Below are 230,686 nucleotides of genomic sequence, written 5' to 3' on the forward strand. Positions count from 1 at the left end.
AAAAGCGGGCGGAAGGCTTCCATGACACTATCGGTACTAATGATGTCGCTGGGCTCCCTGCTCATCGCATTTACGCCTTCCTATCGCGCCGTTGGGGTGACTGCGCCCGCATTGTTACTGGTAGCGCGGTTATTGCAGGGGCTGAGTGTTGGAGGCGAATATGGCACTTCTGCCACTTATTTGAGCGAAGTAGCCACCCTGGAGCTGCGGGGCTTTTATTCCAGTTTTCAGTATGTGACCCTGATCGGGGGACAATTAATAGCCCTGGGCGTGCAAATGTTGCTGCAAAAGGTGTTTCTGACACCGGAACAGCTGCAGGAATGGGGATGGCGCATCCCTTTTATAATTGGCGCCGCCCTCGCTTTTTTCGCGCTATACCTGCGCCGGCATATGCAGGAATCTTCTTCTTTCGAAAAAATCAGGGATGAAAAGGATAAAGGTTCCCTGAAACGCTTATTTACAGAGCATCCCAGGGCAGTGCTTACGGTAGTTGGGCTCACCATGGGCGGCACGCTGGCGTTTTATACCTATACCACCTACATGCAGAAATTCCTGGTGAATACGGTGCACCTGAGCATAGAAAAGGCTACCACTATCACTTTCTTCCTGATGTTGATATTTGCCTGTTTGCAACCTGTATTTGGCTGGATTTCAGACATCTACGGCCGGAAGCCGCTGTTGATGGGATTTGGTTTGCTGGGCACGCTGTTTACCGTGCCTATCCTGACGGCCATCAGTCAAACCAGCTCCGAATGGACCGCTTTCTGGCTGATCCTGGCTGCGTTGGTGATTGTGAGCGGTTATACTTCCATTAATGCCGTGGTAAAGGCAGAGATGTTCCCCGCCGAAATCCGCGCCCTGGGAGTTGGATTCCCCTACGCGCTGACGGTAGCGCTTTTTGGGGGCACGGCAGAACCCATCGCCCTATACTTTAAAAAAGCGGGCCATGAATCGATGTATTACTGGTATGTGACGGCCTGTATCTCTATTTCGTTGCTGGTATATATTACGTCCCGCGATACTAAAAAGACGTCTTTGCTGGATAAGGATGCGTAATTTCCCTGACACTGCCATCTGCAGCGCCTATAATCAGGCGGGTGGCGTAATGCAGGAATAAGCCGTTTTCCATTACGCCGGGTACATTGTTCAACTGTGCATGTAATGCTGCGGCGTTATGGATTTTCTGGTAATGACAATCCAATATGTAGTTTCCGTTGTCGGTCAGGAAACGCTGGTTGTCTTTCATCCGCAGCACCGGGTGAGCACCTATCGCCACCAGCTGCCGGAAAGTAAGTTCCCAGGCAAAAGTGGCCACTTCTACCGGCAACGGAAATTTTCCCAGGTGCTTTACCAGTTTTTGCTCATCTATTACGACCACCATCTCTTTGGATGCGGCTGCAATAATCTTTTCCCGGAGCAACGCCCCTCCTCCCCCTTTGATCAGCTGCAGCTGTGCATCTGCTTCGTCGGCCCCGTCGATATCTATATCGATGCTATCTACCTGGTCAAAATCTATCAAAGGAATACCCTGCTCCCGGGCTAATTCCTCTGATTGCGCAGACGTTGCCACTGCTTTTATATCCAGGCCGTCTCTCACGAGTTCGCCTATACGAAGAATAGTGTAGTAGGCGGTACTGCCCGTGCCCAAACCAACGGTCATCCCGGGTTTGATATACCCGGCGGCCTTTTCGCCGGCTGCTTTTTTACCAATGTTCGTTTGCATAACTCAAATATAGGGAAAAGCGGAAAGCTTAACGCAGAAAGCAAAAAGCTATTGAGGCGAATGAACAACGCGATTTTTAAATATTCGCAAAGATCATTCGCCTCAATAGCTTTTTGCTTTCTGCGTTAAGCTCTTTAGCTCCATCTCGCCGGTGAAAACGCAGCAAGATCTATACTGGGACGCTTATTATTCGCCAATTCTGCGATCAGCTTGCCGGTGGCAGGCCCCAGGCTTAAGCCCATCATAGCATGACCGGTGCCCAATAGCAGGTTGTTGTACTGCGGCGCATAGCCAATATAAGGCAGTCCATCCGGGGAACAGGGTCTGCAACCGCTCCATACGCTGCTCTTTTCAGGCATACTGATGGGGAGATTGGAAAAGTAATGTTGAACGGAGTCAACGATACCTGCCACACGGTTCATGTTTACCTGGTCGTTTACCGGCGCCACTTCCATGGTACCACCGTATCGAAGACGGTTGCCCATGGGCGTTAACGCTACCCGGGCTTCACAGAGAATAGCCGGGATATTCAGATTCACGGAGGGCGCATTCAGGGTAACGGAGTATCCCTTACCTGGCATCATGGCTACCTTTACCCCTGCCATCCGGGCTACTGCGGGAGACCAGGAGCCGGTGGCCAGTACAAATAAATCGGCCGTGTGAGTACCCTGGCCGGTTTGTACGGAGGTTATTTTTTTTCCGGAAGATTTGATCGCAGTGACTTCACTATGCGGCAAAAACTGCACCCCGCGTTGTTTCAGGTAAGTGATGAGCTGCTGCATCAGGTCATTGGGATATAGATGCCCGTCGCAGCGGTAATGCACGCCTCCCAACACATCCAGTTGTACCTGTGGTTCCAGTGCCTGGAGCGCCGTTTTATCCAGCACCACGGCATCCAGCCCCATCTCGTTGGCCTGCTTAGCCAGGTGAGCTTCTTCTTCCGCTACTGCTTCCGTTTTATAATACATGATAATCCCTTTACGCTCCAGGCCGAAATTAAACCCGTCCTGTTGCGCCAGGGTACTGTACAAAGAGCGGCTGAGGAGGTTGATATCCCGCAAGGGTAAGGCGGACTCAATGACATGCCTGGCGTTGGCACTTTTCATGAACTTAAGCCCCCAGCTGATCAGCTGCTGGCTTAAAGATGGTTTTACATAAAAAGGGCTTTTGCTGTTAAACATCCAGCGGATACCCTGTGATACAATACCCGGTGCGGCCAGCGGCACAAAGTGACTGGGCACGATCATTCCCATGTTGCCATAGGAGCAGTTATCACTAAAATCTCCTTTATCCAATATCGTTACCTCCCAGCCACTTTCCTGCAAATAGTAAGCGCTGCAAAGGCCGATAATACCGCCACCGATGACGATTGCTTTCATATGCTTAAAATATTAGATCACCTGGAAACCGTGTACGTACGGGTCATCGTCGTCCAGGATAATAGTGTTATAGCCTGTTACCTTGGCCCAGCCTTCAATACCTGGTACAATGGCCGGTTTGCCGGCCATGGTGGTTTCATCCTCAATAGTACCGATGAACTGGGAACCAATAATGCTTTCATGAATAAAGCGATCGCCTTTCTTCAACTTTCCTTTGGCGTGCCACTGGGCCATCCTCGCGGAGGTACCCGTACCACAGGGAGAGCGGTCGATGGCTTTATCGCCGTAGAACACCGCATTACGGGCCGTGGCTTCGGGACTGATGGTGGCGCCGGTCCACAGCAAATGGCTCAACCCTTTGATATGTTCATTTTCCGGGTGTACGAAATGGTAGTTTTCGTTTAGCCTTTGCCGTAATACCCGGCTCCAGGAAATGAGCTGATCGGCGGCGTAGTTTTCCAGTCCCCGGAAATTTTCCTGCGGATCTACGATGGCATAGAAGTTACCGCCGTAGGCTACATCTACCCGTAACATACCCAGGTCAGGGCACAATACTTCCAGGTTTTCTACGGCCAGGAAGGACTTTACGTTGGTGAGCTTTACGGATTTCACTTTGGCGCCTTCCTGTACGTAGCTGACCAATACTAGCCCTGCCGGCGTTTCCAAGCGGAGCTGACCCGGAACTTTAGGGGTAATGAGTCCCTGTTCGATGGCGATAGTCACCGTACCAATGGTGCCATGCCCGCACATGGGCAGACAGCCGCTGGTTTCGATATACAATACGCCGATATCGTTGGCTGCATCGGTGGGCGGATACAGGATGCTTCCGCTCATCATGTCATGGCCCCTGGGTTCAAACATCAGCCCCTTACGGATCCAGTCGAATTCTTCCAGGAAATGGAGACGTTTCTCCATCATGTTGTTCCCTTTCAATAAGGGCCCGCCTCCGGCAACCAGTCTTACCGGGTTGCCGCAGGTGTGTGCATCTATACAAAAAAATGTTTTGGCTGACATAAATTCTCCTGGTTATGATCTAACAGCATCTTTCGTTAATTGTCCCTCTATGCGACGCCAGATACCTAAAGGGTTATTATCTTTCAGGGCATCGGGCAGCAGCGACTGCGGGCAGTCCTGCAAGCATAACGGACGGGCAAAACGCAGGATTGCCGATGCGCCCACCGAAGTACTTTTCACATCGGTAGTAGCGGGAAACGGTCCCCCGTGTTGCATGGCATAGCCCACTTCCACGCCGGTAGGCACGTTATTAAAAATGATCCTGCCTACCTTTTCCTGCAAGATAGCAATTGCCGGTGCAAAAGACTGCAAATCTTCTGCAGTGGCCATCACCGTGCCAGTAAGCTGGCCCTGTAAGGATTGCAGCAATGCCGGCAATTCCGTTGCGTTATCACATATCACCAATAAAGATGATGGCCCAAATACTTCCTGCTGAAGTTGTGGATCGCGGATAAAATCGCGGGCGCTCACCCGGTACAGTGCAGGCGCACCTTTGGTTTGCGCCGCTTCTGCCGGACCGGCAAAAAGTGTTTGTACACCTTTCCTGTCTGCCAGCAGTTCCCTGTTTTTGTAATAATGATGACAGATACCCGGGGTCAGCATGGTGCCGGCAGCAGTGACGCTCAGCTCCTGCTGTAAGGTAGCCGTAAATTGCTCCGTAGCGGCACCGGCCAGCGCAATGAGTAGACCGGGGTTAGTACAGAACTGACCTGTTCCCAGTGTGATAGACCGGGCATACTGAACGGCTACATCGCTGGCCGACGCTTCCAGCTTGGCTGGCAGCAACAGTACGGGATTAATACTTCCCATTTCCGCGTATACCGGGATAGGCGTTGCTCTTTTGTTGGCCGCTTCAAAAATAGCCATGCCGGCTTTGAAGGAGCCGGTAAAGCCGATAGCTTTAATGCCGGGATGTTTTACGAGTTGCTGTCCTACCGTAGCCCCGGGACCGCTGATACTGGAAAATACGCCATCTGGCATACCGCATTGCTGTGCAGCCCTCTGTATGGCCAGGGCTACCAGTTCGTTGGTGCCGGGATGCGATTCATGGGCTTTTACGATTACGGGGTTACCGGCGGCCAGGGCCGAGGCGGTGTCGCCTCCTGCAGTAGAAAATGCCAGTGGGAAATTGCTGGCAGGGAATACCAGTACAGGGCCCAGCGGCACCAGCATTTTTCGTATATCCGGCCGCGGTAGCGGAGTGCGGTCTGGCAGCGCCACATCGATGGTAGCGTCTACCCAGGAGCCTTCCCGTAACACGGCTGCGAAGAGACGGAGCTGCGACACGGTGCGCATGCGCTCTCCGGTGATCCGGGCCAGTGGCAATCCGGATTCTGCCACCGTTCTTTCCAGGAGCGGATCGCCGATAGCCAGTATTTCGGTGGCAATCGCTTCCAGGAATACCGCCCGTGCTTCCGGGGAAGTCAGGCGGTAGGTTTCAAATGCTTTGGCTGCTTTATCTACTGCCAGCGTTATTTCCGCATCGGTAGCTACCGCGAATGTTTCCGGCATCGTGGCATTACTAACGGGGCTGTATGCACGAAGTACATCGGCGCCGGCAGCGGCAGTGTCAAAACCAATTATATTTTTTCCACTAATCATGCAGGGAGTTTTAAATAGTCGGGCAGTACAGGGCGCTTAACTAAAGCAGTAGCAATCACATTTTCCACATATTCTTTTTCTGCGCCCTGTGTCAGCAGGCGTGGCGCCCGTACATGAGTGGTACCAATACCTACGGCGGCAGCGGCCATTTTGATGTATTGTACCAGTTTCGGAGCAATATCCAGTTCCAGCAATGGCATAAACCAGCGGTAAATAGCCAGCGCTTCTGCGATACGCCCGGCTTTGGCAAGACGATAGATGGCTACTGTTTCACGGGGGAAAGCATCCACCAGTCCTGCTACCCAGCCATTTGCCCCGAGCAGCAGGCATTCCAGCGCCAGGGTATCTACTCCGCAGAGGATACTGAAGCGGTCGCCAAAACGGTTGATCATGCGGGTTACATTGGTAGTATCCCTGGTAGATTCTTTTACCGCCTGGATGTTAGGCGCTTTTGCCAGTTGCTCAAACATGTCGAGCGTCACCATAATCTTGTAATCAACCGGATTATTATAGATCATGATGGGTAAATGCGTGCTATTGGCCACTGCCAGGAAATACGCTACAGTTTCGGCGTCATCTGCCTTATAGCGCATGGGCGGCAGCAACATTAAACCAGCAGCACCGGCTTCTTCGGCTGCCTTGGCGCAAGCAACCGCCGCTGTGGTGGTTTGCTCTGCAATATTCATGATCACAGGTATTTTTCCACCGAGAAAAGCGACTGCATGTTTTACCAGCGCATACTTTTCATCGTTCTGCAAACTACTGGCTTCTCCCAGTGAGCCGCCCAGAATAATACCATTTACACCTGCATCTACCTGAGCCTGCAGGTTTTTGTCGAACATATCATAATCAATATGATCATCAGCAGTGAAGGGGGTGAGCAATGCGGGAAATACGCCTTGCCAGTTAACTTGTGCCATTTTCCTATCTGTTTTTTTTATGTCAACAAAAATAGAAGGAGCTACCCGACAGTATGCTACTGTAATTAATCAATTATGCGCAAATTTTAACCTAAAAAAACAGCCTTTACTCCCTATTTAATAAAAATCCGCATATATTCTTTTTAAAAAATTTTCGGCGGCACTTCGGAAAAATTGTCCTAATTTCTCACGTTACCCATTGTGTAATCCGTCTCTATGCTGTATTTGAAAACTATTGCTTTTTGTCTGCTTTTCTGCGCTCTTGCTGCAACAGCGAGCGGACAAGCCTGCACGGAAATTGGTCAAACGCCCACTTCTGCTTTCCCCGTTTGTGGCACTAAAGTATTCAAACAAGATAAAGTACCGGTATGTGGTATCAATAGCATTCCTGGCCCGGTTTGTAATAACCCTGACGATGGGAATCATATGGACATGAACCCCTACTGGTATAAATTTACCTGTTATACAGCGGGTACGCTGGGATTTACCATTACGCCCAATCAACTGAGTGACGATTATGACTGGCAGGTTTTTGATATCACCGGTCGCAATCCCAATGATGTATTTACCGATATCAACTTGTTCGTGACCATGAACTGGTCAGGGGAATCCGGTGTCACAGGTGCTTCTTCCGCCGGCACCTCCCTCTCTGTATGTGGCGGGCTAAACCAACCGTTATTCAGCAAAATGGCCAACCTCCAGGTAGGGCACGAATACCTGCTGCTCATCAGCCATTTTTCCGGCAGCTCGCAAAGCGGTTACCAGCTGGCGTTTGGTGGTGGCACCGCGGTGATCACCGATCCTACTATTCCGGAACTGAAGCTATCGGGGTATAACTGTGGCCCCTATACGATAGGCTTGAAGCTCACCAAAAAAGTGAACTGTGGCAGTATTGCCGCCGATGGCAGCGATTTTGCCTTTAACGCCGTGGGCCCGAAAATCACCGGCGCTACCGGCGTAGGCTGTAGCAGCGGATTTGATACCGATTCTATTTTATTGCAGCTGGATAAGCCACTGGCACCAGGCGTTTATAACATTGTTGCGCAGATCGGGAAAGATGGCAACACGGTGTTGGATGCCTGTGGCAATGCTATGCTTGTAGGAGATCGGACCACGTTTGACGTGCTGGCCTCTCCTCCTGTGCCGATGGGTAGTATTAAGATACCTGCCTGCGGGCCGGATCAACTGCAACTCCAGTTTAGCGCGCCGATTCGCTGTGCCTCTATATCGCCCGATGGAAAAGATTTTGTACTGAGTGGCCCTTCGGCAGTAAAGATCACCGGCGCCAGCGGCAACTGCAGCGCCGATGGACTTACCACCGTCATTACGCTCCAACTGGACAAACACATTACACAGGAAGGAGATTACACCGTGACGCTGACCACCGGCCCCGATGGCAACACCATCGAAAACGAATGCCATGTACCTACTCCACCCGGTGGCACCGCGAAGTTTAATATTCCCCATGAGTCCTTTGTGGCGCTGGGTCCCGTAACACCGCCGGCCTGCGGCCCCAATGCCCTACAACTGGTATTAGCTGATCCTGTTCGCTGCAGTTCCGTAGCCACCGACGGCAGTGATTTCACGATCACCGGTCCTTCTACGGTAGTAATCGCCAGTGCCGGCAGCAACTGCGACGCCAGCGGCATGACGAAGGTAATTACCTTACAACTGAAAGACCGCATATTAAAAGACGGCAACTACCAGGTGGTGCTGAAAGCCGGAAAAGACGGCAATACCCTGCTGAGCGAGTGCTGGCAGGAAACACCGGCAGGATCGCAACAGCCCTTTACCATTGCGCCGCAACCAGCCGTGGTACTGGGCGCCATGGCGCCCATCGCCTGCAGTCCGCAATCGGTGAAAGTGGGATTGTCCGTTCCTGTGCAATGCAACACGATTGCGCCCGATGGCAGCGACTTTATCCTCACCGGCCCCAGTGGTATCCAGATCATAAAAGCCACGGGCGTTTGCAACAGCAATAACCTGGCGGATTCGATTGTACTACAACTCTCCGCTCCTATCTTAAAAGCAGGCAACTACCAGGTTACCCTCAAAGCAGGTACAGATGGCAACACCCTGCTGAGCGAATGCTGGCAGCCTGCCGCTATCAACCAGGTAAGCAATTTCCGTACAGCCGATACCGTTAATGCCAGCTTCACCTATACTATCCAGCAGGACTGCCGCATATCCACGCTGCATCTGCAGCATGATGGTCAGCATGCCGTCAACAAATGGGCCTGGTCATTTGACGATGGCGATACCTACACTACGCAAAATGTAGTAAAAACATATACCTCTTTGGGCATGAAGCACTTGCAACTCACCGTGAGCAATGGTATTTGCACTGATACCAAAAGCATAGACACCTTGCTCAGAAGTGAAGTCACCGCACTTTTCGATGTGAGCCCTGGCCCCTATTGCCCAATGGACCTGGTGCTGCCAGAAAATAAAAGTCTCGGTAAAATACAGGCATGGACCTGGTACTACGGCAACGGCGCCGTCACTACCGGTCCACAGGCCACCCGGATGCAATATTTCCCTACTCAAAAAGAGCAGCAATACCTGATCCGGCTCATTGTTAAAAACGACGCCAATTGCCTGGATACCGCCGATCATTATATTACCGTAGTATCCAGCTGTTATATAGACGTACCCTCTGCCTTCTCTCCCAATAACGACGGGCAGAATGACTATCTCTACCCACTCAATGCCTATAAAGCCGTAGACCTTCATTTTGCCGTGTATAACCGGGTAGGCAATCTTTTATTTGAAACCACCGACTGGACCCATAAATGGGATGGTACCGTAAAAGGGCAGCCTGCCGACCTGGGCACTTATGTATGGATGCTGGAGTATACCGAGAAAGAAAGCGGCAAGCGGGTATTCCGGAAAGGGACTACCGTATTGGTTCGCTAGTCATTTTTGGAATTGTTGCCGAACTCCGCTAAATTTTGCCCGGAAAAAACTTGTAATACTTTGAAGGGACCGATTATTCTCGCTATGGCAGGCGCTTTGCTGGGGTCTTCCGCTAGCGCGCAGGATTCAGCCGCCATCGGGGCTATCAATGCCAACAGTTTAGCGCAACATATAAAAGTACTTGCCTCCGACGCCTTTGAAGGGCGTAAACCTTTCACTCGCGGAGAAGACAGCACCATTCAATACCTGGCGGACCAATTCCGGCAGCTGGGATTACAACCAGGCAATGGCGACAGCTATTTCCAGGAAGTGCCCATGGTGTCGATCAGTTCCCGGCCGGCCGACCACCTGGTGATGGAAGGCGCCGGTGGCGCGGTGACGCTGTCTTACCTCGACGATTTTGTAGCTGCCACCCGCCGCGTACAGGAGCAGGTAAGCATTTCGCATTCGGAACTGGTGTTTGCCGGTTATGGCATTGTAGCCCCCGAGTATGGATGGAACGACTATAAAGGGCTGGATGTAAAAGGCAAAACGGTGATTGTAATGATCAATGACCCGGGATTTGCCGACAGCAGCCTGTTTAAAGGCCGCAATATGAGTTATTATGGCCGCTGGACTTATAAATTTGAAGAGGCTTCGCGACAGGGCGCCACGGGGGTGATCATCATCCATGAAACCGCCGCCGCCAGCTATCCCTGGAAAGTGGTGCGCAGCGGCTGGTCTACCTCCAAGCTGCACCTGCAAACGGCTGATAACAACCAGCATCGCACCGCGGTGGAGGGATGGATTACGTTAGATGCCGCCAAAAAGATCTTTCAGCTGGCCGGCATATCGCCCGATATTATGCAAAAGGCCAGGGTAAAAGGTTTCAAGCCGGTAGACCTCCATTTACACACCTCTCTCGTCATCAACAATACCATTAAAAAATCGACCTCGCATAATGTGCTGGCGGTATTGCCGGGCGCCAAAAGGCCGCAGGAATGCGTTGTATATTCCGCTCACTGGGATCATTTTGGGATAGGCGAGCCCGTTAAAGGCGACTCTATTTACAACGGCGCAGTAGACAATGCTACCGGGACCGCGGGATTGCTGGCACTGGCCACTGCTTTCACCCGGTTGTCGCAAAAGCCGGAGCGCTCCGTATTGTTCTTATCCGTTACCGGGGAAGAGCAAGGCCTGCTGGGTTCCGAGTATTACGTAGCCCATCCTAGCTTTGCGTTGAATAAAACCGCGGCAGATATCAATCTCGATGTGCTGAATACTTTTGGGCGCACCCGGGATGTTACGGTGATAGGCTACGGACAATCCATGCTGGATGAATACGCCCGTGGCGCCGCCGCCCGGCAAGGCCGGGTGATTGTGCCTGAAGCCAATCCTGAAGGGGGCTGGTTTTTTCGTTCCGACCACTTCAACTTTGCCAAGAAGGGAGTGCCGGGATTATATATTGGTCCGGGTACCGACGCCATAGGCCACGAACCGGGCTGGGGAAAAGAGCAGGTGTCGGCGTATAACCGTTTACGTTACCACTCCCCTGCCGATGAATTTAACCCGGCCACCTGGGTCATGGACGGTATGGTAGCAGATGTACGCCTGCTGTTTGACGTAGGCTATCATCTCAGCAATGAAAGCAGCTACCCTGCCTGGAAACAAGGATCAGAATTTAGTGCATATAGAAAATAGTGTTAAGATGGTTTTATTTGGATTGATAATGATAGGATTGATCCTGTTCCTGTACTTTAAAAATATGTACAGTCGCAGGCAGCTGAAGAAAAACGCGGTACCGACAGACTACCAGGTATTGCTACAGGAACATGTGCGCTATTACCAACAGTTACCGCCGGCAGAGAAAACGCGGTTTGAAGCTATGGTACAGCGCTTTCTCAGAAGAACACATATAGAAGGCGTAGGCGTTATAGTAGAACCGCTGGACCGTGTGCTGGTGGCCGCTAGCGCCATCATCCCCATTTTTGGATTTAAAGACTGGGAATATTTTAATCTCACTAACGTGATTCTCTACCCCGACACCTTCGACTCCACCTACCAGTACGAAGGCAACAACCGCAATATCTTAGGCATGGTTGGTACCGGGCCCTTGAACGGACAGATGATTCTCTCGCGCTCTGCGCTGCGGGAAGGTTTTGCCAATGTAACCGATAAAAATAATACCGCTATCCATGAATTTGTTCACTTGCTGGACAAAACAGATGGCCTTATTGATGGAATGCCCACCAAACTGATGGAGCATAGCTACAGCATTCCCTGGATGAAACTGGTGCACCAGACCATACAAGAGATTTCCGCGGGACATACGGACATTAATCCCTATGCAGCCTTTAACGAAGCAGAGTTTTTTGCGGTGATATCAGAGTACTTTTTTGAGCGGCCGGATTTGCTGGCAGAGAAGCATCCGGAGTTATATGAGATGCTGACGAAGATATTCCGGCAGGATCCGGGGAAGATGGGAACGGAACAATGATTTATGGCAACGGCCACCGGTAACGCGCCGGTGGCCGTTGTGATTATTTCTTATCAGCCATTTGTTGCTCCAGCTTGTGAGTTCGCTCCAAAGAGGCTTCCAGCTTCTTATTTAGCTCAATGATATAGAGCATCTGCTCTTCTACTTTCTGTAGCAGCAGTTTCTCCATTTCTCCTATGTCCAACCCATTAGCGCTAATCTCTCTTTCTGAGGGAATAACAGGCAGGTGTTTATTAGTTTTCACGAAATGTTCTACTTCCTGTAAGGATGGTAGTTGGTAGGTATCGTGAAATACAAAATCCGGCCAGCCGGTTTGGGTAACCTTAATGCGCTTGGCAAAGAGGTCGCCGTTGACGGCTAGTTTGGCCTGTGGTATAGAAGTACCAATTCCAACGTTCCCATCATTTCTTACATACAGCAAGGGATTAGCACCTCCAGCGGCGGCGCTTCCATCTGTATTCGCATTGCCCAGTACGGCAAGCGCATATTGACTTGCTGAATTAGATAATGTTCCGATAGCGAGTCCGTAATTTTCGCCCCATAGGTAAGCAGCTGCCTTGTTTGTATTACCGCGGGACACCAGGTGCAGCGGGTAATTAGGGCTGGTGCCAATGCCTACGCTACCTGGCACGGTCATATTTCCCTTAACGTCTGTTGACGGCAACAAATAAAATTGATTGTTGTCGAAATCACATTTGATGCCTGAAGTACCGGTGCTGGCAATAAACCCAGCCGGTGCGGTTACCGTTTGGCCGAAAGGAGCGGCATTTAAAGGAAGGGCGCCATAATCAGCTACCGGACGGTAATACACGTTGCCCCACTGGTAATTGGATCGCAGCCACAGTGCATTATTGAAAATATAAAAGGTAGCCGCTGAGGGATTACCTGAAATACATCTTACTTCAAGTCCATCAAATCGGCCTGTTGTCCCTTCGTATTTATCTACCCGGATCTGGTAGGTGCCCTGGCGATCGAAATAATTCGCATCTCCCTGGATACTGACTTCGTAAATGCCGGCGTAACGATGCCCATCACCATTCACTTGTAACAGTTTAAAATACTGCAATCCCCATGGGGAGCTTGGTTCATTAGTCGCTCCTACGAGGACCCAATCGCCTATACGCGCGGCTGTTATGGCGTGGAGGCTTGATAGGTTAAACAGTAAAACTACCGCAAAGAGTAGAGGTTTAATAAAAAAACGCATAGATATTAGGTGTTTAAGTTAACAATGGTGTGTTGAATTAATTGGTAAAAACAAATGAGAAAGGACCGATTGAGGAAAGCGCAGACAGCAGGAAAAAATATCCTCCTATCAGTATTATAACATAAGTTCGTATTATCGGGATATCAGCTTTATGCTTCATCCCCACGCAGAATATCTCTATCATCTCACATTAAAACCCATCTTCAAGCAAATGTAATATTTCTGCTAATTTATCCTTAACTGACTTAGGGACGACATTCTTATCTCGAATAAGCTCCCTTATGAAAGAATAAGTATTTTCAGGAATTCTCATCTTTTGAGCAACATCTACCACTAGATTATAAAACTCAATATCAATATCAGTATCATATTCATATAATTGGGTGACTATTGTGTCAAATGCGAGACCATATTCATGACTATTTGAGAGAATCGTTGCATTATCCAAGTCAACTTTACTTAATCCCAATGCCCCTGCCGCATCAATAAGAGCTAAAGTCAATTTTTCTATTTTATTCATATTTAACGTATTGGAAAAGCTGTAATAATTTCACTATGAGTATTAATTACTCTAATTTTTATGCCCTCATAAGTTCCGTATGTTACAAATCGAACAGGTTGCCCACTCCTTGTTACCATTGCTCCGGCACGTCCAGTTTGTTGCACCCATGGATTACTTGTGACAACCTCCGACACTCCATTCATAATTTTCTCATTACTCCAGGTCATTGGGAACATACTTTTTTTTCCCTGTCAATCCATTCAGAAAGCTTTTGGAACTTCCAAACCATGCATGGCTTCCTCTCGTCGCATCTCCTGTAATAATATGAGCGGTTCGCGATAGCGTCTCCTCCAACATCGGTCTCAAAGAACTTCTACCATTAAAAATAATGGATTTTATTTTTTCCATATGAAAGAAATAAAATAAACCCGGTCATAAAATATGGTCGCCGTCCGGGGGGAGATGATGTCTTACTGTTGCTGATTTATATCCTCATGCTGATCATAGATTTATCGCTCAGCCTATGTTCTGTCGCTGCCCACATCATTTATCCCCGATGGAAAGGCGATAGTCAAAAGCTGATCAGGGGACTGACGCTGCTGTTCGTGCAGCTTATTCTCCAGTCGCCGGGCCAGCGCTATAACGCTGACGGCTATATCCTGTCGCCTGTGCAAAACGTCTTCCGCCCCACACCGCCATTCCTCCCCGGCCGTTGCGGTGGCAGCCAGATGGATTGGTTTTAATCTACCAATACTTATTTATTCTGACTAGCATAAATAAGTAACTAAATTTGTTCCCCCCTGCTTTTACAGGGTATTTAAAGTACCTTTTTATGACTTTTGGTGAACACATTGCTACGCAGCGTAAGCAGCTTAAAATATCCCAGGACGAACTGGCTAAAAGAGTGGGAACATCGGCGCCCATTATTGGACGCTATAAGCCCTCTATCGAGATGGCTAAAAAAATTGCAGATGAACTGGGCGTTACCGTGGATTACCTGATTGGTGGCTCTACCAGCATGGTACTGGATAAAAAATTACTTAAACGCATTGAAGATATTGAAGCCCTGCCTGACGAGGAAAAAGAAAAAATTTATTACTTCATTGATATGGCGATCACTTATAACAAAACTAAAAAGCATATTCACGATTAAGCAGAGAGGCCGCAGGCAAATGCCTGCGGCCTCTCTGCTTAAATGAAAAAGTGGAATATGAGAGCATTATCTGCATTAATCTGTTATCCCTTTTTCTTTAGCCTGCCTAAGCCAAATATTAGCAACCCCTTCATTTTTCGATATACCAATTCCATAGTAGTAACATCTTCCAACTTCATATACAGCTTGCTCATCCCCTAGTAATGCAGCATTTAAGTAGCACTCAAATGCCCTTTTAAAGCTTTTCTTCACTCCATCTCCATTTTCATAACAAACAGCTAAATCAAAATAAGCATTGCTATAATTACCTTCTATAGAACTCAGAAAATATTCAACCGCTAAAAATGGATTCTTTTCCACAAATGTCCCATGTAGATACCAAGTGCCAAGAGCGTATAGCGCTTCTGCATTCCCTTTATCTGCTGATTGCCTCAAAAGATTAAATGCAATCTGTAAATCAGGGCGTTCCTTTTGCATTTCAACAAAGGCTTTTCGAAGTAAAACATTTCCTTTTGCCATATGTTCTGTTTATTTCTTGTTTTTACTATCAATACATTTTTTACTCAGTAGTTGGCTTCGGTGGCGTTTCTGCTGGAGGTGTTGGCGTTGATGTGGGAGCTGGAGTTGGTACAGGTGGCTTTGGAGGCTTCACTGGCTTCGGCGGTTTGGGAGGCCATGGGTCTTTGTGTCCAGCAGGACGTCTTCTAGGTGGATTTTCCATACCTTTTGCACCGTTTCTATCTTGTTCTCTACGTGCATTAGCATCCTCATGTTTTCCCCTTGTACTTCCTCTGGCTCCAGAAGTATGTTCAGCGCCTCCCGCTTTACCCCAATCCTGCCTCTTCTTCGCATTTACCACGGGAAGAGGCGCTACAACGGGAATAGGAACGGGCGCTGGAACGGGTACTGGCTCAAAATTCACTGGCACCGCAGGCGGTGTCCCAGGAGCGACTTTGGGGCCAAAGAAAAGAGGAATAATCGAGCCGACCGTGGTCATATTATCATATCGCTCCGCATCTTCGCCTGACCATCCAAATGCAGAAGCAGGTGTATTATAGAGACCTCCTGTTATGATATGATTAATGCCATTAACTAATCCAGCTGTACTAATCCAAAATCCTCTAATTCCTGTAGGAGGATCGTCATCTGGTTCATCTCCTAAAAAGTCGTTATATCTGATAGGGTTATTGTAGTTAGAGACATATGGAGACCAAGCCTCCATTTCGTCAATCTTCGGATCTATCTGATTCCATCTCCCTATCTGTGGATCCAAATTCCTGTAAAAAGCATCATACTGATTCATATCTAAATCTGTCGTATGCTCTATTCCATTATACTTCTTCCGATTCTCCGGGTAATTCGCACCCTTCAACGCACTCGAACTTATCCCCGCCATCGCGAGCCCAAATGGATAATAATGCGTTTCTTCCAACACCGGTCTCAAAGAACTTCTACCGCTAAAAATAACGGATTTTATTTTTTCATATGAAAGAAAAAAATCTAACCGGTCATAAAACGCGGTCACCGTCCGGGGACGGATGATGTGTTGCTGATGCTGATTTATATTCTCATGTTGATCATAGATTTATCGCCCAGCCTATATTCTGCCGTCCCCCACATCATCTATCCCCGGACGGAAGCGCGATAGTACAAAAGCTGATCAGGGTACTGACGCTGGTGTTCGCACAGCTTATTCTTCCGCTGCCGGGCCAGCGGTATAACGCTGATTGATAAAAAAACGCTGCAACGTATCCAGGACATTGAGAAGTTGGACGAGGATACCAAAGAGAAGGTGTATTTCCTTATTGATAACATCATTCAAAATACCAAGGCTAAAAAAGCCTGGAACTCATAAAAGGAAGACGCTGGGATCACCGGCGTCTTCCTCCACTTGTAATATTAGTAACCTATCTACTTAAATAGCTTTCTGGCTAAATAAATAAGCCCCCCAACTAACAACCCAACCAAAAACACGGCCACAAAAACTCCAGCAATAATTTCTAGATTATTATCAATGACTCCATAAATAGCAACTGCTATCATCAAAATAATAAAAACTATATTTCTTGGATTTTTAAACCAGTTTATCAATTTAATCATCATACTTACTCCTTTTTCTTCTTTTCGGTAATCTTCTCTACGATTGTTGAGGTAGCCCCTGAAGCTGTTGCTGCTGTAGCTCCAGCCCTGGTACTTATGTAGTCATCCAATTTCTTTTCTGCTTCCGCTACCTTAGCCTTCACTTTAGATACCGTATTTGACTTACCTCTTGCAATATTCTTCTCTCTATTAATAGTTTCTTTGAGCCTATTTGCGGCGACTGAACTCGCAGCTTTCTTTTCAACTAACGCTCCGACTCCTCTTCCGATAAGTTGTCCAGCTGCAACGTCGATTACGGTCTTTTTTAAAGAAACTTCTCCATTATTAATTAATTGACTACCTGTACTTACTCCTGCATCAGTTGCCAATTCAACTCCTATTTTAATAATAGTACTCGCTTGTTTAATTTTTGCTATTGAGGATATACCTGAACTTATTGCTCCGGCACCTGCTGAAACTGCTACCGAAACAAAGCTAAACTCAGACAACTTTTTATCAGTAAGCGCTATTTCTGTCAACTGTAGTCCAGCATCTACAAGACCTCCAATAGCAGCGCCAACTAAACAATTCGGACATTTACCGTCGGGATCATTGTACTTTATAGGGTCATTCTTAGCAAAATGATAAGGGCTAAGGGTTTCCTGCTCTCCACTTTCTATAAGTGGATCAATTTGCATGAACCGTCCTATTTGCTGATCATAAGTTCTCGCGTTGAAGTCATACCATTCTAACCCACTTCCATCTCCGAACTCTTTGGATTGCAACTCATTTCCGTTAAACTTCTTACGGTTTTCAGGGTAGTTACTCCCCTTCAACGCATTAGAACTTATCCCCGCCATCGTCAACCCAAACGGATAATAATGCGTTTCTTCCAATACCGGACCCGTACTATGCGCCACTACCAGGTTATCAAAGAACACATCCTGCCCACTCTCGTTGCTGGTGTAAATATATACAAATCCTGTCTTTTTAATCACCATCCGGTCCGTGGCCAGGGTTTGCAGCGCGTCCGGCGTGCCTTGTACCTGCTTCAAGCCACTGTTCTCATCCACCAAATTAAAGCGATCATCAAATAATACGTAGCTCAGATAAGCTTTGGGTTTATCCGGCAGGTTCTGGCTTGGGTCCTTTTGCTTCAACTGATCGTACAAGGCACTGCTGTAAGTCGTTGCTATCGGCGAACCAGCTCCGGTAGCATTGTGTACCCCATCCGCCAGGCTACCGCCGCTAAAGGTGGACAGCAGTGTACTCAGCATTGCGCTGCTGGTAGTGGCGGAAGTATTGGCTGCGGTACTCTTGTAAAATGCTTTGGTTCCAAGCTGTATTGTGTCTCCCGCCATTACACGGAGTACCAACGAAGGGCCTATCTTCTGCCCATTCGTGGCATTTAGTTTCGCTACATAGTCGTTCGGGTTGGTAGTACCATCAACAGGATATCCCACTGGTTTGGGCGCGCGGGTATTGTCAATATTGCTGAACAAAGCATTTTCTGTTGCGCCGGTAGCACTTTCCATCGTAGCGGCATATTGGTTGGCATCACTCTGTGTTCCCAGTACCATGCGAATATTACCCAAATGATCTTTTACAAAGTAATCAAATGCATAAGTCAGCGGCTGTCCGGTTTTAAATACAGTGCGAATACGACCATCTTCATGACTGATCAATTGCAGGGTATCATTCGAATAAACCTGGCTACCCAGGTAATCAGTCGTGGTCACCTTTGCAGGAGTAGTGGTGTTATCAGTAACAGTCTTCCTCAGTTTGCTACCAGCGGCGTCATACAGATACGTGATAGTACCTTTGCCTGTAATAATAATAGTATCTGGAAGATTCAGATGGTTATAACTGATGGAAGCGATTCCCTTGTTCAGGTCCTGGATCAGGTTACCGCTTGTATCATATTTGTAGTCATTACCGCTGTTAGTACCATTAATAAAATCACCCAATCGTGCACTCGATGTACTACTGGGATCAGCAACAGCCATCAGCTTGTTGCTGTTGGTGCGATAAGTGTATGTCAGCTGGTCGACGGTAGAAGCAGTTACGCCGACCATACCTTTCTGGGTCATCGATAAGATATTACCGTTGGCATCATATCCAAGGCCACTTACCGAAAAATCGACTTTGTCGCGTGTCCAGTTGGCGCCATTGGTGTTTTGCTGGTTGAAGTCGGCCACAGTAACGCGATTAACCCTGTCATAACTATAACCATAGGCCCGCGGAGTACCATCTGATCCACTCTTCCACTTGATACCTGCGATGTTACCATTGTATTGGTTAGCACTGAAGCCATAGTCATAACAAAGCTCCTGGCCAAACCAGTTGCTGGTGCTACCAGCCGTATTAACAAAACCCTTGTTGATGCCCTTCAGCCAGCCACGGATATTGTATTCATAGTTGAGTGTTTCCAACTGTGAGCTACCATTAACGCCCAGTCGTTTAGTCTTTAGCTGTCCCAGCTCGTCATAGACATTGTCTTCAATGGTCTTCTCCAGGCTGGTATTATCATTCAGACGCTTTTTAATGGAAAGCAGGCGCCCCGCAGCATCATACTGGTTCATCGTGAGTAGTGTGGTTTGTGGAGTGACACCACTGCGCTGATTTGTTTGCCGCAGATAGGTGCTTAATACTTTGCCACTAAAATCATACAGCATGGTCAATACATCTTTCCCACCACTGGCATTAGCTGAAACCGTCTGGATCACCCTTCCCTTATCATTGTAATAGGTACTGGTGGTCAACCATTGATTCGTTTCAAGCACACGTATCCTCGTGCCAGTAACAAGCCCGCGGGTAGCAGTGCTGGCAGATGCAGGCAAAGCCTCTGCATAAGGATTGCTTCCTGCCTGTGGTTTGGCGATATCCCCATTTACATAATCCAGTTTGCCGGTATAACTGTAATCATCATAGAATGTATAGGTCAATGGTGTCAGGGCACTGGTAACAATACCTGGCAGAGGATTCGTTGCCGCAATCGTTGTGGTACCGTTGTTAGTGCCTGTATTGATTTCAGCCAAAAAATCTGCACCATTGCCTGAATCAAATCCATCCTGCATTGTAATGCTGTTAGTAGCCTGGTATAAGGAACTACCATCATAATTACCCAGCACCAGGTCTGATGAGGTCGGGAACGTATAAGTCAGGGAAGCAGTATTGGATACGGCTGTATTCATACTTGTTTGTAAAGCATCCCGGCTCTGTGAAGATCGATACAATGCCGTCATTATTGGCCGGTTCAGGTTATCATAAAAAGTCGTCAACCAGTTACCACCACTCTTTAAATTACCATCGCGGCTGAATACCAGGCGGTCGCGTACATCATACACCATTTCGGTGGAATCGGCTCCAGGGACTTTTTTAATAATCATCCGGTTACGACCATCATAGCGATAAGCAAAGCAAAGCTCAGCGGCCAGGTCGGTACTGATGGTCCAATTGCCGCTAATCAGTTCCACTGCCCGCGGAGGGATAACAAACCGAAGGTTACCCAGGTCGTCGTACACATAATAAGTACACAGCCACCCTACGTGTGCAGTACCCGGCGTAGTCGATAACTGTACTTTCTTCAATACAACACGGCCCTCTTTATCCTTGTATTCTACTACCTGGTTACTGGCTTCATCTATTGTTACATTTTCATACAGGGTCCCGGCAGCATACACACTGGTACTGGTAGGGATTACCGCTGTAACATTCCATATACGTACAGAATCAGCTACGGTATTCACCAGGTATTGGCTCTGGACAGGGCGATTGCCACCTTCTTTTGCCCAGCTGTTGCCTACTGCGTACGTTTTTAGCACGCGATTCAGTGGCGAAGCTTCGTACTCAATCTGTCCATAATAGATCGTGTCACCGCTCAATGCCGGGTTCAACGTTCTGTTTTTATAGAAAGTAGCCTGACTGTTAAAGGGGTTGTTCTTGAAATTACCATCATTTGCACCCGTTCCTTGCTGTATGTAAGGTAGGTACTTATATTGTTCTCGTCCATAAGCGTCATAAATAACTGGCGTAACAAGATCTCCACCAGCAGGGCTGATACCCTTTGCAACCGTTTGTATGGGTCTACCCAACCCATCGAAATATTGTGTTACTTGCTTTACCTCTGCCAATGTTCTGGTACTAATTGCCACCACGGCAGTATCTGTAGTCGGCATGCTAGGTGTCCAGGTACGAACATAGTTAACAGTAGCATTGTTGTACGCAGCAGGTATAGTAACTGCTGTCGCTGTAGGTTGCAGACTCGAATTGGGGGATTGGGCGCGAACTTCTTTACCCAATAGAAGTAGCATTATGACAAAAAGCGCTTTTTGTATAGAGAAATTTCTTTGCATGTTTTTACTCTTTTTGGTTAACGAACAGTATACCCATAGTTGCTTTGCAGCGAAAAAGTATAATTAGTTGCGGGAGCTCCTGGGGCTTGCGACTCCCTCTCGGAAACAAGGAATGCCGATTTAAGCACCGTATAGGATCCACTGCAGGCAAAGCTTTCATTTGAAATAGTAGAGGTATTATCCGGCGTTGTCATCTTCGTGATTTTGACATTCACATTTACGCTACTTGTCAATGAAACAGGCACCGTGCAAGCCCCATCACTGTAAAACCGTACTACAACATCTCCAGTCGTTGTCGTTGGTGTTTGTGAAATATTCTCTATCCGCAATTTTGCATATACGGGTGGCTGGCATCCGCCGTTCTGGTTTGCATAAGCCTGTCCATTCGCATTGATTTCATCCGTAGCTTTTTGATCAGCATCGGCTTGACTAATGACAGAGGTATATTTGCCGGCTTCCACACTATATAACATCCATCCTCCCACAGAATCAGCCGTACAGGTGCTACGGATAAACCACTGGCTAACTCCCGCATTCTTAAAAAATACACAGGACCCATATTTATTCGCATAGGCCTGACCGTTGGCATTAATATCATTCTGTGCCATCTGGTCAGCATCTCCCTGGCTGATACTGGAGTAATAAGTCCCTTCTGGCACAACGTAATCTACACGTGTTCCGCCTCCAACAGTACAGTCATTCCGGGTAAACGTCTGGATTTTTTTATTATTACCCCATATCGGCGTAATAGGCGTCTGGTATTTATAGCTATACTGGTTTAAAATCCTGGTATCCTTATCACGCACAGTTGTCAATCTGCCATAAGCATCATAATCATAATAGGCGGAAATACCGGAAGGATCTGTTGTGGTGCTCATACCTATTAGTGGCCGATAGGTGAAAGTAGATACCAACGCACCGTTCAGGTTGTTACGCAATTTCCCCAACTCTGCTTGTACAACAGCATCACTATAATTGGCAGCGCTGTCTAACAATGTCTGACTAACATATTGTTTGGCTGTATTATAGTCACTTCCGGTTATTTTGGCTACCGGATAATTACCACTATAACCCCAGAAATAAAGCTCTTTGACATCGTTGCTTTTGGAGCGTTGAAGGATATTTCCCTTTGCATCATACAGATCAAAGCTGATACCTTCATTATAGCGACTGTCTTTAATTACCGCTCCACTTTGAACACTCGATTCCGCAAAGTTACTTACCGGAGCAGCCAACTCTATTCTAAAGACCTTATCCACCAAAGGCGCAACTGCCTTATAAGTAAAGAACAGAGAAGACACCAATCGCTTATTTGACAGATCGGTATTTGCCCGGTAGATGCTTTTTTCAATCACGGGATTGACTACGTTCAGGTTCTGTATATTTTTAAGGCCTGCTGAAGCTCCATCAGTGGCGGTAATATTGGCATAATTCAGCGGATACTTATAATTAGTAAGGGATACCTCTCCCTTACTGTTTGTCATTTTCTCACTGGCTGTCAAGTTCGCGTAGGTATAGCTAAATTCGGAAACCGTGCTGGTACTATCGCCTGTCTGGGTATCATAATCTGTAACTAACCTCTTTTTAAGCAGCACATCTCCTCTTGTTATTTTATAGGTCGCATAGTTGAAAACAGATTGGATACCAGGTGCATATAGGTTGTATGCTGGCGTTGGAAATTGCTGCACATCCACTTTATAAGCAAGTCCATAGGCTGCTAACTTTAATCCGATAAACTCATCGGATACAGGATTAGGAACGGGTATATAGTATTCGTAGCTTTCCCTCTGCCGGATTACATCTCCTGTAACGGGCTTGTTCTCATAAACACTTTTCTCCATTAGATAAGGTTTATTCCAGCAATTATACGCTTGTAAACAATATGCTGGGTTTGGGAGAGTCGTTCCATTATTTGAATAGCGATTCAAATATACAGTTGCATCCGGAATATTATACCTGTAAACTGTTTTTCCCGAACCATCACTTTCGGTAACATAGTTATACCAGCCCTCCTGCCCCTGTCCAATCGCGTCCATCACCTCCTCATCAAGAGATGAAGTCTGCTGAACCAGGCGCAAGCCCTTCACAATAGGATTAGGACACGAAATCAGGGCCAGCGCGACCTTTTGCTTCACAGCTAGCTGTGGATCTGTTGGGTCAAATGAACGCTGGCCTTCTCCATAGCTATAGCTCCTGGTCATTGTCGTGCCTCTAACCTTATCATCATTGGTTATGCTGGCAATCCTAAACCCTCCGCCAGCCCTTGTGTATGGAGTGCCGTTCACAATCGTTTTATATTGATTGGGCTCATACCTGAATGTCTGAGTTCCTCCGGTAGGGTAGGTTATCCGCTTTAACATACCAGCATCCAGCGGTAATACATCCTTTTTATAAATACCATCAAAGGTGATATTTTTAGGATACGAAGAGGGAAATGATTGAGTATTACATGGATCTTGAGGCGTTTGATACATATCATCGGAAGTACCAATTGTATAAGGATCTTTGCCATACTGTATATAGTCAAACCTTCCATATCGATTGGCATAGCTATATCCACCCCCCGGGTTATTTATTCCATAACCAAAGCAGTCATAATTCGGAAATCGAATGTCTTTAGAGGTATAGTCAAATCGATATTTTTCAATAGCAACATTATCCGCACCAGCAATATGAACAGAATCTAAGAAATTGGCAGACCCGGACAAGCTATAGAAAAAGAGGACTTTCTTTAAAAGTAAGCCTCTTCTGTTTGTAATAGTGATGGTATTTACTGTACCATTGGTATTCCGTGTAAGGGCTACTATTTCATTTGGAGTGGTGATTCCCGATAATATCTTGGAATCATAATACTTAGTTGTTGCTGGTTGATCTGCACCATTTTGATTATTATCTGACGATTGATAGCATGGAGGCTCACATCCGTATGCCCCCTCCAAGATCGTCCGGCTATAGCTTGGCATTCCTTCGCTCGCTTCTGTAAAGGGTTGATATTGAAAATTAATAGAATCGTTGAAAAGCGTAGTGATCTTACCCAGTAACCAGGCGGAACTGTATTTGCGATACGCGCCATTGACATATACCTGGTAGCCCTCGTTATTTGCATCTGAAACGCCGAATTTGTATTGTATACCGTTGCCATCTGTTACATTAAATTCGGATATGCCGATGTCACCAATTGAATAATTGATTTTTTGCAATGCCGAATTATCCAACATTGTAACTGTACGGTTTTGTCGGTTAGTGATGATGAAATTTCCACTGTTACCAGGAAACCCTATAGTGAATTGGTCATATTGACCATCCAGGTAATCATTTGAAGATGCCCACACGGCGGGTATATCACCGCCAGGTTGCAAAACCATATAACGCGCCAGGTACCGGTCGCGGTCATATGAAGTTGCAAATCCGCTCAGGTAAGGACCAATCGCCAGACCACCGGAAACGTTATACATATCAGGCATATTGGAAGCTTCATCCAACCTCCCATGTACCGTCCTGGACACTCGAAATCCAGGATCCAATGCCCAGCCAATCCCCGCGTCTCCGCTTGTCTGACCATACTTGATGCCAGAGGCATGATAGGAAATACCTATCGGAATTTTTACACCACTCAGTTCTATTGTGTAGAAATTGACATTAATCTGGGGTAACCCGTTATACAACGATACCTGGTAATTGATGAATTTCTCAAACTCTCGTGAACGTGGAGATGGAGGAATAATTGTGTTCAGCTGATCGGATTGTGCCAGGCAGAAATTTGTACCTACGATGTATATACTCATTGTGGCAAATACCATCCTTAGCCAGGTTTTCAGGCAATTTTTCATGTTCTTTTAATATTTCAGAAATACTTTCAAAAGCTTGATGTTGTTCACTTATGTCAGATGACTTCGTTGAATAGTTTCCGAATCTCCAAACTCAAAACAAAGGCAGGGGCTAAAAATTATACCCAAACCTCACCTTCACCGGGTCCGTTCTGGGCACATGCGAATTATATAAAAAATCAAACAACACCATCATATTGCCTTTCAGCTTACTGTTAATCTTATACTTTTTGCTGATCCCTACCAACCCGCTCTGCGTCCACGGCTGCCCTACTCCTTCCGGCACACCCGCATAACTGGGTTGATAGTTCTGCTCATAACCGCCGTTCAAAAAGAAAGTCCCTTTCAGCTTCCAGTCTACAAAGGAGCGGATGCTCATTCCTTGTCCGGAGAAATGAATATCGTTGAAGCCTGTTCCCATGCCCAGTTTATAAGATAGTCCTACACCGGCGCTACCGTTTTTATGGAACTTGTAGGCTACCTGTCCGGCGAGGTCGCTGGTAGTCGGAAAGAACTGGGTGCTCCGTTGAAACTGGATGTTGCTACCAAACTCCAGCCGTTGCAGGAAGCTTTTGGTCTTCATTTCTTTGGGTTTGAAGTCTGGCATTTCAGCGGCATTGTCGAGGTCGGGGAATTTACTTTTGAGCTCATTGAGCCGGCTGCGGGCTTCTGCCATCTGCTGACTTACCGCTGCGCCGGCACTAGGACCGCCACCCAGGCGTTGCTGGATCAGCTGTTCTACTTGGTTGCGGGTTTGCAGTCCTTCCAGGCTTTGGGCGGAAGCGGTGGCGCCCTGGATGTTGAACAAGCTGGCCAACTGCGAGTGTTTAGACATAAAATCATTGAAGGCAGGCAGTTTCTTAATCATTTCCATTGCCTTTTGCTCCGCCTTCTTCTTGTCTTTAAACACTTCTTTATATTCTTTCAGCTGTTGGGCATAGTAATATGCCTCCTTATTCATCTTCTGTAAATCCTTGGTGAAGCCGGTATACTGGCTCAACTGCTCCTTCAGCAATTGTTTACGTTCGCGGATATACGCTTTGATTTGCTCGGCCTGGGCCAGCTTGTCTTTCAGGTTATCGACCGATTTTAACGAGCCATTCAGCTTATCGGTAATGCCTTTGGATTGCTCCAATAGGCCTTTTGATTCCTTTAGGAAGCCCAGGGAATTACTAAGACTATCGAGATAAGGGCCTCCCGATTGCGACAATGCGCCGGAATATTTCCCGAGCTTGCCTTTTACGCGCGATTTTAAACTGCCTAAAGAATCAATGGAATGCGCAAACAGGTTGTTGGCTTTCAGGGAATCGATACGGGCCAGGCGGCGTTTCAGCTTCTCTTCCTGTTTCATGAAGCGGGCCAGCGCTACTTCGCTGCGCTTGGTAACCAAGCGTTCCATTTTATCAGATTTCTGTTTCACCTGGGAAAGGTATTTTCCCGGTATAGGGGTCACTTTCTTCAGCAGGCTATCCTGTTTCTTTGCCAGGTTATCCTGGGCATAAGCACCCAGGACGCCCATTTGGCAAAACAATGCGAGGTAACAAATAAATTTCATGGCGGACATTCAATAAGGTAACCAATTATTGCGCAATCTTCTTCTTCAATTCCTGCACCTCCTGCGAGAGAGCAGTTATTTGCTTATTCATCTCTATCATATAGAGCATTTGTTCTTCTACTTTCTTCAATAACTGTTGATTCATTTCTCCCAGGTCGAGTCCTTTCTCTGCTACTTCCGACGCAGAGGGAATTTCCGGCAAATGCTTATGAGTACGAACGTAGGCTTCCATTTCTCCTAACGTAGGGAGTTGATAGTCGCGCTCGAAAACGAAATCAGGCCAGTTGTTATAGGCTTTTACTACTACTCTTGTAAAAACGCCACTGCCGTTAACCGCCAGTTTATAGCCTTTGGTATCAGTAGTCCCTATTCCTACACTACCATCCCCCTTTACCTGCATCAGGTTCACTCCGGCACTATTAACCGCCAGCACATTATTTGTTGTTAAGCGGGTGGAAGTCTTAGTCCTTCCATCGACGATAACAGCCGCCACGGAAGCATCTGATGCCGGCAGCACGTCTTCCGCCTCACCGGTAATATAAAGTCCGAAAGATCTGCCAGGCATGCTGGTCCGTCCTGTCAGGTTAGGAATAAAAACACCTGGACTGCTGGTGGCATTTTTTACTGACAACGACGCGTCGGTAGTGGGGACATTATTCTGTATGAACTTCGCTATCAGGGTCCCCGGATCTCCGGATACGGTCAGCCTTGCGTCAGGCGCTGTTTCACCAATGCCAATATACCCGTTGTTGTACATCCTCATCGCCTCGATCATACTGCTTGGCCCTTTTACCGAAAATTTCATCACACTTTGCCTGGCGGTAGCAACCGTTCTTTCTACTTCCAACCTTCCCACTTCCGTACCTGCCATATTAAATTTGATAGCACCCACGGGAGCCAGTACATCTGAAGTATGCGTTAATTGGATATTAGATAATCCAGGCGAAGATATTTCCAGCTTCTCCACAGGAGCAGTAGTTCCAATCCCAGCGTTACCAGTAGGTTCAAGTTTATTCTGTGCCATTACATGCAAACAAAACAAGGACGACAGCGCCAGCGATACAATACATTTCATAGATCAGGGGTATAATTAAAAGTTAAAAATGCTTTTGAATATAAAATAAAGTGAGATAGCTTTAATATTTCATGGGTTAAATATGCTACTGTCAATTAACCGCAATAATAATACAAATCATGTAATTTAGAACGCTTTACAATAAAAAAAGACGATCTTCCCCCTCTATCCAGTATCAGTCAACACAAAAAATTTTACCTTCCCTGAAAAATGCCGTCCCTCCACCTGCTCGTAATAAAAACCCACCAACCAGCTGCACTGGCGGCCTTTTATACCAACCTTGGATTTGAATTCGATTACCATCAACATGGCAAAGGTCCTTTTCACTATGCCAGCCAGGGAACGCCGGTAACACTGGAAATTTATCCTTTACCGAAAGGAGTAGCTACAGCAGATACCACTACCAGGTTAGGTTTTACGGTAGATGATGTTGACAACCTGGTCCAGCGGCTGCCGGCCGGAAACATCGTGACGATGCCTGCGGCTACGCAATGGGGCTACGCAGCTATTGTACAGGACCCCGACGGCCGAAAAATAGAACTGGTACAAGCGTGAAAAAGCCGTCTCTATCGAGTAGAGACGGCTTTCCTCATGATAACTTTTTCTTACAGTGTCTTCACTCGCATATGCCGGAAACGCACGGTAGATCCGTGTCCCAGGAAACCGATATGACCGGTTTCATTCTTCAGACCCGGGTGGTCTTTATGATCCAGCGTACCGTTTTTACGGGCATCGGCAATATCACCATCCAGGATCACGGTACCATTCAGGATTACCTTGATATGTGTGCCATCTACAATCGCTTCTTCGACGTTCCACTCTCCTACCGGTTTCAGGAAACCGCGCTTAGCAGGAATAACGCCATAAACAGAACCATGATACTGGTATACGTTCAGGTTTTTATATACATCTGCTTCGTTGTCGAGGATCTGTAATTCCATGCCTACATAGGCGGCATCGCCTTCCAGTGGTGCACGTACGCCTAAACCGTTGTTAGCGCCGGGCGTAAGCTGGAATTCAAAACGGAAAGAGAAATTTTTGTATTCATCTTTTGTATACAGGTTACCATGACCGCCGTTAGAAGGATCGATTACCAGGTTCCCGTCTTGTATCACATAGTCTTTCGTGTTACCCACCCACTCGTGCATGTTGGTACCATCGAACAATAGTTTGTAGCCTGCTTTCTTTTCTTCATCGCTCAGCACATATGGCTTAGGTCGCGGCAGCTCTTTGATATACAGATCGCGGTAAGCTACATAAGTACCATGTGCCTGCAGTTCTATCTGCTCTTCGGGGAAGATAGGTAAACCACGGTCCCAATAGTTTTCCAGGATCGTATTATCTGTTACCAGCTGACCATTGAGGTATACCGTTACACGATCGCCTTTCATGATGATACGGAAGTGATTCCATTCACCGATCGCGTTATCTGCCAGTGCCAGTGGCTTGCTTTCATGCTGCTGGTTGTTGTAAAGGCCACCGGAACCCACCTGGGCACCTACATCTACGCGGGAAGTATCCCAGATCTGTACCTGCGGAGAGCCACGCAGGTAAATACCGGCGTCGCCCTGTGCGGTGATCTTCCAGTCTACCAACATTTCAAAATCCCCGTATTGCTTATCGGTACACAGGTTATCGCCATGACCGTTGAACACAAGCAGGCCGTCTTTCACCGACCAGCCCTTGCGCATGTTATCATCTGCTTTCTCTTGAGCTTTAGCCAGAGTTTTGGCGTCCATTTTACCACGGGCAATCGGGTTTTCTACCAATCCTTTCCAGCCGCTCAGGTCTTTCCCATTGAAGAGGGGAACGAAACCTTCGCCGGCAGGCATTTCTGCCAGGTATTTGCGGATCGACTGGCGCTGGTAGTCAGCATCCTGTCCTTTCAGCACCTGGGAAGTTTTTTCCAGCAAGCTGCGCACAGTAGCACCGTTGTAGCTCTTATCTGCCAGGGCAATATTCATCACGGCATTAGCGGCGGCCTGTTGCAATGAAGCATTGTCGAGATAGTTACCGGCAAACAGTAACGCAGGCAGTGTTTTGCACTGTTCTATGCCTTCCAGTACTTTCTGCTGTAAAGCAGGCGTGGTGGCCAGCTCCATGGCGTTGCGGTACATCAGCAAACGTTGATCTGCCGGAAAACCGGACCTACGGGTAAGTGCGATGTAGCCGGTTACGGCGTCATCGCGGTAAGCCGCATTATCACGCGCAATCTGTAATAAGGCAGGTGCTGCCGCGGCATTCTTCCAGGAAGACAATGCCGCTACGGCTGCTTTTTTCGTAGCTGCGTCACCGTTATTAAAGGCGTTTAATACAGTAGACAAAGCGCTGGTTTCACCAATACCTGCCAGTACCGGCAGGTAACGTGCCTGCTGGTCTGCACTGCCTTGTTTCATTTGTGCCTGTATCGCGGCACTGCCTGCACCGGTGTTGATGATGGCTGCCTGGAGATTACTGATATCTTCGGCGTTGCCGGCATTATTCAACAGGGAAAACAACGCGGGTAAGTTCGCCTGGGTGGCTACGTCTTTCAGCGCGCTGATGGCTGCGCTGCGAGTACCCGAATTACTGCTGCTGGTGAGCGGCAACACGTCACCTACCCGGCTGTCGGCCTTACGTGCAGCCAATACTGCGAGCAAAGCGGTTTGCGCACCGGCAGGCATCGTGGAAAGCGCGGCGCCGGACTGGGCGGCTACTTCATCGCCCGGAATAGTGAACAATACATTTTTCACTGCATCTACGGTAGTAGCATCTCCTGTTTTCATAGCAGCGAGCAGGGCTGGTAATGCACTGCTGCCGCCAATTTTACCGGCAGCGGTGATGGCGGCCAGCTTTACGCCCTGGTCTTTGCTACCCAGCAATGACTGGATAGCCGTTAAGGCGCCGGTTACTTTATTATCTCCCAACATACCTACTACAGCAGCTTTATCCCCATTATCGGCGCCAGAAAGCTTTTTCAGCCACAGTGGATTGCCAGCCAGGCCGTACTGACCCGCAAATTTCAGGGCAGCATCGCGGTAAGCGCGGTTTTTATCATTGGCAGCTGCCAGCAGCAGCGGCAGGCTTTTATCGCCACGGATGGCGGTGAGTAGCTTCAACGCGGCGGTACGGGTAGGTACCTGTGCATCTGTTTTTGCCTGTTTAAAGATATTTTCTGCAATCTTTTCTGCGGCTGATTTATCTGTCAGCGAAGCGGCGTAATACAGGTAAGAAGCAGTAGCATCTGTTATATCGTATCCATACCCGCTTTTTGCTGCAGCCGCAGCCAGTATGGGTGCAGAAGCCGGAGCGCCGATCTGGGCCAGTGCATACAACGCTACTTTCGCAAGGCGTTTGTCGCTATCAGTGGCCAGCGGCGCAATAGCGGCGGCGGCGCCAGTATAACGGCTATCGCCCAACGCTTCTGTGAGTGTAATACGACGATCACCGGAAGCGCTCTTCAGTGCCTGCAACAACGCCTGTTGTGCATCCGGTGTATTGATTTTCACCAGCGCGCGTGCAGCAGGGTCACAAAGCCGTTCATCGGCCAGGTAGCCTTGTAAAGTGCTTACGGCATCATTATCTCCTACTGTTTGTAACTGGGTAAGGAGAAACATTTTATTTTCCGGATCCTGCGCTTTGCCCAGTGACTTACAAAGCGCTGCTGCTGCCTGTTTACGGGCAGTTTCTTTTCCGGGCTGGGTTACATAGTAACAGTAACCGGAAATGGCATATTCCAGCTGCGTGTTATCGCCTTTTCCAGGAGCGGCCAGCATACCGGCAATGGTGCTGAGACCTTCTTCTCCCAGGGCCGCAATCGCTTCCATATTGGCATTAAACTGCGCCCGGCCCGGTGATGGCATCAACGCCAGTACATCGGCCACCTTGGTGTGAAAAGCACGCTGATCTGATGGTCCCTGTGCGGATACCAGGCTACTCCCGCCAACCAGTAATGCAATGAGTAAGTGTAATATCTTTTTCATAATTGTTTACTTGTTTGTGCTGATTCCGGCTGTTTTAGATGGTCCATGGCCCGCGCATTGGCTGATAGATGAGGGCATTGGCGCCGGCATCATCGATAAATTCCTGTTTCACGGGGTCAAATTTCAATGAACGGTTGAGGCGTAATGCAATCTTACCCATGTTGACCAGGGTAGCGGAACGGTGACCATTTTCCTCGTTCAAGGCAAATTTGCGACGTCTTTTCACGGCGTCTACAAAATCTATTTGCTGAGGAGCCGGATCAGGGAAGGCGGCCAGTTTCTTTTCCAGGTCAGGTATATCTGAACGGAAACCCGGGTACAGCTTTCCTTTGGGGCCTTCTATATAAGCTGCCTTTTCATCGGCGCCATCGCCATCCAGGATGATCTGGCAACCGTCGGCATATGTGTATGTAATTCTTCTCCAGGTACCTACCGCATCAGGATGTTGCTGTGGTGCATCTACTTCTACACTCACCGGACTGGTATCATCTTTCCCCAGGAAGTATTGGATAGGATCCAGGTAATGCTGCCCCATATCTCCCAAACCACCACCATCATAATCCCAGTAACCACGGAAGGTCTGGTGTACCCGATGCGGGTTGTAAGGACGATAAGGCGCAGGGCCCAGCCACATATCATAGTTCAGTTCTTTAGGCACCGGCATGGCCTCCAGGTTGGTTTTACCGATCCAGTAAAACTTCCAGTCAAAGCCGGTATGCTTACTCACGGTCACTTTCAATGGCCATCCGAGTAAGCCACTGTCCACCAGTTTTTTGATAGGCTTTACGGTAGTTCCCATTCCATAAAATCTGTCTTCAAAGCGGAACCAGGTGTTCAGGCGGAAAATCCTGCCGTGCTGCTGCACCGCTTCCACCAGGCGTTTTCCTTCTCCAATAGTAGCCGTCATAGGTTTTTCACACCAGATATCTTTTCCGGCCCGGGCAGCATCCGCTGCAATGATACCATGCCAATGCGGAGGCGTGGCTACGTGCACGATGTCTACTTCCGGCAGGGTAATCACTTCACGGTAATCAGAAAAGGTTTTCACTCCCTTTCCTTTTTCTCCCAGCTGGTCTACCGCCAGTTTCAAATGACTGCTATCTACATCACAAAGGGCTACCACACGGGTGCCCGCATAGCCAAAGTGGCCGCGGCCCATGCTACCGGTGCCTATCACAGCTTTGGTCAGCTGGTCGCTCGGCGCCAGGTAACCACGCCCCAGCACATGCCTGGGTACAATTGTAAATGCAGCAAGCGCTCCCAGGGAATTTTTGAGAAATGCCCGCCTTGAGTCACTGTTTTGTTTCGCCATATTTCAGTTTGATTGAATGCTGTATGCTTGTATTAAAGTTATCACGTTACTATAGCTGTTCACTGTATTTTCACACCGTATGATAATATTTTCACTATCAAGGTAGATCTTGGTCTGTCTGACAGGTAAGATATAATCTAACGGTGTGAAAAGCAAGTGTTCCTCCTGGAAAAAATGATAAGCGGTAAAAAATCCGCATATCATTAATAGCCCGGGTTCTGTACCATTTCGGGGTTAGACAAAGTCTCCTTCTCCGGTATCGGCCACAGGTAATCGCGATCGGTATATGCACGGTCCTGTACCTTTACCTGTACGCCGGTCTGCGGATTGGTAGCACCAAATACCTGTCCGTTCATTACCGCTTTTACAATGCCCCAGCGACGGATATCAAAATAACGCTGCCCTTCAAAAGCCAGCTCGGACTGCCGTTCCCGGCGCACCAGCTGCCGCAGCAACTCCTGGCTGTTATACCGCTGCATATCCACCGGCGGCATCCCTGCCCGGTTACGGATGTCATTGAGGTAAAGTGCCACAGCCGGGTTCTTCCAATCACCCAGCTCTATCAGCGCCTCTACATACGACAACAATACTTCGCTATACCGGATAATCATAAAATCGAGTGACCCCGTCCTGCTCTGCCGGTCGCGGGCATCCAGGTACTTCCGTATCCAATACCCGGTGGCGGTAGATTTCTGTACACCTATTTTATCAGTATTATTGGTAGCATTATCGAAAGGTTGTAAGATATAACCCGCATCTATAAACGATTCTCCGGGGTATAATACCGAAGCCACCAATCGTGGATCACGGTTATTGTTGTAGTTAGGATTTTTACGGTAAATGGCCAGGGAATCTGCACCCAGCTCCGCCGGGGTTTTACCTTGTTTGGTTTCAAAATTGTCGACCACCAGCGACGTAGGCGATACATAGGTTTCGCCGCCAATACCATAAGGCGCGAAGGTAGTCCAGGCGTTATTACACCCTCCCTGCGTAAAAAAGATCCTTTCCTTATTCAGCTTACCCGTATAGCTAAACAACTCCGCATAATTGTTTACGTTCGGTTTTTCGCTGCGATACAATTGGTAAACGCCTGTACCTATTACTTTGGCAGCAGCATCCCTTGCTATATCGTAGTGATGGAAAAACAATGCCAGGCGCACGATCATCGCATTACAGGCGCCGGCAGAAATACGCCAGGTTTCATCGCTGTCGTATTCCTTAGGCAGGTTTTCGGCACAGGCCTGCAGCTCGCTTAAAATAAAAGCATATACTTTATCTACCGGGTCTCTTTTCAGGTGGTTGGTAGCCGGTGTCAGCGACTGTGTCACAATAGGAATATCCCCGAAGAAAAGCATGATCTCCATATGATAGTAAGCACGTAAGGCACGGGCCTCATATTTCATACGGGTACGCAGCTGATCGTCCATGAAACACTTATCCACGTTTTCAAGGAAACGACAGGCACGGCGGATATCTATATAATCATCTCTCCAGATCCACTCCGCTACATCCCAGGTAGGATTTTGCAAACCCCTCGTATAGATATCATAGTTACCACGGAAGTCACCCCGGCATACGGCTTCATCGCTCAGGCCCGACCAGAACATCACATTACGGCCCGTTGATCCTGCGGGTACACCCGCATAAATAGATCCGAGCGCACTGTAGGCATGGCCTTCTGTTTTCCACCATACGGCATCTGTTACGCCAGAGGGACTGTCATGCGTCAAAAATTTTTTACAGCCCGGGAAAGATAACAACGCCAGGCTCATTATAAAGAGAATGCTATATCTGGATTTCATCGTGCAATATTTTAATCATTAAAGTTGGATACTTACCCCTGCTGTATACATTTTCATGATACCATATGTCCACTGGTTGCCCTGGCTTTCCGGGTCTACCAGCTTCATAGACGTGAATACAAATGGGTTTTGCGCATTTACATATATCCGTGCACCGTTAATACCTACACGTTTTAAACGTTCACTGTTGAAGTTGTAGCCCAGCTGTATATATTTTATGCGTGCGTAAGCGCCATTCTGTATCCAGAAATCGGAGTTTAATTTATTAATACTGGGAGAAGTTGTTAACCTTGGGAAACGGGCATCGGTACGTTGCGGCGTCCAGTAGTTATCAGCATAATAACGGGTAGGCACGCCACCGTCGAACGACATATCCAATGGATAGGCCAGCATACCGGCTAAGATGGCATCATCTTTACTCACGCCCTGCAATAACATTTCCAGTTCCCATTTTTTATACGTCAGCCGGATATTGGCGAAGTAATCGACTTTAGGAGTAGGATTACCTATTACGGTCTGGTCTTTTCCATCAATCACGTTGTCACCATTCACGTCTACATAGTGGATGTCGCCGGGTTTCTCGTTGGCAATAATGGGTACCAGCGGCGTACCATCTGCTTTAAAATCGCCTGCCTGTAATAACCCGTTGGTCTTATATCCGTATAGGCTTCCCAGTGCGTACCCTTCTTTATGGATCGTACCACCGCTGATATAGGGTCCGCCACGTAAAGACAGTAATTCGTTGTTGTTATAGGAAATGCCGGGCCTTACCGACAGGGTGACATTTTTTCCAATGTTGCTATTGTAATTGAGCGATAGCTCAATTCCTTTGTTCCGCAGTTTACCGGCATTGATAGGCGTGGTACCCATTCCGCCTACATAAGATACGGGTGGGTTGAGGATAATACCATTGGTTCTTTTATCGTAATAGTCGAAGGTGAATTCGAGCTTCCCTTTAAACAGGCTCATATCTACGCCCAGGTCTAGCATGTCTACTGTTTCCCAGGTTATATCAGGGTTCCCAAATACCGACTCTACGCCATCGTTGGCACTGATCATGCTTTGATACTGATACAGGTCGACATTTTCATTTCCCAGTCGTCCATAGGAAGCGCGCAGTTTCAGGCTGTTAATGGCCCGCAGCGACTGCATAAAATTCTCCTTGTGTACATTCCATCCCAGTGCTACTGAAGGGAAAGTACCAAACTTATGTCCCGGCCCAAAACGGGAGGAGCCATCAGTGCGGATCGCGCCTTCCAGCAGGTATTTATCCTTATAGGAATAATTCAGCTTACCATAAAAAGACAAGAGTGATCTTACTTCCCAGTAGCTGCTGTTATTTTCTTCCTGTGAGTAGCCCCCCATCACATAAAAGTGATGATCTTTCAAATCGTAGGTGTAGTCTGCGGTAACGCCGGCGTAGTAATACGTTGTTCTGTCGAAGCTGGCGGACCGGCTTACGCCCCAGGTTTGCACCAGTTGTCCGCTGAAATAGTCGAAGAAATAATAGTTATCCCTGGTATTGCGGGTCACGTCGCTGTTTAAGCGAAAACTAAATTGTCCCCGCAAATTCAGTCCTGGTAATACTTCCCACTTCGGTTGCAGGTTGATACTGGACTGTCCGTATTCATTGGTACTTTTTCCTCCATGTTCCGCATAAGCCACAGGGTTTACAATATCTACATAACGGCCATACATGGTAGGCGCGCCATCTTTTTCCGGGTATTTGGGCAAAATAGTAGGTGGTACCCGGAAAATATCTTCCAGGATACGGTTACCGCTGTTACCATTGGGGCGGTTAGGATAGAACGTATTTCGCTTAATGGCCAGCATGTCCATGTACACCAAAAACTTCTTGCTGAGGGTGATAGAGGTGTTGGCGCGCACATTATACTTGTTGGAATGATTCAGTGGAATCATGCCATCCTGGAACTGGTAGTTGGCGGTAAGTGCGAAACGTGCCAGGCTGTTACCGCCGCTGATACCCAGCGAATGGCTGGTGATGGCGGCTGCGGGGTTAATAATTTCCTTTTGCCAGTTGGTATTAGGGTATTTGATAGGGTCATCGCCGGCTTCGGTATGCTTAATATCATCATCCGAATAAAACGGTTGATTACCGGCATTTACCTGTGCTTCATTAAACATGCGCATATACTCCGGCGCTTCTACCAGTTTAGGCATAGTAGAGGGCGTTTGTACGCCGTAGTAGCCATCATAGGTAACAGCCACTCTACCGGCTACGCCGCGCTTGGTGGTCACCAATATTACGCCATTGGCGCCACGGGCGCCATATACGGCGGCGGCGGCAGCGTCTTTTAATATGGTCACGCTTTCCACGGTTACGGGGTCAATATAGTTCATGTCCATAGGTACGCCATCCACCAATACGAGTGGATTAGCGCGGTCGGGGCTGAGGGTGCTGAGGCCCCGTATTTTAATAACGGCGGCATCACCACCGGGCAGGCCGGAACTCTGGCTTACCTGTAATCCGGTAACGCCACCCTGCAGCGCCTGCGACAACGCAGTGATAGGCTTGCCATTGGTTTGCTGGGCAATGTTTACGGAGCTGATGGAGCTGGCGATATGTTTTTTCTGTTGCTCAGAAAGTCCTACTACCACAACTTCATCCAGGGCTGCTACTTTTTCTTTCAGGGAGATATTCAGCGCGTTGTGGCTGCGGATCACCGTATGCTCTTCAGGAAGGTATCCCATTTGGGTAAAAACGATCACCGCATTTTTCTTAGCCCTTAAGGTGAAGTAGCCGTCTACATCTGAAGTGGTGCCGATGTTGTTATTATCTTTCACGCGGATGGTTACCCCCGGCAATGCCTGTGGGGGTTCGTGGTTATCGTATACGCGGCCACGTATAAGGTAGGTACTGTCTTCTTCCGTGGAAATGCCGTTGATTTTATCTGTGCGCTTTCCTTTTTCCCGGGGAATGATGGCTACCTGGTTGCGCACAATCCGGTAGCTAAGGGCGGTATTGGCCAGTGCCTGGTCCAGTACTTCTGTTAATTTTTTATCGCGCAATTCAAGGGTGATCGGTTGTTCTTTATTCACCAATTCATCTTTGTAGAAAATGCGCCAGGTGCTTTGGGACTGGATCTGGCTAAATAACTGCGGCAGGCTGCCCTGGCTTAACCGGATAGTAAGATGGTTGTCCTGCGACCTCCCGGTGGCAGCAATTCCCATCATGGCGGTGAATAACAGGAGTGCGGTTAGTTTCATTGTTTTCACTAGTTTGGTGGCAAAAGTACTGCCTGGCGGGACACGCCATTGCGCATAGATTTTTTTCATAACTTCACGTTAGTTTTTTTGGTTAATAAAAAGACATACGCTACCCTACCCCCGTAGGGCGGCGCCACCGGAAGATGTTCCACCATCTTCCGGTTTTTTTTGGTCATATTTTGGTTTTCTACTCTTTCTCTGTTAATACGATGCGCTGTCCATATCGCTCATAGCGCAGGGAGTTGGTGGCGCAGATTACTTCTAGCACGTTATCAAGGTTATCTTCCAGGTCCAGGTCGCCGGAACAGGTTTCCAATCCAGGTTTTGTGGAGGCCAGGTCTAGCTCTATATTATAGTATCGCGTTAATTTTTTCAGGATATCTTTCAGAGGCGTATTGAAAAAGAGCAGGCGGCCATCTTTCCACGCAGTATAGGAAGCTACGTTTACCCGGCTCATCTGCAAGTCGCCATCTTTGGCATCAACAGAAGCCATATCGGCTGGTTGCAGCAGCTGTGACCGCTCCCGGGAAAAGCCGTGCCCGGGCACATGCAGGCGCACACTCCCCGATGCCAGCACAAGGCTTTGCCGGGTATCATCGGGATAGGCACTGATATTAAAGGTGGTGCCCAGCACCTCGGTGACTAAACCTGACGCATATACGAAAAATGGCGACTGTGAATTGGGCGCGATGTCAAAGAAGGCCTCTCCTTCCAGGTACACTTCTCTTTTTCCATTTTTAAAGGCGGCAGGATATACCAGGCGGGAGCCGGCATTCAGCTGCACCACGCTGCCATCTTCCAGCTGCACGCGGGCACGGCGGCCATAGGGCACCATGAGGGTATTGTAAGTGGCGGCGGCAATGCTGAGCGTGTCTTTGTTAATGGTAACACCTGTTCCTCCGCCGGCGTATACCAGGGCAGCATTCTTTCCTTTCACCACTACTGCCTGGTGTTGCCCTACCAGGAGGCGCGTATCCGTAAGGGGATGGTCATGGGGCAGCTGTCGGGCAAAGCGCAATAAGTCGTTCTGCCGGGGCAGGAAATACCAGCGTCCCACCGCCAGTAATACCAGTATGGCCGCGGCCACTTTGAGGTACAGGTACCGGTAGCGGACCGGTTGCGGCACCAATCCCGGCGCAATCTCTTCCCAGAGCGCGGCTTTGTCGGCCGGGTCCCATGTTTCGTTCCCGGCATTCCGGATCACCCGTTCCACCGATCCGGCCAAAGCCTGCAGGGCAGCGTCTTCCGGTGTGCGGTCATTTCCCAATATATCTTCCAGGGTCGGATACTTTTTTCCGCGCTTCATGCAACATCTTTCCAATAAAGAGTGATCTACTGATCAGGTATAGACTCCTGAGCACAATTTTTTTTAATTATTTTTTTGAGATAGCCAGGACATCAATAAAATTAGGAGCGGCAGCACCGGCACTTTCTCCATGCTGGATCGTAGTTGCCGGAAAGCGCGATAGGCCAGGGTGCGGCAGGTAGGTACACTGATTTTCATAATACCGGCTACTTCTTCGTAGGATAACTCGCAGTTGAATTTAAGGAACAACACCTCTTTTTGCCGGGCGGGAAGGTCGTTGAGCTCCCGGGTAAGGATACGCAGCATTTCCTGCTGTTGCTCGGCCGCAATGCGCTGCTGCTCTACATCCGGCTCATAGGTGATGGAAAAGTAGTCAGCTGTTTCCAGCCGGTTGGCGATGGCATATTTCTTTACCGCCAGGTGAATTTTACGCCGGAAAGACCGTAACAGGTAAAAGCGGATATTTACTTTGGGAGAAAGATTACGCCGGTAGTGGTACAGGTCCAGGAAGAGATCCTGGATACAATCCTTGATCAGCGCGGTATCCTGTACGTAGCGTAATCCGTACCGGAAAAGCATATCCGCAGATGTATCATATAATTCTCTATAGGCTTCCTGATCGCCCAGTATGATATTATCCCACAAAACATTATCTGTTTCCATTACGCGGTCTTTCAAACAGTTGCTATTTAGACGTCACCCAAGATAGAGTAAAAAGCGGAAAGCAGAAAGCAAAAAGCTATTGTGGAAGATGACCTGTGCGATTTTTAAATATTCGCCAAGATGATCCTCCACAATAGCTTTTTACTTTCTGCTTTTTGCCTTATGCTTTCTCCAACTCATGCCATAGGCTGGCAGCACCAATCAATGCGGCAGCCTCGCCCAACGTAGCTTTTACGACAGGGATGGTAATCTGTTGCTGTTGCAGTTGTGCTTTCAGGAGCGGGAAGAAAAGATCGGATGCGTTGGCAATGTTGCCGCCAACGACAATCACTTCAGGTTGTTCGTCTCTGACAAAATCAGCGAGTACGACAGCCAGGTTGACTGCAAACTCATTGAACAGTTCCTGGATCCTGCTATCAGCTGGCATACGTGCTACCAGTGCTTTTACGTCGGCTACTGTTTCACCACTGATTTCCTGGTAGCGTTTTACAAACCAGCGGGTCGACAGGTAGTCTTCCGCTATGCCATCTTTAAAGGGTGTACACCAGCGGTTGGCGTCTTTAGCCACCCCGTCGTGGTACCAGGCAGAACCCAGGCCGGTGCCGAGGGTCAATCCAATGCCCCGTTGATAGTTTCTTCCGGCGCCGCTGAATACTTCGCCCTGTAAAAAGCAGCCGGCATCGTTGATAAAACGTATCTGTTCCGGCAGGATGTCCAGCTGCGCTGCCAGCAGTTGCTTTATATTAAGCTGATACAACGCATCAAATTTATCCTGCCCTTTCATCAGGCTGATACCTTGCTCATAGTCGAAAGGGCCTGGCATACCAATGCCGATATGCTTTACCCCTGCGGGAGCATGACTGAATACTTCATTGATCACTGTGGCCCATGCTGCGATTATATCGGCTGCTTCCCCATGTGAATTAACACGGGTGCGGTTCCACGAACCTTCTATGATAGATCTTGTTTCCAGATCTACCAATGCTGCGGTAATATGAGAGCCGCCAATATCAATTCCTAACGCCGTGGAATGCTTCATAAAAGTTGTAAGATAGAGTGGTTGCTAAATCGTTTAAGCTAGACAAATATAAAACATATTTTGGTTGATTCGCTCAGAAAAATCGTTTTAGCAAGATGAAAAAAGGTCAAATTGGCTCTAAATATAGGGCGTTTTTCCAGAAATCAAAAAAACGAACCTGTTTTTCGAAAGAAATCTGTTGTAAAATATTTTGACAGATGAAAAATTATTATCACTTTTACATCGTAATTCATTTCACAATGGAATCTGATCATTGCTCCGGCAGTAATATGTTAACAGCCTACATCGCTACTAACTTTAACACTTCTCCCCCAGTTTTATAATTCAAACATGCCCGGCTTCTCTATCGAACTGACACGTCTGTTAGCCGTATGCCCGTGCAGGTAATCATCACTATATCTCATCAACATTCATTAACAACACCCAACAACAATGGAAAATCCAATTCTCAGATGGGCATTGCTCATCGGCCTGCCCCTGTTATGCCTGTTACTGTACAAGATTATTCTTCGTATATGCTTTGGCGTAGTAATTGTACCGGAAGACCGCATCGGCCTGGTCACCAAAAAATTTGTGCTCATGGGTAAACAGGAACTGCCCGAAGGCCGTATCCTGGCCACCAACGGAGAAGCCGGCTTTCAGGCGCAAACCCTAGCTCCCGGCGTATACTTCGGCAAATGGGCCTGGCAGTACAGCGTTGCCTTCCAGCCCTTTACCATCATCCCCACCGGTAAAATCGGACTGGTGCTGGCAAAAGACGGCGGGGAACTGGAAACTGGCGCCATCCTGGCCCGAAAAGTGGCCTGCGACGCCTTCCAGGATGCCGAAGCCTTCCTGCGCAACGGCGGCCGGAAAGGACGGCAAACGGCGATCATCACGCCCGGTTCTTATCGTATCAACACCCTCCTGTTCGACATCGAAATCACCGACATGTCCACCATCCCCGACAATGCAGTAGGTATTGTGACTACCCTGGAAGGTAAGGCCATCGAAACCGGCTCCATCGCCGGTAAAACGATCGACAACCACAACAACTTCCAGGATGTGGATGCATTCCTCGACAAAGGCGGTTATAAAGGTCTCCAGGAACAGGTAATACTGGCCGGCTCCTACTTTATCAACCCCTGGTTTGCTAAACTTGAAATGGTAAAGATGACGGAAATCGCCATCGGGCACGTAGGCGTGGTCATCTCCTTCGTGGGTAATGACGGAGTGGATATCAGCGGCGCCGAATTCAAACATGGCAACATCGTAGCCAAAGGCAGTAAAGGCGTATGGGCCGAACCATTAGGCCCCGGTAAATATCCTGTTAATCCCTATATCATGAAAGTAGAGCTGGTACCTACCACCAACCTGGTACTTAACTGGGCCACCGCCAGAAGCGAAGCACACCAGCTGGATAAAAACCTCTCTACCATTACAGTAAGAAGCCGCGACGGTTTTACCTTTAACCTCGATGTATCACAAATCATCCACATCCCTACTACCGAGGCACCTAAAGTAATAGCCCGCTTCGGTAATATGAGCAATCTGGTTACCCAGGTACTTGAACCTACGATCGGTAACTATTTCCGTAACTCCGCCCAGGGCTCCGATGTGATCAGCTTCCTGACCAGCCGTAAAGAAAGGCAAACCGCCGCCAAAGAACATATTGGCCATGTATTGGATCAATACAATGTGTTTGGCGTAGACACCCTCATCGGGGACATTGTACCACCGGAAACCCTGATGAAAACACTCACCGACCGTAAAATTGCGGAGGAACAAAAAATCACCTACGATACGGAACGCCTGGCACAGGAAACCCGTCAAAAGCTGGAAAAAGAAACAGCCATCGCTGAAATGCAGAAGGAAATCGTAAAAGCCGACCAGGGCGTATGGATTGCTGAAAGAACAGCCGACGCCTCTGTGAAGAAAGCCACCGGTGACGCCAACAGCGTACGTTTGCAGGCCAACGCCGAAAGCGATCGTATGAAATTACTTGCTGCCGGTGAAGCGGAAAAAGTGCGGCTGCTCGCCAAAGCAGAAGCAGAACGTACCGAATGGATCGCCAAAGCCGACGCTGAAAAAATTGCCCTCACCGGTAAGGCAGAAGCAGAAAAGATCCTGGCCATCGGTCAGTCAAGCGCCGAATCCTATAAACTGGCCGTGGAAGCCATGGGCGGCAACAACTTTACCCAACTGAAAGTAATGGAAGCTATCGGCGCACAACAAATCCGTATCATGCCGGATGTACTCATCGGCGGCGGCGATGGCGCCAACGGCCCTATCAGTGGACTCCTTGGCCTGAAACTGCTGGAAGATATCGGTAAAAAGAAAGAAGAAGATAAGAAGGCCGAATAATCCATTGTACTGTAGCAACCTCAGAAAACGCCTCCATAAGTGCAATACTTTGGGGGCGTTTTATATAGTTTTTGGCTGCGTATCTATTTGGATATCCAGCCAAAACTATGTATATTTACCATGTTTTGGCTGCGTATCGATTTGGATAGCCAGCCAAAACTATACTTTAAAAACTGCAGCGATGGAAAAACTAATTGGCAGGGAGCACGAAAAAAAAATACTGCTGGAAACGCTTTCTTCCACGGAAGCCGAGCTGGTAGCCGTATATGGGCGGAGACGGGTTGGTAAAACATTCCTGGTGCGACAAGTATACCAGGATCAAATGGTATATGAATTCTCCGGCGTACATGGTTCTTCGACAAAGCAACAACTCGAAAATTTCCGTAACGCTATCGCCCTGACACTAAATACGCCGCTTCTTCCTGCTATACCACAGAGCTGGACAGAAGCCTTTTTGTTATTAATTCAGCTACTTGCTCCACAACTTAAAAAAAAGAAGGCGGTTATCTTCTTTGACGAATTTCCATGGCTAAGTGCTGCTAAATCTGGCTTCCTTCCTGCATTTGAATATTTCTGGAATTCCTGGGGTTCCAGGCAGGCAAATCTTGTGGTGGCTATCTGTGGCTCAGCGGCTTCCTGGATGATCCAGCGGGTGGTAAACAACAAAGGAGGATTACATAACCGCATCACCAGGAGAATTCGCCTCCTTCCTTTCAACTTACAGGAAACAGCAGCCTATCTGAAAAGCCGTTCTGTAAACCTGGACCATTACCAAACACTCCAGGTTTATATGGCACTTGGCGGTATCCCCCACTATTTAAAGGAAATCAGGAAAGGAGAAAGTGCTACCCAGGCAATCGATCGCCTGTGCTTTACAAAGGATGGTCTGCTTGTAGGTGAATTTACCAACCTGTATAACTCTCTCTTTGAAATGGCAGATCGCCATATTGCTGTGGTAAAAGCGCTTGCCGCTAAACCATCCGGACTCACACGCAATGAGATTATACACGAAGCGGGACTACTGAGTGGCGGGACTACCACCAAATTGCTGGAAGAACTTGTACAATCGGGATTTACAGCTACCTATCTCCCATTTGGCAAAAATGCCAAGGATCTAATCTATAAACTGTCTGATGAATACAGCCTGTTTTATCTCAAATTTATTGAGCATGCCCGGGCAACAGGGCCTGGAACCTGGATCAGGCGAGCGGCCTCCCCCTCCTGGAAAAGCTGGAGTGGTATGGCTTTTGAAAATATCTGCCTGAAACACGCCCCTCAAATCAAGCAAGCATTAGGTATTGCCGGTGTTTACACGGAAGAATCGGCCTGGCGATCTAAAGCAGCACAGATAGACCTATTACTCGATCGCCAGGACGACTGCATTAACATTTGCGAAATGAAATTTTCAAATACCGCATTTATTATCGAGAAATCATATGCAGCGGAGCTACAACGCAAACTCACTAACTTCCGGGAGGAAACCCGAACAAGAAAAACGTTGTTTTTAACAATGATTACCACCTATGGCGTAAAGGATAACCAATATAAAAACACGTTGGTGCATCATGAAGTAACGATGGAAGAGCTATTTAAATAAAATTCTCTCCGCCATTACGGCATTAATCCCCCCTTTGCATTATACTTCTTTTCGCCAATGGTATATACCATCTTCGCTCCCTTGCCGTCGATGTCGTAAGATGCTGCACTAAAAGGTACGACCACCTCGTTCTTTGTATTGATCAATCCTACCTCCGTATCGCCATTTACCTTTTTGGTGACCAGGGTAACGCCTTCGTTAAACGGCCGCGCAGTGGCATACATACAGGGAATGACAGCCTGCCCGTGGGTATTGATAAAGCCAAAATCAAAGTGCGTGTTTCTTACTTTGGCGAAACCATCTGCAAAAGGCGCTACATCCTGGTATCCCTTCAGATCAATCACCTTCTTTCCTTTATTGTCCAGGAAATAATAATGGTTGGTTTTATCATATACCAGCAATAGTCCGTCGCTATAGGTATTGCCATTCGTATAATAAGATGTAGGCGTCAACAACTGCCCCTGGTAATCATACAAAGAACAGATGCCCTGCAGGGGACCGTCTGGCTCTGATTTATTGGCATATAATACCGGTTCCTTTCCATCTTTCATGATATCATCATAAACCATCGGGATCACCAATTTCCCATTGCCATCCATTAATCCTTTCCCTCCTCCTTCTTCGTTCTTCATTACCATGGCCAGTTGTGGTGAAAATTCCTTTGCTACGAGGTCCAGCTTCACCAGTTGACGGGTAGCAGTATCCAGGCGGTAATAATAGTAACCATCATAGTCTGAACTGGAAAAAAAGAAGGGATTGATAGCGGTCATTTCCTTATGGGTAGGCGGTATTACAAACTTACCACTGGCATCCATAAAGCCATACTGATCGCTTTTCGCATCTTTTACCAAATAGAGACCGGCATAATTAGGAGAAAGATTTTTCAGCATCATCTTCTTTTTCACTTCTACGCGGGTTTCTGCCATATACACCCTCACTCCTGCTACTTTGCCTTTATAATATCCTTGCGTATATCCTCCCCTGCCGGCGTCAAAAGGCGTCCCTCCGGGCATCTCATCCAGCATGGCTTCCTGCAGTGCATGGATATCTTTAAAACGTCCGTTGTCTATTTTCTTCACCAGTTGCTGTAAGATATTATTGTAGGTTTTCAGTAGCTTGGTCATATCGTCCGGATCATGCCCGCTGCTGTTGTTCCTGCTGATGTAATCCAATGGTTTGCCATCCTGGTTAAATGCTTCTATATAGAGGTAGTTTTTGTAGGCGCTATCTCCCATCAGTAACCTTAACTGGTTATCCTTCATCTCATCAATCTTAATAGTAGCGCCTTTGAAAGTAGCCGTGGAATGGGATTTATCCAACTTAAGCACCGTCATTTTAACGGGATAACTGTAGCTAACCGTGGCCAGTGCGCTGTCGATAGTTTTGGGAGATGGTATAGGCGTGGAGCCGTCCAGCGTATACGATTCGGATTTGGTGGTGCCATCTGCAAAAAATATTTTCTCCGCTATAACATCGGGCGCTTCCAGGTCGTAGTTATCATTATCACGCATGGCGTTATTGGCTTCCAGCATACTATTAGGATACCTTACTTCCTGCGTTAACCCCAACCCCTCCAGGTAGGCGGCATACCCTGACGTAAAAGCCTCTACCGGTTTTAACTGGTAGGGAGCCACCGTATCTTCTTTTCCCGTATAGCCATTCTCTTTATCTTCTCCCATGCGCGACATGAACTTAATAAAGTGATCTATTCTTTCACTTTCTTTCTGCAGTTCTTCTTTGGCCGCTGCCAGCGTTTTCCCGTCAAACTGTTTTACAAATGCCTTCAATTCTTCAGAAGGTTCCGTTTTCACCTTACAGGCGGCCAATAGTACCATCGCAAAGGTTACACAACTAATGCGCTTCAAATATTGCATAAAAATTCGTTGATCAGTGATTACTCCACCACAAAATGGGGTTCATTATTTTTGTCGATGCTCACATAATAATCCAGCGGATACACCTTGTTGGCATCTTCTATATAGCAGGCCGGATCGTCTCTACCGTCTACAATCAATTTGGCAAAACGGCCGTCCGGCGTAATATACAGACTGGTATTTTCAGCCAGTGTAACCGTGTCCGTTATATGGGCCAGGTCTGTGATATTTTTCCATTGGGCTTGTCCGTCGGTAGGCTTATACAGGTGCCAGGCCATGGCCTTGTTTTGTTCCAGCGGGAATAGCAGGCTGGCGAGTTGTTGGGTATCTTTATTTTGGTATGCTGTCTGTAATTTCCGGTAATGCGCCAGCACACGTTCTTTGGCATCTGGTATTTTACGGATGTCGGTGGCAGTAGCATAAGCCGGCAGCTCAAAGGCTTGTACGGTGGTTGTAAAGGTTTGATTAACCGTGGCGGAAGGCTGCCCCGCAAACCGCGATGCCCGGATCGCTTTGTAATAATGCGGCTCCAGCTGGATCATCGTATCGGCGTTGGGGGTCTGAAACTGCAATATAACCGGTGAAAAGCAGGACTGATCGCTCCATTTATGTACAGCTACTGTTACCACCGACTCCTGGTGCAGCCGTGTTCGTGGATGCCCGTCGAAATCAACACCCGGCAATAGTTCTACCGTTAGCGTTTGTTTGCTGCCTTTCTGCAGGTAGGCATTAATATCTGCTGTAACGCCCAGGGTATTCGCACTCAGGTGGGTAAGCGCTAAAAAACCGTTTACATACACGCGGTACCCGCACTCACTGTTATCTACCTCCAGCCGGTAGTTGTCGCCGGCACTGGTGCCGGGAACCGTAGCGTAGGCGCTGGTCACTTTGTTGTTGACCGGTTGATTAAAATACAGGGTGATGTACGACTTTTCTTTATTGCCAAGAGTCAGCAGGTTACCTTTATAATCACTAACGTTAAAAATGATGTTCTTTTCTACCGTTTTCCAGCTCAGATCGGGACCGGAACTCTCTTTCAACCCGGTGCCGAATGCCGACTCCAGGCCATTAAGCACTTCCAGGGCGCCTTTCTCTGTATGAAAGGAAATGCGGACGATCACCTCTTCTTTCATTTCCACCTGTACTTCTTTTACAGGCTGACCATAGTAGGTAAAATCGCCTTCCAGGTGCATCACCAGTATGTGAACCGGTACAGAGTCTACCCGCACCTGTTTTTTTGGCAACGTGGCCACCAGGGAGTCGAGCTGCTGCCGGTGATGGATGTTTTCAATGGCCGTCAACGACGAATGGCCACAGCTGGCCATCAACAAGGCATACAACAAAACAATGCCAATATATAATTTATTCATAATGAGTAGGTGCTTAGGGTTGAGTAAAGAAGATCTGAAAGGTGGGGGCCTCGGTGATTTCAGCAACAGTATTCATATTTTTAGGGAGAGACAGGCCAATTAATTGCTGCTGATTTTTCCAGACCAACAGGTCGTTCTCTCCACTGGCGTAAAATTCTCCCGTAGAATCGGCGCCGGGCTTACCATACAAGGCAGTGAGCTTTTCTTTGAGGTTAACGGCATCCTGTTTGTTTTTAAATAATTCTACGGATATGCGCTTCAGGTGCAACTTATCTTCATCTATAGCAATAGACATCCCTGCCACCGGCATCCCCATTAACTGCATATATCGCTCATCATTATATTCGTATCCACTAATTCCATTCCGGATAAAATGAAGGGTGGGATAATCTGCCAGCAAATCGCTCTCACGCGTGATGGCATTGATTTGAATGATGTCGGATGGCTTTTTGGATGCGGGACGGTTACAGGCCCACAAAGTACTCAGCAACAAACAGTACAACAGGCTTCTTTTCATATTCGTAGTGGTGATCGGGTTATAAAAGCCTGAAAGTAAAGAAAAATAACCGATCCGGCTCTGCCGGTAGCGTATATGCAGGTTATAGGTTTATATATGCGGGGGGAAAACAAACATTCGCGATGGCACGCGAAGGAGCAAAGAAGCAAAGGAAAATAAAAAACTTTGCTTCTTTGCTCCTTTGCGTGCCTCTATTATACTTTTGGCTTATCCAGGCTATAAGGCCCCGGCCCGAAATAGGCCAGCAACAAGGCGCCTCCCAGTATCGCCACATTTTTCATAAACATGGCCATCTGCATTTGTTTTTGCATGGGATCGGTAACAGACCAGAAGTTATGTAAGGCAATACTTACCGGCACCAGGAAAATAACAATCAGCCAGGCGCCATATTTTACCTTGTAGCCCAGCAGTATGCTGAATCCCCCCAATAAAGCAAGCAAACCGGCAAAAGGTACCATAATGCGGGCGGCGGGCACACCGGCCGCCGCTGCATAGTCGGCGCCGGCTCCCATCACATGGTTAAGCCCGGACATAACAAAAATGAGGGCAAACAGTATACGGCCCAGCAATGGAACTATTTTCATAGTAAATAAATTTTAATAATATAACAAACCTAGTGGTATTCTGGTTGCCGGGAAAGAGACTTACCCAAAGGATAGTGGTTTCCTGTACTATAGCAGGGCTTTCCGTATCTTTACCGACGGAAAGAAAAATGATTGTATGCGAAAAGAAAACTCTTCCAATGCTATCAATGAAAGACAGTTAAGAGGCGATTGCGGCACCGCCTATACCCTGTCACTGATCGGTGGACGGTGGAAGCCTACCATACTTTGGCGCCTGCTCGATGGTAAGATGCGCTATAACGAACTAAAGAAATCAATATCCGGTATTTCTGAACGGGTGTTGGTACTGCAGTTAAGAGAGCTGGAAAACGACGACCTGGTAAAACGGATTATATATCCCGAAGTGCCTCCCCGCGTAGAGTATGAGCTAACCCCGCTGGGATGGAGTATGGAAGCGCTATTACAACATATGTCTGACTGGGGCGTGGCACATAAAAAGGCCACCACAACCCGCAAAAAAGAAACGCAGGTTATGGTGGATAAAGGTTAATACGTCAGGCCGGCATCGTCCAGCGCTCCCATGGCCAGCGATGTCCAGTCTGCATCATGCACATCTTTTGCCAGGATGGTGGTAAGCCTCGACTGTACCAATTGCGCCATTGGCATCGGCGTATACGAGCGCCGCGCCGTTTGCAATACCAGGTCCATATCTTTCAAACCCAGGGCGGCGCCAAAGGAAGGGCTGCCCGTGAATTTCCGGTCTATCACCATGGCGCCATAATTGCGGAACACAGGACCCGCAAACAAAGTAGTGGTCAGCATTTCATAAGCCACCTTCGGATCTACCTTATTTTTTTCCGCCAGCGCAAATGCTTCTGCCATCAGCTCAATAGAAGCGGCAATCATAAAGTTGCCGATCAGCTTCAACACATTGGCACTGCCTGCATCTTCTCCCAAATCAAAAATATTCTTGGCAAATCCTGCCAACAGCAAGGGTTTTATCCGCTCCTTTGCCGCTGCCGGACCCGAAATCACGGCATTCCCCAACTTAGCTGCTGCTGCATCGGGACGGGCAAATACCGGCGCCGTAACAAACTGTACGCCCTGCGCCTGGTGACGCAATGATAAGGCAGTAGAAGTATCGGGCGACACCGTACTCATTGACACGTGGATACCTCCGGGGCCCAGCACCTCCAGCAAAGCATCTGTAGATATCGCTTCCAGTGCGGCATCATCCGCTACCAGGCTCAATACCACACCTCCTTTCTCAGCAGCTGCTGCCGCTGTATCCACCAGCACCGCGCCCAGCTGTTCCAGCGGCAACGCCTTTTCACGGGTACGATTGTAAATTTTCACTTTGTATCCTGCCCTTACCAGGTTTTCTGCAATGGGGTAGCCCAAATGACCGGTTCCTATAAATCCAATGGTTTCCATATGATTCCAATTAAAAGTTTACTGCTCAAATCTAGTGTTTCAGGCGAACTTATGGAAAACACATTTATCGAATGCTTTGTTGGGAACAAAACATATCCGTTTTTATCTTACCAGTGGTCACATTCCGTTTTTTTACTAAATTCCGTGTATAATCCTGATGCCTTGAAAAGAAGCCTTTTTCTGTTATGCTGTTTGTATTCCTTGCTATTACATGCCCAACAGCCATTGACCCGGAGTACCACCCGCAGTGCACATGCATATGTATATCAACTCAGCGACCACGAAGCCATGGAAATATTTCAATGGCAGCATAAAAAGCATACCTGGGCACAGGAAAAATATTTACATACGCTGCAAAGCTCTTATCCGCAAGACAGCCTGTTTCCGGCTACCACGCCACCTGGTAACTACCTGGTGGTAAGTGCCGATAAAAATGAAATGCAATATACCTTTCAGCCGGTACATAACCTGCACTTCAAGCTGGTATCCAACGATCACGATCTCGCTATATTACTGCACGACAACCAAGGCCTCTTCATCTCCAATGCACAGGTGCAGGTGGGCGGCCATAACATTCCCTGGGATGAAGCTACCCACACCTACCGCCTGCCCAGATCGGGCAGCGCCGGCATGGTAACCATTCGCTATAACCAGGTGCTGAACCTATTTCAACTGGCCAATAACCGGCAGCCCGGTAAAACATCCTGGTGGAAAAGGCTCCTCCCACATCGCAAACAGCGCACCTACCGCCCCCGCCCGGAAGACGCCGACTTCTACGTAACCACGCCCACCGAAGCGCACTATAAAGGTTTCATGGCATTCAGCAAACCGAAATACAAACCCCATGATACGGTACGTCTCAAAGCATTTATTACCCGGAAAGACAGACGGCTGGTAAACACTCCCTTACTGCTCCGGCTCTCCTGCCGAAACACCCTGGATACCATCCTAACGGTGATCAATCCGTACCGGCCTGGTGGCTATGATTACGAATTTGTCCTGAACGACAGCCTCAATCTTGACCTGGATGATAAATACCTCGTTACCCTGGAAGCACCGGTCAGCCGGAAATATGCGCTCGACGATAATGAAACAGACCTGGACGATGATGCCTACGCCGCCCAAAGAAAGGTGTTGATGCGGGGCACCTTTGAATATGAAGAATACGATCTGAAAAGCGTTCATTTCACCACCCGTACCGACCATAAGGAACATACCCCCGGCATGCCACTGTCGCTATATATGAAAGCCACTGACGAAAACGGCTTGCCTGTTATGGATGGACGTGTAATCATTACCGTTACCTCAAATACGGTCCGCCAATATCATGCGCCATTTGTATTCATTCCCAAAACGCTCTGGACACATGAAATCGCACTGGATATGACTGGTGAAACCAAGGTAATCCTTCCAGACAGTATCTTTCCAGCTGCAACCTTTTCCTACAATATCGCAACGCTATTTCTTAACAGCAACAACGAATCGCAGCATAGTAATAATTACATAGATTATTTATACGAACCAGATGATATCAGTTTTTCCCAGACGGCCGATAGTATATCCATTTCGTTTAACCGTGCAGGTAAGGTAAAAACAATGCCGGCTATCCTGCAGTTAGTTAATACTTTAGGAGATACCATCGGCAGGTTATCACTGATGCTGCCAACCAGCGTCCCTATCCAGCCCTTTGCCGCCTCCTACCTGGTCACCGCCGGCACCGTAAGCAGGGAATACAGTATTGCCCGCGACGATGCCAGGATCACGGCAAATAATTTCCACACCCGCGATTCTGTATTTATCTCCATCAACAACCCATCGAAATTATCATTCTGGTACAGCATCTTCGCCGACAACAAACTGATAGACAGGGGCTATACCCGGCAATTGTCGTGGAAGGCCGCCAGTATTACCCCCCGGTATTATTCGGTGAGTATTCAATACATCCTGAATGACCAGGTACAACGTGAGAATTTCTACATACCCTATACCGACAAGCAATTACAGGTAACCATTAATAGTCCGCTGGCCATTTATCCCGGCCAAACGTCCCGTATAGGCGTTACCGTAAAAGATATGGAAGGGCGCCCGGTGAAAGATGCCGATATAACCGCTTACGCCATTACCGGCAAATTCAGCGATTACCAGATGCCTGTTGCCCCCTACCTGGGCCAGGTATATAGCCTGCGGAAAAAGTACAGCCTGCAACGTCTTGTCAACAACAGACGGACGTTGACTTCCCGGCTGATCAGCTGGGAAAGGTGGAAAAATGACATGGCGTTGGATAGCATTACCTACTACCGTTTTCTTTATGCCAGCGGCATTTATTATAACACGGCGCCGGTGTCATCTGGCATTACTCAGCTGGCGCCGTTTATCCGTGAAAAAAATATCCTCCAGGCGCCGGTAATGGTAACCATCGATGAACAACCGGTATATTTCGATCAGGCCGGCCAGAGCAGTGCTTATAGCTTTGCGGTAAGTCCGGGTAAACACCGGCTGGAACTCCGCATCCGGGATAAACGTATCATCGTAGACAGCATTGAGGCCGTTGGTGGTATGAAAACCTTTGTCAGTATTCCGGTAGACGAACCCAACACCCGGATAAGGATAGAAAAAATGCCGCCTACCCTCACCTCTGCAGAACAAATTACCTGGAGGCGATACCTGGTTCCATTTGAACTAAACGACCCCACCAAGTATACGTACATTCGCCAGGACAACAATATCTACTGGTTCAGGAGTAATTATTATAGCGGACAAATCGTGCTGGCAGGCCCACTGCATGTGTCTGAGGCAGAATATGCCGTAAAAGGCGGCTTCACCCAGTCTTTCCAGCCTGAACCAGGTTACATCTTTAGCATCCGGAAGGGGTTAGTCAAGGAAAAAGAAATACCCGCTCAACGCTACCGCCCTTTCTTTTATGTGAAAGAATGGCTTCAGCCACCGTTTTATGACGAGGTATTCACCACACAGGCGATCGACACCAGTTGGAAAACTGAGCAAGGGAAGACTTCCATCAACCATCGTATTTACCCTGACCCTCGCTATCAAGGTAGCGGATATGACCTGCAAATAACTCCGGACACCTGTTTACCAGAGCAAGAAATCAGGCAGCTCTTTCTTTACCGCTACGATAACCCTTCCTTCGTAACCCTCTACCCTACAACTACCCGGCGTTTTACGGGGCTGGAACCCGGTTACTACCGTCTGTTGGTACTGCATTACAACAACCACTACTATGTTGCGGATAGCCTGGAAGTAAGAGAAGGCGGGGACACCTATTACAGATTAGAGGGACATAAAATAGTATCTAATGATAGTGTGAGCCGGGCATTGCACCAGGCGATCCTCGACTGGCCTTCCAACCAGCCAACCCCTATTGAACAAAAAGTAGATTTCAATACAGCATTCAACCAGCAATACCTTACCAGCAGCAGCTTTACCAGGACCGTATATGGTGTGGTGACAGACAAAAAACTGCATACTCCCCTGCCAGGCGTAACAGTGAAACTGAAAGGTACCAACACCGGCGCCGTTACCGATGCAAAGGGTTTCTTCAGGTTACCGGTTACCGAAAAAGGGATGCTCGTTTTCAGTTTTATCGGTTACAACAGCGAGGAAGTATCCCTAAAAAACCAGGAGCATTTTGATGTGAGAATGGAGGCCAGGGAACAACACCTGTTGGAATCGGTAGTGGTGGTGGGTTATGGCGCTATCAAGAAAAGTAACCTCACTGCGTCTGTCTCCGTGGTAAGAGAATCACTTCAAGGCTATACCGCCGGTGTTAATATAAGAGGCATTGCAGGCGATAGTAATCGATTGCCATTGATCGTTATAGACGGCATTCCTTATGCCGGCGATCTGAAAAGCCTGCCACCGGATCAGATCAAAAACATGACGGTGCTGAAAGATGCCGCTGCCACAGCAATTTATGGCGCCAGGGCAGCGAATGGCGTGATTATTATCACCAGCAGCAAAGCGGGCGCATTAGCTGCGTTGAATAATGAGGAAGGATTACCGGCTGGCAATTCCATCCGCACCCACTTCCGGGATGATGCCTTCTGGCAGCCACGGTTACGTACCAACGAAAAAGGCGAGGCTAGCTTTAAAGTCACCTTCCCGGATGATATAACCAGCTGGAAAACTTATGCCCTGGCATATACTGATCAACGGCAAACCGGTGCGGCCGAGGCACAGATTAAAGCGTTTAAACCCTTAAGCGCTAACCTGTCTCTCCCCACATTTGCTATCGCTGGCGATAGTATCCGTATTATCGGTAAAATATTGAATTACGGGAGAGATAGCAATACGGTCAGTCGCAGCTTTTACGCTAATCACCGCCTCGTGGAGCAACATCACATCGGGGTGCAAAACAGCTATATTGATACCTTCCCCGTCGCCATACCGGCGGGCGACAGCGCGTCCTTCCAATATACTATTCATGCCAGCGGCGACTATTTCGATGGTGAGTACCGGGCCATCCCAATAATGCCGGCGGGCGTAAAAGAAACCAATGGCATCTTTGCCGCGCTTCCCGGCGACACTGCTTTTACCTTTGCAGCCAGCGATACGGGCGCCATCCACGTTTATGCCAATACCTCCCTGCTGCCGGTATTACTGGAAGAAACGGATTACCTGGAACGCTACGAATACCTCTGCAACGAGCAGATGGCTTCCAAACTCACCGGCCTGCTGCTGGAAAAGCAGGCCCGCCGGTTGCTGAAGCAATCGTTTGATAAAGACCGGAAAATCCGTCAGCTTATCTCCGACCTGCAGGGAAATAGAAATAAGGATGGAAACTGGGGATGGTGGCATAAAGGCACAACAGAATACTGGATCTCCCAACATGTAATACAAGCCTTCCTGCTGGCGGAACAACAGGGATTTTCCGTTAACCTGGATAAACCCCCGTTGATCAACTACCTGGTATTTCTGCTCAACAGTGCGGCTTGTACCGATAAAATCACTCTCCTCGAAACCCTGCATACGCTGGGTGCAAAATTAAACTACTCCAATTACCTGGATACATTGAATGCACCGAAAAATAATTTATACGATCAGTATCGCTTGTTATACCTGAAACAACGTACAGGCATGGCCGTTAAAACGGATTCAATTCTGGCACACCGGCAGACGACTATGATGGGCAACAGTTACTGGGGCGAAGAAAGCTACCAGTTCTTTAATAACAGTATACAAACCACTTTGCTGGCTTATAAAATATTGAGGGCAGCAGGCGGACAGGAACCGGTATTACACAGCATCCGCAACTGGTTCCTGGAAAAAAGACGCAGTGGTAACTGGCGCAATACTTACGAATCAGCTAGCATCCTGGCCACCATTATGCCGGATGTATTACAGGCAGGAGAGCAACGCCCGGCTACCTTGCAGATAAACGGGCAAGCGGTCACCCAGTTTCCATATAACCATACCTTGCCCGGTGGCCAATCAATACAGGTAAGCAAAAGTGGTGGCGCTACCATCTACTTCAGCGCCTGGCAACAGCACTGGAATCCGGCCCCATTACCGGCCAGCCGTCAGTTCAGCGTTAGCAGTAAATTTATGCAGGAACGTAAAAAGGTGGAGCAGCTCACCGCCGGCAAAAGCGTACTACTCCAGGTAGAAGTTGAAGTAAAGGCAGATGCCGATTACATCATGGTGGAAATACCTATACCGGCCGGTTGTTCTTATGAAGAAAAAAGCGGCAGCTGGACAAACAACGAGGTACACCGCGAACATTTCAAAGACAAGGTGAGCATCTTTTGTAACCAGCTTAACAAAGGCAGGTATACCTTCCAGGTGGCGCTGATGCCCCGCTTTACCGGTCGCTATCACCTGAACCCCGCCAAAGCGGAAATGATGTATTTCCCGGTATTCTTTGGCAGAACAGGCCTGACGCAGATCAACATTGCCGGAGCAAAAAAGTAAGCAGCTTTCCCCCGCAAATGGTTTATTTAATGTATATTAATAGGAACACCAATTAAACCATTCCACGATGAAAACAATCCATCAATGGCTGGATGACTACGGTACCAGTCACCGTAACCCAACCAACAAACTGATTCACTGGATCTGCGTACCTGCTATCTTTTTCAGTATTGTTGGCTTCCTGTATGCGGTGCCGGTTCCCGGCGTTTCTTTTATGTACCTGACGTTGGCGCATATTGCGCTACTGGCGGTCATCCTTTATTACCTGCGACTTTCCGCTTCATTAGCAGCCGGCATGTTGTTGATTGGTATTATATGCCTGTGGTTGTGGCGCATGATAGCCGCCACGGGGTTGGTTACCTGGCAGGTGGCGCTGGTTATTTTTGTGCTGGCCTGGATTGGCCAGTTTATAGGCCATAAAATAGAAGGCGCCAAGCCCTCCTTCTTCAAAGATCTGCAATTCCTCCTGATAGGTCCGGCGTGGTTGCTGAGTTTTATTTATAAAAGAGTGGGCATTCCCCTGTAGGTTTATCCTGCGGCCAGGTACAGCCGTAGTATGTACGACATCTCGTATACGATAAATGCGATGACCAGCACGCCATGAAAAGTACGATTGCTAACCCGTATGGCCAATAAACAGAGCACCAGGTGCAGGATATTACGAATGGGGTATTCCACACCCAGATGTTGCAGGTATTCAGGGCCTTTCAATAAGGTGTCAATTACGTCGGCCACAAAGGAAAAGGCCAATACGCCAAAGAACCACTTTCGCCGGGAAAAGAAGTAATCCTGGTAGCCGTTATAGTCTTTCAGGTCGTCGGGGTATAATAAGGCGCACAACACGAAGAAGTTAACAATAAAGAATACAAAAAAAATGTATTCCGGGAAGGTCCATCTTTTAATCACATGTAAAGGAATTTCCCACCACCAGAAATGTACCAGCAGGATGAAGATATAAAACACCCAGGAAAGATGTATCCAGTAAGGTTTTTCACGGCCAGGATGTTGCACGAATTTAACAGTTCCTTTTAAGAGATGGGCGATACTTAAACTAAGAATGAAGCCCATCACCATCCTGATATGTCCAAATGTTTCCATAGCGTCGGGGTTTATCTGGAAATTAAAAAATTATCTCCATAAAAACTATCCCATAAAACAAAAGCCCCGATTAAAATCGGGGCTTATTTACCTAAACCTACAACTGTTACACTGTTATTGCAACAATATTTTATGTCGAAAACTGTTCCGCTAGTGCATAGCCGACGGATCCAGTTTAGCCGCTTTCTTAGCTTTTACCATCAGTACAAATGGTACACAGATCAGGAACATCAGCCCCAGGTACAGGAATACATCCATGTAGGATAATATCGCTGCCTGCTTGGTGACGCTGTAATCCAGCAATTTATAACCGCTGCTGAGGGCTTTGTCTGCATCCATACCTTTGGCAGCGAAGCTGTGTGCCAGGCCATTTACCCGGTTTACGACATCGGGGTTGTTGGTATCCAGCTTGGCAACCAAATCGTTGCGGTGCAGCATATTCTGGCGGGCCATAAAGGTAGTGATCAATGCCACCCCGAATGAGCCTCCCAGCTGACGCATCATACCGGTGAAGGCCGCACCCTGACCAATCTGCTGCCCCTTGAGGCCAGAGAGAGACAAGGTAGTAATAGGGATGAAAAGCAATCCCATACCCACACCACGTACAATCAGCATCCAGAAGAACGCATCTGCACCGGTATCTGCAGGGGTAATAATTTTATATCCCCAGAAACAGAAGCCAAAGAACAGGAACATACCGGCAGCTACCAGGTATTGCTGCGGTATTCCTCTCTCCAGCAGCTTACCGATCAACGGCATCATAAAGGCCGTGGTCAATGCTGCCGGGATCATGAGCATACCTGACTGGGTAGCGGTCCATCCTAACGATCCCTGTGTATACAGCGGGATAATAAAGGTGGATCCATATAGCCCGAAGCCCATGATAAATGATAGTATTGTACCTGCACGAAGATTTCCATCTTTTAGTACCCGCAACTCTACGATGGGATTGGGCGTAGTCAACTCTCTCCAGATAAAGAAGAAGAGGGCCGATGCGCTGGTCACGGTCAACAGGGTGATGGTGGGATCATTAAACCAGTCGTCTTCCTGTCCACGTTCCAGCACAAACTGTAGGGAGCCCACCATGATAGCCAAAAGGCCGATACCCAGGAAGTCGATTTCGCTGATGGATTTCTTATTGCCGTATTTTGGGCTGCGTACAAACTGCAGGGTGAGCAGCGTAGCAATAACGCCAATGGGAATGTTAATGTAAAAAATGTATGGCCAGGAATAGTTATCTGTGATATAACCACCGAGCGGGGGACCTAAAGTAGGGCCGATAATTACCCCTAAACCATAGATGGCCTGGGCGATACCGCGCTTTTCAGGCGGATAACTTTCCGTGATAATTGTTTGAGAGGTTACCAGCAATGCACCTCCTCCAAGCCCCTGTATGAAGCGGAATAGGATAAGTTCCACCATGGTAGTGGAGTTACCGCAAAGGAAGGAAGAAACGGTGAATATGATAATAGACGCCGCAAAATAGTTACGACGGCCGAACTGCTGGGATAACCAACTGGTCATCGGTACAATGATTACGTTACCGATAGCATAGGCGGTGATCACCCATCCGATTTCACTCAGCGTAGCACCCATATTACCACGCATGTCATTCAACGCCACATTTACGATAGTGGTATCCACTATCTCCAGCAAGGCGCAGAAAATAGCGGTGATTGTAATGATCACCCTGCGCGAGCCGTATTCTATCAATGATTCTTGTTGCATGCAGCAGTTTATATTTTGAATGAGGGCAACGTTGCCCGGAGTTAATAATTAATGACGATAAGTACCTGTCTGTTGAATTGGTCTTTGCTGTTGGTATTGCCTGTCATTAGTCTTTGCATGGTTTCCATTAATTATTAACTCCGGATAAGTTGCTATTCATGTATATGATTAGTTAAGGTGCACGTCTACCAGTACGTTCATACCCGGGCGCAACTGTTTAACCAGTTCATCGTTAGGGTTGTCGAACTCAATTTTTACCGGTAAGCGTTGTACCACTTTTACGAAGTTACCAGAAGCATTATCGGGAGGCAGCAGCGCAAATTTAGAACCGGTTGCCGGCGAGAAGGAAGTTACTTTAGCTTCCAGCGCCTTTTCAGGATAAGCATCAATATGTACAGTTACTCTCTGACCCAGCTTCATCTTGTCCAGCTGTGTTTCCTTGAAGTTGGCCACTACCCAGGGAGTAGTGCTCAATACTACGCTGAATAAAGACTGACCAGCAGTTACAAACTGACCAGGTTGTACAAATATTTTTGACAACACGCCGTCTTCCGGAGCAGTGATCACGGTGTAAGAGAGGTTCAGTTTAGCATCGGCTACGTCGGTTTCGCGTTGTTTGATACTAGCGTTGGCGATGTTGATTTGTTTGGAAGTAGCGCCGCTCTGCGAAGACACTACATTTGTTTGACGGGCTGCTGCTGCTTTTTGTTTGGCCAATACATCCAGCTGACGTTCAGCAGTTTGTTTGGCAGCAGAGGCCTGTTCAAATTCCTGTTGTGTGATAGAGTGATCTTTAATCAGGTTGCTGTAACGTTCGAAATCCTGGCTGGCTCTCCAGAGATTTACTTTAGCGGCCGCTATCTGTGCGTCGATCGTACCTATCTGTGCTTCTGCAGTGCTGATATTTGCCTGTGCAGCGGCGGTGGTAGCTTCAGCAGCGCCCAGGTTAGCCTGTGCAGTGTATAATGCGTTTTCCGCCTGTTGTACTTTGAGGGCCAGGTCGCGGTCATCCAGGATTACAAGGGTATCTCCTTTCTTTACCAGCTGGTTATCTTTCACCCTTACTTCTTTCACATAACCGGAAACACGAGGTATTACCGGGCTTACATTTGCATCGATCTGCGCGTTATCTGTTTCCTCATGGTGTAAGGCGTGAATATATTTGGTGATACCAAAAGCACCACCGCCAATTACCAGCGCAGCCAGCACTATGATGAACCCTTTGCTTCTCTTTTTAGGCGCGGTTGTTTCCTGCATGTTTATATTGTTAGTAGGTTTTGTTTGTGTTTGCGTTTCCACGGCTTTGATATTTTTTGGTTTGTGCGTATTATTTGTTGTTGGATTCCAGTATGCCCGCTGCCTGTAACAGCTTGTTGTAAGCTACCAGTGCATCTGCCTTCGCATAAGCGTAGTTGAGGTGCGACTGTAGATTTGCCACATCGGCATCCAACAGGTCTGTTGTAGTAGCCAGGTTGTTATCGTGCTTATTCTTCGTAATCCGGTAATTTTCTTCCGACTGTTCAATCGCCTTTATATAAGTGTCCATTTTTTTATGGCTCAGGAGATAGTTTTCGTAAGACTGGTAAACGTCCATATGAATACCATCAATGAGCTTGGCTTGATTGGCCTGTACCTCCGCCAGTTGTGCTTTTGCACCGGCAACCTTGGACCCAGTTTTCCAGAGGGACGACAGGTTGTATTTCAGTCCTACCCCACCGGTAATGGCATTGGTGATGGTAACCACGTTGGGGATATAGGCAGCTACGTAACCACCGGTAACGGCCAGGGAAGGGAAATATTCACCTTTTGCGCCTTTCACACCAGCGTTGGCTGCTTTCTCACGCGCTCCCAAAGCCTGGGCATCTTTACGGTTCTGGTAAGCCAGTTGCTCAAATTCTGCCTCTCCGCGTCCGTCTACGTTGTTATCCACTTTAAATACGGTGCTGTCTACCTGCAACAAAGTGTTGTCTGGTAATCCCAGCATAATATTCATGTTGAGATTGGCAATTTTGAGATTGTTCTGTGCGTCCATCAATGCCAGCTGGTAGTTAGACTGCTGCAACTCTGCCTTTAAAAGATCATTGCGTGCCAGTAATCCATTCTGTTCTTTGTTGGAAAACTCTTTCACTCGTTGGTCAGAAGTTTTAATATTCTCTTCTACCAATGTCACGGCTGCTTTAGCTTTATACAGGTTGCTGTACGCAGCAATGGTGTTTTGAATGATCTCCTCCCTGTCTTTATCAACGTCCAGTTTGGCTGCCTGCTCCAGGTACCGGGCAGATTCTTTACCACTCTGTATAATACCGCCGGCAAAAATTGGGATGGACACATTGGCCATACCGTAGGCGGCAGAATTTACTTTAGGGCTGGATCCGCCGCTGTTGCCGCCGTTGCCGCTTCCCGTATTCAGCTTCAGATCTATATTGGGTTGGGTAAGGCGGAGATAAGAACCGGAAACACTGACATCCGGTAACTGGCGTTCATTGGCTGTTTTCAGTGAGGCAGTGGCTTCTGCAACTCTGGCCTGACTCACTTTTAACTGTTTGCTGTTTTGTATACTCAGCGATATGGCTTCATTTAACGAAAGCGGTTTTATGCTCTGTTGTGCGGATGCTGCCTGGTAGAAAAAAGTCAGCAAGATTCCCGATGCAAGCGCATATAATCGTGTGTATATGCTTTTAGAATTCATGTGTTAGGATTGCTTTAAACAATTTTTTTAAATGGGTACTTACCCTGGTTTTGACATATTCCCGGAATTCATCGTCATTCGTCACCGTAGCCGGGGCACTTTTCTTTAGTATATGTTGAGCAGGTATTACCTGGTGAATAGTCCCGAATAATGTAGTCATCAACATTTCCACGTCTACATCTTTATAAAAGATGCCTGCTTCCTGTGCCTGGGTAACGATCGGCTGCATTAACCCGAGCATCTCTCCTTTTAGTTCCCAGATCAGATCCCTTACCGGACTTGCCTGGCTGTTCAGCTGCTCGCGGCTCATAATGCACTGGAAGTACTGCTCTCCCAACATCTTATTGATAAACCGGTCGATCAGGCTGTTGATTTTCTCCAGGGGCTCCAGCGTATTGTTCTCCAATAACTCATTGATGAACTTACGGGAAGCCTCCATTCTATATCTGAAAATAGTTTCCAGCAGTTTGTCCTTCGATCCGAAATAATAGGAGATCATGGCAATATTCACGTCCGCCTCCTGTGCTATGTCCCTTACCGATGTGCCATGAAAGCCCTGGTCGGCAAATAGCCGCTCTGCAACTTTTAAAATCGCGAGCTGTTTTTCACTATACTCTTCCATGTTCCTTTTTGATTTGACAAAGCAAAGTTAAACAAACGTTTAATTTAAACAAGCGTTTATTTAATCGAATGTTTAAATTTTACTAAATTATATTTATACTATATTATAAGTCAATATTTAATGAAAATAAATTAAGGAGTTTTTAATTTTTGTTTACAAGAAGGTAATCCCGGATGACAAAAAAGACGCCCAGATTCCCCGCCAATCGGCCCGAATAAGGCCTGGTTTTCCCGTTAAGGAAACCTTAAAATGAGCACAAACTACCGGCGTATAACAACTGGAAATCCACAAAATGGACAGAATGGGTTAAAATAAAAAGGGCGGGTGCTACTTATCTACAGGACCCGCCCCTGCACATCTTGTTTCATTACAAGATGCTGTGCCTGTTTATCAACCATACTTTGAATACTCGTTATAAGGAAAAACCAAACAGAGAAGGACCTACTGTATAGTGTTTTTCATAGTGATACCTGGTTAACAGGGTCCACGGAAAAAAGTTCAGAAAAAGACCAAAAAGCATAAAGCTATTAAAGCGAGTGACCAATGCGATTTTAAACATTCGCAAAGATCACCCGCTTTAATAGCTTTATGCTTTATGCTTACTTCAGTGAATTAATCCACACCGCAATCTTCGTCGCATCGGCCTGCGGCACCTGCGGTAAAGGAGGCATTGGCGTTGCATAGCCAGGCCAGTTTTCCGGTTTAGGATTCTTAATCAGTGCCAGGATTTTGGCAACTGAGTAATTTCTCTTTGCCACTTCCCGGAAACCCGGACCTACCTGCTTTTTATCAGGATTATGACAGGAAGAACAGGTGTATTTATTCAGCAAAGGTTTGATCTGCTCATAAGTCAGCGCTTTTGTGGCAGGAGCTGCTTCCTTCGCAGCAGCCTTGGCTTCTGCGGCTTTGACAGCCGCTGACTTAACAGCGGAGTTCTTCGTGCTCAGGGCAGATACCGGCAGTTTGGCGCCATCAGGAATATTGTTCAGCGTGTAGTACACATCCGGGTGTATGAGGGAATAAGCATTCTCCTGCGCACGGATACCATTCAGGCTCAATTTGTGGATGTAATACTGGCGCAGGCCATCTATCACCAGGCGCACCTTCATACCATCGGGCGATACCTGTACACCTTTAATCGTCAGCTTTTCTGTGTTAACGGTTGGACTTCCATACACCGGGTGGTACTTATAGATAAAGCTTTCTACATTGTAAGAAGCAATATCTTCTGCATATTTTTTATCGATGGGCTGTGTAAAGGTGATTTCAAAACCATCGGGCTGGGCGCTAACCGTTCTCATTTCAAACGGTACGCGGTTATTCCACACCAGGCGTTGAAGCCCTTGGTTGGCATCGCCGGCAGAACCCCATCCACGGTTGGTTTCACCTACGAAGAGGGAACCGTCCTTAGCCCAGGCCAGGCGCAGTACGCCGGATTGAAAACCGCTTCTGAAATCCCAGGCAGCGCCCTGGTATTCGCCATTTACTTTCTCCAGGTATACGCGCATGATCTTACTCTGTCCCTGGTCGCCGATCAGTACCTGTTTGGCAAAGGGGCCAAATACGCCTTCAGGAATGGTGGTGAGCTGTGAGTTGGAAATCCCCAACACGCCGTGTGGCAGCCATACAGCTGGCAGCTGTACTTCAGGGAAGTATTTCTTCATATCAAACAGCGTCACAAATTTTTCGTTTTCTACGTTCTCTGGTTTGATGGCACGACCGTTGGCATCTTTGCGGAAGCGGGGATCTACTTTGGCATACAGCGCTTCGGTGGTTAGCTTTACCGGTGAATTGGGTAAGCCTGTCCAGCGCAAACCAGCCGGGTGTCCTACAAAGCTACCTTTCTTTACGTGGGTAAGTCCACCGGAGCCCATCCAGTCACCCTGGTTGTCGGTATAAAACAGTTCGCCATCGATAGTGCCCAAACCGCAGGGAGAGCGGAAACCGGTCGCCCAGGGTTCCATTTTACCATCTTCGGTGATGTGCATCATCCAGCCTCTCCAGGGCACGCGGCTTTCACCACGCCACCACTCTTCATCGCCAAAGGCTACGTTGCCGGATACGAAGAAAGAGCCGTCTGGTCCCAGTACCGGGCCAAAGCTATACTCATGGTAATGGCCGGATAACGGCCACGCATATACGGTTTCGAACTTATCTATTTTACCGTCCATGTTGGTGTCGGTCATTTTGGTCAGTTCGCCGCGTTGTGCGCAGTACAGGGAGCCATTCTTGTAAGCCAGTCCCAGTACTTCATGCAGCCCGGAAGCCACTTTCCTGAAATAGGGTTGCTTGCTGGTAGGATTCTCCACGATGAAGATATCGCCGCGGCGGGTAGCTACGCCCAGGTCGCCATTAGGCAGGGTACATAAACCACCTACTTCGAGCAGGGTACCTTCCGGGGAGCTTATACGTGCAATGCGGAAAAAGTCTTCTTCCTTGGGCGACTCCTGTGCCTGTACCCCGGTGATAGCAGTAGTCATCAGCAACATGCCGGCGGCAATTCCTGCTGTAATTCTTTTATAATTCAGTTTCATAATAGTCATTAGTATTGCTGCTTAGAAGATAACCGCATAACCTATTTTAGCCTGTACCGGCACAATCAGTTCTGCACGGCCATTCTGGTTGCGGATGATGGCATTCGCTTTGGTATCGTCCATCTTCACGTAATAAGATTTATCGCCGATCACATACATACCAGGGGCTACCTGCTCTATATTATCTGCCACGGCTATACGCAGATACAGATCAGCCGCAGGTTGTGCAACCGTTATGGTGCGGTGGATACCCTGGTTTTCCGGCAATACGCTGATATCATCTGTTACCGCGGTACCATACACCTGGTATTGGAAAGCAGGCTTACCTGTTTCGTCGAGTGTATAGCCAGTAGGGCGATAACCGGTACCCGTGGTATCATTGGTCCATGCCGCGTCTTTACCCGACAGCTTCTCAATGGCTAATGCCACCTGTGGGGTGAGCACCTGTACAGTACCCATGGGGCGGGAAGAGCCGTCGCCACGGTCGTGCCACATCGGGGTGGTGTTGAGGAATTCGCCACGCCATACCTGCACTGGCTGGCCATTGTCCATATCATAAGTGTAATGCACCTTAGCAGGACTTCCTACAGAAACAGCGTGTACCACGCGTTTGCCTGGTATATCCATGAAGCTGCGCAACACGGTGTTTTCGTTGGCGGTTACCAGGATGGGATCGGTAACATCATCTGCCGGTACGTTGGCATCGCTGATCACAAATTCGCGGAGGTCTGCTTCTTTCACCGCCAATGTCAGGGAAGCTTTAGCCCAGTCGGTGGTTTTGCCATACAGCACTTCCACGGCGTGATGGCCGGGTTCCAGGCTCACATTTCCGCGACCATCCCAACCACGGGGAGTGATCACCGGCTTGTTGTCTATTTTCAGGGCGCCCGGACCACCGGAAGTATGGAGGTTGAATCCATAGTCTCCCGTTTTTTTCACTACCAGGGTAGCGGTATAGCGTACTACAAATTCATTGTCGGGTAGACCGTTGATATTGGAGGTCAGTTGCGCAGAAGTACCGGTAACTGCCGGCTTCAGCGTATTAAAATCCGGTTCTTTGTCGAAACGGCCTTTATATACACTGTACTTCACGTCCTGCAGCTCAGGGCGGGGCGCGTTATAGTTATTGACTATAATGTTTCTGAAGGCAACGGTGCCATGATCGCCCTGGATCCGAAGCGGGCCTTCCACTACTTCATTATTTTGTACCGCACCGCGGGTGGGGCCCGACAGTACTACATTTTCATGAATGGTAACGCCATTGAGCACCAACTTCAGGATCACGGCATCGGCAATTTTATTACCGGCAGCGTCGAAGCGGGGTGCCTGGAAAGATATCTTCATGTGCTGCCATAAACCTGGCGCGCGGCTTACATTCTGGCGGGGAGCATGTCCATCATATCCTTGCTGACCGGCAGGTTGGCTGTCGTTCCAGCGTTCATAAATACCTCCATTGTCGGAAGCGCGGGGAGCAGTGGTACCCCAGCTGTCGAGCAACTGAATTTCATACCTGCCTTGTAAATAAATACCGGAGTTAGAACCTTTAGACATCAGGTAGTCCAGCTCCAGATCGAGATCACCATGTTGCCAGCTGCTGAAAAGATCCTGCCCGTGCGTGTTTTTCGCAGGCAGGTTCACCAGGATACCGGTTCCTTCCGTTGTTTGCAATACATTCTGTTGCTGCAGGTCTGCTTTAACGCCACCGGCTATACGCCAGTTGGCTGCTGGTTGCTGAAAAGCAGATAAATCAGTTAATGGCAGTTTGTTCTGGGCCATCAACTGCTGACAGCTGCCAATACTTAACATCAATACCAAAGTTCTCCGGTCGTACACACGTAACTGTTTCAACTTTGGACGGAACTTGTTCCATCTAAGCATAGATCTGGATTTTTTTAAAGCGTTTACATTGTTTGCTAAATGCATTTAGCTTTCTGACTATTTGCATTAGTTTTTTATATGGGTATTTCTCAAAAATGATTTTAACGAAAATTTAAATTCAACTATTTGCTTGCTAAACTATAACGTGGAACACAGCTAAACCTGGAACGAGGCGCCAAAATAGAAATTAATTGCAAAAAAGTAGGTACCAGGGGCCCAAAAATTACACCAGCGGTAAAAAAGGAGTTACGAACACACAATGCCCGGCGCGAAAAGAAAACAGGTGGTTAATTCTTAAAATATTTTAAAAAGAAAAAGGGAAGTAAATAGGCTACTTCCCTCCTCCTGCACTATATTAAGCAATCACTATAATTTCAAACCAAAGGCTTCCAGCTGCAGCCTGGTGCTATCATAATCCCGGTGGCAAATACCATTAATACCCAGGCCATTGGCAACATCCACAAACATGGACCGGTCTTCCAGGTATACTACTTCCGCCGGCCTCACCTGGGCAATGTCCAGTGCGATCTTATAAATATCGGCATCTGGTTTACGCAGGTGTATAAAGCAGGAAGAAATATAAAAATCCACGAAGCGGCTGATATTAAAATGATGAATGCGGTGTTCATTCAGCTCCCGTCCTTCATTATTCACAATGGCAATCTTCAGCTGGTACTTGGCTTTCAGCGCCGTCACCATTTCCAGCATATCAGGATAAGGAGCAGATTGCGCATACATGAAATCGCGAAACTGTTTGCGGGTGAAGCTCCGGTCTTCATAAAAAACGACCCGGTTCAGGTATTCATCCAGTGTAAGCTTTCCTTCTTCATAAGTATCAAAAGTAAGGTGATGCCGCTCTTCTGTTTCCAGGGCATCCAGTCCAAACGTTTGTATGGCCAGTTTACGGGCAGCCCTGTCCCATCCGTTCGTGAGCAATACGCCACCTATATCCAGGAAGAGGGTCGTAATCGGGGTAATCTTATCCATCTCAATAAAAATTTATGCAGCACTAAAAATAAGGTTATCCTTGCAATAAAAGTGCAACATGCAAATACGTACGGCCACATTGCAGGATACCGGTCAGCTAAAAAGTCTGTACCAGGGGACTATTATTCATATCAACAGCCGGCATTACAACCCGGAGCAGGTCCGGGCCTGGGCGGCCAGGGGAGAAAGGATTACCTCCCTGGAAAATAAAATTAAACAACAATACTTTTATGTAGCGGTGACCCCGGAAGATACCATTACCGGCTTTGCTTCTGTGGAAGCAGACGGGGAACTGGATATGATGTTTGTACATAAAGATTTCCAGGGTAAGGGAATTGCCACGCTGCTCATCCAGCGGATATTTGAAAAGGCCAGGGAACTGGGTTTGCTTTCCCTGACATCCTATGTTAGTATTACCGCTCGCCCGTTTTTTGAGAAGATGGGATTTAAAGTAGTGGAAACGAGGCAGGTAGATTTGGGAGAAGTATCATTAATTAACTACGAGATGATAAAATCACTGGAACCTGGACAATAAAAAAACAGGCTATCTCCGCCGCGGACATAGCCTGTTTTTGCGATTTACTTTTTACTTTTCTTAGCTTTCATTTCCGTTACATAACCATTAAAATTCATCGGCGATCTGTCGTAGCTGGTTACCTGCAGGGAGGCATATCCTTCGCTGGATACAGTTAAGTTCATGGCCTGCACCGATTTGTTGTCCTTCGGTTTAATGGTCACATTCCAGCCATCTTTTTTGCCTGGTGTGATCTTATACTCAAACGACTTTGTTTTGAAGTCCAGCGGCGATTTGGTAGCACCATAATCGGCGGTATAGGCGCGGCCAAAGAACGGGAGATAGCTGACTACCGAATCGGCCGTCACTGCCAGGTTATAGTCCGGTGTAATGTTCCTGGACCGGCCATTCATCGGGAGCGCTGTTTGCGCTACGAAAACATAACTCTGGGCGTCCATCCAGGATTTCACCTGTGCTATTTTTTCAGCTTTTTTCTGTGCTTTGGTTTCCTGTGCCCGGGCGGGTTGTAACAGGGCTAGGCTAAGGAATATCGTTGCGGTAAACAAAAGGTACCTTTTCATATTATATGATTTTAATGTATTGAACAACGCTAATATCGTACCATAACAGCGGGCTCACAATTTTGTTCAACGCTTCCGAGGGTATGTTGTATTTTTAGGGGCTGATGATTAAATCCGGAAACATGCCTAACCCTTATATTTCTCTACTGAAAACCGCCTGGAAATATGCCCGCCGGGAACGGAAGAAGTACCTGTTTATTTATGCGTTGTTTTTCATGGCCAATGTCATTTTTTCGTTGAATCCTGTGCTGTTTGGCTGGTTCGTAGGCAAGGTACAGCAAGACTCCCCTCACCTGCCCCGGTATGTGCTGCTGTTTGCCGGTGGCTACTTCGGGATCAAATTCCTGGAATGGTGCTTCCATGGCCCTGCCAGGATCATGGAAAGACAGGTAGCCTTTAACCTGAGCCGCAACTTCCTCCAGGAAAGATACCACCAGGCCCTCCATTTGCCGGTAAAATGGCACCAGGACAACCATAGCGGATCGGTGATTAACCGTATCCGCAAAGCCTATGAGGCGCTGAAAGAATTTTTCGAAAGAGGGTTTATGTACCTGCATGCGCTTTGTAAGCTCCTGTTTTCGATGATGGCCATGTTGTACTTCTCTCCCCTGTATGGGGCCATTGGTATTGCCCTGGGGGTTACCTGTATATGGCTCGTACTGCGGTTCGACCGCCCCTTTATTAAAACGCTGAACGAGGTCAATGAACAGGAGCACCTGGTATCCGCTACCCTGTTTGACAGCCTTTCCAATATCATGACCGTGATTACCCTGCGACTGGAGAAAAGCATGGAAAACGGGCTGCTGGCCAAAGTACAGCGTATCTGGCCTCCGTTTAAGAAAAATACTGTGATCAATGAATGGAAATGGTTTGTAGCAGAAATGATGATCACGCTGATCTATTGCGTGATTGCTATCGGTTATTGCTTCCAGCACTGGGTGCCGGGAGAGGTATTCCAGGTAGCGGGACTGGTGATGCTGCTTGGCTATGTAAACCAGTTTACCAGCGTATTCCAGGACGTGGCCTGGCAATACACCGATATCGTGCAATACAACACCGCCGTAGAAACGGCGCGTAATATCAGCGACGCCTATACGTTGCAGCACCGGGCAGATACGGCGTCGGAGCTGCCGGCCAGCTGGCAGTCCATTACCCTGGAGAAACTGAGTTTTTCGCACCTGGCCGCCTATGATGAAGCGCATGCTCCGCAAAGCCTGCACGAACTGCATCTCCATATAGAAAAAGGACACAAGATCGCCCTTATTGGAGAAAGCGGTAGCGGCAAAAGCACGCTGTTGGCTATTTTACGTGGATTATATGAGCCGGAGCAAAGCACCGTGCTACAAGTCGACGGAGAGCCGTTCCCGTTAGGCTCCCTGAATGAAAGTGTGACCCTGTTTCCGCAGGAGCCTGAAATATTTGAGAACACCATTGAATATAATGTCACGCTGGGCCTTCCCTTTTCCGAAGCCGAGGTGCTGGCGGTGTGCAACAGCGCTCATTTTATGGACGTAGTAGACATGCTGCCCCAGGGACTGGCTTCGGATATCCGGGAAAAAGGCGTGAACTTATCCGGTGGGCAAAAGCAGCGGCTGGCGTTGGCCCGGGGTATACTGGCGGCGCGCGACAGCCAGGTGATCCTGCTGGATGAACCTACCAGTAGTGTAGATCCTAAAACAGAAGCGATGATTTATGAAAAGATGTTCCAGGCATTCCAGGATAAGGCCATCATTTCTGCCATGCACCGCCTGCACCTGCTTCCGCAGTTCGATTATATTTACGTGCTGCGTCGCGGACGGATTGTAGCGGAGGGTACTTTCGATACGCTGCGCCAGCAAAGCCCGATATTCCAGGAACTGTGGAAGCACCAGGATAACAAATCATAGCAACAGGCGCCTGTTAGCGCCTGTTGATCGCTACACCGTATTATTATTTTTCATTATCTTTGGCACCTACCGATGCCATGTGCTTTCATCCTATGCAGCGTTCTCTCCCAGGAGCTATTACTATACTATGAAAGCCTATGCAACCAATTTCGCTGAATGATTTGCGGCGTAAAGTGAAGATCAGCCAGGAGCCGGATGATATCATCACCGGTATTGGCTATAATCTTTCCTCGCTCACGCGGGACGAGCGTTCTGAACTGCTCTGCGATTTGCTGGAAAACCAGGAAATATTTTTTGAAGCGGCGGAACTCCTCATAGAAGAAGGCGGTGCAGATATCCATTATAAAAAAGAAGGGGTCATTCCTATTATATTTTGCGCCGTAGGCGCCAACAAACCTACTGCGGTATTGTATGCCATCAAAAAGGGGGCGCGCCTGGTGATCGACAACCCCGATTACCTCTTTGCCATCGCCTATATCTTCAAGCATCACCGGTTGGCCGCTATCACGGATATGCTGATGATCCTGATTGAACACAACATCCATTTTAATTTTGTGTTGGCCAGCCTGGACACCCCGTTGCTGCTGGCTGTACGGCATAACAATAACCGGGAGGTGATTCAGTTCCTGTTGGGAGAAGAAGTAGATAAGTATGTATATGATGAAGATGGGTTTACCGCCATACACTATGTACCCTTTGCCAAAGCCCCTCATCTGTATAAAGACATGATCACCTGTATGGCAGATATACAGGTAAAACCCAAATTTTCCACGAGTATGGAGCCCGTATTTGAGTGCGTGATCAAAGTGAGTGAGCACCATACTTTTGAGGAATTCATTTACGAGGCTCTCAATGCTTTCCTGGAAAACCGGCATCGGATGTACGATGATATCTTTGAGAAATATTACTACCGCCTGCACCTGATTGCAGAGCATATCTCCCATATCCGCTCGGGTACGGATGAATATCAGCCCGTAAATTAATTTGCAACATTGTTGCAAATACGTATTTTTGCCGGGAACAAGATAATTAGCACCATGCACACTTACGACGTAATCATTATAGGAGGCAGCTATGCCGGCCTCGCAGCAGCTATGACACTGGGCCGTTCTCTCAGGCAGGTGCTGGTCATCGACAGCGGGGCGCCCTGCAATCGCCAGACACCGCACTCGCACAACTTCCTGACGCAGGATGGCGTAGCGCCGGCCACCATTGCCGCCATTGGCAAAGCGCAGGTAGCGCAGTATCCTACCATACAATTTAAAACCGCGCTGGCTGTCCGCGGCGAACAAACAGGCGATACGTTTACGATCCATACCGCAGATGGGGAACATTTCCAGGCCAGGAAGCTATTATTTGCCAGCGGCGTAAAAGATGAAATGCCCGATATAAAAGGATTTGCCGAATGCTGGGGTATTTCTGTACTGCACTGCCCTTACTGTCATGGCTATGAAGTAAAAGATAAGCCCACCGGCATACTCGTCAATGGCGAGCAGGCCTCCGAATTCGGCCGTATGATCCACCATTGGACCAGCGACCTGACAATATTTACCAACGGCCCCATCACCATACCGGCCGACCACGTAACACAACTACAGGCATTGCGTATAGGCATTAACGATAAACCGGTGAAAGCCATCGTGGCAGCCCGGGGCCATATTCAGCACCTGCTTTTTGAAGATGGCAGCACACAAGCCCTCCAGGCGTTGTATGCCCGGCCTGCCTATCAGCAGCACTGCCCTATTCCCGAGGCTATGGGATGCCAACTGTCGGAAACCGGCCATATTGTGGTCAATGCTTTCCAGGCTACTACCGTAGCGGGCATATTTGCTGCCGGCGATGCCACCACCATGTTCAGGAGCGTATCTGCCGCTGTGGGCGCAGGCTCACTGGCCGGCGCTATGATTAACCGGGAGCTGATCATGGCCAAGGCTGTTTAAAGGAAAAGATCTTTACCAGGGGGTTGTATATCTCAAAAGGTTTTTATATATTAGTCAATGTACTCTTATACCATCACCTAAAATAACCTTGAATGTTCACAACCCTTGCTATCTTAGCCGCCCTGTTTTTCGTAGCACATGTATACCTGCTGTTTACCTCCTTTGGGAAACGTGGTTTTCAGAAACAGAAATACCTGTGGTCACATGTCACACTATGGATTACCGGCGGCATTGCCTGCCTGATCGCCATTTTATTTGCAGGTAAGTCGGTATCCGGCGTCATCGATGTATTCGATACACCCGGTAAAGCTTCCCTCCTCATTGTTATCGCGCTGGTATTGTCGGCCGTAGCACATAGCATCGTAAAACTGCTGGTGCTGCCGAAATATCAACGGGCATAAAGCATAAAGCGGAAAACAAAAAGCTATTGTAGCGGACGATTTTGGGGAATAATACTCGCTCTGATAATCTGCTACAATAGCTTTTTGCTTTCCGCTTTATGCTTTATGCGCTCACACAAAATGTTAAAGCTGGAAATTTTTATTTCTCCATCAACAATATTCCCTATATTTATACCTGTTGATCCTGGTTTCTTACAACCGCCGGCGCCGACCGGCTACCGCAAGACCTGCATTACTCCGCAGGAATCTTACAGATGATCACCATCCAAAGAACCTTTGCGCGTTGAAATCACTTTCATAAGTTATTATTTTATTAGCACGAAAAGAGAGACACATTTTTTATGAATAAGAAAGATATCTGGAGATATAAATCTTTGGAGCAGTTGGAGAATAGAAGTTGGGGAACGGCTACAGAAGCAGATTCGGGACTCATTCAAAAATGTCTTGCCTTAGTTAAAGTACCAGTAGTAAAATTATCAGCCAGCGAATTAAGGCTGTTAATCGGACAATCATTCAATCCTACTTACCTGGTACCCCTGGCATTAGAGATATTACAGAACGACGTTTTAGTAACTGCCGGCATGTACCCCGGAGATCTGTTAAAGAATGTACTGGACGTACCAGCCACGTTTTGGGAAGAACATCCCGATCTTCACAAAAACCTCATCGACATGATGCAGCGCAGAAGTGAAGAAATAGAAACGGAACTCGATTTACCCGAGTACTGGCGTAAAGCGAAAGCCGAAGCCTGATAAAAATAAGGCTGACCCAAAGGCAATGGCTTTACCTTTCAGCCCTCCGGAAAAAACCTATAGTACTTCTTTCAGCTTATTGATTAACGCATTTCCTGTAGATTCCTGGCTATCATCTTACCCTCGGGCAGGAAATTCTGTGGTATTCCGTTAACGCCGCACAGGCAAGCTGCTTCATTGCTCCAGGCCTTCGAGTCAGACACATGCATCCAATGCAGCTGATCGCCGACAATCGCATTGAGCCAATATTCCTTTTGGAGTCCTGGGAACCCTCAGGATAGGAAATTTCCATGTCATTACGGGCATGATCACACCGCCATCAGGTCATGGTGGTAACGATAACTGCACGCCATTATTCCTCAAAATCAAAAAGCGACAACTGCGCCGATTGATTGGGTTTTTCCTGGCCGGGCAATATCTCATGGAAGTTGGACAACGTAATACCCAGCAGCCTGATGGGCTTATCTTCCGGGTAAGTAGCTGCCAGCAATTGTTTAGCGGTATCTACAATCGTTTCAAAATCGCCTACCGGGAAAGGAAAGGACTGGTTACGGGTAATCTGCTTAAAATCAGCATACTTAATCTTCAGGGTAATCGTACGTCCTTTCAGGCTGTATCGTTGTAAACGATCGTATACAATTTTCCCGATTTTGATAAGTTCTGCTTCCATATCAGCCACGGTGGTAAGATCGTACGGGAAAGTATCTTCTGCACCAAGCGACTTGGTTTCCCGGTGTGGCTGCACCTCTCTTTCATCGATACCCCGTACAATGCGGTAGTAAAAGCTGCCTACTTTCCCGAAATGTGTTTTCAGCTCCTGCTCCGATAATTTCTTGAGATCAGCCCCGGTAAAGAGTCCCATCTTCTTCATTTTATCGGCCGTTACTTTCCCTACGCCATGGAATTTCTCTACAGGCAGCTGCTCCATAAAAGTGGCGATAGACGAGGGCCCAATAAATGTAAGCCCATCAGGTTTATTTAAATCCGATGCAATTTTGGCAACAAACTTATTGATGGATATCCCCGCGGAAGCAGTCAACTGTAATTCATCCCGGATCGCCTGTTTGATCAGTTTGGCAATTTCAATAGCAGACCCGATCTGTTGCTTGTCGTTGGTGACATCGAGATAGGCTTCGTCGAGCGACAAGGGTTCTATCAGATCCGTATACCGCGCAAATATTTCGCGGATATGGCGGGAAGCTTCTTTGTATGCATCAAAACGGGGACGGATAAATATCAGGCCGGGGCACAACTGCGCCGCCCTTTTAGAAGGCATCGCAGACCGAACGCCAAACTTCCTGGCTTCATAACTGGCGGTAGCTACCACGCCTCCCCTGCCCTCCGGCGAGCCCCCTACAGCAATGGCTTTGCCCTTGTAAAGCGGGTTATCACGCTGCTCTACAGATGCGTAAAACGCATCCATATCGATATGAATAATTTTTCGTTGTATGCTGTTTGAACTGTTCTCCATTGCTATCTCCCGGAAGCCTCGTAAAGATACGAAAGTAAGTCTTCGCTAAAATTATTCCGCTAACTTTAGGCACTAAACTTAGCCGTTATGGATGCGTATGAGCAGGACCTTTCACATGAGCATAAAAAATTCGAAAACATCGTTTGGGAAGAAAAGACCATTAGTGGCCGGGAGTTTTACGACTGCCACTTTTATAAATGCAGCCTGAAAGAATGTATCCTGGAAGATTGCACCTTCGAGAAATGCACGTTTGAAGATTGTGATCTGTCATTAATCCAGCTGAAGCAAACAAGCTTTAGCCGGGTGGACCTTCTGCATACCAAGGCCATTGGTATTGCCTGGCACAATGCCCGGCAGGCGCTGGTGGTATCATTCCGGCATTGCCGTATCAGCTATAGCAGCTTCTCCGGTAAAAACCTGAAGAAAGGTATCTTTCAACATTGCCAGGCCGACGAAGTAGATTTTTCCGGATGCAATTTAACGCAGGCCGACTTCAGTGGCAGCGACCTCGCCGGCGCCCGCTTTGCGGAAACGGATCTCACCCAGGCCAACTTTGTAGGCGCACATCGGTACGCCATTAACATCCAGGATAATAAAGTAAGAAAAGCCAAATTCAGCTTGCCGGATGCGCTGGCATTGCTGGATGGACTCGGTATAGAAATTATCGAATAAAAAGAAAGGCGGTTTTTCAACCGCCTCCTTTCCAAATACTTATTTCAATGGTTTAATCCAGTAACTATATGCCTGGTTCGCATAAGGTATCCTATATTCTTTTAAAGGCATAGCACCCCAGCTGTCGATGCCCTGCACACCAGACTGCTGCATATCCACATGCATGTAAATTGCATTACGCGGCACCAGCTCCCCGGAATGATATTGTTTTTTATCTGCTTCCGGATCCAGGTCATCCAGGCTATATGGCAAAGCAGCAAAGCTGATCAGGCTGTCGGCATATTCGAAGCGTATCCCCTTTCCTTTTTTGTTGGTCATATTCACCCAGCGCACATCCGATTTATTTCCACTTTCCTGCGGACGGGCATAAGGAAAGTATTGGCTATCGACCGACTGCTGGTAGATCCCTACAAACGAAGCTGTTTTTCTATCGATATAATTTTCCCACGGGCCACGGCCATAGTAGCTGATCTGGTTGTACTGTTTATTGAGTTGCAGATCGTTGCCTACCCGCAACAATAAAGGGTATTTGCCTTTTACCACGGTCAGCTCATTGTTTACTTTCACGGCACCATCGCCGTACACCAGGAATGTTTGGGTACTGATGGCTTCACCGTTCAGCAACTCTTTTTTAATGGTAACGGTATAGGTATCGCCAGTTTGTTTGCCGGTAGCTTCCAGCAGCTTACCTTCCGCAGCAGCATTACGCCACTTGCGGAGAGAATGATTAAAGCCGGCGCCGATGTCATTATCAGTAGGTGCGCGCCAGAAGGCAGGCTGCGGACCATCTGCCAGCATTTCCTCGTTTTGCACTTTATAACTGGTTAAATTTCCTTTTTTGAGATCGAAGGTCAGTGCAATGCCGGGGCCTTTCAACTGCACCGCATCAGGCGTTTCTGTTACCTGCAAAGGCAACTGTTTGGCCATAGCCCCGTTAGCCTCGCTGGCGCCGGGTTTCCAGGTAAATTGTTCTGCGGCTATCTCGAAACCGGCAGGAATAAATGGCTCGGATTGTTTTAAGGTATAGTGGGTATTCAGGAAATATTCTTTTCCTTCTTTCACCTTCGTTTTTACCGGTAATAACAGGGAGATAGATTGCTGGGGGCCTGCTTTCAGATCGCGGACTACGCCTTGTTCTATCCGTTTGCCATCTTCCAGTATTTCCCAGGTTAACTGGTAGTTGGAAAGGTCCCGGAAGAAGTAACCGTTGCGGATAAAAATGGAATCACCATGGTTGCCCGTAGTTTTGATATGCTGGTACACTTTCTTCACTTCTACCGCCATAGGTGTTAATCCGCGATGCGCAGTTACCACACCTTTTACGCAAAAATTATTATCGCTGAAATCTTCATTCACCGGGCCACTCAGCGGGAAGTCGCCGCCATAAGCCAGTATACGTTTTCCATTTTTCACCGTATCTATTCCCTGGTCAATCCATTCCCAGATAAATCCCCCCTGGAGATAGGGATTATTTTCGATGGCTGTCCAATAGTCCTGGAAGTTACCGAGGCTATTACCCATGATATGCGCGTATTCACTCATGATCATAGGACGGTCGGGGTTACGTTGCGAATACCGCACCAGTGACCCCGGCGCCGGGTATTGCGGCACAATCATATCCGTATTATAGTCATGCTCTGCACGCTCGTACTGCACAGGGCGGGTGGCGTCTTTCGCTTTCAGCCAGTCGTAGGCCTCGTAGAAATTGACGCCATTGCCAGCTTCATTACCCAGCGACCAGGTCACTACCGCCGCATGATTTTTATCTCTTTCATACATGCGCTGTATCCTTTCCAGGTGAGGCACCCTCCATTGTTTGTCGTTGGCAAATGTATAAGCAAGATCGTAATAACGGCCATGTGATTCGATATTGGCTTCATCTACCACGTACAATCCATATTCGTCGCAAAGCTGCATCCAATAAGGATCGGGAGGATAGTGGGAATGACGCACAGCATTTACATTCAGCTGTTTCATCATTTCCATATCCTTGCGCATATCTTCGTGGGTGAGCGTATGCCCCTGGGTGGCATTGTGTTCATGGCGGTTCACTCCTTTCAGGAATACCCGCTTTCCATTCACAAGAAAATTCCGGTCGGTGATTTCAATAGAGCGGAAGCCTACCCGCTGCGGGATCACTTCCAGCACTTTGCCGGTTTTATCTTTTAAGGTGATGTAAAGCGTGTACAGGTAGGGTACTTCGGCCGACCAGGTTTGCACGGCGGGTATTTCCCGCTGAAAAGAAACGGTGGATTTATAATTGCCCAGCACTTTTTGTACGCTGCTGGTCTCCTCTCTATATATACTCTTACCATTGGCATCCTTCAGATCGACGGCCACAGAAAAAGTATCCGGCTTGCTATGGTTAGTGTTACGGTCAATGCGGTAATTATCTACCTCCATGTTTACCTTAAAGATACCGTTGGTATACGATTTATCGAGGCCTGCTGTGATAGTAAAATCGCGCACATCCAGTTTGGGCGTGGAATAAAGGTATACCTCTCTTTCAATACCGGAAATGCGCCACATGTCCTGGCATTCCAGGTAAGAGCCATCGCTCCAGCGGTATACCTGCAGCGCTACCAGGTTTTCACCGGGTTTCACGTATTTGGTGATATCAAATTCGGCAGCTAGCTTACTGTCTTCGCTATACCCTACTTTTTGTCCGTTTACCCAGATAAAAAAGGCAGATTTTACAGCGCCGAGGTGAATGAACACCTGCCGCCCATCCCACTGTTGCGGGATGTTGATTTTCTTACGGTAAGACCCTACCGGGTTATTATCTTCCAGGATATCAAAAGGCGGGTTCATATCCTCTCCTGTTTTGCCGCGACCGGCAAATTCGTAAGGCTGGTTCACATAGATGGGCAGCCCATAGCCGTTTACCTCCCAGTTGGCCGGCACTTTGAAGTTATCCCAGCCAGCATCATTATAATCTACTTTATAAAAATCAACTGGTCGCTTACGGGGATCCTGTACCCAGTTGAATTTCCACGCTCCATTGAGCGACAGGAAATATGCCGAAACGTTTTTTTCCCGCTGCTGTGCCAGCGTTTCATTCTCGAATGCAAAGGAGGTAGCTCTCATGGGCATCCGGTTAACGGATACCACCTCAGGTGTCTGCAGTTCGCCGGGTAACTGTTGCGCCCACGTCTTTGTGCATAAGGCAGTGAGAGCAACCAATAGTAGTTTCTCTTTCATTGTTCAATAATAGTTAAATCGTGCTGTAGCGGATAAAGAAAAGACTATTTTTTTTAAGATCCTTATAAATATGGATGAGCGAAAGTTTTCAAGTATAAACGTGTTTCCCGCTATTATACTTCTTTGCCGTGGGATATCTTATATTGTTTCCGGTTCAGCCGGGATGCTAATGGCAAGCCCAATAAACTTACACTCTATCAAAACGGGCGGGAGATCGTGATGGATCGCGATGCGGAATAAAATGGATTTTCTTACTTTAGGGACCAAACCGCCACGATATGATCAGGAAGAAAGAAGGATTCCAGGGCCAGCGAATGATCGTCATTCCACGTAATATCCTCAGCAGAAAATGCACGAAGGAAGCGTTGCTGAGCCCTTTATACATTACAGATATCGGCTACTATCCCCGGGCGCATTTCCATCACCGGAAGAGGCCCCAGGGCGCCGACCAGCATATCCTGATCTATTGTCTGGAAGGCAAAGGAACCGTTACCCTGAAAAAAGTTACCTATAGCATACAGGCAGGCGACTGTATATTACTCCCACGCAAATGGGCCCATGAATACAGCGCAGATGAAAAAGACCCATGGACTATTTACTGGGCACATTTCCTGGGCAGCAGTAGCGATGAAATTGCGGAGAAAGCCCTGAAGGAATGGGGCGGGCATAAAACCTTCCTGCCGCACTCGCCTGAAAGACTGGAACAGTTTGAACGCATCTATCAGCAGCTGCAGCGCGGGTACCGCAGTGAATATCTGGCTTATTCCAACATGAATTTCTGGTCGTTTCTGTCGTCTTGTATTTACCCCGGCATCCACAAACCCGGGCAAGCCAACCAGCAGCATGATGCGGTAGATCAGGCCATTGACTATATGAATAAAAACCTGGATAAGATGCTGACGCTGCAGCAAATGGCGGCCGCTGTAAATCTCTCCCAGTCGCACTTTTCCTTTCTTTTTAAAAGCAGCACCGGCTTTCCTCCCATCGAATATTTCAATCACCTGAAAGTACAGAAAGCTTGCCAGTACCTGCTTTTCACCTCTCTGCGCATCAAAGAAGTAGCCATGCAACTGGGTATGGAAGACCCTTATTATTTTTCCCGCATGTTTACTAAGGTAATGGGCGTATCTCCCGCCCAATACCGGGAACGGAAGAACTAACCGTAAGATAATCCATCATTTCCAGCGGATTATCTAGCCTTTGTACCGGGGCTTTGATCTATTTTTACCCTGCGTCAATCCAAAGCTAATGATCCATTATTCCACGAGGAGGATCGCGGTGTTCCTCGCTATTACCGGCAGTGCAGGTATTATACTGGCTGCCTGCCATTCACAGAAAAAAGTAGATTTCAGCACCGAGGTAAAGCCAATACTCAACAAGCATTGTATCAGCTGCCACGGTGGGGTAAAGCAAAGCGGGGGCTTTAGTGTGCTGTTCCGCGAAGAAGCCATGGGCAATACCCATTCCGGCAAACCAGCCATCATTCCCGGCCACCCGGAAAAGAGTGAATTCATTCGCCGCCTTACCTGTAAGGATCCAAAAGAAAGAATGCCGCAAAAGGGGGAGCCACTCACTTCGGCGGAAGTAGATGTACTGACCCGCTGGGTAAAACAGGGCGCCGAATGGGGCGAACATTGGGCCTATATCCCTCCCAAACAGGTACCTGTACCGGACATTAAAATAGATGCCGGTAACAATATTGATAAATTTATACAAGAGAAGTTAAAGAAAGAAGGGATTAGCCACGCACCGGAAGCCGACAAAATGACCCTGCTCCGCCGGGTTAGCTTCGACCTTACCGGTCTTCCTCCCAGCCCTGAAATGGCAAAGCAGTTTGCCGAAAGCAAAGACCCGCAAGCCTACGAAAAAATCGTGGACAGCCTGCTGCAGTCGCCACACTACGGCGAACGCTGGACTTCCATGTGGCTCGACCTCGCCCGGTATTCTGATACCAAAGGTTATGAAAGAGATGAAGGCCGGAGAATATGGCGCTACCGCGACTGGCTCATCGATGCCTTCAACAGCGATATGCCTTACGACAGCTTCACCATCAACCAGCTGGCAGGCGACCTGTTGCCTCATCCTACCAACGCACAATTCATTGCTACCGCCTTCAACCGCAATACCATGACCAACGATGAAGGGGGTACACAGGATGAAGAGTTCCGTACCGCCGCCGTGATGGACCGCGTAGCCACTACCATGGATGTGTTCCAGGGCGTTACCATCGCCTGCGTACAGTGTCATAGCCACCCTTACGATCCGTTCCGCTTTGAAGACTACTATAAACTGCTGGCCTTCGTTAATAATACCCGTGATGAAGATACCCACATGGAGCATCCTAAACTACGTTTATACGATAGCGTGAGTACTTCCCAGGTAAAGGAAATCGGCAACTGGGTAGCGCAATATGGCGATGCCGGTCAGCAGCAGGATATGAAAGAATTCCTGCAGGTACTGGAGCCTAAAGTACACGCTCATAACTGCGATGAATATATTAACGGCGCCCTGCTCGACACCAAATACCTGGGCATTCGTTCCGGCGGTAGTTGCCGTTTACCACAACAAAAACTGGATGGTAAAACGCAAATGTTCATGAACTACTGGACCGGCTCCCCCGGCGGTACACTGGAAGTGCGGCTCGACAGCCTGAAAGGCCGTACCCTGCTCACGCACCAGCTAGCCACTACCAATGGCAGGCTGGCCATCAGCATGCCTTTCCAACCCGTGAGCGGCACGCACGACCTGTACCTGGTATTCCGCAATCCCGCTCTCAACCCCGCCGATGCGGTTTGCGGCGTAGAATGGTTTGCTTTCCGTAACGATCTCCCCGGAAAAGGAAAACCCGGATACGATAAAGTGAATACTGAAATGATGACGGTGATTAATCAGAACCCGGATGATATCCCGGTGATGATAGAAAATCCGCCCTTCATGCAGCGTGCCACCCATGTATTTGAGAGAGGCAACTGGCTGGTGAAAGGGAAAGTGGTAACACCAGATGTACCGGCATCGCTGAATCCATTCCCTGCCAATGCGCCCCGCAACCGGCTCGGATTGGCCGAATGGATGACGGCTACACAGAATCCACTCACCGCCCGCGTAATGGTAAACCGTTGCTGGGAACAACTCTTCGGCACCGGCATCGTAGAAACACTGGAAGATTTTGGCACCCAGGGTTTCACCCCCTCTCATCCTGAGCTGCTCGACTACCTGGCTTATAAATTCATGCACGACTACAAATGGCATATCAAGCCGCTGCTGCGGGAAATAGTATTGTCAGCCGCCTACAAACAGACGTCCAACGCCAGTCCGGAGTTGACCGAAAAAGATCCCGCCAACCGGCTGCTGGCCAGGGGACCACGTTTCCGCCTTACCGCAGAAGAAGTAAGAGACCAGGCACTCACGGTGAGCGGATTGCTAAACAGGAAGCTGTATGGACCACCCATTATGCCCTATCAGCCTGATAATATCTGGCAAACTGTATACAATGGCGCCTCCTGGGTTACCGCTACCGATGGTAACCAGTACCGTCGCGCGGTGTATGTTTACCAGAAACGCACCAGCCCTTATCCTTCCATGATTTCTTTTGATGGCAGCAGCCGGGAAGTATGCCTGCAACGACGCATACGTACCAATACACCGCTGCAGGCACTGGTTACGCTCAACGACCCGGTGTATATGGAAACAGCGCTGGCGCTGGCAAAACATATGCAGGAAAATGGAGGCAACAATGCCGCAGCGGGTATCCGTTGGGGTTACCAAAAAGCGGTGTACCGACCATTGGCCGACAACAAACTGGCCGTGTTGCAAAAGCTGTACAACCAGGCATTACAGGAGTATAAGAAAAATCCTGATGCCGCTAAAAAATTGATAAAAACGAACGTTAATATACCGCAACAAGCAGAGCTGGCCGCATTAACGGTAGTAGCCAATGCGATTATGAACCTGGATGAATTCCTTACTAAATCCTAAGCAGTATGACCAAGCATAAAAGACTTATAAAGGAAGCAAATGATACCACGCTGCGGTATATTACCCGGCGGCACTTCCTGCTGGATTGTGTAACAGGACTGGGCGCAACGGCGCTGGGCTCCTTCCTGGCCAGCTGCGGCAGCAGCAGTAGCAGTAAAACCCTGGTAGATGCCAGCGGCAATCCTATGGCGCCTAAAGCGCCTATGTTCCCCGCTAAAGCCAAGAGCGTGATTTACCTGCATATGGCCGGCGCTCCTTCCCAGCTGGAACTGTTCGACTATAAACCGGAACTGCAAAAGCTACATAACCAATTATGCCCGCCGTCCCTGCTGGCAGGGAAAAAGTTCGCCTTCATCCGCGGCGTCCCTAAAATGCTGGGACCACAGGCCGTGTTTCAGCAACATGGCCAATCCAGGGCCTGGATCTCAGATCATCTCCCCCACTTCGCCACTATGGCCGATGATGTGAGCTTCCTGAAAGCTGTGCAAACTGACCAGTTCAACCACGGACCCGCACAATTGCTGATGCAAACAGGTAGCGCCAGGCTGGGCCGCCCCAGCATTGGTTCCTGGGTGACTTATGGACTCGGGTCCGAAAACAGTAACCTGCCCGGGTTCGTGGTACTCACCTCCGGCGGTAAAACACCGGATGCCGGTAAAAGTGTATGGGGCAGCGGATTTTTACCTTCTGTGTACCAGGGCGTACAGTGCAGAACCAAAGGAGAACCCGTGCTATACCTGACTGACCCCGATGGTATGAGCCGCGATCTGCGCAAGGAATCCATCGAAGCGATCAACGAAATCAATAAACAGGAATATACCGCCTACGGCGATCCCGAAACACTGGCCCGCATTTCCCAGTATGAACTGGCTTACAAAATGCAGATCTCTGTACCGGATGTAATGAACATTAACAATGAGCCTGCATATATCCATGAAATGTATGGCACCCAGCCAGGAAAAGAATCCTTTGCCAACAACTGTTTGCTGGCACGTAAGCTGGTGGAGAAAGGCGTAAGGTTCGTACAGCTCTACGACTGGGGCTGGGATACTCACGGCACCGATGAAGGAGGTTCTATTGACTACGGCCTGCGCAACAAATGCCGCGAAATAGATCGCCCTATTACCGCACTGCTGCAGGATCTCAAGCAACGTGGACTACTGGATGAAACGCTGGTAGTATGGGGCGGCGAATTTGGCCGCACTCCCATGCAGGAAAACCGTGATGGTAAAGATATGCCGTTCATGGGCCGCGACCACCACGTAGAAGCCTTTACCATGTGGATGGCCGGCGCCGGCATCAAAAAAGGAGCCTCTTACGGAGAAACCGATGAAATAGGCTATGCTGCCGTAAAAGGAAAGGTAGCCATCAATGATATCCACGCTACCATCCTGCAACAGCTGGGCTTCGACCATGAAAAGCTCACTTACCAGTTCCAGGGCCGCCCCTTCCGTTTAACAGACACGGGTGGAAAAGTCATTACTCCTATTTTAAGCTAAACAGTCAATGGATAAAAACAAACGTAATTTCCTGAAACAATCTGCCATACTGGCTTCCGCGCTCTGTGTCCCTTCACTGCCATCTTTTGCAGCCGCCAGCCGCACACCGGTAAAGGAAGGATTCAAATTAATTATACTGGCTACCAACTGGGGCTACAACGGTACTATAGATGCTTTTTGCGAAAAGGCAAAAAATGCGGGCTATGACGGCATCGAAATATGGTGGCCCAACGAAGATGCTCCCCGGGAAGAATTATACGCCGCGTTGGAAAAACACGGCCTGCAGGTAGGCTACCTTTGCGCCGGTTACGACAGCGACTATACGAAACATACCCAGCAATTTGAAGCGGCGCTGAAAGCGGCTACCAGCCATCATAAAATACAACCGCTGTATATTAATTGTCACTCCGGGCGCGACTACTTTACGTTTGAGCAAAATTGTGCGCTGATTGATATGACTGTCCGTATCTCCAAACAATCGGGCGTACCGGTATATCATGAAACCCACCGTTCCCGGATGCTGTTTGCCGCACATGTAGCGCGTAAGTTCATCGAAGCCAAGCCTGACCTGCGTTTAACCTTGGACATTTCGCACTGGTGCAATGTGCATGAAAGTCTCTTACAGGACCAGGCCGCCACAGTAGCCAAGGCGCTGGACCGGGCTTCGCATATACACGCCCGTATCGGACACCCTGAAGGTCCACAGGTAAACGATCCCCGCGCGCCGGAATGGGCCAACACAGTGAAGGCGCATTTCGAGTGGTGGGACCAGGTGGTGCAAAAACACCAGGCTGCCGGTAAACCATTGACTTTCCTGACAGAGTTTGGCCCGGCCGATTACCTGCCTACCCTGCCTTATACCCGTCAGCCGTTGGCAGACCAATGGGATATCAACGTATATATGAAGAACCAGCTTAAACAACGTTATAGCAAATCATGAAATTACTGATGAACAATGGCAGCTGGGGAATGTTGCTGGGGCGTTCGCACCCTTTGCTGGTACATTTACCTATTGGCATCTTACTGATTGCTTTTATCCTGATACTGCTGTCGCGCCGTGAAAAATGGCGGCACCTGCAGGGTGCACTTCCGGTGGTATTACTGGCAGCAGCCCTTTCAGCTATCTTCAGCTGTATTACCGGCTACCTGTTATCGCTGGATGGAGGATATGAAGAGGGCATGCTGCAAACCCATAAATATCTGGGTATAAGCGTGGCCGTAGTAAGTACCCTGTTATATCTTTTACACCGGTACCGGGAGCGCTTTCCCAGACTACAGCTGGCTACCGCGGCGGTGATGGTGCTGTTGCTGAGCGCTGCCGGTCACTATGGAGGCAGCTTAACCCATGGCGATGATTACCTCTCCCAGGCCATGCCGGCAGGATTACAACAGCTGGTGGGCGTTCATCAAAAGGCTGTTAACGTGGCCGCCTATACGAACATAGGCGATGCCCGTTTATATGAAGACCTGGTGCAACCCGTGCTGGCCAACCGCTGTTACGGTTGTCACAATGAGCAAAAGCTGAAAGGCGGACTCCAACTGGAGTCTTTAGCGCTTATCCGCAAGGGTGGCGAGCATGGGCCGGTGTTGAAAGACAGTATGCCGGAAGAGAGTGAATTATTTAAACGCCTGTTGTTGCCGGAAACAGACGAGCACCGCATGCCACCTAAAGGGAAACCGCCGGTAACGCCACAGGAGCTGGAACTTTTACACTGGTGGATTGCACAGGGTGCGCCTATTAAAAAAACGGTGAAGGAACTTACGAAAACGCCCCGCATACTGGCCGTGCTGGATGGTATGCAACCGGCTACCCCATTGGATAAGCAGGAGTTTATTCCTGAAGAAAAAGTAGCAGCAGCCAGCGCACAGCATATCCAGGCATTGGAAGCCAAAGGCTTAAAGGTACTACCAGTGGGCAGCGGCAGCAATTACATTACCATAGATGGTGTGAATGCTATTGGATTTAGCGATGCAGATCTCCAATTGTTGTTACCGCTGAAGTCACAGATAGTATGGTTAAATCTCGCCGGTACCGCGGTCACCGACCAGGTATTTGCGGTATCCGGTCAGCTCAGGCATTTAACCCGGCTCGATCTGCGCAATGTGGCGCTCAAGGGCAAAGGCATTGCGGCATTGAATGGGTGTAAAGAGCTGCGTTATCTCAATCTTGCGGGTACTACCGTTGGTTCGGATGCCTTAGCGCCGCTTAAAGACAACAAAAAACTGGAGCAGGTATTCCTGTACCAGACAGGCGTGGCGGCGGCTAGTGTCCAGCAGCTCCAGCGTTCCCTGCCCAAACTTAAAATTGATACCGGTGGTTATCGTCTGCCACAACTGGCTTCCGATACTACTGTCTATCATAAAGTGAGCAGCTAAGCAGGTTTGCTCACCTTTAAATCCTGGACCAGGAACGATCCTTGTAATGGTTCCTGGTCCAGGTATTTCCCCGGTATCAGGCCCCTCTTGCCTTCCGAAGTATCTTTTCCAACCGCACAATTACCTCACTGATATCTGGCAGGTAGCTGAACCCATTTAATTGTTTTAATACGGCGATCATTTCCTCCAACTGGGCACGGTCGGCCTCGTTGAGCGGCGCTGTGGTGATGCTATACGCCGGATCGCTGTAGGTATAATACTTTCGTTGTTTAACAATAATAGGGGCATTATATCCCACTTCATTGCTGCGCATGCGTTGAATATCGGCCTGTATAGTCCGTTTACTCACGCTGTCAATGCCTTCCTCCTGGCGTAAGATATCACGCACCTTTGCTATGAGCTGATCCAGCGTCCATTGTTGCCTGTGGTTGCGCAAACATTCATCAATTGCCTTATAACGGATCAATGCCAACCTGTTTATGGACATACCCTTCTTTTTAAACAAAGAACGACCGTTGCCACGCATTAGACATGCGCAGGCCATCCCGATGTATCATATCTCTCCTAATTAATTAATAACCAGCACCTTAAAATATTTTTCAGAAAAATATTTATGTGCGCAACTAGGCTGCGCACATGCCCCGACATCTTTGTATCATCAGAAGCGGTCAAGTCAATGTTACTTCATTCGATCCAAAGAACATTTATCATTACCGCCGAAGATGGTAAAAGCAATCGTCTAAGGGTAAGACGCCGTCATTAAAAGTTTTGAAATTACCAGGAGGGTCAATTAAAACTTACTGCTGACAGGGGACAGTTTGTCGACTTCGTTCTGAAGTTTTGATACCGGGGTCAATTAAAACTTACTGCTGACAGGGGGACGGAGTTACCGGTTCGAGTCCGGTTTGCTTTACAACAATCGAGGTCAATTGTTACTTACTTCATTTTTGGTAAATAGTAACAACATTATCTGATTATAATTTTCATCCACATGCACACATTATTACTACAAACAGGATTACGCCAACAGGCCATCTTTATCCCCGAAACCGCGGTCCACTCTGGCATCTATCAGCTTACCCCTACTACAGGCGTACTGGTAGCCAATCTCGCTAAACTGGGTTTCGGCGTATCAGAACCATTACTGCACGCGCTGAACCATACCACACCTGCCTGGCAGGTAACCATCCTGGAAACATTCCGGGAAGTAATGGGCGTAAATCAAAACTGGATGCCCCTGGTAAAAAACTGGGAAGTGCCTACCAATGAGTCTTACGCCGACCATTTGGCTGTTGCTTTCGCCAGCGTATTTAACGGGGAAGGAACCCGTCTCCGTTGTGGTCATATCATTCCCCCCAACACCTTTCCCCTGGAAAGATATAATGGTTGCCCTTTCTGCGGTACGCCGTTTGAAACCGGTGGTATAGAAAACTATCAGCAGAACAGTAAAGTTCGTGTGCTGCACCTTTGGACCACCGAAAAAGCCGGTGCTTACCTGGCAGATCTGCTGCGGTCTAAAACCCCGCTGGATGCCAGTCAAACGGATAGCCTGAAGTCCTTACTGCAAGTGCTTCCGCTGCCTGCCATTCAACCTGCCATGAAAGAAACCCTGGCAGTCGTAGCAGATGTATTGATCGCCAAAGAAGACCTGGCCGGCGCGGGTGCATTATTTACCACGCCTACGGATATACTCCGTTACCTGTGGTATAAACATACCGGCTTTGCCCAGCTGATCATGCCTAAAACAATACTGCGCCGCCAACTGAAAAATAATAGCGGTTTTGGCATTACCAAAACCATCAAATCCGCTGCGGCTGAAAAAGTAGCCGCTATCACGGCATTGAAGCTGAAATACAGCCGCAAGGAAGGATTAAGAGTCGCCCGCTGGCTGAACGACATGCCCCTGGAGGTGGCTACCATGTGTGAAATCATGCATCCTAAACGCGGAATGTGGGTACGCTTTATCCGCGCCCTGCGACTGGCGGAATTCAGCCGTCGCGAAGGGTTTGCACAGCTGCGCGCCCTGATGGATACTTTCTATCGCCAGGACTACACCGTATGGCAAGGCCGGGTGAACCATTTCCAGCTGCGCTATGACAGGGATAACACCTTAAAGTTGTTGCAACAACGCCCCGGACTTTTTGCCCGGTCGCTGTTTGCCAACATCCTGTGGTTTGGCGAAGAAGCGGTTATTCCTGCATTTGCGGAAGTAGCGCATAAAGTGCCTGCCCGCCTGCTGCTGACATTACAGATGTACGCCGCCTATTATTTTGATCCTGCCACCCAACGTGCGGTAAAGCCGCTGGGAGGCGTCAACAAACATATCCCGGTGAATAAATTGGTATTCATGTACGAAGCAGATCAGCTAAAGGCAATGCAAAACGCCGTAGCGGCGCTCTGTATACAGGTGATGCAACAGCGTTTTGCAACAGTAGCTACCAACGCAAAAACCATCTACATTGCACCGGCATTGTACAATATACCTGTTCCTATAGGCGACCGTAGCGAACAAATACAGGACCTGCCTGCAGCGTTGATGGGTACCCGTTATAAAGTGGACAGCGACAACCTGCTCCTGTTCCTGCAATGGGGTAAAGGGCTTCCCGCCCAGCACCTCGACATGGACCTGAGCTGTTTTATCGCCTACGACCACCAACGGATGGATATCTGTTCCTATTCCCGCCTGCATACCACCGGGTGTAGCCATAGCGGCGATATCCGTGCTATACCTCACCAGGTAGGTACCGCAGAATACATCAAGCTGGATATTGCCGAACTGGACGCAGCCGGCGCCCGCTATGTAACGTTCACCTGCAATGCTTATAGCGGCGGTGCCCTGACGCCTAACCTGGTAGTAGGTTGGATGAACAGCCAGCATAAGATGACCGTCAGCGAAAAGACCGGCGTAGCCTACGACCCTTCCTGTGTTGACCAAATGCTGCGCATTACCCAGGGACTTACCAAAGGACTCGTATTTGGCGTACTGGATGTAGCCGCCAGGGAAATCATCTGGCTGGAACTGGCATTCGGCGGACAGGTAGTACAGCAGCTGGACCTGGTCAACATCAGCAGCCTCCTGAGAAAACTGGAGAGCAAGCTAAGCATAGGCCAACTGCTGGAAGCCAAAGCCGCTGCACAGCAGCTGCAAATCATGGAAACGCCAGTCGCTGACGAGGTGTACACCCTGCAATGGGCGGTGAATACTGCCGCCGTGACACAACTATTGATCGGTTAGAGGAGCAGAAAGCCGAAGGCTGAAAGCAAAAAGCTATCGACACGAATGACCAACACGATTTTGAATATCCGCAAAGGTCATCCGGGGAAATAGCTTTTTGCTTTCAGCCTTCGGCTTTCCGCTTTTTTTCCTATATTCAGTGCATTGTCATCATGAATAGATACCTGCTTTTATTACTGCTTATCACCCCCGCTGTACTACCCGCCCAGCAAAAAGACCGGGCCGATTCGACAGCCACCGTTGCTGTACCCCGCGGATTCTTCGATCAGATCATGTATTACCTGAAAAATACTAATGTCGAAAAGAAGAAAAAGAAAGTAGACCTTAGCTTCATCGGTGGCCCGGTTTATACACCGGAAACCAGCTTCGGCATCGCTGTGATGATGGCTGCCCAGTTCAGAACCGACCGTCGGGATTCCCTGCTGCCCATTTCCAATGCCGCTATTTATGCGTCCGGGGCATTGACAGGCTTTTATGGCATAGGTATCAGCAGCACTACCATCTTTCCGCATAACCGCTTCCGGCTGGCCCTCAAGGCCTCTTTCAGCTCCCGGCCCAACAAGTACTGGGGAATAGGTTACGAAGCCGGCAGCAACAAAAATCATTATACCGAATTTGTACAACTCACCGAAAAAGCACAGGCAGATTTCGCGATGAATATCAACGGAAAACTATTTATGGGCATTTGTACCCAGATACAAAATGTGCAGGCCCGGCAGATAGATACCGTTGGCGGCAAACCACTGATGTTGCCCGAAAAAATATTCGGTATCGGCGTAGGCCCCTTTGTCGTATACGATACCCGCGATTTCATCCCCAATGCCTATAAGGGCATGTACATTCGCCTCGGCTACCGGTTTTTTCCCTCCTTCCTCGCCAATAAATCGGTGTACTCTCAATTTGACCTGCAATTCGATTGGTTCAAACAGCTCTGGAAAGGCGGCGTGCTGGCAACAGACCTGTACGCAGAAGAACGCAGCGGCGATGTTCCCTGGAGTTTGCTGGCAGAAGCAGGCGGTTCCAGCCGACTGCGCGGCTATTACGAAGGCCGCTTCCGCGATAAAAATTATCTAGCAGCACAGGTGGAACTACGACAACGGATCTATGGTCGCAGCGGTATGGCGGTATGGGTAGGCGGCGGCAATGTATTTCCCAGCTTCAATAACTTGGAATTGAGCCAGTCCCTCATTAGCTATGGCATCGGCTACCGGTGGGAGTTTAAGAAAAGGGTAAACATACGGCTCGACTATGGCCGGGGTAAAGACCAATCCGGCTTCTATTTTGGTATTAATGAAGTTTTTTAGAGAGATATCTCCGTGTATTTTTCTCCCTGGATGAAGCTAACTATCTTTCCCTTTGTTGCCTTCCATTTGTTTGATGATGTTATTAACCTCTGTCTCCGTTGCCCGCAATTTCTGCTGACAGAATTCTATCAGGATAGCAGCGCGTTTTACTTTTTCCGCCAGCAGGTCTACAGATACGGCTTCATTCTCTATTTCTTCTGCAATTAGTTGCAGCTCGCTGTAGGCAGCTTCATATGTTAGTGTTTCACTCATGTGTGTTGTTCGTTTTTGTGTTGACCGTCGCCTCCATGGATGCATCCTGCATCACTACCCGGATATGGGCGCCTGGTTGTATGTTAGCAGCATTGCTGATTACCTGGTCATCCTGGTATACCATGGCAAAGCCGCGTTTCAGGATATTGGCGGGGCTCATCAGTTTAAATAAAGTATCGTAATGCGCTACCTGTCCCCGTTTGCTCTGTATAAACAAACGGCTGAAAGAGCGGAATTTACCGATGGCATTCTCCAGGTCGTTGCGGCGATTAGACACCATCATGCGGGGTTTACTGAGCACCGCATTAGATACAGCGATCAGCTCCCGGTGATTGTTTAACAGGATATCGCGCGACGTGTGCAGCACCACATTGTTACAGGCGTGCAGGGCTTCTTTATGGGTAGCCAGCAGGTTGCGGGCCTGGTTAATAATGCTGCTGTTTAAATAAGACAGCGACTGGAAATGGCCGGAAAACATTTGCTGGGCACGGATCAGGATCTGCTGCCGGGCGCTGATCACCGACTCTTCAAAGCTACGGTTATGTGCAATGATCAACTCCGCCGCTTTGGTAGGCGTTTTGGTAGCAGTATGCGCCATCATATCCGTTACCGTTTCATTTTTTTGATGACCGATACCGGTAATAACCGGGATGGGAAATTTCGCGACGGCCCTTCCGAGTATGAACGTATCGAACAACAGGAAGTCTGTTTGCGCGCCGCCGCCACGGATAATCACCACTGCATCATACGGCACCTGGCTATTGTAAATATCAATCAGCCGTTGCTGCACCAGTTCTGCTTTTGCCTCTCCCTGCACTACCGTAAAATAATTATCGATCGCAAACGTGTAGCCGAAAAGGTTATGATCGAGCGTATGTTTAAAGTCCTGGTAGCCGGCCGAATTACCCGAGGTTACCACCGCCAGCCGCTGTATCACCCTGGGCAATGCCAGCTGATTGTTACGGGTAATATAGCGATCCCCTGCTTTGCGGATAAAGTCGGCACATTCCGTGGTCAACCGCAGCAGGGTTTGCTGCTTCTGTTGCTCAAGCAGGCCTACGGTGAAATTGGTGTCTATATCCAGCAGGGTAATCTGCAAGCCGTGTACCTGGTGATAACTGACGGACACACGCACTAATACATGAATATCATTTTTAAACTGTTGGCCGGTCACGAATTCAAATTCACTAATCCTGATGGCGCCATTGCCCCAGGCTACGGCAGATACTTTGGCGACAATACCACCGGAATATTCATCTTTTTCCACCAGGTCGAAGTAGTGATAGCCTTTCTGGCGGTAAAAGGAGTGGTTGGTCACATCGGCTACCACCCACCAGGTTTGTTCAGCAAAAACCTGGTGAAGCGCTTGCTGGATTTTCCCGGTGAGCACGGACAATTTTATGGAGGCGGAGGTGGTCATGCTACGCATAAAGATAAGGAAAACGTTATTCACCTGCGGAGAATGACAGCCGTAGGAAATCCAAAAAATGTATATATTGCCGCTATATATGAACAATGACTTTGACTGACGAGCAACCGAAATCGTAACAAACACTTAATAGAAGACTTATTCCGTTTTATATACTTTTGCGCCATGAGAAAAGATGAGCAGATAAAATCGCTTTTTCAAAGGGTCTGCTGTGATGACAATATTCAGGCGTATAACGAATTATATATCGCGCTGTGTACCCGGCTGATTCATTTTTCTGCATCCATTGTATCCTCGTTCCATCTGGCAGAAGAAATTGTGTCGGATGTATTTATTGCGTTGTGGCAAAAGCGCAACGACCTCCTGCACGTAGAAAACCCGGTGGTATATCTCTACGTAAGCACTAAAAACCTTTCCCTTAACACCTTACAACAGCAGAAAAGGCACCAGCACCATGCCCTGGACCATATCAACCCCGATATGTTATCTATCGCGCCGGAGGCGGAAAATGGGATGGTATCTGCTGAAGTATCTCAAAAGATAGAAAGGGCGATCCGCAGTCTCCCTGCCCGCTGCCAGGTGATTTTCCGTTTGATTAAACAAGACCGGCTCAGTTACCGGGAAGTGGCTACCCTGTTGAATATCTCCTCCAAAACCGTAGATGCCCAGCTGACTATTGCGGTAAAAAAAATATCCCAGGCTATCCGGTTCGACTTATCGGATGAAGTAGCCCAGACTTTTCTCCGGATAGATTCTTAAATTTTTTTTCATTTTCCTTAGGGAGTTTTCAGGTGTTTATTGGTCCTCTTTATAAGAACGGAAAAATTCCGTTGCTGCGGTACCATTTACCGCCTATCTGGAACTATGGATCAGGAAAGACTTTATGCGTTGCTGGCCCGCGAAATGGCCGGCGAACTGACAGCAGAAGAAGCCAATACCTTGCAACAATTATTGCAACAATATCCTGATGCCAGTTATATACGGGAAGTATTTGCACAAAACTGGGTACCCGCAGGCAAGCAATATGGGCCCTCCCAGGTACAGCAATTACTGGAAAAGCATCAGCTGCGCCTGCAGGCAGCCTCCCTGCCGGAAGAAACGCCTGTAACGGATATCGCGCCGCCACGCAAGGTGTGGAAGCTGTATACCGCTATAGCCGCCAGCTTGCTGGTATTGGTATCACTGGGCGCCTGGTTCCTGCGCCAACGGCCAGCCCAAAAGCCGGCCCCACTGGCACAGCTGGTCACCGCCAAACGTATGCGCTCACAAATATTATTACCCGATGGTTCCCGGGTATGGTTGAATGCCGGCAGCAAACTCGATTACCCGGAACAATTTGCGCCCCATAGCCCCCGGGAAGTGCACCTGGAAGGAGAAGCCTTCTTTATAGTAGCCGCCGACGCGGAACGTCCTTTCCGCGTGTATACCAAAGCATTTCGTGTGCACGTACTCGGCACTTCTTTCAATGTAAGGGCCTATCCGCTGGAAGACAGCGCAGTGGCCTCCCTGGTACAGGGCGCCGTAGAAGTAATATTAAATAACGATAGTAAACAGGTGGTGGCATTACGCCCCAATGAAAAACTGACCATACCGGTTCACCCGGTTACAACCGAAGCCACCACTGCAGCTCCCATCCCCACAATGGCAGCCCTGCAAAAAAGTAAATTAACATTAGTACAGGATAGTATTATCCCAGAAACCGCCTGGGTACAAAACAAGCTGGCCTTCAAGCACCTGGAGCTGGAAAAAGTAGTTGTCATGCTGGAAGAATGGTACGGTGTGAAAATAGACTTCCGCAACAATAACAAACGAAAATTATACTTCACCGGCGTATTCGAAACGGAAAGCCTGGAACAGGTCTTAAACGCTATGGAAAATACCCAGTCCTTTACCTGGGAAAAAGACAATACGGGGAAAATATGGATCAGGTAATAGCTGGTCTTGAATAAAGTAACTAAACGCGATATATTTCTATTCACTAGTAAAAACAGACAAACAACCTGAACAGACAGTAATTTCAAAATTCTAAAGCAAACAATGTTTAGCATATAACCGAAAAAAAAACGGGAAATGTTCGCACCATTCCCCGCCATTATATCGGTTAACAGCATTGTATTGGGTAAACTTTCCACCAACAATTTATTAACCAACAAAACAAATGTATGAAAAAAAGTACAGTGGGCAATTGGCTTCCGCCTGGACGGAAGCTGTATAAACTGTTAATTTTTATGAAGCTTTCAATGCTGCTGATGACCGTTGCCTGTTTACACGTAAGTGCATCGGTACATTCACAATCTACTATTACGGTGAAACTTACACAGGTGCAGCTGGAGAAAGCGCTCGCCCTGTTGGAAAAAAACAGCCATTACCGGTTTGTTTACAACGACGACAACCTACCGGCAAACCATAAAATATCGTTAGATGCCAAAGACTGGAGCATCGATTCGGTATTGGATAAGATACTTAACAATACCTCCCTTGGGTTCAGGAAAATGTCGGACAACCTGATCGTGATTTCGCCAGCTGGTGCTGCCAGCAAAGACGTTGTCATAAAGGGCCGGGTGGTAAACCCTGCAGGCGAAGCTTTGCCCGGTGTAAGTGTACGGCTGAAAAATACCAGCATCGGCACCGTTACCAACGACAAAGGAAGCTTTGAATTAAAAGTTCCGGAAAATGCCATCCTGCAGATTTCCTATGTTGGCTTTGACCAGCAGGAAGTAGCTGTAAATGGCCGGGAAACTATCACCGTTACCCTGGAACCTTCAAAAAATTCCATGGAAGAGGTAATTGTGGTAGGTTATGGTACCCAGAAAAAGATCAACGTAACCGGCGCCATAGACCAGATTGCCGGTAAACAGCTGGCTGAACGCCCCATTGCCAACGTAATGCAGGGCTTACAAGGGCTAAGCCCCGGGTTGAACATCAGTTATGGTGGAGGCAAACCCGGACAAGTTCCCAACATCAATATTCGTGGCGTAGCCACCATCGCTTCTGCCAATGGAATGGTGCAACCATTGATCATTATTGACGGTATTACTGCCACTACTGATGATATGATGCGTCTCAATCCGACAGATATCTTGTCTATTTCCGTTTTACGCGACGCTGCCTCTGCTGCTATTTACGGTGCCAGGGCTTCTTTTGGCGTGATCCTGATCACTACCAAACAAGGTACCACCGGCGGTAAACAAACCGTGAGTTACAGCAATTACTTTGCAATGTCGCGCCGTACTGTAATGCCAGATCCTGTAACAGATCCATATATCTATTCCCGTGTATTGGAAACATCTACCAATAACACACCATGGGACTACGTTAACTTTTCTGACGAGTATTATAAATGGGCCAAAGAAAGATCTGATAACCCTTCTTTGCCGGATACCCGTATTGATCCGAGTGATCCGTCCAAATGGGCTTATATGGGCAGCAACAACTGGAATAACTACTTCTTCAGTAAAAATAACTTTTCCCAGAACCACAGCATTACAATGAGTGGCAGTGCCGAAACGGCTAAAAAAATGCCGATCAGCTACCTGCTGTCAGCCGACTATACCAAAGAAAACGGGTTAAATAAATTATCGAAAGATGACTGGGGACGCACCGGCATGCGCGCCAAGATCAATATAAAACCTATCAGCTGGTTACAGGTAGATAATAACCTGAGCATTTATCAAACAAAAGGCGATGGGCCTACCTATAACATAACTGACGTATATTACTTAAACCCTACACAGGTGGCGGTAAACCCCGACGGTACCTGGGCTAATACCGGCGCTGGACGCCTGGCAGCCCAACTGGTAGATGGCGGACGCAATGTTACCACCCGCTTCGGCTTCCAGGATGTAGTAAGAGGAGTAGCCTCCTTCCTCAACAACGACCTGCAGATTACCGGAGATGCAAGTTTCAAAAGAGAACTGTGGAAATACCACGTAGACCAGAACTACTACAAAATCGGGTATGGTCCCAAAGATATACGCCAGGAAGGCAACAGCTCAGTAACAGAAAACAATGCCTATAGAAAACAGGATGTTTTTGATCTCTACGCCAACTACCATAAAACCTTCGCCAAACATCATACTATCACTCTGATGGCAGGTTATAACCAGGAGAACTACGAATCTCAGGCCATTAATGCCAGCCAGAAAGATATCATATCTCCATCGCTGCCATATTTATCCCTTACCAGCGGGGCCCCTTTAGTGAGTGGTGTTTATGATTCCTATGCTATCAGAAGTCTTTTTGGAAGAATTAACTATACCTTCAAAGACCGCTATATTATAGAGGCTAATGGCCGGTACGATGCCTCTTCCCGTTTCCCCTCCACCAATCGTGTAGGATTATTCCCGTCGGTGTCGGCAGCCTGGATCGCCAGTGAGGAAAAATTCATCAAAAATTTCCCCCTGATATCCGTGCTTAAATTCAGAGGTTCCTACGGTAGCTTGGGTAATCAGAGTGTTTCCAACTTCGGTTATCAATTTAATCTTCCAACAGGAAAATCCTCTTACCTGATAGATGGTAATCTCAACCAGACCATCATTACCGGTGCACCATTGCTTAAAGTAGATCCCTCTACCTACACCTGGGAAATGGTAACGACCACCAACGTAGGTACCGATTTTGGTATCCTGGATAACCGCTTCCAGGGGTCTTTCGATTATTTTGTGCGCAATACCACCGGTATGTTAGCACCAGGACAGGAGCTTCCCGGCGTACTGGGTACCGCTGCTCCTATGCAAAACGCGGCTGACTTATCTACCCGTGGATGGGAACTGATGCTGGGCTATCGCAATAATTTCAATGTGGCTTCAAAGCCTTTCAATTTTGGTATTAAGGTTACTTTATCTGATGATAAGACCAAAATCACCCGCTATAAAAATGACCAGCAATTATTCAGTAGCAAGTATTACTCCGGACAAACCTTCGGCGAAATCTGGGGCTTAACCAATGATGGTTATTTCAAAAGCAAGGACGATATAAAAACGCTGGATGAATCAGCCATCGTTCCCTGGGGCGCCCTGGATATAGTACAAGGCTGGCCAAAATATAAAGACCTGGATGGAAACGGTAAAATAGAACAAGGTATTTCCGCCAAAGATCCGAAAGACCTGAAAGTAATTGGTAATTCCAGTCCACATTACCGTTATGGTATCAACCTGGATATGAGCTGGAATGGCATTGACCTCACTGTATTTATGCAGGGAATCGGCAAAATGGATTACTACCCGCACCATTATCTGTTCTGGGGCCCGCTCCAGCAGCCGTATGCGAATGTTTATCCGTGGAACCTGGATTTCTATCGCGCTACCGCCGATAATGAAGCGACCCGTGCACAACACAGCGCATCTTACATCAAAGCAGGACTGGCAGATGCCAATACCAATTCCTATTACCCGGTTATGCAGGCCTGGCTCGCAGACAATAACTACGGGAAAGGATTGGATCTTCCACAAACCAAATACCTGCTCAATGCTGCCTACCTGCGCATCAAAAATGTGACTATTGGTTATACATTACCTGCATCGCTGACCAAACGTTATCACATTAATCGCCTGCGCATCTATGCTTCCGGTGAAAATATCTTCGAGTTTTCCGCCATCAAGAAATACGTAGATCCGGAAGCTATTATAGACGGTTACGGCTGGGCTTATCCTTACCAGCGCAAATATGCCGTAGGACTAAACCTCGATCTGTAACACCGGAGACCATTTAAATATTACAACATGAAAAAACTTACACATCATATCATTCTTGGAGCACTGTTGTTGGGCGCTTCCTGTAAAAAAGATTTTCTGAACCGGTATCCCCAGGATCAAATAGCCGCAGACCTGTTTTTTAAATCGGAAACAGACCTGTCGCTGTATGTCAACGGCCTGCTTAGCCTGTCAGATACCTGGCAGTATACCGGAGATCAGGGTAGTGATAACACTGCTACCACGGCTTCGCTGGAAATAAAAAACATGATGACCGGCCACCCAAGTTCTCAAACCATTACTGGTGGATGGGGAGATTGGGGCAGGCTGCGTAATATCAATTTCTTCCTTGATCGCTACAGCGGAGCCGATGCTACCCAGGAAGTAAAGGATCATTACGCCGGCCTCGCCAGGTATTACCGCGCTATTTTCTATTTCGGTAAAATCACGCGCTTTTCCGATGTGCCATGGTATGGAAAAACCTTGCTCCCGGATAACCAGGATATGTATAAAGCCCGGGACCCACGCACCGTCGTGGTAGATAGCATGATGGCCGACTTGTCTTTTGCCGCTCAGCATGTGCGCGAAAAAGTATCTGCCGGCACGCCGAACCTTTGGGCAGTAAAAATGCTGTACGCCCGCATCGCCCTCTATGAAGGTACTTTCCGCAAATACCATCCGGAATTAAACCTGCAATCGACAGCCGGACGGTTCCTGGATACTGCACGAGCACAGGCACAGGATATTATGAATTCAGGCAAATTCACCATTTATAATACCGGCTCTCCAGCAAGCGACTATGCGGCTTTATTTAACAGCCAGGACCTCACAAGAATCGGTGAAGTGATATTAGCCCACCCTTACGACTATGTAAAGGGCGCAAGCGGTAACGTGAACGGCTACGTATTTGGTGATTATGAACAATCACCCTCCCGCGACCTGGTGCAAACATACCTGATGAAAGACGGTACGCGCTTTACCGATATTCCCGGTTATGATAAACTCCAGTTTACGCAGGAGTTTCAAAACAGGGACCCCCGCATGGCACAAACACTGGCGGCCCCCGGATTTAAACGTGCAGGAGATAACGCGCTCTATATTCAGCGTTTGAATAAAAACTTTACCGGTTACCACCAGGTGAAAGGGTATTTCAATACCACCGATAACAGTATTTCCGGCAGTATTGACTTCCCGGTTTATCGTTATGCGGAAACCTTGCTCACCTTTGCAGAAGCAAAGGCAGAACTAAATAACCTCTCCCAGGGCGATCTGGATCAATCTGTAAACCTGGTACGCGCCCGCGCTGGTATACCTCCCATTAACCTGGCGCTCAGTAATGCCAATCCCGATCCGGTACTGGCAGCTAAATACCCCGATGTAACCAGCAACCTGAAAGGCGTTATCCTTGAGATCCGCCGTGAAAGAAGAGTGGAATTTGCCATGGAAGGTTATCGCTTCGATGACCTGATGAGATGGCACGCCGGTAAACTGCTGGAAAAAATACCAGAAGGCATGTACTTCCCCGGGCTGGGCAAATATGACATGACCGGCGATGGTATTGAGGATATTATTTTGATAGATCAGAGCCAGGATATTCCGGCAGAAGATAAAAAAGAGAAAAATTCACTGGGAATTTCGCTGATCTATTACAAAGCTGGTAATATAGGAGAAAACGTAACGGTATATTTGAAAAATGGTACTGCAGGCGGCGCTATAGTAACCGAAACTGCCGCACGCACCTTTACAGAACCTAAATTCTATTACCGTCCTATTCCCTATACCCAGGTAGCATTGAATCCAAACCTGAAGCAGATTTTTGGCTGGGAATAAACCATTGTATGAATAGAAGAGATATATTAAAACATTCAGGCTTACTTGCAGCCGGTACCCTTCTGGGACCGGCTGCCGTGAAAGCCGCCGGCAACAGCAAACGCAGCCCGGTGCTAACCGTGGCACATATTACGGATGTGCATATACGTGAAGACCTCGACGCACCAGCGCGATTCAAAAAATGCCTGGAAGAAATCAAAAAGAAAAAGATCGATTTCTTCCTCAATGGCGGCGACTCTATCTTCGATGCCTCGTACGACAATGTGGTGCGCGACCGCGTAACGCAGCTCTGGGGTATCTGGGATGACTGTATCAGCAGCCTCAAATCCTACGAGGTACACAGCTGCCTCGGTAACCACGACATGTGGTGGAAAGCGCCGTCAACAGATGACAGCATGTATGGTAAAGACTATGTAGTAAAGCGACTGAAAATACCGCATCGCTACTATAGTTTCACCCGCAAGGGCTGGCATTTCATTATCCTGGATGGTAACAACGATAAAACCTCCCTGGATGAAGAGCAATACCAATGGCTGGAAAAGGATCTGCAGGCACTACCGGCTGGCACTCCTACCCTGGTGATGTCGCATTATCCTATCCTGGGCGTTACACCCATGCTGGTGGGCGGCGGCCATGGCGATCATCAGCGGTTGAAGTCCCTGTTTTTTCAGCACCGCGACAAAGTAAAAGTATGTCTCAGCGGCCATAACCACCTGGCCGACAACGCCGTTTACAACGGTATCCGTTACTGCTGCAATGGCGCCATGAGCGGCTTCTGGTGGGGTAAAGGCGATAAAGAATCTGCCGGCGAAGGATATTACCTGGAAACACCTCCCGGTTATGCCATCCTTCGCTTATATGCAGATGGCAGTGTAGAAAATGAATACATTCCGCATCACTGGTAACGGCAATTATGATATTTTGTATTGGGAGGCGCTTCATGCGCCTCTTTTTTGTGTAATGATCATCCCGGAAACCGTGCTAATTCACTGGCATCAAATATCCATTCCGGTGTCAGCAACTTGCCGGTAAATCCTGCTGTGAACCAGGGAGAAGCAGCTGCCGGGTTCTTTAAAATATGTATATCCTGGGCCGGCATATAACTTTGCGCCAGGAGGAAAATCCGGTCACCTGCGGCGTTTTCTGCCACATCTGCTACTATCACCGCATGCCCCGGGCTGCCTCCTTTAATGAATACATCGCCAGGTAACAGTTTTCGTGTATCCTTTACCGATGCCAGTTCCCGTCTGAGCGAAAGCGTACCTGCCCAGGAAAATACCGTTTCCAGGTACGACAATAAACAGTGATGTCCTCCGCAAGGCGACGCTGTCCGCTTTTGTTGCAGCTGGTTGTTTTTTAAAATCCAGCGGTCGCCTTTGCTCCATCCGTTATAATCCATCAGCGTACCACTGGTAGCGTGAAAGGCAATTTTTTCCGGCTGATTGCTGGCAAATAAATATTCTGCCCGCAGCCGTATCACTGCATCTGCACATTGCTGCAAATTTTTTGTACCAACAGAAATATCAAGTACTGCGAATTGCGCCTGTTGATTTTGTTTTAACTCGCCATTATAGAGATATACCCGGCTATCTTTTTTCAGCGGCAACCATCTTAACCAGGCGCCAAAAGAACCTGGTGGCTGCGAAAGGCGTTTATAACCCGGAGGCAGCGGGATACCGGCTACAGTCCGGGCCTGCGAAAAAGCGGCTGTACTGAAAAGAAGGGCAAATAACAATGAATATATCCGGGCTACCAACATATGAATAGTTTTAGAGAAGATGCATTTCTCTATATTTTCCATAACTGGCGGATCTCCTATACCTTTTCTTTCTGTGCAGGTGCCAGCATACGCTGGATAGTAGCCGATTTCAACGCTCTTCCTATAAACACCAACGTAGAAGAAGGATTAGCATCTTCCCACTCTCCTGCAGGTACAATATGCAGGTACCGGCCGGTAGATTGCACCAGCATTTTTTCTTTACTGTTGTAGGCGCGGATATACCCTTTGATACGGTACAACTGATCGGGATAGGCGTTACAGTAAAAATCAAGCACAAACACAAACATATTCAGATCAAAGGCGATAGGCGATTCAAACAAAACAGTGTTGATCTTATGGGGCTGTTTCACCGGAGCTACGGCCTCCTTTCCAGGGAAGGGTTTCTCCCGGAATTGCAGATCCTTCCGTGAAACAGTACCCGTTTCGGAGGTGGTGATGAAAGCCAGGGGATTCATTTGCTCCAGTTGCTGCGACAAATAAACGAGCTGGGGTACCGGTAGTTGCTGTATTTTATTAATGATGATCACATCTGCCGCGGCCACTTGCTTACCCGTTTCCGGCGCCTGTTGCAGGCGTTCAAAGATATTTTCCGCATCCACTACACAAACAGTGCTTTCCAGCTTGTAGTGACGCTGCACATCTGGTAAATGAAACATGCCGATGATATTGCCTGCGTCGGCAATGCCGGTGGTTTCTATGAAAACATGATCCGGCCGCTGCTCCTGGCCAAGTATATTACCCAGTACTTCCAGCAGGTCATTGTCGAGCGAGCAACAGATACAGCCGCCCGTGAGTTCATAGAGCTGATCAATTTTAGCATCGATCAGGCCTGCATCAATATTCACTTTGCCTACCTCGTTTTCGATCACAATATTACGGGAGCCTGTAAACTGTTGCAGTAAGCTATTCAGGATAGTTGTTTTGCCCGCTCCCAGGAAACCGGTGATGATGTAGACTTTTATCGGATTATCTCTCTCCATATGCTTTATAAAATTTAAAAAAATAAATACCCAGCAATACCAGGGGAAGGCTCAGGAGCTGTCCCATATTCAACAGGTAGCCATTTTCAAAGGCTACCTGGTTTTCTTTAACGAATTCGATGCAAAAGCGGGCAGTAAATACCAGTAAGAGCAAACTGCCAAAGAGTTGCCCCGGCCGGGGTGACTGATAATAGCGGTATAGCTGCCAACAAAAAATAAGCGCGTAACAAAACGCCTCGTACAATTGCGCCGGATGTCTGGGCTGCGCATCTACGCGGGTAAATATCACCGCCCAGGGCAGTGTGGAAGGCAAGCCGATGATTTCAGTATTAAAAAAATTACCTATACGAATAAGACTTCCGGCCAGCGGTACCACTATCGCCAGCCGGTCGAGTAACCAGGTAAGCGATAGCCGGTATTTTATACTGAAGCGCCAGGCCGCCAGCAGAATACCGACTGCTGCGCCGTGGCTGGCCAGTCCTTCGTAGCCGGTAAACTCCACCTGCCCGTTACGGAAAGCAACCGGCAGAAAAATTTCCCAAACATGAGTTTTGTAGTAGGCGGCATCATAAAAAAGACAATGCCCAAAACGTGCGCCCAACAAGGTGCCTGTCACCATGTATACCAGCAGGCGATCGAGCGTGCCCGGCGGTACCTGTTCCTGCCGGAAAATCCGGTCCAGCAGCGTATAGGCAGCCAGGATAGCCAGCATAAAGGCAACGCTGTAATAACGCAGGGACAGGCCTCCCAGCCGGAACATTTCCGGGGATACGTCCCACGACAATATCATTATTTTATCCATTTCACAAATTTGCAACAATGTTGCAAATTAACAAACAACTATCCAAAATAATCTTCCGGGAAGCGGTGAATGCATCATCAAATCTCGACATGAAATTTTACCTTTGTCGGCATGTCGCTATTTATTACTTCATTGAATTCGGGAAGCAACGGGAACTGTTATTATATTGGAAATGACAGTGAGGCAGTGTTGATAGACGCAGGTATTTCCTGCCGTGAAACGGAGAAGCGGATGACCCGCCTGGGGCTTTCCATGAAAAAAGTAAAGGCGATCTTTATCTCCCACGAACATAGTGACCATATCCGGGGCGTAGAAGTACTGGCTAAAAAATACCGGCTGCCGGTATACATTACACCCGGTACCCTCACCCATGGAGGCTTATCACTCGATGCCCAGCTGGTGGTGGACTTTAACCCGTATGAGGCCATCCAGGTAGGCAACCTGTCTGTTACCGCATTTCCCAAACATCATGATGCATCGGAGCCACACAGCTTTGTGGTGAGTGGCAATGCCGTTACCATTGGTATCTTTACAGACATTGGCGCTCCCTGTGAACATGTAGTCCGCCATTTCCAGCAATGCCATGCCGCCTTCCTGGAAGCTAATTATGATGAAGAAATGCTGGAAAAAGGGCGGTACCCATATTACCTGAAGAACCGCATCCGCGGCGGTAAAGGCCACCTGTCCAACCGCCAGGCGCTGGAGATTTTTACCGCACACCGTCCGGCATTTATGAGCCATCTCCTGCTCTCCCACCTCTCCCGCGACAACAACAGTCCCGACCTGGTGCAGGCACTTTTTGACGAGCATGCCAACGGCACACAGATTATAGTAGCCTCGCGGTACCAGGAAACGGCCGTATTTACCGTCAATGCTGCTAATGCCGGGGAAGCCATTGCAACAACGCCACCTCCCATATCAACAGAAGCGCTGCAGGGAAAACTGTTTTAAGCCGGGCTCGCTTCCAGGCGGTAGATGATGTTCCGCCACATACTGTTTAAGGGCCTCCACACCTCGTATTTCATCTCACTAACGCCTGGCATCGGTTACGCCAGGTGGAGCGTCACCCCACAAAAGCAGGCCGTAACACAAAACACCCCATGACAATCAAACAAAAACGCCCGCTTCCTTGTATATTTCTGTGCATGTTCGCAAACCTGTTGGCATGTTTTATGGCCGATATTCCATTACATCAAATTAATATTACACATGGAAACAATAACCGCCGCCGTTACCAACGAAATACTGAACGACCTGATTGGCATCAACAATGACCGCATTGCCGGTTATGAAAAGGCGCTACGCGAATTACCTCCCACTGATGCAGACCTCAAACCTGTCTTCTCTGCCATGATCACGGAAAGTCACCAGCTCCGGAACGCATTGGGCAACGAAGTACAGGCCAACGGAGGTACCATGGAAACCGGTACCACCGCTGCCGGTAAAATATACCGCGCCTGGTCAGAAGTAAAAGCATTGTTTTCCGGGCATGACCGCAGAACAATACTGGCCAACTGCGAAGCTACAGAAGATGCTGTATTGCAGGCCTACCAGGACTCGCTCGACCTGGAAACCATGCCGGCCTACATACGCGAATTACTTACCCAGCAAAAGGCTTTGCTGAAACAAGCACATGATAAGGTGAAAACATTACGCGATCAGGCCAGAAAATAAGAATGTTTATATTGCAGTCAAACCGATTGCTTCAATGACACATACATTGCCGGCCTGGTATAATCAATTAATGAAAAAATACCCGGTAGTAACATTAGCAGAATGGCAGCTGCTGGATTCCATTGCCACTATAAAACATATTAAAAAAGGAGATGCCTTTTTACGCTATGGAAAGGTAGCCAGGTATTCTGCTTTTGTTATCTCCGGGATGTTCAAATTTGCCATCTTCGACGAAGAAGGCAATGAAAAAATTGTGAAGTTCAGTTTCCCGAATGACTTCCTCGCCAATTGCGAAAGCTACAATAAAAAGGCCCCGTCTGCGCTCAGCATTGTTGCCGTAGAAGATGCCGTGGTGTTGAAAATCAATATCAAAAAGATACAACCGCTTTATGCCCTGCACATGAACCTGCTGCATGTAAATCTTCAGCTGTTCCAGGAACTACTGGAGCAACAGGCAGAACATCAATATATCCTTTCCCTGAAGAGTCCCTTGCAACGGTATAAATTCCTGCTGGAAAAACGCCCTGCCATCATACAAAAAATATCGCTCACCAACATTGCCCGCTACCTGTATACCAGCCGGGAAGCTATTAGCAGGGCCAGGCTGTTGCTGCTGAACCGTACCCGCAACGTTTGTGATTGAAATCACACCCTTAATGTAAGCCGCACTATAGTTTTGTATGCAAAAAAGGTATGAAACAAAGCATGCTTTTATTGCACGGACTATTCGGCGGGCTTAGTAACTGGGAAGGCGTTGTTAATCACTTCTCTGCACGCTACGACATTCATATCCCTGTTTTGCCTATCTATGATGAGCATCCGGGAGATAACCTGGAATATCTTGTACAATTTCTCGATCAGTACATAACGTCTGCAGGGCTGGAAAATGTAATCCTGGTAGGCAATTCATTGGGAGGTCATGTAGCCATACTGTATACCCACCGGCGCCGGGAGAAGGTTGCCAGGCTGGTATTGACCGGCAGCTCCGGACTATACGAAAATACCAGTATGGGTAGTTATCCTAAACGTGGTAGCTACGACTATATCCGCGAACGGGTGGCTTACACTTTCTATGATCCTGCCACCGCTACTGATGCCCTCGTGGCAGAAGTATTCAGCACAACCACCAATGCCCGCAAGTGTTTTCGGATTGTAAAAATGGCCAAGTCGGCCAACCGTAATTACGTAGCCAGCCTGCTGCCGCATATCCCCACCCGCACCTTGCTGATCTGGGGAGAAGACGATAAAATTACGCCGCCGGAAGTAGCACAGGAATTCAGGCGCTTGTTGCCACAGGCAGAATTGGTGATGCTGGCAAAATGTGGACATGCCCCTATGATGGAACTTCCGGCGGCGTTCAATGAAGTGTTGACATCCTTCCTGGAGAAAGACTAGCCTTTACGTAACAGGAGTTTCCGGTACCCTATCCATCCGGCAGCACCGATCAGCAGGAAAGGCCATAGCTCAACAAAGAAGAGCAAAATGTTGCGGAATATATCCGCGCCGCCACGCAGGGCTCCGGCCAGCTCCGTTCCAAAGCCGGCACGGCTCATTTTCGCGGGATTCACCACTATTTGTACATCTGCTACTTCTGGTTGAAAAAGCTGTACGGTGAATGTCGAGTAAGCCACATCATCCAGGATCGTGAGGTTGCTGATCCGGCGATCTACCGCCTGTTCCCCACGCTGATCGTTATACTCCGCAATGTCGAGCGTATTGCCTTTTTTGGAAGGCGCTACCGCCTTGCCCGCACTGTTTTCCTGTTGCTCATTCTTCATAGCGTTGGCCAGGTATTTCAGGGTCATATCCTGGTCTTTTACCACGCGATGATCAATGTAAACAGCGGTGGAAGTAAGTGCACGCACCACCATATCCAGGCTGTCGACCGGCACTCTCAGGGTAAGATTGGCTACGGGCGTGTAAAGCTGTACACGTTTTACGGAATCGGCCGAATAAGGCAGGCGGTACTGTTCTACCGATTCGTTTTGCAGATTGCTTTCTTCTACTACGCCGCCAGAGCGGGTTACCAGTTGCTCCAGTGCGCTGGTGGAGGCAAATACACTGGCTACCCGGCACCGTACATCGGCGGATTTTACCCGCTTCCGCGAGGTAGAAGTAATACGACTCATGTCATTGGAGAAGGTAGTGGAATCGGCCGTGGCTGCATATGTTGCCATGGCTTGTTTTTCTGCTCTATTAGCGCTGCAGGCGCAGCAAAAGAGCACGGGGATCATCAAGTACGAGAATGAAAGGCGCATAACAAGGAGAATTTAAACTTTATACAAACAGCCGGGAAAAGGTAACCTTCCTGATTTGTTAAAATATTTTTCGTTCTCCCACACGATAAAAATCGGATGCCTGATTATTTAGTATCTTTATTACTCATTATCTCATGTATCATGCCCGTACTTCCTCAGAAATACCAGTCAAGGAAAGCAGAAATCACCACTGCTTTTATTGAAGCGGTCAACAAACATGTGGATCAGATTATGGATGGCAGTGCAGATCATATGTACCATATCAAAGACATTGCGAAGCTGCTGTTTATTCACCCGGTGCACCTCAGTAATACCATTAAGCTGCATACCGGCAAAGCGCCCTGCTATTTTTTTGAAATGAGGCTAATGGAAGAAGCCAGGAAAATGTTGCAGATGCCGCAGTTGAGCATCACGGAAATCGCCGCCAAACTGACGTTCGACAATTCCAATTTCACCAAATTCTTTAAACGGTTTGAAGGAGTGACGCCCTCTCAATATCGGCTGCAATGCGCAGCCACGGCATCCTCAGAGGTAACGCTGCAGGTAGATGGGCTTTAGAAAAAAGTAGTTATTCAGTGGTTTGTTGTCAAACAAATCACCATCATCATAATAAAATCCGTTGATAAATTCCGTTTTGGAATTGAGCTGTACTTTGCCTGTTGAATGTTCTACGATAAAATATACCGGGATAATGACATAATATTTCCCACTCTTCCCGGTTAACTTGTTCCACCTGATATCCAATTCCTGTAGTCTGAATAAACGGGGTTTTAAATCACTGGCCACATTGGTAGAGCAGTCGAGCTTTGTAATATTTCCATGATCTATTTCTGCTTTCATTGAAAAAGCAAGGCTGGTACTCCCGGCTTTCATGGGAATTAATGCCGTATCCATAAAACGGGTTAACTGCTGGTACGTATTGCTGAATATGGGCGTTTGTTGCGCCTGAACAATAAGGTGGGGAAATAAACTACCTATGATGATAATGAGGCTAATAATATGGAAGCGGTTAGATCTCATAAAACCTGTTTTCATATAACATGAAATAACGTTAACGCCTACCCTGTTAATATTAAGATACGATATCTTCCACCTAAAAAGATCGCAGGAAAAGAAAAAAAATAACGGTAAAATAGATTCGATTGAATCGCATCAGCTTGCATATAATATCTAAGTATCATTTATTCGCGGGGAAAGAAATAAAGCTGGCAACGATCCACCTGCAAAATGAATAACGTTTTATCCGGAAGAATATTATCCTATTGAGACATAAAGTTTTCAGCAGGACAAGGGGCTGTCCAGGTCGGCGACTGGAGCGCCTGTGAGCCTGGTAATCAGCGTTATCAGCTCCGGTTCCGTGATAGCATGATGGCATCGTTGCAGTGTAACGGCGATCAGCTGCCGGGGCGTTACAAACGGCGCCGGGAAATCTTCATCTGCATAGTCAATACCCAGCTGCTCTTCCATTGCCAGCAACAGTTCCAGGAACCCGGCATACCAGCTATTTTCTGCCAGCATGTTCCGGGTTCGCTCCTGTGCTTCCGGAGAATATATGGTAATATGCCCACAGCGGCTGCATACCACTTCCGGTAGCAGCAGATCTGCTGTAGGCATGCGCTGCATCTCATGGCATTGCTCACAAACAAAAACCCGAAGTCCCATTGTATCAGAATTTAATAGTTTTACCGGTACGTACCGACTCCCGGGCTGCCTCCAGGATACGCACCACGATCACGTTGTTCTCCGGTGCATATAAGCCATAGGGAGGCATTTTCACCGTGCCATTCAATACATCGATCAGGTAACGGAAAGGATCTTCGTATACCCGTATATCCGTTGCTGTTATGCGACGAACGGTAGCCGGCGCGCGTTCATTATTGCGTTGTACCAGCGTATTTTTATCGGTCGCCAGGAGGTAGCCTTTATCACCGTATATTTCCATGTCTTTACGGCTGAAGGTCCAGTTCCAGGACGCCTGTATGGTACATTGCATATCCCCGTAGTCAACCAGGATAGTGGCATCGTCTTCCACTTTAGGATATACCTGCGGTTTGTAATGCCGGGCCACCGCGGTAACGGAAACGGGCAAACGATTCTTCACCAGGTAAGTCATCTGGTTGGCACCGTAGCAGCCAAAGTCCATGAGCGCGCCACCGCCATTCAGCACCGGGTCGGTGAGCCAGGCAAGGAACTCCGGGCCGCAGCCTATTTCTTTGGGTCCCTGGTGCCCATCGTTGATGGTTACCTTCCTGATCTTTCCGGCGAAACTGCTGTCTTCTATCAACTGGAAGGTTTTGGCAACAGATGGATACCAGCTGGTTTCATAGTCGGTGAGCAGGTATACCCCATATCTGTGTGCCAGGGAGTCCATATACACGGCATCCGCTACGGTGGTGGCCAGCGGCTTTTCTACCATGATATGTATATGCCGGGGCGCTGCCGCCTCCACCACTTCCCGATGGGCTTTAATAGACCCAAATGCCAGTACCGCGGCCGGTTTTACCGCATCCAGCATTTCCGCCAGGTTCGTATAAAAGATATTTTCCGGTAGATGGTATTGCTTTGCGCGCAATTTTGCGACGGCAACATCCGGTTCGTAAATACCTGCTATCTGGATATCTCCTTTATCAGGGCGGCCCAGGATGAAACCCGCATGGCCGTGCGATACGCCGGCTATGGCGACCCGTAATGACTGCGACCAGGTTATTAGCCCCGCCAGCAGCAACAGGAAAGTGATGAAAACTATACGCATACTGCTTTTATTTATGCAACAGGTACGGCTGTACGGCCTTTTCCCATATTGCGTATCCTTTTTTGTTCATATGCAACATATCATCCAGGAATAGTTCTTTACGCGGCTGCCCGGATTTATCGAGCATTTTGGGATAGATATCTATAAAAACGGTATGTTTTTCCTTTGCCAGGAAATTCTTGATCAGCGCATTGGTCTGCTTTGCCTTCTCTAAAAATGCCGCCCGGGAAGGACTGGGCTTAATAGAAATATAAATGATGGGAATGGCCGGCAGTTTAGCCCGGATAGTGCCATACAGCTGCTGAAAGCGTACCAGCATAGTATCGGCGGTAACGCTGGCGTGTGGCAAATCATTTTCTCCCACATAAATCACGATCTGCCGGGGCGCATACGGAAAAATAATGTCATTGGCGTAATAAGTGATGTCGTTGGTTTCAGCCCCGCCAACGCCCCTGTTCATCACTACATAGCTGCTGAAATTTCGTTCCAGGTCATCCCATTTGCGGATGGAAGAACTGCCTACAAACAAAATAGGATGCGGCGCCGGTGCATACATTTTATCAAAATCCCGGATCGTATGAATATCCTTTTCAAATCGCAGCGGCGACTGTGCAAACAGGCTGACGCTCGCATACATACAGGCCAGGCAGAGCAGCAATAAATTTTTCCTCATAACAATTAAATTAACCCCAAGCCGTTAAGATAAAAGAAATATATTTATTTCGGAATAGTCAACGATATGAATACCAATCCTGTCAACTTAGCCGTACGTTTCTTACTGGAAATTATTATGTTAGTGATACTGGGCTCCTGGGGCTGGCAAATGGGCGCCGATAGCTGGCTGCGATATGTGCTGGCGTTGGGATTTCCGCTTAGCGCAGCTACCCTCTGGGGCGTCTTCCGTATTCCTAATGATCCGAAAGAAGCGCCCGTAGCTATTCCCGGACAAGCAAGATTACTGTTGGAATGGATATTATTCGGGTTGGCCGTATGGGGACTCCGCGTAATGGAACATCCCCAGTGGAGCATCATCCTGGCCGCTGTGGTAGCCATTCATTACATTGTATCCTACGACAGAACCTGGGACATGTTGCGTAACAAGCCCTATAACGGCTTTGCAGAGAGAAAATAAATAAGGTCTGGTTAAAAATACCACACCGCTTCCGGGTCTACAGCTACCTGCACGGTAGCCCCCTTCTTCAGCCCGGCATTGGCCGTTTTAATGGTAACAATTTCATTACCCAACGCAACTTCGGCCTCTAGGAAGCTGCCATAAAAACTAAGTTCCTTCACTTTACCGGGAATCGCGTCTTTTTTGGTACGTACTACTTTAAAGTCCTCCGGCCGGATAAAAATATGCTTACCATTACGGGTAATACCGGGGAGTCCTTCCAGTACGTCGGCCTTAGCGGGTGCGATCAGGTTGTATTTCCCAAACAATCCCGCTACATACTCGCTAACCGGTTGGTTATAAATTTCCCGGGGGGTACCCCGTTGTACAATTTCTCCATCTTTCATCACCAGGATCTGGTCGGCCCAGGGCAATATATCCATTGGATCGTGCGAAATCAACATACAGGTAATACCCAGTCTTTCGCTGATATCGCTGATCACATTCTTTAGGATACTTTTATGGATCATGTCGAGGTTGGAATAAGGCTCATCCAGCAAAAACAGGCGTGGTGCGCCTATCAGCAACCGGGCCATTGCAATACGCTGCTTCTCTCCGCCCGACAGTTGATCAGTCTTTCTTTTCAACAGGTGGCTGATCCTGCACACCTCGTATACTTCGTTGGCTGATTCTTCCGTGAGCTTATTGGCATACGACAGAATTTCCTCTACGCGGTAATTATTTCTCAATTCAAAATGCTGCGACAGGTACGCTGTACCCGGATGTCCCGGAATAAGCACCTCCAGGGCGCCCCTCACCCGCTTTCCTTCAAACATGACCGTCCCTTCATCGGCCTGTCCCATGCCTCCTGCAATTTTCATCAGGGAGCTCTTTCCGGAACCTGTTTCTCCGGCAATCACTACCTTCTGAAACTGGTGTTGTGTAAAGCTGACATTCTTTAAAATATACGCGCCGTGCTGTTGTTTGCTGATATTGGAGACTTCAAGAAAATTCATTCGCGCAAGTTAGTAAAACTTGCCGGAAAGGGGAAGCAAAAAGCGCATAACTATTGAAGTAAGCACGCAGGTAACCAAAGTAATACTATTGATAACCAGGTTAATGTAACCATTAAAACATAAAGCCCTTTCTGCATACAGAAGGGGCTTTATGTTAGTTAGATATACGAATAGTGTTAGTCTCTCCAGGCATTGCGCAGGAAACGCAGCCAGTTACCATGCATCACGTTTTCAATATCTGTAGCGTTATACCCTCTTTTCGACAATAAGGCGGGAAGTGTTTGCAGATCTGCAATGGTTTCCAGGTCATAAGGACATTGCTCTTTACCAAAGGCGCCATCCAGGTCGGAACCAATACCGATATGCAGGGCATTGCCTGCGATCTGGCAGATATGATCCATATGGTCTATCATTTTTTCAAGATTGCAATGCATATCCTTCGGAGTAGATTTTCCGCGCACCCAGCCAGGTACCATCATCCAGGCATCCAATGCGCCGCCGATCACAGCTCCTTTTTGTACCAGTACCCGGATCATATCGTCGCTGAACTGCCGGTTGTGATCCACCAGTGTACGGCAATTATTATGACTCGCCCATACAGGACCACTAAACAATTCCATGGCATCCCAGAAGGCATCGTCGCATAAGTGAGTAGCATCGAGTATCATGCCCAGTCGCGCTATTTCTCTTATTAACTGCCTACCGCGCTCATTTAAATGTCCTGTAGCATCGGTGCCGTTGGCATAACGTCCGGGCCCATAGTGAGCAGGACCTATAGCGCGCAGCCCTTTATTATAGGCACGTTCCAGGTATTTTATATCAACAATGGAATCGGCGCCTTCGAGACTAAGAATATAGCCTATCGGCTTCTTATCGTTGGGTGTACCGTCATTCCAGTGCAGCAGGTGTTGCTCCAATCCTTTCCGGTCTTTGATCATCACCATTTCCCCTGCATCTTCCATGGCTTTATACCAGGCGAGTTGGCCCTGGGTTTGCGCCCATGCCTGCTCAGGGGAATGCCAGCCCGGGAGCGGATTATCCGGCGCTACGAAGCGGCCTATTTGCGTGGCCACCACCAATCCGATATTTCCCTTTCTCAACTCAGGGAAAGCCACTACGCCGTTAGCGCGGTCCGGCTTATCGCTCAGTCCCGCCTCTCTTTCCCGGATAGCGGCTACTGGTTGTTGCAGATCCCTGTTCCATTCCAGCGCATTCATGCTAAGATCCAGGTGTGCGTCTATCGTAAACATACTTATTTCCTTTAGTTAGCCTAGTATAGTTCAAATAAAGCTTCTATTTCCACCGGGATATTATCGGGCAGGGAGCCAAAACCAACCGCACTTCTAACGCCTATCCCATTTTCCTCTCCCCAGACGGCTGCAAATAATTCGCTGCACCCATTGATAATATAGGGATGCCGCTCAAAGCTGGGCGTACAATTTACCATTCCCAATACTTTAATCACCCGCTTCACCTTATCCAGACTGCCTATGTGCGTTTTAATAGTAGATAACATCGTTAACCCCACTTGTCTGGCGGCCAGCTTACCAGCTTCTATGTCCAACCCGTCTCCTATCCGGCCAATGATGAGTGACTTATCATTCTGTACAGGCCCATGACCCGATAGATAAAGATATTTACCATCTACAAGGCAGGGCTTATAAACACCCAGGGGCGTAGGCGCAGGCGGCAATATCAGTCCCAGCGCCGCAAATTTTTCTTCTGCACGATTATTTTCCATAGTTGCTGTTTTATGATCTTTATATTTATATAACCTGTTTTTCCGGAGAAGACATGCAATACCATCCCAGTCAATATCAATCTACCTGTCAATTCTGGCCAAGATAACATCGTATTTTAATACTTCAGTTAAAAAATTCTCTAATCCACTAAAAGTCGATATCACTTACGCAAAGTGGGTGTAAGATGCCCTACCTCGCTTATCACTCCCGTATTTTAACAACTTTTTAATTAGATTTTTCTATGTTCATCCAGGTCCGCCCCCGATCTTTTAAATCCGCAACCAACACAACATCGGTCACTTTTTACGCATTTCCCATAGTTATGGCAGTTGCGTGGCAAATACCCTTCTCCGGGGGTTAAACTTTTTTATGGCATAATTGTCGAATAGAAAGGATAAAGAGTTGTCATATCATGAAAAACATTATCATCGCCTTGATGCTCACCAGTACAGCATTAGCTGCCACCGCACCGGTGGCGCAGGCACAGGTAAGCGTGGGAATTTCCATCCGGTTAGCGCCCCCGCTGTTACCCGTATACACCCAGCCTCCTTGTCCGGTTGACGGATATCTCTGGACACCGGGGTATTGGGCATACGGGCCCGATGGTTACTACTGGGTACCGGGTGCCTGGGTAATGCCTCCGGCCATTGGTTTACTTTGGACGCCGGGATATTGGGGTTGTATAGGTGGTATCTATAGCTGGCATGCCGGCTACTGGGGTCACCGGGTAGGATACTATGGTGGCGTTAACTATGGATGCGGATATTTTGGTTCCGGATTCTATGGCGGCGGCTGGGCAGGTAATGTATATCGTTATAACACGGCTTATACCAATGTAAACACCACGATTGTTCGTAATACTTACATTAACAACACCGTCATTAATAACCGGACTGTCATTAATAATCGTAGCAGCTACAATGGCCCCGGCGGTATAACCGCCCGCCCTACACGTACTGACCAGCTAGCCATGAGGGATCGACACATACAGGCTACTCCTACACAGCTTTCCAATCAACGGGTAGCGAGCGGGAACCGTGATATGCTGGCTTCTGTAAACAATGGTCGTCCTGCTAATGCAGTGATACGTCCTGACCAGGGCAATCGTGTAAGTGGCAATCGTAATGCAGCGCGGCCTTCGGTTCGACAGGGATTAACCAACCAGGGTGGTTCCAGTACCAGACAGGGCAGTACCCAGCCTGGAGGCAACAACATCCGGCAGGGGTTTGCCGACAGGGGCAATAACAATATGCGCCCGGGCGGTAATATCAGGCAGGGAACTACACAGCCTGGAAACAACGTAAGACAAGGATTTACCCGATCAGATAATAATGTAAGACAGGGCTATAATCAACCCGGCAATAACGCAAGACAGGGATTTACGCGACCAGACAATAATGTGAGACAAGGATTTACCGGTCAGCGCAACGCTCCTTCCTATAATCCAGCCCGACAGGGATTCAATAATTCGGGCGGCGCCCGTCCAGGTTACAACGGTGGACAGGGTCGTATGATGGCACAACAGCAACCCCACTTTTCACAGCAGATGCCACGTGGTGGCGGCGGTCGTGAATTCGGCGGCGGCGGCGGTGGCCGTGTTGGAGGAGGTGGATTTGGTGGCGGCCGCGGTGGTGGCGGAGGACATGAAGGTGGCCGAGTACGGCATTAACACAATCAGCTCGTACAAATATTCCCTTTCATCCGGCATTATAAATGAAGCATCTCCTCTCAGAGATGCTTCTCTTTTTCCCTCGCCGAAAGGCTGGCATGGATGGATGAAAAGCGTTGCTGATCAGCAATTCCTTTTTTGATCAGCAACGCTTTTCTCAATCTTCCATAATATGACACTGGAAGCCATTTTCATTGACCAGCATCATTACTTTTTCCGGGTGAAAATTGTCTCCTTCCACCCTTAACACCTTGTCACAATCTTCCAGGTCGAAGTTAATCCTGCTACCCGGAAAGTTATTGTGCAACAGCGCTACCAATGCATTGGCAACGCCGCGGCGCTGCACATTGGTTTTAAATACTTCTACCATCGGTGTAAAATTTATTACATATACTTCATAGCCGGATAGCCCAGGAGTCGCCTCCACAAAGCAATCTGGCCAATACAATTGGCTTCCCTGTAAATGGTGAAAGTGACCATATCCCAGCAGGGAAAGCTCATTCCGGGAAATTCAATGATTTTATCGAGCCGCTCATCGGTGGCCTGCGCCAGCACTTCCCTGAAAACTGGTGTAATCCGTTCCCAGTCTTTCTGGTATACTTCCAGTGTGGGATAGGTAACGCCTTCTTTGATGCCCTGGTTGTGTGCAAAAAGCGCATCTCCGGTTGATTTCTCCTTTACGGTGGGATCTATTAAACCGGCTACATCAAACCGTTGCTGTACCAGCGAGCCTGCCAGCCAGGCGATGTGGTTGGCAGCCGTATCTAAACGTTTATAAGCATCTGCTTCCGCTATGCCTTCCAATACCCTGGGATAAAGCCCGGTTTGCAGATCGTACATGGCCAGAATGCCGAGCATTCTGTTACTAGCAGCTTTCATGTTGTTGTAATTTATGGTTTCAAACTATCTCTAAGGTAGCTGATAATTCCAGCCTGGAAGGATGTTGATTCAGTCAATCTTAGGGGCGTTTGCGACAAAAAAATCTTAAGTTTGGAAAGAGAATTTAAAATTGCCACCATATGCTGCAGATAGGTATCCTGCTAACCCGTCATTATAAATTACTGAGTCTGGCTGCTATCACGGACGTCCTCGACACCGTCAACAAAATTTACCAAAAAAGCGATCAGCCTGCTCCTTTTAAAGTGACGTTATTGTATACGCCCGACACCGCACATCTTACTTCCGCTTTTCCGGCCTACCCAGCTCAAACGCTGGCTGAAGCAGGTGTATTTAAATTATTGCTGGTTCCTTCATTTACAGCCGATGACCTATCGCAGGTACTGGCAGAAAACGAGGCATGGCTTCCCTGGTTGCGGCAGCAATATAAAAAGGGAGCAGAGCTGGCCAGTTTCTGCACCGGCGCATTTTTGCTGGCCGCTACCGGATTGCTCGATGGTAAAATAGCCACTACCCACGTAGATGCCTGCAAAGAGTTTACCCGTGCATTTCCGCGGGTAAACCTGCTATCAGATAAAACAGTTACGCATGATGCCGGTATTTATACCAGCGGAGGCGCCACCTCTACTTTTCACTTGTTGTTACATTTACTGGAAATACATTGTGGGATTGAAGTGGCGGTAAGAACGGCCAAGATTTTTGCTATCGATATGGGCCGCGATAAACAATCCTATTTCAGCACCTTCCAGCCTACACGCAACCACCACGACGACCTGGTAGCCACTGCCCAGCTAAAAATTGAAACCTGTTACCAGGAAGCCGGTACTATCGAGGAAATGATCAAAGACATTCCATCCAGTCGCCGCAATATTGTGAGAAGGTTTAAACAGGTAACCGGTGTTACTCCTATCGAATACCTGCAACTCACCCGCATAGAAGCTGCCAAAAAACTGCTGGAACAAACCGGTCAGCAAATGACCGAAATCATTTACAACTCCGGTTACAACGATCCCAAGGCATTCAGAAAGGTATTCCGCAAAACCGTGGGAATGACGCCTTCTGAATACCGGGAAAAGTTCAATGCAGTAAGATAGATCAGGGTCTATCCCAGAATGGAGCGGGTTCAATTCCTAAAGCGCGGAGGTATACGTACCCTTGTCCGCGGTGGTGAATTTCGTTATCGATCACATATAGCAGGATGCTGCTAACGGTGCCATCGTATTGATTAAACGCTTTAATCTGCTGCTGAAATCTGTCCAGCGTTATGCGGGGCCAGTAGTCATTGAGGGCGTCCGTAACAGCGTCCCACAGGGCCAGCAAGCCTGCTTTGGTGGTGGGTTTAGTATCAATCTTATCGCCCAGTAACGCTGCGTTATCCAGCCATTCGCCGGTTACAAAGCCATGTACGCTGGGAACTGCCATGCCAATCATTTCCATGGCCAGCGCACCGAATGAACGCATGCCGCCGATGCTGAAGTCGAAGAGCTTATCTTCCGGGAAGCCTTCAATAATACGGCGTGTCAGTCCACGATGGCCCTGCCAGTGTTTCAGCAGCTGTTCTGGGGTAATGATCACAGCGGTAGTGGGGGCGGTAGCAGTCAGTGTGTTGTTTTCCATAAGTCTGTATTTTTTTAAGTCTGTATTTTTTCGTTTACAATACAAAGTAAAAAAGGGCATGTGACAACGGTATGTCAGCAGCCCTTAAAAAAGTTGAAATTTTTTTTTCAATCGTTACTCCCAGCCAAAATACGACTTTGCATTGTTATAACAGACATCCTGTACCATACTGCCTACCAGCTGAAAATCTGCCGGTATTTCCCCTTTTTCCATTTCATCGCCGAGCAGGTCGCAGAGCAGCCGGCGGAAGTATTCATGACGGGGATAGGAAAGAAAGCTACGGGAATCGGTAAGCATGCCTACAAACCGGGAAATAAGCCCCATATTGGACAAGGCATTCATTTGCCGGATCATCCCTTCCTTTTGATCGAGAAACCACCAGGCAGCGCCAAACTGGATTTTCCCGGCTACCGACCCATCATTAAAATTGCCCGTCATAGTAGCCATCAATTCATTGTCGGCCGGATTCAGGTTGTAAATAATGGTTTTGGCCAGTTTATCCTGGCTATCCAGCTTATCGAGAAATTTAGATAAGGCCCGTGCCTGGGAAAAATCACCGATGGAATCCCAGCCGGTATCCGGCCCCAGCGCGCGCATCATACGGGAGTTGTTATTCCGCAAGGCTCCCAGGTGATATTGCTGTACCCATCCTTTTTCCCAATCCATGATGGCCAGCTCCAGCAACAGGGCCGATTTGAACTGCCGGATTGCTGTAACAGAGAGCGCCTGGCCGCTGCGCACTTTTGCGAAAATCTGCCTGATTTCACTTTCCCGGAAGTCCTCTGCGTACATTTCCTCTATGCCATGATCGGATACCTTGCAGCCCTGGCCGGCAAAGTAATCGTGGCGATTTTTCAATGCCTGCAACAAGTCATCGTAGGTGCTGATACTTATACCGGCAGCCTGTTCCAATTGTTGCAGGTATTGATTATAAACAAGTGGATCGTCTGCCGCCATGGCTTTGTCGGGCCGGAAGGCCGGCGCCACGGGTATTTCGAAGCCCTCCTTTTTCAGGTGACGGTGATGAGACAGGTCATCAACGGGGTCATCGGTAGTACAGATCAGCGCCACGTTCCTGCTGCGGAGTAAGCCACGCACACTGTATTCGGGGGTTTGTAACAAGGCATTACAGGTATGATAAATCCGTTCGGCCGTGTCGTCATGCAGCAGTTCCGATACATTAAAATACCGCTGCAATTCCAGGTGTGTCCAGTGATAGAGGGGGTTACGCAATGTTTTAGGCACCGTAGCTGCCCATTTTTCAAACTTCTCCCAATCTGTTTTATTACCGGTACAATAGCTTTCCGGTACCCCATTGGTACGCATTGCCCGCCATTTGTAATGATCTCCGTATAGCCATGCCTGTGTGATGTTGTCGAAACGGGTATCTGCCGCTATCTGGGCGGGTGGCAGATGGCAGTGGTAATCGATAATGGGCATATCCCGGGCATAGTCATGATACAATCTTTCCGCTGCCTTACTATTCAGGAGGAAATTTTCATCCATGAATTTCTTTCTCATCAACAATAAATTTTAAGCATTACAATGACACTCCTCTTTTCCAGGGAATAAAATCATCCTGTCCGTTGACGACGGATTTCGCAATGGCTGCGCCACTGGCTACCTGTATAACGTAGTCGAGTATACGTTCGCCAGCGGCGGCAATGGTTTCCGTGCCATCGATGATAGTGCCGGTATTGATATCTATAATATCCTGCATGCGCTCATAGAGCCTGGTATTACTCGACAGTTTTATTACCGGTGCAATGGGATTGCCGGTGGGTGTACCCAGGCCTGTAGTGAACAGCACTATATTGGCGCCACTACCCACTTCCGCTGTGGTAGACTCTACATCGTTCCCTGGCGTGCAAAGCAGGTTGAGTCCTGGTTGCTGCACCTTTTCGGGGTAGTCGAGCACGGCGGACACCGGGGAGGTACCTCCTTTTTTAGCCGCGCCGGCCGACTTAATTGCATCTGTAATGAGTCCATCTTTAATATTTCCGGGAGAAGGATTCATATCAAATCCAGAGCCTGCCACTTCCGCGCGTTGCTGGTACGTTCTCATGAGCTGAATGAAGCGGGTAGCATCTTCCATATCAGTACAGCGATCGCTCATCTCCTGTTCCACGCCACATAGTTCAGGGAATTCCGCCAATATCACGGAGCCGCCCAGCGCCACTAATAAATCGGACGTATAGCCAATAGCCGGGTTAGCGGAAATGCCGGAGAATCCGTCGGAACCGCCGCATTCCAGTCCTATGCATAGTTTACTCAGCGGAGCAGGCCGACGGGTGCAGCGGTTGGCTTCCATCAATCCGGCAAATGTTTGCCGGATAGCCTGGCTGATCAAGACACTTTCGGCGCCAGTTTGTTGTTGATCTAAGATGTACAACGGTTTTGTAAAATGCGGGTCCCGTTTCCGGATTTCTTCCTGTAACATGCTCACCTGGGCATTCTGGCAACCCAGGCTTAATACCGTAGCTCCGGCTACGTTGGCGTGTGTAATATAGCCTGCCAACAGGCCACAGAGCGACTGTGCATCCTGCCGGATGCCGCCGCAACCACCATCATGGGAGAGAAATTTAATGCCGTCTACATTTTCAAATATCCTGGCAGGGCCAGCGGCGGTTGTATCTTCTGCATAGATGGTTTCCAGTATTTGGGTGGCATTGGCGCCGGCTTTTTGCTGCGCTATCAGCGAGCGCGTAAAGGCGGCATACTTATCTGGCCGGCTATAGCCCAGCTCTCCCAGCAGCGCTTCTTTCAGCACTTCCACATTCCTGTTTTCGCAAAATACCAGTGGTATCACCAGCCAGTAATTGGCCGTACCCACGCTCCCATCCGCCCTGTGGTAGCCCATGAAAGTTTTTTGCTGCCAGCGGGTAATATCAGGCGCTGTCCAGGCGGTTTTGCGCTGATCAGACAACGCATAGCTACCTGCTGCATGGTGTACGTTTTCCACGGCAATCCTGCTGCCAACGGGAATAGGCTGCTTTGCCCTCCCTACCAGTACGCCGTACATTGTAATGGCATCCTCCTTATCGAATGCCGTGGCAGCGAATTTATGTTTGGCAGGAATGGGCTCCGTCAACGTATAGCTGGCACCGTTATACTGCACGACTTCGTGCTGCGACAGGTCCTGCAAAGCTACTAGTACGTTGTCGTCAGGGTGTACCTTTAATACTTTCTGTTTCATGTACTGTTCTTGAAATATTTATGACAAAGTGATTTCTGTTGCAACATGTTCGAGATAGATCATGGCCCCCTTTTGTTCCAACTGCTGTAACATGGCGGTCACCGCCTGTGTAAAACCAGGAATGGCAGCCAGATCCCGGCCCCATATCTGCTCGTTGCCAAGGGTATTTTTTACCACCTCAGCGGGCGTGGCGTTTTCCCAGGCGTGCTGGTATAAAGTGGCAAATTCATCAGTGATGCTATATGATGCCCCTCCCCGCATAAACAGCAGGTGTGCAGCGAAGCCCAGTGAAATCAATGCCGGTACGTGTCCGGTTCGTTCGTAGTATTGTAATAGCACCGGCAGCACCCGCATCTTCATTTTGGAGGTATATTGACTGCAAATACTCAACCAGCGGTGTTCTATATAAGGATTGCGGAAGCGATCCAATACGGCATAGGCAAAGCGTATGGCCGCATCGCTACGTATATGCCTGTCTGTTATAGCCGGGATAATTTCATGCATCATGAGTCCCTCCATATAAGCTGCCATGGGCTCACTACTCATCGCTGCCTTCACCGTATCTAATCCTGCCAGGAAAGCCAGTCCGCAGCTCAGGGTATGTGTGGCGTTGAGCAGTCGCAGCTTAAGTTCGCGGAACACGTTGATATCCGGTGAAAGCACAAAGCCTGCATCTACTGCGCTAAAAGGTAACCTTGCTTTCACAATCTCCTGGTCTGTTTCAATGGCCCAGAGCCGGTACACTTCTGTCATGATCAGCAGCTCATCTTCATAGTCGGCAGCTATATCGGCTGCGCCGGGCACAATACAATCTACCAGGGAGTTGCAACAATAGTTATGTTGGGTAAGCCATTGTATAAATGCCGGTTCCAGCTGGTTAAACAACGCCAACTGTTCCAGGATACCAGCCAGTTTGCCGCCATTGTCCGGGATCAGCTCTGTGGGTATGATCACCATTCCCTTATCTGGATCTCCCTTAAAATGTTGGTAACGCTGGTACAAAAATGCCAGCAGTTTGGCGGGAAACGAGGCGGGAGGCGATTGGCGGATGTCCTCTTCTACATATACAATTCCTACTTCTGTGGTATTAGATATTACCAGTTGCATATCCGGGTTAGCTGCGCAATCCAGTATCTCCTGCCATTGCGAGGTGGCTGTCAACACCCGGCTGATGGCAGCATTGATAACATCTTCTGACACTTGGTGTCCTCCTGCTATGCCACGGATGCATTGCGTAAACAAGCCGTCCTGCTCCGCAAAGGCTTTGATATCACCCTGTGCCGTGGATTTTACCATTACAATGCGGCCATTGAATACGCCCTGTTTGTTAGCTTTGTTGATAAAGAAATCGGGCAGTCCCCGTAACAGGACGCCGGTGCCAAACTGCAATACCTTTTCCGGTAGTGCCCACCAGTCGCCTACGGGCAGCTGCCGGTTCGCTTTTTCCGGTAATGCGGGCAATGTTTTTCGAGATAGTTTCATACACTTTTATTTGTCGATCATTTCCATTTCATTGGCGGCTAACAGGTAGGCCCCTACGCCTTTTGGATCGTTGTCGATCACCTTTTCGCTGAGATAATATGCGTAGCTGCCATCCCGGTAGGGCTCTCCGCCCAGTCCTGCTACACTGACAGTTCCGCCCAGGGTGATATCGTTATCCTGATTTTTCCTGATAAACTGTTGCAGGATACCTGCATACCCGTTTACGGCCACCTGCCGATAAGTTGCCGGGAGATATCCCAATCGCACACCTTTCGCCAACGCATATACGAACATACAGGAGGCGGAAGCTTCCACATAATTCCCCTCTTTGCCGCCTTTGTCGAGCACCTGGAACCAGCAGCCCGTACGCTTATCCTGGTATTGTTTAACAGCAACAGCTGTACGGCGCAGGATCGCTATCAGGCTGTCCTTGCCGGGGTCGTTAGCCGGGTAATACTCCAGCGCATCTACAAGCGCCATGGCATACCAGCCCATGGCCCTGCCCCAGAAATTGGGCGACTGCCCGGTTATTTTATTGGCCCAACGCTGTTCTTTCGATTCATCCCAGGCATGGTATAGCAAACCGGTATTGGCATCCCGGGCATGTTGCTCCATCAGCACAAACTGGCGGGTAATATCCCGGAAGGCGGCACTATCTTTTGCCAGCGAGGCATATTCTGCATAGAAGGGTTCGCCCATGTAAAGGCCGTCCAGCCACATTTGCCAGGGGTAGCGCTGTTTATGCCAAAACCCACCGTCTTTGGTGCGGGGTTGTTCTGCTAATTGTTTGCGCAGCTGATCAGCTGCCAGCTTGTATTTGGTATCGCGTGTGGCTTTGAACAAGGTAAGTAGCACCCGTCCGTTCTTAACGTTATCGATGTTATAATCTTTTAAACGGTACGTACGGATATTTCCCTGTTGATCTACAAAGAAGTCCATGCTCTGCTGTATATACCGGAAGTACTTTTGGTTGCCGGTGCGTTTCCATAAAGCGGTGAAGCCTTCCAGTACTACTCCCTGGTCGTAGGTCCATTTTACGGGTGTGCCGGGGTGCAGTACCAGTGAGTCTTTCCAGATACGCATAACGGTGGCGGCCATGCCGGCAGCGCCGGTTTGCGCCTGTATGGCAATGGCGGAGAGCAGAAGCCATCCGGCAAAGAAACATTTCTTAAAAAGCATGATCACTGGTTGAATTGGTTTTGGTATCCCGGTAGCGGCAGTTACCGGTGCTGATGTTTTTCGTGTTGCGTGTATGCATGGGCGGGGTACCGGACGAAGTAACGAGATAAACATTATCAAAACGAATCCCCGTAGCTTCCAGGCAGTCAATACCAGCTGTTGCCGTTATCACCAGGTTGCGCAGCCATATATTGCTGACCGGCATTTCCGGTAACCCGCGGATAAATACCGCCTTTTTGGCGCCATGGCATACTACGTTATTGATATAAAAATTACGGAATACAGGAGTGCCCTCTGTTACCTGCACAGTTTCTACTTTGGGGGCCTCCCGCTGCTCCCCGGCCAGTGGCACCGGGTCTTTGGCGGCATAATACATATCGAACAGGATGGCTTCTCCCGGGATATCTTTCATGTTAATGTTGGCTGCATAGATATTTTCCACGGTGCCACCGCGGCCACGGGCCGTTTTAAACCGCAGACCAATATCAGTGCCCAGGAAGGAGCAATCCGACACATAAATATTTCTTGCACCACCAGACATTTCACTGCCTATTACAAAACCGCCATGGGCATGATATACAGTACAATGATGCACAATCACATTTTCCGTAGGCTTACCACGTTTACGTCCCTGCTCATCCCTGCCGGATTTAATACAAATGCCGTCATCTCCTACATCAAAGGTGCAATCCATGATTTGCGCACTATTGCAGGACTCCAGGTCGATCCCGTCGCCATTCTGCGCGTACCAGGGATTTTTCGCATATACGCCCCGCAGCGTAATATTTTCGCATAGCAAAGGATGCAGGCACCAGGCGGGAGAGTTTTGGAATGTAACGCCTTCCAATAATACACTCTTACAAGACGTGATGCTGATCATGTTGGGACGCAGGAAGTCTTTGATGGCGGCATAATCCGAAAGCTGGCTACCAGGCTTAATAACACCGGCCTGGCTGGTTTTAGAGCCCAGGTAAGAGGAACGGGAAGGATACCAGGTCACACTGTCTTCCGCTACCATCCCACCGGAAGCTGCCAGTCTTTCCCATTGTGTTTCGGTCAGCTTCGCCTTTTTTACAATGCGCCAGGCATCGCCGCCGCCGTCGAGGATCCCACTACCGGTAATGGCTATATTTTCAAGCCCCGTACCCGACACCGGAGGTTGACAGCGCATGGCCACCAGGCCTTCATAAGTGGTACTGACCAGCGGGTACTGATCAAAATCGGTGGTAAACTGCAATACCGCATTGGCCGCGAGGTGCAAGTTCACATTGCTCTTCAGTTCCAGGGGACCAGTAAGCCATAGCCCGGAAGGTATTAACACCACCCCTCCTCCTTGGCTGCTGCAGGTAGTAATGGCATCGTTGATACTTTTGCTGTTGAGTGTTATCCCATCTGCTTTGGCGCCGAAAGCCCGTATATCAAAGGTATCTTTTCTAAAATGCGGCTCATAGATCACAGGAAGCTCATACCTGTATTTGCCTTCAAAAGGTGTGGGCGCCAGGTACGTTGCTAATCCTATTTTTTTCTGATCAATTTCTGCAGCCACCAACGCCGCTATCTTCGCCGCGCCATAGGCCGTAAAATGGGTATTATCTGTGACGCCCTGTGACAGTATGCGATAGTGACCGGCAGGTATGTTCCGGAACATCTTCTCAGTAGCAGCTTCTCCTTCTTTCTTCAATAATGCTTCGCTGCTTTGCTGCAGGTCTATCAGCGGCACCTGCATGGCTGCGGCTACGGCCCTCACTACCGCCGGGTATTCGCCATGGGTATCCTGTAAAACACCTTTTATAAATTGCCGGCGTACCACAGGGGTTATCAACACCGGGTAAGCTCCTCTGGAGCGGGTTTCGTTGACAAAGCGTTCCAGGTTCGTCTTATAAGCGCCCTGTGGCGCTGCATAACGTGTGGTGTCACTGATTTTGGCGTCGTTATGTCCAAACTGTATCATTACCCAATCGCCTGCTTTCAGTTGTGCCAGCACACTATCCCAGCGATGTTCTGTAATAAAGCTTTTGGTACTGCGACCATTCATGGCATAGTTTTTCACCTGCACGCCGGGGACTAACAGTTGTGGAAACAATTGTCCCCAGCCCCTTTCAGGATTATCTTCCAGTGGTTTATCGGCCATCGTGGAATCTCCGACCAGGAATACAACGGGTTTGGGACTGGCCGGCGCCAGTCCCAATAATGACCATAACAATAATTGAATATACCTCATCGCTTCTTTACTTAGTTATACTTGTCGTTTTGTTTAAACTCTCCCTTGTTGCTCACTGCGTCTATCTGGTCTTGCGGAATCGGGCGCAACATATGGTATGACTGGAAGTACTGATTGGCATCCGGGTTATGCAGCGCAATGCGGGTAGCCAGCTTCCCGGTGCGTTTCAGGTCGAACCAGCGGAGCTGTTCGCCCGCCAGCTCCCTGGCTCTTTCGTCGAGCAGGAAATCGATGCTGATATCTGCCGCAGTAACCTGCATGGCGGCTTCATGCCCGGGGATAGCAGCGCGCTTGCGCAGCACGTTGATGTAGTCGGCGGCTTTAGCACCATTCCCCAGGTTGAACTGCGCTTCTGCCGCCACCAGATACATTTCAGCGAGACGAATAATAAATACATCGCGCGCACTTTGTTCTTCATTGATAGATGCCCGTGTGGGATCATCAAATTTTTGCAGGGATACATAGTGGGTCCGGTCTTTACCGCCACCATTGGTGCTGTATACCGCGTTACGGTCGTACACCCGGTAAGGGAGCATGGTGCTGATCACTTTCTTGCTGCACAGCACCGCTGTATCGCCGAGCTTCACGCCGGCGGGAGCGGTTTTAAGGTTGTTGCAATACCACACCTGTTTGAAGGAGGCTTCGTAGCGGGCATCCGCTGTTTCATCAAAAAGGTTGAGCAGGAAAAGCGTAGGCATGTAACGGTTAAAGGGGCGCTGATTGAGGATGTCGCGCTGCATACCGGGCAAATCATCATACTTCATGGCAAACATCAGGTGACCATTGTTGGCGCCTCGGGAATGCCCGTTGGGGAACAACGTAGCATCGGCGCGGTCGTCGAACACCAGGTTCTTCATGTAATTTACTGCCCAGATCACTTCTTTGTTTTGCAGGTTATCCATCCGCCAGAGATCTGCATACTTAGCCAGCAAGGTATAGCCGTAATTCTTAATCACTTTGTCGGCCAGGTCGGCCGCCTGTTGATTTTTGCCCCTGGTCAGGCACATCCTTGCCAGAAAGGCTTCTGCAGCGGGTTTGGTTACACGGCCGTAATCGGAGGTCGTTACCGGCAAATCGTTTACCGCCACGTCGAGGTCGCGGAATATCTGTGCATAAAACGTATCTGCCGGTGTACGGTTAGCGGTGGTGATCACACCGGAAGTTTCTGTTAACGTGAAGTGTACCGGCCCCCAGGTTTCCACGATATGCCAATAGTAAAATGCGCGGAGAAAGTGCAGTTCTGCGTTGCGTATCTTCTGCCTGTCGGCCGTCAGACCAGCTTTATCAATACGGCCAATACCAGTATTACAAAGATTGATGGCTGCATACAACTGTTTCCACAACACACTCATCACACTATTGCTGGCCTGGAGGTTGTTATAGTTGGTGATATCTGGATACTTATCGCCGGTACCGCTGGTCCATATATCTGTTCCCATTTCCGAGATGCTGTAGCCTTCTTCTTTTCCATACCACCAACGGTTGTACGTATAAGCGGCATTCACCAGGCTTTCGAATCCTTCAGGGGTGGAAAAAACCGCATCAGTAGTGGTACCACCGGGATTGAACTCGTCCAGTTGTTTATTGCAGGCAGTCATCGCAGCGACTGTAAGGATGCCTATCACCAGGTATTTATGAATGCTTGTTTTCATAACAGATTTTTTAAACATTAAAACTCAACATTGATTCCGGCCACATACATTTTGGTGAGCGGGTTACTCAGGTCGCCTCCTCTTTCCGGGTCATAGTCTTTTACTTTACTGAAGGTGAAAAGGTTTTTACCGGTAACGTATACACGTAAATTACTCAGGTGCAGCGAGTGCAGGGCCTGTGCGGGGAACGTATATCCCAGGGAGAGGTTACGGACCTTTACAAAAGAGCCATCTTTGTATCCCAATGTTTTAATAAAGGGCGTACCATCTTTGGAAAGGCTCGCATTAGGTCTTGGATAATCATTAGATGGATTCTCCGGCGTCCAGTAGTTCACGGGGGCGCTGTTTTCCAATCCCTGCGGATCGTATTTGGCAGCATATTCCGAGTTGATCCACTGGCCGATGCGGGCGAATATGTATATGTTGAGATCAAAATTTTTGTACCGCAGGTCGTTGTTAAATCCACCGCTCCATTTAGGCACCTGGGCTCCCAGGATCACCCTGTCGGAGGTATTGATAACGCCTTTGCCGTCCTGGTCTTTCACTTTGATATCCCCGGGCTTATAGCCATATTTCGCCGCTTCATCAGCCTCAGATGTTTGCCAGATACCGACTTTTTGGTAGTCGTAGTACACCTTTACCGGGTACCCGATGAACCAGCCATTGGCCACATCGTTGGCGCCGCCGTCGGTCAGCGCTACAATTTCTTCTTTGTTACGGGAATACACGATGTTGGATGTCCAGCGGAAATTGGCAGTAGAAATATTGGTAGTATTAATACCGACTTCTAAGCCCCTATTGCGGGTTTTACCTACGTTCTGAATCACATTGCTTACGCCGGAAGAAGTAGGCAGGGTACGTTGCAGCAGCAGGTCCTTTGTTTTGGTATCATAATAATCGATGCTTCCTGTGATCCTGTTGGCGATAATACCGAAGTCGATACCTATATTTTTGGTGGCCGACAACTCCCATTTCAGGCCTTTGTTGCCGGTTTGATCACCAATTGTATAAGCTACTGCGGCATTGGTATCATCATAGGAGAAAGGAATTTTCACCAGGTAGCTGGCGGTGGAATATGGGTCCACGGCGTCGTTGCCTGCGATACCATAGCTAACTCTCAGTTTCAGGTCGCTGAAGAATGTCTGCGATTTCATGAACGTTTCATCGCTGATGCGCCAGGCGCCGGCTACCGACGGGAAGAACGCCCATTTATTACCCGGCGACAGCTTGGAGGATCCGTCTGAGCGACCGGTAAGCGACAAGAGGTATTTGCCTTTATAGGCGTAGTTGAGGCGACCGGTGAAAGAGATCAGTTTACTGGATTGATACATGCTGCGAATAGCGATGCCACTCACGTTATTCTGCATAGCGTAGTACAATTGTGATGGCAGCAGTTGTCCTTCTCCCTGCATCAGGGAGGAATCGCGCTGATCTGACAGCAAGCTGGCCACACCTGTTACGCCAAAGGAATGATCGCCTATAGTTTTATTGTAGGTGAGTACGTTTTCCCAGCTCAGGTAGCGACGGGTGCTGCCGTTTAACTGGGAACGGGAAGTAGAGGCGGTGGACCGGTCAATAGAGCTTTTCGATGCAAATACACCCTGCTTCGCATTTTCCAGGGTAACGCCAAAGTTGGAGCGGAACAGCACCCCCTTCAATGGAGCGATTTCTACATAGGCGTTTACAAAGGTGCGGGTAGTGCGGGTACTATTTTCATAAGCGTTGGGTTGCTCATCTGCCAGCGGATTGATGGCAGAACCACTGTTAGGGAATAATACCAGCTTGCCGGCAGAATCGTATGGAAGACCCAGGGGAATATATTTGTTGGCCTGATTCAAAGGATCGCGGCGGGCGCTTTGCTCGTAGTAGGTAATCTGGCTTTGCGCACCTACCTTGATGGCGTCGTTGATCGTTTGATCAATATTTAAACGGGCCGAATAACGATTGAGGACATCGAGTTTCAATAGCCCCTTCTCTTTAAAATAATCGAAGGAGAAATAGACCTTTGTTTTTTCTGATCCTCCGGAGATGCCCGCCTGGTAGTCCTGTTGCAGGCCATTATGCAATAACAGGTCGGCGTAGTTGGTCCATAAGTTATTTTTAATTTCATCCAGCTCAAAGGCGTTGAATATTTTAGGATCATCGGCTACGCTGGCCCAACGGCCGGTAGTGCGGTTGGCTTCTCTCTTCAGGGCTGTATATTCCTGTCCATTGCTCAGGCGGGGATAGCCATTTACCTCCGCGATACCCGCATAGGAGCTGATATTCACGTTGGGCTTTCCGCTGGCACCTCTTTTTGTGGTGACCATGATGACGCCGTTAGCGCCACGGGAGCCGTATATAGCTGTAGAAGAGGCGTCTTTAAGCACTTCCATAGACTGGATATCGTTCGGATTAATATCCTGTATATTTTCGTACTGCACGCCATCAACGATGTAGAGGGGACCGTTGCTGGCTTTGATAGAGCGATTGCCTCTTACCGTTACGTTTACCTTAGCTCCTGCGGCGCCGCTGCTGCGGGTGATATCCACTCCTGGCAACTTTCCCTGTACTGATTCCATGACGTTGGTGGAGGGCACTTTTTTCAATTCCTCTCCTTTTACCGACACCACGGCGCCTGTCAAATCTCTTTTCTTCACCATCCCATATCCCACTACCACAATTTCATCTAGCTTTTTATTGTTGGATTCCATTTTTATTGTCATGTTGACATCATCTGCCAGCATAGTAACAGGCGCATAGCCTATATAGCTAAATAATAAGGTAGTTTTTCCTCCGGCGGATACCTGCAGGGAAAAATTTCCTTTGTTATCTGTTTGGGTTCCACTGGTTGTTCCTTTCATCTGGACACTCACCAGCGGGAGTGGTTCTCCGGAAGCGGCATCAGTCACCCGTCCTTTTACGGTGCGTGTCTGTGCAATTGCCCAGCTGCTAAAACCCAGTAACAGCAAGCAAAAAAGGTAAATTGTTTTCATAACGTTAGGCGTGAATTTATTTGGCAAATAAAGGTTGTGCTACTTAATCGTATTTATTTAGCGTGGCGATTCATTGGTTGAAAAAAGAATCTGAAACCGGTATTGTGTGATTACAATTCTACTGAACTTATTACTATCGGTGAAGTTTATTTACGCAATCGTTCCCGGAAAAATCACTACATTCACCATCTGAAAAAAAACGCCGGAAACCACGGTCCGGGAACGATATGAAGTACAAAGCTGCTACCATAAAAGATATTGCACAGGCGCTGGGATTATCTACTTCCACGGTATCCCGCGCGTTGCGCGACAGTCATGAAATCAGTGCAGCTACCAAGCAACTGGTACTGGATCATGCTGCACAGCTGAACTATCATCCCAACCCTATTGCATTGAGCTTGAAGGAAAAAAAGAGCCGGTCTATTGGCGTGATTGTGTCTGAAATTGCCAACAGCTTTTTCTCCCAAACCATTAACGGTATTGAATCGGTAGCTAACGAGAAAGGCTATACGGTCATTATTTCCCAGAGTCACGAATCTTTTGAGAAAGAAGTAAGAACCTTGCAATACCTGGCCTCCCGGTCAATCGATGGATTATTGATCTCAGTATCCAGCGCTACCAAGGACCTATTGCCATTAAAGGCGTTGCACCAGTATGGATTCCCGATTGTTTTTTTTGACCGGATTGTTGAAGAAATAGCGACGCACCAGGTGAGGGTAGATAATTTCCAGGGAGCCTACAACGCCACCACTCATTTATTGCAGCAGGGATATAAGCGCGTTGGCTGTATTACCAACTCCGCACATCTTTCCATTACGAGAGAGCGAGTAGCCGGCTACGTAGCTGCACTGGATAAAGCAGGTATCCGGTTGCCGGCATCGCTGGTTAAATATTGTTTTCATGGTGGCATGCTGCAGGAGGAAGTAGCCGATGCGGTACAGGAATTACTGCAGGAAAAGAAACGTCCTGATGCTATTTTCGCTACCTCTGATAAACTCACTACGGGTTGTATGCGGGCGCTAAAGAAGGCAAAAATGGCCATTCCCGAAGATATGGGGTTGACCGGCTTTTCCAACTCCGACCTGATAGAGTTGCTGCATGCGCCTATTACGGTGGTGCGGCAACCTGCCTTTGAAATGGGGCAGGTGGCCACGGAACTATTGCTGCAACTGATAGAAAGCAAACGCCCGGTGAAAGACTTTGAAACAAAGGTGCTGCAAACCTCGCTCATTACTCCATCCTGAACCAATCGATGTCTGCCCAGCCTGCATCGTTGGTCCTGGCTGTGCAACTGCAATGCAGTCCAACCTTTGCGCCGATCCATCTCCCTGGCACCGCGGTAAACATTCCTCCTGCATCATGGAAGGCTTGTCTATCAATACTATAACTAAAACGGCATTGGGCATTCTTTTCCACCGTTATCCTGAAAAATATATCCGTTACTATTATAGGAGCTACAGTTTCCACCACTTCAGCATTCCCGCGGTCGGCCTGTTTACAGGTAAAGCGGGTAAGATAAAGGCCTGAGGCTCTTTTCTCCAGCCTGATACCGGCATAGTCGGCGCCCATTACCAGCATACTTACGCGATCGCCTTCCTGGTGAGGAACAAAGCTACATTTAGCAGTGGCAGTAAACGTTGCGGCCGGAAATTTCTGTAAGAGTACATTGGGTGTTTCCCACAGGTTGCGGGCACTATCGGGCGAGGGCACCGCCAACAGGCGCAAGCAGCCCAGGGCTGGCGAAGGAAATGCCCATCCGGCAGCGGGGTTTGCCTGCCATTGCCATTGTAAGCCCAGGGTACTGCCGTTGCACTCATCCGATTCCTGTGGCGTAACCACGGGATACGTTTTTCCTACATCCGGTTTACGGTAACGCATCACGGGTTCTCCTTTCCCATCCTTATCGGGATCGACGCCTATCACCGGCCAATTGTCGGCCCATTGCATGGGTTGCAGGTGCACTACCCGGCCGTAAGCTTCCTGGTCCTGGAAATGCAGGAACCAGTCGGCTCCTTTCTGCGTTTGCACCCAGGCGCCCTGGTGTGGTCCATTTACTGGTGAATGTCCCTGGTCCATCACAATTCTGCTTTCATAGGGACCATATACCTGCCTGGAACGCAGTACCAGCTGCCAGCCCGTACTAACGCCCCCGGCGGGAGCAAAAATATAGTAGAACCCATTGCGCTTATAAAACTTAGGCCCCTCCAGGGTTGGATGTTGTGGATGCCCGTCGAATACTAGCACGCCCTCATCGATGGCATGGGTACCTGTTGCATCCAATTGTTTTACTACGATCATACTTTTGATCCCGGCACGGCTGCCGGCAAAAGCATGTACCAGGTATACGTTGCCATTATCATCCCATAGCGGGCAGGGATCAATTAGTCCTTTGCCGGCGATTACCAGCTGTGGCTCACTCCAGGGACCGGTCACCTTTTTGGCGGTGATCACATAAATCCCGAAATCCGGGTTGGGATAATAAATGTAAAATTGCTGTTGATGATACCGGATAGCGGGCGCCCAAACGCCGTTACCATGCTGTGTAACAGAAAAATGGCCATACGGTGGTTGTCGCAGGAGCGCATGGGCTGCGATGCGCCAGTTGACCAGGTCTTTGGAATGCAGGATAGGCAAGCCCGGTACTGCATCAAAACTGGAGGCCACCAGGTAATAGTCGTCATTTACACGGATTACATCAGGATCTGAGTAATCGGCATAGATAACCGGATTTTTATAGGTACCGTCGCCGTTATCCGCCACCCATACTTTAGACTTTTCATGTAGGGATTGCGCCGTGGCCGGCAGGAAAGCCAGCAAAGCGCACAAACAAGCCAGTATTCTCATCGTATTAAAATTTCCAGTCTCCAAATATTTTTGCCGGGCTAAATTGTCTGGCTTCTTTTTTTGTAAGTTGCCTCGCCCAGCTCGCTCGCCCTTTGTTATTGGCACCGGGTCCCTTACTTTTATATTCTGCGTAACGGGCTGTTTGCTCGTTGGCGGTTTTTCTCCAGTTATCCCAGCCAGCAGGAAGTATATGTGCTCTCATCTCACAGTGTAACCAGGTAACGCTGGCATAGGGTCGCCAGGGCCGTCCCAGGTACACCCTGGTAACGCCGCTATCGGCGGTTAGCTTGCAGTCTTTAAAAACATATCCTACCGGATAAGCGGGTGGTGTAGCTGCCGCTGTGATATAGGAATTGCTTTTACTGTTAATTTGACACCTATTAAAAAAGGCAGCCGCATAGCCGAATATAAAATCGGTGCTGCCTTCAATGTAGCAGTCTTCATAATACTGTTTTACATAAAAAGTGCCGGCTAGCAGGGTGTCTTGGAAGCCCAGCATACGGCAATGGATAAACGTAGCTCTGTCGCCTTTAACACTGAGCGCCACGGCCTGGCCAGCGGAAATACCGGCAGTATTGGCGAAGGTGAGCTCCTCTGCCCGGAAATTGTTGCCATGGATGATACAGGAAGGGGACGAATAAGTAGTAATGGTATCCCCGGTGGGGCTATGCATACCGGCATGATCATCGTAGGTGAGAATGGTGTTTTGTGCATCTTCTCCTGTAAGGGTAACAAAGTCTTTGGTAGAATCGAGGTGTAGTTTTTCTTTATAAATGCCTTTCCTGATGTAAATATGCACGGGCACCGTATTATGCAACGGAATGGCGTCCAGGGCGGCTTGTACGGTGGTATAGTCGCCGCTGCCATCCTGGGCCACCGTTTTTCGTACGACCTGGGCCGGTAAGCTGGTACCGACGAACAGGAAAGCGGTTAATAGTAACATCGTTTGTTTCATGACGTGGAATTAATATGCTGCCGGTTAAAATAGTAAACAGACGGGAGATGCCGGGCGTTATCTACGCAATCGTTCCCGGAGAAAGAGTTATCCAAAGCGCATATATGCACCTGTAAATCATTGAAATATCTTTCATAGCCGCAAGCTAAAAACGGGCATCGGGGATAGAAAAGTTGTACATTCGCTGGCTCAACGATTTTAGTCATGATACATATTCGACCCGCCACTGCGGCCGACCTGCCGGTATTACTGGAATTTGAGCAGGGGATTGTGGCTGCAGAACGTCCATTTGACAATACATTAAAAGAAGGCGTTATACATTACTACGACCTGGCTGCTTTGATCGCGGCTGAGGATGCGGAGGTATTGGTAGCCGAGTATGCCAGCGAAATAATTGGATCGGGGCATGTCCGTATCCGGGAGGCGAAGCCGTACCAGGTATTTCCGAAGTATGCCTACCTGGGATTTATGTATGTAGTGCCCGACCACCGGGGCAAGGGGGTAAACCGGATGATTATTGAGGGGTTGGGTGCCTGGGCATTGAAACAGGGCATCCGCGAGTTACGGCTGGATGTATATGCTGATAATGCCACGGCGATACGTGCATATGAAAAGTTCGGATTTCGTCAAAACCTGGTAGAAATGCGGCTTCCACTATAGTTATGCGCAGTTTGGCATAGTTTTCGTAAGTTGCGGAGAATAAACCGTATCACCATGAAAAAGTTACTTGTAGCCTTAGCGGCAGCCGTAGTTTTCTTCTCCTGCAAAAGCAATGGAGATAATGCTGCAGCCATAGAGAGTGCGAAAAAAGCTACTATTGATTCGATGAACAATGTGAGTGCCATCAGGCAATCTGTTATAGATTCAATGAATCACGTAAAGGGACGTCATCATCATGCAGGCACTTCCGGCCAGGAAGGCTATAGCGATGCTGCAATGACCGCACCTGCGGGTGGCGGTGGTGGTGATGTAGCGGCAGCTCCTGCTCCAGCACCCGCTCCTAAAAAGAAAGGCTGGAAATCATGGAGCCATACCGCTAAAGGCGCTGTAGTAGGTGCCGGCGCGGGTGCTATTACCGGGGCTATCGTTAACAAAGATCACCTGAAAGGCGCTGCTATTGGTACCCTGATCGGTGCAGGTGTAGGTGCAGGTACCGGTGCTATCGTAGATCACAAGAAAAAACAGAATGGACAATAAGTTATTACCGATATAAAAGAAGAAGCCACGCTGCATTGCGTGGCTTCTTCTTTTATATCAAAGCGGTACTGTCATCTCTGCCCTTCCCTTCTCGGTTAAATACGGATAAAACAGCTGCTCAATCAGTGTAACGTAATAACCTACCGCCTTCTTCCCTTTTAACCCGGTATTGAGCTCATTGGCGGAAATCCAGAAATCACCAATGATATAAATGTTCCTGATCAGGCTTTCCCATACGGGAGCAGGAATATCTGTACGCATAATGCCCGTTTCGCGGTAATTCGCAAATAATTCCAGGAACTGCTCCCGCCGGAGCGCAAACCGCCTGGCATATTCCTTTTTTACCGACGGTAAGCGCCTTGCAATCACCACAAAATGGATATAGATAAACCGGTAATTATAGATATGCTCCATAATCGCTACAATAGATGATTTTAGCGCATCGAGGGTCAACTCCTTAAACATGGGTAATTCGTTCAATTCCCCAATGTGATTGGTATAGATCGTGGCAATAATATCGTCGGCATTCTTAAAGTAGTATTGAATGTTGCTATGGCTGATCCCCATTTCTTTGGCGATGTGCCGGATAGTAATCACATCTATCCCCTGCTCGTTGAACAGGCGGGTGGCGGTAACCAGTATCTTCTCTTTGGTGCTCATAGCAGCGAAAATAGAAAATTTAGTACAAATGTACAAGAATGAAATATTTTTGTACATTTGTACTAAATTATAAAAATCATGAAGGCGATTATCATAGGAGCTGGCATAGGGGGACTTACCACCGCCATTGCATTACAGCAACAGCAGATCCAATTCGAGATATATGAAGCAGCGCCGGAACTGAAGGCCGTAGGAGCCGGTATCTGGCTGGGAGGCAATGCCATGAATGTTTATGAGCGCCTTGGCCTCGCAGACGCATTAAAAGCACCCTCCATATTCCTGGAGTCGGTATTTATAAAAGATGTGAAAGGCCAATTGTTGCAATTCATTGACAACCTCGACATTCAACAGCGGTATGGCAACGCCACCCACGCCATACATCGTGGCACCTTGCAGCAAATACTGGCCAATGCGGTAAAGCAACCGATACACCTCGGTAAAAGATGCGTGGGCATTAACGGCAATGTGGTACGTTTTGAAGATGGGACTACCGACAGCGCCGATGTGATTATAGGCGCAGATGGTATCCGGTCGGTGGTACGGGAGCAGTATGTAACCAAAGCCCAATACCGCTACTCCGGGCAAACCTGCTGGCGGGCCATTATCAACACTACCCTTCCGCCATCAGAGCAGGTGAGCAGCGGGGAAGTATGGAGCCGTAAAGGCGGGGTAAGAGCTTCCATTTCACAGGTAGGCGACCAACAGGTATATTTCTGGATGACCAAAGCCATGCCTGCAGGCAGCAAATTTTCTCCTGCAGAAGCACTGACTTTTATACGGCGCGAACTGGCGCCTTTTGATTTGCGCATACAGGATATCGTGAGCCGCCTGGATCCGGATGCTTTGATACATGGCGACCTTTATGACATACAACCCCTGAAACAATGGTATCGCGGTAATGTAGTACTGGTAGGAGATGCGGCACATGCTTCCACGCCCAACCTGGGACAGGGCGCCAGCCAGGCGATTGAAGATGCCTATGTATTGGCCGCCTACCTGGGCCAGGAATCACGGCCGGAAAGAACCTTCGCCAAATACCAGGCGAGGCGTTTAAAACGCGCCAAACGCGTAGTAGACCTGTCCTGGATGCTGGGACGCCTTACCAGCGTAAAGAATACTACCGGCAGCCTCCTGCGCAATTACCTGATCCGGCATACACCCCACCGCATTGCCCGTAAACAATTCGATTTTCTTTACGGTGTTGATTTAAACATTGAATAATATGCAGCTCACCTCCATACATCTTTATACAAACGACCTCGCGGCTACCGCAACATTTTACACCCGGCAGCTGCAATTGGCCGTGATACAACAAAGCAGCACTCGCATCAGTCTCCGGGCAGGCGCTTCTACGCTTGAATTTGAACACAGCAACGCCATTGTTCACCCGGTGTACCACTTTGCTTTTAATATACCGCATAACCAGTTGAACGAAGCTGTTGACCGGTTGCAGCAAATGACCAGCCTGATCCCTGTTACAGGTGACAGTCCCATTGCGCACTTCGAACTATGGCATGCTGATGCCATCTACTTTTACGACAACAATGGCAACCTGCTGGAGTTCATTGCCCGTCACGATCTGCTCAATGCTGCGCCGGAGCTGCATATCGACAGCATCAGTGAAATAGGTATTGTTACAGAAAATGTGCCTGCCTGCGTAGCGTCTTTCCTGCAACAACCAATACCGGTATTTGCCAAACAACCCCGCTCCGATCAGTTTACCGCTCTGGGCGATGATCATGGCTTATTGATTATCGCAGCCGCCGGACGCAACTGGTTTCCTACGTGTACGCCTGCACAGCATTTTCCAGGGAAAGTGACAATCAGCCATGAAGAAATGGTGCATACATTTGACTTATAAATAAAATACCCTCTGCAATTTACACGGAGGGTATTATTATGATTATGAGGCTATTGTTGCCTTTACTTTTTCCCGGTGTTCCAGCCCCCATTGTACAAGCGCCTCTGCTACGGGCAGGATCGTTTGTCCATATGGCGTAATGGCATAAGCCACCGTAATGGGCCGGGTATTCAGTACCGTACGGGTGGCCAGGAAATTCATCTCCAGCACTTTCAATTCCTTCGACAGCATCCTGGCGGAGATACCCCCTATCTCCCCTAACATTTTCTTAAACAAATTCTTTTCTGCCGGACGGTTCGACAAGTAGCGCAGTAGCTGCAATTTCCACTTCCCACTGAACAATTCGATACTATCCCGCATGGCAATGAGTTCCTCTGCGCAGGTAGCTTCCCTGATATCTCCCCGGATATTGATTGTTGCCATAACCGCTATCTATTGGTTAACGGGTTACCTCTGGTTTACCCATACCAAAGGTAACCTAACAAGCCCATAATTTTGACGTATGAATACTACCAATCACCCAACGATGCAAGCTATCATTTTAAATGATTTCGGCGGAGCAGAAGAATTTTCCGCGGCGGTTTTTCCGCTACCAATACCCGGCGATAACGAGGTGCTGGTGAAAATAGTGGCTACGGCCTTTAATCCTATTGACTACCAGATGCGGCAGGGTGCTACCGAGCGCAAACGCATGCACTCTCCCATATTGGGAAGGGAATTTTCCGGCGTAGTTGTCAGTACTGGTAAAAACGTATCCGGGTTTGTCCCGGGAGATGCCGTCATGGCCGCTTCGGGAAGCATGGGCTCCAACGGTACCTATGCCACGCATATCAGCGTTCCTGCAGAAATATTGGTGCATAAACCGGCCAATATTTCTTTCGAAGCAGCTGCGGCGATGCCCGTTGCCGCGCTTACAGCGCTGCAATGTTACAAGCGTTTACACCTGGCAGCCAATGCCCAGGTTTTCATTACCGGCGCCGCGGGCGGCGTTGGGCTGGTATTGGTAAAAATGCTGCTGGCAGCAGGTTTCAGGCATATGGTGGTCACCGCAGGAAATGCTCAAAGCAAGGAACAGTTACTAACAGCGGGCCTAACGGATGCACAGATTATCGACTATCACCAACCGGAATTGGCGAAGATCATTTTACAGCAACAGCACGGACAATTATTTGATGCCTGTATAGACCTGGTAGGTGGCCGGCTTTCTTTGTTATGTGCACAAGTACTGCGCACCAATGGTATTTACCAGGATGTTACCGCGTTGAGCACCGTAGAAGGACGGGAACTACTTTTTCACAAAGGCGCTACTATCATCAATATTTCCAATTATGCTTATTCGCTCAACGGGCAATTACAATATTACGGAGATGGCCTTCGCCAGGTAGCTATTATGATGGAAAAGGGTTTATTAACGCCTTCACCGGTAGAAATCATGGGGGGATTAAGTGTGGAAACTGTGCAACAGTCGCACCTCCAGCTGGAGCAAAACAACAGCAAGGACAGAAAGCTGGTAATGACGGTACTTTCAGCAGATGATGCGTATTAATTAGCATATACCGGCATCATCTTTGGGCTTGGGCGCACATGTGGAATCAATTGATAGAAAATATGGACCACCTGCCTGATTGGCTATGGAACCTGTTGCTGGCGGGCATTGCTGTTATTGCCGGCTGGCTTATTAAAATTTTGTTGTCATTATTTTTGCGCAAATCGCTATCCGAGCAGCATGAATTTTCGCTACTGCGCAGTGTATTGAACCATTTAGGTAAGGCGTTCAATTATTTCCTGCCCCTGTTACTGCTGAACACGGCCATCCCCATAATGCGGGTGCCTGCTAAATATATACCTACACTCAGCAAGATAGCTGAAATAGCCATGACCTTATCGTTTGCCGCACTGGTGATAGGTGTTATCAAGGTATTGGAAGACTATGTGTATCATACGTATGATCTTAAAAAGGCTAACAACCTGAAAGAGCGTAAAATACGGACGCAGCTACAGTTTATACGTAAGTTATCTATCTCCCTGGTATTAATTTTAACCGCCTGTTTTATCCTGCTGAGCTTTGACAGCATGCGTAAGCTGGGGGCCGGCCTACTGACGGGCGTAGGTGTAGGCGGTATTATCATAGGTTTTGCAGCGCAGAAATCGCTGGGCAACCTGCTGGCGGGATTCCAGATTGCCTTTACCCAACCAATCCGCATCGATGATGTATTAGTAGTGGAAGGAGAATGGGGACGTGTGGAAGAAATTACCCTTACCTATGTGGTATTAAATATCTGGGACCAGCGCAGGCTGATATTACCGATTAATTATTTTATAGAGAAACCGTTCCAAAACTGGACCCGTACCAGCGCCGAGATGCTGGGCACCGCATTTTTTTACCTGGATTATACCGTGCCGGTGGATCAGCTGAGGGCGGAATTTGACCGGTTACTGGCGGCATCACCCTTGTGGGATCGGCGCGCCAAAGCCTTACAGGTTACCAATACCAGCGAACGAACGATAGAAGTACGGGCGCTCATGAGCGCCGCCAGCTCCGGCAATGCGTTTGACCTTCGCTGCTATATCCGCGAAAACCTGATAAAATATGTGAGGGAGCAATTTCCGGATAGCCTGCCTAAAACCCGCGCGTTTATTGAGCCACAGCCTCCTGCTCCGTCAGCTTAGTCTTTTTTCCAGCATAATCATATGCCTGCATTGGATGCCATTTTCGTAGATGGGTTCCTGGTAGTTTGTTGTAAAATAGTCTTTGATAATAGCGGCCATTTCAAAACCCTGGCGTTGGTACAAATACAGCTGGGCGATACTGGAATTACCGGTGCCGATACAAAGGCGCCGGTAGCCATTTATCCGGCCCCGGTGCGTGGCATCCTGCAATAACATTTTACCAAACCCCTTTCCCTGGAAAGAGGGATGTACGACAATATTCTTTATTTCCAGGGTATCGCCGTCCTTTACCCATACATAGAGGCCAATTACCTGTTGATCTTGTTCCATCACGTACAGCTCTCCTGATGAGAGGTAAGCATTGATAGCAACAACGGAGGGGTCGGCTAACAGTAACAGGTCGTAGGGGATTTTCTCCTGGGCGTTGAGTTTCCGGATGGTGGTATCCTGCAGGGTGGTCATCTGGTGAATAGTTTGAGGAGGTATAAGAAGATTAACAAAATAAATATACAAAAAGCTTTTTGCTTTCAGCACTTAGCTTTCAGAAAATACAACAGATCTCTGAAAGCTAAGTCCGAAAGCATATTGGTTAGAAGCGGATATACTGGCGTTTCACGTTATGTCCGTATACTTCAATCTCCGCTCCGGGAGCGGTACTGATAGCGGCGCCGGTAATGGTGATGGTTTTCTGTTCCCCGGGTAATACCGACACATAGTTATCGTCGTAAAACACGGGGAGGATACGTTGCTGATGCTGCGCATCTACCAGCGATATGCGGTTGAAGAAGGCCACCGGCCCACCCGCAGGGTTGCTGATCGTTACCCGGATACTATCGGTTCCCGCCTTCACTGCCTTCACAGACACATTGGCTGTAGCCAGCTGTTGCAAGCCGGAATAGTTGCCGTTTGCATCGGGCAGCCAGTACAGGTTTTCATCTACTACCTGTTGATCCGTATTCAGCAGGCGCAGAACGAAAAATATGCCTTGCTGTGCGCTCAGCTTGTCCAGCATGGGTTTTACCGACATAAACTTTTGTATCGTGGCCGGACCTGCTTCCACAAACAATTGTGTCAACAGCGAATCGCGGCCCTGCATATCGTAGGTCTTCAGTTCCAGCATCAGGTCGCGGGCATAGCGGAAGGTATTGTTTACTGCCATGACCATGCCGTCTGTTGGGTTGTACATCACATGCAGTGGCGTCGCGCCTTTGCGGGTACCATAGAGGCAGGCGTTGGGATCGAGGTAGTAGTCGTACATCTGTCCCCTCAGCGCTGTCCAGGGGTTCTGGGTTTTCCAGATGATAACACCGGTATACCAATCCCACATATGTGCACTGAAGCCTTCCATTAATGCGCGGTATTGGTCGTAGTTGACCAGCTGCGCCTTGTTGGCCCACTCCCTTAAATCGTTTGTTTTACCATAGGGATCAATGGCGTTATTATACGGAATGTATTTGTGATAGTTCCATACCGCATCGGTTTTGCCCGTTTGAGGATCTGGTGGCACCAGGTTTTCGGTGGGCAGGAACCTGGCCAACGATTCATAATCGCCGGCGCCAACCGAGCCTACTTCGGAGTTGAACGGGAAAGTGCGTTCATTCCAGAAGTGCGCGATAGGTTGGATGCCGTAGGGACCATCGCCGTTACCGCCAATGGAATTGTACGACATGCTGTCGGAATTGGAGTAATCGAAGAAGTAGCGGGTGCCATCCAGGGAGGGAATAATGGTATCCTTCATGGCAGCGAAAATATCTGCCGGAGGTGTAATTTCATTTCCTCCGCACCAGAAGGCCAGCGAAGGATAATTGCGGATCAGTTTCACCTGGTCGGCCACACTTTCGAGGAAGAGAGAATGGTTATCGGGATAACGGCGACGGGTCCACTGATCATCTTTTTTTTGTGGGTCCTGCCATCTGCCATTACAGTCGCCGGAGATCCAGAAGTCCTGGAACACCAGCAGGCCGTACTTATCACAGGCTTCGAAGAACTCAGGCCTTTCCGTTAAACTACCACCCCATATGCGGATCAGGTTAAGGTTCATATCACGGTGAAAGCGTACTTCCGCATCATAACGTTCTTTGCTGAAGCGGAACATGGCATCGGAGGTAATCCAGTTGCCGCCTTTAATGAATATTTTCTGTCCGTTTACTGCCACTTCACGGCTACGGGTATGGTTGTTCCAATAAGTTTGTATTTCGCGGATACCCACTTCCACGGCCTGTTTGTCGTCTTCCTTGCCTTTGTTAAGGAATTCCAGTTGCAGGGAATACAGGTGTTGCTTTCCATAGCCAGCTGGCCACCAAAGCACGGGCTGCTTCAGGAAGAGGTCTGGCATTTGCACAGTGGTCGTACTGTGCGGCGCAAGGGTAACTTGTTTGCTAACAGTTTCTCCGGCTATTTTATACCGGAGCGTACCGGTGATGCTTTTGGCGGTAGCATTTTCCAGCCCGGCAGCCACCTGTATAATGGCAGGCGATTGTGGGCCCTGAGCCTGGCGAACACCCGGTACGCGGGTAATTATATGTGGATCTTTGATACGTATAGCACCGGTTCTTTCAATGGTTACCTTATCCCATATGCCGGTATTGCGATCACGCATGGGCTGTATCCAGTCCCAGCCCGCGGTATATTGTGGCCCTACGTTTTTGGCAATAGTACCATCGCCGCCTTGCCCACCGTTAGGATTGCCCGGGAATTGGGGCGGATATACGATTACAGCCAGCCGGTTTTGTCCGTTTTTAGCCAGCCAGGGGGTAATGTTATAAGCCTGGCGGAGATAAGCGCCGTAGTGGGTATCTTTTGTGAGGCGGTGACCGTTGAGAAAAATATCGCAGCCATCATTCACGCCCCGGAAATGCAGCCATACCTGAGCATCGCCAGTAGGGGCATTCTCCGAAAAGTCTTTTACAAACCAATAAGTATAGTGCTTCCGACCTGTGTGGTAGATATCTGGTATTTTTTCGTTGTTCATACCGTAGAGCGGGTCCGGCACCTGCTTATTGTTGAGCAGTGTAGTCAGCACGGTACCCGGCACCGTAGCCGGCGTCCAGCCTGTGAGCGCGTAGCCGGGTACAGAAATCTGCTGCCCGGTGGCATTGATGCCGTCCACATTCCTGCACTGCCATCCGCTGTTGAGTTCATATTTTTCCTGTGCCGGCAATTTCAGAAAAGCGAATAGCAGCATGCAGGACATGGTAGATGATGTCCAAAATCTCATGAGATATATTTTACGGGCAGTGGTTACCTTTTTTTGCAATATCCGCAAATATAGGGCAAGCTCATCCCCGATCAAAGCATATCTCATTATTTACATGAGCGGTTATTGTTCTGCCAGGGCCTTTACTTTTTCCAGCGCTATCGGGAAGGTCTTCTGGAAATAATCTTTGTATTCATCGGCCGTGTCCAGTTCTACCAGTAACTCCGTATTGCCATTAACGGTAGTAAGGTGGTAATTTTCGTGTGCGCCTGCCCATCCCTTTGCTTCCGTGCTATCGAGATCTTCCACGCCGTTGTCGAAACCGCCCAGGTGTTCGAAAGACATGTATTCTCCGGGTGTTTTAGCGGCAATCCTGGACACCATGCCCCGGTTGGTGTCATCCACAAACAATACCTTGCTGCCTTCCTGCCAGTCGGTTTTCGCCTGGCTGCCTGCAGCAAAGGCGGCGGTCCATTCGCTGTAGGTGTCTGCGCCCCAGAGTATGTCCCATACGCGATTGCGGGGGGCATTGATGGTTGTTTTAAACGTGAGTTTTTCCATAACTATTCATTTACAGTGTTAGTGATTTGGCGGTTATATTTATTCCGGTATTCCAGCGGCGTAAGGCCGGTTACTTTCTTGAACACCGTTCTGAAAGCCTTGGTGTCTATGTATCCTACATCATAGATTACCTCATTTACATTTTTGGTACTGGTTTCAAAGTCGCGCTTAGCGGCTTCTATTTTGATGCGTTGTATGTATTCCATGACGGTATTGCCGGTAGATTTTTTAAAACGCCGTTCAAAGGTGCGCCTGCCTATGGCCGACATATCCGAGAGTTGGTCTACCGTAAATTTTTCCTGGTAGCTGGCTTCTATATACTCCTGTATTTTCCTGATGGGTTCATCGTTATGGGCTTTCTGGCCTTCAAAGATGATGAAGGGCGACTGGCTTTGGCGATCGATATCGATGGCGTAAGCTTTGGCCAGCAGGATGGCTATATCCCTGCCTGCATATTTTTCCACCAGGTATAGTAACAGGTTGAGATAAGAATAGGCACCGCCGCTGGTGTAGAGCTGGTCTTCTTCCGTGATGATACGGTCGTCCATCAGGTGTACTTTGGGAAACATTTCCCGGAAAGTTCTGGCTACCATCCAGTGGGTAGCGCAAGGTTTGCCATCGAGCAGGTTGGTAGCTGCGAGCAGGAAAGCGCCGAGGCACAGGCTGGCTACGGCTGCGCCGCGTTCGTGTTGTTGCTGAATCCAGGGAATAAAATCCTGGTTGCGGGCAATGGCTTCTGCGGGCGCATCGTGGATGGCTGGAATAATGATCAGGTCTGTTTTCCGGACGCTGCCAATGAGTATATCCGGCTGTATGGTAAACAGGCGGTTGCGTTGACTGGTTTCCCGGTTGAGCCCCACCAGTTGCACTTTGAATAAGGGTGCTCTTTGTTTGGCCACCAGGAAATTATTAACATCAGAGAAGATCTGGTGGGAGCCTTCGATGTTGACTAAGCTGGTATGCCCAAGCGGCACCAGGACAGAAACATGTATCATAGTAAAACAATTAATGCCGCAATTAGCCTTGGAATTGTCGCTAAACACCCCTGGGAAAGTGCGGCAGCGTTACGATTTTTGCAATATGATTTCACAAAAAAAAACGGTTAAATGACCACCATCCATACTTACCTGACTTTTAACGGCAACTGCCGGGAGGCGATGACTTTTTACAGAGAATGTCTGGGTGGAAAACTGGTCCTTCAAACCATCGGCGAATCCCCTGCATCCCTCAACATACCTGCTTGCATGAGATCTCTCATCCTGCATTCGAGTCTTACGAAAGGTTCATTAGTGATCAATGGAACCGACATGGTGCCTGAATCTGGGCTGACCCCCGGCAATGCTGTTTCCCTGTTATTAAATTGCAGTACCGAAAGAGAAGCCCGGGTATTTTATGCTAAGCTGGCCGCCGACGGCGTTGCTACCCATCCGTTGGAAAGTACGTTCTGGGGAGCATTGTTCGGTGGCCTGACAGATAAATATGGTACACATTGGCTGATTAATTTTGAAGGTAATTCCCGTCAATGAGTTATTCGCCGTCGTACGCTTTTTTCAGGCCGGCAATATCCAATTTTACCATCTTCATCATGGCAGCCATTGTTCTACCTACTTTTGCAGGGTCTTTATCGCTCATCAGTTCCCCGAGGATAGCGGGTACAATTTGCCAGGACAAGCCATATTTATCTTTCAACCAGCCACATTGTACTTCCTTACCCCCATCTGCCGTTAAACGGCTCCAGTAAAAATCTACTTCTTCCTGTGTTTTACAATTCACCGTAAATGAAATGGCCTCCGTGAAGGTAAACTGGGGGCCACCGTTCAGCACAAAAAATTCCTGTCCTGCCAGTTGAAATGTACCCGCCAGCAGGGTTCCTTTAGGCAAAGGAGCGCCTTCGCCGTAGTACGACTTCTTTAAAATCTTTGACTCGGGAAAAATGGAAGTGTAGAAGTCGATGGCTTCTTCTGCATTATTATTAAACCAGAGAGATGGAACGATCTTTTGCATAACCGATGTTTTTAAGGTAAATGATCGTTACAAAGATACCTGCCCTATGGTTTGGGTAACAGGTGCAAAAGCGACATTCTAAAGGGGGACTTGCGACAATTCTTTTTGTCACGCAAAAGGGATTAATAAGGGGATAGTGGCTTTATCCCCCTACATTTTTAAGCAGAATAATGTAAGCTTGCCTGCGTTGTTGTAGGGCGGGTGGCGGGCTGCGTGGCTTGCTCCCGGCGGTATAACCATTCCCGGAGCGCCATCAGCAACAGTGCAGCAGCACCCAGTGCCAGCATAGCCCAGGGGGTATGATGGATACCAAAGGTATTAATGACCCAACCGCTGACAGCGGTACCAATGGTAATGCCGAGGTTGCCAAAAGAAATGGAGAGGCTATTGGCAAAGACCGGGGCCTCCGGCGCCGCACTGATCACATAAGCGTTTCCATTCAGAAAGCAGGGCGTGTGTAAAAATCCCCATACAATAATTAGCGGCACCGACAAGATGGGCGAAAAATAGATTCCTACAGATACCAGTGTAATTCCTAACAGGAAGGCGGCCACAGTGCCGGAAAGATTTTTACCCAATAGTTTCCCGGCCACAAAATTGCCCGGTAGTCCTGCCAGTCCGAATAACAGCAACATGATACTGATTGTGCCGGGTGACATCCCGTTTACTTTTCCCATATAGTCCGCAAAATAGCTGTAGGTAGTAAACATGGCCGCAATCATGCAGGTGATGGTAGCTGCACTGGCCAGGAACGAAGGTTTGGTCAGTACCCGCAGCTGGGCGCCATAAGATTGTTTTTCTTTTACCGGCATAGAAGGCAATGCCAATAGGATGGTAACAAATGCGATAGCGCTGACAATGGTTTGTATCACAAAAGATGCCTGCCAGCGATCGTATATGCCGGCGATGTAGGTGGCAAATGGAATGGTGGTAACTGTTGCCAGCCCGATGCCTGCCATCACGATGGCCATCATTTTATGTTCCTCTTTTTTATCAGCCGCCGCAGTGGCAGCGGCAATGGCGTTGGAAATAAATACCGGTTGCAGAAAAGCAGGCAGCATCCGTACCACCAGCAACAACCAGAAGGGAGGTGATAAGGAAGATACCACTCCTGTAACCAGGAAAATGCCGATGCTGGTTGCCATGAGGATTTTGCGGTTAAAGCCCGACATCCAGAGGGTCATGAGCGGTCCTCCCAAGGCTATGACCAGTGCAAATACGCTCAGCAGCCAGCCTGCCTGCGCGATAGAAATATGATACCAGGCGGCCACCTGGGGCAAAATACCAATAATGCCAAATTCGGTTGTGATAATGCCAATAAGTCCCAGACTTCCGATATATGCTATCCTTTTCATTGATCCATTTTTTAAAATAAGTGCTCCCCCGGGGTATTATAAGGACACAAAATTGGCAGTTAAACTGATATAAGGAAAATAATATAATTTATCCCTCATTATAAAAATATTTATAACTTGCGTGATGGTTAATCTGGAATGGTACCGCACCTTTAAGGCGGTATATCAGACAGGCTCGCTGACAGCCGCTTCAAAAATGCTTTTTATCTCCCAACCGAATGTGAGTCAGCACCTATCGGCGCTGGAGGCCTATGTAGGCAAACCATTGTTTGACCGCAAGCCTAAAATTGTACCCACCGACTATGGTAAACTTTTTTACACGCAGGTAGTAGAGCCGTTGGAAAAACTGGAAAATGTGGAAACGGATTTTCGTTATCTCTGTTCCACGAAAGAAATCCCTAACATACACCTCGGCACCGTAAAAGAATTTTTCCAGGCGCAGGTAGCCTGCCGCATCAGTACCGCCCCTGCCAACTTTGTGGTAGACTTTGATGGCAGCAAAGACCTGGTGCGCCGCCTGCGGCAACAGGATTTTGATTTTGCGGTAGTAACGGAACAGATAGAGGAAAAAAACATTACCTACGAGTCGATACTCACGGAGCATTTTGTGGTGGTGGCGCATGCCGGTCTTGATACCCGGTCATTTAAAGCACACCTGAAGAAAAATGACCTGGCCCGCGCAGAAGCATGGCTACTGGAACAAACCTGGTTTGCCAACAGCAGCGATTTACCGGTGATACGCCGGTTCTGGCGGGATAACTTTCGTAAACGTCCGGCGCTACAGCCTAAATACATCATTCCTGATATCAGCACCATTGTGCATGCCATCAGCTATGGTGACGGCATTACCATTGCGGCTGAATATATGGTGAAAGAAGCCATCAAAAGCGGGCTGCTGAAAGAAGTGTGGCGGGGCGTTGTGCCGGCCTACAATACCGTTTACCTCGCCTATGAACCGGGCAGGATAGCCGCCGACCGGGTGAAAATTATGCACGACCTGTTAAGGATGCAGCACCTGTAATAAAATGCCATGAAATGAGTATTTTAGGGAGATATCTATCTCTCCGGACACATGAAACTAAAATTCCACCTGCGTATACTCCTGTTAATGCTGGCCTTGCTGTGTTACGCCAACGGCTATACGCAGGATAGCACTTCCACCTTCCGGGTCATTGCATTTTATACCGCCCAAAATGACGCCGCCCATATCAGCTTTGTACATGAAGCGCATCAGTGGTTTGCCCGGATCGCGCAGCAATATCATTTCATGTATGACTCCACCAACAACTGGCAATTAATGAAGCCGTCGTTTTTATCCAAATACCAGGTCGTGATTTTCCTGGATACCCGCCCAGAATCGCCGGCGCAAAGGGCTGCCTTCCAGCAGTATATGGAACAGGGCGGCGGCTGGATCGGCTTTCACTTTGCTGCCTTTGCGCTTACGCCGTCCGATGTACCGCAAAACTGGAATTGGTATCATGAAACATTCCTGGGCTCCGGTTCCTACGTCAGCAATACCTGGCGCCCCACAGCTGCTATCGTGCGTGTAGAAGACCATCAGCATCCCGCAACGCGCCACCTGCCGGATACTTTTTCGGCCGCACCAAACGAGTGGTATCGCTGGCGTAATGACCTGCGAAAAAATAAGGATATTCGTATCCTGCTATCGATCGACAGCAGCAGTTTTCCGCTGGGCACCGGTCCCAAAGCGCATGAAATCTGGCATAACGGCTATTATCCCGTGGTATGGACTAACCGGCGGTTTAAGATGCTATACATCAACATGGGGCATAATGACATCGATTATGAGCATCATACTAACCAAACATTATCATCTTCTTTCAGCAGTGCTGCACAAAACCAGCTGGTACTGGATGCGTTGTTGTGGATGGGAAGGGGTGATAACGGAAATAACAATACGAAAAGCCTCCCCCGACGTTGACGGGGGAGCAATATATGACTTACTTTACAGCGGGTATAGCCGGAGATAGTTTCGAGATGATCTCTTCCTGGACTGCTACTTTCTTATTCAATGTTTCTACCGTTTTATTTAGCTCAATTATATACAAAGTCAATTCTTCTACTTTCTTCAGCAAGCGACTATCGAATTCACCCAGGTCGAGGCCATCTGCTTTCACCTCTTTTTCGGAAGGGATGTCTGGCAAGTGGCGGTTAGTTTTCACAAAACTTTCCACCTCCTGCAGAGAAGGCAGCTGGTAATCCGGATGGAATACATAATCGGACCAGGCGCCTTGTTGCACTTTAACCCTGCGCGCGCCTAAAGTACCTTCTACAGTGAGTTTATAATTAGTGGGGATCGTGGAGCCGCCGATAGTTATATTGCCGTTATTGCCATCGGCCATCATAAAATAATTGGCGCCTCCACTGCCGTCGGCGTTAGCATGAAAAAAATATAACTGATTACCTGTGGCACCCAGACCAAATGACCGGGCAAGGGAGGTAAATTCAATAGCGCCTCCATTGTTGAGTTTAAGCGCTTTGGTCCAGCCGTTAGTAGTCCAGCTGGGACCACTTGTAGCCGCAATTCCACTGATAGACACCACATCACTGGGTATAAATGGTTGGGGGTTACTAACGGTAGCACCACTTACTAGTAATAACGTTTCATTGTTGGCATAACCGGTAAACGAAAAATTATACAAAGAAGCGAGTTTGGCAATTTCCACTGCCAGATAATTTTTACTGTTATAAACAAGGGTTACCAGTTTTGCAGGTTCATTATAACTGATTAAAGTGCCTTTATTAGTGTTATAGGCCGAAGCTGTATTGACTTCTACTGTCCATTTCCTGTTATATGCCCCGGTGTTTCCTCTCACACCGGTAATTTTCCCCATCACAAACTGGTCTGGCACCAGTGTACTGGTGTATATTTCATGTAATAACAGGTAGTCAATCGTCACATTATCAGTAGTACTACCAGGAATCGCACGATTTACATAATAATTACGGTTATTGTCTACCACCTGCAGTTTGGCAGTCGGGGTAGTAGTTCCAATACCTACTGAACCACTTGCAGGGAAAGTATTGGTTTGGGCATTAACAGTGAAGGCGGCTAGTATCGCCACTACAGTCAGTAATTTTTTCATGAACATTCTTTAAGGGATAATGATTACAAAATAGGTTTAGGGGTTACTTATCAGGTTAACCGATTCACATCAAAGATAGAAAATTGGTGTAAGTTAAGCAAACGAAATAGCGCCCTATCGTGGGGCGCTATTTCGTTTATATCTCTACGTTACTCCTGGTTCATGAAGGCTTCAATCTTCCTCCGCTCCTCTTGTTTTACGTATTCTCCGTATTTGTCGAGGTACTCCCGGGCAACGGGTTTAAAGCCATTTTTATCCTGTTTATTGAGCTGGTAGATGGTCCGGGCTCTTAAAAATATTTCTTCTCCGGGGGCGCCATAAGATTTTACCGTGGTATAGATGGCGGTCCAGTCGGGGGTGTTGCTGCCAGCCGGTATCGCGGGTGCGATATCATCCTGGTAAATGAGGTTCATCATTTTCACAGCGGCCTGCCTGGCTCCCATGGCTTTGTCGATGGCTTCGGCGTTATTCCGGATGATGGTAAAGCCGGTGTCTTTGGTGCTGGCAGTAACCAGCATTACATAGCGAAGGTCATCTTCCGAATAGGGAGGTTTCATGACTGCGAAATATTCGTCGCTGGCCAGGGCGGCGCCGTCTTTATCGCCTGCCTGGGTGGCCATCATGGCCAGTTGTTTTAAGAACTCCGGTTCCCGGTTCCCATCAATGTATTCCTGTAGCCGCGCACTATAAGCTGCGGCGGGATCTGTGAGATCGGCGTCCTGAATAGCAATGGCGGGCATGTTGCCCATATCGGGATTCAGCGGTGCATGTATTTTTCTTATCTCTGCAAAAGGAATTTTAACTACTTCCCGGTCGTAGGTCATCAGGCCATTTTGTTCGCCTTCCACATCGAAGGGTTGGGTATAAATGCTGGCCGACAAGCCTTGTCGCTGCAGCAGTTGCAGGTGCTGATTCATGATCGTGTACTTGTATTTCAGGGCTGCCGGCTTTTCCAGGATATATCCCCAGGCGCTGGTAGCATTCCACTGGTGATGGGGAATGAATACGCCTATACCTCCAAACTCGCCCAGCACGCGGGCCTTGCCGGGCAGCTTTATAGCATTACGGGGATTGGGATAACTGTGTACGTCGGTGAGGTCAGCACTGATATAGGCGTTGGGACTAGGGCTTCGCAGTTTTTCGTTGACATACAGGTATTCACCGGAATGCCCGTTTACCAGGCGGGAAGGATCGGTACGTTTGATCCATTCCGTGAGGCGCTGTTGATCGAACTGGCCCCATTTTTCATTAAACAGCACCCAGGTAGTAATACTGGGGTGATTATGGAGCTGTGCCAGCGTTTCTTTACATTGGGCTTCAAAAGCGGCTTTGGCGCCTTCCGGGAGGCTGTGATTGGGGCTTACCATGTCCTGCCATACCAGTATTCCCAGTTTATCGGCCCAGTAGTACCACCTGGCGGGTTCTATTTTGATGTGTTTGCGGATGGTATTGAATCCCATGGCTTTGATGGCTTTAATATCGAAGGCCAGTGCTTCATCTGTGGGGGCGGTATATAAACCATCGGGCCAGAAACCCTGGTCGAGCGTGCCCAGGTTGAAATACGGTTTGTTATTCAGGAAGATGCGGTCCACTCCTTTTTCATCTTTTGCCACGGAAATTTTCCGCATGCCGAAGTAGCTCTTCACTTCGTCTACCGTGGTATTGCCTTTCAGCAGCTGTACCGACAAATCGTAGAGGGCGGGATGGCCGGGTGTCCATAATTCGGGACTGGATATTTTCAATTGAAGGGATACTCCGCTTTTTCCTTTTACCTGGCCGGCCACGGCGCCATTCTTCAGCGCGGTAGCGGTTACCGTATAGCCGGCAGGCGCATTGACGGTGATATCCAGCTGGCTTTTGTCGATATCGGGCGTCAGCAATAAGCCGGCGATATAGTCCTGGGGCACCTGTTCCAGCCATACCGTTTGCCAGATACCTGAACTGGGTGTGTAATAGATATCAGCAGGGTTGAGTACCTGTTTGCCATGAGGCCCTATTCCTTTATCGGATGGGTCGTATACTTTCAGTACCAGGGTGTTTTCTCCTGCTTTGGCAGCGGCGGTGATGTCGATGGTAAAGGCGGTATAGCCACCGGTGTGCGTGCCCACTTCTTTTCCATTGAGATATACAGTAGTTTGCCAGTCGACCGCTCCGAAATGCAGCAGGGTTCTTTCGCCGGCGACCGGCTTCATTTGAATAGTACGGCGATACCAGAGCCGCTGATCGGGCAGTAGTGACCTCTTTACGCCAGATAAGCCGGATTCCAGGGGAAAGGGCACGAGGATCTGTCCATCGAAAGTGGCCGGGGTGGTTGCGTTAGCGGCTGTAATGGCATATTCCCATAATCCATTGAGGTTTTCCCAGTTTTTCCGTTCGAGCTGAGGGCGCGGATAAGCTGGTAAAGCGTTTTGCGGGCTTACTTCTTTGGCCCAGCGGGATTGGATGGCAATGGGCTTCATTCGATAACTTTGTTGTGCCTGGAGGGCGGAAATCCCTGGCAGGCCTAGCAGCGCGATGAATAGCAGCTGTTTGCGGATGTGTTGTAACATAACGGTGCTGTACTTTATCTTTATTGGTTAATTGAGAAAATGCAACAGGGGTGTAATAAATACCGGTATGGTGCTAAAAGTCGTCTGTAAACAGGTCCGGGCGTTGAACAAAAGCTTCAAAATATACGGAATTATCGGCGATTGAGCGATCAATACTTTAGGTTTTTTGCGATATCGTCTATTTATATTAAATATTAATTATACATTAAGGGTATATTAATATTATCATTATTCTTTTCGTGGGTGTCTCTGCCGTGACGAATAAAAAAAATTTTATATAATTTTGGCGCCAGAACCTGAAACAACTGTCACACTTAAAAGCGTATCATGTTAATATCTGCCGTTAAGGGCCGCTGGAATGCCGTATGTAATGCCGTGAGCAGGATTCCGATTAAGTATTTATATGCGTTGTTTTTACTGATGGCGGTAGCCATTTCTTTTCATTCCTGGTATTCTTCCCAGGACATGGAGCGTTGGACCCGTTATAATAACTTCCTGATCTTCAAAGATGCCTGGTCGCACCTGGTACACAACCAGGATTTATATGTGCTGTATGAAGATGAATATTACGACCTGTATAAGTACAGTCCTTCTTTTGCGATGTGGATGGGGGCTTTTGCCTGGATGCCGGATGTACCGGCGTTGATCTGCTGGAACCTGATGAATGTGATCGTATTCCTGGTGGCGATCCGGAAGTTGCCGATACCCAAAGAGCGGCAGTCCGTTCTGCTCTTGTTCCTGGCTATTGAGATGATGATTGCTTTAACCAGTTCACAAATCAATGTATTCATCGCAGGCTTTTTTATACTGGCCTGGCATTGTATGGAAAACAAGAAAGTGTGGCTGGCTACTTTGTTGCTGGTCATCACGGTATATATCAAGATATTTGGGGTAGTGGCTATGTCGCTGTTCCTGCTGTATCCCGAACGCTGGAAGGCGGCGTTATACACCGTTTTCTGGACCGTGGTAATTGCGGTAATGCCGCTGCTGGTCATTTCCGCTGATCAGCTGACTTTCCTCTATAAGAGCTGGGCGCACCTGCTGGCCAACGACTATTCTGCTTCTTACGGCGTATCGGTAATGGGCTGGTGGCATACCTGGTTTAACATGGATATTCCCAAGCAGGGATTCATTTTAACTGCGGCAGCCATTTTTATGCTGCCATTTATCAAGATCTTGTATAGTGGCAGCACACTGCAACTACGCCTGAATATGCTGGCTTCTGTACTCATTTGGGTCGTTATCTTCAATTACAAGGGGGAGTCACCTACTTATATTATTGCATTAACGGGGGTGGCTATCTGGTATTTTACCCAGCCTCCCACCCGCATCAATACAACGCTGGCCGTGTTAACGCTCGTATTTACTTCATTTTCCTCTACCGACCTGATTACGCCGTACTGGATTGCCAGGACTTATGTAGAGCCCTATGCCGTGAAAGCGGTGTTTTGCGCTATCGTTTGGGTAAAGATTGTGCTGGAGCCGTTCTTCCTGTCGCAGGAGCCGTTGTCGGCCGCCAGGAAGGAGGAATTTAGCCGTGCCATCTGATCCCGGTGATACCTGATATAAAGAGAAAGGCGCCACGCAATGTGGCGCCTTTCTCTTTATATCAGTAGCAGGTTATGCTTGTTTTCTCAGGTATTTAGTGAGAATAACGATCAGCTGACCTTCTATTTTTCCTTCAATTTGTTCGGTGTTATCTTCTACGAGGCGGATATTTTTCACGACGGTGCCCATTTTGGCATTCAGGGTGGATCCTTTTACATCGAGTGATTTAGTGAGTATTACCGTATCGCCATTTTGCAATATGGCGCCGTTGCTGTCCCTGTGGAGATCCACGGTGGCATCGCTTTCATGGTCGCCGGTAGCTTTAGCCCAGGCCAGTGCTTCATCGTTCAGGTAAATCATGTCGAGGCTTTCCATGGCCCAGCTTTCATGTCTTAAACGCTGGAGCATGCGCCAGGAAACGATCTGTATGCCGGGTACTTCACTCCACATGGAGGTAGTCAGGCATTGCCAGTGATTACTATCCAGTTCTGCTTTACGCGCGATCTGCGACTGACAGGTGTCGCAGATAAGGATGCAATTGTCCTGGTCAGCATAGGATTGTGGAGGAACCTCATATACCGTTAATGTAGCAGCAGCCTGGCATAACTCGCACTGATGGTTGGCCCTTTCCTGTAATAGTTCATTCAACTTCATAATATCCCTTTGAAAATGTCCGCAAAGGTAATCTTTTTTCCAGGGATATAGATGGTCACCTGGTATTTGCCGTGGTAATGTACAGCTGGCATTTAAACGGTCAACGCCACCGTAGCACCGTTTTTCCGCTTGCTTTCATCCGCCGCCTCCATAAACGCCATCATCTCAATAGTTTCTTCCGGTTTTACCGGCGGGATACCCGTTTGAAAGAACTGGGTGATCTGCCCCACCAGGGGTTGATAGGAGTTGAAATCACCAATCGCCGCAATGGCTTTTTCACCAAAGGCATGACCGCCGAAACCATAGGGACCTTTCTTCACGCCCCGTAAGGTGGCAATACGCCCATCGTCCCAAACGGCGGTGATATGATCCATGTCAGTTTCCGTAGTGCGGGTCAGGCGTTTACAGCCCGTTCCCATCAGGGCATAGAGCATTTCTACACCATGAATGCCGTACCAAAACAAATCGGGGTGCGTTTTTTCCGTGGGTGAAGGCGTATAAATATCCACACCGGTTACCTTTCCAATGCTTCCTCCATTCACCTGCCGGATACTGTCGATAAAGCGAAGGGCGGAAGAAGAAAATACGGGAACATGGTGTTTGACAGCTGCCTTAAAAATAGCCTTTGTATCTGCCAGGGAAGCCGACATCGGCTTATCTATAAACAAGCGTTTCCCCGCTTTCAGCACTGGCAACGCCTGTTCCAGGTGCACCCTCCCATCGTTGGATTCCAGCAGTACCACATCACATTTGTTTAGCAGCGCATCGATGGTATCCACAATTTCTACGTTCATCTCCTTTATCTTAGCCAGGTTGCCCGGCACCATTTCCAGGCTGGAGGCAATGTCTTTGCTGCCCTGTACATAGGCTACGGTGACATGATATCCTAAAAATGCAGGATCAGGGCTGGCAGCGTTCAACATTTTGGTGAACTCCACACTATGCGAAGTATCCAGTCCTATAATGCCCACCCTCCGCTGATCGGCCATGGGTACAGCGCCCATGAGTGGTTGCGCAGCAGCTGTTAGTCCTAATCCAATTCCTGTAATAGCGGTGTTCCGGATAAACTGCCGGCGATTGTATGTATTGTTCATGGGAACGACTTTAATTTTTATGATGATGATCTTTAAACAAACACGCGAAGAATATTAATACGATCCCCGAGATAACCGCCGGGACCAGCCAGATGGATGCCCAGTGATAATGTATCGTTTCCCCTGCTTTGCTGCTGTATAACTGTGCCGTAAAACCCGACACGTAGGAACCTATCAGCATGCCCACCCCATAGGTGGCAAAAGTAATGAGTCCCTGCGCGGCACTCTTTACGGCCTCTCCTGCTTTGTGGTTGGTGTATATCTGCCCGGTTACGAAAAAGAAATCATAGCATACGCCATGCAGGAGGATGCCTGCATACAGCATCCAGGCGCCGGTTTCATTATTCCCCAGGGCAAACAACACATAGCGCATAATCCAGCAGCCCATGCCCAGCAACATCATTTTCTTTACTCCCAGCCGGCTAAACAGGAAGGGCATCAGCAACATAAATCCCATTTCCGATACCTGCCCCAGGGTCATTTTACCCGCTGCGTTCACCATGCCTTTGTCGTTGAGAAAAGGATTGGCCAGGCTGTAATAGAAAGCCAGGGGAATGCAGATGCTAATGGCCGTGATAAAAAACACCCCGTACCGGCGGTCTTTGAAGAGTACCAGTGCATCGAGACCGATTACATCCGACAGCGTTACCTTTTTTCGTACAGGCGGCGCCGGTGGCAGGGAAAAGCTGTAAATGCCCAGCAACAGGGAGCAGGCGGCGGCTATACGAAAAGGTAAGGCGGTGGCTTCTATACCCAGGGAACCTATCAGCAGTCCTGCTATGATCCATCCTACGGTGCCGAACACACGTACGGAAGGGAATTCCCTGCCGGCATCTGTCATTTGGCGGAAGGAGATGGAATTGGCTAACGACATCGTAGGCATGTATAACAAGGTATATAAGAGAATCAGCCACCAGAAGCCATTAAATCCTGGCACCACACTTAGCCAGAAGAGTACCCCCGCTCCTATTATATGCAGGACCCCCAGTACATGTTGTGCTGCGAAGAACCGGTCGGCCACCATCCCTACAAAAAAAGGAGAGATCATGGCGGCAACCGACAGGTTGGCATAGGCGGCGCCTACCTGTACAGCATTGGCTTTGAGCGCCGTAATGAGGTAAGTGCCCATGGTAACATACCATGCTCCCCAGGTGAAATATTGCAGGAGCATGAGTATGGATAAACGAATACGAACGGCTACAGGCATATGTTAATGTTGGTTTGAAAACTTCAGCCAATCGATGTTAAACAGGTGACCTTCTTTTCCATCTGTACTTTTGAACAGGCAATAGATATCATGCAGTCCTGTTGCCGGTTTCACCGGGGCAGACACCACTTTCCAACCGGTTTTTGCATCGGGCGCCTTGCCGGGGGCAATGGTCAGCTGGCTGATCAATGCACCATCGGGTTTGTCGAGACGCATTTCTATCACCCCTCCCATGCCTTGTTCCTGTATGTTGTATTGCACACTTTGTATGTTGTCGAGATAGAGATGATTGAAGCGTACAAAATTGTTGTGATACGGCAACCCGTAGCTGAGTGCCAGCGTGGTTTGCGTGGTAAGGAATACTTTGGCTTCGTCGGCATCTTCGATTTGCAACAACGGGTCTCTCAACATAATATGATCACGCGTAGTGATGGGTGCTATCCCGTTGGCGCCCTTATCGGTGTAGGTGGCCATGAGCAGGTAAGCGCCTTCGTGTCCTTTGCCGGTATGCTTACTTAGCGGTAAAGCGCCCTGCAGTGGAATGGAGGCCGTGCTGGTACCCAGCGAAAGAATATATTTCACGATTTCCTGCGCGTCTGTTTTGGGCATATCAGGATGCGACGACATAGTACGGTTGCCCCAGTTGCCGCTGCCGCCGGCAATAATCTTGGCGGCCAGTTTATTAATCGTAGGCTCGTTGGCGTTATAACGGTGCGCGATGTCTATCAATGCCGGACCTACAGAAGTAGCTTTCTCGGCGTGACAGGCTTTACAATCGAGCGACCAGAATAACTGGCTGCCTTTGGCAAATTCCGGGTTAAGTCCTGCGCTACTGCCTTTGGCCAGCACCAGTGCCAGGTCTTTCCCGACAGGCAGGTAATCGAAGCTTACCTGTACCTTGCTGCTATCGATCTTACCATCTTCCGGATCTTTCACATTTACCTGGTAATTGAGCACGGCATTATCCCAATAGAAGCTACGATTGGCGGCAGTATTGATCTGTACCACCGGCGGCGTATTGCCTACTTTAATATCGGTGGTAGCAGTTCCGGTACCGCCATGATTATCTGTTACGGAAAGTGTTACTTTATAGCTACCGGGTTGCGTGAAGGTGTGTTGCACCTCCATCCCCTTCAGCTGTTGATCCCCTATTTTCCAGGTATAGGTCAACTGGTCATTTTTATCGTAGTCGAGTGAGGCGGCGGCGGAAAGGTGGGCAGTAAATGGCGCCGCGCCATACTGTTGCGGCATGCTGATAGTAGCTACCGGGTTGCGGTTTCCTTCTGCATAGGTAATTTGTACCAGCTTGGCATCGGAGTTTTTAGCGAACCAGTTGGTACCATATTCCAGCATGTAAATACTGCCATCGGGGGCGATCTGCATATCTACCGGTGCGGCAAACGGAATATGTTCCAGGAAGGGCTCCATGCGCAGGTAGTTACCTTCCTTATCCATGGTAACCGCCATAATCCAATGCCTTACCCAGTCGTAGAAAAACAGTTTACCATTATAGTAGTCCGATAGTTTATAAGGGGCATTTTTATATAGGTCGCTGTAAAAGACCGGGCCGGCCATAGCTGATTCTCCTCCTTTACCTAACATCGGAAATATGGGCGACAGGGCATCACTGTACCAGATCATGGCTGGTTGCGCCGGTGGAAGGTCTTTGATGCCAGTGTTATTGGGCGAGCTGTTGACCGGGTGTTGCGGGTCTTTTATGGGGCGTTCCTTTTTTGCAGCATAGTCCCACAACGGGTACGGCTGATTGTTGCCGTTGAAGTAGGGCCAGCCAAAAAAGCCTGGTTTCCGTGCCTGGTTGAGTTCATCGAAGCTTACTGTGTTGCCTTCGGGAGAAGGCACTTTAGTGTCGGGCCCGATGTCGCCCCAGTATACAAATGCGTTTTTCATGTCCACATGGAAACGGTAAGGGTTACGGCACCCCATCACATATATTTCGGGGCGGCCCTGTGAGCCATCTTTCGGGAAAAGGTTTCCTTCGGGGATGGAATAGCTGCCATCTTCTTCGGGTTTGATGCGTAAAATTTTCCCCCTGAGATCCTTGCTATTCGCGGCGCTGGCCTGATCATCAGACAGTTCCCGGCCTTTTCTTTCATCTACCGGGGTATATCCTTCGGTTTCTTCCGCGTTGGTATTATCACCGATGGAGAGGTACAGCAGGCCGCCCGGCCCGAATGCCAGGTATCCCGCAGAGTGGCAGCAGTAGCGGCGTTGCGTAGGTACTTCCATCATTACTTTTTCAGCAGCTTTGTCCAGCGTATCGCCATGCAGTTCCATCCGCACCAGTTTATTGAACCATTTCTCCCCGGCGGGTGCATAGTAAAAATATACGCGGTGATTGGTTTTAAAGTTAGGGTCCAGCGCTGCGCCCAGCAAGCCATCTTCTATGCCGCTGAATACATCGAAATGCCCGATAGTTTTTGTTTGGTGTTGCCGGGCGTCGTATAGTTTCACGGCGCCTTTGCGTTCAATAAACAATACATTTCCTTCCGGGAGAATACACATTTCCATGGGCTCATCCAGGCCATGATCCAGCACGGTGTAGGTGTAGCGACTGGTATCGGGCGGCAACAACGTGAGCGATTGTTTATAATCTGGTAAGGCGTTATCGCCAACGAGATAGGTCAATGCGGCCAGGAAGCCAACTGCATCAGCGTTTGGAGCGAGCAGGTACAACCGGCCCTCATCCTGTTTGTGCGCTTTGCCGGTGGCCAAGCTCGTCCATTCCTGTATCCATGGCCAGTCCTTGCGAAGTGCGGCGGTATCCTTCACGGCGAGTATGCCACCGCCGCCGGATTCAGCATAGCGTTTCAACGCTGGCACCTGCCGGAAGTCGAGGCTATCGGATAAAGAAAAGGGCAAACAAACTGCGCTGAACTCCCGGAGCGAGTCTTCCTGGAACAGGTGCCGGTCGCCCGTCAACACCAGCTGCCAGCCTTCTTTAGCCGCAGCAGCCTGTATTTGTTTCACCCATCCGCTATCGCGCAGGGTGGCATAGCATAAAATCCTGGTAGTACTTCTCCTGGAGGTACAGGCAAAAAGTAGTACCAGCAACAACAGTGGACAAAGCTTTCTCATAGTTCTCTGTAATAAAAATATAACCGGCTGAAAGGAGGGCTTTCAGCCGGTTTGGGTCATCGTATTAGTATCCTGGGTTTTGTTTGATAGATCCCCCGCTTTTATCTATTTCCGTTTGTGGAACCGGGAACAGGTATTTGTTACCACTGGCGGGTGCTTTGAAGCTATTGCCCTTGCCATTGGCGTAAGGTTTTGTAGAAAAGTCTTTCATGGTGGTCACGTACATATTCCAGCGCAGGAGGTCAAACAGGCGGCCATATTCGCCGCCCAGTTCTACGCGGCGCTCATGCCTTACTGCCACGCGGAGGTCATCGCTGGCCGCTACCGGACGTAAGGGGGTAGCAGGCACGTTACGCACACGGGAAGTAGCTTCCGTGTCGGTATGTGAAGAAGCGGCGGCGCGGGTGCGTACCTGGTTGATATAGTTGGCCACAGTTTGTTTATCACCACCGCTTTCCAGCAGCGCTTCAGCATACATCAGCAATACATCGGCATAGCGGATGAGGTGCATGGTCCAGGCATCGTTGCCCCAGCCCTGGCCACGACGGGCGGCCGGCAGGAACACTTTGCGGTTATGATGACCGGTGTTGGGATAAGTGGAAAAATCGAGCACTTCCTGTCCACCTGGTTTAGGAAATACATCGCCCTGGTCGAGGATGGTGAACAGAACGCGCGGATCGCCGGGTTCAAAGGCGTCGAGCAGCGACTGGGTAGGGCAATCGAAGCCCCATCCGCCGGCGCTGCGGGGCGAGCAATATACAGGCTGGGTAGAACCATAGATAAAGGCAGCAGGGTCGTCGCCAAAGATCAATGGGAAAACGCATTCCCTGCTTTTATATCCATCTTTCAAAAACAGTTGCTGGTATTGTGGCTCCAGGGTGAAGGCCTGGGAGTCGATTACTTTTTTAGCCGCTTCTCTTGCTTTGGCGTAGAGTGTTTTATCATCTTCTGCGAAGAAGAGACAGGCCCTTGCCAACAGCGCCCAGGCAGCTTCTTTGGTGGCGCGGCCCTGTTCCCCATCAGGCATATCCTTGCGGGAAGGCAATGCCGCATCGTTGGCAGCGGCCTCCAGTTCGCTGGTAATAAACTGGAACACTTCCTGGGAAGAAGCCCGTACAATTTTGTTACGGTCATCCACCCCGAGTGTTTTAGTGACCAGCGGCACTCCACCGAAAATGCGCACCAGGTCGAGGTAATAATAGGCGCGCAGGTAGCGCACTTCCGCGAGGTAGCGCTTGCGGATATTTTCGTCGAGCTTAACGCCGTTGTTATCGAGCAGGGGTGCATCGGGCAGGTGCTCCAGTGCTACGTTACAGCTGCCGATACCGTTGTAGCAGGCTTTCCAGAGGTTAGACAAGGTTTCGTTATTGGAAAGGGTACGGCCAAACCCCAGGTCGAGCACAAAGGGGCGGTCGTTGCCATCGGAACCACCCTTGTCGCTTTCATCGGTGGCCATATTGCCCAACTCGGCGATGGCGGCCTGGTAACCCCAGAAGTCATAAAATCCCAGGTAGCAGTTGACTACGGTTTTAAAACCGGCGCCTGGCGACTGGTAAAAATTCTCATCTGTTTGCCTGCCCAGTGGTGGCCTGTTGAGGTAATCTTTAGAACAGGAAGTGACCAGCAAAGCAGCTATTAACGGTAAAGAATATACGAATTTTTTCATGAGTGGCAGTGTTAGTGATTAAAACTTGGCATTCAGTCCGATCATATACGTGCGGGCCTGCGGGAAATATCCCTGGTCGATACCCATCAGCTTAGGATCGCTGCTACCCATTTCCGGATCAAGTCCGCTGTATTTGGTGAAGGTGAACAGGTTCTGCGCGCCTACGTATAGCCGTAACTGTGGTATGCGTGCACGTTCCAGCCATTTGGCGGGGAAGTTATATCCCAGCTGTATATTTTTCAGGCGCAGGTAGGAGCCATCTTCTACGAAATAATCAGACACGCTGTTGTTCAGCGCTGCCACAGAAGAAATTTTGTAATACTTGTTGGTAGATCCAGGGCCATTCCAGGACTTTTCCAGGAAGCCTTTGGGCGCGTTATACCAGCCAGTGCCGGCTTCGGTATCGTAGCGCAGGATGTTCATCACATCATTGCCCTGGGAGCCCTGCCAGAACATGCTCAGATCAAAACGTTTGAAGTTGAGATTGATGCTCAGGCCATACACAAAATCGGGCCAGGGGTTGCCGATCATGGTACGATCGGCTGCATCCAGCTTACCGTCGGGACCGGGCACTACTTTCCCGTTGGCATCATAGCCATTGATATCTTTGAAGCGCAGGTCGCCGGGGGAGCTCACTCCTTTCTGAGGACTTTTATCTACTTCTTCCTGTGTCTGGAAGATGCCATCTGTTTTCCATCCGAAATAGTAGCCTACGGGTTTTCCTTCTTCTGTTTTGCTGATCACTTCCCCTAAATGAGCAGTGGAGTACACAGGTTCTCCACCACCCATTGTCAACACCTCATTTTTAAACGTGGAAATATTAGCGCGAACATTGTAAGAGAAATCGCCAAAAGTATGATGATGGCCGATGGATAATTCCCAGCCTTTATTCACCATGCTTCCGGCATTTTTCCAGAAGGGAATATCTACCGGATAAGCCATGGTAGCTGGTAGTGGCACTACCACCAACATATTGTTTACCCGTTTGTTGAAATAGTCGACGGTTACATCCAGTTCGCTGTTAAACAGCTGGAGTTCCAGGGCCACATCGGCCTGGTTGGAGGTTTCCCATTGCAGGGAAGGATTGGCCATGGTTTTACGTTCGGCGCCCAGGTATCCTGTGCTGGTGTTACCAAAAATGTAGCGCTGATAGGTATTACCGTAGGTAGATAAATAGAGGCCACTGCCTGTACCGGTGTATTGGTTACCGATAGAGCCGTAGCTGGCGCGCAGTTTACCGCTGCTCAGCCAAGAGATGCCGGCATTTTTCACGAAGTTTTCTTCTGTAAACCGCCAGGCAGCAGAAGCTGATGGGAAAGTACCCCAGCGATAGCCTTCTCCAAAGTTGGAAGTACCATCGCGACGTACGTTGGCGGCCAGAATGTAACGGTCGGCATACACGTAGTTGATACGCCCAAAGAAAGACTGCATGGCGCTGGAGTACGTATAGCCGGAGGCGTTAGGGTTCAACGTGGCTACATCGATGATGCGCATATCATAATCATTGTTCACTATTCCCTGCTTGGAAGCAGCGTAGGACAAGCCTTTGGTGAGTTCTGCCGAAATACCTGCCAGGGCGGTAATATGGTGGTTACCGAAAGTTTTGTCGAAGTTGAGTGTATTTTCCCATACAAAATAATTACTCCAGGAAGAGTTATTACTGATGGTATTGTAAGTACTATAGTCAAATGCATTCAGGAAAAACGAGGGCGTAAATCCTTTGGAGATCCCTCGTCCCAGGTCCAGGCCGAAGTTGCTACGGAACATCAGCGGGTCAATGATTTTGACATCGAGGGCAGCGCCGCCTTTTACCGCGATGCCTTCCCATACTGATTGCTGCATACGTTCTACCTGTCCTACCGGGTTGGGTTTATTGGAGTACAGGATACCTGCGTATTGAGAATACGGATTGTTAGCTTCATAACCATCCATGATGCTGCTGAAGAAAGCGGGTACATTTTTGAGCTGGTTGCGGTATACCGGTGTGATCGGATCTGCTGTCATGGCGCTAAAGATGGTACCGGTAAATGGGTTGTTTTCATCTACGTTACGGCGGCTTTCATAGATGAGACCAACGTTGGTAGTGAGTTTTACACGGGGGCTGATATCTGCGCCTACATTGGTTCTCCAGGAAATGCGCTCATAGTCGGAACCTTTCACGATACCTTCCTGTTTCATATATCCTGCGCTGGTTGCATAAACGATATTTTTGCCGGCGCCGGTGAGCCCGACGTTATAGCTCTGCATGGGCGCATTGTCCTGGATGATTTCCTGCCACCAGTCGGTACCATTGGGACTACCGGTATTTTCTGCCACGAATTTCAGCACTTCCGCTTTTTTCTCTGGTGTATTTAAGCTGGTGGGCATGGGAGAATTGCCGGCGGTGGCGGCTCTTTGTTTATATTCGATGAACTCAGCGGCGTTGAGCATGTGCGGCCTTTTCCAGGCAGACTGTACGCCGGTATAGCTGTCGAAGGTGACGTGCATCTTTTGTTCTGTGCGACTACCTTTTCGGGTGGTAATGATTGCCACGCCGTTGGAGGCCCTGGCCCCGTAGATGGCAGAAGTAGAGGCATCTTTCAGGATATCCATCGACTCGATGTCGTTGGGATTGAGCCAGCCAATATCTGTTTGTGGCAAGCCGTCTACGATATACAGGGGGCTGTTGCTGCCGGTGATAGAGCCAATACCGCGGATACGCACCACGGGAGCTGATCCGGGGCTACCGCTGCTTTGCACGACGGTTACGCCGGTAGCCTTACCTTGTAACGCTTCACCGGCGTTACGTACCGGTACATTGCGCAGGTCGGCGCTGCTAACGGAGCTGATAGCGCCCGTTACATCTTTTTTCCTCTGCGTGCCATACCCTACTACTACAATTTCATTTAAGCCACTGGTAGATTCTTCCAGTACGATATATAAAGGCTGGTTGGGAACAGCGGTGGCTTCTTTAGGTTCATAGCCCATATAGGTAAATACCAGCGTAGCGCCGGCGGGGGCCATGACGGAAAAGTTGCCATCGGCGCCTGTTACGGCCCCGGTGCTGGCGCCTTTCACCTTTACAGATACGCCAATCAGGGGATGTCCTTTCGCATCTTCTACGCGCCCGGTAATTTTTTCCGTTGTAGAGGCTTCGTTGCGGGGCGCGATCACCACCAGGTTATTATCTATGATTTTATATACGAAGGCGCTATCCAATACCCGGCTCATAATTTCGGAGAGCCTGGCATTTTTGACCTGCAGGTTTATTTTGCCCAGCTGCCGGATGGTATTATAGTTGTAAAAGAAGCGATAGTTGCTCTCCTGCTGGATTTTCTCAAAAATTTTATCTGCGTCTGTTTTCACGAAGGATAAGGTGAACTTCTCCTGTGAAAACACAGTAGCAGAGGCATGCAGGCAGGATATCAGCACCACGACAAAGCACAACTTCATAATGAGGAATAGTTTGAGTGTCTGGCGGAGCGCATAGGATGCCCTGCCAAATCTTCTTTTTTTCATAGATTTGTTTTAGAAAGGTTTGTAAAGAAGGGTGTAAGTGAAGTTTCGAAGCCTGCTTACCCCCTGTTGATACCTATAAGCCTTTTGAGGAAGAGCCCTGCTCTTCCTTTTTTTATGGTTTGGTCAGGTGCTGCAGTTGTTTACGCGTGTTTTCATTACAGGTAGTTTTTGGTTTGATAAAATGTGCGCTGTTATTTAGATATATATACTTGTCGCTGTTGGATACGGAAATGAAAAGGTGTTGTCATCTGTAACAGTTTCAATGCTTTTACGATCCCTTCTTTTTCAAATACCCCACTGAGTATTTCTTTCTTCAGGCTTTCATCTTCGAAGGAAATGGAGACATTAAACTGCCGTTCCATTTTCCGCGCCACTGATTCGAAGGTTTCATTTTTAAATACCAGCTTCTGTTCGCGCCAGGCGGTTTCAGCCACCAGGCTGTCTTTCCCGTTGGCTTCAGGGAAATTGACCAGCGACAGGCTATCGGTTTTTCCAATGGTAGATAAAATCAGTTTTTCATGTGGCAACAGGATTACTTTTTTCTCCAGGCTGTTGTGCATGATCACCTGCACCTTCCCTCCCACTACAGCTACCTCTGAGCGGTTATCATCGTCGTATGCTTTTATGTTAAAGCTGGTACCCAGTACATGTACATCCAGTTTGCGGGTATGTACTACAAAGGGCCTTGCATCGTTTTTTATTACATCGAGAAATATTTCCCCGCTGACCTGGATATCGCGGCGGCTATTATTAAAGCGCTGATCGTAGCTGAGCTTACTCCCGGCATTTAGCCATACCGTGGTACCATCGGGTAGCAGGGCTTTCATGGTTTGTCCGAGCGGGGCAGTGATCTCCTGGCGGGAGGCGATAGCGAGATGTTGATGACGCCACCACTGCCATCCTATGCCTGTTGCCGTTAGCCCCACTACCGCTGCTGCGGCAGCCCACCAGCCACGTTTAATGCGCATGGCAGTAACTGGCGCGGCAGACAGGCGGGGCACTATTTTCTCCCAGCCCTGCTCCGCAAATTCCATTTGTCCGGCCGCGTTATTACCCATCCTGTCGATGATGGAAGCCGTAAACGCCGCACCGGGATCCGCTGTCAGCAATTGCTCCAGTTCTTCCAACTCTTCCTGACTGGCGGACCGGCTGGCCTTTTTCGCCATCAATACTGCTATTCTTTCAGATTTCATTTCATTCAAATAGGACTTGTGTATAAGGACACCGGGTAAACAGTGATTCCCTAAAAGCGGGAAAAATTTTTTTTGGGGGAGATGGCGGGAAGGGTTTAGTCATTCTTTTCGCCGGCATCCGGGAGGGCCGGTACGGGGGCAAAACATTGGAGACGGGCAGCCAGTTTTTTCATGGCAATGGCCAGTTGGGCATCTACTGTTTTAGGAGAAATACCGAGGATGCCTGCCACCTCTTTGTAAGACAGTTCATCCTGCTTTACCAGCTTGAAGATCATTTTACATTTAGGAGGCAGCTGTTCCACCGCCGAAGCGATGGCCTGCTGCAGTTCGTGGGTGAGCAGCAACTGCTCGGTGTCGGGCTCGAGCCGGAAATGTTGTACATGGAGCGAGTCGAGGTCTGTTTCCGTAAAAATGGCCGGCCGGCGAAGCTGGTTTAATGCGGCGTTCTTTACCGCCACATACAGGTACACTCTTATCTGCCCGATCTTATCCAGCTGGTGTCGCTTTTGCCAAAGCTTTACAAATACATCATTCACTATTTCTTCCGCCGGCTGGCGCTGTTTTACGAAGGCAAAGGCAAACTGGTATAACCGGAATACCTGCTGCTGGTACAGCGCTTTGAAAGCGAGTTGATCATCGTGAAATTGTATGCGGTAAAGTAACTCCTCCATAGTCACGTGCATACCACAAAATAAAATTTTTCTGGTAAACGCGGTTACTTTTTAAGAAATAATACAAAACCAGGCAGACTATCAAATATTTCTGCAAAAGAAAAAGCCGGACAACCTGGCTGGTTGTCCGGCTAATGGGAGTAATGGTTGTTTTCCCGTTTACTTCAGTTTCAACGTAATGGCCTGCTGTTGTTGGTTACGTATAATCACTACAGGAATACTGCTTTTCCAGGAAGCACCCTGGGTTAGTTCCAGCAGATCTTTGGTAGTTTTTATGGGATGCCCATCGGAAGAGATGATTACATCTTTCGCTTTCAGTCCTGAGGTGGCCAGCAGGCTACCCGCATTAGCGGTTACAATGACTACCCCCGACTCATCGGCCAAACCATAGGCAGAGCGTTCTCCAAGGCCGGAAATAGATTTGATTTTCCCTCCCAGGAAATCAACCGGCGCCGCCGCTGCATCGGGGCTGCCACTCATAAACATGGGGATAACGGGTTTCGCAGCCAGGTTGCGCAACCGGGGCTGCATTACGCCAAAACTATCCATCGGGATATTGTTGAAGCCCATCCTCAGCGCCGGCGAGGTAGCCGCTACGGTATAGTCGCCCTCCTGCGGGTTAATGAACTGCGGATCGCCGGCCACGCTATGCACATCGGTACCATTGTTACGGGCTTCCTGCAACGCCGCATCGTCCGGGAACAGGTTGTAGTCGATACTTTTGCCCCAGTAATTGATTTCGATGGGGAAATATTTACGGGTAACAATATTGTGTTCAAATACATCGCCGCTGTTTTTAAACCATACATGCGGGTGGAAGGAGTTGTTGATCATAATATTGTTTTTCACGATGCGACCAAAACCTTCCCGGAGTTTAAGGCCTCCGTTGAGGCAAACGTTGTTATAGATCCGGTAGTTGGAAGAACCGTCGTCCAGGTCGATATCCCAACCATGATCGCAGCGGAAACGATTATTGCGGATGGTCACCGGTTCCTGTACATCCAGGAATATCAGCTCCGGGTGTACAGCTACAAGGCTGTCCATATACCCGCGGTTGGCGGCCCAGAAGCGGTCGCGCCCCCAGGAGTTAAAGGCGCCATGGTCGCCGGTTTCCAGTACTGTATTAAACACATCATTGTACGCCAGCAGGTGACCGCCGAAACAGCCGTCGCCGATGTTAATACCGGCGCGGGGAGTATTGTAGATGCTATTGTGTGTGACGGCAATACGGGACGAAATTTCTATTTCTACACCCGTCGCTTGTTTTTCTATCTCCCCTACATTATGTAGCAGGTTATTATCGGCCAAGCATTCCTGCGGATAGTTATTGCTGGCCGGGCCAGGTGTTTTATCCAGCTGCGCATACGGCGTAAAGTCCTCGTAACGGAAATTAGGAGACCGTACTGCTTTGGCATCGCCTACAAACGCAATAGCGCTGGCGCCTACATGCTGTATTTCGCAACCGCTGATCGTATCATGACGGTTATAGTTGCTCAGCATGATAGCATTGCCTCCTAAGGTAGTGAAGCGGCAATCGGTGATGCAGCAGTTTTCCGTTCCATCGAGCAGTACCGCCGCACCGCGGTAGATGGTCCAGTCGCTGCGCAGCAGTGGTTCTTTGGTATCCATAAAAGTACGCTCGTTATGCACGAACTGTAGTCCGCGCAGGGTTACGTTTTTTACTGGCTTAGCGGCGCTGCCTTTTAATACGATACTTTTCTTTAGCCGGGATACCTCTATGCGGGCGGCCGGCAGTTGCATCGCTGCTGTTGGATAATAATACAGCAGGTGCTGCTGCTGGTCGAGGAACCATTCGCCGGGAGCGTCGAGGGCTTCCAGGTTGTTTTCCACGAAGCGGAACTCTTTGTGCAGGCCATTAGGGCGGTTGTTTTGCCAACCGCCTTCCAGCACCAGTTCGTTGTTTTTAACGCCGGTAACGCGGTAGTGGAAGCCTCCCCAGTCGTATGCATGTAACGCATGTACGTAGCTGTTTTCCGGGTGTTTCCATTGGGCTGCTTTTTCCAGGGCATCGGCGGCGGTGCCATGAAACACTTTGGCAGTAGCATCATAGTTAGGATAACGGGCCAGCACCTGTAGTTCTCCGTTTACATAGAGGCGTTCAAAGGTAACGCCGGTGGGTACACTCGCTTTGTAAATACCATCTTTGTAAGGCGTCCAGGTGAGCGATAACTTTTGTCCGGCGCTGATAAACACCGGTTCGTTATCGTACGCACGTATTTCGAGGCGCTTGCAGGCCATATTGGCGGCCTGCAGGTTGATTTCCTTTTCCAGGTAGTAAGTACCTCCATGCAGGAGAATGACGGCCTGCTCGTTCTTTCGTTTGATGGCTAATTCCACCGCTTTACCGGGTGTTTTCAAAGGTTGGGATGCACTGCCGCTATGGCTGTCATTTCCATTAGTAGCTACGTGCCAGACGGTTTGTGCTTTCCCCAGGTGGGCGAAGAACAGCACACAACAAAAGAAGAGTAATCGTTTCATATGTTCCTGCGATAAAAATTGACTAGTGATACTGTGGATTTTGCTGAATATTATTGTTGGTGATTTCCTGTGCAGGGATCAGCCATGTTTGATTATAAGGGCCGATGGGCACACTTAAAGAGGAGCCTCTTACGGTTTGAATATGCTGGAAGGTATTGGTACGTTTCAAATCGAACCATGCATCTCCTTCATTCGACAATTCCCATTTACGTTCCTTGATGATGGCATCGCGGAACTGGTCTTTGGTAAGTCCTTTCAGGCCTGGTACATCTGTAGTGCTGCTTTTATTGATCCGGGCGCGCCAGCGGATTTTGTTCACGTATTGATACGCACTGAACAAATGCACTCCCCTTGACATACGGCTATTATTATTCATTGAAAACACGTGGCGATCATAACGTCCTGGTTGATACCCGAAATATAAAGATAAAGTAGGCATCCCTCTTCCTAAAAATGCAGATAGGAGAAAAAAATATTGATAATGAAGAAAATCATATCGGCCCACAAGCCCTATAAGTGGGGCATTTCCAGTGATCGTCCCGTTAAGCGTACATAGGACACATTTTCTCTGGACCATCTATTTAAGTAAAAACTGGACGATCTTGATGATCCAGAAAAAGACAAATTTTGTGTCAGCAAACAGCAAAAGCCATCATATTTTATCACAAATAAAAAACACTGACACATGGAAAAGCAAACAGCCGCCTTTACCTCAAAGGATTTTCACCGCACTTATGCCCGTCCTGCTTATGTAAAACCAGGAAAGCTGATTCACAAAAATGTAGAACAGGCCGGGGCGCACGACTCGTTTTCTACCGAACGTAAACACCCGGTATTCTTTGTAGATCTGCCAACGAAAAATGTAAGCATGACCATCGGCGGGCTCTTACCTGGCCAGCTCACCAACCGGCACCGGCATACTTATGAAACGGTATTGTATGTGCTGGAAGGAAAAGGATATACGGAAGTAGAAGATGAAAAAATAGAATGGCAGGCTGGAGATGCCGTATATATTCCCAGCTGGGCCTGGCACCGGCATCAGAACCTTAGCGACAGTGAACCCGCCCGCTATATTGCCTGTGAAAATGCCCCGCAATTACAAAACCTGGGTGTAGCCTTAAGAGAAGAAGAAGGCCGGGATCTCTAATCTCTCACGAAAAAAAAATTAAATACATGATACAAACCAATTTATTCAAAGGTATCATTGCTTATCCTATCACGCCGTTTGATGCGCAGGAAAAAGTAGATATCCCCTTATTTAAAACCCTCACCGAGCGCCTCGTACAATCAGGCGCTCACGGGATTGCTCCATTGGGCAGCACCGGTGTACTGCCCTATCTCACAGAAGAAGAAAAGGAAGCCGTTACTACTGCCGCTATTCAACAGGTAGCCAAACGTATACCCGTACTCGTGGGTGTTTCGCATCTCACGACTGCGGGCGCTATCCGCCATGCCCGGTTCGCAGAAAAAGCGGGGGCCGACGCCGTCATGATACTGCCTATGAGCTACTGGAAACTGACGGAAGACGAAATTTTCCATCACTATGAAAAGATCGCCAGCAATATTTCATTGCCCATTATGGCTTACAACAACCCTGCTACCGGAGGCATTGATATGTCGCCTGCATTGCTGAAACGTTTGCTCCAGATACCCAATATTACCATGGTGAAGGAAAGTACCGGAGATATACAGCGCATGTTTACCCTGCGTAAAGAACTGGGTGAAGAGGTGGCATTTTACAATGGGTCCAACCCGCTGGCATTGGCGGCGTTTACTGCCGGCGCCCGTGGCTGGTGTACGGCCGCCTACAATCTTATCCCGGGTTTAAACAACCGGTTATATGCCGCCTTCTCCCGGCAGGACATGGCTGCTGCCAGGGATGTTTTTTATCAGCAGCTGGAACTGTTGCAGTTCATTGTGGCTAAGGGGTTGCCGGTTGCGATACAGGCAGGACTAAAAATACAGGGGATAGAAAGCGGTTATCTTCGTAGTCCGTTGCAACCGCTTAGTGCTGATGACCATCAAAAGCTGGAGGAGATATTAGGAAAGTTAAATTAACCGCATTAAAAAGAGATAAGCAATGCCCGGGAAAAGAATTTCCCGGGCATTGCTTTTATAAAAGGATCATGCTGTTATTTCATGATCTCGCGGATACTGGTCAGGTGGTGATCATCATGTTCTGCTACAAAATAAGCCAGGTCGATGATCCGCATGGGCGTTTTCAGGCGGGGATGCAAGGCCACGTGCAAGAGCTGATCCTCTTGCAGTGTGAGCAGGCGATTCACCAGTTGTTGCCGTTGTACGCTGAACAGCTGCAGTAGTTCGCCCAGGTTAGTTCCATTATGGTTAGCCGTATGTGTTCTTTGATTGGTGAGATCCGCTTCGCGGAGTTGAGGGATTCCATGGGCCAGGTCATCGAGGCGGCCCAGCCAAAGTGGTTCCATATCTGCGAGGTGGCCGGCTTGTTCTTTTATACTCCATTTTCCTTCCCTTTTGGCTGTCAGCACCGCGATATCAAGTGGGCTTAACATGGCTTCCAATCTGACTGGCGCACCTCTCAGCCGTTCTATGATGTCGGGTAACACCCCGTTATCGTCCATGATGGGAAAACTTCTTTTAAACCATTCGGTCCTTTTCATGAGTATGAAATTTTTTCAATAACAATAAAGCATGTTTCCATCTCAAATATATTCATTAATCTTACATCAGGCGCAGCAATAATAACCCGTATTCCTTAAATACATCATCATTATGAAAGTGATCATTACCGGTGCTACCGGCATGGTTGGAGAAGGAGTGCTGTTGGAATGTTTATCTCATCCGGACATTACACAAATACTGCTGGTGAGTCGCAAAACCTATGGCTTACAGCATCCCAAATTACAGGAATGCCTGATTCCTGATTTTATGCAGCTGGAAGATCATGTTACCCAATTAACCGGATATGATGCCTGTTTTTATTGTGCCGGTATCAGCTCCAATGGTATGAACGAAGTAGCCTATACCTTTATTACCTATGACGTAACCCTTCACTTTGCACGCCGTTTGGCGGCCATTCAGCCGAATATGATTTTTGAATATGTATCTGGCAGTCATACCGACAGCTCTGAACAGGGCCGTATTATGTGGGCGCGGGTGAAAGGGAAAACAGAAAACGCGCTGACAAAACTTTCGTTCCAAGAAATATATCATGTACGGCCTGGCTTTATGCAGCCCACGCCGGGACAAAAAAATATAAAACGTTATTACCGGATGATTGGGCACCTCTATCCGTTATTGCGCTGGCTATTTCCCAACCAGGTAAGCACTATGCGGGAAGTAGGCCTGGCGATGATCCTCGCAGCAGTCAAGGGATACCCCAGGCCTATATTGGAAGTAAAGGATATTAAGTTACTGGCCCGCGGTTAATGGAGTTTGTAGCCTAGTCCCAGCGTGATTCCCCAGACGTTGTAATTTATCTTCGTATGGGGGCTGGTAGCCACCGGAGAAAGTCTTAACAGGTAGTTGCCTGTGAGTCCCACTCTAAACCGGTTGATGTTACGCACAATACCTGCTTCCGTTTTGATACCGGTATTACATGTTTTGGTATCATAGGCTTCAAAAAGGGGATGATCCTTTTTATTATTATTCAGCAGGATATTTAAGTAAGGTCCTGCGCCGGCAAAGAACTCAGTATGTGCTGAAGGAGATAGATGCCGTGCACGGAACGTGGTGTTCACCTGCGCAAAGTTGTACCAGGACATGTTCCCTCCTGGTCTGCCAACGAGCAGCGTATGGCGCTCTCCCAATGCAACATAGCCCACTTCACTGGACAAATAAAACCATTTTTTATGCAGGTACTCAATGCCTGCCATGATCGTAGGGGTTATCAGGGGATTATTCTTAACTTTAAAAGCTTCCACCCGGAGATTAGAAGAGGTGATGCCTATGTAGATTTGTAAAATATCGATAATGCGCTGATTTGCTGAAACAGTTATTGGCTTGAAAACTTGTACATATAACTACCTCTACCATTGAAACCGCACAGCTGTAATAAAAAATACCCTAAATTGCAGTGATACGTCTGTCCGGTTACCTACCGTAACCCTTTCAATTTGTCAAGATTCCTTTTTTGATTTCCAGTAACACCCAATTAATCTACTTGCTATGAAAAGACTCGTCATGCTAATGCTGGCAAGTGCCCTTTCGATAGGCACGATGACCAGCTATGCGCAAAGCACTACTACCGCACAGCAAACCGCCGAAAAAGCCCCCAAGGCTGCCAAAAAGAAAAAGAAACAAGCTGACGACCAGGTAACGGCTACCCAGGACCAGGCCACTACCAAGGTTAAAAAAAGCAGGGCTAAAGCAGAAAAAGCAGTAGCGGCTACCGACGCTGCTGGTACCACAGCTACCGAAACGGCCAGGAAAACAAGAACAAAAAAAACGAAGGAATTAACCACGGCAGCTCCCCCTGCTACGCCTGTGGTACCAGCTACCGCCACCCCGGAAACGCCTAAGAAAACAAGAACCCAAAAGAGCAAGGAAGTAGTTGCCGCACCAGCTGTACCGGCTACACCTGCCACACCTGCTCCTGCCGTTACTGTTCCTTCCCGGCCGGTTCCCGCTGCGCCCGCAGTAACTGCCGTTAAAAAACCGGTTGTTACTCCTTCCGCGCCAGCCAATGGTTCCGACCCCGCCATCGGCACCGACGCTAAAGGCAGAACCATTTACCAGGGACGCCGCGGCGGGCAATACTATATCAATAAGAATGGTAATAAGACGTACATCAAAAAAGATTAGTTACGCCCTGTAAAAAGAGATGGCCTGTATCGTTGCGATACAGGCTTTTTTATACCTGCCCAATAAAAAAAGCCCCCAGCCCAATATGGCAGAAGGCTTCTATCCTGTCGTTGATTCCTTGTGTATGATACTAGTATCTGTAATACCCGTGGTAATAGTGATGATAATGACGATGAGGGTAATAATATCCGGGCCTGTCACGCACCACCAAACAACTGCTCAATCCAGATACGAGAAGGATGGCGAGTATAAAATACTTTAACGTTTTCATGATTACAAGATTTGATAAACACTGGAAATAAGTAGCTATTAAGCGCCTGCAGACGGTTTAATGTTCTTGCTCACTATAAAGTATGATAAAATTATGCCAGAGTAACGGGTGGAGTGTTATCTACTGTTATCGTTTGTTAACGATATCAGTTAACAGTAGGGATGGTCATTGTGGGTTGCTGCGACGATGCAGTCACGCACTCCGCTCCTGCTTATCCAACATCCTCACCCTATACATCACCATACCACTGATAATGATTAACAGCAGGTAACTATACGATAGATTATGTCCATCTTTGGCGGGCAGCAAATAAATGAGGCTATAGCTGAGAATGGATACGATCACATAACATACCCCACCTGTTAAGCCACCTGCAATCCCTGCATTACGGGGAAATTTCTGTAAACAATAGGTGAAGTAATTATTGTAGGTAAATCCGGCGCCCACATGCACGAGGAAAGCGAATACGAGGATAGTCCATAGGCCCCCGAAAAGTATGAATGTGAGCAGCAGCAGCGATGCGGCGAGGAACTGCAACGCTACGTTGATATTCATCTTTTTCACAAAGGGCTTATTGATCAACCCCTTACCCAGGAAGCCTCCTGCCATCCAGGCCAGGCCGAGGAACAGCGAGCAATAGCCGGTGATCACCGGCGATAAGTTAAAGTAATGTTCAATGATAAAAGGGCCCGACATGTTGTAAACCATCACCATGGAATAGGCCAGTCCGAGCATGCCGATACCTAAGGTAAAACTGCTGGTGCGCGCCATGGTATAGTAAATAGAAAAAATGGCGCGTGGATGAAAAGGGGTTGTGTGTTTAATGGTTTCGCCACCAAAGATCAGCTCAAGGATAAACAGCAGACCGGCAAATCCTCCCAGGAAATAAAAATTGGATTCCCAACCAAAGGTCACCTCCAGGTAGCCTCCGATGAAAGGTGCAATGATAGGCCCTGTAGACCATATGATCGTAAAATAGCTGAGATAATGTTTTAATTTCTCTCCCGAATATAAATCTACAAAAAACGCCCGCTTACTCACTACCATAGCCGCCATGGTGATGCCATGTACAATACGCATGGCATAGATCACATAAATGCTGTGTGTATTAGCGACAATTACGCAAGAAATACAACAGATAAACATCGACACCATCGATATCTTATACCGGCCGTAGCTGTCGAGCAGGCCGCCTACAAACAACTGCGACACGCCATAGCTGATCAGGAAAAGGCTGAGGGTCAACTGAGCCTGGCTGTTGGTGATGCCCAGGGCGCTGGTCATGCCCGGCAGGGAGGGCAGGTAAATGTCGGTGGCAAAGCCCGACATGGGTATCATGGCGAAAGCGAGTATAGTGGCTATTCCGATATTGCTCTCCTTAATGTTGCTGCGTGTGTTGATACTGGTTCTCATTTTCTTGCTGCTGATTCTTATCCTGCAAAAATAGACATTAATACCAACACCAGGGAGCTAATCCTCTTTCAAACAACAAAGGAGCAAAGACGCGGAGATATTTGCGTCTTTGCTCCTTTGCTATCTCGTGGAAAATATTATTTCGCCGGGGTAATCACAATGTTCCTGAATTCAATAGGACCATGGTCGCCCTGGAAATAGATCGGTCCTGGTTCCGCTTCATTGCTATCCAGCGCACCGCCGGTGATACCGGGAATTTCCTGGTTGCTGATGATGGTTTTGCCATTGGCAACGATCGTTACCATGCGGCCTACGAGGGTGATATCGTATGTTTGCCACTGATCAGGTCCGATGGCTGCATTTTCACTGGGCACCAGGAATCCATATACTCCTCCGAACAGGTGACTGTTGGGATGATCTGTTTTAGGATTATCGATGATCTGTGTTTCATAGCGGCCTCTCAGGTATACACCACTGTTGCTACCTTTCTGATAGCGGAATTCCAGGTGTAATTTGAAGTCGGTGAAAGTTTTTTCAGAAATCAGGTTAGCGCCGGAGTGAGGACTGCTCAACACGCCGTTTTTAACGACCCATTGGTTTTCGCCCAATGCTTTCCAGCCGGCGAGGTCTTTCCCATTAAATAGTTTAATGGGGTTGCCCCATATGGGTGCTGTGGCTCTTTTCAGGTCGGGTGCTTTTACGCCTGTAAAGGGATAAGACTGCCCATCGCTGGTATGAATAGTACCGCTGATACCGTCAGCAGTAACGGTTCCTTCAAGTGTCAGATCGCGATCTTCGCGTTCCCATTGTGGAGGGATGGCAAAACTGAATTTACCGTTATCGAAGTTAACCTTTGAAATAGGCCGGGCGCTACCGCCGGTGCTCACAAAGCGACCTACCAGGGTTTTAAAGCCGGAGAGCTCTACTTCCAGCCAGGATGGCTTGTCTGTCCCATTTTCATTCACTTTGATATCCCAGCGGCCAATCAGGGAACCGCCGGTCACGGTTTCCGTTTTAATAGCTGACACCTGTGCCATCACACCGGATGGATGCGCCAGCCCCAGGCCCATACAACATATCAGACCTGCGATAATACGTTTTCTGTTCATGTTCATAATTATTGAAGAAGTTATAAAGATAAATATTTGGTTCTTTTTTTTCCGGCTTTTATTGAGAGAAGAGAAAGTTAGCAGTAACTGACCCGAAAACCGGCTCACTGCGATAGAAGTGCAGTATAATGCTATTACTTTGAGGCAGTAGCTAATCCAGCTCCCTGTTTCCGGATACCCTCTGCAGCACTACAACCGGCATTTTTATCAATACCCGCTACCATGAAAAAATGTTTACTCCTGGCATTCTTTTGTCTTGGTACCCGCATCAGCTATGCACAAAATTGCAGTAGCCCGCTAAAAATCGTTGTGCTGGGCTCTTCCACTGCCTGGGGCAATGGACTGCCCAACCGCGACAGCGCCTGGCCATTCCGTTATGCCCGCTATCTCAAAGCCAGTCACAACGCCGCCGATACGGTGATCAACCTTGCTATTGGCGGGTATACTACCCAGCAGATCATGCCCAACGGCACACCGCCTTATACTATATTGGGCATCGCCCTTAGCGTAGATACCACGCATAACATTACCAAAGCCATATCGCTGCACCCCGATGCCATCATCATTAATATGCCTACCAACGATGAGGCGAAAGGGTTTCCGCTGAATAAACAATTGGCCAACTTCCTGGTATTGAAGCAGGCGGCGGCACAAGCCCACATTCCCTTGTGGGTAAGCACTACACAGCCCAGGGGTAACCTGGGGTATGATGCTGCTACCCGCTTACGACAAATGAAAGATACCATCATCAAGTACTTCGGCGCCTACGCGATCGATTTCTATACCGGTATGGCCACCAGCACAGGGTTCATTGCCCCGCTGTACAACAGCGGCGATGAGGTGCATTTTAACTCGCTGGGACAAAGCATCCTGTTTAGCCGCGTGGTAGCTGCCGCCATACCGGATTCGCTCTGCGCTTATAAATCCATCCCTACTACGCCTACCCTGCCACCCACGCCTCCTAAACCGGGCTGGCTATTTCCTAACCCTGCTACAGATCATGTGCTGCTGCAGGGTATCATAGAAACCGTATTCAGCGTGGCTGTTTACAATAGCAGCGGCGCATTGATCCACCTGCAACAAAACACGATGAGCAACCGCCTGGATGTGAGAAACTGGAGACCAGGCATCTACTTTATTATCGTGAACCAATCGCAACGATATAAACTAGTGAAGATGTAAGGTAAAAGGAAACGGGTATCTCCGTCAGCGGAGGTACCCGTTTTTAGGGGGAACTAATATGAAAAATCAATCCCGTTAATGTAAAATGATGTAACTTTTGCCCTTCAACCCCTATAGCGATGGAGAAAAAGTACTTGTCTGCAGCTGCGGCTGCCCTATTATTGTCGTTATGCAGCTGTCATGGTTCGCGCCCTCCGGCGCATGCAGCGCAGGATTCTCTGGCTGCGGCCAACAACACACCGCCGGATTCGCTTCCACTCCCGGGAGCTACCAAGTCTGTCACCAACTTCAGCGATGTAATTGGCTGGAAAGACGGCAGCAAACCAATTGCTCCTCCCGGCTTTGAGGTAACCAAATTTGCAGACGGCCTGCAAAACCCCCGATGGATATACGTAGCGCCCAATGGCGATGTGTTTGTATCAGAGGCGCATGCGATCAAGCGGTTTACCCAGGAGGTGATCAACAAATGGAGTGGTAAAGCGAACTCGGAAAATAATAGCATCACCGCCAACAGGATTACCATGTTCCGGGATACCAACAATGATGGGCTTCCTGATGAACGGCATACCTTCCTGAAAAAGTTGAACCAGCCCATGGGCATGCTGATATTGAATAATATCTTCTATGTAGCCAACACCGACGGTATCGTACAATATCCTTATCAAACCGGCATGACCACCATGGAAGCTGACGGGAAGAAAATAGTGACCTTGCCCGCAGGCGGTTACAACAATCACTGGACCCGGAATATCATTCCCAATGAAGATGGCAGCAAGTTGCTGGTATCTGTAGGATCCGGTACCAACGATGCAGAACAGGGAATGGAAGTAGAAAAAAACAGAGCCAATATACTGATCATGAATCCTGATGGGAGCAACCTGAAGATCTACGCCAACGGGCTCCGCAATCCTGTGGGTATGGACTGGGCACCGGGCACCCATACTTTGTGGACGGTAGTCAATGAACGGGATCAGCTGGGCGACGACCTCGTGCCTGACTATTTTACCAGTGTGCAGGAAGGCGGTTTTTATGGCTGGCCTTATGCGTATTTTGGTCAGCATGAAGATCCCTCTTTCAAAGGCAAGGAACCTGAGCTGGTAAAAAAATCCATTACGCCAGATGTAGCGCTGATGGCCCACTCTGCCTCCCTGGGTTTACTTTTCTATAAAGGCACTGCCTTCCCTGAAAAATACAGGAATGGTGCTTTCATCAGCCAGCACGGCTCCTGGAACCGTACCTACCTGTCGGGTTACAAAATCATTTACATTCCTTTCCAAAACGGCAAGCCTGCCGGCAAAGCGGAAGACTTCCTGACCGGCTTTATCGCCAACGAGCCTAAAAGTGAAGTACATGGCCGCCCCGTAGGTATGGCCATGATGAAAGATGGTTCCCTGCTGGTAGCTGATGATGCCGCGAATACCATCTGGCGGGTTTCGGTAAAAAAATAATCTTATCAATTAAAAAGGGTTGCATTCCATCCTGAATGCAACCCTTTTTAATGCCTATTAATATGCATGATTATTTTACAATACTGGGTTCTATCTCCTTTCTTAATGCTGGTAATCCGAAATATTGTTGCTGAATTAAATAGTCACGCAGCCCTTTGTCTTCCAGGAACAGGTTTTCCAGGATAGTGCCCGCCGGCCAGGTAGCAGGGTTCTTTGGTACCAGTGCATGAAACAGCGGCACATAAATATTGGCGATATAGGCCACAATCTTTCTCTTTTCTTCCAGCGACCACCGCTCAAAAGGCTTTTGCCCGGTAAATTCGGTACTGCCACTGTTGTCGTACAACGCCGAAGCATACCAGTTTAAGCCATCCAGCAAACGGTGATCTTCCGCGGTGGTATGGTCTTTTATCCAGGTGAGCAGATCTTCCCGGATCGACATTTTCCCCTTGCAATCTTTCACAAAAATGGTTTCACCTACGGTGCCAATATGGTTATCATCCATACGGGCGTAATCGTTCATGGCCAGGTCGTTGATACGGGGTTCTTTCGTATAGCCGTACTGTTTTACCAGCCTTTTCAGGAATGCGGAATCATTGGCCAGCAGGATGGCCAGGTCGGCCTTGCTATCGTTGAGCAGGTATTTATTCCTGGATACCATCGTGGGCAACAACTGTATCTTATAGTGGGCACTGTCGGTAAATTCTACGAAGTCGCCCACCAGCGGTACATGGGTGATAAAATGATACCCGGTGGAAACAAAAATATTATCTACCGTATACCAATATTCTTCGTCTTCTTTTTTCTTCCCGTCAAACAAGGTGATAAACTGTTCATGTTTTTGGGTATCGCAACTGCCGGGTTCAAAAACATCGCCGAATATACTGCGGATCCTGGCTTTAAAAGCGTCGTCGGACAACTGTACGAAATGCTGCGCTTTCAACCCTTCTGCGATGGCTGGCAATGCCACGTTTACATCGGTCTCGGTATATTTATAAATAGGATAAGATCCATCTTCTGATGCTTCCAGCCTCATCTGCAATTCCTTGTGCTTTTTCAGTAAAGCAGCATTCATGGTATATACGTTTTCAATTGGTTTAACACTATCGGTTTGCGCTGCCTGTTTCGTATTACTTTCTTGTGGATGACAGCCCACGCAAGCCAATACCATCGCAACGATTCCGGTGAAGGTGTGTTTATACATTGTTTGTTGTTTATCTTAATCCGATATGAAAGTGATCCTGGTGAACGCTCATCGCCACTCCTTTGGTATGTTTAATACCTGCTTTATAGGCATAGTTGGTATTAAAGCCCCATTTTAAAGCAATGGTAAGAATATTTTCCAGGGTTTCTACAAATTTTTCTTCTGATGGATAATGTGCTTTAGCGTCGTACCAGTACCGCTCATCAGGCGCTGCGCCGGGATAGCGGATATCCATATCATCGCCGTGCACGTGGCCCTGGTGCCCGATATTTCTTCCATCATTGGCAGAAATGTCGTTATAATAGAGTGTGCCGGCATATCCATTGAGCGGCAGCGAATAAAAGAAGCCAAAGAAGGCTGCCGCCACTTTCGGCGCCGCATAGTTGTCGCCGCCGGCATCCCTGGTGCCAAAACGCCCCCAGTTGGGCCCTGTTTCCGGGAAAGGCAACAGGGTTTTCTCGTTAGCGTTGATGACATATGTTTTTACCAGGGCGTTCTTATTGTACACATCAAACTGGTATTGCTTAGATTCTTTGTTGATCCGGATCTGTTGATAGGTAAACAGGTCCACATCAATCCGGTACTTGTTATTGTCGCCCGCAGGAATGATGCCGTACAAGCATTCACTCACTTTAAACACGACCGATGTTGTTTCTTTAAATGCTTTTTTCTTCTCTGCATGGCTACTCTTGCCGTCGGAAGTCACCGCATCTTTACCTACTTTTTTACTGATCTTTTCGGTTACTTCCGTATTGCCGTTAGCCGCGTTCTGCAACCCTTTCCATTTCCAGAAAGCCATAGATGACAGCACTCCTATCTTCAAGTCTTTAATCACCAGGTCAGGGTCGGCAATAATATCTGCGTTCTCCCGCTTCGTGTAGGTATTGGCGTAGTCATAGGCGGTGCGGCCCGTTAGCTGTATGGGTCCTTTCCCGCGGAAGTTCCAGCCATCGTTGGCCTGGGTGTTACCCAGCTCCCGTCCTTTAGCGGCGTCGGGACCGTAGGCATAGTTCGCAATATTTTTTTCATTTTCAGGGGTTACGCCCGGATGAGGAGGCTTTTCATTGGCGCGGCCCCATAACTCCGCTTTGGCCCGGCCTTCTGTGGTTTGAAAGGCGCCGAAGTTTTCAATCAGGCTTTTCCAATACCAGTTGAAGCTTTCCCCGCTTTTCAGGTGCAGCGTACTCCCGGTTTCCACCATGATTTGTGCAAAGAAATGGGCCTTATTCCAACAGGTATTCATGCCCAGTTCCTTCATGTATTTGTTGTAGATGTCGGCCGCTGTTTGCAGGCTTTCCGGCGTTGCATCCGGGAACATTTTCTTCAGTGTGGCCGGCGTTATTTTTTCATTGCAACGCGGGCAGCCGCCGGAAGATTCTTCTTTCTCCAACGCCTCTCCCAGCACGGTGGGCGCCACATCTTTGGTGACCTTGTTCAGCAGGTCTGCTGCGCCATCCGAGAGTTTAATATGCTGGTAATAACTAATGGTTTTAGGATCGAAGGTGTTTTTATCTGCTACCTCCTTCGGGAATTCAAACTTATCGGCCTTCGTAGATTTGATAATAGCATAGAAGGGACGAAGATTGTCATCTTTGGCTTTTACCCCCGTTTTTAATTTAGCGGTATCCAGTTCTATATTCAGGATTTCCTGGTCGTCTACTTTACCGGTGAGCTCCAAGGCCAGCTTATCTTCTTCCTTGTATTTATTTTCCCAGAGCTGCAGGGTGAGCGTTTCCCCACCCAGGTTACGCGTCTGGATATGGATCTTTATCTTCTCCCCATATTTATACACTTTATAGGCAGGATAATCTTTGCTGTCGTAGAAGTGTACGGACACCACTTCTTTGGTGTCATCGATGTACACATATTTTCCCGTTTCCTTATCGCGCAGGTTGCTTTCTTTTTTTGGATACCAGAACTTTTTGCCTTTTGCCTCTACGGTTTTCACATCTGCAAACTCAATGCCTCCGGGTCTTTGCAGGATACCAAAGCAAACGTCGTATTCATTCCATTCGTATAATTTCTTCAGGAGAGGTTTGAGATCATCGGTTTTAACATCGAGTTTGATATCGCCGTTGGCATCGAAGGTGGCTTCGCCCAGGTCTTTAATATAATTAAAGCTCGACTTGTCAGCTTCCAGGATATGCAGGTTTACTTTTTCTCCTGCTGCGGCGGGGCAACTGACGAGGGCTTTAATCGTTTCTTTCCAGCCGGCGAAAGGTTTATATACGCCTTCCTTATCTCCAAAGCACCAGCGGGTGATGGCGGCATATTTTGCATTTACTTCCAGCCTTTTAGTAGAAGCGCCGAGGGTGGCGGTCATATAGAATTTGCCTGCATGAGTAGCATAAACGCCCGCATTCTTTTCTGTGCTGCTGTTGTTGTTAGGCACCCATGTTAGCGGACCATCCAGCTCCCGCTGATATTTCATGAGGGTTTTAGCTATCAGTGTATAATGTTTACCTACTATCCAGTCGGTGGTACCGCCTTCCACTTCCAGCTGCACCACTTCATTATTCTTCACTTCAAAGCGCCAGTCATCTTTCTGATGATTGCCGGCAGGCGCGCCCTTGCGGGCATCCCAGGCATCGGCTTTCATCACGTAGGCCTCCACTACATATTTACCCGGACGCATAAAGTGCATGCGGCCGTCCAGGGAAATAGCGGAACCGGTGCCCACATCGTGGCCATTGAGCTGCCATTTGATCATGCTGCTTTCAAAGTCCTGCACCTGTGTTTTGTATACCATTTCGCTCACTTTAAAGCTCATGGTGGTGCCGGGTCTGATCACATCGGCCTGCTGGTCGTTGGTAACGGCTACTACGCCATTTGCTTCCGAAACCATGTCCTGGCTTACTGTCTGCGGTGCGCCGTCGGGTGTATCGGCTGCCATGGTGGCGGTAACTTTGTAAGTGGCAGCGGAGTTGTCGGGGGTAAACGTAATCTTGTCGTTGCCAGGTTCTGTAGCTGCCACGATATTGCCTGCCTGATCGGTCACCTGCATGGATACCCGCTTCTTTTCCTCTGCGGTGGCAGGCTGCATTTCATAGTCGGCGTTCACAGTAACTGGAACGCCCCTACGAATACGTTGTTCACTGCCCTTTAGCAGTCGCCCCATCCCCTCTCCTACGCTGAGATGATCTTTCAGTTTATTAACCGTTACTTTCACATCGAGGGAGCAGCGGGTATCATCGCCTTCATTGCCATAGGCCATCACGCGATAGTCGCCGGCCACGTCGAAGTTCATTTTCAGGGTGGGGCCTGCCTCGTTGAAATCCCGGGCAGCGCCTTCAAAGCCTTGTCCCTCCAGAATTTTCCAGCTTACCTTGTCTTTATCTGCCTTGGCTTCGTTGAAATAAGATTTTACTGAGAAGTTGATCGATTCATCTACTCTTACGATCAATATCTTTACCGCATCTGTTTTCTGGCTGCCACTTACCAGTTCGAGCGCAGGCACCCGCCCTTCTACCGTGGCTTTAATCGTATGTACTTTGGGCATCTCCTTACGATTAGCTGGTTTGGGCGCCATCGGGTTGAGTGCCGACATCGTTTCCACTTCCACTTTATCGAAATGGGCGCTGTTTACCGCGGCGGTTTGTCCATGGAACAGAATAGAGATACAGGCGGTGCCCGCGGTAGCGCATACCGCTTTACTATCTTCTGTCAACACCTTTCCTCCATTGGTGAGGGTTACCTTTTCATACGGCTGTTGCCATGCGGTGATCGATGGTACGCAGGTGCTATTGTTATTTTTGCTGCAGTTGCCAAATGATTTTGCTTCCAGTGGCGTCCCGGTATCTTTGGTGCTGGCAATGGGTTTTTCGCTGCCGTCTCCATCATTGATATAATCGCGGTTATTGCCGCTGATAACCAGTTTATCAGTCTTGGCGGCAAAATCGCATTTACAGGTGGCGCCCTGTACTACAAAGTGTTTATCGGCCATACAATGGATGTTTTATTGTTGATGTTCATCGCTGATATTGATGGCACGCAGGGTAACTTTATAGTTACCCTGTGTCCATACTCCTTCTAATCGTTGTAAAAAACCAGGTGGATGTAATTGTACTGCTTTTATTTCCATATGCCCTTCCGTGGTATCCTGTGCAGGCTGGCCTGTTTGCAGGATTTGTCCGGCAGGGGTTCGTTGTGTGGTGACCAGGAAGTTTACCGGTGGTTCAAAAGGTTGCACCGGGTAAGCTGCGGGAAATGTGTTGCGTTGGCCGGCGCGCATCAGGGAGCACCAGGTAACGAGCAACAGGTCTTGTTTCACCGCTTCCAGGAACGCAGCTGGTTGCAACAGCGTTTGTTCCGTAGTACTGATATAGCTGGTGGCTTCCGGCCCGGTGAAATACTGCAACAGCTGTATTTTTTTCTCTTCCCATCTCTTCACGATCTCCGGGTGATTATAAATACCGGTGATGCTGCCATCTTCCGCCGTTTGTATTTGCAGGGGCCACATTACGCTACCACATTGGGCAGCCAGGTCGGAGGCCAGGTGATCGGAGGCTGGTTCATCATTGACCCTCATTTCCGAACGGTTCGCCTGGAAATAGTCGTTCCCGTTATCACCTACGATCATCCGGCAAATGGTCATATTGTACCGGAGTGTAGTCGTATTTTCTCCCTGGTAGCTGGCGGTGACCACGTATATATGGGAGGCCTGCAGCACCGGCGGCGCTACTGTTTTACTGAATATTTTGCCTAAAGAAAATAGCCCCATATCCGTTTACTCTGTGCATTTATGTCCAAGGGTATCTACCTGGTGATAGCCAGGCAAGCTTACTTCCAGGGTCCATTGTCCCTGTAACGAATCCCGGGAACAGCGTTCATAGCGCAATTCCCCCCGGTAGTCGCTCAGCTCCTGGTTAATATCATTATGTGTATCCCAGAAATCTTCTTTTCCCTGCAGGTAACTTTCCGTGGCCGCAGACCGATCGAAGAACTGTATAAAATAGCGGTAATACTGCTTTTCCATAGCGGGCTTGTTAATGGCCGAATCGCACCAGGTGCGCAGCAGTTGCCGGAGGCTGTCCGGGTTCTTGGGTGTATTTTCTATCAGTGCATATTGGTACAACCCGGGTCTGGGCTGACCGTTTATATTCACGGGCCCTTTACGGGTCAGTTTATTCAATGCCAGGATGTGTGGTGCCTGGTGTAGAACAGGTTCCGTACAGGACCACATACCGAGGAGGAGGATGCCTGCATAGCTATATTTTATCATTCGCTTCATACTATCTTTTACTTTTCCTTTCGGCTGCGCCTTCTGTGATATTGCCGGTGAATTCCTTTTCAAACTGCACTTTGGTCAGAAAGGGTTTGTACCCTCTCAGGTGTTGTAATATAAACCAGGCACGGAAGCCCGCACCATAGGAATAAAACTTTTCCATGTCTGGCAGATCCAGGCCGAAGTGGTCCCATAGCTGTACTTCGTACTTTGCCTTATAAGTATTGCCGGTCAACTTAAACGCCGTGAGTGTTACCTTATAGGACCACACATCGTTGATCGCAATGGTCAACCCCGTAGCCAGGTTATAATCGCGGCTATAAGGAAAGGCGGGATGCCCGTAAGGATGTTTACTTTTATATCCTGCTTCATCGCCATAGTACACTTGTTTGTCTTCCATGGCGGTGAGTTCCCCTCCTGCTTTTTTAATCCTTTCTGCCATTTCATCTTCAACACCCGTGCAGAAGCGTTGGGTAGAGGGATTGGCGATCACCGCTTTGGTGAGCGCGGCATTTTCATAAACGCCGCCTTTGTTGCTCTGAAAGCGGTCGATCATATTCCGGATATTGTCGTTCAGGTCGCCCCGTGCCATGAGCTCCACCATAGCGCGGAAGTCCAGGAACAGCATGGAGTCGGAGGAAAAGTTAGAGAGCTTCATCAGCGTGCCGGTATTCATTACCTGTGCGGTGGTATAAATGCCTTTATCGCCAGTGTCGGCATTGGCGAATTTGGCATGTTTGGCGGCATCAAAGCCGGTATCGAGATAAGCATTCCGGTAGGCGGCAATATCTGCTGCCGAATACACCGGCTTTTTCCCGTTGCCTTTGCCATAGGCCATGTCGTTGGCGATATCCAGGCCGGTTTCATTGAGCCCGGGTACCCGGTAAACGTCTACTACCAGGGGGAGATAGATAACTTTTGCGGTCGCCTTTATATTTGGATCAACTTTGCGGAAGTAGGCGTATACTGATACCTGTTTATCGACAGTATTGCCTGCTACCGTAATCGTTTTATAGGCAATTCCTTTCTCTGCTTTGGTGGTGCCGGATTTAAAGGGGATGATGGTTTTGCCGTCGTCGAAGGAAAAGGCCCAGTTGACCAGCATAAGCTGATGGTCGGGCACTGTTTCACTAAAGGCGGTGGCTTTGAATTCGTGGGTATTGCCGTTGATAACGCTGGCGGGGCCGGTTACCTTCAGTACTTTGATGGTAGTAGCGGTATTGAGTACAACGGGGTCATTTTTATGGAAGGTAACGCCTTCCTGTTTTCCAGCCATCCGGATTCTTTTCCCGGAGTTGAGGGAGGTTTCACCCTGGCTGTTCCAGCGTATATTTTCGCCGTTTTCTGTATATTTTTTACAGATGACGACCATGTTACCGGTCTTATTATCACCCATAGGTTTCAGTTTAAAGATAATGGAAGTGGGTTATTGCAATGGCTTTTAGAACAATTTGGATTTTTCTGCACTCTTGATGGCCACTGACTTACCGGAGTTGATGGTCATCTCCTCTTTGGAGCTGTCGACTTTCATTTCTTCTGCTGTTTTTTCAATTTTCCGGGCCTGTACGTCCATATTTTCTGTTGCTATTTTAGTGATATTGGTAGCAGTGAGGCGGTAATCATTCACAGAAAAGTGGCTGATGGAATCGCCTGCATTGTGCAATATATTTACGCCGGCGGAGTGGCTCATGTTCATCCCGGCGGCTTGTGTCATATTAAAGCCGGCATTGACATCAATATTTTCATTGGCTTGTATGCTGATGTTGGTGGCTTTGATACTGATATTTTCCGGCGCGGTGATAGAAATGCTGCTGGTGCTGGTATCCATGACGATCACATTTCCTGATTTATCGGAGATGGTGATGGACTCTTGTCCGCTGCTGTCGTCGAGGCGGAAGGTGTGGCCGCTGCGGGTTTTGATCACCTTCACGTTATTCTGTGCATCGCCGAAACCGGCTTTCGCGCCGCCGTTGTAAGCAGCGCCGGTAGCGTAAGGTGCTTCTGCATTGCCACCTTCAAAATCTACCCATACTTCCTCTCCTACTTCGGGTACAAAATAAAATCCTTTATCGCCGCCGCCATGGGGCTGGAGCAGGCGTATCCAGGGCGTGGAACCGGTTTGCCAGTTAAACCGAACGCGTATACGTCCCAATCCTTTGGGGTCGTAGTTATCGGTAACTACGGCGCTTTGTGCTTCGCAGCGGGGGATATTTTCCAGGTTTACCGGGGGAGCAGCGGCTTCCGCGGGCATGGCTTCGAAAGTATTGCTGTATTCACCGTTGCCATTACAATGATGTTCGAGGGCGGTGATAACAAATTCGCCATGATCTTCTCTCGAAAAAACATTTTCCTGGATACTGACGATATCTCCGATACGCAGACCGGTGTTTTTGCTATGTCCTTTCAGTTGTACCATCTGGGCCATCTGGCCCTGTTGCTGGCGTTTGGTAAGCAATTGTAATTCTTCGGCGGCATTACCACTGAAGGCGAAAGGCACTTTATACAGTGCCGGTTTCTGGTACAGCTTTTCGCTCATGGCCTGCGCATGTTGCGTATAAGAACCGGTATTACCGGCGGACTTGGCGTTGGTGCTGTCTTCCACGGTTTTATTCTGCCGGTATTCCCATCCGTTCATCGACTGGTTATTCGGCAATACCCGCAGTTCCAGGTCGAAATTGATCAGGTCTACCTGGTGTACCAGGTTTATTTTGCGGGGGGTATACTGGCCGAAGATGATTTGTTGGCCGTTATAGAAAAACCATTCCCCGTAGCGTTCCGATAAACGGCGCAGGAACTGGTAGCCTGTTTCCTTATATTGTACAATGTATTTAAGTGGTTTGCTGGTAGCGGGATTTACTTCTGGCCGGGAGCCGGAAGCGCTGCCAGTTTTGAGCACGGTGTTAACAATGCTTCCCAGTTCCTGCCGTTCGTACGACTGGATATGGGGGTTGCCGTCGAGCAATACGGTAGGACCGGTGGCCCGTATGACGCAGCTGCCGTTGATACCATCACTTTCTTTACCGGAGCTGACGGCGGTAACGATGCCATTAAAGAGGAGCGGTTTAAAATCGCCGCTTTTGTCGATCGCTTGTACAGATACCGTGATATCTTTTCCCAGGAAAGATTTGCCGGCGGCGATAGGATTCCTGCCTAAACGGGATAACCAGTCGTAACCGATTTTCAGCTCCAGGGAATGATGACCGTCCATCGTTTGCTGCAGCGACAGGGCATGAAATTGCTTGAATTGTTCTTCTCCGATAGATACGTTAGTTAGCGTGTATAAGGCCATTAGTTTAAAATTGATATGGTGAGGCGGTTAACATTGCCTGTTTATGGTTACAAACTAAAGCGGGAAGTTATACAAAAATTTTGAAATTGTGTGGAAACCTAATATGAATTCTTCGTGAGAGGGAGCAAACGCATTAATTTAAACAACAATATAAACGATAAAGCCGGGCTTTCTTGTAAAGAAGGCCCGGCTCTTATTAACGGATACGTATATCTTAAGCCATGATGCTACCGGGTTGGATACCGCAGCCCTGGCGTTCTTCATTGAACATCATTTTCATTTTTCCTACCATATTGCCATTCCATCCGGCCTGGCTGAGATATACTTCCCGGTCCTGGAGATTGCGGCATACCATGGTAGATGCCAGTATTTTTTTCTGATGGCCGCCGATTACGAAATCGATATGCCTGGTATCGGTGGCCATGTTATGGTTATCGGTGATGGTGTCGGGTTGCTTGTATCCCAGGTGAGAGAGGCAGATGACTACCTGGCAACCGTAGTCTTTCTTGAGCATGGCGGCAACGGCATCGGCGGCGGGTACCGGTGGCAAACAGGTAACCCCGTTGCCTGCAGGCAGTTGAGGACCTACTCCGGTGATACCGACTTTTAACGCGCCCACATAAACGATTTTATGTGGCTGCACTTTTTGCGCGAGTGCTTTGTCCGCAAAACGGTAATTGCAGTTGACCAATGCAAATTGCATATGCGGAATGAGTGCTGCCAGGGCAGCGGCGCCCCCGGCCAGTTCCCGGTTGCCGATAGTTGCCGCCTGGTAACCGGCATTATTCATGGCCTGGATCATCTTCATATGTGCCTGTGCGTTAGCCGTATCATCTAAGAAATCTCCTGCATCCAGTAACAGCCCTTGTCTGCTTTCCGGCAGTAAGGCAGTTAATTGCCCGTGTTGATCATTGGTATGCCAGACCAGGAGCTCCCGGTTATCACCAGGCAGGTAAGCAGCATTTTCAGTAACAGCAGCCAGTGATCTGAATGGCTTTTGTAGTAACAGTACACCTGTTGCCAGTGACGCGTTGCGTAAAAAGGACCGACGATGTTGATTCATATGGTAAAGGGGGTTCAATAAAAGTGGAACGAAGATAGGTAGTTATACGGGAAATTGAAAAATTCAAAAATAATTTATGCAGGAAAAGAATTTTAGCTATACTTTTACGGAAATATCTTAGCTATACACTTATTGAAAGCCCTCAAAACAGCACTATACTTAATATATATTTTATCCCTGAAATATGCTATCGATCTTAGGCGATGATATCACACCATACCTGTCAGAAATCAGGATGATGTCCTTTAATTTTGCACCAAAGGGGCATGCATTGTGCAATGGGCAGTTGCTGCCGATCAATCAAAACCAGGCTTTATTTTCTCTCCTCGGTACTACCTATGGCGGAGACGGCCGTGTTAATTTTGGCTTACCTAACCTACAGGAAAGAGTTCCCATGAGTTGGGGAGGCAGCCATGTGCTGGGAGAAATCGGAGGAACAGCTGCTCAATCGATCGCGGTATCAAATTTACCGGATCATGGTCACAGCGTGAAAGCGACCTTAACACAGACAATCAGTTCGAATGCCAATGTCGTTTCCCCCTCAGGTGCTTTTCCGGCACCGGCGCCAGTGGGTAGCCCCAGATACAGTACATCGGCAGATGACCGGATGGCCATTATAAACGAAGGCGTTTTAGCTAAAGACCTGGCTAGTAACCAACCGTTGGCCACTAACAACAACAGGACGACATTCATACCTTTTGACAACCAGATGCCTTATCTCACCATCAATTTCATCATCGCCCTGCAAGGGATATTTCCAAGTCAGACTTAAATTTTCTTTATATGCCCAGTGCACCTTTTGTAGCGGAAATTATGATTTTCGGTTGCAATTTCGCCCCACAAGGCTTTGCTTTTTGTGAGGGCCAGCTCATGCCAATTTCACAAAATACAGCACTTTTTTCCCTATTGGGTACTTACTATGGAGGAGATGGCAAAAGCAATTTCGGGCTCCCCAATCTGCAAGGGCGCGTACCTATTGGCGTGGGGCAGGGACAGGGATTGACCCAGCGTGATTTAGGTGAGCAAGGAGGCGTTGAAACAGTGACCCTCACACTTGCTGAACTTCCCTCCCATACGCACCTTGTTACGCAAACACCATTGGCAATACCGGTGGGGGATGTCAATAATACCTATAACCCCGTTGGTAACTACCTAGGCACAACAGCAGGTACACAGCTATATGGAAGTATCCCCGACACAGGTAATATTCCTTTAAAATCAACGATACAAGCAGCAAACGGAGGATATCCCAATTTGCCGCTCAATAATATGCAGCCTTACCTGGCACTTAATTTCGTGATTGCGCTGCAAGGAGTTTTTCCACCACGTACCTGATTTCTGATCGTATAAATTATAACCAATGGCTTTTGTAGGAGAAATAAGAATGTTTGCCGGCACCTTTGCCCCTGCAGGTTGGGCGATTTGTGATGGTAGCCTGATACCGATATCCGAAAATGATACATTATTCAACCTGATTGGCACTACTTATGGGGGTGATGGACAGGAGACATTTGCCCTGCCTAACCTGCAGGGAAGGGTGCCTATGCACATGGGCGGTAGCCATGTAATTGGCCAGGCAAGCGGTAGTGAGGAAGTTACTTTAATTGCAGACAATCTACCTCCACATGCTCATCTGTTAAAGGCATCTGTAGCAATTCCGGCGTACGGTGAAAATCCAGGTACGGCACTTTCACCCGCTTACCCAGCCATTACCGCAGGCAACATGGTGTATAGCACAGTACAAGGTACAGGTCCAAATGCGGGTTACCTCAATCCGATTAACGTGGCGGAAAACTCTGCAGACAGCAACGGCAATTATATGATGCAGGTGCAACCCACCGGCGGTAACCAACCAAAATACAATATGCAGCCTTACCTGGCTGTCAATTTTATTATTTCCCTGTATGGCATTTATCCATCCCAAACGTGATTGTAAATCGTATATGAAACTAGGCATACTTTTACCAAAATCTACTTTCCATCCGTTAATGCACCACCACCTGCTGAAAGCCATGCAGGCATACCTGCAATACCGGGAGGTAAACGTGGAAATATTTTCTGCCAATATTGGTTATGGGGTAGATGCCAATCTTGTATTGCAGGAAGCAGAAACCATGCTGCTGGAAAACGAGGTAGATGTATTGGTACTGTATGCAGACCAGGCTGCCGTAGAAAAAGTGGCCCAGCTGGCCAAATCGTTGAACCGGCTGGTAATACTGATGCACGGAGGCGCTAAATATTTAAACACCTGGGAACCTCATCCCATGGTATTATCCCATACACTGAATCATACCATTCATTGCCGGCTCACCGGCATATACGCAGCCGGCAAAGCCAATGATGCTGCGATGTGTACCTCGTTTTATGATGCCGGGTACTCACATACGCATGCCATTGTGCAGCCATACGCAGACAACGGAGGCAATATACAGTACAACTATGTGAGCCAATATACCGTAAAGGATTTCAATATTGCTCCCCTCGCCGATTTTCTTCAGGCTAACGGAAACGTACGTACGTTATTGTCGCTCTTCAATGGCGACCTGGCGTATTGCTTTCTCCAACAATTACAGCAAACAGCGATGGCGCCCGAATTACAGGTATTTGCCAGTCCCATGTTGCTGGATGAAAGGTTACCTGCTGTACATGGTGAACTAAACCTACCCTTTTCTATCAGCGGGTATGTACCCTGGGTATCTGTGCTGCCCAATACAGCCAATCAACTGATGAAAACACAACTTGAACAAAGCGGCAAAGCCATTAACATAGACAGCATGCACGGATGGGAAACCGGTATCCTGCTGGAGCACATTTTCAAGACAGCAGACCTGCATCAATTTCAGGCTAAAAAAATACTGGCATCCTTAGCGGATGTTACAATCGATAGTCCACGCGGGCCCCTACGCATGGATACCGCCACTCATCATATGATTGCCCCTTCCTGGCTGGTGAAGACAAGTGAAAACCTGGAGCCGGTTATCATTGGTGAAAACGTGGACACATTACAGGTGTGGCAGGATGTAGTGAGAGAGCAGCCCACCGGGATAGCCTCCGGCTGGATTAATACATATCTTTGCGCGTAATATAAACAGCGCCTTGTAGAATCATTTTTCATCCTGGAATACAGGATGTAACAGACATATTTCTTATACCTAACGCCCCTATATGAAGGCAATGTTACGCAAGGCTTTAGCAGGCCTATTATTACTGATTGGTATTACTACCTCCTTACACGCGCAAACAATTGGCGCCGGTGACCTGGTGTTTACCGGGATCAATAGCTTTGACGATAATAACACCGGTAGCACACAAAATGACATGTTTTCATTTGTGTTACTCCGCGACTGCCCGGCCAACACCATCATTTACTTTACCGACCTGGGCTGGACCGGCACCGGATTTCAGTCAACCTCCTGCTCCGCCGGCAATGGTTCACAAACAGATGGCGTCATCCAATGGAACTCTGGTGGTACTATTATCCGTGCAGGACAACAAATTATTGTCTCCTGTAAATATGCCCCGTTACAGGCTACTATCGGAGGTGTAGTCACTGGTACTGTAACTGCTGTCACCTCCACCCTGGCATCTGCCAGCAAGTACGTAAGTCTTGGCTTGGCGGGCGACCAGCTTTTCGCCTTTACCGGTTCGGTTAACAACCCAACGCTCATTGGTGGTATTAACATTAACCGGAAAGTATGGGACAACACGCTGGGCTCCTGCGACTTCACCTCTTCTCAGTCGTTACAACCTACTACCACGGCCGTACTTACTTTCCCAAGTATGAACGCAGTCAATGGCCGTTATAATTGTGGCTTCCTCGTAGGTACTACTAAAACGCTTCGCACACGCGTACAGGATACTACCCGTTGGGTACTGGATCGTACCTTAGCCGCACCGGTGCCTGATTCGGCCAACCTGAAGAAGATGCCTCCCTGCAACCTGACCGTCGTGAATCCCGATGCGAACGGTATTATATATGTCAATAACAATACGGGTATTCCCCATGGAGATGGAAGCAGCTGGAGCGTTCCTGTAGCAGAACTACGCGACGCGCTTGCCGTGGCCGCCGATCCTACCGCCGGCGTTACCCAGATATGGGTAGCCAAAGGTACGTATAAACCAACGGTGAGCACAGACAATAGCATATCCTTTGTGCTCCCCGCTGGATTGAAATTGTATGGCGGATTTGCCGGCTCAGAAACAACCATTAACTCCCGAAATTTCAAGACTAACCCTACTATCCTCAGTGGCGACCTGGGTAATGATGATGCTCAAACCAACGGAATTACGCTCAATGCCAGCAATATCAGGGGGACCAACAGCCGACACGTAATCGTTGCGAGCGACAATATCACTGAAACATTAATAGACGGTTTTATTGTTACCGCGGGGGATGCCAGCGATTACGGCGGCGGTATTTACAGCAATAATGCGATATTGAACATACAGCATACTGCTTTTTATGGCAACCGTTGTACAACACGCGGCGGCGCCATTTATGTACCTAATATCGCCAAAATAAGCAATAGCATTTTCTTTGGCAACTACAGTAGTTTCGAGGGTAGCGCTATTGGCGGATTTGGAGCTTCGCAACTCACCAATGTCACTATCAGCGGGAATACCGCCAGTAGTAACTATGCCATCAGCTACACCGGTAGTTTGACCGCTTACAATACTATTATTTCCGGTAATACACCAGGCACACAAATACCATCGATCCCATTCTCATTCAATTACAATATTCTTGGAAATAGCTTTTATACCAACTACAATACTTCCCAAACAATCAATCCGGTAACATTCGTGAACGCCAGCCAGGGCGACCTGCATCTTACCAGCGCGAATTTTGCCATCAACAGCGGTGACCCGCAAACGAACCAAACCTCCTACCCGGTACAGGCAGGCACACAGGACTTAGACGGCGCCACCCGTATCATTAACCCCATCATTGACCTTGGGGCGTATGAATACGTGGCTGCAGCACAAAACATTAGTTTCCCGTTAATAGCGCCCGTTACCTACGGTGACCCGGATATTGCGCCCGGTGCTACTACCAATGGCGACACCACCATCATTTATTCCTCTGGGAATACCGCTGTAGCCGATACCGTAAACGGAAAGATCCGAATCAAAGGAGCAGGTACCGCGCAGATCACCGCCAACGCCCCCTATACACGGGCCTACCTGGCAGCTGCGCCCCAAACCCGCACCCTGACAGTTAATAAAAAAGCACTAACCGTAAACGTACAGGATATCAGCCGCCCTTATGGCGTAGCCAATCCGGTGCCGGTTTTCCTTTATAATAGTTTTGCTAATAACGACGACAGCACTGCCGCCATCAAAGGCATTATCACCGCCACCTATGGCGCAGACATTAACAGTGGTGTTGGCACCTATGCCATCACCCCCGATATAAGTGCTGCAACAGCCGCCAACTATACACTATCCGCAGGAACGGGGACGTTAACCATTACACCCGCGCCGCAAACTATTACCTTCGGCGCCTTGTCCAACAAAACATACGGTGATCCTGCGTTTGCCCTGACCGCCAGCGTTAACAGCAGCTTATCGGTCGTATATACGGTTACTTCAGGTCCGGCTACGCTCAACGGCAATATGCTCACCATCACCGGCGCAGGCGATGTAACCATTACCGCCAGTCAACCGGGAGATGCCAACCACCTCGCTGCCACGCCAGTGTCGCAAACATTTACCGTGGCCAAGGCTACCCTGACGGTTACAGCGAACGACAAAACCAGGTTTTATAACCAGGCCAATCCAACCCTGGATTACTTCGTAACCGGGTTCGTAAACAGCGACGATAGCAGCAGTGTACTCAGTGGCACTGCTACGCTCTCCGTGAACGCGGATAACAGCAGCGCACCTGGTGGCTATCCTATTGTTGTGGCTCAAAACACGCTGAGTACTGCCAATTACAGCTTCAATCTCACTAATGGAACACTGACCATTAACAAGGCGGCTCAAACCATTACCTTCTCTCCTATTGCCGATAAAGTATACGGGGCGGCACCTTTCGCGCCCGGTGCTACCTGCGATGGAGAAACAGATATTACCTATACCGTTACTGGTCCTGCTGCTATGAACAATGGCCTGCTGACTATTACCGGTGTTGGCACCGTGACGGTTACCGCCAAACAAACCGGTAGCAGCAACTACCTGGCTGCGACACCGGTACAGCAAACATTTACCGTAAATAAGGCGCCGCTGGTGATCAAGGCCGACCATCAACAACGGTTGTACGGACAAAACAATCCAACACTCACCTATACTGTTACCGGGCTGGTTAACAACGAAGACCAGAGCGTGATAACAGGAACGGTTACACTGAATACCACCGCCGTACTTAACAGTTCGCCAGGCGACTACCCCATTACGGTAAGTGGTACCTATGCGGCTACTAATTATAATATCTCTACTACCGATAACCTGTTAACGGTAAACATTGCCCCGCAAACGATCAGCTTCCCCAGCATACCGGATAAAACATATGGCGACCAACCTTTTGCCGCCAGTGCTACCAGCGATGCAGGACTATCCGTTAGCTACTCTGTAGTCAGCGGCCCGGCTACCGTAAGCGGCAATACCATCACTATTACCGGCAATGGTACGGTTACCATTGCTGCTAATCAGGCCGGAAATGGTAATTATTCCGGCGCTTCACAGGTAACACAGTCGTTCCTCGTGAAGAAGGCAACACTCACCATTACCGCTAATAACAAGTCGAAGGCTTACCTGCAGCCGAATCCAACATTGGATTACACGGCTACCGGGTTTGTAAATAATGAAGATATCAGCGTAGTAAGTGGCACCATTAATGTGAGCACCACCGCAGATGATAACAGCGTACCGAACAACTACCCGATTACCTTGACACCCCAGGCTGTTAGCGCTACCAACTACGATATCAATTTCGTAAACGGTACACTCACCGTTACGCCGGCTACGCAAACCATCACCTTTAATGCTTTATCCAATAAAACATATGGCGATGCGGACTTTGCATTGAACGCCAGCAGTAACAGTGGTTTAGGCATTAGCTACTCCGTAGTCAGCGGCCCGGCTACCATCAGCGGCAATACCGTTACCATTACCGGCGCAGGCAATGTAACCATTGCTGCCGACCAGGCAGGCGACAACCGCTACCAGGCCGCCCCACAGGTAACACAAAGCTTCTCTGTAGCCAAAGCCCTGCTGACCGTTACCGCCAACAATAAATCAAAAGTATACCTACAGCCTAACCCGGCACTGGATTATACGATTACCGGGTTTGTGAAAAACGAGAATAACAGTGTGGTAAGCGATACCGCCGCCATCAGTACCATAGCTGACGCCAACAGCGCCGTGGGTAATTACCCGATTACGGTGACCACCGGCAATATCAGCGCGACCAATTATGACTTCACCTTTGTAAATGGTACACTGAGTGTAACACCCGCTTCGCAGGCGCTCACTTTCACCACCATCCCTGATAAAACATATGGTGATGCAGCATTTACAGTGAGTGCTACCAGTGATGCAGGTTTGGCGGTCACTTATAGCGTTCAAAGCGGACCGGCTACCATCAGTGGTAATACCGTAACTATTACCGGCGCGGGCAACGTGACCATTGCCGCCGACCAGCCAGGCAACAGTAACTACAATGCTGCTACTACCGCCACCAGGACATTTACTGTTAACAAAGCAATGCTCACCGTAACTGCCAATAACAAATCCAGGGCTTACGGACAAGCGAATCCTAACCTCGATTACTTCGTAACCGGCTTCGTAAATAATGAAGATAGTAGCAGCGTGGTAGCAGGTATTGCCAGCATCAGCACTACTGCTGATATTAACAGTGTACCAAACAGCTACCCGATTACAGTAGGTGTTGGCGGGCTGACAGCCGCTAACTATGATTTCCAGTTTACCGGCGCTATCCTCACGATCACTACTGCTACCCAGGCCATCACCTTCAATGCACTTGCCAACAAAACTTATGGCGATGCAGATTTCACCCTGAACGCCAGCAGCAACAGTGGCTTAGCAGTAACGTATTTAGTAACCAGTGGCCCGGCTACTATCAGCGGCAATACCGTCACTATTACTGGCACCGGCAATGTAACCATTGCCGCCAGCCAGGATGGCGACAACCGCTACCAGCCCGCTACAACTGTGACTCAAAGTTTCAATATCGCTAAAGCTCTGCTGACGGTAACAGCCAATAATAAATCAAAAATATACTTACAGCCTAATCCCGTATTGGATTACACCATCACAGGATTTGTGAAAAATGAGAATACCAGTGTGGTGAGCGACAGTGCAAATATCAGTACCACAGCAAATATCAATAGCGCGGTGGGCACTTATCCGATTACTGTTACTACCGGCAATATCAGTGCTGCCAATTACGATTTCACCTTTGTAAATGGTACCCTGGACGTAACCCAGGGTTCACAGGCCATCACCTTTACGGCTATACCGAATAAAACATATGGCGATGCTGCCTTTACCGTTAACGCCACCAGCGATGCCGGATTACCGGTAAGCTACAGCGTGCAAAGCGGTCCGGCTACCATCAGTGGTAACACTGTCACCATCACCGGTACTGGCAATGTGACCATTGCAGCCAACCAGGCAGGTAATAACAACTACCCTGCCGCCAGCACAGTTACGCAAAGCTTCACCGTTAGTAAAGCGATGCTCACCGTAACGGCCAACAACAAGGCCAGGACGTTCGGGCAACCTAATCCGACCTTCGATTACGTGGTGACCGGATTTGTAAACAATGAAGATAGTGCCCATGTAATCACCGGCATTGCCGGCACCAGCACCACTGCGGACGTTAACAGTGTGCCGAACACTTACCCGATTACAGTAGGCATTGGCGGGCTGACAGCTGCTAACTATGACTTCCAGTTTACCGGTGCTACCCTCACGGTAACACCAGCTACTCAAGCCATCACTTTCAACGCTCTTGCTAATAAAACGTATGGCGATGCCGACTTCACATTAAGCGCCAGCAGTAACAGCGGCTTAGCTGTCACCTATTCTGTTGTCAGCGGGCCGGCTACTATTAATGGTAACACCGTTACCATTACCGGTGCAGGTAACGTAACTATTGCTGCCGGCCAGGCAGGCGACAACCGCTACCAGGCCGCCACACAGGTTACGCAAAGCTTCAGCATCTCTAAAGCGATGCTGACCGTAACGGCTAACAACAAATCAAAAATTTACTTACAGCCTAATCCGAAGCTGGATTACACGATCACCGGGTTTGTGAAAAATGAAAACAATAGTGTAATTAATGACACCGCTGCGATCAGTACTATTGCGGATATCAATAGTATTGTAGGTACTTACCCGATCACCGTTACCACCGGCAACATCAGTGCTGCCAATTACGATTTCACCTTTGTAAATGGTACCCTGAACATAACACCGGCTTCACAAACAATCACGTTCACCGCTATACCCAATAAAACATATGGCGATGCTGCCTTTACCGTTAACGCCACCAGCGATGCCGGATTACCGGTAAGCTACAGCGTTCAAAGCGGTCCGGCTACCATCAGTGGTAACACTGTCACCATCACCGGTACAGGCAATGTGACCATTGCAGCCAGCCAGGCAGGTAATAACAACTACCCTGCCGCCAGCACAGTTACGCAAAGCTTCACCGTTAGTAAAGCGATGCTCACCGTAACGGCCAACAACAAGGCCAGGGCGTTCGGGCAACCTAATCCGACCTTCGATTACGTGGTGACCGGATTTGTAAACAATGAAGATAGTGCCCATGTAATCACCGGCATTGCCGGCACCAGCACCACTGCGGACGTTAACAGTGTGCCGAACACTTACCCGATTACAGTAGGCATTGGCGGGCTGACAGCTGCTAACTATGGCTTCCAGTTTACCGGTGCTACCCTCACGGTAACACCAGCTACTCAAGCCATCACTTTCAACGCTCTTGCTAATAAAACGTATGGCGATGCCGACTTCACATTAAGTGCCAGCAGTAACAGCGGCTTAGCTGTCACCTATTCTGTTGTCAGCGGGCCGGCTACTATTAATGGTAACACCGTTACCATTACCGGTGCAGGTAACGTAACTATTGCTGCCGACCAGGCAGGCGACAACCGCTACCAGGCCGCCACACAGGTTACGCAAAGCTTCAGCATCTCTAAAGCGATGCTGACCGTAACGGCTAACAACAAATCAAAAATTTACTTACAGCCTAATCCGAAGCTGGATTACACGATCACCGGGTTTGTGAAAAATGAAAACAATAGTGTGATTAATGATACCGCTGCGATCAGTACTATTGCGGATATCAATAGTATTGTAGGCACTTACCCGATTACTGTTACCACCGGCAACATCAGTGCCGCCAATTACGACTTCACTTTTGTAAATGGTACCTTGAACGTAACACCGGCTTCACAAACAATCACGTTCACCGCTATACCCAATAAAACATATGGCGATGCTGCCTTTACCGTTAATGCCACCAGCGATGCCGGATTACCGGTAAGCTACAGCGTGCAAAGCGGTCCGGCTACCATCAGTGGTAACACTGTCACCATCACCGGTACAGGCAATGTGACCATTGCAGCCAGCCAGGCAGGCAATAGCAACTACCCTGCCGCCAGTACAGTTACGCAAAGCTTCACCGTTTGTAAAGCGATGCTCACCGTAACGGCCAACAACAAGGCCAGGGCGTTCGGGCAACCTAATCCGACCTTCGATTACGTGGTGACCGGATTTGTAAACAATGAAGATAGTGCCCATGTAATCACCGGCATTGCCGGCACCAGCACCACTGCGGACGTTAACAGTGTGCCGAACACTTACCCGATTACAGTAGGCATTGGCGGGCTGACAGCTGCTAACTATGACTTCCAGTTTACCGGTGCTACCCTCACGGTAACACCAGCTACTCAAGCCATCACTTTCAACGCTCTTGCTAATAAAACGTATGGCGATGCCGACTTTACATTAAGCGCCACCAGTAACAGCGGCTTAGCTGTCACCTATTCGGTTGTCAGCGGGCCGGCTACTATTAATGGTAACACCGTTACCATTACCGGTGCAGGTAACGTAACTATTGCTGCCGGCCAGGCAGGCGACAACCGCTACCAGGCCGCCACACAGGTTACGCAAAGCTTCAGCATCTCTAAAGCGATGCTGACCGTAACGGCTAACAACAAATCAAAAATTTACTTACAGCCTAATCCGAAGCTGGATTACACGATCACCGGGTTTGTGAAAAATGAAAACAATAGTGTGATTAATGATACCGCAGCAATCAGCACTACCGCGGATATCAATAGCGTGATAGGCACTTACCTGATTACCGTTACTACCGGCAATATCAATGCAACCAATTACGACTTCACTTTTGTAAATGGTACCCTGAACGTAACACCGGCTTCACAAACAATCACGTTCACCGCTATACCCAATAAAACATATGGCGATGCTGCCTTTACCGTTAACGCCACCAGCGATGCTGGATTACAGGTAAGCTACAGCGTGCAGAGTGGCCCGGCTACTGTTAATGGTAATACCGTTACCATCACCGGCGCGGGTACCATTGCCATCACCGCCAGTCAGGCTGGTAACAGCAACTACGGTGCAGCTACACCGGTAACGCAAACACTGCAGGTGGCCAAGGCGGCATTAACCGTGAAAGCCAACGACGATACCCGGGTATACAATGGTACCGCCTACTCCGGTGGCAACGGCGTGAGCTACAGTGGATTTGTTAACGGCGACGATGCTACCAAATTAAGTGGCAGTCTGTCCTACGCCGGTAGTTCACAGTCAGCCATCGATGCCGGCAGCTATGTCATTACACCGGCAGGACTCAGCAGCAATAACTACAATATCAGCTTTACAAATGGTCAGTTAGTGATTACGCGGGCTAGCCAGCAAATTACCTTCAACAGTCCGGGCGATAAAAACCAGGGTGATCCTGATTTCACGCTTACTGCCTCCAGCAGCTCGGGATTGCCGGTAACCTTTAGCAGCGATGCTGCCAATGTGATCAGCGTAACCGGTAATACTGCGAAAGTAGGTGCAGCGGGTGTGGCTCATATCACGGCTACGCAGCCAGGCAATAACAATTACGAACCAGCTACCGCGGTGGTACAAACCATTAACGTCACCGCTTACAGCGAGCCCATTATTACGGCTACCGGGGATATTGTCTTCTGCGAAGGCGGTACCGTTATCCTGCAATCAAGTGCAGCACCGGCGTATGAATGGTATCTCAACAATGTAAAAATAGCCGGGGCCAACAGCCAGTCGCTCACCGTGAAAGAAAGTGGGAATTATTCCGTGAAGGCGATATACAGCAGCAGCTATCAGCTTAGCTCCACGGCGCTGCAGGTGACCGTACATCCGTTACCAGCAGGCAATGTACAGGCCAATGGCAATACCACGATCAGTAAGGGAGAAACCATCAGGCTGGTAGCTTCCGGCGGCAGCAGTTACAGCTGGGAACCGGCAACCGGGCTTAACAACCCGGCCATAGCGGCGCCGATGGCCCGTCCGGCGGTAACCACTACTTACCAGGTAACTATCAGCAATGCCTTTGGTTGCAGTGTTACCCGTGATATTACCATCACGGTAAAAGAAGACTATAAACTGGAAGCCAATAATATCATTACGCCTAACGGCGATGGCAAGAATGATACGTGGATCGTAAAAAATATTGATATGTATCCACAAAATGAAGTGAAGGTTTTTGATCGTGCGGGCCGCCTGGTATTCCAGCAACGTGGTTACACAAATAATTGGAATGCTACTGTTAACGGGCAGCCGCTGGCAGAGGGCACCTATTACTACATAATAGACCTGGGCGATAATAAACCACAATTCAAAGGCTTTATCACTATCATCCATCAAAATTAATTGAACTGGTATGAAACAATTTATCAGATATGTGATGTCACTGGGAGTATTTGCCCTCAGCAGCTTTCATACAAACGCACAAACGGTAGGTAATACCCCTCCGTTGGATGAACCTATGACGGCACAATATTTCCAGGCGCCTTATATGGCCAATGCGGCCATGGCAGGCATAGATACCGGCTTGCATGTAACGCTGGCCTACCGGCGCCAGTGGTCGGGCATTCCCGGGGCGCCCGAGTCGAAGGCGTTGTCGGCCGACTACATGTTGTTTAAACGGGTGGGGATTGGCATGAATATTTACAACGACAAAGCCGGGTTGCTCAATAATACCAAGGTGGCATTTACCTATGCCTATCACCTACCATTGAGTACAAATGGTGCCAGTGCATTACATTTTGGGCTGTCTGGCGCTTTCATTGCCCGGCGTCTGGATACGCAAAAGCTCAATGGAGATGTGACCGATCCGAATATCAATGCCTTCAACAGGAGGGACAACTATTTTGAGGCAGATTTTGGGATGGCCTTTACCCGTAAAGGCCTTACTGTTCAGGCCGCCATGCCTAACCTGGTAAGCGCCGTTAAAACCCGCGATACCGATGTCGGGATTGACCGGGCCCTCTTTTTTGCCGCCGCAGGCTATAAATTTGAAACAGGTGAGCAGCTGAGCTCCATTGAGCCTAAAATTTGCCTGCGGGGGATCAAAGGTTATAAAGACATTGTAGACGCTGGCGCCAACTTTGCCTTTCTGCAAAACCAATTGAATGTTTTTGGCCTGTACCACAGTACCAAAAGTTTTAGTGTGGGGGCAGGGGCGAATTACAGATCCATTGCAGGCTTCCAGGTGATTTACAACTCTCAGACCGCGGGTTTAAATAATTATACCAATGGCGCTTTTGAAGTAAACCTGACCGTTAACCTGGCCAGGTAACCATTTTGCCCATTAAAACAGAAAGGCTCCGGGTCGCATGATCCGGGGCCTTTTCTATTCCTGTCTTCAATACGCCTTAAAATACGCTTAAAATACCCTTCATCTTCCTCCTCTGCTCCCCTTGTGAACCTCACAAGTTGTACATTCGCGCCGAATTATACCAGGGTATAAGTACCCTGCTTAGAATCTGTCAACTGCATGGCCCTTTCGGGTTGGCATATACGTTTTATTTATACCTGCAACATGGATGCTCATCACCGTCATTTTAAGCGCGTTACGACCGCTGGTCTGCTGATTGCACTTGGAATTATTTATGGAGATATTGGTACTTCTCCCCTGTATACTTTTCAGACCATCATGAATGATGGCGGGTTTATTGATGAGCACCTCGTTTTTGGCGCCATCTCCTGCATTTTCTGGACACTGACCCTGCAAACCACTTTCAAATATGTGATCATTACCCTGCAAGCCGACAACCGCGGTGAGGGTGGGGTATTTTCCCTGTATGCGCTGGTACGGCGATTCGGGCCCAAACTCGTTTTTCCTGCCATCATTGGCGCGGGTACCCTATTGGCAGATGGGATTATCACACCTCCCATTACCGTAACTTCCGCCATAGAGGGCCTGAACATGGTTCCCTGGCTGAAAGAGGTGATTGTTCCCGGTAATAACCTGGTGGTAGAAATTGTACTGGTGATTATCCTGGCGCTTTTTATCTTCCAGCGCTTCGGTACAAAAGTCGTGGGCGGCGCATTTGGCCCGGTCATGTTCCTGTGGTTTATGATGCTGGGCATATTGGGTATCAGTCAGATTATTCATTATCCACATATCTTCCTGGCTTTAAATCCCAAATACGGACTGGAATTATTGACCGCCCATCCCAAAGGATTCTGGCTGCTGGGCGCCGTATTCCTCTGCACTACCGGGGCCGAAGCGCTGTACTCCGACCTGGGTCACTGCGGTAAAAAGAATATCCAGGTGTCGTGGATATTTGTAAAAGTGACACTGATCCTTAACTACCTGGGGCAAGGCGCCTGGACGTTATTACAACACAAAAACAGCCTGGATGGGGCTAACCCGTTTTTCGCCATTGTGCCACATTGGTTCTTGTTGCCATCCATCCTGATCGCCACCTGCGCTTCCATTATTGCCAGCCAGGCCCTGATCAGTGGTTCTTTTACGCTGATCAGTGAAGCCATCAGCTTAAATTTCTGGCCCAAGGTAACGGTGAAATTCCCTACTAATATCCGCGGACAAATCTATATCCCCAGCATTAACTGGATACTCTGCATTGGCTGTTTCCTGGTAGTATTATACTTCCGTACCAGCGAATCGATGACTGCGGCCTATGGTTTTTCCATCACCATTGCCATGCTGATGACCACTATACTGATGTTTTACTTCCTGCGCTATGTAAAACATTATCCTTTATGGATCGTATCGGTGATCATGTTGTTATTTATTGCGGTAGAATCGTCCTTCTTTGTGGCCAATGCAGTAAAGATCGTAAAACGGCTGTTCTTCCTGGTATTTGAGGTGGGGCTGATCTCCACGATGTACATCTGGTTCAACGCCCGTAAGATCACCAATCGCTTCCTGAGTTTTGTGCATCTGAACAAATACCTGCCGCAGATAGCTACGTTGAGTAACGACATTGCCACGCCCAAAACTTCGTCGCACTTAATCTATCTCACGAAAGCAGATCATGCCAACCAGATTGAAAAAAGGGTGTTGACGTCTATCTTCGAGAAAAATCCCAAGCGCGCGGATATGTACTGGCTGGTACACCTGGAACGTACCGACGAGCCTTTCACCATGGAATATGGCGTGGAGGAAATGAGCGAAGGTAAAGTTATCCGCATAGATTTCCGGTTGGGCTTCCGTGTACAACCAAGGATAGGCCTGATGTTCAGGAGCGTGGTAAAAGATATGCTACAAAACAAGGAATTGAATATTCTTCACCGGTATCCTGCACTCATCGCCGAAAACCTGAACAACTATAAGTTTGTGATCTTCGAAAATGTGTTGTCGTACGACAACGAGTTTTCCGTAAGTGAGGGCTTTATTCTCAACAGCTATTTTGCTATCAACAAACTGGCTACTTCAGACAGTAAAGCGTTTGGACTGGACAGTAGCCAGATACTGGTAGAAAAAATACCACTGGTGGTAACGCCCAAGTCATGCGATAACCTGAAGCAGGTGTTCTATAAAAGGATGCCGGTATAAATATTTCTTCTTTCCTTTTTCGATATTCATCGCTCATCTATACAGCACTCCTATTCCGGGGACACTTTACAGATGAGCGATGATGCTACATATACAGACTAGATCATATTTACCACTTTAGCGGTTACCCAGAAACCGGTAGCAGTAGTCCGCGCCAATTGGATATTTCCATCCGCTGTTACGGTATACGTATTCGTAACAGCCGTATAGTTGCTGCTGTCGCTGAACAACGGCTTTACGTTCGCAATACCGCTGGTCCTGGAGCGGGACACAAGCAGGTAATCAATAAAATAAACACTGCCATCGATCTGTGAAAATCCCCTTACGGCTAACATAAAGGCACCCCTTGTAGTAGGAATATTCAAGATAGTTGCCGCAGCTGTACCGGTTACGGCAGTAACCAGTCCATTTACCTCCTGGGCTTCAAAGCGTACGCTGTTATAGTTCCTGTTCAGCAGGTGTACCTGTGATGGCTGGATAGCATTGGATAAATTGACCTGTGCCCGCTTGTTTGTTACGTCGTCTCCATCCAGCAGGTTAGAGAATGTAATAATATAGATGGGAGTGTTGTCGGTTGTATTAATCTGATTATTATTATACGTACCAAAATTGACAACACCGCTGCCGAAAAACAGGAACCACGCGCCCGCCGCAGTGGGGCCACCACAGTTCATGAGCGAATCAAGAATCACCACATTTTTAATATCTACAAAGCCGGTACTGTTTATCCGGAATGGCGCGAGGACGTTATTGGCATTCAAGGTATTGGTCAATGCTTCACAGTGAAACCCATCTATATGGAAGTTCTTGGAGAAAATATCCATAATCTGGCCGTTCTGGTTCAATTGTATCGTAGTGCCCAAATAGCCATCATAGGAGGAATCTACGATATACACATCTGAGCTATAGTAAATCCTGTAGCCCCGGTACCCAACCCCTTTGGGATAAATGGGATTTCCGTTCTTGTCTAACCTGTTAACAATAAAGCTTTGGATGCTGCATTTTGAAATACGGATGGTAGTGCTGCCTCCCTGGTTAAAGCCGCTGGCAATGTCGAAACCTATGCCCTGGATATCAGATACTCCTTCATAAATGTCAAAGAAAATGGATTTGAAATCGAGCTGCCATACCAAACCCGTGTTGGGCACTGATTTAATGCCGGTATGTGCACCTATGATAGCAAAATATTCAAAGATGGAATTATTTACCTGGTTATTCGCAGTGGTGCCGTTCTTATGCAACCAGATTGCTACGCAATTTTCATTGATCTGGTTATAAGTTAATGCCTCGAAACTGATGTTCAAACCAGTGTAATGCAAGGTATGACCTTCCAGGTTAATGGCAGTAATTGCGCTGGTAGGCGAAAGGGTAGCGCCTTCCCCGATAATCTGCCAATACGAGGCCCCTGTGATGTTCAATGTCTGGGAAATACGGTAAATACCTCTGGGGAATAGTAACTTGCCACCTGCTATAAATACCTGCCTGGCATACTGGATACAGTTATTGATGGCATCAAAATCATCGGCTGCATTATCGCCCTTCGCGCCGAACCATCTCACATTTAACTCGCCGCTGTACAACCTTTTCCAACGGCCTGTTGACGCAATAAAAATGGTACCGCCATTTTCTGCAGAAGTAGTATCATTACTATCCCAGTAAAATTCACCGCCGCCCCCATCGCCTTGCGCGGAATAGCCTAAAACCTGGTACACTTCATTAGCTACGGGCGTAGCTATCCCTTTCAGGGTATTAATTGTCTGTACTGTCATTTGAGATTTTTTGGATTAACAAATATCTTCAGGGTAAAGATATTTCTCCCAAATGCATAGTATTTGCGTACCCGCATTTAACCTACCATGGATTATCCTAGCGCTCTATTGACTTCGATGCCACATAGGCAAACAATCCCTGCACCAGGCCGGTGATAACGCCAATCACCGGCCCCGTCAGGAGCATCATTAACCGGGGACTATCCGGCAACGGCATATGTGTCATCATTTCGGCTTCTTTCGGATGCCATGAGAGGTAGGTTTTAAACAGCAGTATATGTATAGCTGTAATCCATACACAGTTAAAAATGCTCACCATAAATCCATGCTGAAAAAACCTTGCGGTGCAATACTTTGCGATGAAATAAGCGCAGATAATAAAAATAACCACCCAGCAGAATGGTTCTACATTGGAAGGGATAAAATAAACGGTGCCCAGCGCCATGGCCAGGCCAAAGAGCGATAATTTGAAAATCAGACTCCAGTTCATATGCAACAGTTAAAGTGTATCTGACGACAGGTACTTGTTTGCCCATTAAACAAACTGCAATAGCCATTCTCTTGCTTCCGTATCCCTGGTGAATGATTTCATGGGAATAGGAGGCGTCTTTAATTTAAACAGGATACGCATGATCAGCTGCGACAGGCCAGGCTTAGACACCATGGCCATAGCGGTATATACGTGTGGTAATTGCGCAGTGGAAAATTCGCGGGTGGCCTTATCAGGAACAGGAGAATTGGTAAGATATATCAGCAACGGCACCTTCTTATTACCCGTCACCTGCTTTACCAGTGCGATATTACCGGAAATATTTTCTACTGTTCTGCGGATACCTTTGGAATAGGAATATAAAATGCCGGATGGATCATAATAGTAATCGGCAATTTCGCCCTTTATCATTGGAAGGTGATCCGGAGGATTCATGTATACCTGGTTTTGATACAATTGTGTATTCCCACCATAAATATACGTAAAATCAACCTATCATGAGGACATCGCTCTGCTACGGATGATCTTTTTCAGGATAGCGATCTGCCCCAGGTGATAGTGTGTATGCTCCGTTACCCCCAGTAAATTCCTGAAATAGGTGCCATATTTAGGATCCGTGAAGTTTTCCTGTAAGGTAGCATCATCGAGTTTTTCGATCAGCACGGTCATTGCTTCTGCTTCTGTAATTGTTTTGTTTACCAGCGCCTGCCACGCTTCTTCCGAAGATATCGGCGGTACGCTGAAGCTCAGTTTATCATTGCCTTCCAGCGGACCGCCCTGTAATACCCTGGTAATAACCCCCACGTAGTAATTAATGTGGAATACCAATACGGCAATAGTGTTGAGATCATCGATTTGAGTGGTGGCCTGCTCCCGGCTGATACCGGCCAGGGTATCTTTCAGGTTAACGCTGGTCCAGTTTCCTCCCAGGTGAACATCCCGGAAATGTTTGGCGATTTGTTTGGTTGCGTTCATAAACAATGTTTCAGGTATGGTAATATCCGGCTTTCTGTGCATTATTACAAAAAAAGCGCTTTTCATCACACCAGCACTCCGGTTCGTACCAGTTTGATGATATGCCTGTATTAATCGTTATTTTCATAGTAGAAATACCCGCATCATGAAAACATATCTGCTGCTGTTACTATCCTTGCTTTGTCGCGCCGGTTATGCCCAAACGCCCGTTCATTCGTGCCTGGCACTGACCGGCGCACGTATCTACACTTCTCCCCGAAAAACACCGGTGGAAAACAGTACCGTGGTCATTACCGATGGGAAAATAACGGCCATAGGAAACAGTAAAACGGTAAAGATACCCGCACTCGCGGAAGTGCTGGACTGCAAGGGATTAGTGATGATGGCGGGATTCTGGAACAGCCATGTGCATTTTATTGCTCCTGAGTGGGCCAATGCCGCCAACGCGCCTGCGGCAGAGTTAACCCGGCATATGAATAACATGATTAACAGTCATGGTTTTACCCATGTATTTGACCTGGCTGCCCTGGACTATCCTAACCTGCTGGCGTTGAAGGCCAGGGTCGCGTCAGGGGAAGTAAAGGGTCCGGCGATACTCACGGTAGGCGTACCTTTTGTGCCTCCGCATGGAAGCCCTTTTTATATACAACCATTGAAGCTCCCGGAAATCAATACCCCGGCAGAAGCGGAAGCGTTTGTGATGCAGCAGATACAAGCCGGCGCCGATGGTATCAAGTTGTGGTCGGCGTCTCCCGATGGACATGGCGTAGTACCGATGCCGGTAGACATATTACAGGCCGCCAGTCGCACCGCCCACCGGTATCATAAGCCGGTTTTTGCCCATCCCACTGCAGATACGGGCCTGACTATTGCCATTGCCGGCGGCGTAGACATCCTGGCGCATGTATCGCCCGATGGCTATCGCAACTGGAATAAAGAAGAAGTGGCACTGCTGCTCCGGCATAAAATTGCCCTCATCCCGACCCTTAAATTATACAAATGGGAACTGGAGAAAAAGCATATTCCCTGGCAGGATAATCCGCTGGTAACAACCGCCCTCCAACAGCTCCGGGCTTATGCTGCCGCAGGAGGCGAAATCCTCTTTGGCACCGATGTGGGCTATATCTCCGACTATAGCACCACGGAAGAATTTATGTTGTTGGCAGCAGCCGGGCTGAACTTTGACCAGATTTTGGCCTCGCTAACGATAGCGCCTGCACGCAGATTTGGCCAGGAAGCACATAGCGGCTGTATTGCCAAGGGCATGGATGGCGACCTTGTCATATTACAGGCCGATCCGCACGACGACGTTCGCCATTTTGCAGACGTAGTGTATACGATCCGCAACGGGAAAATTATCTATAACAGCCATACAGATACCATTCCCTAAGCCAGAGAACCGTGTATGATCTTCTTGTTATTTTCCGGAGAAAACAGGCCTGCTTTCATCCGGATATACGTTTTTTTTGACGGTTTCTTGAATTTTCGGGAGAAATATCGGAAGTTTGATCCTATTGACTGCTATGCCCGCCAAAGTTTGTTATTGTTAACTCAGGCAGATGCTTTCAGGAGATCCATATCTCAAACAGAAAAATTGACCCGAAAAAATCAGGAAACTATGCACGAAACAAATGCGCTGATCGATGCGCTAAGAAGAGGTAATGTAGCAGAAGTCCGTCAAAAACTAGCCGACGGAGAGAAATTACCGAAAGACCTGGCTCACGACAAAAGACAAATACTGGATACCTTGTTCCGGTTAAAAGCGTTCGACATTATCGATGCCATGATCAAAGACCGCATCATTGAAACCGATGTATACGAATATGAAAAGCTGGATGGCAGCGTATTTGAAAGCCTGTTCCGCTACCTGGGCAACAGTCCTGAGGAACTCAGCTTCCTGTCTTCCTTTCTCTCCAGGCTGGATAATATCAACGATGCCGTACAGGATAAAACCCTGCTGGAACTGGCGTTCAATCTCTCTGCCCCGATAGAAGTGATTAAAGCGTTGGTAGATGCGGGTTGTAATCTTCAGTACAAAAACAACTACGAGGAAAATTATCTCTATAAAATCGTACAGGAATTTGGTATTAAAGAAGATACGGGCATAGTCTACCTGGAATATCTTATACAGGAAGGCCTGGATCCCAATGCCGGCAACATTGTGCGGGAAACGCCGCTGCACCTGGCAGTAGGGAAAAGGAAAGAGAAGTATATTGACCTGTTGCTGCAACATGGTGCGGATCCCAACCAACCAGGCAAAGACGGGGAAACCGTGTTTTATGCCGCTATCGTTCACCAGGTATGTGACACGAAACTCTATCGTAAGCTGACCGCCTATGCATCGCCTGATTTTGATATTGTCAATAAAAACGGGGAAACCGTTCTTGGTGGCGCCGTACGCATGCGCCGCCGCGGAAGCGAGTCGGAAGTTGAACTCCTGAAGGCATTGCTGCAGGATGGCGCTGATATTTATCAAACATCTACTTATTATGGCGCCGACAAAGCGGCGCTGGACTGGATCACCGAACAGCCGGCCGACACCCTGCAAGCGGTACTGGATGCCGGCACCGTAACCCTCGATCGCCGGGATAACCAGGGCAATACGCTGCTGCATAAAGTTTGCGCATATAACGTTAACTACGACCAGGAAGCTGCCAAACAGCTGTACCGGAAAGTGAAAATATTACTGGAGCAGGGCGCCGATCCCAATATTACCAACGACCTTGATCAACTTCCCATGGACCTGGCCGCACAGGATAACCTGAAAGCCAAAGCAGTGGAGTTACTCTTAAAACATAAAGCATAACACTATGTCCATGTCATTTATTATTGCCTGTGAAAGCGGCAAACGTAAGATAGCAGAGATACTACTGGCCAACAACGAAGTAGATGTTGCCTACACGGATGAAAAAGGCAGGACAGCCCTTCACTATACTGCGCATCATGGCTACCTGGACATGGTAAAGCTGTTGCTGGAAGCCGGTGCCGACCTGGATTATGAAGATCATAACGGGGAAACGCCCTTCTACTTTGCCTGTTTGCAAAAACAAAAACAGGCGGCCCTTTACCTGCTGGAAAAAGGCGCCCGGACCAACATCAACGATTTGCAGGGGAATAGCCTCTTGCATCTTACCGCCAAAACCGGACAAAAAGAATTAGTGGATGCTTTACTGGAAAAGGGCGTGGATGTAGACCTGGAAAACAACCAGGCCGAAACCCCTTTACTGATTGCTGCCGCCTGGCGTAACAAAGAAATTGTACAAACGCTGATTAACCATGGCGCCAATGTAAACACCACCAACAAAGCTGGTGATAGTCCGCTGATAGTGGCGGTTCGCGCTAAGAACCCGGTGATGGTTACCTGCCTGCTCGACAATCATGCCGCCGTAAATCATATCAATCATGCGGGCGAATCGCCCCTGCTGATTGCCTGCTATGATACCAACCGCGCCCTTACACAGTTGCTGGTAGAGCATGGCGCAGATATATTTATTACCTCTAAGAACGGACTGTCGCCCATCTGGTATGCATGTGCCAATAACCAAAAGGAAATAGTAAGCCTGTTCCTCGACAAAGGCATAGATGTTAATTTCAGCCAGCCACTATCGGCCGATACAGCCAGTATGAACAGCTACCTCGACTGGGTGGAAAGTGCTTCCAACCTATCGATGGACAGTGCTTTCAGCCTGCATCACACGTATAGTTACGGCGGTGAAAGCCTCTTACATGTGGCAGCCAAAAATGGCCACCTGAGCATGGTAAAACTGCTGCTGGAAAAAGGCGCCAACATCAATATACAAGATGAATCGGGCAATACACCACTTCACTACGCCGCCTCCGGTGGGAAAAAAGATATTGTCAAATACCTGCTGGAACAGGGCGCCGACGTATCTGTGGTAAATACCAAAGAACAAAAAGCCATTGATTACGCTGCTATAAAAGGTTATAATGAAATTGCCGCCCTGCTGCTCAGTTATAATTCTACATCAGCCAAAGCAGTACCAAACACAGCACCAGTACCGGCTGCCGCAGGTGGCAGTAGCATTACTGATAAGAAGCAGGCTTTGCTGGACCTGAAAGAATTGTTGGATGCGGGGATTTTATCTGCCGCGGAATTTGATGCAGAAAAAGCGAAGATATTGAAAGGATAATTTTCAAACGGAAAATAAGAAAGGAAAGACGCCAGGCGATATACATCTTCCTGGCGTCTTTCCTTTTTGCTATTACATGGGCTTTCCTTTGCCCGTGTCAATAAAACTTTGCAGGCTGCCGTTGATAAAATGCGTCCAACCACCGGAGCATGCGCCGAAGCATGGGCAGCTGGGTACGAGCCCGTGATGCGTAAAACGTATTTCCGTTTGGTTACCTGCACCTGCAATATCGAAAGTAATGCTGGTGCCGGTCCACTCGTTTTTATCTTCCACAAATTCCAGGGAGCTATCTGTGGTCAGCCACGCTACCTTTTTACCTGGTAACAATTCCGTGATGCGATGCTTGCTGTAGTGGATACCATGATTGCGATAGCTGAACTCATCGTTGAGTTGATCGGTCGGTCCTTCTATTTGTCCCAACCACCATCCCCGTACATTGTTGATGGCCTGGTAGGCGGCTTCGGGCGTGCTGTTTACTACGATGGTAGTGGTAAAATCCTGGTTATTCATAACTGTATTTGTTAGTGGGTGATACAATATACTAACAAAGTTAAGCGGCTTTCTGTTGACATACAGGGTGCAGAAAAGACATTATAAGGGGGACATCCGGCCAGATGTCTTTATCAGTCTTGTAAATAAATACACAATCGACAATATTTCTTTTAAATTTATCTCCCAAATCTTCAAATACATTATCAAGATATTTGTCCTCGTCATGAATACAAGACTCGCTCTTTTACTATCCGTTGGTATCCTCCTTTCAAAAAGCACTGCCATTGCACAAACGATGATTAACATTGAAACCAATCGCACTGCATTAATACTGGAAACCGATGCCGATAGTGCACTTATATTTACGCATTTTGGCCCCCGGTTATCACATACAGGCGACTACCAGCAAATCCGTGGACTGGATAAATTCAAGCCAGGTAACGACGATCTTTACAACAAAAGGGAAGCTTATACCAGTGCGGGTTCATTGACACTGCTGGAACCGGCATTATCCGTTACCCATGCCAATGGCGACAAATCGGTCGTGCTGCATTATGTTTCCCACACTGTTCAAAAGATCGATGACAATCGCACACTGACTACCATCCACCTGGAAGACAGCCGGTATCATTTGCAGGTAGCCCTGTACTACCAATCTTATTACCAGGAAGATGTTATAGAACAGTGGACAGCCATTTCGCACCGTGAAAAGGGTAACATTGTTCTGAACAAATACGCCTCCGCCAGCCTGACATTGCCCGGCAAAAACTTTTACCTGAAGAGTCACCATAGTGGCTGGGGTCGGGAAATGGCTTCCGAAGAAGAACCGTTAACGCATGGCATCAAAACCCTGGACGCCAAACTAGGCACAAGGACCAACCTCCTGCAATCTTCTTCCTTTATGGTATCGCTCAACCAACCAGCTACAGAAGATGCCGGCGAAGTAATAGCAGGCACCCTCGCCTGGACCGGTAATTTCAGGATAGACTTCGAAACCTTTGATGAATACTACCTGCGGGTGACCGCCGGCATCAACAACTTCGCGTCCAACTATATCCTCGCGCCGGGAACTCCCTTTGTAACGCCGAAATTTATATTTACCTACAGCAACCAGGGCAAAGGCGCCGCCAGCCAGCACCTGCAGCGTTGGGCGCGCAACTACCAGTTGGCCGATGGCAAAGGAGAAAGATCCACGCTGCTCAACAACTGGGAAACTACCTACTTCGATTTCGACGATGCTAAACTCAACGCCCTGATCCAGGACACTAAAAAATTAGGCGTCGATGTATTCCTCCTCGATGACGGCTGGTTTGGGAATAAATATCCCCGGAACAACGCCAACGGCGGCCTGGGCGACTGGCAGCCCAACAAACAAAAGCTGCCCAACGGGTTAGTATCCCTGGCCCGCAACGCTACCGCCAACGGCGTAAAATTCGGTATCTGGATAGAACCGGAGATGGTTAATCCCCGCAGCGAACTGTATGAAAAACACCCCGACTGGGTAGTGCGGGAACCAGGCAGAAAGGAATACTACATGCGCAACCAGCTGGTGCTGGACCTGGCCAATCCCGCCGTACAGGATTTCATCTTCAACACAGTGGACGGGCTTTTCAACGAAATACCCGGACTGGCGTTTATTAAATGGGACTGCAATTCCCTCATCTATAACGCCCACTCCCCCTACCTCGATAACCAGGATCATTTTTATGTAGCCTACGTACAAGGATGGTACAACATCCTGGAAAGACTACGCCGTAAACATCCGCTCACCCCCATGATGCTATGCGCCGGCGGCGGCTCCCGGGTAGACTACGGCGCCCTGCAATACTTCACGGAATTCTGGCCCAGCGATAACACCAACGCCTTTGACCGGATCTTTATCCAGTGGGAATATTCCTACTATTTCCCCGCCATCGCGCTCGACAACCACGTAACCGATATGGGTAAACAACCAATCAAATTCAGGACAGACGTAGCCATGATGGGTAAACTGGGATTTGATGTACGGGTCAATGAGCTGGCACCACAAGACCTGCTCTTTGCGCAACAAGCGGTGACATGTTACAACAGCATTAAAGATATTATCTGGCACGGCGAACAATACCGCCTGCAAGATCCGTATAAGGAGAAAGTGACGTCGATGGCTTACGTGAACAGCCACCAAGACGAAGCCATTGTATTCAACTATTACGTGGCCAGTACCTATACCACCACCATTGGCCTCCCCATCAAAATGAAAGGGCTGGCGCCGGACAAGCAGTATAAAATAGAAGAGATCAATGTATACCCGGGTACGAAATCTACGATCGATAGTACGAAGACCTACTCCGGTGACTTCCTGATGAACATTGGTTTCAATCCTGAGGTGAGTGCGCGCAGAACCAGTGTGGTATTGAGGGTGACGGCGATTTGAGCGATCAAAGATGCTCAATCGACTTATGTCCCACCGCGTCCCGACAACCGTTGAGCAGAATTAACGGATTATAAGCTACTTCCAGCAAATTGCCCTCTACATCCTGGAAGTAAAAAAATAATCCCCCAAAGTAAGGAACGGTGGGGCCTTTTATGATCTTTACCCCTTTGGTTTTGAGGCGATCGTATATCTCTCTCACTTCTGCTTCCGACGCTACATTATACCCGGTTATCACTGCACGAAAACCGCTGCCCTCTGGTGAAACGCCCACAAAATCGGCCAGGAAAGGCCGCTTCGCCAAGCTAAACAGGAAACCGTTCATCTGGTAAAAGACGATATCCTTGTTTTGCGCTACAGGCTTCCAGCCCAGCTTATCTTCATAAAACGCCCGCATAACAGATAAATCATCTGCACCTAGTGTTAATACACTGATCCTTTGTTCCATGTTTGTATGGTTTGTTTGCTTCACTGTATGGCAGGCATGCAGGGTGACTACAATACAGCTGCCGATGAATAATTGTGTAATGAATTTCATGCATCAAAAATACGGGGCACAACAAACGGGCGTTTGTATAAATCCGACAAAAAAAAGCCCCCCAATGTCATCATTGGAAGGCTTTTATACTTAGTGAAACCCCTGTCTGTTTTTACTGCTGTTGCATTACCTGTTCCCTGAATTGTTTAGGGTTGCGGGCATACAATTTTTTCAAGTCGTGCGAAAATCCTATCACTGCCTGCGGAAAGGTATTCACCAATGCGTTCATCAACTCATCTTCCTGCCCCCGTTTCCGGACGATGGGCATCTTAAAGATGTTGCCTTCGTCATCTCCTATCATCATGCTTTCCTGCGGTACGCCGTTCATTCGCAATATGTGGTGGTAGATCCATACGATCTTAGCAGGTTGATTTTTCGCGTATTCCAGCAAGAATTTATCTTTCCGGTTTGTCAGACCATCGTACAGCAAAGCCATGGCGATGACGATCAGTGCAACGCCCACGCCGAATATCCAGCTGGGGCCGGACGCCGTCATTTGCTGATACCCCCAGATGCCAAATGCCAGCCCGGCTACCAGGCATACCGGTACCCATACTTTAATGGTCCTTTTCGAAGCAGCCAACTTCTTCTCTATTCTCTGAATAACGATTGACTTACTATCCATAGAAAATATAGTTTTAATGAAAATGAGCTTTAATCCTGTAATAGGCGTCAATGGCCACTATGACCAGGAGTATCAATATCCAGCCTCCATATCGTTTCCAAAATGAGATCTTTACTTTTGCCAGCTCCGATTGCTCCAGGGCTTTCAGCCCGGGCGACCAGGCCCCCCGCTTGACATAGTAGCCACAGGCATCGCAATGCACCGTCGCTTTCTTACTATGCGAGGACAGGATATTGATACCCAGTATTTTCTGGTAACTGATGAAATAGTCGATATAGAGGGTACCCTCTGTGCCCTTGCATTTCTGGCACGGGGGGATGGTTACCTTTACCTGGTTAACCGGTTCTTTTTCTGTTACGTTTCTAATGACCATCTTACGATTTCTTTAATTTTTGAATCCGGCGAAAATTGAGGACCGCTGCTGTCAGGAAGAACAGGCCAAACAGTACCAGTATTAATGGGAACAGCCAGATCCCGGCCAGGTCGTAGCAGAGCTTTTCCAGGGAGCGCATGCGGATGGTAGTGCCGCTGGTTTGCCATACTAGCAACTCGTTGTACCTGTTCCAGCCCAGGTAAATGGCTCCCAGTCCGAATGCGGTAAACATAATGCTGCCGGGCCAGGGACTCTTAGAAGAGCGGTTTACATATTCGTAGTCACTATCCCGGTGAGGATTAGTCCATTTTATTTTCTTTTCCGAAGGGTTTTCCTGTTCCATGACAATGAGTTTTGTAGATAGACATTATTTCCCGGGACGTTTAATCTGCGTAATTCCCCCGGGCGTGGCATCTTTCAGCCTTGGCAGCGGCGTAAAAAACCGGTACTGGGTCATACTCTGATGCGAAATAATAACAGGAGTTGCAGAATAAGCCGTCGTTTCTTTTTCAATGCCGTCCCAAAAGCCGGACGTGTATTCATTGATGATGTTACCTGCGGTACTTACGCGACTTCCATTACCTTGTACTACAAATACGCTGTCGCCATCTACCTTCACTACTTTAAACAGGGCATATACCTGGTTAACGGAGCTGGCACTGTTGCCCTCCACTTTCAGCTCCCCACCGGTATGGGCATAGTAGATATCCCCTACCTGCGGATGCGCAAAGTATTCGGTTTGTGCGCTCGTATCTACAGCACGCATTTTCGTTTTTACCATCGCTACTACGCTTAAGGTGGCAAACAATCCACCGATGACCAGCATCCCTCTCCACAAACGCAGGGGCGTTTTCACGGATGATTTATCATTCCGGTACGCCTGTTCCAGGGGCTTGCTCCATTTTACATTAGGGATCTTCTGGTCGCAACGTTCGCACCAGGCAATGCCAAATTTGGGGGTCGGACACATAGGACCAAACCACCATATGTATCGCTGGCGGATGGCGATATGTACACCGCCTTGCTGCTGACAAAGGGGACAGGTTACTTCAGGGTGTGCTACGGTTTTGTGTTCCTGGGTACGGACTTCGTAAACAATGTACATGATTAATATTTAGGCTTTATCGTTATTTATATGATTAAAAGATTAATATTTATTAGCTACCGGGTTATTGGGTTATGGCTAATAAAGTGGCTCAAAACTACAGCGAATCTGTTTATCCTGCTAATTTCGGGCATCTACATATGATCTACAAAAAAACAGGCAGACATCTACAGCCCTTATACAAAAGCCGCCACCGGCGGACATTACTGCGTTTGTAGCCAGGTTAACACCGGCGCCAGGGAATACATATACAGGCGGCCGGTTTTATGGTGGATCAGTAAACGGTTGGGCGCTGCCAACCGCACATCCCCCAAGTCGTTGCTGTAATCGACCATCTTGCCGGGATCTGTGGTAGGGTCTCCTCCCTCATCGTAGCCCGTCATGCTGAAATGTTCCGGGCACAGCTCCCCGATGCAGTCGCCGGAGCTCCGGTTGATCAGCAAGAGACGGCCAAAGCGGGTTAGTGCGATTAGGTGCTGCTGGTCCAGGAAAAACACATAATAGTTCAAGCTGTCTGGTTCCTCCGATACGTATTCATTCCGGTCCCGGAAAATATCCTCCTGGGAAATGTCATTGAGCTTGACTAACCCCGGGAAAGAAAAAACCTCGATACCTTCCTCATAATGCGGCCCGGTGACAAAGGCATTTCCATCAGGTGCAAACGTGCCCATTACCCGGTCCTGGCATTCCGTAATGCCTTCGATCGTGAGGCTATCCTCCGACAGCGTTACCAGCGACAACCGGCAGTCATCCTGCCCCGCCGCCGCTTCCAGCATAATTTTATCGCTGCCGGGTACAGCGCTAAGCGTATAAGCACAATATTGATGATCGGTTACGGGCGTGGTCATTTCAATCTCCCGGGAGTTAAGATCTAACACCGATAGGTGATCGCAATCCGTTCCGGGAAACAGCAACAACAGGCGCTGATTGTCGGGCGTAAAAAAGCAGTTGGCACCATTGAAAGCCTCCCAGGCCGGGTGTTCAAAATGAAATTGCTGCTCACCGTTTTCATCAAAGATTCGTAGCCTGTCAACCTGGGTGATGCTGAATAATTTTCCATCCGGACTGATATCGACGCGGGGCGATACATACCCGCCGGCATCCACGCCCAGATCTTTTATCCATTCCAGTTGCAGGTGAGGGTTGGTTCTGGCCAGCATTGGACTGTCTTTAAAACAGAGGAGGATAAAATCTTTGTGTATAGCACATCCCCTTACTTTCAGGGTAGCATGTCCGAACTCATATTGAACGGGTAGTTGTATTTCCTGAAAAGCCATAAATATCTTTTGCTACAGTAGGTTCAAAAATAATAGCTGCCTTATTCAAAAGGAAGTTTTATGGGAGATAATAACCAGGAGATACCATCTTCCACCTGTTTTACATGCCATACCACTACCCCGCATGCTGCATCCTGGTTAGCGTATTGTTGCAGCATAAAAGGTGGTATCCAGATCAACCCAATGTCGCCGTCGCCCTCCCAGCTGGCCTGGAGAAAACGCTCTTTAGCCATGGCAATATATTCTTCCGCATTTTCCAGGAACTGCCTCGGGTCCATGACGAAATGCAGATTATCGATCCATTCGTAAATAGTAAGATGGAATGTTTTTAAAGCTTCCGGGCCGTATCGGATGACGTCCTTTTTGGGAATAGTATATGCCATGTCGGATATGGGTTAACGTTATTGATCCCGCAAACATACTATTTTCTGCAAAAAACAGCCATGATATATAAAAAAATCCCCGTGGTGAAGTCACCACGGGGATGATGGTCATCATCTATCTATCCACTTATGCGCCGAATATTTCTTTCAGCTTTTTATTCATCGCTTCGTCGTCTTCGCCCCCACCGCCGTAGCGGCCAATGATCACCCCGTTGGGATCGATCAGGATTTTGGTGGGCAGGGAATGAATGCCATAGTAATCGCTCACATCTTCGGGATTAGGCAGGTTCTTTTCGCGCTTGGACCAGTCGAGCCCACGGAGTACATGACGCCAGATGCCAATGCCATCCTGGTTCACGGCCTTTTTCCAGGCTTCATGGTTACTGTCATCATCAGAAATGCCAATGATTTCAAAACCTTTGGATTGGTATTTTGCATACAGCTCTTTCAGATGAGGATTACCTTTACGACAGGGACCGCACCAGCTGGCCCAGAAATCCAGCATCACGTATTTACCTTTAAAATCGGCCAGGCTGAGCGTTTTCCCTTCTATGTCTGTTTTGGTGAATGCATGAGCACTACTGCCGGGAGAGCCGGCCTTCAGGCCATCCAGCTCTTTGCGAATCTCGAGACCATGCATACTCTGTTGCATAGCAGGCGACATTTTAGCGTAAGCGGCTTCGCCTTCCTGCAGCGGCATACTACTCACGCGGTAACGGAGAATTTGCGCAGATACATACGAATCGGGGTACTGATCGATAAAAGATTTATCGATCTTTTCCATCTCCTCGTAGTAGGGTTCCATTTTTTCTTTTATCGCGTCCAGCTCCTCCTTCAGCGGCTTCAGGGCCTCTTCAGATTTTTTGCCGCGCATACCGGCACTATACTCTTTGTTGCCTTTATTGTAAGCGTCGGATAAGGGCTTGAGCTTAGCCATTACCGGCGCGTGCAACGCATTCAGCTTATCCTGCTCCAGCTGAGTTTTGGAGCCGGTTAACTTAGCGCCTTTTAATTTTCCGCTGGTGGACGTTAACTGCATGGTGGTGGACTCCATAAAGAAATTGGTCATATCCCCTTCGCCATACATGGCTGCTTTTTTGTCGAGGTACATCCGTCCTTCTACTGGTTGCACCAGCTTACCAGTGAAAGTGAATTTACCGTCTTTGGAAAGGGCACTATCCGTTTTGTACGACATACCACCGGTGGCGTAACTTAAATATACATACCGGTTTGGTAGTCCTTTGATATTGCCTTTCAGTGTGAAAGGCTGTTGTTCCTGCGCCTGTCCCTGTAAGTAAAGTAATACCAGGGGGAGCGCGGTGAAAATGTATTTCATGATATTGTTTTTTGTGGGTATACTATTTCAGGATTTCTGCGAGCCTGGCGTGTAAAGCAGCGCCTCTCAGTTCTTTGGCAATGATGATTCCCTGTGGATCTATCAGGAAAGAAAAAGGAATGGCCTGTATGCCGTATTGCTGGGCCACTTCATTGCGGAAGCCTTTCAGGTCGGATACCTGCATCCAGGGCATACCATCTTTTTCAATGGCCTCTTTCCACTTGTCGGCTTTATCATCGAGCGATACGCCCACAACGGTGAAGTTTTTATCTTTGAACTGGTTGTAGGCTTTCAGTACGTTCGGGTTTTCCGCGCGGCAAGGACCGCACCAGCTGGCCCAGAAATCGAGCAGCACATATTTACCCTTGTAATCGGACAGGCGTACCGGTTTACCATTTACATCGGCCTGGGTAAAGTCGATCAAGGGCTGGCCAATCGCGCTTCTCTTCAGCACAGCTAATCGGCTGGCCAGTCTCTTACCTGCTGCTGTTTGTTGCGCTTCCGGTGTAAGCTTACGATACAGGCTATCTAAGGGCGCATATTCCCCGATAACCGCCATATCTGCAATCATGCTTACGCTTACGGGGCTTCCGGGATGGGCAATGATGTAAGCCTTAGTCCGATCATGTCTTTGCTCCCGCAGCACTTCCAGCTTAGCTTCCAGGGCCGCCAAGGCTGTATCGTTGCCTTTTACTTCCTGGTATTTTCCATACAAACCATTTTCCTGGCTGGTAATGTCTTCAATAGATTTCTGGTAGGCTTCATAGGCCGTTTGGGTAGCAGAGCCGGTGATCTTCAGCTGGTCCACCGAATCGATGTTCCCTTTTACCTGTACCGCAGCATTTTCCATGAACAGCTCTATATAACGGGTATGGGTACCGATGTATATTTTCTGGGGCTCTACGATATCGCCGGTCCAGGTAAAGTGGCCGTCCTTTGCCGGTACGGTATCAGTTTTACTGGAATCGGCTACGGGTACGGATATATACACCACCGAATCTTTCAATCCCGTTATATCAGCGGTGATGCTGGCCCTGGGTTTAGGCTGGGTGCAGGCTGCCAGCAGCGTCAGTCCCATGAGTAGTTGATTGGAATGCATCTTCATAAATAAAATTTAAAGTCAGTACTTATTTTTGGTAGCCAGGGTTTTGGTCGCCAATGGCTGGGTTATACAGGAATTCTTCATGTGGAATAGGCATGATATACCGGATCTGATCGGTAAGCGTAGGACGCAATTGTTTAGTTAATGCTACCGGCAGGCGAAGTAAGGCGATCCATTCCTGGCCATCTTCTCCGACCAGGTTACGGGAAATTTCCAGGTAAATCTGCTTCAGCAATTCGTTCGTGTCGCTGGCGTTATCAATCGCCGTAAAGTCGGTAACACCAGCATGTCCCATCACCGTTTTCAGGATAGTACGTACGGCGGCGGCACTACCTCCGGAGCGTACCAGCGCTTCTGCTTTTAACAGGTATACTTCTGTTAAGCGGAACGCATAGGCTGTTTCTGATACCACGGTGGTAGTGGATCCCTGCTGTTTGTATTTAGTAAAGAAAAAGGTGCCGGGTGAATAGCGATTGGCCGTACCTACCATCCAGGGCTGTCTCGGATCGCCGTTCAACAGGTCTTTTAATGCCGTTTTGGCAACATACAATCCGGAAGCGCCCGGCCAGTATTGATTACTTAAAGTATAGTAAAAGCTTTCCTGGTTTTGCTGAGGTTTCACTCCCAGTATTACTTCGCTGCTACCTAATCCTTTGGTTAAAAAGATATCCTTGGTCATAGGTTCCAGGGAGTATTTATTCTTGTTGATGATGCTGTCGGCCAATGCAATTACATTAGGATAATCCTCTGGTTGCGCATGGCTCATCAGCACCCGCATTTTCAATGCCATGGCTGCCCAGCGGGTAGCGTAGAAATTCGGTCTGTCGTCCGGACCGTGCGTAATGGCGTCATCCACATCAGTCAGGATAGCCGTGTAGCTGTCTTTCACAGCGCTGCGTGCTTTGGAAATTTTGTCCACCGTCACAAATTCATCGCGCAGCAACAAGCCATAGGGACTGCCAAGGTTGAACCATTGCCCGTAAAAACTCAGTAATTTAAAGTTGGCATAAGCCCGCAGGAACCTGGCTTCCGCAAGAATTTCCGCTTTGCGGCTGCCCGTAAATGCTTTATCATCCAGGGCAGTCACCCCTTTGATGATACCATTGGCCGCATTGATAATATTATAGGCAGAAGTCCAGTAACTGCTGTTAAAACTGGAATTCGCCATATCATTTATTTCTCCGGGGTCAGCGCCATATCCATATCCCAGGTAACCGGCAAAGATTCCGGGCGTTACTTCGTGTTCCATCCATTTGGTCACATTGTCGCTGTTAACTGCGGCAAAACGATAGTAGGCGCCGTTGAGTGCTATTTCAGACGTACGTTGATCGATGATGGTGTTGCCATCTACTTTGGCATTTTCCGGTAGCTTTCCCAACTCTTTCTTGCAAGATGCGGTTGTTAGCAGCAAGCCGCCCAGCATGGTATATATGATACTTTTCATAAAATCTGTTTGATAGTTTAAAATCCAAAACGAATACCCAGGTTATATTGCTTCACGGTCGGATAAGTGCTCACATCATTACTGCCATTAATTAAGCTGTAAGGATTGTTACTCACTTCCGGATCTGGTCCCGGATATTTGGTGATGGTAAACAGGTTGGTAGCCGACATATACATGGAAGCATCCCGGATATGCATTCTGGCAGCTACTTTCGCCGGTAGCTGGTAACTGAGCGTGATGGATTTTAATTTGAGATAAGAGCCATCAAACACTTCCGCGCTGGAATTATAATTATATCCATTTTGTGCCAGCATCAGCCGGGGGCGGTCGGAATTTGGATTTTCCGGCGTCCATCTGCCCAGGATGCGCGTGCCTTTATTGGTGTATTCCTGGAAGCTCTTATACTGGATATCAGCCAGGTACAGCATTTGGCCGCCATAAGAGAAGGTGAGCAATGTGATGAGGCTAAAGTGCTTGTAAGTAAATGTGTTGGTAAACCCGCCAAAGAACTTGGGCTGCGCATGCCCGATCACATACTGTCCCGGGAACCCGGTGCTGTCTAATTTATACATCGGATCGCCTATGCCCAGGTAGGGAGTGAAATACTTATAGTAAGGAAATGATTTTTTATAGGTATCTAACTGCTCCTTTGTACGAATGAGACCTTCGAATTGCTTACCATAGAAGAGCCCGAGTGGTTCATTTTTTCGTACAATACTATTTCCCATGGAAAAAGCATTGATATCATTGGGATCAGAGAAATCCTTATCGATATCCGTTACCTTAGAACGGTTGCCCGACATGTTAATGGCGGCAGTCCACTGGAAAGATTTATGCTTGATGATATCTGTCCGTAAATCTATTTCCAGGCCCTTGTTAGTGATATTAGCAATGTTGGCCACCACACTGCCATAGGAAGAGCTTGGCGCCAGCGTGGTAGGCAGCAGCAGCCCTGAGGTATGCTTCTCATAATAACCTATCACCCCACGCAGGCGGGAATTAAATAATTCAAAGTCCAGCCCCAGGTCTTTCTGTAATGTAGATTCCCACTTGAGCCGGCTATTTCCCAGTTGTGTAGGGATCAGCGCATTGGTGCCGCCATAGGAACCAGGCGTGTACAGGGTATAGTATAAATTATCGCCGAAGTTCTGCGTACCCGTGTAGCCCGCACTGGCTCTCAATTTCAATTCACTTACCCAGTTTACATGCTCCATAAAAGGTTCCTGGGAAATACGCCAGGCAATACCACCCGAAGGGAAATAACCTACGCGGTTATGTTCGGGAAATTTGGAAGAAGCATCAGAGCGACCGGTAAAGGTAAAGAGGTATTTTTCTTTCAGCGCATAATTGGCGCGCACATAAAAGCTCAGCAGCGAGTTTTGGCCGGAAATGCCCGTAGAAGGGAGTGTAACAGCGGCTGAAGAAAGATTATTGAGAAATTTATCATCCGGGAACCCTTGTCCTGACGCGGAAAAAGAGTTGAAACGGTATTTCTGCCAGGAAGTACCCCCCAGGAGGTTGATGCGGTTATTCTTATTAAACTGTTTATCCCAGGTAAGGGTATTTTCGAAAAACAGGTTCACGTCTTCTGTCTGCGCCTGTGAACCGGTGCCGCCATTGGAGCTGCTGGTGCCATCCGGCGAGGCAATTACCGCAGTACTGGGCACATAGTTCAGCTGGTGATAATTATTATAGTTGACAGACAGGGTACTTCTGAATTTCAGGTCTTTCAGGATATTATAGTCGCCACTCAGCGACCCTATGAGGGACGCTGTTTTACCCTGGTTGATACCGTCCAGCAATACCAGCGGGTTTTGAAAGCCCTGGTAATCGTACGCACCCACCTGTGATCCCTTGAACTGGTAAATGCTGCCATCAGGATTATAAGCTGGTAAGGTAGGCGGTGCAAACAGCGCCTGCGTATAGATCCCGTTGGTGATATTATTTTTAGTGAACCCGTAATCCAGGTTGGTAATTATCCTAAAGCGCTGGGTAATTTCATTATCCAGGCTTATTTTACCGGAGATACGGGAGAAGTCAGTACCTTTTAATACCCCATCCTGTTTCGTATAGGCGAGAGAGGTATAGTACCTGGATCCGGCGCCACCGCCTCGTACAGAGATATCTGCATTGTGAGAAACGCCATTGCGTAATACCAGCTTGAGCCAGTCGGTATTGGCAGTGCCCAGGAAGCTGGGATCTGTGAGGATGGCGGTTGCCTTGGGATCCGGATTTTCACCGGCCTGCGCTTTGGCATCGTTCAGGTTCTTTGCCGCTTCCCTGATCAGGCTCAGGTACTGGCTGGCGTTCAGGAGTTTCTCTTTGATGGGAGCACTTACGCCTGCGTAGTAGTTGGCTTCCAGCACAGGCTTCTGATTCAGCTTCCCTTTTTTTGTTGTGATGATCACTACGCCGTTGGCCGCCTTGGAACCGTAAATAGCCGTGGCAGAAGCGTCTTTGAGGATATCGATGCTTTCGATGTCGTTGATGTTGAGACCGGCGAGGCTGTTCAGTCCACGGGAGAAAGAGCCGGAAACACCATCATTCCGGTCATCGCTACCACCGCCTTCTACCGGGTTTACCACTTCTGCCTGGTTCTGGAGATACCGGTTTTGTATCGTTACCTGTACTCCATCGATGATGTATAAAGGATCGTTACCGCCCAGCAGGGAAGTACCGCCACGGATGCGGATTTTAGCCACACCACCAGGGGAGCCGTCGGCCTGTACTACCTGTACACCAGCGGCTTTACCGGCCAGTGCCTGGTCGATGCTGGCGAAAGGAACGTTCTTTACCTCTTCTACGTTGACAG

At 48.4% G+C, this 230,686-nt stretch carries 178 protein-coding genes (2 of these 178 cut by a window edge); 67 read left to right on the forward strand and 111 right to left on the reverse strand.

Annotated features, from left to right (window positions below):
- Nucleotides 1–1,056: the 3' portion of an MFS transporter gene (locus tag FHW36_RS17655; RefSeq protein ID WP_145670897.1), read on the forward strand. 228 nt of this gene lie to the left of the window's left edge; the window shows 1,056 of its 1,284 coding nt (coding positions 229–1,284); its start codon lies off the left edge, out of view; its stop codon occupies nt 1,054–1,056.
- Here FHW36_RS17655 and rpiA read toward each other — a convergent pair.
- From rpiA to FHW36_RS17680, 5 genes are all read right to left on the reverse strand, one after another.
- Nucleotides 1,022–1,723 carry a ribose-5-phosphate isomerase RpiA gene (gene rpiA, locus FHW36_RS17660; protein WP_145670898.1) on the reverse strand — a complete coding sequence of 234 codons (702 nt, stop codon included), beginning with the start codon at nt 1,721–1,723 and terminating at the stop codon, nt 1,022–1,024. The two genes, FHW36_RS17655 and rpiA, sit on opposite strands and share 35 nt — an antisense overlap.
- 134 nt (nt 1,724–1,857) lie before the next feature.
- Complete coding sequence (locus FHW36_RS17665; RefSeq protein ID WP_145670899.1) at nt 1,858–3,102, reverse strand: NAD(P)/FAD-dependent oxidoreductase; 1,245 nt, start codon at nt 3,100–3,102, stop codon at nt 1,858–1,860.
- Between the two features lie 12 nt (nt 3,103–3,114).
- Complete coding sequence (locus FHW36_RS17670; RefSeq protein WP_145670900.1) at nt 3,115–4,116, reverse strand: 4-hydroxyproline epimerase; 1,002 nt, start codon at nt 4,114–4,116, stop codon at nt 3,115–3,117.
- Nucleotides 4,117–4,128: 12 nt separating this feature from the next.
- Nucleotides 4,129–5,718, reverse strand: coding sequence for an aldehyde dehydrogenase (NADP(+)) (locus FHW36_RS17675; RefSeq protein WP_145670901.1), 1,590 nt, complete (start codon nt 5,716–5,718; stop codon nt 4,129–4,131).
- Entirely contained in the window at nt 5,715–6,638 is a 924-nt protein-coding gene (locus tag FHW36_RS17680; RefSeq protein WP_145670902.1) for a dihydrodipicolinate synthase family protein, read from the reverse strand. Before FHW36_RS17680 ends, FHW36_RS17675 begins: the two co-directional genes overlap by 4 nt.
- Before the next feature lie 216 nt (nt 6,639–6,854).
- Between FHW36_RS17680 and FHW36_RS17685 the strand changes: the two genes are divergently transcribed.
- Genes FHW36_RS17685 through FHW36_RS17695 form a run of 3 tightly spaced genes read left to right on the forward strand, consistent with a single transcriptional unit; the run spans nt 6,855 to nt 12,030 of the window.
- The gene (locus FHW36_RS17685; protein ID WP_145670903.1) at nt 6,855–9,554 is read left to right on the forward strand and encodes a T9SS type B sorting domain-containing protein; all 2,700 of its coding nucleotides are present in this window, start codon (nt 6,855–6,857) and stop codon (nt 9,552–9,554) included.
- A gap of 60 nt (nt 9,555–9,614) precedes the next feature.
- Nucleotides 9,615–11,234, forward strand: coding sequence for a M28 family metallopeptidase (locus FHW36_RS17690; RefSeq protein ID WP_246121178.1), 1,620 nt, complete (start codon nt 9,615–9,617; stop codon nt 11,232–11,234).
- Nucleotides 11,235–11,262: 28 nt separating this feature from the next.
- The gene (locus FHW36_RS17695; RefSeq protein WP_246121179.1) at nt 11,263–12,030 is read left to right on the forward strand and encodes a M90 family metallopeptidase; all 768 of its coding nucleotides are present in this window, start codon (nt 11,263–11,265) and stop codon (nt 12,028–12,030) included.
- Between the two features lie 43 nt (nt 12,031–12,073).
- Here FHW36_RS17695 and FHW36_RS17700 read toward each other — a convergent pair whose 3' ends face one another.
- The 3 genes from FHW36_RS17700 to FHW36_RS31080 form a co-directional block, all read right to left on the reverse strand.
- Nucleotides 12,074–13,234 carry a hypothetical protein gene (locus tag FHW36_RS17700; protein WP_145670905.1) on the reverse strand — a complete coding sequence of 387 codons (1,161 nt, stop codon included), beginning with the start codon at nt 13,232–13,234 and terminating at the stop codon, nt 12,074–12,076.
- A 190-nt stretch (nt 13,235–13,424) separates the two neighbouring features.
- Nucleotides 13,425–13,754, reverse strand: a complete 330-nt coding sequence (locus FHW36_RS17705; protein WP_145670906.1) for a MafI family immunity protein — start codon at nt 13,752–13,754, stop codon at nt 13,425–13,427.
- A gap of 2 nt (nt 13,755–13,756) precedes the next feature.
- A complete protein-coding gene (locus FHW36_RS31080; RefSeq protein ID WP_145670907.1) occupies nt 13,757–13,972 on the reverse strand; it encodes an EndoU domain-containing protein in 216 nt (71 codons plus the stop codon).
- Nucleotides 13,973–14,230: 258 nt separating this feature from the next.
- On the opposite strand from FHW36_RS31080, the gene FHW36_RS17715 reads away from it, so the two are divergent.
- Together FHW36_RS17715 and FHW36_RS17720 are read left to right on the forward strand one after the other, a co-directional pair.
- Entirely contained in the window at nt 14,231–14,479 is a 249-nt protein-coding gene (locus tag FHW36_RS17715; protein WP_145670908.1) for a hypothetical protein, read from the forward strand.
- A gap of 89 nt (nt 14,480–14,568) precedes the next feature.
- Nucleotides 14,569–14,889, forward strand: a complete 321-nt coding sequence (locus FHW36_RS17720) for a helix-turn-helix domain-containing protein (protein WP_145670909.1) — start codon at nt 14,569–14,571, stop codon at nt 14,887–14,889.
- A 75-nt stretch (nt 14,890–14,964) separates the two neighbouring features.
- Here FHW36_RS17720 and FHW36_RS17725 read toward each other — a convergent pair whose 3' ends face one another.
- The 7 genes from FHW36_RS17725 to FHW36_RS17755 all read right to left on the reverse strand — a co-directional run bounded on the left by FHW36_RS17725 (nt 14,965) and on the right by FHW36_RS17755 (nt 27,780).
- Entirely contained in the window at nt 14,965–15,408 is a 444-nt protein-coding gene (locus tag FHW36_RS17725; protein ID WP_145670910.1) for a tetratricopeptide repeat protein, read from the reverse strand.
- A gap of 40 nt (nt 15,409–15,448) precedes the next feature.
- Complete coding sequence (locus FHW36_RS17730) at nt 15,449–16,414, reverse strand: RHS repeat domain-containing protein (RefSeq protein ID WP_145670911.1); 966 nt, start codon at nt 16,412–16,414, stop codon at nt 15,449–15,451.
- A gap of 386 nt (nt 16,415–16,800) precedes the next feature.
- Nucleotides 16,801–16,992, reverse strand: coding sequence for a hypothetical protein (locus FHW36_RS17735; protein ID WP_145670912.1), 192 nt, complete (start codon nt 16,990–16,992; stop codon nt 16,801–16,803).
- A 2-nt stretch (nt 16,993–16,994) separates the two neighbouring features.
- A complete protein-coding gene (locus tag FHW36_RS17740) occupies nt 16,995–21,281 on the reverse strand; it encodes a DUF6443 domain-containing protein (protein ID WP_186452503.1) in 4,287 nt (1,428 codons plus the stop codon).
- Nucleotides 21,282–21,340: 59 nt separating this feature from the next.
- Entirely contained in the window at nt 21,341–25,153 is a 3,813-nt protein-coding gene (locus tag FHW36_RS17745) for a DUF5977 domain-containing protein (protein WP_145670914.1), read from the reverse strand.
- A 109-nt stretch (nt 25,154–25,262) separates the two neighbouring features.
- Nucleotides 25,263–26,705 (reverse strand): coiled-coil domain-containing protein, encoded by a 1,443-nt coding sequence (locus FHW36_RS17750; RefSeq protein WP_246121180.1) that lies wholly within the window; start codon nt 26,703–26,705, stop codon nt 25,263–25,265.
- A 25-nt stretch (nt 26,706–26,730) separates the two neighbouring features.
- A complete protein-coding gene (locus FHW36_RS17755; protein ID WP_145670915.1) occupies nt 26,731–27,780 on the reverse strand; it encodes a hypothetical protein in 1,050 nt (349 codons plus the stop codon).
- A 210-nt stretch (nt 27,781–27,990) separates the two neighbouring features.
- Here FHW36_RS17755 and FHW36_RS17760 point away from each other — a divergent pair, with 210 nt between their 5' ends.
- A complete protein-coding gene (locus FHW36_RS17760) occupies nt 27,991–28,335 on the forward strand; it encodes a VOC family protein (protein ID WP_145670916.1) in 345 nt (114 codons plus the stop codon).
- A gap of 50 nt (nt 28,336–28,385) precedes the next feature.
- On the opposite strand, the gene FHW36_RS17765 is transcribed toward FHW36_RS17760, so the two are convergent.
- From FHW36_RS17765 to FHW36_RS17795, 7 genes are all read right to left on the reverse strand, one after another.
- Nucleotides 28,386–31,742: a family 16 glycoside hydrolase gene (locus FHW36_RS17765; RefSeq protein ID WP_222429112.1), complete on the reverse strand. Its 3,357-nt coding sequence runs from the start codon at nt 31,740–31,742 to the stop codon at nt 28,386–28,388.
- Nucleotides 31,743–31,776: 34 nt separating this feature from the next.
- The gene (locus FHW36_RS17770; protein WP_145670918.1) at nt 31,777–33,054 is read right to left on the reverse strand and encodes a Gfo/Idh/MocA family oxidoreductase; all 1,278 of its coding nucleotides are present in this window, start codon (nt 33,052–33,054) and stop codon (nt 31,777–31,779) included.
- A 203-nt stretch (nt 33,055–33,257) separates the two neighbouring features.
- Entirely contained in the window at nt 33,258–34,856 is a 1,599-nt protein-coding gene (locus tag FHW36_RS17775) for a RagB/SusD family nutrient uptake outer membrane protein (RefSeq protein WP_145670919.1), read from the reverse strand.
- Nucleotides 34,857–34,874: 18 nt separating this feature from the next.
- Nucleotides 34,875–38,153: a TonB-dependent receptor gene (locus FHW36_RS17780; protein ID WP_145670920.1), complete on the reverse strand. Its 3,279-nt coding sequence runs from the start codon at nt 38,151–38,153 to the stop codon at nt 34,875–34,877.
- 118 nt (nt 38,154–38,271) lie between these two features.
- Complete coding sequence (locus tag FHW36_RS17785; protein WP_145670921.1) at nt 38,272–39,390, reverse strand: FecR family protein; 1,119 nt, start codon at nt 39,388–39,390, stop codon at nt 38,272–38,274.
- Between the two features lie 63 nt (nt 39,391–39,453).
- Nucleotides 39,454–40,068, reverse strand: a complete 615-nt coding sequence (locus FHW36_RS17790; protein ID WP_145670922.1) for an RNA polymerase sigma factor — start codon at nt 40,066–40,068, stop codon at nt 39,454–39,456.
- Nucleotides 40,069–40,213: 145 nt separating this feature from the next.
- The gene (locus tag FHW36_RS17795; protein ID WP_145670923.1) at nt 40,214–41,092 is read right to left on the reverse strand and encodes an ROK family protein; all 879 of its coding nucleotides are present in this window, start codon (nt 41,090–41,092) and stop codon (nt 40,214–40,216) included.
- Nucleotides 41,093–41,524: 432 nt separating this feature from the next.
- Here FHW36_RS17795 and FHW36_RS17800 point away from each other — a divergent pair, with 432 nt between their 5' ends.
- Nucleotides 41,525–43,435 (forward strand): SPFH domain-containing protein, encoded by a 1,911-nt coding sequence (locus FHW36_RS17800; protein ID WP_145670924.1) that lies wholly within the window; start codon nt 41,525–41,527, stop codon nt 43,433–43,435.
- A 181-nt stretch (nt 43,436–43,616) separates the two neighbouring features.
- Nucleotides 43,617–45,032: an AAA family ATPase gene (locus tag FHW36_RS17805; RefSeq protein WP_145670925.1), complete on the forward strand. Its 1,416-nt coding sequence runs from the start codon at nt 43,617–43,619 to the stop codon at nt 45,030–45,032.
- 14 nt (nt 45,033–45,046) lie between these two features.
- Here FHW36_RS17805 and FHW36_RS17810 read toward each other — a convergent pair whose 3' ends face one another.
- The 4 genes from FHW36_RS17810 to FHW36_RS17825 form a co-directional block, all read right to left on the reverse strand.
- A complete protein-coding gene (locus FHW36_RS17810) occupies nt 45,047–46,906 on the reverse strand; it encodes a WG repeat-containing protein (RefSeq protein ID WP_145670926.1) in 1,860 nt (619 codons plus the stop codon).
- Nucleotides 46,907–46,926: 20 nt separating this feature from the next.
- Entirely contained in the window at nt 46,927–48,276 is a 1,350-nt protein-coding gene (locus tag FHW36_RS17815) for a hypothetical protein (protein WP_145670927.1), read from the reverse strand.
- Nucleotides 48,277–48,289: 13 nt separating this feature from the next.
- On the reverse strand, nt 48,290–48,793 hold the full coding sequence (locus tag FHW36_RS17820) for a hypothetical protein (RefSeq protein WP_145670928.1): 504 nt from the start codon (nt 48,791–48,793) through the stop codon (nt 48,290–48,292).
- A 194-nt stretch (nt 48,794–48,987) separates the two neighbouring features.
- A complete protein-coding gene (locus FHW36_RS17825) occupies nt 48,988–49,377 on the reverse strand; it encodes a DoxX family protein (protein WP_145670929.1) in 390 nt (129 codons plus the stop codon).
- A gap of 136 nt (nt 49,378–49,513) precedes the next feature.
- On the opposite strand from FHW36_RS17825, the gene FHW36_RS17830 reads away from it, so the two are divergent.
- Nucleotides 49,514–49,906 carry a winged helix-turn-helix transcriptional regulator gene (locus FHW36_RS17830; RefSeq protein WP_145670930.1) on the forward strand — a complete coding sequence of 131 codons (393 nt, stop codon included), beginning with the start codon at nt 49,514–49,516 and terminating at the stop codon, nt 49,904–49,906.
- On the opposite strand, the gene FHW36_RS17835 is transcribed toward FHW36_RS17830, so the two are convergent.
- Nucleotides 49,903–50,790, reverse strand: a complete 888-nt coding sequence (locus FHW36_RS17835; RefSeq protein WP_145670931.1) for an NAD(P)-dependent oxidoreductase — start codon at nt 50,788–50,790, stop codon at nt 49,903–49,905. The genes FHW36_RS17830 and FHW36_RS17835 overlap by 4 nt on opposite strands.
- Nucleotides 50,791–50,952: 162 nt before the next feature.
- Here FHW36_RS17835 and FHW36_RS17840 point away from each other — a divergent pair, with 162 nt between their 5' ends.
- On the forward strand, nt 50,953–56,718 hold the full coding sequence (locus FHW36_RS17840) for an alpha-2-macroglobulin family protein (protein WP_186452504.1): 5,766 nt from the start codon (nt 50,953–50,955) through the stop codon (nt 56,716–56,718).
- A 67-nt stretch (nt 56,719–56,785) separates the two neighbouring features.
- Nucleotides 56,786–57,244 carry an Mpo1 family 2-hydroxy fatty acid dioxygenase gene (locus FHW36_RS17845; protein WP_145670933.1) on the forward strand — a complete coding sequence of 153 codons (459 nt, stop codon included), beginning with the start codon at nt 56,786–56,788 and terminating at the stop codon, nt 57,242–57,244.
- Nucleotides 57,245–57,246: 2 nt separating this feature from the next.
- On the opposite strand, the gene FHW36_RS17850 is transcribed toward FHW36_RS17845, so the two are convergent.
- From FHW36_RS17850 to FHW36_RS17885, 8 genes are all read right to left on the reverse strand, one after another.
- A complete protein-coding gene (locus FHW36_RS17850) occupies nt 57,247–57,816 on the reverse strand; it encodes a hypothetical protein (RefSeq protein WP_145670934.1) in 570 nt (189 codons plus the stop codon).
- Between the two features lie 150 nt (nt 57,817–57,966).
- Complete coding sequence (locus FHW36_RS17855; protein ID WP_145670935.1) at nt 57,967–59,544, reverse strand: DHA2 family efflux MFS transporter permease subunit; 1,578 nt, start codon at nt 59,542–59,544, stop codon at nt 57,967–57,969.
- Nucleotides 59,545–59,712: 168 nt separating this feature from the next.
- On the reverse strand, nt 59,713–60,801 hold the full coding sequence (locus FHW36_RS17860; RefSeq protein ID WP_145670936.1) for an HlyD family secretion protein: 1,089 nt from the start codon (nt 60,799–60,801) through the stop codon (nt 59,713–59,715).
- A 70-nt stretch (nt 60,802–60,871) separates the two neighbouring features.
- Nucleotides 60,872–62,233 (reverse strand): TolC family protein, encoded by a 1,362-nt coding sequence (locus tag FHW36_RS17865; protein WP_145670937.1) that lies wholly within the window; start codon nt 62,231–62,233, stop codon nt 60,872–60,874.
- Nucleotides 62,223–62,855, reverse strand: coding sequence for a TetR/AcrR family transcriptional regulator (locus FHW36_RS17870; RefSeq protein WP_145670938.1), 633 nt, complete (start codon nt 62,853–62,855; stop codon nt 62,223–62,225). Before FHW36_RS17870 ends, FHW36_RS17865 begins: the two co-directional genes overlap by 11 nt.
- Before the next feature lie 599 nt (nt 62,856–63,454).
- Entirely contained in the window at nt 63,455–65,389 is a 1,935-nt protein-coding gene (locus FHW36_RS17875; RefSeq protein WP_222429113.1) for a hypothetical protein, read from the reverse strand.
- Between the two features lie 21 nt (nt 65,390–65,410).
- Nucleotides 65,411–67,267 carry a family 16 glycoside hydrolase gene (locus FHW36_RS17880; protein WP_186452505.1) on the reverse strand — a complete coding sequence of 619 codons (1,857 nt, stop codon included), beginning with the start codon at nt 67,265–67,267 and terminating at the stop codon, nt 65,411–65,413.
- Nucleotides 67,268–67,633: 366 nt separating this feature from the next.
- Nucleotides 67,634–68,254, reverse strand: a complete 621-nt coding sequence (locus tag FHW36_RS17885; RefSeq protein ID WP_145670940.1) for an HAD family hydrolase — start codon at nt 68,252–68,254, stop codon at nt 67,634–67,636.
- 58 nt (nt 68,255–68,312) lie between these two features.
- Here FHW36_RS17885 and FHW36_RS17890 point away from each other — a divergent pair, with 58 nt between their 5' ends.
- Nucleotides 68,313–68,789: a GNAT family N-acetyltransferase gene (locus tag FHW36_RS17890; RefSeq protein ID WP_145670941.1), complete on the forward strand. Its 477-nt coding sequence runs from the start codon at nt 68,313–68,315 to the stop codon at nt 68,787–68,789.
- A gap of 44 nt (nt 68,790–68,833) precedes the next feature.
- On the opposite strand, the gene FHW36_RS17895 is transcribed toward FHW36_RS17890, so the two are convergent.
- Nucleotides 68,834–69,349 (reverse strand): DUF4251 domain-containing protein, encoded by a 516-nt coding sequence (locus FHW36_RS17895; protein WP_145670942.1) that lies wholly within the window; start codon nt 69,347–69,349, stop codon nt 68,834–68,836.
- 122 nt (nt 69,350–69,471) lie between these two features.
- Here FHW36_RS17895 and FHW36_RS17900 point away from each other — a divergent pair, with 122 nt between their 5' ends.
- The 5 genes from FHW36_RS17900 to FHW36_RS17920 all read left to right on the forward strand — a co-directional run bounded on the left by FHW36_RS17900 (nt 69,472) and on the right by FHW36_RS17920 (nt 74,328).
- A complete protein-coding gene (locus tag FHW36_RS17900; protein WP_145670943.1) occupies nt 69,472–71,235 on the forward strand; it encodes an ABC transporter ATP-binding protein in 1,764 nt (587 codons plus the stop codon).
- 137 nt (nt 71,236–71,372) lie between these two features.
- A complete protein-coding gene (locus FHW36_RS17905; RefSeq protein ID WP_145670944.1) occupies nt 71,373–72,218 on the forward strand; it encodes an ankyrin repeat domain-containing protein in 846 nt (281 codons plus the stop codon).
- Nucleotides 72,219–72,272: 54 nt separating this feature from the next.
- Nucleotides 72,273–73,175 (forward strand): NAD(P)/FAD-dependent oxidoreductase, encoded by a 903-nt coding sequence (locus tag FHW36_RS17910; RefSeq protein ID WP_186452506.1) that lies wholly within the window; start codon nt 72,273–72,275, stop codon nt 73,173–73,175.
- Nucleotides 73,176–73,267: 92 nt separating this feature from the next.
- Nucleotides 73,268–73,576 (forward strand): hypothetical protein, encoded by a 309-nt coding sequence (locus FHW36_RS17915; RefSeq protein WP_145670945.1) that lies wholly within the window; start codon nt 73,268–73,270, stop codon nt 73,574–73,576.
- Nucleotides 73,577–73,917: 341 nt separating this feature from the next.
- Nucleotides 73,918–74,328 carry a contact-dependent growth inhibition system immunity protein gene (locus FHW36_RS17920; protein ID WP_145670946.1) on the forward strand — a complete coding sequence of 137 codons (411 nt, stop codon included), beginning with the start codon at nt 73,918–73,920 and terminating at the stop codon, nt 74,326–74,328.
- Nucleotides 74,329–74,680: 352 nt separating this feature from the next.
- On the opposite strand, the gene dinB is transcribed toward FHW36_RS17920, so the two are convergent.
- Complete coding sequence (dinB, locus tag FHW36_RS17925; protein ID WP_145670947.1) at nt 74,681–75,799, reverse strand: DNA polymerase IV; 1,119 nt, start codon at nt 75,797–75,799, stop codon at nt 74,681–74,683.
- An 87-nt stretch (nt 75,800–75,886) separates the two neighbouring features.
- Here dinB and FHW36_RS17930 point away from each other — a divergent pair, with 87 nt between their 5' ends.
- The gene (locus FHW36_RS17930) at nt 75,887–76,471 is read left to right on the forward strand and encodes a pentapeptide repeat-containing protein (protein ID WP_145670948.1); all 585 of its coding nucleotides are present in this window, start codon (nt 75,887–75,889) and stop codon (nt 76,469–76,471) included.
- 39 nt (nt 76,472–76,510) lie between these two features.
- Here the strand turns inward: FHW36_RS17930 and FHW36_RS17935 are convergent, their stop codons facing one another.
- Nucleotides 76,511–79,672 carry a glycoside hydrolase family 2 TIM barrel-domain containing protein gene (locus tag FHW36_RS17935; protein ID WP_145670949.1) on the reverse strand — a complete coding sequence of 1,054 codons (3,162 nt, stop codon included), beginning with the start codon at nt 79,670–79,672 and terminating at the stop codon, nt 76,511–76,513.
- A 278-nt stretch (nt 79,673–79,950) separates the two neighbouring features.
- Between FHW36_RS17935 and FHW36_RS17940 the strand changes: the two genes are divergently transcribed.
- The 5 genes from FHW36_RS17940 (at nt 79,951) to FHW36_RS17960 (ending at nt 87,522) form a co-directional block, all read left to right on the forward strand.
- Nucleotides 79,951–80,832 carry an AraC family transcriptional regulator gene (locus FHW36_RS17940; RefSeq protein WP_145670950.1) on the forward strand — a complete coding sequence of 294 codons (882 nt, stop codon included), beginning with the start codon at nt 79,951–79,953 and terminating at the stop codon, nt 80,830–80,832.
- Nucleotides 80,833–80,920: 88 nt separating this feature from the next.
- A complete protein-coding gene (locus FHW36_RS17945; RefSeq protein ID WP_145670951.1) occupies nt 80,921–83,647 on the forward strand; it encodes a DUF1553 domain-containing protein in 2,727 nt (908 codons plus the stop codon).
- Between the two features lie 5 nt (nt 83,648–83,652).
- Nucleotides 83,653–85,146, forward strand: coding sequence for a DUF1501 domain-containing protein (locus FHW36_RS17950; RefSeq protein WP_145670952.1), 1,494 nt, complete (start codon nt 83,653–83,655; stop codon nt 85,144–85,146).
- A gap of 7 nt (nt 85,147–85,153) precedes the next feature.
- Nucleotides 85,154–86,086 (forward strand): sugar phosphate isomerase/epimerase family protein, encoded by a 933-nt coding sequence (locus FHW36_RS17955; RefSeq protein ID WP_145670953.1) that lies wholly within the window; start codon nt 85,154–85,156, stop codon nt 86,084–86,086.
- Nucleotides 86,083–87,522 (forward strand): c-type cytochrome domain-containing protein, encoded by a 1,440-nt coding sequence (locus FHW36_RS17960; RefSeq protein ID WP_145670954.1) that lies wholly within the window; start codon nt 86,083–86,085, stop codon nt 87,520–87,522. Before FHW36_RS17955 ends, FHW36_RS17960 begins: the two co-directional genes overlap by 4 nt.
- A gap of 76 nt (nt 87,523–87,598) precedes the next feature.
- Here FHW36_RS17960 and FHW36_RS17965 read toward each other — a convergent pair whose 3' ends face one another.
- The gene (locus FHW36_RS17965) at nt 87,599–88,009 is read right to left on the reverse strand and encodes a hypothetical protein (RefSeq protein WP_145670955.1); all 411 of its coding nucleotides are present in this window, start codon (nt 88,007–88,009) and stop codon (nt 87,599–87,601) included.
- 504 nt (nt 88,010–88,513) lie between these two features.
- Between FHW36_RS17965 and FHW36_RS17970 the strand changes: the two genes are divergently transcribed.
- Together FHW36_RS17970 and FHW36_RS17975 are read left to right on the forward strand one after the other, a co-directional pair.
- Nucleotides 88,514–90,757: a hypothetical protein gene (locus FHW36_RS17970; RefSeq protein ID WP_145670956.1), complete on the forward strand. Its 2,244-nt coding sequence runs from the start codon at nt 88,514–88,516 to the stop codon at nt 90,755–90,757.
- A gap of 152 nt (nt 90,758–90,909) precedes the next feature.
- Nucleotides 90,910–92,061 carry a BamA/TamA family outer membrane protein gene (locus tag FHW36_RS17975; RefSeq protein WP_145670957.1) on the forward strand — a complete coding sequence of 384 codons (1,152 nt, stop codon included), beginning with the start codon at nt 90,910–90,912 and terminating at the stop codon, nt 92,059–92,061.
- Between the two features lie 36 nt (nt 92,062–92,097).
- Here FHW36_RS17975 and xseB read toward each other — a convergent pair whose 3' ends face one another.
- Nucleotides 92,098–92,313: an exodeoxyribonuclease VII small subunit gene (gene xseB / locus FHW36_RS17980; RefSeq protein WP_145670958.1), complete on the reverse strand. Its 216-nt coding sequence runs from the start codon at nt 92,311–92,313 to the stop codon at nt 92,098–92,100.
- Complete coding sequence (gene xseA, locus FHW36_RS17985; RefSeq protein WP_145670959.1) at nt 92,306–93,742, reverse strand: exodeoxyribonuclease VII large subunit; 1,437 nt, start codon at nt 93,740–93,742, stop codon at nt 92,306–92,308. The genes xseB and xseA overlap by 8 nt, the downstream gene beginning before the upstream one ends.
- A gap of 165 nt (nt 93,743–93,907) precedes the next feature.
- Here xseA and FHW36_RS17990 point away from each other — a divergent pair, with 165 nt between their 5' ends.
- From FHW36_RS17990 to FHW36_RS18010, 5 genes are all read left to right on the forward strand, one after another.
- Nucleotides 93,908–94,501, forward strand: a complete 594-nt coding sequence (locus FHW36_RS17990) for an RNA polymerase sigma-70 factor (RefSeq protein WP_145670960.1) — start codon at nt 93,908–93,910, stop codon at nt 94,499–94,501.
- 105 nt (nt 94,502–94,606) lie between these two features.
- The gene (locus FHW36_RS17995; RefSeq protein ID WP_145670961.1) at nt 94,607–95,674 is read left to right on the forward strand and encodes a FecR domain-containing protein; all 1,068 of its coding nucleotides are present in this window, start codon (nt 94,607–94,609) and stop codon (nt 95,672–95,674) included.
- A 296-nt stretch (nt 95,675–95,970) separates the two neighbouring features.
- Nucleotides 95,971–99,435, forward strand: a complete 3,465-nt coding sequence (locus FHW36_RS18000; RefSeq protein ID WP_186452507.1) for a SusC/RagA family TonB-linked outer membrane protein — start codon at nt 95,971–95,973, stop codon at nt 99,433–99,435.
- 27 nt (nt 99,436–99,462) lie between these two features.
- The gene (locus FHW36_RS18005) at nt 99,463–101,262 is read left to right on the forward strand and encodes a RagB/SusD family nutrient uptake outer membrane protein (protein WP_145670963.1); all 1,800 of its coding nucleotides are present in this window, start codon (nt 99,463–99,465) and stop codon (nt 101,260–101,262) included.
- A gap of 8 nt (nt 101,263–101,270) precedes the next feature.
- Nucleotides 101,271–102,167 carry a metallophosphoesterase family protein gene (locus tag FHW36_RS18010; RefSeq protein WP_145670964.1) on the forward strand — a complete coding sequence of 299 codons (897 nt, stop codon included), beginning with the start codon at nt 101,271–101,273 and terminating at the stop codon, nt 102,165–102,167.
- Nucleotides 102,168–102,226: 59 nt separating this feature from the next.
- On the opposite strand, the gene FHW36_RS18015 is transcribed toward FHW36_RS18010, so the two are convergent.
- From FHW36_RS18015 to lgt, 3 genes are read right to left on the reverse strand one after another with little or no spacing between them, the layout of a single operon-like run.
- Nucleotides 102,227–103,021 (reverse strand): DUF4846 domain-containing protein, encoded by a 795-nt coding sequence (locus tag FHW36_RS18015; RefSeq protein WP_222429114.1) that lies wholly within the window; start codon nt 103,019–103,021, stop codon nt 102,227–102,229.
- A 56-nt stretch (nt 103,022–103,077) separates the two neighbouring features.
- A complete protein-coding gene (locus FHW36_RS18020) occupies nt 103,078–104,022 on the reverse strand; it encodes a CobW family GTP-binding protein (protein ID WP_145670965.1) in 945 nt (314 codons plus the stop codon).
- Nucleotides 104,009–104,824 (reverse strand): prolipoprotein diacylglyceryl transferase, encoded by an 816-nt coding sequence (lgt, locus tag FHW36_RS18025; protein ID WP_145670966.1) that lies wholly within the window; start codon nt 104,822–104,824, stop codon nt 104,009–104,011. The genes FHW36_RS18020 and lgt overlap by 14 nt, the downstream gene beginning before the upstream one ends.
- A 111-nt stretch (nt 104,825–104,935) precedes the next feature.
- Here lgt and FHW36_RS18030 point away from each other — a divergent pair, with 111 nt between their 5' ends.
- The 4 genes from FHW36_RS18030 to FHW36_RS18045 all read left to right on the forward strand — a co-directional run bounded on the left by FHW36_RS18030 (nt 104,936) and on the right by FHW36_RS18045 (nt 107,893).
- The gene (locus FHW36_RS18030; RefSeq protein ID WP_145670967.1) at nt 104,936–105,775 is read left to right on the forward strand and encodes an MBL fold metallo-hydrolase; all 840 of its coding nucleotides are present in this window, start codon (nt 104,936–104,938) and stop codon (nt 105,773–105,775) included.
- 258 nt (nt 105,776–106,033) lie between these two features.
- Nucleotides 106,034–106,498: a PA2169 family four-helix-bundle protein gene (locus FHW36_RS18035; protein ID WP_145670968.1), complete on the forward strand. Its 465-nt coding sequence runs from the start codon at nt 106,034–106,036 to the stop codon at nt 106,496–106,498.
- A 34-nt stretch (nt 106,499–106,532) separates the two neighbouring features.
- Entirely contained in the window at nt 106,533–107,141 is a 609-nt protein-coding gene (locus FHW36_RS18040) for a Crp/Fnr family transcriptional regulator (protein WP_145670969.1), read from the forward strand.
- 50 nt (nt 107,142–107,191) lie between these two features.
- Nucleotides 107,192–107,893 carry an alpha/beta fold hydrolase gene (locus FHW36_RS18045; RefSeq protein WP_145670970.1) on the forward strand — a complete coding sequence of 234 codons (702 nt, stop codon included), beginning with the start codon at nt 107,192–107,194 and terminating at the stop codon, nt 107,891–107,893.
- Here FHW36_RS18045 and FHW36_RS18050 read toward each other — a convergent pair.
- Nucleotides 107,890–108,675, reverse strand: coding sequence for a DUF4349 domain-containing protein (locus FHW36_RS18050; protein ID WP_186452508.1), 786 nt, complete (start codon nt 108,673–108,675; stop codon nt 107,890–107,892). The two genes, FHW36_RS18045 and FHW36_RS18050, sit on opposite strands and share 4 nt — an antisense overlap.
- Nucleotides 108,676–108,897: 222 nt before the next feature.
- Here FHW36_RS18050 and FHW36_RS18055 point away from each other — a divergent pair, with 222 nt between their 5' ends.
- Entirely contained in the window at nt 108,898–109,314 is a 417-nt protein-coding gene (locus FHW36_RS18055; RefSeq protein ID WP_145670972.1) for a helix-turn-helix domain-containing protein, read from the forward strand.
- Here FHW36_RS18055 and FHW36_RS18060 read toward each other — a convergent pair.
- The 4 genes from FHW36_RS18060 to FHW36_RS18075 all read right to left on the reverse strand — a co-directional run bounded on the left by FHW36_RS18060 (nt 109,282) and on the right by FHW36_RS18075 (nt 112,181).
- Nucleotides 109,282–109,776 carry a hypothetical protein gene (locus tag FHW36_RS18060; RefSeq protein ID WP_145670973.1) on the reverse strand — a complete coding sequence of 165 codons (495 nt, stop codon included), beginning with the start codon at nt 109,774–109,776 and terminating at the stop codon, nt 109,282–109,284. The two genes, FHW36_RS18055 and FHW36_RS18060, sit on opposite strands and share 33 nt — an antisense overlap.
- A gap of 258 nt (nt 109,777–110,034) precedes the next feature.
- A complete protein-coding gene (locus tag FHW36_RS18065; protein WP_145670974.1) occupies nt 110,035–110,418 on the reverse strand; it encodes a hypothetical protein in 384 nt (127 codons plus the stop codon).
- A 4-nt stretch (nt 110,419–110,422) separates the two neighbouring features.
- On the reverse strand, nt 110,423–111,508 hold the full coding sequence (locus tag FHW36_RS18070) for a Gfo/Idh/MocA family protein (protein ID WP_145670975.1): 1,086 nt from the start codon (nt 111,506–111,508) through the stop codon (nt 110,423–110,425).
- Between the two features lie 7 nt (nt 111,509–111,515).
- The gene (locus FHW36_RS18075; protein WP_145670976.1) at nt 111,516–112,181 is read right to left on the reverse strand and encodes a GDSL-type esterase/lipase family protein; all 666 of its coding nucleotides are present in this window, start codon (nt 112,179–112,181) and stop codon (nt 111,516–111,518) included.
- Between the two features lie 66 nt (nt 112,182–112,247).
- Between FHW36_RS18075 and FHW36_RS18080 the strand changes: the two genes are divergently transcribed.
- The gene (locus FHW36_RS18080; RefSeq protein WP_145670977.1) at nt 112,248–112,640 is read left to right on the forward strand and encodes a YrdB family protein; all 393 of its coding nucleotides are present in this window, start codon (nt 112,248–112,250) and stop codon (nt 112,638–112,640) included.
- An 11-nt stretch (nt 112,641–112,651) separates the two neighbouring features.
- Here the strand turns inward: FHW36_RS18080 and FHW36_RS18085 are convergent, their stop codons facing one another.
- The 3 genes from FHW36_RS18085 to FHW36_RS18095 all read right to left on the reverse strand — a co-directional run bounded on the left by FHW36_RS18085 (nt 112,652) and on the right by FHW36_RS18095 (nt 115,376).
- A complete protein-coding gene (locus FHW36_RS18085) occupies nt 112,652–113,635 on the reverse strand; it encodes an ABC transporter ATP-binding protein (RefSeq protein ID WP_145670978.1) in 984 nt (327 codons plus the stop codon).
- 176 nt (nt 113,636–113,811) lie between these two features.
- The gene (locus FHW36_RS18090) at nt 113,812–114,885 is read right to left on the reverse strand and encodes a dipeptidase (protein ID WP_145670979.1); all 1,074 of its coding nucleotides are present in this window, start codon (nt 114,883–114,885) and stop codon (nt 113,812–113,814) included.
- Between the two features lie 20 nt (nt 114,886–114,905).
- On the reverse strand, nt 114,906–115,376 hold the full coding sequence (locus tag FHW36_RS18095; RefSeq protein WP_145670980.1) for a RidA family protein: 471 nt from the start codon (nt 115,374–115,376) through the stop codon (nt 114,906–114,908).
- Between the two features lie 413 nt (nt 115,377–115,789).
- Here FHW36_RS18095 and FHW36_RS18100 point away from each other — a divergent pair, with 413 nt between their 5' ends.
- Nucleotides 115,790–117,046 (forward strand): YXWGXW repeat-containing protein, encoded by a 1,257-nt coding sequence (locus tag FHW36_RS18100; RefSeq protein ID WP_222429115.1) that lies wholly within the window; start codon nt 115,790–115,792, stop codon nt 117,044–117,046.
- Between the two features lie 157 nt (nt 117,047–117,203).
- Here the strand turns inward: FHW36_RS18100 and FHW36_RS18105 are convergent, their stop codons facing one another.
- Entirely contained in the window at nt 117,204–117,416 is a 213-nt protein-coding gene (locus FHW36_RS18105; protein WP_145670981.1) for a hypothetical protein, read from the reverse strand.
- Between the two features lie 14 nt (nt 117,417–117,430).
- Nucleotides 117,431–117,925 carry a DinB family protein gene (locus FHW36_RS18110; protein WP_145670982.1) on the reverse strand — a complete coding sequence of 165 codons (495 nt, stop codon included), beginning with the start codon at nt 117,923–117,925 and terminating at the stop codon, nt 117,431–117,433.
- A 140-nt stretch (nt 117,926–118,065) separates the two neighbouring features.
- Between FHW36_RS18110 and FHW36_RS18115 the strand changes: the two genes are divergently transcribed.
- Complete coding sequence (locus FHW36_RS18115) at nt 118,066–119,037, forward strand: GlxA family transcriptional regulator (RefSeq protein WP_145670983.1); 972 nt, start codon at nt 118,066–118,068, stop codon at nt 119,035–119,037.
- 1 nt (nt 119,038) lies between these two features.
- Here the strand turns inward: FHW36_RS18115 and FHW36_RS18120 are convergent, their stop codons facing one another.
- From FHW36_RS18120 to FHW36_RS18155, 8 genes are all read right to left on the reverse strand, one after another.
- Nucleotides 119,039–119,560 carry a DinB family protein gene (locus tag FHW36_RS18120; protein ID WP_145670984.1) on the reverse strand — a complete coding sequence of 174 codons (522 nt, stop codon included), beginning with the start codon at nt 119,558–119,560 and terminating at the stop codon, nt 119,039–119,041.
- A gap of 114 nt (nt 119,561–119,674) precedes the next feature.
- Complete coding sequence (gene uxaC / locus FHW36_RS18125) at nt 119,675–121,081, reverse strand: glucuronate isomerase (RefSeq protein WP_145670985.1); 1,407 nt, start codon at nt 121,079–121,081, stop codon at nt 119,675–119,677.
- Between the two features lie 19 nt (nt 121,082–121,100).
- Nucleotides 121,101–122,756, reverse strand: coding sequence for a UxaA family hydrolase (locus FHW36_RS18130; RefSeq protein ID WP_145670986.1), 1,656 nt, complete (start codon nt 122,754–122,756; stop codon nt 121,101–121,103).
- An 18-nt stretch (nt 122,757–122,774) separates the two neighbouring features.
- Nucleotides 122,775–124,238 (reverse strand): tagaturonate reductase, encoded by a 1,464-nt coding sequence (locus FHW36_RS18135; RefSeq protein WP_145670987.1) that lies wholly within the window; start codon nt 124,236–124,238, stop codon nt 122,775–122,777.
- A gap of 6 nt (nt 124,239–124,244) precedes the next feature.
- Nucleotides 124,245–125,417, reverse strand: a complete 1,173-nt coding sequence (locus FHW36_RS18140) for a glycoside hydrolase family 88/105 protein (RefSeq protein WP_145670988.1) — start codon at nt 125,415–125,417, stop codon at nt 124,245–124,247.
- Nucleotides 125,407–127,638, reverse strand: coding sequence for a glycosyl hydrolase family 28 protein (locus FHW36_RS18145; RefSeq protein ID WP_145670989.1), 2,232 nt, complete (start codon nt 127,636–127,638; stop codon nt 125,407–125,409). The genes FHW36_RS18140 and FHW36_RS18145 overlap by 11 nt, the downstream gene beginning before the upstream one ends.
- An 11-nt stretch (nt 127,639–127,649) precedes the next feature.
- Nucleotides 127,650–129,290 carry a RagB/SusD family nutrient uptake outer membrane protein gene (locus FHW36_RS18150; protein WP_145670990.1) on the reverse strand — a complete coding sequence of 547 codons (1,641 nt, stop codon included), beginning with the start codon at nt 129,288–129,290 and terminating at the stop codon, nt 127,650–127,652.
- A gap of 17 nt (nt 129,291–129,307) precedes the next feature.
- Nucleotides 129,308–132,265: a SusC/RagA family TonB-linked outer membrane protein gene (locus FHW36_RS18155; RefSeq protein WP_145670991.1), complete on the reverse strand. Its 2,958-nt coding sequence runs from the start codon at nt 132,263–132,265 to the stop codon at nt 129,308–129,310.
- 227 nt (nt 132,266–132,492) lie between these two features.
- On the opposite strand from FHW36_RS18155, the gene FHW36_RS18160 reads away from it, so the two are divergent.
- A complete protein-coding gene (locus FHW36_RS18160) occupies nt 132,493–133,509 on the forward strand; it encodes a LacI family DNA-binding transcriptional regulator (protein WP_145670992.1) in 1,017 nt (338 codons plus the stop codon).
- Here the strand turns inward: FHW36_RS18160 and FHW36_RS18165 are convergent.
- Nucleotides 133,496–135,109, reverse strand: a complete 1,614-nt coding sequence (locus FHW36_RS18165; protein ID WP_145670993.1) for a glycoside hydrolase family 43 protein — start codon at nt 135,107–135,109, stop codon at nt 133,496–133,498. The genes FHW36_RS18160 and FHW36_RS18165 overlap by 14 nt on opposite strands.
- Before the next feature lie 4 nt (nt 135,110–135,113).
- Nucleotides 135,114–136,064, reverse strand: a complete 951-nt coding sequence (locus FHW36_RS18170) for a pectinesterase family protein (protein ID WP_145670994.1) — start codon at nt 136,062–136,064, stop codon at nt 135,114–135,116.
- 204 nt (nt 136,065–136,268) lie between these two features.
- Between FHW36_RS18170 and FHW36_RS18175 the strand changes: the two genes are divergently transcribed.
- Nucleotides 136,269–136,724 carry a GNAT family N-acetyltransferase gene (locus FHW36_RS18175; RefSeq protein WP_145670995.1) on the forward strand — a complete coding sequence of 152 codons (456 nt, stop codon included), beginning with the start codon at nt 136,269–136,271 and terminating at the stop codon, nt 136,722–136,724.
- A gap of 54 nt (nt 136,725–136,778) precedes the next feature.
- Nucleotides 136,779–137,261 (forward strand): glycine zipper domain-containing protein, encoded by a 483-nt coding sequence (locus FHW36_RS18180; RefSeq protein WP_145670996.1) that lies wholly within the window; start codon nt 136,779–136,781, stop codon nt 137,259–137,261.
- Between the two features lie 57 nt (nt 137,262–137,318).
- Here the strand turns inward: FHW36_RS18180 and FHW36_RS18185 are convergent, their stop codons facing one another.
- Nucleotides 137,319–137,921 (reverse strand): TetR/AcrR family transcriptional regulator, encoded by a 603-nt coding sequence (locus FHW36_RS18185; RefSeq protein ID WP_186452509.1) that lies wholly within the window; start codon nt 137,919–137,921, stop codon nt 137,319–137,321.
- Nucleotides 137,922–137,999: 78 nt separating this feature from the next.
- Here FHW36_RS18185 and FHW36_RS18190 point away from each other — a divergent pair, with 78 nt between their 5' ends.
- Nucleotides 138,000–139,142, forward strand: coding sequence for an FAD-dependent monooxygenase (locus FHW36_RS18190; RefSeq protein ID WP_145670998.1), 1,143 nt, complete (start codon nt 138,000–138,002; stop codon nt 139,140–139,142).
- Between the two features lies 1 nt (nt 139,143).
- Entirely contained in the window at nt 139,144–139,782 is a 639-nt protein-coding gene (locus tag FHW36_RS18195; RefSeq protein ID WP_145670999.1) for a VOC family protein, read from the forward strand.
- Nucleotides 139,783–139,824: 42 nt separating this feature from the next.
- On the opposite strand, the gene FHW36_RS18200 is transcribed toward FHW36_RS18195, so the two are convergent.
- Nucleotides 139,825–140,205 carry a winged helix-turn-helix transcriptional regulator gene (locus FHW36_RS18200; protein ID WP_145671000.1) on the reverse strand — a complete coding sequence of 127 codons (381 nt, stop codon included), beginning with the start codon at nt 140,203–140,205 and terminating at the stop codon, nt 139,825–139,827.
- 79 nt (nt 140,206–140,284) lie between these two features.
- On the opposite strand from FHW36_RS18200, the gene FHW36_RS18205 reads away from it, so the two are divergent.
- The gene (locus FHW36_RS18205; RefSeq protein ID WP_246121182.1) at nt 140,285–141,328 is read left to right on the forward strand and encodes a quinone oxidoreductase family protein; all 1,044 of its coding nucleotides are present in this window, start codon (nt 140,285–140,287) and stop codon (nt 141,326–141,328) included.
- A 62-nt stretch (nt 141,329–141,390) separates the two neighbouring features.
- The gene (locus FHW36_RS18210; protein ID WP_246121183.1) at nt 141,391–142,452 is read left to right on the forward strand and encodes a mechanosensitive ion channel family protein; all 1,062 of its coding nucleotides are present in this window, start codon (nt 141,391–141,393) and stop codon (nt 142,450–142,452) included.
- Here the strand turns inward: FHW36_RS18210 and FHW36_RS18215 are convergent.
- The 4 genes from FHW36_RS18215 to FHW36_RS18230 all read right to left on the reverse strand — a co-directional run bounded on the left by FHW36_RS18215 (nt 142,444) and on the right by FHW36_RS18230 (nt 147,204).
- Nucleotides 142,444–142,914 (reverse strand): GNAT family N-acetyltransferase, encoded by a 471-nt coding sequence (locus FHW36_RS18215; protein ID WP_145671002.1) that lies wholly within the window; start codon nt 142,912–142,914, stop codon nt 142,444–142,446. The two genes, FHW36_RS18210 and FHW36_RS18215, sit on opposite strands and share 9 nt — an antisense overlap.
- Before the next feature lie 127 nt (nt 142,915–143,041).
- The gene (locus FHW36_RS18220; protein WP_145671003.1) at nt 143,042–145,669 is read right to left on the reverse strand and encodes a glycoside hydrolase family 2 protein; all 2,628 of its coding nucleotides are present in this window, start codon (nt 145,667–145,669) and stop codon (nt 143,042–143,044) included.
- A gap of 102 nt (nt 145,670–145,771) precedes the next feature.
- Nucleotides 145,772–146,209, reverse strand: a complete 438-nt coding sequence (locus tag FHW36_RS18225) for an SRPBCC family protein (RefSeq protein ID WP_145671004.1) — start codon at nt 146,207–146,209, stop codon at nt 145,772–145,774.
- A gap of 2 nt (nt 146,210–146,211) precedes the next feature.
- Complete coding sequence (locus tag FHW36_RS18230; protein WP_145671005.1) at nt 146,212–147,204, reverse strand: GlxA family transcriptional regulator; 993 nt, start codon at nt 147,202–147,204, stop codon at nt 146,212–146,214.
- Nucleotides 147,205–147,315: 111 nt separating this feature from the next.
- Between FHW36_RS18230 and FHW36_RS18235 the strand changes: the two genes are divergently transcribed.
- The gene (locus FHW36_RS18235) at nt 147,316–147,735 is read left to right on the forward strand and encodes a VOC family protein (protein WP_145671006.1); all 420 of its coding nucleotides are present in this window, start codon (nt 147,316–147,318) and stop codon (nt 147,733–147,735) included.
- Between the two features lies 1 nt (nt 147,736).
- Here the strand turns inward: FHW36_RS18235 and FHW36_RS18240 are convergent, their stop codons facing one another.
- Nucleotides 147,737–148,213, reverse strand: a complete 477-nt coding sequence (locus FHW36_RS18240; RefSeq protein ID WP_145671007.1) for a VOC family protein — start codon at nt 148,211–148,213, stop codon at nt 147,737–147,739.
- 158 nt (nt 148,214–148,371) lie between these two features.
- Nucleotides 148,372–149,568: an MFS transporter gene (locus FHW36_RS18245; protein WP_145671008.1), complete on the reverse strand. Its 1,197-nt coding sequence runs from the start codon at nt 149,566–149,568 to the stop codon at nt 148,372–148,374.
- Between the two features lie 124 nt (nt 149,569–149,692).
- Between FHW36_RS18245 and FHW36_RS18250 the strand changes: the two genes are divergently transcribed.
- Together FHW36_RS18250 and FHW36_RS18255 are read left to right on the forward strand one after the other, a co-directional pair.
- On the forward strand, nt 149,693–150,589 hold the full coding sequence (locus tag FHW36_RS18250; protein ID WP_145671009.1) for a LysR family transcriptional regulator: 897 nt from the start codon (nt 149,693–149,695) through the stop codon (nt 150,587–150,589).
- 51 nt (nt 150,590–150,640) lie between these two features.
- Entirely contained in the window at nt 150,641–151,510 is an 870-nt protein-coding gene (locus tag FHW36_RS18255) for a ThuA domain-containing protein (protein ID WP_246121184.1), read from the forward strand.
- A 19-nt stretch (nt 151,511–151,529) separates the two neighbouring features.
- Here the strand turns inward: FHW36_RS18255 and FHW36_RS18260 are convergent, their stop codons facing one another.
- On the reverse strand, nt 151,530–152,675 hold the full coding sequence (locus FHW36_RS18260; RefSeq protein ID WP_145671010.1) for a hypothetical protein: 1,146 nt from the start codon (nt 152,673–152,675) through the stop codon (nt 151,530–151,532).
- Nucleotides 152,676–152,824: 149 nt separating this feature from the next.
- Nucleotides 152,825–155,224, reverse strand: a complete 2,400-nt coding sequence (locus FHW36_RS18265; RefSeq protein ID WP_145671011.1) for a glycoside hydrolase family 2 protein — start codon at nt 155,222–155,224, stop codon at nt 152,825–152,827.
- A gap of 327 nt (nt 155,225–155,551) precedes the next feature.
- Between FHW36_RS18265 and FHW36_RS18270 the strand changes: the two genes are divergently transcribed.
- On the forward strand, nt 155,552–156,772 hold the full coding sequence (locus tag FHW36_RS18270) for a glycosyltransferase family 87 protein (protein ID WP_145671012.1): 1,221 nt from the start codon (nt 155,552–155,554) through the stop codon (nt 156,770–156,772).
- A gap of 72 nt (nt 156,773–156,844) precedes the next feature.
- Here FHW36_RS18270 and FHW36_RS18275 read toward each other — a convergent pair whose 3' ends face one another.
- From FHW36_RS18275 to FHW36_RS30740, 10 genes are all read right to left on the reverse strand, one after another.
- The gene (locus FHW36_RS18275) at nt 156,845–157,426 is read right to left on the reverse strand and encodes a PhnA domain-containing protein (protein ID WP_145671013.1); all 582 of its coding nucleotides are present in this window, start codon (nt 157,424–157,426) and stop codon (nt 156,845–156,847) included.
- Nucleotides 157,427–157,518: 92 nt separating this feature from the next.
- Nucleotides 157,519–158,520 carry a Gfo/Idh/MocA family protein gene (locus FHW36_RS18280; RefSeq protein ID WP_145671014.1) on the reverse strand — a complete coding sequence of 334 codons (1,002 nt, stop codon included), beginning with the start codon at nt 158,518–158,520 and terminating at the stop codon, nt 157,519–157,521.
- A gap of 10 nt (nt 158,521–158,530) precedes the next feature.
- Nucleotides 158,531–159,727, reverse strand: a complete 1,197-nt coding sequence (locus tag FHW36_RS18285; RefSeq protein ID WP_145671015.1) for a nucleoside permease — start codon at nt 159,725–159,727, stop codon at nt 158,531–158,533.
- A 3-nt stretch (nt 159,728–159,730) separates the two neighbouring features.
- Nucleotides 159,731–162,823 carry a PQQ-dependent sugar dehydrogenase gene (locus FHW36_RS18290; protein WP_145671016.1) on the reverse strand — a complete coding sequence of 1,031 codons (3,093 nt, stop codon included), beginning with the start codon at nt 162,821–162,823 and terminating at the stop codon, nt 159,731–159,733.
- 64 nt (nt 162,824–162,887) lie between these two features.
- On the reverse strand, nt 162,888–164,489 hold the full coding sequence (locus tag FHW36_RS18295; protein ID WP_145671017.1) for a RagB/SusD family nutrient uptake outer membrane protein: 1,602 nt from the start codon (nt 164,487–164,489) through the stop codon (nt 162,888–162,890).
- 18 nt (nt 164,490–164,507) lie between these two features.
- Nucleotides 164,508–167,987 (reverse strand): TonB-dependent receptor, encoded by a 3,480-nt coding sequence (locus tag FHW36_RS18300; protein ID WP_145671018.1) that lies wholly within the window; start codon nt 167,985–167,987, stop codon nt 164,508–164,510.
- 191 nt (nt 167,988–168,178) lie between these two features.
- Nucleotides 168,179–169,180 carry a FecR family protein gene (locus FHW36_RS18305; RefSeq protein ID WP_145671019.1) on the reverse strand — a complete coding sequence of 334 codons (1,002 nt, stop codon included), beginning with the start codon at nt 169,178–169,180 and terminating at the stop codon, nt 168,179–168,181.
- 95 nt (nt 169,181–169,275) lie between these two features.
- Nucleotides 169,276–169,863, reverse strand: a complete 588-nt coding sequence (locus FHW36_RS18310) for an RNA polymerase sigma-70 factor (protein ID WP_145671020.1) — start codon at nt 169,861–169,863, stop codon at nt 169,276–169,278.
- 147 nt (nt 169,864–170,010) lie between these two features.
- Nucleotides 170,011–172,350 (reverse strand): PDZ domain-containing protein, encoded by a 2,340-nt coding sequence (locus tag FHW36_RS18315; protein ID WP_145671021.1) that lies wholly within the window; start codon nt 172,348–172,350, stop codon nt 170,011–170,013.
- Between the two features lie 22 nt (nt 172,351–172,372).
- Nucleotides 172,373–172,708, reverse strand: coding sequence for a RagB/SusD family nutrient uptake outer membrane protein (locus FHW36_RS30740; protein ID WP_222429116.1), 336 nt, complete (start codon nt 172,706–172,708; stop codon nt 172,373–172,375).
- 327 nt (nt 172,709–173,035) lie between these two features.
- Between FHW36_RS30740 and FHW36_RS18325 the strand changes: the two genes are divergently transcribed.
- On the forward strand, nt 173,036–173,497 hold the full coding sequence (locus tag FHW36_RS18325; protein ID WP_145671023.1) for a cupin domain-containing protein: 462 nt from the start codon (nt 173,036–173,038) through the stop codon (nt 173,495–173,497).
- Nucleotides 173,498–173,523: 26 nt separating this feature from the next.
- A complete protein-coding gene (locus tag FHW36_RS18330; protein WP_145671024.1) occupies nt 173,524–174,408 on the forward strand; it encodes a dihydrodipicolinate synthase family protein in 885 nt (294 codons plus the stop codon).
- 74 nt (nt 174,409–174,482) lie between these two features.
- On the opposite strand, the gene FHW36_RS18335 is transcribed toward FHW36_RS18330, so the two are convergent.
- Entirely contained in the window at nt 174,483–174,989 is a 507-nt protein-coding gene (locus FHW36_RS18335) for a DinB family protein (RefSeq protein WP_145671025.1), read from the reverse strand.
- A 112-nt stretch (nt 174,990–175,101) separates the two neighbouring features.
- Here FHW36_RS18335 and FHW36_RS18340 point away from each other — a divergent pair, with 112 nt between their 5' ends.
- Nucleotides 175,102–175,758 (forward strand): NAD-dependent epimerase/dehydratase family protein, encoded by a 657-nt coding sequence (locus tag FHW36_RS18340; RefSeq protein WP_186452510.1) that lies wholly within the window; start codon nt 175,102–175,104, stop codon nt 175,756–175,758.
- Here the strand turns inward: FHW36_RS18340 and FHW36_RS18345 are convergent.
- On the reverse strand, nt 175,755–176,204 hold the full coding sequence (locus tag FHW36_RS18345) for a hypothetical protein (protein WP_145671027.1): 450 nt from the start codon (nt 176,202–176,204) through the stop codon (nt 175,755–175,757). The two genes, FHW36_RS18340 and FHW36_RS18345, sit on opposite strands and share 4 nt — an antisense overlap.
- A gap of 292 nt (nt 176,205–176,496) precedes the next feature.
- Here FHW36_RS18345 and FHW36_RS18350 point away from each other — a divergent pair, with 292 nt between their 5' ends.
- Complete coding sequence (locus tag FHW36_RS18350) at nt 176,497–177,132, forward strand: hypothetical protein (RefSeq protein ID WP_145671028.1); 636 nt, start codon at nt 176,497–176,499, stop codon at nt 177,130–177,132.
- A 463-nt stretch (nt 177,133–177,595) separates the two neighbouring features.
- Here FHW36_RS18350 and FHW36_RS18355 read toward each other — a convergent pair whose 3' ends face one another.
- Both FHW36_RS18355 and FHW36_RS18360 read right to left on the reverse strand, forming a co-directional pair.
- Nucleotides 177,596–178,816, reverse strand: a complete 1,221-nt coding sequence (locus FHW36_RS18355; RefSeq protein ID WP_145671029.1) for an MFS transporter — start codon at nt 178,814–178,816, stop codon at nt 177,596–177,598.
- A 137-nt stretch (nt 178,817–178,953) separates the two neighbouring features.
- Complete coding sequence (locus FHW36_RS18360; RefSeq protein ID WP_145671030.1) at nt 178,954–179,925, reverse strand: 3-keto-disaccharide hydrolase; 972 nt, start codon at nt 179,923–179,925, stop codon at nt 178,954–178,956.
- A gap of 222 nt (nt 179,926–180,147) precedes the next feature.
- Between FHW36_RS18360 and FHW36_RS18365 the strand changes: the two genes are divergently transcribed.
- Together FHW36_RS18365 and FHW36_RS18370 are read left to right on the forward strand one after the other, a co-directional pair.
- Nucleotides 180,148–181,107, forward strand: coding sequence for an SGNH/GDSL hydrolase family protein (locus tag FHW36_RS18365; protein ID WP_145671031.1), 960 nt, complete (start codon nt 180,148–180,150; stop codon nt 181,105–181,107).
- Nucleotides 181,108–181,226: 119 nt separating this feature from the next.
- On the forward strand, nt 181,227–182,555 hold the full coding sequence (locus tag FHW36_RS18370; RefSeq protein ID WP_145671032.1) for a PQQ-dependent sugar dehydrogenase: 1,329 nt from the start codon (nt 181,227–181,229) through the stop codon (nt 182,553–182,555).
- A 70-nt stretch (nt 182,556–182,625) separates the two neighbouring features.
- Here the strand turns inward: FHW36_RS18370 and FHW36_RS18375 are convergent, their stop codons facing one another.
- The 7 genes from FHW36_RS18375 to FHW36_RS18405 form a co-directional block, all read right to left on the reverse strand.
- The gene (locus FHW36_RS18375) at nt 182,626–183,759 is read right to left on the reverse strand and encodes a hypothetical protein (protein WP_145671033.1); all 1,134 of its coding nucleotides are present in this window, start codon (nt 183,757–183,759) and stop codon (nt 182,626–182,628) included.
- A 10-nt stretch (nt 183,760–183,769) separates the two neighbouring features.
- On the reverse strand, nt 183,770–187,702 hold the full coding sequence (locus FHW36_RS18380; protein ID WP_145671034.1) for a PAAR-like protein: 3,933 nt from the start codon (nt 187,700–187,702) through the stop codon (nt 183,770–183,772).
- 12 nt (nt 187,703–187,714) lie between these two features.
- The gene (locus FHW36_RS18385) at nt 187,715–188,479 is read right to left on the reverse strand and encodes a hypothetical protein (protein ID WP_145671035.1); all 765 of its coding nucleotides are present in this window, start codon (nt 188,477–188,479) and stop codon (nt 187,715–187,717) included.
- A 6-nt stretch (nt 188,480–188,485) separates the two neighbouring features.
- Entirely contained in the window at nt 188,486–188,989 is a 504-nt protein-coding gene (locus tag FHW36_RS18390) for a hypothetical protein (protein ID WP_145671036.1), read from the reverse strand.
- 1 nt (nt 188,990) lies between these two features.
- Entirely contained in the window at nt 188,991–190,379 is a 1,389-nt protein-coding gene (locus FHW36_RS18395) for a DUF3289 family protein (RefSeq protein ID WP_145671037.1), read from the reverse strand.
- 45 nt (nt 190,380–190,424) lie between these two features.
- Nucleotides 190,425–192,272, reverse strand: coding sequence for a type VI secretion system Vgr family protein (locus FHW36_RS18400; protein ID WP_145671038.1), 1,848 nt, complete (start codon nt 192,270–192,272; stop codon nt 190,425–190,427).
- 214 nt (nt 192,273–192,486) lie between these two features.
- Nucleotides 192,487–193,335, reverse strand: coding sequence for a metallophosphoesterase family protein (locus tag FHW36_RS18405; protein WP_145671039.1), 849 nt, complete (start codon nt 193,333–193,335; stop codon nt 192,487–192,489).
- Between the two features lie 184 nt (nt 193,336–193,519).
- Between FHW36_RS18405 and FHW36_RS18410 the strand changes: the two genes are divergently transcribed.
- The 7 genes from FHW36_RS18410 (at nt 193,520) to FHW36_RS18440 (ending at nt 209,404) form a co-directional block, all read left to right on the forward strand.
- Nucleotides 193,520–194,107 (forward strand): phage tail protein, encoded by a 588-nt coding sequence (locus FHW36_RS18410; protein WP_145671040.1) that lies wholly within the window; start codon nt 193,520–193,522, stop codon nt 194,105–194,107.
- A gap of 11 nt (nt 194,108–194,118) precedes the next feature.
- On the forward strand, nt 194,119–194,670 hold the full coding sequence (locus tag FHW36_RS18415) for a phage tail protein (RefSeq protein ID WP_145671041.1): 552 nt from the start codon (nt 194,119–194,121) through the stop codon (nt 194,668–194,670).
- A gap of 25 nt (nt 194,671–194,695) precedes the next feature.
- Nucleotides 194,696–195,265 (forward strand): phage tail protein, encoded by a 570-nt coding sequence (locus FHW36_RS18420; protein WP_145671042.1) that lies wholly within the window; start codon nt 194,696–194,698, stop codon nt 195,263–195,265.
- A 13-nt stretch (nt 195,266–195,278) separates the two neighbouring features.
- The gene (locus tag FHW36_RS18425) at nt 195,279–196,418 is read left to right on the forward strand and encodes an ABC transporter substrate-binding protein (protein ID WP_186452511.1); all 1,140 of its coding nucleotides are present in this window, start codon (nt 195,279–195,281) and stop codon (nt 196,416–196,418) included.
- A gap of 82 nt (nt 196,419–196,500) precedes the next feature.
- Entirely contained in the window at nt 196,501–206,250 is a 9,750-nt protein-coding gene (locus FHW36_RS18430; RefSeq protein WP_145671044.1) for an MBG domain-containing protein, read from the forward strand.
- A 10-nt stretch (nt 206,251–206,260) separates the two neighbouring features.
- Nucleotides 206,261–207,178 carry a PorP/SprF family type IX secretion system membrane protein gene (locus tag FHW36_RS18435; protein WP_145671045.1) on the forward strand — a complete coding sequence of 306 codons (918 nt, stop codon included), beginning with the start codon at nt 206,261–206,263 and terminating at the stop codon, nt 207,176–207,178.
- 243 nt (nt 207,179–207,421) lie between these two features.
- Nucleotides 207,422–209,404 (forward strand): KUP/HAK/KT family potassium transporter, encoded by a 1,983-nt coding sequence (locus tag FHW36_RS18440; protein ID WP_145671046.1) that lies wholly within the window; start codon nt 207,422–207,424, stop codon nt 209,402–209,404.
- 98 nt (nt 209,405–209,502) lie between these two features.
- On the opposite strand, the gene FHW36_RS18445 is transcribed toward FHW36_RS18440, so the two are convergent.
- The 4 genes from FHW36_RS18445 to FHW36_RS18460 form a co-directional block, all read right to left on the reverse strand.
- Nucleotides 209,503–211,173 carry a glycosyl hydrolase family 28-related protein gene (locus FHW36_RS18445; protein WP_145671047.1) on the reverse strand — a complete coding sequence of 557 codons (1,671 nt, stop codon included), beginning with the start codon at nt 211,171–211,173 and terminating at the stop codon, nt 209,503–209,505.
- Nucleotides 211,174–211,270: 97 nt separating this feature from the next.
- Nucleotides 211,271–211,663, reverse strand: coding sequence for a hypothetical protein (locus tag FHW36_RS18450; protein WP_145671048.1), 393 nt, complete (start codon nt 211,661–211,663; stop codon nt 211,271–211,273).
- Between the two features lie 45 nt (nt 211,664–211,708).
- On the reverse strand, nt 211,709–212,098 hold the full coding sequence (locus FHW36_RS18455; protein ID WP_145671049.1) for a DUF7793 family protein: 390 nt from the start codon (nt 212,096–212,098) through the stop codon (nt 211,709–211,711).
- A 60-nt stretch (nt 212,099–212,158) separates the two neighbouring features.
- The gene (locus tag FHW36_RS18460; RefSeq protein WP_145671050.1) at nt 212,159–212,638 is read right to left on the reverse strand and encodes a DinB family protein; all 480 of its coding nucleotides are present in this window, start codon (nt 212,636–212,638) and stop codon (nt 212,159–212,161) included.
- 145 nt (nt 212,639–212,783) lie between these two features.
- Here FHW36_RS18460 and FHW36_RS18465 point away from each other — a divergent pair, with 145 nt between their 5' ends.
- From FHW36_RS18465 to FHW36_RS18475, 3 genes are all read left to right on the forward strand, one after another.
- Nucleotides 212,784–214,028: an amidohydrolase family protein gene (locus tag FHW36_RS18465; protein ID WP_145671051.1), complete on the forward strand. Its 1,245-nt coding sequence runs from the start codon at nt 212,784–212,786 to the stop codon at nt 214,026–214,028.
- 228 nt (nt 214,029–214,256) lie between these two features.
- Complete coding sequence (locus FHW36_RS18470; RefSeq protein WP_186452512.1) at nt 214,257–215,444, forward strand: ankyrin repeat domain-containing protein; 1,188 nt, start codon at nt 214,257–214,259, stop codon at nt 215,442–215,444.
- A gap of 4 nt (nt 215,445–215,448) precedes the next feature.
- Nucleotides 215,449–216,789, forward strand: a complete 1,341-nt coding sequence (locus FHW36_RS18475) for an ankyrin repeat domain-containing protein (protein WP_145671053.1) — start codon at nt 215,449–215,451, stop codon at nt 216,787–216,789.
- Between the two features lie 72 nt (nt 216,790–216,861).
- Here the strand turns inward: FHW36_RS18475 and FHW36_RS18480 are convergent, their stop codons facing one another.
- Nucleotides 216,862–217,299 (reverse strand): SRPBCC family protein, encoded by a 438-nt coding sequence (locus tag FHW36_RS18480; RefSeq protein ID WP_145671054.1) that lies wholly within the window; start codon nt 217,297–217,299, stop codon nt 216,862–216,864.
- Nucleotides 217,300–217,504: 205 nt separating this feature from the next.
- Between FHW36_RS18480 and FHW36_RS18485 the strand changes: the two genes are divergently transcribed.
- Nucleotides 217,505–219,694, forward strand: coding sequence for an alpha-galactosidase (locus tag FHW36_RS18485; RefSeq protein ID WP_145671055.1), 2,190 nt, complete (start codon nt 217,505–217,507; stop codon nt 219,692–219,694).
- A 4-nt stretch (nt 219,695–219,698) separates the two neighbouring features.
- On the opposite strand, the gene FHW36_RS18490 is transcribed toward FHW36_RS18485, so the two are convergent.
- The 11 genes from FHW36_RS18490 to FHW36_RS18540 all read right to left on the reverse strand — a co-directional run.
- Nucleotides 219,699–220,139, reverse strand: coding sequence for a VOC family protein (locus FHW36_RS18490; protein ID WP_186452513.1), 441 nt, complete (start codon nt 220,137–220,139; stop codon nt 219,699–219,701).
- Between the two features lie 202 nt (nt 220,140–220,341).
- Nucleotides 220,342–220,854: an HAD family hydrolase gene (locus tag FHW36_RS18495; protein WP_145671057.1), complete on the reverse strand. Its 513-nt coding sequence runs from the start codon at nt 220,852–220,854 to the stop codon at nt 220,342–220,344.
- 13 nt (nt 220,855–220,867) lie between these two features.
- Nucleotides 220,868–221,227, reverse strand: a complete 360-nt coding sequence (locus FHW36_RS18500) for a hypothetical protein (protein ID WP_145671058.1) — start codon at nt 221,225–221,227, stop codon at nt 220,868–220,870.
- Nucleotide 221,228: 1 nt separating this feature from the next.
- The gene (locus tag FHW36_RS18505) at nt 221,229–221,570 is read right to left on the reverse strand and encodes a hypothetical protein (RefSeq protein ID WP_145671059.1); all 342 of its coding nucleotides are present in this window, start codon (nt 221,568–221,570) and stop codon (nt 221,229–221,231) included.
- 24 nt (nt 221,571–221,594) lie between these two features.
- A complete protein-coding gene (locus tag FHW36_RS18510) occupies nt 221,595–222,332 on the reverse strand; it encodes a hypothetical protein (protein WP_145671060.1) in 738 nt (245 codons plus the stop codon).
- Nucleotides 222,333–222,535: 203 nt separating this feature from the next.
- A complete protein-coding gene (locus FHW36_RS18515; RefSeq protein ID WP_145671061.1) occupies nt 222,536–223,609 on the reverse strand; it encodes an NHL repeat-containing protein in 1,074 nt (357 codons plus the stop codon).
- A 41-nt stretch (nt 223,610–223,650) separates the two neighbouring features.
- Complete coding sequence (locus FHW36_RS18520) at nt 223,651–223,992, reverse strand: hypothetical protein (protein ID WP_145671062.1); 342 nt, start codon at nt 223,990–223,992, stop codon at nt 223,651–223,653.
- Nucleotides 223,993–224,119: 127 nt separating this feature from the next.
- Entirely contained in the window at nt 224,120–225,328 is a 1,209-nt protein-coding gene (locus FHW36_RS18525; protein WP_145671063.1) for a TlpA disulfide reductase family protein, read from the reverse strand.
- Nucleotides 225,329–225,350: 22 nt separating this feature from the next.
- Complete coding sequence (locus FHW36_RS18530) at nt 225,351–226,433, reverse strand: TlpA disulfide reductase family protein (RefSeq protein WP_222429117.1); 1,083 nt, start codon at nt 226,431–226,433, stop codon at nt 225,351–225,353.
- Between the two features lie 22 nt (nt 226,434–226,455).
- Entirely contained in the window at nt 226,456–227,874 is a 1,419-nt protein-coding gene (locus FHW36_RS18535) for a RagB/SusD family nutrient uptake outer membrane protein (protein ID WP_145671064.1), read from the reverse strand.
- A 17-nt stretch (nt 227,875–227,891) separates the two neighbouring features.
- Nucleotides 227,892–230,686: the 3' portion of a TonB-dependent receptor gene (locus tag FHW36_RS18540; RefSeq protein ID WP_246121185.1), read on the reverse strand. It continues 739 nt past the right edge of the window; only the last 2,795 of its 3,534 coding nucleotides appear in the window; the start codon falls outside the window, past its right edge; its stop codon occupies nt 227,892–227,894.

It is taken from the genome of Chitinophaga polysaccharea, from assembly GCF_007829335.1.
In the GTDB taxonomy this organism is placed as follows: Bacteria; Bacteroidota; Bacteroidia; order Chitinophagales; family Chitinophagaceae; genus Chitinophaga; species Chitinophaga polysaccharea_B.

What these genes read in the sequence shown, in the direction of transcription:
- FHW36_RS18275 (WP_145671013.1), bottom strand. Translation starts at nt 157,426, where the DNA reads ATGAAGTTGAATGAACTATTACAGGAAAGGGCCAACCATCAGTGCGAG.
- FHW36_RS18140 (WP_145670988.1), bottom strand. Translation starts at nt 125,417, where the DNA reads ATGCTTTTTAAGAAATGTTTCTTTGCCGGATGGCTTCTGCTCTCCGCC.
- FHW36_RS18535 (WP_145671064.1), bottom strand. Translation starts at nt 227,874, where the DNA reads ATGAAAAGTATCATATATACCATGCTGGGCGGCTTGCTGCTAACAACC.
- FHW36_RS17990 (WP_145670960.1), top strand. Translation starts at nt 93,908, where the DNA reads ATGAGAAAAGATGAGCAGATAAAATCGCTTTTTCAAAGGGTCTGCTGT.
- FHW36_RS18360 (WP_145671030.1), bottom strand. Translation starts at nt 179,925, where the DNA reads ATGAACAGAAAACGTATTATCGCAGGTCTGATATGTTGTATGGGCCTG.
- FHW36_RS17845 (WP_145670933.1), top strand. Translation starts at nt 56,786, where the DNA reads ATGAAAACAATCCATCAATGGCTGGATGACTACGGTACCAGTCACCGT.
- FHW36_RS18105 (WP_145670981.1), bottom strand. Translation starts at nt 117,416, where the DNA reads ATGGTAGAAGTATTTAAAACCAATGTGCAGCGCCGCGGCGTTGCCAAT.
- FHW36_RS17935 (WP_145670949.1), bottom strand. Translation starts at nt 79,672, where the DNA reads ATGAAAGAGAAACTACTATTGGTTGCTCTCACTGCCTTATGCACAAAG.
- FHW36_RS18430 (WP_145671044.1), top strand. Translation starts at nt 196,501, where the DNA reads ATGAAGGCAATGTTACGCAAGGCTTTAGCAGGCCTATTATTACTGATT.
- FHW36_RS17885 (WP_145670940.1), bottom strand. Translation starts at nt 68,254, where the DNA reads ATGGATAAGATTACCCCGATTACGACCCTCTTCCTGGATATAGGTGGC.
- FHW36_RS17735 (WP_145670912.1), bottom strand. Translation starts at nt 16,992, where the DNA reads ATGATGATTAAATTGATAAACTGGTTTAAAAATCCAAGAAATATAGTT.
- dinB (WP_145670947.1), bottom strand. Translation starts at nt 75,799, where the DNA reads ATGGAGAACAGTTCAAACAGCATACAACGAAAAATTATTCATATCGAT.
- FHW36_RS18325 (WP_145671023.1), top strand. Translation starts at nt 173,036, where the DNA reads ATGGAAAAGCAAACAGCCGCCTTTACCTCAAAGGATTTTCACCGCACT.
- FHW36_RS17895 (WP_145670942.1), bottom strand. Translation starts at nt 69,349, where the DNA reads ATGAAAAGGTACCTTTTGTTTACCGCAACGATATTCCTTAGCCTAGCC.
- FHW36_RS18290 (WP_145671016.1), bottom strand. Translation starts at nt 162,823, where the DNA reads ATGAGAAAGCTTTGTCCACTGTTGTTGCTGGTACTACTTTTTGCCTGT.
- FHW36_RS17720 (WP_145670909.1), top strand. Translation starts at nt 14,569, where the DNA reads ATGACTTTTGGTGAACACATTGCTACGCAGCGTAAGCAGCTTAAAATA.
- FHW36_RS18455 (WP_145671049.1), bottom strand. Translation starts at nt 212,098, where the DNA reads ATGAATCCTCCGGATCACCTTCCAATGATAAAGGGCGAAATTGCCGAT.
- FHW36_RS18500 (WP_145671058.1), bottom strand. Translation starts at nt 221,227, where the DNA reads ATGGTCATTAGAAACGTAACAGAAAAAGAACCGGTTAACCAGGTAAAG.
- FHW36_RS18410 (WP_145671040.1), top strand. Translation starts at nt 193,520, where the DNA reads ATGCTATCGATCTTAGGCGATGATATCACACCATACCTGTCAGAAATC.
- FHW36_RS17825 (WP_145670929.1), bottom strand. Translation starts at nt 49,377, where the DNA reads ATGAAAATAGTTCCATTGCTGGGCCGTATACTGTTTGCCCTCATTTTT.
- FHW36_RS17715 (WP_145670908.1), top strand. Translation starts at nt 14,231, where the DNA reads ATGCTGATCATAGATTTATCGCTCAGCCTATGTTCTGTCGCTGCCCAC.
- FHW36_RS18045 (WP_145670970.1), top strand. Translation starts at nt 107,192, where the DNA reads ATGAAACAAAGCATGCTTTTATTGCACGGACTATTCGGCGGGCTTAGT.
- FHW36_RS18015 (WP_222429114.1), bottom strand. Translation starts at nt 103,021, where the DNA reads ATGTTGGTAGCCCGGATATATTCATTGTTATTTGCCCTTCTTTTCAGT.
- xseA (WP_145670959.1), bottom strand. Translation starts at nt 93,742, where the DNA reads ATGCGTAGCATGACCACCTCCGCCTCCATAAAATTGTCCGTGCTCACC.
- FHW36_RS17785 (WP_145670921.1), bottom strand. Translation starts at nt 39,390, where the DNA reads ATGAAGCGCGGAAAAAAGTATCCGACCCTGGAAGATATATTGGGAAAT.
- FHW36_RS18270 (WP_145671012.1), top strand. Translation starts at nt 155,552, where the DNA reads ATGTTAATATCTGCCGTTAAGGGCCGCTGGAATGCCGTATGTAATGCC.
- FHW36_RS18040 (WP_145670969.1), top strand. Translation starts at nt 106,533, where the DNA reads ATGACACATACATTGCCGGCCTGGTATAATCAATTAATGAAAAAATAC.
- FHW36_RS18400 (WP_145671038.1), bottom strand. Translation starts at nt 192,272, where the DNA reads ATGGCCTTATACACGCTAACTAACGTATCTATCGGAGAAGAACAATTC.
- FHW36_RS18350 (WP_145671028.1), top strand. Translation starts at nt 176,497, where the DNA reads ATGAAAAGACTCGTCATGCTAATGCTGGCAAGTGCCCTTTCGATAGGC.
- FHW36_RS18150 (WP_145670990.1), bottom strand. Translation starts at nt 129,290, where the DNA reads ATGAAAACAAGCATTCATAAATACCTGGTGATAGGCATCCTTACAGTC.
- FHW36_RS17855 (WP_145670935.1), bottom strand. Translation starts at nt 59,544, where the DNA reads ATGCAACAAGAATCATTGATAGAATACGGCTCGCGCAGGGTGATCATT.
- FHW36_RS18080 (WP_145670977.1), top strand. Translation starts at nt 112,248, where the DNA reads ATGAATACCAATCCTGTCAACTTAGCCGTACGTTTCTTACTGGAAATT.
- FHW36_RS17850 (WP_145670934.1), bottom strand. Translation starts at nt 57,816, where the DNA reads ATGGAAACATTTGGACATATCAGGATGGTGATGGGCTTCATTCTTAGT.
- FHW36_RS17745 (WP_145670914.1), bottom strand. Translation starts at nt 25,153, where the DNA reads ATGAAAAATTGCCTGAAAACCTGGCTAAGGATGGTATTTGCCACAATG.
- FHW36_RS17765 (WP_222429112.1), bottom strand. Translation starts at nt 31,742, where the DNA reads ATGAAAAAGATATTACACTTACTCATTGCATTACTGGTTGGCGGGAGT.
- FHW36_RS18190 (WP_145670998.1), top strand. Translation starts at nt 138,000, where the DNA reads ATGAAGGCGATTATCATAGGAGCTGGCATAGGGGGACTTACCACCGCC.
- FHW36_RS18340 (WP_186452510.1), top strand. Translation starts at nt 175,102, where the DNA reads ATGAAAGTGATCATTACCGGTGCTACCGGCATGGTTGGAGAAGGAGTG.
- FHW36_RS18130 (WP_145670986.1), bottom strand. Translation starts at nt 122,756, where the DNA reads ATGAAACAGAAAGTATTAAAGGTACACCCTGACGACAACGTACTAGTA.
- FHW36_RS18315 (WP_145671021.1), bottom strand. Translation starts at nt 172,350, where the DNA reads ATGAAACGATTACTCTTCTTTTGTTGTGTGCTGTTCTTCGCCCACCTG.
- FHW36_RS17945 (WP_145670951.1), top strand. Translation starts at nt 80,921, where the DNA reads ATGATCCATTATTCCACGAGGAGGATCGCGGTGTTCCTCGCTATTACC.
- FHW36_RS18005 (WP_145670963.1), top strand. Translation starts at nt 99,463, where the DNA reads ATGAAAAAACTTACACATCATATCATTCTTGGAGCACTGTTGTTGGGC.
- FHW36_RS17830 (WP_145670930.1), top strand. Translation starts at nt 49,514, where the DNA reads ATGCGAAAAGAAAACTCTTCCAATGCTATCAATGAAAGACAGTTAAGA.
- FHW36_RS18335 (WP_145671025.1), bottom strand. Translation starts at nt 174,989, where the DNA reads ATGAAAAGGACCGAATGGTTTAAAAGAAGTTTTCCCATCATGGACGAT.
- FHW36_RS17820 (WP_145670928.1), bottom strand. Translation starts at nt 48,793, where the DNA reads ATGAAAAGAAGCCTGTTGTACTGTTTGTTGCTGAGTACTTTGTGGGCC.
- uxaC (WP_145670985.1), bottom strand. Translation starts at nt 121,081, where the DNA reads ATGAGAAAGAAATTCATGGATGAAAATTTCCTCCTGAATAGTAAGGCA.
- FHW36_RS18295 (WP_145671017.1), bottom strand. Translation starts at nt 164,489, where the DNA reads ATGAAAAAATTCGTATATTCTTTACCGTTAATAGCTGCTTTGCTGGTC.
- FHW36_RS18085 (WP_145670978.1), bottom strand. Translation starts at nt 113,635, where the DNA reads ATGAATTTTCTTGAAGTCTCCAATATCAGCAAACAACAGCACGGCGCG.
- FHW36_RS18510 (WP_145671060.1), bottom strand. Translation starts at nt 222,332, where the DNA reads ATGTACATTGTTTACGAAGTCCGTACCCAGGAACACAAAACCGTAGCA.
- FHW36_RS18010 (WP_145670964.1), top strand. Translation starts at nt 101,271, where the DNA reads ATGAATAGAAGAGATATATTAAAACATTCAGGCTTACTTGCAGCCGGT.
- FHW36_RS18195 (WP_145670999.1), top strand. Translation starts at nt 139,144, where the DNA reads ATGCAGCTCACCTCCATACATCTTTATACAAACGACCTCGCGGCTACC.
- FHW36_RS18435 (WP_145671045.1), top strand. Translation starts at nt 206,261, where the DNA reads ATGAAACAATTTATCAGATATGTGATGTCACTGGGAGTATTTGCCCTC.
- FHW36_RS18460 (WP_145671050.1), bottom strand. Translation starts at nt 212,638, where the DNA reads ATGAACGCAACCAAACAAATCGCCAAACATTTCCGGGATGTTCACCTG.
- FHW36_RS17800 (WP_145670924.1), top strand. Translation starts at nt 41,525, where the DNA reads ATGGAAAATCCAATTCTCAGATGGGCATTGCTCATCGGCCTGCCCCTG.
- FHW36_RS18100 (WP_222429115.1), top strand. Translation starts at nt 115,790, where the DNA reads ATGAAAAACATTATCATCGCCTTGATGCTCACCAGTACAGCATTAGCT.
- FHW36_RS18440 (WP_145671046.1), top strand. Translation starts at nt 207,422, where the DNA reads ATGGATGCTCATCACCGTCATTTTAAGCGCGTTACGACCGCTGGTCTG.
- FHW36_RS17875 (WP_222429113.1), bottom strand. Translation starts at nt 65,389, where the DNA reads ATGAAACTGAATTATAAAAGAATTACAGCAGGAATTGCCGCCGGCATG.
- FHW36_RS18515 (WP_145671061.1), bottom strand. Translation starts at nt 223,609, where the DNA reads ATGGCTTTTCAGGAAATACAACTACCCGTTCAATATGAGTTCGGACAT.
- FHW36_RS18210 (WP_246121183.1), top strand. Translation starts at nt 141,391, where the DNA reads ATGGACCACCTGCCTGATTGGCTATGGAACCTGTTGCTGGCGGGCATT.
- FHW36_RS30740 (WP_222429116.1), bottom strand. Translation starts at nt 172,708, where the DNA reads ATGTCAAGGGGAGTGCATTTGTTCAGTGCGTATCAATACGTGAACAAA.
- FHW36_RS18225 (WP_145671004.1), bottom strand. Translation starts at nt 146,209, where the DNA reads ATGGAAAAACTCACGTTTAAAACAACCATCAATGCCCCCCGCAATCGC.
- FHW36_RS31080 (WP_145670907.1), bottom strand. Translation starts at nt 13,972, where the DNA reads ATGTTCCCAATGACCTGGAGTAATGAGAAAATTATGAATGGAGTGTCG.
- FHW36_RS17750 (WP_246121180.1), bottom strand. Translation starts at nt 26,705, where the DNA reads ATGAAATTTATTTGTTACCTCGCATTGTTTTGCCAAATGGGCGTCCTG.
- FHW36_RS17760 (WP_145670916.1), top strand. Translation starts at nt 27,991, where the DNA reads ATGCCGTCCCTCCACCTGCTCGTAATAAAAACCCACCAACCAGCTGCA.
- FHW36_RS18300 (WP_145671018.1), bottom strand. Translation starts at nt 167,987, where the DNA reads ATGAAAAAAAGAAGATTTGGCAGGGCATCCTATGCGCTCCGCCAGACA.
- FHW36_RS18485 (WP_145671055.1), top strand. Translation starts at nt 217,505, where the DNA reads ATGAATACAAGACTCGCTCTTTTACTATCCGTTGGTATCCTCCTTTCA.
- FHW36_RS18365 (WP_145671031.1), top strand. Translation starts at nt 180,148, where the DNA reads ATGAAAAAATGTTTACTCCTGGCATTCTTTTGTCTTGGTACCCGCATC.
- FHW36_RS17810 (WP_145670926.1), bottom strand. Translation starts at nt 46,906, where the DNA reads ATGCAATATTTGAAGCGCATTAGTTGTGTAACCTTTGCGATGGTACTA.
- FHW36_RS17860 (WP_145670936.1), bottom strand. Translation starts at nt 60,801, where the DNA reads ATGCAGGAAACAACCGCGCCTAAAAAGAGAAGCAAAGGGTTCATCATA.
- FHW36_RS18145 (WP_145670989.1), bottom strand. Translation starts at nt 127,638, where the DNA reads ATGAGGTATATTCAATTATTGTTATGGTCATTATTGGGACTGGCGCCG.
- FHW36_RS18330 (WP_145671024.1), top strand. Translation starts at nt 173,524, where the DNA reads ATGATACAAACCAATTTATTCAAAGGTATCATTGCTTATCCTATCACG.
- FHW36_RS18065 (WP_145670974.1), bottom strand. Translation starts at nt 110,418, where the DNA reads ATGGGACTTCGGGTTTTTGTTTGTGAGCAATGCCATGAGATGCAGCGC.
- FHW36_RS18240 (WP_145671007.1), bottom strand. Translation starts at nt 148,213, where the DNA reads ATGCAAAAGATCGTTCCATCTCTCTGGTTTAATAATAATGCAGAAGAA.
- FHW36_RS17870 (WP_145670938.1), bottom strand. Translation starts at nt 62,855, where the DNA reads ATGGAAGAGTATAGTGAAAAACAGCTCGCGATTTTAAAAGTTGCAGAG.
- FHW36_RS18395 (WP_145671037.1), bottom strand. Translation starts at nt 190,379, where the DNA reads ATGGGTGATAATAAGACCGGTAACATGGTCGTCATCTGTAAAAAATAT.
- FHW36_RS18355 (WP_145671029.1), bottom strand. Translation starts at nt 178,816, where the DNA reads ATGAGAACCAGTATCAACACACGCAGCAACATTAAGGAGAGCAATATC.
- FHW36_RS17955 (WP_145670953.1), top strand. Translation starts at nt 85,154, where the DNA reads ATGGATAAAAACAAACGTAATTTCCTGAAACAATCTGCCATACTGGCT.
- FHW36_RS18380 (WP_145671034.1), bottom strand. Translation starts at nt 187,702, where the DNA reads ATGGCCGATAAACACTTTGTAGTACAGGGCGCCACCTGTAAATGCGAT.
- FHW36_RS17940 (WP_145670950.1), top strand. Translation starts at nt 79,951, where the DNA reads ATGATCAGGAAGAAAGAAGGATTCCAGGGCCAGCGAATGATCGTCATT.
- FHW36_RS17665 (WP_145670899.1), bottom strand. Translation starts at nt 3,102, where the DNA reads ATGAAAGCAATCGTCATCGGTGGCGGTATTATCGGCCTTTGCAGCGCT.
- FHW36_RS18405 (WP_145671039.1), bottom strand. Translation starts at nt 193,335, where the DNA reads ATGAATCAACATCGTCGGTCCTTTTTACGCAACGCGTCACTGGCAACA.
- FHW36_RS18490 (WP_186452513.1), bottom strand. Translation starts at nt 220,139, where the DNA reads ATGGAACAAAGGATCAGTGTATTAACACTAGGTGCAGATGATTTATCT.
- FHW36_RS17740 (WP_186452503.1), bottom strand. Translation starts at nt 21,281, where the DNA reads ATGCTACTTCTATTGGGTAAAGAAGTTCGCGCCCAATCCCCCAATTCG.
- FHW36_RS17795 (WP_145670923.1), bottom strand. Translation starts at nt 41,092, where the DNA reads ATGAAGCATTCCACGGCGTTAGGAATTGATATTGGCGGCTCTCATATT.
- FHW36_RS17705 (WP_145670906.1), bottom strand. Translation starts at nt 13,754, where the DNA reads ATGAATAAAATAGAAAAATTGACTTTAGCTCTTATTGATGCGGCAGGG.
- FHW36_RS18520 (WP_145671062.1), bottom strand. Translation starts at nt 223,992, where the DNA reads ATGGCATATACTATTCCCAAAAAGGACGTCATCCGATACGGCCCGGAA.
- FHW36_RS17685 (WP_145670903.1), top strand. Translation starts at nt 6,855, where the DNA reads ATGCTGTATTTGAAAACTATTGCTTTTTGTCTGCTTTTCTGCGCTCTT.
- FHW36_RS17920 (WP_145670946.1), top strand. Translation starts at nt 73,918, where the DNA reads ATGAATAAGAAAGATATCTGGAGATATAAATCTTTGGAGCAGTTGGAG.
- FHW36_RS18250 (WP_145671009.1), top strand. Translation starts at nt 149,693, where the DNA reads ATGGTTAATCTGGAATGGTACCGCACCTTTAAGGCGGTATATCAGACA.
- FHW36_RS18110 (WP_145670982.1), bottom strand. Translation starts at nt 117,925, where the DNA reads ATGAAAGCTGCTAGTAACAGAATGCTCGGCATTCTGGCCATGTACGAT.
- FHW36_RS18135 (WP_145670987.1), bottom strand. Translation starts at nt 124,238, where the DNA reads ATGAAACTATCTCGAAAAACATTGCCCGCATTACCGGAAAAAGCGAAC.
- rpiA (WP_145670898.1), bottom strand. Translation starts at nt 1,723, where the DNA reads ATGCAAACGAACATTGGTAAAAAAGCAGCCGGCGAAAAGGCCGCCGGG.
- FHW36_RS17695 (WP_246121179.1), top strand. Translation starts at nt 11,263, where the DNA reads ATGATAGGATTGATCCTGTTCCTGTACTTTAAAAATATGTACAGTCGC.
- FHW36_RS17905 (WP_145670944.1), top strand. Translation starts at nt 71,373, where the DNA reads ATGCAACCAATTTCGCTGAATGATTTGCGGCGTAAAGTGAAGATCAGC.
- FHW36_RS18205 (WP_246121182.1), top strand. Translation starts at nt 140,285, where the DNA reads ATGAATACTACCAATCACCCAACGATGCAAGCTATCATTTTAAATGAT.
- FHW36_RS18525 (WP_145671063.1), bottom strand. Translation starts at nt 225,328, where the DNA reads ATGAAATACATTTTCACCGCGCTCCCCCTGGTATTACTTTACTTACAG.
- FHW36_RS17970 (WP_145670956.1), top strand. Translation starts at nt 88,514, where the DNA reads ATGCACACATTATTACTACAAACAGGATTACGCCAACAGGCCATCTTT.
- FHW36_RS17755 (WP_145670915.1), bottom strand. Translation starts at nt 27,780, where the DNA reads ATGAAATGTATTGTATCGCTGGCGCTGTCGTCCTTGTTTTGTTTGCAT.
- FHW36_RS18230 (WP_145671005.1), bottom strand. Translation starts at nt 147,204, where the DNA reads ATGATACATGTTTCTGTCCTGGTGCCGCTTGGGCATACCAGCTTAGTC.
- FHW36_RS17900 (WP_145670943.1), top strand. Translation starts at nt 69,472, where the DNA reads ATGCCTAACCCTTATATTTCTCTACTGAAAACCGCCTGGAAATATGCC.
- FHW36_RS17670 (WP_145670900.1), bottom strand. Translation starts at nt 4,116, where the DNA reads ATGTCAGCCAAAACATTTTTTTGTATAGATGCACACACCTGCGGCAAC.
- xseB (WP_145670958.1), bottom strand. Translation starts at nt 92,313, where the DNA reads ATGAGTGAAACACTAACATATGAAGCTGCCTACAGCGAGCTGCAACTA.
- FHW36_RS18345 (WP_145671027.1), bottom strand. Translation starts at nt 176,204, where the DNA reads ATGGCAGGCATTGAGTACCTGCATAAAAAATGGTTTTATTTGTCCAGT.
- FHW36_RS18245 (WP_145671008.1), bottom strand. Translation starts at nt 149,568, where the DNA reads ATGAAAAGGATAGCATATATCGGAAGTCTGGGACTTATTGGCATTATC.
- FHW36_RS18155 (WP_145670991.1), bottom strand. Translation starts at nt 132,265, where the DNA reads ATGAAAACAATTTACCTTTTTTGCTTGCTGTTACTGGGTTTTAGCAGC.
- FHW36_RS18420 (WP_145671042.1), top strand. Translation starts at nt 194,696, where the DNA reads ATGGCTTTTGTAGGAGAAATAAGAATGTTTGCCGGCACCTTTGCCCCT.
- FHW36_RS18055 (WP_145670972.1), top strand. Translation starts at nt 108,898, where the DNA reads ATGCCCGTACTTCCTCAGAAATACCAGTCAAGGAAAGCAGAAATCACC.
- FHW36_RS18495 (WP_145671057.1), bottom strand. Translation starts at nt 220,854, where the DNA reads ATGGATAGTAAGTCAATCGTTATTCAGAGAATAGAGAAGAAGTTGGCT.
- FHW36_RS18120 (WP_145670984.1), bottom strand. Translation starts at nt 119,560, where the DNA reads ATGGAAAACAACACACTGACTGCTACCGCCCCCACTACCGCTGTGATC.
- FHW36_RS18175 (WP_145670995.1), top strand. Translation starts at nt 136,269, where the DNA reads ATGATACATATTCGACCCGCCACTGCGGCCGACCTGCCGGTATTACTG.
- FHW36_RS18050 (WP_186452508.1), bottom strand. Translation starts at nt 108,675, where the DNA reads ATGGCAACATATGCAGCCACGGCCGATTCCACTACCTTCTCCAATGAC.
- FHW36_RS17770 (WP_145670918.1), bottom strand. Translation starts at nt 33,054, where the DNA reads ATGGCGAAACAAAACAGTGACTCAAGGCGGGCATTTCTCAAAAATTCC.
- FHW36_RS18200 (WP_145671000.1), bottom strand. Translation starts at nt 140,205, where the DNA reads ATGGCAACAATCAATATCCGGGGAGATATCAGGGAAGCTACCTGCGCA.
- FHW36_RS17960 (WP_145670954.1), top strand. Translation starts at nt 86,083, where the DNA reads ATGAAATTACTGATGAACAATGGCAGCTGGGGAATGTTGCTGGGGCGT.
- FHW36_RS18385 (WP_145671035.1), bottom strand. Translation starts at nt 188,479, where the DNA reads ATGGGGCTATTTTCTTTAGGCAAAATATTCAGTAAAACAGTAGCGCCG.
- FHW36_RS17915 (WP_145670945.1), top strand. Translation starts at nt 73,268, where the DNA reads ATGTTCACAACCCTTGCTATCTTAGCCGCCCTGTTTTTCGTAGCACAT.
- FHW36_RS18020 (WP_145670965.1), bottom strand. Translation starts at nt 104,022, where the DNA reads ATGGAGAGAGATAATCCGATAAAAGTCTACATCATCACCGGTTTCCTG.
- FHW36_RS17995 (WP_145670961.1), top strand. Translation starts at nt 94,607, where the DNA reads ATGGATCAGGAAAGACTTTATGCGTTGCTGGCCCGCGAAATGGCCGGC.
- FHW36_RS18465 (WP_145671051.1), top strand. Translation starts at nt 212,784, where the DNA reads ATGAAAACATATCTGCTGCTGTTACTATCCTTGCTTTGTCGCGCCGGT.
- FHW36_RS18090 (WP_145670979.1), bottom strand. Translation starts at nt 114,885, where the DNA reads ATGTTTACGATAGACGCACACCTGGATCTTAGCATGAATGCGCTGGAA.
- FHW36_RS18095 (WP_145670980.1), bottom strand. Translation starts at nt 115,376, where the DNA reads ATGGAAAATAATCGTGCAGAAGAAAAATTTGCGGCGCTGGGACTGATA.
- FHW36_RS18075 (WP_145670976.1), bottom strand. Translation starts at nt 112,181, where the DNA reads ATGAGGAAAAATTTATTGCTGCTCTGCCTGGCCTGTATGTATGCGAGC.
- FHW36_RS17815 (WP_145670927.1), bottom strand. Translation starts at nt 48,276, where the DNA reads ATGAATAAATTATATATTGGCATTGTTTTGTTGTATGCCTTGTTGATG.
- FHW36_RS18185 (WP_186452509.1), bottom strand. Translation starts at nt 137,921, where the DNA reads ATGAGCACCAAAGAGAAGATACTGGTTACCGCCACCCGCCTGTTCAAC.
- FHW36_RS18425 (WP_186452511.1), top strand. Translation starts at nt 195,279, where the DNA reads ATGAAACTAGGCATACTTTTACCAAAATCTACTTTCCATCCGTTAATG.
- FHW36_RS18035 (WP_145670968.1), top strand. Translation starts at nt 106,034, where the DNA reads ATGGAAACAATAACCGCCGCCGTTACCAACGAAATACTGAACGACCTG.
- FHW36_RS18480 (WP_145671054.1), bottom strand. Translation starts at nt 217,299, where the DNA reads ATGAATAACCAGGATTTTACCACTACCATCGTAGTAAACAGCACGCCC.
- FHW36_RS18505 (WP_145671059.1), bottom strand. Translation starts at nt 221,570, where the DNA reads ATGGAACAGGAAAACCCTTCGGAAAAGAAAATAAAATGGACTAATCCT.
- FHW36_RS18475 (WP_145671053.1), top strand. Translation starts at nt 215,449, where the DNA reads ATGTCCATGTCATTTATTATTGCCTGTGAAAGCGGCAAACGTAAGATA.
- FHW36_RS18060 (WP_145670973.1), bottom strand. Translation starts at nt 109,776, where the DNA reads ATGAGATCTAACCGCTTCCATATTATTAGCCTCATTATCATCATAGGT.
- FHW36_RS17725 (WP_145670910.1), bottom strand. Translation starts at nt 15,408, where the DNA reads ATGGCAAAAGGAAATGTTTTACTTCGAAAAGCCTTTGTTGAAATGCAA.
- FHW36_RS17975 (WP_145670957.1), top strand. Translation starts at nt 90,910, where the DNA reads ATGAATAGATACCTGCTTTTATTACTGCTTATCACCCCCGCTGTACTA.
- FHW36_RS18260 (WP_145671010.1), bottom strand. Translation starts at nt 152,675, where the DNA reads ATGAAAAAATTACTGACTGTAGTGGCGATACTAGCCGCCTTCACTGTT.
- FHW36_RS17805 (WP_145670925.1), top strand. Translation starts at nt 43,617, where the DNA reads ATGGAAAAACTAATTGGCAGGGAGCACGAAAAAAAAATACTGCTGGAA.
- FHW36_RS17680 (WP_145670902.1), bottom strand. Translation starts at nt 6,638, where the DNA reads ATGGCACAAGTTAACTGGCAAGGCGTATTTCCCGCATTGCTCACCCCC.
- FHW36_RS18305 (WP_145671019.1), bottom strand. Translation starts at nt 169,180, where the DNA reads ATGAAATCTGAAAGAATAGCAGTATTGATGGCGAAAAAGGCCAGCCGG.
- FHW36_RS18470 (WP_186452512.1), top strand. Translation starts at nt 214,257, where the DNA reads ATGCACGAAACAAATGCGCTGATCGATGCGCTAAGAAGAGGTAATGTA.
- FHW36_RS18165 (WP_145670993.1), bottom strand. Translation starts at nt 135,109, where the DNA reads ATGAGAATACTGGCTTGTTTGTGCGCTTTGCTGGCTTTCCTGCCGGCC.
- FHW36_RS18390 (WP_145671036.1), bottom strand. Translation starts at nt 188,989, where the DNA reads ATGAAGCGAATGATAAAATATAGCTATGCAGGCATCCTCCTCCTCGGT.
- FHW36_RS18445 (WP_145671047.1), bottom strand. Translation starts at nt 211,173, where the DNA reads ATGACAGTACAGACAATTAATACCCTGAAAGGGATAGCTACGCCCGTA.
- FHW36_RS17700 (WP_145670905.1), bottom strand. Translation starts at nt 13,234, where the DNA reads ATGCGTTTTTTTATTAAACCTCTACTCTTTGCGGTAGTTTTACTGTTT.
- FHW36_RS18415 (WP_145671041.1), top strand. Translation starts at nt 194,119, where the DNA reads ATGCCCAGTGCACCTTTTGTAGCGGAAATTATGATTTTCGGTTGCAAT.
- FHW36_RS18265 (WP_145671011.1), bottom strand. Translation starts at nt 155,224, where the DNA reads ATGTTACAACACATCCGCAAACAGCTGCTATTCATCGCGCTGCTAGGC.
- FHW36_RS18280 (WP_145671014.1), bottom strand. Translation starts at nt 158,520, where the DNA reads ATGAACAATACATACAATCGCCGGCAGTTTATCCGGAACACCGCTATT.
- FHW36_RS18370 (WP_145671032.1), top strand. Translation starts at nt 181,227, where the DNA reads ATGGAGAAAAAGTACTTGTCTGCAGCTGCGGCTGCCCTATTATTGTCG.
- FHW36_RS18030 (WP_145670967.1), top strand. Translation starts at nt 104,936, where the DNA reads ATGTCGCTATTTATTACTTCATTGAATTCGGGAAGCAACGGGAACTGT.
- FHW36_RS17890 (WP_145670941.1), top strand. Translation starts at nt 68,313, where the DNA reads ATGCAAATACGTACGGCCACATTGCAGGATACCGGTCAGCTAAAAAGT.
- FHW36_RS18070 (WP_145670975.1), bottom strand. Translation starts at nt 111,508, where the DNA reads ATGCGTATAGTTTTCATCACTTTCCTGTTGCTGCTGGCGGGGCTAATA.
- FHW36_RS18220 (WP_145671003.1), bottom strand. Translation starts at nt 145,669, where the DNA reads ATGAGATTTTGGACATCATCTACCATGTCCTGCATGCTGCTATTCGCT.
- FHW36_RS17780 (WP_145670920.1), bottom strand. Translation starts at nt 38,153, where the DNA reads ATGAAAAAAATCTATGCGCAATGGCGTGTCCCGCCAGGCAGTACTTTT.
- FHW36_RS18000 (WP_186452507.1), top strand. Translation starts at nt 95,971, where the DNA reads ATGAAGCTTTCAATGCTGCTGATGACCGTTGCCTGTTTACACGTAAGT.
- FHW36_RS18215 (WP_145671002.1), bottom strand. Translation starts at nt 142,914, where the DNA reads ATGACCACCCTGCAGGATACCACCATCCGGAAACTCAACGCCCAGGAG.
- FHW36_RS18180 (WP_145670996.1), top strand. Translation starts at nt 136,779, where the DNA reads ATGAAAAAGTTACTTGTAGCCTTAGCGGCAGCCGTAGTTTTCTTCTCC.
- FHW36_RS18375 (WP_145671033.1), bottom strand. Translation starts at nt 183,759, where the DNA reads ATGTATAAACACACCTTCACCGGAATCGTTGCGATGGTATTGGCTTGC.
- FHW36_RS17950 (WP_145670952.1), top strand. Translation starts at nt 83,653, where the DNA reads ATGACCAAGCATAAAAGACTTATAAAGGAAGCAAATGATACCACGCTG.
- FHW36_RS17835 (WP_145670931.1), bottom strand. Translation starts at nt 50,790, where the DNA reads ATGGAAACCATTGGATTTATAGGAACCGGTCATTTGGGCTACCCCATT.
- FHW36_RS18235 (WP_145671006.1), top strand. Translation starts at nt 147,316, where the DNA reads ATGACCACCATCCATACTTACCTGACTTTTAACGGCAACTGCCGGGAG.
- FHW36_RS18160 (WP_145670992.1), top strand. Translation starts at nt 132,493, where the DNA reads ATGAAGTACAAAGCTGCTACCATAAAAGATATTGCACAGGCGCTGGGA.
- FHW36_RS18530 (WP_222429117.1), bottom strand. Translation starts at nt 226,433, where the DNA reads ATGAAGATGCATTCCAATCAACTACTCATGGGACTGACGCTGCTGGCA.
- FHW36_RS18255 (WP_246121184.1), top strand. Translation starts at nt 150,641, where the DNA reads ATGAAACTAAAATTCCACCTGCGTATACTCCTGTTAATGCTGGCCTTG.
- FHW36_RS17775 (WP_145670919.1), bottom strand. Translation starts at nt 34,856, where the DNA reads ATGAAATCCAGATATAGCATTCTCTTTATAATGAGCCTGGCGTTGTTA.
- lgt (WP_145670966.1), bottom strand. Translation starts at nt 104,824, where the DNA reads ATGGATAAAATAATGATATTGTCGTGGGACGTATCCCCGGAAATGTTC.
- FHW36_RS18310 (WP_145671020.1), bottom strand. Translation starts at nt 169,863, where the DNA reads ATGCACGTGACTATGGAGGAGTTACTTTACCGCATACAATTTCACGAT.
- FHW36_RS17880 (WP_186452505.1), bottom strand. Translation starts at nt 67,267, where the DNA reads ATGCTTAGATGGAACAAGTTCCGTCCAAAGTTGAAACAGTTACGTGTG.
- FHW36_RS17865 (WP_145670937.1), bottom strand. Translation starts at nt 62,233, where the DNA reads ATGAATTCTAAAAGCATATACACACGATTATATGCGCTTGCATCGGGA.
- FHW36_RS18170 (WP_145670994.1), bottom strand. Translation starts at nt 136,064, where the DNA reads ATGAAACAAACGATGTTACTATTAACCGCTTTCCTGTTCGTCGGTACC.
- FHW36_RS18285 (WP_145671015.1), bottom strand. Translation starts at nt 159,727, where the DNA reads ATGCCTGTAGCCGTTCGTATTCGTTTATCCATACTCATGCTCCTGCAA.
- FHW36_RS18450 (WP_145671048.1), bottom strand. Translation starts at nt 211,663, where the DNA reads ATGAACTGGAGTCTGATTTTCAAATTATCGCTCTTTGGCCTGGCCATG.
- FHW36_RS18115 (WP_145670983.1), top strand. Translation starts at nt 118,066, where the DNA reads ATGCTGCAGATAGGTATCCTGCTAACCCGTCATTATAAATTACTGAGT.
- FHW36_RS17910 (WP_186452506.1), top strand. Translation starts at nt 72,273, where the DNA reads ATGCACACTTACGACGTAATCATTATAGGAGGCAGCTATGCCGGCCTC.
- FHW36_RS17930 (WP_145670948.1), top strand. Translation starts at nt 75,887, where the DNA reads ATGGATGCGTATGAGCAGGACCTTTCACATGAGCATAAAAAATTCGAA.
- FHW36_RS17675 (WP_145670901.1), bottom strand. Translation starts at nt 5,718, where the DNA reads ATGATTAGTGGAAAAAATATAATTGGTTTTGACACTGCCGCTGCCGGC.
- FHW36_RS17965 (WP_145670955.1), bottom strand. Translation starts at nt 88,009, where the DNA reads ATGTCCATAAACAGGTTGGCATTGATCCGTTATAAGGCAATTGATGAA.